The 227,832-nt window shown below is 49.9% G+C and carries 232 protein-coding genes, 2 tRNA genes and 2 riboswitches (2 of these 236 cut by a window edge); of the genes, 61 read left to right on the top strand and 173 right to left on the bottom strand.

All coding sequences use genetic code 11. The features are described from left to right. Positions 1-527 carry the 3' portion of a lysophospholipid acyltransferase family protein gene (locus tag C1A11_RS12900; RefSeq protein ID WP_102050851.1) on the top strand. Its footprint begins 199 nt before the window's first position, so 527 of the gene's 726 nt are visible here — the last part of the coding sequence; the start codon falls outside the window, past its left edge; the stop codon is at positions 525-527. Positions 528-634: 107 nt separating this feature from the next. Here the strand turns inward: C1A11_RS12900 and C1A11_RS12895 are convergent, their stop codons facing one another. The 7 genes from C1A11_RS12895 to pdxR all read right to left on the bottom strand — a co-directional run bounded on the left by C1A11_RS12895 (position 635) and on the right by pdxR (position 7,547). Then, positions 635-823, bottom strand: a complete 189-nt coding sequence (locus C1A11_RS12895) for a hypothetical protein (protein ID WP_102050850.1) — start codon at positions 821-823, stop codon at positions 635-637. A gap of 505 nt (positions 824-1,328) precedes the next feature. Continuing rightward, positions 1,329-2,714: an NAD(P)/FAD-dependent oxidoreductase gene (locus C1A11_RS12885; protein ID WP_102050848.1), complete on the bottom strand. Its 1,386-nt coding sequence runs from the start codon at positions 2,712-2,714 to the stop codon at positions 1,329-1,331. Between the two features lie 91 nt (positions 2,715-2,805). Beyond that, positions 2,806-2,906, bottom strand: a riboswitch (purine riboswitch). Positions 2,907-2,989: 83 nt separating this feature from the next. After that, positions 2,990-3,478: a Cys-tRNA(Pro) deacylase gene (gene ybaK, locus C1A11_RS12880; protein ID WP_102050847.1), complete on the bottom strand. Its 489-nt coding sequence runs from the start codon at positions 3,476-3,478 to the stop codon at positions 2,990-2,992. 42 nt (positions 3,479-3,520) lie between these two features. Further along, positions 3,521-4,090 (bottom strand): GNAT family N-acetyltransferase, encoded by a 570-nt coding sequence (locus C1A11_RS12875; RefSeq protein WP_102050846.1) that lies wholly within the window; start codon positions 4,088-4,090, stop codon positions 3,521-3,523. A gap of 27 nt (positions 4,091-4,117) precedes the next feature. Then, the gene (locus C1A11_RS12870; protein WP_102050845.1) at positions 4,118-4,426 is read right to left on the bottom strand and encodes an MGMT family protein; all 309 of its coding nucleotides are present in this window, start codon (positions 4,424-4,426) and stop codon (positions 4,118-4,120) included. Between the two features lie 106 nt (positions 4,427-4,532). Continuing rightward, positions 4,533-5,966, bottom strand: a complete 1,434-nt coding sequence (locus C1A11_RS12865) for a M20 family peptidase (RefSeq protein WP_102050844.1) — start codon at positions 5,964-5,966, stop codon at positions 4,533-4,535. 192 nt (positions 5,967-6,158) lie between these two features. Next, positions 6,159-7,547: a MocR-like pyridoxine biosynthesis transcription factor PdxR gene (pdxR, locus tag C1A11_RS12860; RefSeq protein ID WP_102050843.1), complete on the bottom strand. Its 1,389-nt coding sequence runs from the start codon at positions 7,545-7,547 to the stop codon at positions 6,159-6,161. A 195-nt stretch (positions 7,548-7,742) separates the two neighbouring features. On the opposite strand from pdxR, the gene C1A11_RS12855 reads away from it, so the two are divergent. Continuing rightward, positions 7,743-8,339 carry an ECF transporter S component gene (locus C1A11_RS12855; RefSeq protein WP_102050842.1) on the top strand — a complete coding sequence of 199 codons (597 nt, stop codon included), beginning with the start codon at positions 7,743-7,745 and terminating at the stop codon, positions 8,337-8,339. Positions 8,340-8,511: 172 nt separating this feature from the next. On the opposite strand, the gene C1A11_RS12850 is transcribed toward C1A11_RS12855, so the two are convergent. Further along, a complete protein-coding gene (locus C1A11_RS12850) occupies positions 8,512-9,213 on the bottom strand; it encodes a heterodisulfide reductase-related iron-sulfur binding cluster (RefSeq protein ID WP_102050841.1) in 702 nt (233 codons plus the stop codon). A gap of 41 nt (positions 9,214-9,254) precedes the next feature. Continuing rightward, positions 9,255-10,916 (bottom strand): MYG1 family protein, encoded by a 1,662-nt coding sequence (locus C1A11_RS13880; protein ID WP_180950360.1) that lies wholly within the window; start codon positions 10,914-10,916, stop codon positions 9,255-9,257. A gap of 406 nt (positions 10,917-11,322) precedes the next feature. On the opposite strand from C1A11_RS13880, the gene C1A11_RS12840 reads away from it, so the two are divergent. Beyond that, the gene (locus tag C1A11_RS12840; RefSeq protein WP_102051097.1) at positions 11,323-12,042 is read left to right on the top strand and encodes a tRNA threonylcarbamoyladenosine dehydratase; all 720 of its coding nucleotides are present in this window, start codon (positions 11,323-11,325) and stop codon (positions 12,040-12,042) included. A 130-nt stretch (positions 12,043-12,172) separates the two neighbouring features. On the opposite strand, the gene C1A11_RS12835 is transcribed toward C1A11_RS12840, so the two are convergent. From C1A11_RS12835 to C1A11_RS12805, 7 genes are all read right to left on the bottom strand, one after another. Further along, positions 12,173-13,114 (bottom strand): DHHW family protein, encoded by a 942-nt coding sequence (locus tag C1A11_RS12835; protein ID WP_102050840.1) that lies wholly within the window; start codon positions 13,112-13,114, stop codon positions 12,173-12,175. Next, a complete protein-coding gene (locus C1A11_RS12830) occupies positions 13,114-13,587 on the bottom strand; it encodes a hypothetical protein (protein WP_102050839.1) in 474 nt (157 codons plus the stop codon). Before C1A11_RS12830 ends, C1A11_RS12835 begins: the two co-directional genes overlap by 1 nt. 152 nt (positions 13,588-13,739) lie before the next feature. Next, complete coding sequence (locus tag C1A11_RS12825) at positions 13,740-14,222, bottom strand: CYTH domain-containing protein (protein WP_102050838.1); 483 nt, start codon at positions 14,220-14,222, stop codon at positions 13,740-13,742. A gap of 111 nt (positions 14,223-14,333) precedes the next feature. Next, complete coding sequence (locus C1A11_RS12820) at positions 14,334-15,278, bottom strand: TIGR03943 family putative permease subunit (RefSeq protein ID WP_242965943.1); 945 nt, start codon at positions 15,276-15,278, stop codon at positions 14,334-14,336. 45 nt (positions 15,279-15,323) lie between these two features. Further along, positions 15,324-16,490 (bottom strand): CobW family GTP-binding protein, encoded by a 1,167-nt coding sequence (locus tag C1A11_RS12815; RefSeq protein WP_102050836.1) that lies wholly within the window; start codon positions 16,488-16,490, stop codon positions 15,324-15,326. A gap of 352 nt (positions 16,491-16,842) precedes the next feature. Next, positions 16,843-17,724: a CPBP family intramembrane glutamic endopeptidase gene (locus C1A11_RS12810; protein WP_102050835.1), complete on the bottom strand. Its 882-nt coding sequence runs from the start codon at positions 17,722-17,724 to the stop codon at positions 16,843-16,845. A 178-nt stretch (positions 17,725-17,902) separates the two neighbouring features. Further along, positions 17,903-18,820: a peptidoglycan-binding domain-containing protein gene (locus C1A11_RS12805; RefSeq protein WP_180950359.1), complete on the bottom strand. Its 918-nt coding sequence runs from the start codon at positions 18,818-18,820 to the stop codon at positions 17,903-17,905. A gap of 455 nt (positions 18,821-19,275) precedes the next feature. On the opposite strand from C1A11_RS12805, the gene C1A11_RS12800 reads away from it, so the two are divergent. Both C1A11_RS12800 and C1A11_RS12795 read left to right on the top strand, forming a co-directional pair. Then, positions 19,276-22,185: an acyl-CoA dehydratase activase gene (locus C1A11_RS12800; protein WP_102050833.1), complete on the top strand. Its 2,910-nt coding sequence runs from the start codon at positions 19,276-19,278 to the stop codon at positions 22,183-22,185. Positions 22,186-22,276: 91 nt separating this feature from the next. After that, a complete protein-coding gene (locus tag C1A11_RS12795) occupies positions 22,277-23,611 on the top strand; it encodes a 2-hydroxyacyl-CoA dehydratase (RefSeq protein WP_102050832.1) in 1,335 nt (444 codons plus the stop codon). Between the two features lie 103 nt (positions 23,612-23,714). Here the strand turns inward: C1A11_RS12795 and C1A11_RS12790 are convergent, their stop codons facing one another. Then, a complete protein-coding gene (locus tag C1A11_RS12790) occupies positions 23,715-25,199 on the bottom strand; it encodes a DUF1846 domain-containing protein (protein ID WP_102050831.1) in 1,485 nt (494 codons plus the stop codon). A gap of 300 nt (positions 25,200-25,499) precedes the next feature. Between C1A11_RS12790 and C1A11_RS12785 the strand changes: the two genes are divergently transcribed. Further along, a tRNA-Val gene (locus C1A11_RS12785) sits at positions 25,500-25,576 on the top strand. A gap of 715 nt (positions 25,577-26,291) precedes the next feature. On the opposite strand, the gene C1A11_RS12780 is transcribed toward C1A11_RS12785, so the two are convergent. Further along, positions 26,292-26,525 carry a helix-turn-helix domain-containing protein gene (locus C1A11_RS12780; protein WP_102050830.1) on the bottom strand — a complete coding sequence of 78 codons (234 nt, stop codon included), beginning with the start codon at positions 26,523-26,525 and terminating at the stop codon, positions 26,292-26,294. A 153-nt stretch (positions 26,526-26,678) separates the two neighbouring features. Between C1A11_RS12780 and C1A11_RS14085 the strand changes: the two genes are divergently transcribed. Both C1A11_RS14085 and C1A11_RS12770 read left to right on the top strand, forming a co-directional pair. After that, positions 26,679-27,287, top strand: coding sequence for a J domain-containing protein (locus C1A11_RS14085; protein ID WP_242965941.1), 609 nt, complete (start codon positions 26,679-26,681; stop codon positions 27,285-27,287). A 45-nt stretch (positions 27,288-27,332) separates the two neighbouring features. Next, the gene (locus C1A11_RS12770; protein WP_102050828.1) at positions 27,333-28,025 is read left to right on the top strand and encodes a hypothetical protein; all 693 of its coding nucleotides are present in this window, start codon (positions 27,333-27,335) and stop codon (positions 28,023-28,025) included. On the opposite strand, the gene C1A11_RS12765 is transcribed toward C1A11_RS12770, so the two are convergent. The 37 genes from C1A11_RS12765 to C1A11_RS12585 form a co-directional block, all read right to left on the bottom strand. Then, on the bottom strand, positions 28,020-28,301 hold the full coding sequence (locus tag C1A11_RS12765) for a hypothetical protein (protein WP_102050827.1): 282 nt from the start codon (positions 28,299-28,301) through the stop codon (positions 28,020-28,022). The genes C1A11_RS12770 and C1A11_RS12765 overlap by 6 nt on opposite strands. Before the next feature lie 69 nt (positions 28,302-28,370). Next, complete coding sequence (locus tag C1A11_RS12760) at positions 28,371-28,574, bottom strand: hypothetical protein (protein ID WP_102050826.1); 204 nt, start codon at positions 28,572-28,574, stop codon at positions 28,371-28,373. Positions 28,575-28,697: 123 nt separating this feature from the next. Then, positions 28,698-29,090 (bottom strand): hypothetical protein, encoded by a 393-nt coding sequence (locus tag C1A11_RS12755; RefSeq protein ID WP_102050825.1) that lies wholly within the window; start codon positions 29,088-29,090, stop codon positions 28,698-28,700. Beyond that, a complete protein-coding gene (locus C1A11_RS12750) occupies positions 29,081-29,545 on the bottom strand; it encodes a hypothetical protein (RefSeq protein ID WP_102050824.1) in 465 nt (154 codons plus the stop codon). Before C1A11_RS12750 ends, C1A11_RS12755 begins: the two co-directional genes overlap by 10 nt. A 106-nt stretch (positions 29,546-29,651) precedes the next feature. After that, entirely contained in the window at positions 29,652-30,449 is a 798-nt protein-coding gene (locus C1A11_RS12745) for a Fic family protein (RefSeq protein WP_102050823.1), read from the bottom strand. A gap of 302 nt (positions 30,450-30,751) precedes the next feature. Then, positions 30,752-31,492, bottom strand: a complete 741-nt coding sequence (locus tag C1A11_RS12740) for a helix-turn-helix domain-containing protein (RefSeq protein WP_102050822.1) — start codon at positions 31,490-31,492, stop codon at positions 30,752-30,754. Between the two features lie 65 nt (positions 31,493-31,557). After that, positions 31,558-31,800 carry a hypothetical protein gene (locus tag C1A11_RS12735; RefSeq protein WP_102050821.1) on the bottom strand — a complete coding sequence of 81 codons (243 nt, stop codon included), beginning with the start codon at positions 31,798-31,800 and terminating at the stop codon, positions 31,558-31,560. Beyond that, on the bottom strand, positions 31,800-33,635 hold the full coding sequence (locus C1A11_RS12730; RefSeq protein WP_102050820.1) for a type IV secretory system conjugative DNA transfer family protein: 1,836 nt from the start codon (positions 33,633-33,635) through the stop codon (positions 31,800-31,802). The genes C1A11_RS12735 and C1A11_RS12730 overlap by 1 nt, the downstream gene beginning before the upstream one ends. 37 nt (positions 33,636-33,672) lie before the next feature. Continuing rightward, a complete protein-coding gene (locus tag C1A11_RS12725) occupies positions 33,673-36,132 on the bottom strand; it encodes a pentapeptide repeat-containing protein (protein ID WP_102050819.1) in 2,460 nt (819 codons plus the stop codon). A gap of 123 nt (positions 36,133-36,255) precedes the next feature. Further along, the gene (locus C1A11_RS12720; protein WP_180950358.1) at positions 36,256-36,858 is read right to left on the bottom strand and encodes a helix-turn-helix domain-containing protein; all 603 of its coding nucleotides are present in this window, start codon (positions 36,856-36,858) and stop codon (positions 36,256-36,258) included. Between the two features lie 170 nt (positions 36,859-37,028). After that, positions 37,029-37,544, bottom strand: coding sequence for a hypothetical protein (locus C1A11_RS12715; RefSeq protein WP_102050817.1), 516 nt, complete (start codon positions 37,542-37,544; stop codon positions 37,029-37,031). 150 nt (positions 37,545-37,694) lie between these two features. After that, complete coding sequence (gene mobP3 / locus C1A11_RS12710) at positions 37,695-40,487, bottom strand: MobP3 family relaxase (protein ID WP_102050816.1); 2,793 nt, start codon at positions 40,485-40,487, stop codon at positions 37,695-37,697. Next, complete coding sequence (locus C1A11_RS12705; RefSeq protein WP_102050815.1) at positions 40,480-40,869, bottom strand: hypothetical protein; 390 nt, start codon at positions 40,867-40,869, stop codon at positions 40,480-40,482. Before C1A11_RS12705 ends, mobP3 begins: the two co-directional genes overlap by 8 nt. A gap of 267 nt (positions 40,870-41,136) precedes the next feature. After that, a complete protein-coding gene (locus C1A11_RS12700) occupies positions 41,137-41,694 on the bottom strand; it encodes a M23 family metallopeptidase (RefSeq protein WP_102050814.1) in 558 nt (185 codons plus the stop codon). Between the two features lie 11 nt (positions 41,695-41,705). After that, a complete protein-coding gene (locus C1A11_RS12695) occupies positions 41,706-44,075 on the bottom strand; it encodes a VirB4 family type IV secretion system protein (RefSeq protein WP_102050813.1) in 2,370 nt (789 codons plus the stop codon). A 9-nt stretch (positions 44,076-44,084) separates the two neighbouring features. Beyond that, positions 44,085-44,336: a hypothetical protein gene (locus C1A11_RS12690; RefSeq protein WP_102050812.1), complete on the bottom strand. Its 252-nt coding sequence runs from the start codon at positions 44,334-44,336 to the stop codon at positions 44,085-44,087. A gap of 43 nt (positions 44,337-44,379) precedes the next feature. Beyond that, entirely contained in the window at positions 44,380-45,177 is a 798-nt protein-coding gene (locus C1A11_RS12685; protein WP_102050811.1) for a conjugal transfer protein TrbL family protein, read from the bottom strand. 6 nt (positions 45,178-45,183) lie between these two features. After that, complete coding sequence (locus C1A11_RS12680) at positions 45,184-45,471, bottom strand: hypothetical protein (RefSeq protein WP_102050810.1); 288 nt, start codon at positions 45,469-45,471, stop codon at positions 45,184-45,186. After that, a complete protein-coding gene (locus C1A11_RS12675; protein ID WP_102050809.1) occupies positions 45,468-46,418 on the bottom strand; it encodes a DUF3991 and TOPRIM domain-containing protein in 951 nt (316 codons plus the stop codon). Before C1A11_RS12675 ends, C1A11_RS12680 begins: the two co-directional genes overlap by 4 nt. A 15-nt stretch (positions 46,419-46,433) precedes the next feature. After that, a complete protein-coding gene (locus C1A11_RS12670) occupies positions 46,434-47,537 on the bottom strand; it encodes a YodL domain-containing protein (protein ID WP_180950357.1) in 1,104 nt (367 codons plus the stop codon). Between the two features lie 50 nt (positions 47,538-47,587). Further along, positions 47,588-48,277 (bottom strand): hypothetical protein, encoded by a 690-nt coding sequence (locus C1A11_RS12665; protein ID WP_102050807.1) that lies wholly within the window; start codon positions 48,275-48,277, stop codon positions 47,588-47,590. Then, on the bottom strand, positions 48,270-49,019 hold the full coding sequence (gene cpaB / locus C1A11_RS12660; RefSeq protein WP_102050806.1) for a Flp pilus assembly protein CpaB: 750 nt from the start codon (positions 49,017-49,019) through the stop codon (positions 48,270-48,272). The genes C1A11_RS12665 and cpaB overlap by 8 nt, the downstream gene beginning before the upstream one ends. 13 nt (positions 49,020-49,032) lie before the next feature. Next, complete coding sequence (locus C1A11_RS12655) at positions 49,033-49,434, bottom strand: prepilin peptidase (RefSeq protein WP_102050805.1); 402 nt, start codon at positions 49,432-49,434, stop codon at positions 49,033-49,035. Between the two features lie 4 nt (positions 49,435-49,438). Beyond that, on the bottom strand, positions 49,439-49,669 hold the full coding sequence (locus C1A11_RS12650) for a hypothetical protein (RefSeq protein ID WP_102050804.1): 231 nt from the start codon (positions 49,667-49,669) through the stop codon (positions 49,439-49,441). A 92-nt stretch (positions 49,670-49,761) separates the two neighbouring features. Next, entirely contained in the window at positions 49,762-55,182 is a 5,421-nt protein-coding gene (locus tag C1A11_RS12645) for a DUF8195 domain-containing protein (RefSeq protein ID WP_102050803.1), read from the bottom strand. Between the two features lie 15 nt (positions 55,183-55,197). Then, a complete protein-coding gene (locus C1A11_RS12640) occupies positions 55,198-55,410 on the bottom strand; it encodes a hypothetical protein (protein ID WP_102050802.1) in 213 nt (70 codons plus the stop codon). A 72-nt stretch (positions 55,411-55,482) separates the two neighbouring features. Then, positions 55,483-56,052: a hypothetical protein gene (locus C1A11_RS13720; protein ID WP_145995765.1), complete on the bottom strand. Its 570-nt coding sequence runs from the start codon at positions 56,050-56,052 to the stop codon at positions 55,483-55,485. Positions 56,053-56,140: 88 nt separating this feature from the next. Continuing rightward, positions 56,141-56,413 carry a hypothetical protein gene (locus C1A11_RS12630; RefSeq protein ID WP_102050800.1) on the bottom strand — a complete coding sequence of 91 codons (273 nt, stop codon included), beginning with the start codon at positions 56,411-56,413 and terminating at the stop codon, positions 56,141-56,143. A gap of 48 nt (positions 56,414-56,461) precedes the next feature. Continuing rightward, positions 56,462-56,983, bottom strand: coding sequence for a hypothetical protein (locus C1A11_RS12625; RefSeq protein WP_102050799.1), 522 nt, complete (start codon positions 56,981-56,983; stop codon positions 56,462-56,464). 21 nt (positions 56,984-57,004) lie between these two features. Further along, on the bottom strand, positions 57,005-57,469 hold the full coding sequence (locus tag C1A11_RS12620; RefSeq protein ID WP_102050798.1) for a single-stranded DNA-binding protein: 465 nt from the start codon (positions 57,467-57,469) through the stop codon (positions 57,005-57,007). A gap of 89 nt (positions 57,470-57,558) precedes the next feature. Beyond that, positions 57,559-58,254 (bottom strand): hypothetical protein, encoded by a 696-nt coding sequence (locus tag C1A11_RS12615; protein ID WP_102050797.1) that lies wholly within the window; start codon positions 58,252-58,254, stop codon positions 57,559-57,561. Positions 58,255-58,373: 119 nt separating this feature from the next. Next, positions 58,374-59,075 carry a hypothetical protein gene (locus tag C1A11_RS12610; RefSeq protein WP_145995764.1) on the bottom strand — a complete coding sequence of 234 codons (702 nt, stop codon included), beginning with the start codon at positions 59,073-59,075 and terminating at the stop codon, positions 58,374-58,376. A gap of 144 nt (positions 59,076-59,219) precedes the next feature. Further along, a complete protein-coding gene (locus tag C1A11_RS12605) occupies positions 59,220-59,627 on the bottom strand; it encodes a DUF4320 family protein (protein ID WP_102050795.1) in 408 nt (135 codons plus the stop codon). A gap of 10 nt (positions 59,628-59,637) precedes the next feature. After that, positions 59,638-60,513, bottom strand: coding sequence for a type II secretion system F family protein (locus tag C1A11_RS12600; protein WP_102050794.1), 876 nt, complete (start codon positions 60,511-60,513; stop codon positions 59,638-59,640). After that, positions 60,510-61,427, bottom strand: a complete 918-nt coding sequence (locus C1A11_RS12595) for a type II secretion system F family protein (RefSeq protein ID WP_102050793.1) — start codon at positions 61,425-61,427, stop codon at positions 60,510-60,512. The genes C1A11_RS12600 and C1A11_RS12595 overlap by 4 nt, the downstream gene beginning before the upstream one ends. Position 61,428: 1 nt before the next feature. Further along, positions 61,429-62,733: a CpaF/VirB11 family protein gene (locus C1A11_RS12590; protein ID WP_180950356.1), complete on the bottom strand. Its 1,305-nt coding sequence runs from the start codon at positions 62,731-62,733 to the stop codon at positions 61,429-61,431. After that, on the bottom strand, positions 62,714-62,989 hold the full coding sequence (locus C1A11_RS12585; protein WP_102050791.1) for a septation protein SpoVG family protein: 276 nt from the start codon (positions 62,987-62,989) through the stop codon (positions 62,714-62,716). Before C1A11_RS12585 ends, C1A11_RS12590 begins: the two co-directional genes overlap by 20 nt. Before the next feature lie 90 nt (positions 62,990-63,079). Between C1A11_RS12585 and C1A11_RS12580 the strand changes: the two genes are divergently transcribed. Both C1A11_RS12580 and C1A11_RS12575 read left to right on the top strand, forming a co-directional pair. Further along, complete coding sequence (locus C1A11_RS12580; protein WP_102050790.1) at positions 63,080-63,319, top strand: hypothetical protein; 240 nt, start codon at positions 63,080-63,082, stop codon at positions 63,317-63,319. Positions 63,320-63,355: 36 nt separating this feature from the next. Beyond that, complete coding sequence (locus C1A11_RS12575; RefSeq protein WP_102050789.1) at positions 63,356-63,595, top strand: hypothetical protein; 240 nt, start codon at positions 63,356-63,358, stop codon at positions 63,593-63,595. Between the two features lie 59 nt (positions 63,596-63,654). Here the strand turns inward: C1A11_RS12575 and C1A11_RS12570 are convergent, their stop codons facing one another. The 12 genes from C1A11_RS12570 to C1A11_RS12515 all read right to left on the bottom strand — a co-directional run bounded on the left by C1A11_RS12570 (position 63,655) and on the right by C1A11_RS12515 (position 75,893). Further along, positions 63,655-64,569 (bottom strand): ParB/RepB/Spo0J family partition protein, encoded by a 915-nt coding sequence (locus C1A11_RS12570; protein ID WP_102050788.1) that lies wholly within the window; start codon positions 64,567-64,569, stop codon positions 63,655-63,657. A 3-nt stretch (positions 64,570-64,572) separates the two neighbouring features. Further along, entirely contained in the window at positions 64,573-65,343 is a 771-nt protein-coding gene (locus C1A11_RS12565) for a ParA family protein (protein WP_102050787.1), read from the bottom strand. Positions 65,344-65,440: 97 nt separating this feature from the next. Further along, a complete protein-coding gene (locus C1A11_RS12560; protein ID WP_102050786.1) occupies positions 65,441-65,773 on the bottom strand; it encodes a hypothetical protein in 333 nt (110 codons plus the stop codon). 170 nt (positions 65,774-65,943) lie between these two features. Beyond that, a complete protein-coding gene (locus C1A11_RS12555) occupies positions 65,944-67,110 on the bottom strand; it encodes a hypothetical protein (protein ID WP_102050785.1) in 1,167 nt (388 codons plus the stop codon). Positions 67,111-67,162: 52 nt separating this feature from the next. Then, the gene (locus C1A11_RS12550; RefSeq protein ID WP_180950355.1) at positions 67,163-68,389 is read right to left on the bottom strand and encodes a tyrosine-type recombinase/integrase; all 1,227 of its coding nucleotides are present in this window, start codon (positions 68,387-68,389) and stop codon (positions 67,163-67,165) included. Between the two features lie 293 nt (positions 68,390-68,682). Beyond that, entirely contained in the window at positions 68,683-69,243 is a 561-nt protein-coding gene (locus C1A11_RS12545; protein ID WP_102050783.1) for a hypothetical protein, read from the bottom strand. A gap of 284 nt (positions 69,244-69,527) precedes the next feature. Further along, entirely contained in the window at positions 69,528-69,899 is a 372-nt protein-coding gene (locus tag C1A11_RS12540) for a hypothetical protein (protein ID WP_102050782.1), read from the bottom strand. A 298-nt stretch (positions 69,900-70,197) separates the two neighbouring features. Continuing rightward, positions 70,198-71,943, bottom strand: coding sequence for an NADH-dependent [FeFe] hydrogenase, group A6 (locus C1A11_RS12535; protein WP_341458157.1), 1,746 nt, complete (start codon positions 71,941-71,943; stop codon positions 70,198-70,200). Positions 71,944-71,991: 48 nt separating this feature from the next. Further along, positions 71,992-73,782: an NADH-quinone oxidoreductase subunit NuoF gene (locus C1A11_RS12530; RefSeq protein WP_102050780.1), complete on the bottom strand. Its 1,791-nt coding sequence runs from the start codon at positions 73,780-73,782 to the stop codon at positions 71,992-71,994. A gap of 14 nt (positions 73,783-73,796) precedes the next feature. Beyond that, the gene (locus C1A11_RS12525; RefSeq protein WP_242965939.1) at positions 73,797-74,180 is read right to left on the bottom strand and encodes a (2Fe-2S) ferredoxin domain-containing protein; all 384 of its coding nucleotides are present in this window, start codon (positions 74,178-74,180) and stop codon (positions 73,797-73,799) included. A gap of 12 nt (positions 74,181-74,192) precedes the next feature. Further along, positions 74,193-74,684 carry an NADH-quinone oxidoreductase subunit NuoE family protein gene (locus C1A11_RS12520; RefSeq protein ID WP_102050779.1) on the bottom strand — a complete coding sequence of 164 codons (492 nt, stop codon included), beginning with the start codon at positions 74,682-74,684 and terminating at the stop codon, positions 74,193-74,195. Between the two features lie 495 nt (positions 74,685-75,179). Continuing rightward, positions 75,180-75,893 carry a M23 family metallopeptidase gene (locus C1A11_RS12515; protein ID WP_102050778.1) on the bottom strand — a complete coding sequence of 238 codons (714 nt, stop codon included), beginning with the start codon at positions 75,891-75,893 and terminating at the stop codon, positions 75,180-75,182. A 190-nt stretch (positions 75,894-76,083) separates the two neighbouring features. On the opposite strand from C1A11_RS12515, the gene C1A11_RS12510 reads away from it, so the two are divergent. Continuing rightward, positions 76,084-77,007 (top strand): carbohydrate kinase family protein, encoded by a 924-nt coding sequence (locus C1A11_RS12510; protein WP_102050777.1) that lies wholly within the window; start codon positions 76,084-76,086, stop codon positions 77,005-77,007. After that, positions 77,004-77,924 (top strand): pseudouridine-5'-phosphate glycosidase, encoded by a 921-nt coding sequence (locus tag C1A11_RS12505; protein ID WP_102050776.1) that lies wholly within the window; start codon positions 77,004-77,006, stop codon positions 77,922-77,924. The genes C1A11_RS12510 and C1A11_RS12505 overlap by 4 nt, the downstream gene beginning before the upstream one ends. A 55-nt stretch (positions 77,925-77,979) precedes the next feature. Here C1A11_RS12505 and C1A11_RS12500 read toward each other — a convergent pair whose 3' ends face one another. The 10 genes from C1A11_RS12500 to C1A11_RS12455 all read right to left on the bottom strand — a co-directional run bounded on the left by C1A11_RS12500 (position 77,980) and on the right by C1A11_RS12455 (position 85,511). After that, positions 77,980-81,513, bottom strand: coding sequence for a diguanylate cyclase domain-containing protein (locus tag C1A11_RS12500; RefSeq protein WP_102050775.1), 3,534 nt, complete (start codon positions 81,511-81,513; stop codon positions 77,980-77,982). Between the two features lie 221 nt (positions 81,514-81,734). After that, positions 81,735-82,421 carry a hypothetical protein gene (locus C1A11_RS12495; RefSeq protein WP_102050774.1) on the bottom strand — a complete coding sequence of 229 codons (687 nt, stop codon included), beginning with the start codon at positions 82,419-82,421 and terminating at the stop codon, positions 81,735-81,737. Next, complete coding sequence (locus C1A11_RS12490; protein WP_180950354.1) at positions 82,411-82,851, bottom strand: phage holin family protein; 441 nt, start codon at positions 82,849-82,851, stop codon at positions 82,411-82,413. The genes C1A11_RS12495 and C1A11_RS12490 overlap by 11 nt, the downstream gene beginning before the upstream one ends. 132 nt (positions 82,852-82,983) lie before the next feature. Then, positions 82,984-83,736: an N-acetylmuramoyl-L-alanine amidase gene (locus C1A11_RS12485; RefSeq protein ID WP_102050772.1), complete on the bottom strand. Its 753-nt coding sequence runs from the start codon at positions 83,734-83,736 to the stop codon at positions 82,984-82,986. A gap of 50 nt (positions 83,737-83,786) precedes the next feature. After that, positions 83,787-83,984, bottom strand: a complete 198-nt coding sequence (locus C1A11_RS12480) for a hypothetical protein (RefSeq protein ID WP_102050771.1) — start codon at positions 83,982-83,984, stop codon at positions 83,787-83,789. Beyond that, on the bottom strand, positions 83,971-84,195 hold the full coding sequence (locus C1A11_RS12475) for a hypothetical protein (RefSeq protein WP_102050770.1): 225 nt from the start codon (positions 84,193-84,195) through the stop codon (positions 83,971-83,973). The genes C1A11_RS12480 and C1A11_RS12475 overlap by 14 nt, the downstream gene beginning before the upstream one ends. Beyond that, on the bottom strand, positions 84,183-84,791 hold the full coding sequence (locus C1A11_RS12470) for a hypothetical protein (protein ID WP_102050769.1): 609 nt from the start codon (positions 84,789-84,791) through the stop codon (positions 84,183-84,185). The genes C1A11_RS12475 and C1A11_RS12470 overlap by 13 nt, the downstream gene beginning before the upstream one ends. After that, positions 84,731-85,066 (bottom strand): hypothetical protein, encoded by a 336-nt coding sequence (locus tag C1A11_RS12465; protein ID WP_102050768.1) that lies wholly within the window; start codon positions 85,064-85,066, stop codon positions 84,731-84,733. The genes C1A11_RS12470 and C1A11_RS12465 overlap by 61 nt, the downstream gene beginning before the upstream one ends. Then, entirely contained in the window at positions 85,063-85,305 is a 243-nt protein-coding gene (locus tag C1A11_RS12460; RefSeq protein ID WP_102050767.1) for a hypothetical protein, read from the bottom strand. Before C1A11_RS12460 ends, C1A11_RS12465 begins: the two co-directional genes overlap by 4 nt. Continuing rightward, positions 85,302-85,511 (bottom strand): hypothetical protein, encoded by a 210-nt coding sequence (locus C1A11_RS12455; protein WP_102050766.1) that lies wholly within the window; start codon positions 85,509-85,511, stop codon positions 85,302-85,304. Before C1A11_RS12455 ends, C1A11_RS12460 begins: the two co-directional genes overlap by 4 nt. Positions 85,512-85,811: 300 nt before the next feature. On the opposite strand from C1A11_RS12455, the gene C1A11_RS12450 reads away from it, so the two are divergent. Then, on the top strand, positions 85,812-86,453 hold the full coding sequence (locus tag C1A11_RS12450; protein ID WP_102050765.1) for a LexA family protein: 642 nt from the start codon (positions 85,812-85,814) through the stop codon (positions 86,451-86,453). Between the two features lie 192 nt (positions 86,454-86,645). Here C1A11_RS12450 and C1A11_RS12445 read toward each other — a convergent pair whose 3' ends face one another. From C1A11_RS12445 to C1A11_RS12395, 11 genes are all read right to left on the bottom strand, one after another. Further along, positions 86,646-86,921, bottom strand: a complete 276-nt coding sequence (locus C1A11_RS12445) for an HU family DNA-binding protein (RefSeq protein WP_102050764.1) — start codon at positions 86,919-86,921, stop codon at positions 86,646-86,648. Between the two features lie 244 nt (positions 86,922-87,165). Further along, positions 87,166-88,269, bottom strand: a complete 1,104-nt coding sequence (gene pyrB, locus C1A11_RS12440) for an aspartate carbamoyltransferase (RefSeq protein ID WP_102050763.1) — start codon at positions 88,267-88,269, stop codon at positions 87,166-87,168. Positions 88,270-88,331: 62 nt separating this feature from the next. Next, positions 88,332-88,976 (bottom strand): orotate phosphoribosyltransferase, encoded by a 645-nt coding sequence (gene pyrE, locus C1A11_RS12435; protein ID WP_207653951.1) that lies wholly within the window; start codon positions 88,974-88,976, stop codon positions 88,332-88,334. Positions 88,977-89,146: 170 nt separating this feature from the next. Then, positions 89,147-89,845, bottom strand: a complete 699-nt coding sequence (gene pyrF / locus C1A11_RS12430; protein WP_102050762.1) for an orotidine-5'-phosphate decarboxylase — start codon at positions 89,843-89,845, stop codon at positions 89,147-89,149. A 78-nt stretch (positions 89,846-89,923) separates the two neighbouring features. Beyond that, positions 89,924-90,835, bottom strand: a complete 912-nt coding sequence (locus C1A11_RS12425; protein WP_102050761.1) for a dihydroorotate dehydrogenase — start codon at positions 90,833-90,835, stop codon at positions 89,924-89,926. Beyond that, positions 90,823-91,554, bottom strand: coding sequence for a dihydroorotate dehydrogenase electron transfer subunit (locus C1A11_RS12420; protein WP_102050760.1), 732 nt, complete (start codon positions 91,552-91,554; stop codon positions 90,823-90,825). Before C1A11_RS12420 ends, C1A11_RS12425 begins: the two co-directional genes overlap by 13 nt. Positions 91,555-91,956: 402 nt before the next feature. Then, entirely contained in the window at positions 91,957-95,136 is a 3,180-nt protein-coding gene (gene carB / locus C1A11_RS12415) for a carbamoyl-phosphate synthase large subunit (RefSeq protein ID WP_102050759.1), read from the bottom strand. Then, on the bottom strand, positions 95,129-96,235 hold the full coding sequence (carA, locus tag C1A11_RS12410) for a glutamine-hydrolyzing carbamoyl-phosphate synthase small subunit (protein WP_102050758.1): 1,107 nt from the start codon (positions 96,233-96,235) through the stop codon (positions 95,129-95,131). The genes carB and carA overlap by 8 nt, the downstream gene beginning before the upstream one ends. Then, complete coding sequence (locus C1A11_RS12405) at positions 96,208-97,479, bottom strand: dihydroorotase (protein ID WP_102050757.1); 1,272 nt, start codon at positions 97,477-97,479, stop codon at positions 96,208-96,210. The genes carA and C1A11_RS12405 overlap by 28 nt, the downstream gene beginning before the upstream one ends. A 216-nt stretch (positions 97,480-97,695) precedes the next feature. Next, positions 97,696-98,256: a hydrolase gene (locus C1A11_RS12400; RefSeq protein WP_341458151.1), complete on the bottom strand. Its 561-nt coding sequence runs from the start codon at positions 98,254-98,256 to the stop codon at positions 97,696-97,698. A 107-nt stretch (positions 98,257-98,363) separates the two neighbouring features. Further along, positions 98,364-99,092: a hypothetical protein gene (locus C1A11_RS12395; RefSeq protein ID WP_145995763.1), complete on the bottom strand. Its 729-nt coding sequence runs from the start codon at positions 99,090-99,092 to the stop codon at positions 98,364-98,366. 77 nt (positions 99,093-99,169) lie between these two features. Here C1A11_RS12395 and C1A11_RS12390 point away from each other — a divergent pair, with 77 nt between their 5' ends. The 6 genes from C1A11_RS12390 to C1A11_RS12365 all read left to right on the top strand — a co-directional run bounded on the left by C1A11_RS12390 (position 99,170) and on the right by C1A11_RS12365 (position 105,463). Further along, a complete protein-coding gene (locus tag C1A11_RS12390; protein ID WP_102050755.1) occupies positions 99,170-99,844 on the top strand; it encodes a response regulator transcription factor in 675 nt (224 codons plus the stop codon). A 200-nt stretch (positions 99,845-100,044) separates the two neighbouring features. After that, positions 100,045-102,027 (top strand): sensor histidine kinase, encoded by a 1,983-nt coding sequence (locus C1A11_RS12385; RefSeq protein WP_180950352.1) that lies wholly within the window; start codon positions 100,045-100,047, stop codon positions 102,025-102,027. A gap of 114 nt (positions 102,028-102,141) precedes the next feature. After that, positions 102,142-102,525 carry a zinc-ribbon domain-containing protein gene (locus C1A11_RS12380; RefSeq protein WP_102050753.1) on the top strand — a complete coding sequence of 128 codons (384 nt, stop codon included), beginning with the start codon at positions 102,142-102,144 and terminating at the stop codon, positions 102,523-102,525. Positions 102,526-102,595: 70 nt separating this feature from the next. Further along, entirely contained in the window at positions 102,596-103,048 is a 453-nt protein-coding gene (locus C1A11_RS12375) for an RrF2 family transcriptional regulator (RefSeq protein ID WP_102050752.1), read from the top strand. An 88-nt stretch (positions 103,049-103,136) separates the two neighbouring features. Further along, positions 103,137-103,772 (top strand): MntP/YtaF family protein, encoded by a 636-nt coding sequence (locus tag C1A11_RS12370; RefSeq protein WP_102050751.1) that lies wholly within the window; start codon positions 103,137-103,139, stop codon positions 103,770-103,772. Between the two features lie 161 nt (positions 103,773-103,933). Continuing rightward, complete coding sequence (locus C1A11_RS12365; protein WP_102050750.1) at positions 103,934-105,463, top strand: Na+/H+ antiporter NhaC family protein; 1,530 nt, start codon at positions 103,934-103,936, stop codon at positions 105,461-105,463. Positions 105,464-105,523: 60 nt separating this feature from the next. Here C1A11_RS12365 and C1A11_RS12360 read toward each other — a convergent pair whose 3' ends face one another. The 3 genes from C1A11_RS12360 to C1A11_RS14020 all read right to left on the bottom strand — a co-directional run bounded on the left by C1A11_RS12360 (position 105,524) and on the right by C1A11_RS14020 (position 109,059). Beyond that, positions 105,524-106,729, bottom strand: coding sequence for a YibE/F family protein (locus C1A11_RS12360; protein ID WP_102050749.1), 1,206 nt, complete (start codon positions 106,727-106,729; stop codon positions 105,524-105,526). A gap of 335 nt (positions 106,730-107,064) precedes the next feature. After that, positions 107,065-107,574, bottom strand: coding sequence for a GAF domain-containing protein (locus tag C1A11_RS12350; protein WP_102050747.1), 510 nt, complete (start codon positions 107,572-107,574; stop codon positions 107,065-107,067). A gap of 15 nt (positions 107,575-107,589) precedes the next feature. Beyond that, on the bottom strand, positions 107,590-109,059 hold the full coding sequence (locus tag C1A11_RS14020) for an HAD-IA family hydrolase (protein ID WP_102050746.1): 1,470 nt from the start codon (positions 109,057-109,059) through the stop codon (positions 107,590-107,592). A 304-nt stretch (positions 109,060-109,363) separates the two neighbouring features. Here C1A11_RS14020 and C1A11_RS12340 point away from each other — a divergent pair, with 304 nt between their 5' ends. Next, a complete protein-coding gene (locus C1A11_RS12340; RefSeq protein WP_102051093.1) occupies positions 109,364-110,878 on the top strand; it encodes a 4Fe-4S dicluster domain-containing protein in 1,515 nt (504 codons plus the stop codon). 38 nt (positions 110,879-110,916) lie between these two features. Here the strand turns inward: C1A11_RS12340 and C1A11_RS12335 are convergent, their stop codons facing one another. After that, positions 110,917-112,098, bottom strand: coding sequence for a GGDEF domain-containing protein (locus tag C1A11_RS12335; RefSeq protein ID WP_102050745.1), 1,182 nt, complete (start codon positions 112,096-112,098; stop codon positions 110,917-110,919). 313 nt (positions 112,099-112,411) lie between these two features. Here C1A11_RS12335 and leuB point away from each other — a divergent pair, with 313 nt between their 5' ends. The 3 genes from leuB to C1A11_RS12320 all read left to right on the top strand — a co-directional run bounded on the left by leuB (position 112,412) and on the right by C1A11_RS12320 (position 114,672). Continuing rightward, positions 112,412-113,578, top strand: a complete 1,167-nt coding sequence (gene leuB, locus C1A11_RS12330; protein WP_102050744.1) for a 3-isopropylmalate dehydrogenase — start codon at positions 112,412-112,414, stop codon at positions 113,576-113,578. 109 nt (positions 113,579-113,687) lie between these two features. After that, positions 113,688-113,909 carry a methylenetetrahydrofolate dehydrogenase gene (locus tag C1A11_RS12325; protein ID WP_102050743.1) on the top strand — a complete coding sequence of 74 codons (222 nt, stop codon included), beginning with the start codon at positions 113,688-113,690 and terminating at the stop codon, positions 113,907-113,909. Between the two features lie 115 nt (positions 113,910-114,024). Next, entirely contained in the window at positions 114,025-114,672 is a 648-nt protein-coding gene (locus tag C1A11_RS12320; protein WP_102050742.1) for a GNAT family N-acetyltransferase, read from the top strand. A 161-nt stretch (positions 114,673-114,833) separates the two neighbouring features. Here C1A11_RS12320 and C1A11_RS12315 read toward each other — a convergent pair whose 3' ends face one another. The 5 genes from C1A11_RS12315 to C1A11_RS12295 all read right to left on the bottom strand — a co-directional run bounded on the left by C1A11_RS12315 (position 114,834) and on the right by C1A11_RS12295 (position 119,981). Next, complete coding sequence (locus C1A11_RS12315) at positions 114,834-115,655, bottom strand: 4Fe-4S binding protein (protein WP_102050741.1); 822 nt, start codon at positions 115,653-115,655, stop codon at positions 114,834-114,836. A 290-nt stretch (positions 115,656-115,945) separates the two neighbouring features. Then, a complete protein-coding gene (locus tag C1A11_RS12310) occupies positions 115,946-116,113 on the bottom strand; it encodes a FeoB-associated Cys-rich membrane protein (RefSeq protein ID WP_102050740.1) in 168 nt (55 codons plus the stop codon). A gap of 27 nt (positions 116,114-116,140) precedes the next feature. Further along, positions 116,141-118,141 carry a ferrous iron transport protein B gene (gene feoB, locus C1A11_RS12305; protein ID WP_102050739.1) on the bottom strand — a complete coding sequence of 667 codons (2,001 nt, stop codon included), beginning with the start codon at positions 118,139-118,141 and terminating at the stop codon, positions 116,141-116,143. 13 nt (positions 118,142-118,154) lie between these two features. Further along, the gene (locus tag C1A11_RS12300) at positions 118,155-118,373 is read right to left on the bottom strand and encodes a FeoA family protein (RefSeq protein WP_102050738.1); all 219 of its coding nucleotides are present in this window, start codon (positions 118,371-118,373) and stop codon (positions 118,155-118,157) included. A gap of 189 nt (positions 118,374-118,562) precedes the next feature. Continuing rightward, positions 118,563-119,981, bottom strand: coding sequence for a TrkH family potassium uptake protein (locus tag C1A11_RS12295; RefSeq protein WP_242965937.1), 1,419 nt, complete (start codon positions 119,979-119,981; stop codon positions 118,563-118,565). Between the two features lie 535 nt (positions 119,982-120,516). Between C1A11_RS12295 and C1A11_RS12290 the strand changes: the two genes are divergently transcribed. Together C1A11_RS12290 and C1A11_RS12280 are read left to right on the top strand one after the other, a co-directional pair. After that, positions 120,517-120,593 (top strand) — tRNA-Arg (locus C1A11_RS12290). Positions 120,594-121,055: 462 nt separating this feature from the next. Further along, the gene (locus C1A11_RS12280; RefSeq protein WP_102050736.1) at positions 121,056-122,471 is read left to right on the top strand and encodes an AAA family ATPase; all 1,416 of its coding nucleotides are present in this window, start codon (positions 121,056-121,058) and stop codon (positions 122,469-122,471) included. 84 nt (positions 122,472-122,555) lie between these two features. Here C1A11_RS12280 and C1A11_RS12275 read toward each other — a convergent pair whose 3' ends face one another. From C1A11_RS12275 to fliD, 9 genes are all read right to left on the bottom strand, one after another. Beyond that, positions 122,556-123,371 carry a hypothetical protein gene (locus C1A11_RS12275; protein WP_102050735.1) on the bottom strand — a complete coding sequence of 272 codons (816 nt, stop codon included), beginning with the start codon at positions 123,369-123,371 and terminating at the stop codon, positions 122,556-122,558. Continuing rightward, complete coding sequence (locus C1A11_RS12270) at positions 123,371-124,603, bottom strand: EAL and HDOD domain-containing protein (protein WP_102050734.1); 1,233 nt, start codon at positions 124,601-124,603, stop codon at positions 123,371-123,373. Before C1A11_RS12270 ends, C1A11_RS12275 begins: the two co-directional genes overlap by 1 nt. 140 nt (positions 124,604-124,743) lie before the next feature. Next, complete coding sequence (locus tag C1A11_RS12265; RefSeq protein WP_102050733.1) at positions 124,744-125,142, bottom strand: response regulator; 399 nt, start codon at positions 125,140-125,142, stop codon at positions 124,744-124,746. Further along, positions 125,114-125,632: a chemotaxis protein CheX gene (locus C1A11_RS12260; RefSeq protein ID WP_102050732.1), complete on the bottom strand. Its 519-nt coding sequence runs from the start codon at positions 125,630-125,632 to the stop codon at positions 125,114-125,116. Before C1A11_RS12260 ends, C1A11_RS12265 begins: the two co-directional genes overlap by 29 nt. A 16-nt stretch (positions 125,633-125,648) precedes the next feature. Next, positions 125,649-127,427: a DUF342 domain-containing protein gene (locus tag C1A11_RS12255; RefSeq protein ID WP_180950351.1), complete on the bottom strand. Its 1,779-nt coding sequence runs from the start codon at positions 127,425-127,427 to the stop codon at positions 125,649-125,651. Positions 127,428-127,591: 164 nt separating this feature from the next. Beyond that, positions 127,592-128,329 carry a cell division ATP-binding protein FtsE gene (locus C1A11_RS12250; RefSeq protein WP_102050730.1) on the bottom strand — a complete coding sequence of 246 codons (738 nt, stop codon included), beginning with the start codon at positions 128,327-128,329 and terminating at the stop codon, positions 127,592-127,594. Positions 128,330-128,424: 95 nt separating this feature from the next. After that, positions 128,425-128,829 carry a hypothetical protein gene (locus tag C1A11_RS12245; protein ID WP_102050729.1) on the bottom strand — a complete coding sequence of 135 codons (405 nt, stop codon included), beginning with the start codon at positions 128,827-128,829 and terminating at the stop codon, positions 128,425-128,427. A gap of 8 nt (positions 128,830-128,837) precedes the next feature. Beyond that, on the bottom strand, positions 128,838-129,215 hold the full coding sequence (fliS, locus tag C1A11_RS12240; RefSeq protein WP_102050728.1) for a flagellar export chaperone FliS: 378 nt from the start codon (positions 129,213-129,215) through the stop codon (positions 128,838-128,840). Between the two features lie 24 nt (positions 129,216-129,239). After that, positions 129,240-131,678, bottom strand: coding sequence for a flagellar filament capping protein FliD (gene fliD / locus C1A11_RS12235; RefSeq protein ID WP_242965935.1), 2,439 nt, complete (start codon positions 131,676-131,678; stop codon positions 129,240-129,242). A gap of 184 nt (positions 131,679-131,862) precedes the next feature. On the opposite strand from fliD, the gene C1A11_RS12230 reads away from it, so the two are divergent. Beyond that, a complete protein-coding gene (locus C1A11_RS12230) occupies positions 131,863-132,651 on the top strand; it encodes a ParA family protein (protein ID WP_102050727.1) in 789 nt (262 codons plus the stop codon). 26 nt (positions 132,652-132,677) lie between these two features. Next, complete coding sequence (locus C1A11_RS12225; RefSeq protein ID WP_102050726.1) at positions 132,678-133,541, top strand: late competence development ComFB family protein; 864 nt, start codon at positions 132,678-132,680, stop codon at positions 133,539-133,541. A 114-nt stretch (positions 133,542-133,655) separates the two neighbouring features. Here C1A11_RS12225 and C1A11_RS12220 read toward each other — a convergent pair whose 3' ends face one another. From C1A11_RS12220 to flgB, 33 genes are all read right to left on the bottom strand, one after another. Further along, positions 133,656-134,216, bottom strand: a complete 561-nt coding sequence (locus tag C1A11_RS12220; protein ID WP_102050725.1) for a rubrerythrin family protein — start codon at positions 134,214-134,216, stop codon at positions 133,656-133,658. 41 nt (positions 134,217-134,257) lie between these two features. Then, positions 134,258-135,514: an EAL and HDOD domain-containing protein gene (locus C1A11_RS12215; protein WP_242965934.1), complete on the bottom strand. Its 1,257-nt coding sequence runs from the start codon at positions 135,512-135,514 to the stop codon at positions 134,258-134,260. A gap of 19 nt (positions 135,515-135,533) precedes the next feature. Continuing rightward, on the bottom strand, positions 135,534-136,451 hold the full coding sequence (locus C1A11_RS12210) for a chemotaxis protein (RefSeq protein WP_102051090.1): 918 nt from the start codon (positions 136,449-136,451) through the stop codon (positions 135,534-135,536). Between the two features lie 74 nt (positions 136,452-136,525). Further along, entirely contained in the window at positions 136,526-137,008 is a 483-nt protein-coding gene (locus C1A11_RS12205; protein WP_102050723.1) for a chemotaxis protein CheD, read from the bottom strand. Further along, the gene (locus C1A11_RS12200) at positions 137,001-137,627 is read right to left on the bottom strand and encodes a chemotaxis protein CheC (RefSeq protein ID WP_180950350.1); all 627 of its coding nucleotides are present in this window, start codon (positions 137,625-137,627) and stop codon (positions 137,001-137,003) included. Before C1A11_RS12200 ends, C1A11_RS12205 begins: the two co-directional genes overlap by 8 nt. Positions 137,628-137,710: 83 nt before the next feature. Continuing rightward, complete coding sequence (locus C1A11_RS12195) at positions 137,711-138,439, bottom strand: flagellar hook-basal body protein (RefSeq protein ID WP_102050722.1); 729 nt, start codon at positions 138,437-138,439, stop codon at positions 137,711-137,713. A gap of 18 nt (positions 138,440-138,457) precedes the next feature. Continuing rightward, positions 138,458-139,207: a flagellar hook-basal body protein gene (locus C1A11_RS12190; RefSeq protein WP_102050721.1), complete on the bottom strand. Its 750-nt coding sequence runs from the start codon at positions 139,205-139,207 to the stop codon at positions 138,458-138,460. A gap of 32 nt (positions 139,208-139,239) precedes the next feature. After that, on the bottom strand, positions 139,240-140,088 hold the full coding sequence (locus C1A11_RS12185; RefSeq protein ID WP_242965932.1) for a sigma-70 family RNA polymerase sigma factor: 849 nt from the start codon (positions 140,086-140,088) through the stop codon (positions 139,240-139,242). Beyond that, positions 140,085-142,184 (bottom strand): flagellar biosynthesis protein FlhA, encoded by a 2,100-nt coding sequence (gene flhA / locus C1A11_RS12180; protein WP_102050720.1) that lies wholly within the window; start codon positions 142,182-142,184, stop codon positions 140,085-140,087. The genes C1A11_RS12185 and flhA overlap by 4 nt, the downstream gene beginning before the upstream one ends. Positions 142,185-142,216: 32 nt before the next feature. Beyond that, positions 142,217-143,290, bottom strand: a complete 1,074-nt coding sequence (gene flhB, locus C1A11_RS12175; RefSeq protein ID WP_102050719.1) for a flagellar biosynthesis protein FlhB — start codon at positions 143,288-143,290, stop codon at positions 142,217-142,219. 39 nt (positions 143,291-143,329) lie between these two features. Beyond that, complete coding sequence (locus C1A11_RS12170; protein ID WP_102050718.1) at positions 143,330-144,094, bottom strand: flagellar biosynthetic protein FliR; 765 nt, start codon at positions 144,092-144,094, stop codon at positions 143,330-143,332. Between the two features lie 15 nt (positions 144,095-144,109). Next, positions 144,110-144,370 carry a flagellar biosynthesis protein FliQ gene (gene fliQ / locus C1A11_RS12165; protein ID WP_102050717.1) on the bottom strand — a complete coding sequence of 87 codons (261 nt, stop codon included), beginning with the start codon at positions 144,368-144,370 and terminating at the stop codon, positions 144,110-144,112. Between the two features lie 78 nt (positions 144,371-144,448). Beyond that, positions 144,449-145,114, bottom strand: coding sequence for a flagellar type III secretion system pore protein FliP (fliP, locus tag C1A11_RS12160; RefSeq protein WP_102050716.1), 666 nt, complete (start codon positions 145,112-145,114; stop codon positions 144,449-144,451). Positions 145,115-145,130: 16 nt separating this feature from the next. Further along, positions 145,131-145,481, bottom strand: a complete 351-nt coding sequence (locus C1A11_RS12155; RefSeq protein ID WP_180950349.1) for a FliO/MopB family protein — start codon at positions 145,479-145,481, stop codon at positions 145,131-145,133. Positions 145,482-145,502: 21 nt separating this feature from the next. Further along, on the bottom strand, positions 145,503-145,868 hold the full coding sequence (locus C1A11_RS12150) for a response regulator (RefSeq protein ID WP_102050714.1): 366 nt from the start codon (positions 145,866-145,868) through the stop codon (positions 145,503-145,505). 52 nt (positions 145,869-145,920) lie between these two features. Next, positions 145,921-146,226: a flagellar motor switch protein FliN gene (gene fliN / locus C1A11_RS14080; RefSeq protein ID WP_423242027.1), complete on the bottom strand. Its 306-nt coding sequence runs from the start codon at positions 146,224-146,226 to the stop codon at positions 145,921-145,923. Then, complete coding sequence (locus tag C1A11_RS12145) at positions 146,196-146,708, bottom strand: chemotaxis protein CheC (RefSeq protein ID WP_423242026.1); 513 nt, start codon at positions 146,706-146,708, stop codon at positions 146,196-146,198. Before C1A11_RS12145 ends, fliN begins: the two co-directional genes overlap by 31 nt. Then, positions 146,698-147,720: a flagellar motor switch protein FliM gene (locus C1A11_RS12140; RefSeq protein WP_102050713.1), complete on the bottom strand. Its 1,023-nt coding sequence runs from the start codon at positions 147,718-147,720 to the stop codon at positions 146,698-146,700. Before C1A11_RS12140 ends, C1A11_RS12145 begins: the two co-directional genes overlap by 11 nt. A 16-nt stretch (positions 147,721-147,736) precedes the next feature. Beyond that, entirely contained in the window at positions 147,737-148,603 is an 867-nt protein-coding gene (locus C1A11_RS12135) for a flagellar motor protein MotB (protein WP_102050712.1), read from the bottom strand. A gap of 42 nt (positions 148,604-148,645) precedes the next feature. Further along, on the bottom strand, positions 148,646-149,479 hold the full coding sequence (locus tag C1A11_RS12130; protein WP_102050711.1) for a motility protein A: 834 nt from the start codon (positions 149,477-149,479) through the stop codon (positions 148,646-148,648). Between the two features lie 59 nt (positions 149,480-149,538). Continuing rightward, positions 149,539-149,754 (bottom strand): flagellar FlbD family protein, encoded by a 216-nt coding sequence (locus C1A11_RS12125; protein ID WP_102050710.1) that lies wholly within the window; start codon positions 149,752-149,754, stop codon positions 149,539-149,541. A 67-nt stretch (positions 149,755-149,821) separates the two neighbouring features. Beyond that, positions 149,822-150,928 (bottom strand): flagellar hook-basal body complex protein, encoded by a 1,107-nt coding sequence (locus C1A11_RS12120; RefSeq protein ID WP_242965930.1) that lies wholly within the window; start codon positions 150,926-150,928, stop codon positions 149,822-149,824. 86 nt (positions 150,929-151,014) lie between these two features. After that, on the bottom strand, positions 151,015-151,386 hold the full coding sequence (locus C1A11_RS12115; protein ID WP_102050709.1) for a TIGR02530 family flagellar biosynthesis protein: 372 nt from the start codon (positions 151,384-151,386) through the stop codon (positions 151,015-151,017). Positions 151,387-151,400: 14 nt separating this feature from the next. Then, entirely contained in the window at positions 151,401-151,928 is a 528-nt protein-coding gene (locus C1A11_RS12110; RefSeq protein WP_180950348.1) for a flagellar hook capping FlgD N-terminal domain-containing protein, read from the bottom strand. 19 nt (positions 151,929-151,947) lie between these two features. Next, positions 151,948-153,036, bottom strand: a complete 1,089-nt coding sequence (locus tag C1A11_RS12105) for a flagellar hook-length control protein FliK (protein ID WP_180950347.1) — start codon at positions 153,034-153,036, stop codon at positions 151,948-151,950. 40 nt (positions 153,037-153,076) lie between these two features. Then, positions 153,077-153,529 (bottom strand): flagellar export protein FliJ, encoded by a 453-nt coding sequence (fliJ, locus tag C1A11_RS12100; RefSeq protein WP_102050706.1) that lies wholly within the window; start codon positions 153,527-153,529, stop codon positions 153,077-153,079. 32 nt (positions 153,530-153,561) lie between these two features. Beyond that, positions 153,562-154,863: a flagellar protein export ATPase FliI gene (fliI, locus tag C1A11_RS12095; protein ID WP_102050705.1), complete on the bottom strand. Its 1,302-nt coding sequence runs from the start codon at positions 154,861-154,863 to the stop codon at positions 153,562-153,564. Positions 154,864-154,884: 21 nt separating this feature from the next. Next, positions 154,885-155,730: a FliH/SctL family protein gene (locus C1A11_RS12090; RefSeq protein ID WP_102050704.1), complete on the bottom strand. Its 846-nt coding sequence runs from the start codon at positions 155,728-155,730 to the stop codon at positions 154,885-154,887. Further along, complete coding sequence (gene fliG / locus C1A11_RS12085; protein WP_242965928.1) at positions 155,723-156,823, bottom strand: flagellar motor switch protein FliG; 1,101 nt, start codon at positions 156,821-156,823, stop codon at positions 155,723-155,725. The genes C1A11_RS12090 and fliG overlap by 8 nt, the downstream gene beginning before the upstream one ends. Then, positions 156,816-158,411, bottom strand: a complete 1,596-nt coding sequence (gene fliF, locus C1A11_RS12080) for a flagellar basal-body MS-ring/collar protein FliF (RefSeq protein ID WP_102050703.1) — start codon at positions 158,409-158,411, stop codon at positions 156,816-156,818. Before fliF ends, fliG begins: the two co-directional genes overlap by 8 nt. 33 nt (positions 158,412-158,444) lie before the next feature. Beyond that, positions 158,445-158,750, bottom strand: a complete 306-nt coding sequence (fliE, locus tag C1A11_RS12075; protein ID WP_102050702.1) for a flagellar hook-basal body complex protein FliE — start codon at positions 158,748-158,750, stop codon at positions 158,445-158,447. A gap of 37 nt (positions 158,751-158,787) precedes the next feature. Further along, entirely contained in the window at positions 158,788-159,249 is a 462-nt protein-coding gene (gene flgC, locus C1A11_RS12070) for a flagellar basal body rod protein FlgC (protein ID WP_102050701.1), read from the bottom strand. A gap of 14 nt (positions 159,250-159,263) precedes the next feature. Next, positions 159,264-159,650: a flagellar basal body rod protein FlgB gene (gene flgB, locus C1A11_RS12065; protein ID WP_102050700.1), complete on the bottom strand. Its 387-nt coding sequence runs from the start codon at positions 159,648-159,650 to the stop codon at positions 159,264-159,266. Positions 159,651-160,449: 799 nt separating this feature from the next. Between flgB and C1A11_RS12055 the strand changes: the two genes are divergently transcribed. Next, positions 160,450-161,664 (top strand): flagellin N-terminal helical domain-containing protein, encoded by a 1,215-nt coding sequence (locus C1A11_RS12055; protein ID WP_102051085.1) that lies wholly within the window; start codon positions 160,450-160,452, stop codon positions 161,662-161,664. 105 nt (positions 161,665-161,769) lie between these two features. Next, positions 161,770-162,177, top strand: coding sequence for a bacteriohemerythrin (locus C1A11_RS12050; RefSeq protein ID WP_102050698.1), 408 nt, complete (start codon positions 161,770-161,772; stop codon positions 162,175-162,177). 110 nt (positions 162,178-162,287) lie between these two features. On the opposite strand, the gene C1A11_RS12045 is transcribed toward C1A11_RS12050, so the two are convergent. The 3 genes from C1A11_RS12045 to C1A11_RS12035 are packed head-to-tail and all read right to left on the bottom strand — an operon-like array spanning position 162,288 to position 164,633. After that, positions 162,288-162,893 (bottom strand): PilZ domain-containing protein, encoded by a 606-nt coding sequence (locus C1A11_RS12045; RefSeq protein WP_102050697.1) that lies wholly within the window; start codon positions 162,891-162,893, stop codon positions 162,288-162,290. A 14-nt stretch (positions 162,894-162,907) separates the two neighbouring features. Then, on the bottom strand, positions 162,908-163,213 hold the full coding sequence (locus C1A11_RS12040; protein ID WP_102050696.1) for an EscU/YscU/HrcU family type III secretion system export apparatus switch protein: 306 nt from the start codon (positions 163,211-163,213) through the stop codon (positions 162,908-162,910). Continuing rightward, a complete protein-coding gene (locus C1A11_RS12035; RefSeq protein WP_102050695.1) occupies positions 163,200-164,633 on the bottom strand; it encodes a hypothetical protein in 1,434 nt (477 codons plus the stop codon). Before C1A11_RS12035 ends, C1A11_RS12040 begins: the two co-directional genes overlap by 14 nt. 96 nt (positions 164,634-164,729) lie before the next feature. Here C1A11_RS12035 and C1A11_RS12030 point away from each other — a divergent pair, with 96 nt between their 5' ends. The 22 genes from C1A11_RS12030 to C1A11_RS11925 all read left to right on the top strand — a co-directional run bounded on the left by C1A11_RS12030 (position 164,730) and on the right by C1A11_RS11925 (position 187,375). Then, positions 164,730-166,835 carry a chemotaxis protein CheA gene (locus C1A11_RS12030; protein WP_102050694.1) on the top strand — a complete coding sequence of 702 codons (2,106 nt, stop codon included), beginning with the start codon at positions 164,730-164,732 and terminating at the stop codon, positions 166,833-166,835. Positions 166,836-166,864: 29 nt separating this feature from the next. Continuing rightward, positions 166,865-167,353, top strand: coding sequence for a chemotaxis protein CheW (locus C1A11_RS12025; RefSeq protein WP_242965925.1), 489 nt, complete (start codon positions 166,865-166,867; stop codon positions 167,351-167,353). Between the two features lie 33 nt (positions 167,354-167,386). Continuing rightward, positions 167,387-168,190, top strand: coding sequence for a CheR family methyltransferase (locus tag C1A11_RS12020; protein ID WP_102050692.1), 804 nt, complete (start codon positions 167,387-167,389; stop codon positions 168,188-168,190). 34 nt (positions 168,191-168,224) lie between these two features. Beyond that, positions 168,225-169,292, top strand: coding sequence for a chemotaxis-specific protein-glutamate methyltransferase CheB (gene cheB, locus C1A11_RS12015; protein WP_102050691.1), 1,068 nt, complete (start codon positions 168,225-168,227; stop codon positions 169,290-169,292). Between the two features lie 102 nt (positions 169,293-169,394). After that, a complete protein-coding gene (locus C1A11_RS12010; protein WP_145995761.1) occupies positions 169,395-169,733 on the top strand; it encodes a flagellar biosynthesis anti-sigma factor FlgM in 339 nt (112 codons plus the stop codon). After that, on the top strand, positions 169,730-170,203 hold the full coding sequence (gene flgN / locus C1A11_RS12005) for a flagellar export chaperone FlgN (protein ID WP_102050689.1): 474 nt from the start codon (positions 169,730-169,732) through the stop codon (positions 170,201-170,203). Before C1A11_RS12010 ends, flgN begins: the two co-directional genes overlap by 4 nt. 38 nt (positions 170,204-170,241) lie before the next feature. Next, positions 170,242-172,092, top strand: a complete 1,851-nt coding sequence (locus C1A11_RS12000; RefSeq protein ID WP_102050688.1) for a flagellar hook-associated protein FlgK — start codon at positions 170,242-170,244, stop codon at positions 172,090-172,092. A gap of 14 nt (positions 172,093-172,106) precedes the next feature. Next, complete coding sequence (locus tag C1A11_RS11995; RefSeq protein ID WP_102050687.1) at positions 172,107-173,231, top strand: hypothetical protein; 1,125 nt, start codon at positions 172,107-172,109, stop codon at positions 173,229-173,231. Between the two features lie 43 nt (positions 173,232-173,274). Next, the gene (locus C1A11_RS11990; protein WP_102050686.1) at positions 173,275-173,883 is read left to right on the top strand and encodes a DUF6470 family protein; all 609 of its coding nucleotides are present in this window, start codon (positions 173,275-173,277) and stop codon (positions 173,881-173,883) included. Positions 173,884-173,899: 16 nt separating this feature from the next. Beyond that, positions 173,900-174,346, top strand: a complete 447-nt coding sequence (gene fliW / locus C1A11_RS11985; protein WP_102050685.1) for a flagellar assembly protein FliW — start codon at positions 173,900-173,902, stop codon at positions 174,344-174,346. A 4-nt stretch (positions 174,347-174,350) separates the two neighbouring features. Next, positions 174,351-174,593, top strand: coding sequence for a carbon storage regulator CsrA (gene csrA, locus C1A11_RS11980; RefSeq protein WP_102050684.1), 243 nt, complete (start codon positions 174,351-174,353; stop codon positions 174,591-174,593). A gap of 327 nt (positions 174,594-174,920) precedes the next feature. Further along, positions 174,921-176,381, top strand: a complete 1,461-nt coding sequence (locus tag C1A11_RS11975) for a carbon starvation CstA family protein (RefSeq protein ID WP_102050683.1) — start codon at positions 174,921-174,923, stop codon at positions 176,379-176,381. 171 nt (positions 176,382-176,552) lie between these two features. After that, positions 176,553-177,491, top strand: coding sequence for a CPBP family intramembrane glutamic endopeptidase (locus tag C1A11_RS11970; protein ID WP_102050682.1), 939 nt, complete (start codon positions 176,553-176,555; stop codon positions 177,489-177,491). Beyond that, entirely contained in the window at positions 177,488-177,976 is a 489-nt protein-coding gene (gene tadA / locus C1A11_RS11965) for a tRNA adenosine(34) deaminase TadA (RefSeq protein WP_102050681.1), read from the top strand. Before C1A11_RS11970 ends, tadA begins: the two co-directional genes overlap by 4 nt. Positions 177,977-178,141: 165 nt before the next feature. Then, on the top strand, positions 178,142-178,651 hold the full coding sequence (locus C1A11_RS11960; protein ID WP_102050680.1) for a MarR family winged helix-turn-helix transcriptional regulator: 510 nt from the start codon (positions 178,142-178,144) through the stop codon (positions 178,649-178,651). Positions 178,652-178,655: 4 nt separating this feature from the next. Then, positions 178,656-180,881, top strand: coding sequence for an ABC transporter ATP-binding protein (locus C1A11_RS11955; RefSeq protein WP_102050679.1), 2,226 nt, complete (start codon positions 178,656-178,658; stop codon positions 180,879-180,881). Next, positions 180,878-182,740 (top strand): ABC transporter ATP-binding protein, encoded by a 1,863-nt coding sequence (locus C1A11_RS11950; protein ID WP_102050678.1) that lies wholly within the window; start codon positions 180,878-180,880, stop codon positions 182,738-182,740. The genes C1A11_RS11955 and C1A11_RS11950 overlap by 4 nt, the downstream gene beginning before the upstream one ends. A gap of 184 nt (positions 182,741-182,924) precedes the next feature. Then, the gene (locus C1A11_RS11945) at positions 182,925-183,614 is read left to right on the top strand and encodes a GNAT family N-acetyltransferase (RefSeq protein ID WP_102050677.1); all 690 of its coding nucleotides are present in this window, start codon (positions 182,925-182,927) and stop codon (positions 183,612-183,614) included. Between the two features lie 272 nt (positions 183,615-183,886). Next, complete coding sequence (locus tag C1A11_RS11940; RefSeq protein ID WP_242965923.1) at positions 183,887-184,336, top strand: DUF2975 domain-containing protein; 450 nt, start codon at positions 183,887-183,889, stop codon at positions 184,334-184,336. 11 nt (positions 184,337-184,347) lie between these two features. After that, positions 184,348-184,563 carry a helix-turn-helix domain-containing protein gene (locus C1A11_RS11935; protein WP_102050675.1) on the top strand — a complete coding sequence of 72 codons (216 nt, stop codon included), beginning with the start codon at positions 184,348-184,350 and terminating at the stop codon, positions 184,561-184,563. Positions 184,564-184,575: 12 nt separating this feature from the next. Beyond that, the gene (locus C1A11_RS11930) at positions 184,576-186,006 is read left to right on the top strand and encodes a DUF4153 domain-containing protein (RefSeq protein WP_102050674.1); all 1,431 of its coding nucleotides are present in this window, start codon (positions 184,576-184,578) and stop codon (positions 186,004-186,006) included. A gap of 31 nt (positions 186,007-186,037) precedes the next feature. Beyond that, positions 186,038-186,118, top strand: a riboswitch (Fluoride riboswitch). Between the two features lie 60 nt (positions 186,119-186,178). After that, a complete protein-coding gene (locus C1A11_RS11925; RefSeq protein WP_102050673.1) occupies positions 186,179-187,375 on the top strand; it encodes a cation:proton antiporter in 1,197 nt (398 codons plus the stop codon). A gap of 145 nt (positions 187,376-187,520) precedes the next feature. Here C1A11_RS11925 and C1A11_RS11920 read toward each other — a convergent pair whose 3' ends face one another. Genes C1A11_RS11920 through C1A11_RS11905 form a run of 4 tightly spaced genes read right to left on the bottom strand, consistent with a single transcriptional unit; the run spans position 187,521 to position 190,071 of the window. Further along, positions 187,521-187,700, bottom strand: coding sequence for a hypothetical protein (locus C1A11_RS11920; RefSeq protein ID WP_102050672.1), 180 nt, complete (start codon positions 187,698-187,700; stop codon positions 187,521-187,523). Then, positions 187,697-188,506, bottom strand: coding sequence for a TIGR03915 family putative DNA repair protein (locus C1A11_RS11915; protein WP_102050671.1), 810 nt, complete (start codon positions 188,504-188,506; stop codon positions 187,697-187,699). Before C1A11_RS11915 ends, C1A11_RS11920 begins: the two co-directional genes overlap by 4 nt. Then, positions 188,485-189,783: a putative DNA modification/repair radical SAM protein gene (locus tag C1A11_RS11910; RefSeq protein ID WP_102050670.1), complete on the bottom strand. Its 1,299-nt coding sequence runs from the start codon at positions 189,781-189,783 to the stop codon at positions 188,485-188,487. The genes C1A11_RS11915 and C1A11_RS11910 overlap by 22 nt, the downstream gene beginning before the upstream one ends. Before the next feature lie 36 nt (positions 189,784-189,819). Further along, complete coding sequence (locus tag C1A11_RS11905; protein WP_102050669.1) at positions 189,820-190,071, bottom strand: hypothetical protein; 252 nt, start codon at positions 190,069-190,071, stop codon at positions 189,820-189,822. A 170-nt stretch (positions 190,072-190,241) separates the two neighbouring features. Here C1A11_RS11905 and C1A11_RS11900 point away from each other — a divergent pair, with 170 nt between their 5' ends. Continuing rightward, entirely contained in the window at positions 190,242-190,862 is a 621-nt protein-coding gene (locus C1A11_RS11900) for a LexA family protein (RefSeq protein ID WP_102050668.1), read from the top strand. Positions 190,863-191,025: 163 nt separating this feature from the next. Here the strand turns inward: C1A11_RS11900 and C1A11_RS11895 are convergent, their stop codons facing one another. The 8 genes from C1A11_RS11895 to rsxC all read right to left on the bottom strand — a co-directional run bounded on the left by C1A11_RS11895 (position 191,026) and on the right by rsxC (position 197,435). Further along, entirely contained in the window at positions 191,026-191,808 is a 783-nt protein-coding gene (locus tag C1A11_RS11895) for a TraX family protein (protein ID WP_102050667.1), read from the bottom strand. 88 nt (positions 191,809-191,896) lie between these two features. Continuing rightward, positions 191,897-192,367, bottom strand: coding sequence for a pyridoxamine 5'-phosphate oxidase family protein (locus tag C1A11_RS11890; RefSeq protein WP_102050666.1), 471 nt, complete (start codon positions 192,365-192,367; stop codon positions 191,897-191,899). 209 nt (positions 192,368-192,576) lie between these two features. Beyond that, the gene (locus tag C1A11_RS11885; protein WP_102050665.1) at positions 192,577-193,365 is read right to left on the bottom strand and encodes an RnfABCDGE type electron transport complex subunit B; all 789 of its coding nucleotides are present in this window, start codon (positions 193,363-193,365) and stop codon (positions 192,577-192,579) included. A gap of 15 nt (positions 193,366-193,380) precedes the next feature. Then, the gene (locus C1A11_RS11880) at positions 193,381-193,977 is read right to left on the bottom strand and encodes an electron transport complex protein RnfA (protein ID WP_102050664.1); all 597 of its coding nucleotides are present in this window, start codon (positions 193,975-193,977) and stop codon (positions 193,381-193,383) included. Further along, on the bottom strand, positions 193,974-194,654 hold the full coding sequence (gene rsxE, locus C1A11_RS11875) for an electron transport complex subunit RsxE (protein ID WP_102050663.1): 681 nt from the start codon (positions 194,652-194,654) through the stop codon (positions 193,974-193,976). The genes C1A11_RS11880 and rsxE overlap by 4 nt, the downstream gene beginning before the upstream one ends. Positions 194,655-194,659: 5 nt before the next feature. After that, entirely contained in the window at positions 194,660-195,184 is a 525-nt protein-coding gene (locus C1A11_RS11870) for an RnfABCDGE type electron transport complex subunit G (RefSeq protein WP_102050662.1), read from the bottom strand. After that, positions 195,181-196,122, bottom strand: a complete 942-nt coding sequence (locus C1A11_RS11865; protein ID WP_102050661.1) for an RnfABCDGE type electron transport complex subunit D — start codon at positions 196,120-196,122, stop codon at positions 195,181-195,183. Before C1A11_RS11865 ends, C1A11_RS11870 begins: the two co-directional genes overlap by 4 nt. After that, positions 196,122-197,435: an electron transport complex subunit RsxC gene (gene rsxC, locus C1A11_RS11860; RefSeq protein ID WP_102050660.1), complete on the bottom strand. Its 1,314-nt coding sequence runs from the start codon at positions 197,433-197,435 to the stop codon at positions 196,122-196,124. Before rsxC ends, C1A11_RS11865 begins: the two co-directional genes overlap by 1 nt. A gap of 398 nt (positions 197,436-197,833) precedes the next feature. Here rsxC and C1A11_RS11855 point away from each other — a divergent pair, with 398 nt between their 5' ends. Both C1A11_RS11855 and C1A11_RS13875 read left to right on the top strand, forming a co-directional pair. Beyond that, complete coding sequence (locus tag C1A11_RS11855; protein ID WP_145995760.1) at positions 197,834-198,397, top strand: hypothetical protein; 564 nt, start codon at positions 197,834-197,836, stop codon at positions 198,395-198,397. A 54-nt stretch (positions 198,398-198,451) separates the two neighbouring features. Then, positions 198,452-198,595 carry a hypothetical protein gene (locus C1A11_RS13875; RefSeq protein WP_180950346.1) on the top strand — a complete coding sequence of 48 codons (144 nt, stop codon included), beginning with the start codon at positions 198,452-198,454 and terminating at the stop codon, positions 198,593-198,595. Positions 198,596-198,761: 166 nt separating this feature from the next. Here C1A11_RS13875 and C1A11_RS11850 read toward each other — a convergent pair whose 3' ends face one another. The 4 genes from C1A11_RS11850 to C1A11_RS11835 all read right to left on the bottom strand — a co-directional run bounded on the left by C1A11_RS11850 (position 198,762) and on the right by C1A11_RS11835 (position 203,204). After that, positions 198,762-199,685: a DMT family transporter gene (locus tag C1A11_RS11850; protein WP_102050658.1), complete on the bottom strand. Its 924-nt coding sequence runs from the start codon at positions 199,683-199,685 to the stop codon at positions 198,762-198,764. A gap of 175 nt (positions 199,686-199,860) precedes the next feature. Then, positions 199,861-201,066, bottom strand: a complete 1,206-nt coding sequence (locus tag C1A11_RS11845; protein WP_102050657.1) for an ABC transporter permease — start codon at positions 201,064-201,066, stop codon at positions 199,861-199,863. 9 nt (positions 201,067-201,075) lie between these two features. Next, entirely contained in the window at positions 201,076-202,500 is a 1,425-nt protein-coding gene (locus tag C1A11_RS11840; protein WP_102050656.1) for an efflux RND transporter periplasmic adaptor subunit, read from the bottom strand. Then, entirely contained in the window at positions 202,500-203,204 is a 705-nt protein-coding gene (locus tag C1A11_RS11835; protein ID WP_242965921.1) for an ABC transporter ATP-binding protein, read from the bottom strand. The genes C1A11_RS11840 and C1A11_RS11835 overlap by 1 nt, the downstream gene beginning before the upstream one ends. A gap of 409 nt (positions 203,205-203,613) precedes the next feature. On the opposite strand from C1A11_RS11835, the gene glpK reads away from it, so the two are divergent. Then, positions 203,614-205,098 (top strand): glycerol kinase GlpK, encoded by a 1,485-nt coding sequence (glpK, locus tag C1A11_RS11830; protein WP_102050654.1) that lies wholly within the window; start codon positions 203,614-203,616, stop codon positions 205,096-205,098. Positions 205,099-205,188: 90 nt separating this feature from the next. Continuing rightward, the gene (locus tag C1A11_RS11825; RefSeq protein ID WP_102050653.1) at positions 205,189-205,554 is read left to right on the top strand and encodes an SH3 domain-containing protein; all 366 of its coding nucleotides are present in this window, start codon (positions 205,189-205,191) and stop codon (positions 205,552-205,554) included. A gap of 77 nt (positions 205,555-205,631) precedes the next feature. Here C1A11_RS11825 and C1A11_RS11820 read toward each other — a convergent pair whose 3' ends face one another. The 3 genes from C1A11_RS11820 to C1A11_RS11810 form a co-directional block, all read right to left on the bottom strand. Beyond that, entirely contained in the window at positions 205,632-206,177 is a 546-nt protein-coding gene (locus tag C1A11_RS11820) for a GNAT family N-acetyltransferase (RefSeq protein ID WP_102050652.1), read from the bottom strand. Continuing rightward, positions 206,174-207,136, bottom strand: a complete 963-nt coding sequence (locus tag C1A11_RS11815) for a YitT family protein (protein ID WP_242965959.1) — start codon at positions 207,134-207,136, stop codon at positions 206,174-206,176. Before C1A11_RS11815 ends, C1A11_RS11820 begins: the two co-directional genes overlap by 4 nt. Before the next feature lie 337 nt (positions 207,137-207,473). Continuing rightward, positions 207,474-208,175, bottom strand: coding sequence for an NAD-dependent protein deacylase (locus tag C1A11_RS11810; protein ID WP_102050650.1), 702 nt, complete (start codon positions 208,173-208,175; stop codon positions 207,474-207,476). A 190-nt stretch (positions 208,176-208,365) separates the two neighbouring features. Between C1A11_RS11810 and C1A11_RS11805 the strand changes: the two genes are divergently transcribed. Beyond that, positions 208,366-209,037, top strand: a complete 672-nt coding sequence (locus tag C1A11_RS11805) for a YoaK family protein (protein ID WP_102050649.1) — start codon at positions 208,366-208,368, stop codon at positions 209,035-209,037. Between the two features lie 72 nt (positions 209,038-209,109). On the opposite strand, the gene C1A11_RS11800 is transcribed toward C1A11_RS11805, so the two are convergent. The 12 genes from C1A11_RS11800 to C1A11_RS11745 form a co-directional block, all read right to left on the bottom strand. Continuing rightward, positions 209,110-210,237 (bottom strand): GDSL-type esterase/lipase family protein, encoded by a 1,128-nt coding sequence (locus C1A11_RS11800; protein ID WP_180950344.1) that lies wholly within the window; start codon positions 210,235-210,237, stop codon positions 209,110-209,112. Positions 210,238-210,418: 181 nt separating this feature from the next. Next, positions 210,419-211,180, bottom strand: coding sequence for an acylneuraminate cytidylyltransferase family protein (locus C1A11_RS11795; protein WP_102050647.1), 762 nt, complete (start codon positions 211,178-211,180; stop codon positions 210,419-210,421). A 46-nt stretch (positions 211,181-211,226) separates the two neighbouring features. Then, positions 211,227-212,150 (bottom strand): Gfo/Idh/MocA family protein, encoded by a 924-nt coding sequence (locus C1A11_RS11790; protein WP_102050646.1) that lies wholly within the window; start codon positions 212,148-212,150, stop codon positions 211,227-211,229. Between the two features lie 53 nt (positions 212,151-212,203). Next, a complete protein-coding gene (locus tag C1A11_RS11785) occupies positions 212,204-213,181 on the bottom strand; it encodes a Gfo/Idh/MocA family protein (RefSeq protein ID WP_102050645.1) in 978 nt (325 codons plus the stop codon). 84 nt (positions 213,182-213,265) lie between these two features. After that, on the bottom strand, positions 213,266-214,453 hold the full coding sequence (gene neuC / locus C1A11_RS11780; protein ID WP_102050644.1) for a UDP-N-acetylglucosamine 2-epimerase: 1,188 nt from the start codon (positions 214,451-214,453) through the stop codon (positions 213,266-213,268). A gap of 68 nt (positions 214,454-214,521) precedes the next feature. Further along, the gene (gene neuB, locus C1A11_RS11775) at positions 214,522-215,526 is read right to left on the bottom strand and encodes an N-acetylneuraminate synthase (protein WP_102050643.1); all 1,005 of its coding nucleotides are present in this window, start codon (positions 215,524-215,526) and stop codon (positions 214,522-214,524) included. Positions 215,527-215,562: 36 nt separating this feature from the next. After that, positions 215,563-216,606 carry a sugar phosphate nucleotidyltransferase gene (locus C1A11_RS11770; RefSeq protein WP_102050642.1) on the bottom strand — a complete coding sequence of 348 codons (1,044 nt, stop codon included), beginning with the start codon at positions 216,604-216,606 and terminating at the stop codon, positions 215,563-215,565. Between the two features lie 50 nt (positions 216,607-216,656). Further along, complete coding sequence (locus C1A11_RS11765) at positions 216,657-217,820, bottom strand: LegC family aminotransferase (protein WP_102050641.1); 1,164 nt, start codon at positions 217,818-217,820, stop codon at positions 216,657-216,659. Between the two features lie 37 nt (positions 217,821-217,857). Then, entirely contained in the window at positions 217,858-218,475 is a 618-nt protein-coding gene (locus tag C1A11_RS11760) for a hypothetical protein (protein ID WP_102050640.1), read from the bottom strand. Continuing rightward, on the bottom strand, positions 218,472-220,523 hold the full coding sequence (locus C1A11_RS11755; RefSeq protein ID WP_102050639.1) for a hypothetical protein: 2,052 nt from the start codon (positions 220,521-220,523) through the stop codon (positions 218,472-218,474). The genes C1A11_RS11760 and C1A11_RS11755 overlap by 4 nt, the downstream gene beginning before the upstream one ends. Before the next feature lie 36 nt (positions 220,524-220,559). After that, positions 220,560-222,164: a DUF2142 domain-containing protein gene (locus tag C1A11_RS11750; protein ID WP_102050638.1), complete on the bottom strand. Its 1,605-nt coding sequence runs from the start codon at positions 222,162-222,164 to the stop codon at positions 220,560-220,562. Positions 222,165-222,315: 151 nt separating this feature from the next. Continuing rightward, positions 222,316-223,299: an NAD-dependent 4,6-dehydratase LegB gene (locus tag C1A11_RS11745; protein ID WP_102050637.1), complete on the bottom strand. Its 984-nt coding sequence runs from the start codon at positions 223,297-223,299 to the stop codon at positions 222,316-222,318. Positions 223,300-223,680: 381 nt separating this feature from the next. On the opposite strand from C1A11_RS11745, the gene C1A11_RS11740 reads away from it, so the two are divergent. The 4 genes in view from C1A11_RS11740 to C1A11_RS11725 are tightly spaced (at most 52 nt apart) and all read left to right on the top strand, a layout consistent with a single transcriptional unit that may run on beyond the window. Continuing rightward, positions 223,681-225,225 carry an MBOAT family O-acyltransferase gene (locus C1A11_RS11740; protein ID WP_180950343.1) on the top strand — a complete coding sequence of 515 codons (1,545 nt, stop codon included), beginning with the start codon at positions 223,681-223,683 and terminating at the stop codon, positions 225,223-225,225. Between the two features lie 52 nt (positions 225,226-225,277). Next, positions 225,278-226,324 (top strand): hypothetical protein, encoded by a 1,047-nt coding sequence (locus C1A11_RS11735; protein WP_102050635.1) that lies wholly within the window; start codon positions 225,278-225,280, stop codon positions 226,322-226,324. Then, the gene (locus C1A11_RS11730; RefSeq protein WP_102050634.1) at positions 226,324-227,637 is read left to right on the top strand and encodes a surface carbohydrate biosynthesis protein; all 1,314 of its coding nucleotides are present in this window, start codon (positions 226,324-226,326) and stop codon (positions 227,635-227,637) included. The genes C1A11_RS11735 and C1A11_RS11730 overlap by 1 nt, the downstream gene beginning before the upstream one ends. Positions 227,638-227,646: 9 nt before the next feature. Beyond that, positions 227,647-227,832, top strand: partial view of a lipopolysaccharide biosynthesis protein gene (locus C1A11_RS11725; protein WP_102050633.1) — the 5' portion only. The gene runs 1,053 nt beyond the window's last position; only the first 186 of its 1,239 coding nucleotides appear in the window; it begins with the start codon at positions 227,647-227,649; its stop codon lies off the right edge, out of view.

The raw sequence follows: 227,832 nt of genomic DNA, 5'->3' as shown, positions 1-227,832 counted from the left end.
TGCCGGAAGGCCCCGCTGTTTATGTGGCAAACCACCTGGGCTATTTTGATATTCCGCTGATGCTGGGATATCTCGGCAACGACACCAAACCGCTGGTAGCGAAAAAAGAGATTAAAAAAATTCCGCTCATTCGAGGCTGGATGGAAGAGCTGCATTGTGTTTTCATCGATCGTGAAAACCCGCGCGCTTCGGTTGCTGCACTTGGAGAAGCAGCTGACTGGGTATCTCAGGGTTACTCGATGGTCATTTTCCCGGAAGGCACTCGCAGCAAAACCAGCGAGCTGGGCGAGTTTAAAGGTGGCGCGTTTAAAATTGCGCAAAAAAACAAGGTTGCTGTGGTTCCGTGCTGCATCAGCGGCACTGAAAATTTGATGGAGCGTAACGGCTATTGGATTCGCCCCGCAAAAATTGCACTCAAAGTCTTGCCTGCCATTGAAACCGAGGGCTATGCCCGCGAAGACTGGCGTGCCCTGCCTGCGCTTGCAGAGCAAAAGGTACGAGAGGGGCTTGCGGAAATGCCGCATTAACCCTTTGCTTTTTTAATAAAAATTGCCCGACTTGGTAAATACCAACGCCGGGCAATTCCTTTTATTTGTGGCAATCTGTTTCCACTGTTCTGCGATTATATTGAGTGTCACTTTTGTTTTTGTGTCATTCCTTGCACCAGTAAAGTACCGCCTACTGAAAAAACGCCAGTGCCCGCCATGATCAGTAACAAAGTGGCGTCAATGCCTTGCGGTATAAAAAAACTTTTCACCAAAAATAATAGTATCATTATCCCAACGATACAAAGGGTTAATCCAATCCATATTTTTTTCTTCAAAAGACAACACCTCACTTTTTAGTAAAAAGAATAAGTAACGATAGGACGCTTGGTTTTTTGTCTGCTGGGGGCTTTTCCATTATAATAAATTCGTCTGGTACAAAGATAGTCTCGCATTTTGGCATTGTTGTAAAAATAAGTATATTTTCAGAAAGCTGTGTGTAATTTGCTGCAAAGACCAGCAATGAAAACATACACAATCCTTAACAAATACCCGAGAGCTACTAGCCTTTTAATAACAACTCAATTATTGCAGAACTGTTTCATTAGCTTCATTGTAATTTTTCCTTTACATGCTTGTCAATATTTTGAAATATTATTTTTCATTTTTAATTATTTCAATACACTCATCTATTTAGCTTATACACCACATGGTTTTCCTTCAAGCTGTTTTATTCCTTATGGCGGGTGGTGTAAATACCTTCCCTCAAAAGCAAGAGCTGCAAGTATCACTGTTTCCAGTGGCTTGCAGCTCTTGCTTTTTATTAAAATACAGTAAACTTTGCTATACCAGCTCTCGTCCCATCAGCACGCCCATGGCAGAGGCCATCATCAGGCCGCGAGTCCAGCCGCTGGAATCGCCGAGGCAGTGCAGACCGGCAACGTTGGTATTGAACTTTTCATCCATTTTTACACGGTTGCTGTAAAACTTCAGCTCAGGTGAATAGAGTAGCGTTTCAATCGAAGCAAAACCGGGTACCACATGGTCAACTGCCGCGATAAAGTTAATGATGTTGACCATAGCGCGGTAAGGCATGGCGGCGGTGATATCGCCTGCAATTGCATCCGGCAGGGTCGGTTTCAGGTTGGAGCGGTCCAGCTCTTTTTGCCAGGTGCGCTTGCCATCGAGAATATCGCCGTAGCGCTGTACAAGAATATGCCCTGCGCCGAGCATATTGGTCAGCTCGCCTACCTTTTGCGCGTAAGCAATCGGCTGATTAAACGGCTCGTTAAAATTGTGCGAGCAAAGAATTGCAAGGTTGGTATTGTTGGATTTCAGCTCCTTATAAGAGTGCCCGTTCACCACGGCGAGGTCGTTGTCATAGTTTTCCTGGCTGACGAAACCACCGGGGTTTTGGCAGAAGGTACGCACTTTATTTTTGAACGGTTTCGGATAACCAATCAGCTTGGATTCGTACAATACATTGTTGACTTGCTCCATCACTTCGTTGCGCACTTCCACACGCACACCGATATCCACGGTGCCGGGTTCGTGTGCAATGTCGTGCTTGGCGCAAACTTTTTCAAGCCAGTCTGCCCCGCGGCGGCCGGTTGCAATTACCGTGCTGCCGGCTTCAATTGTTTCGTCTTTGCGACCGTCGGTAACGGTAACACCGGTGCAGCGGTCGCCGTCGAGAATCAAATCCACACACTCGTAGCCAAACAAAATTTCTACGCCGTTTGCAAGCAGATGCTGCTCAATAGCGAGGTAAATCTCTTGTGCTTTTTCCGTGCCGAGGTGACGAATAGGGCAATCGACCAGCTTTAAGCCAGCTTGAATGGCGCGCTTACGGATATGTTTGACCTCTTCGTCGTCAGAAACGCCCTCTACGTGGGTATCTGCACCAAACTCAAGGTAGATGCTGTCAGCATAATCAATGGTTTCCTGCGCACTATCTGCGCCAATCAGGCTGGGCAGATCGCCGCCTACTTCGTAGCTGAGCGAGAGTTTGCCGTCTGAAAATGCGCCTGCGCCGGAAAATCCGGTGGTAATATGGCAGGGGGTGCATCCAACGCATTTTTTGGTTTTGGTTTTTGGGCAGCGGCGGTTTTCAATTGCCTGGCCTTTTTCCACGATCAGAATGCTTTTTTTGCTGCCAAGGCGCAGCATTTCGAGCGCGGTGAAAATACCCGCCGGGCCCGCGCCTACGATCACGATGTCTTTTTTCATCTTTTGGACAACCTCACTTTCAAAATTGCGATAACTGGATAAAACGCACCTGCCAGACGCAAAAACTGCCGGTACAACTTTGCCTATACTTTCCCCTTGTTAGGAGGATTATAGTCAACTGTTTTTCCGGCAGCTGGTAGGAAACATTCACCCATATTGTGAATTTATATAATCAATCACACGATTTTGTATTGTAACATAGGAACTGCCCAAGCGCAAGTACCAAATTTTTTTTGGCATTTCACTTAATTGAGACAGGTATTTTTTGTCGTATTTTACTCGGCCATCGTCAGCGGTGCTGCGGTTGCATTGCAAAGGCGCATCAAATCTTTCGGCGCAGCCTCTACCTGATAGCCGATTTTACCGGCGGATACCATGACAGAAGTATGCCCCAGTACCGATTCATCAAACACGGTGATAAATCGCTTTTTCATGCCAAGCGGGCTGCAACCGCCACGGATATATCCGGTAATCTGGTTGATTTCTGCAACATGTATCATTGCGACCGACTTCTCTTTTACGGACTTTGCCGCTTTTTTCAAATCCAGCTCTTTTGCAACCGGGATGCAAAAGACAAAAAAGCTGCCCGATGCCCCGCGAGTGACCAACGTTTTAAAAACCTGCGCCGGGTCCTGGCCTAATTTTTGGGCCACTGCCACCCCATCAATGGCTCCGTCGCTGTGGTCATATTCGTGTGCAGTGTAAGCGATTTTTTCTTTATCCAGCAACCGCATTACATTTGTTTTTTCTTCTTTTTTTGCCATAGAAAAAAATCCTTTCTTTGCCGACCTGTGCTTTTCACACGCTTATGCGTGCCGTGCCAAAATTCCAGAAATCTGCGCCGGATTGAGTTCCCCTAAGCGGCGCAGCGGCTGCGGAGGCGCATCACCCGGAATAACACTTTTATGCCAGTTGGTAACACCCAGCCATTGCCCCTGTTTATATCCAATATGCGCCAATTCACCACAAAAAGCAAAGCCATACGCTTTGTGGAACGCCTCGCTGCCGGGATTTGGCTGAGAAATTATTGCCCACGCATCGGTATAGCCCTGCAAAGCCAGCAGCTCAAACAGTGCGTCATACAATCTGCGCCCCACACCAAGCCGCTGCACTTCGGGCGACAAATAAATCGAGGTTTCAATGCTCCACTGATATGCTTCGCGGGAGGCATATGGGTGTGCGCATACATAGCCGAGCACCTTACCTTGGTGCTCAGCGATAATCCAGGGCAGGTGGCCCTCCAGCTCTGCAATGCGTGCAGCAAATTCTTCTGCCGTAGGCGGCGTGTACTCAAAGCTGACCACAGTATTTTCTACATATGGGGCATACACCGCAAGCAGCGCTGCAGCATCCTTTTTTTCAGCAAGTCGAAACATCGGCTCTGCACTTCCTTTCGTTTCAGGTTACAGCCAGCGGCAGCGCTGCATGTCCACTTTGCCATCCGGTAAAAAAACAACACCCTCCGCCTCTAACAGGCGGCGCTGCGCATCCGGGCCGCCAAATGCAAAACCGGGCGCAACCCCGCCATCCACAAACACCACACGGTGGCAGGGTATGACACCCGGCTCCGGGTTTCGGTGCAGGGCAAAGCCAACCCCACGGGCACCGCGCGGGTTACCTGCAAGTGCAGCCACCTGCCCGTAACTTGCCACACAGCCTTGGGGTATCTGTTTTACAATTTCATAAATTTTAACACTGAACTCTGACGGCATGTCCACTCACCTCTTTTAGATACTGCGCTGACGTTCAAGTTTTGCTTATGCGGTTATTATAGCACAAAAGCCACCCGGCTTGGGTGGCTTTTCGCGGAAAGGGCATTCAAAGTTTTTGGAGCAATCTCGTAAAAAATTCGACTGTTTTACCAATTTCGGTTACAGGGATACGCTCGTTATCATTATGTATTAAGGCACGCTGTGCTTTTGAAAGTTGCATGGCCGAAAATTTAAACACGTTGTTGCAGATTTTAGAAAAATGGCGAGAATCCGAACAGGCAATCATCAGATACGGCGAAACAATGCAGCCTTGCCATGTTTCAGCCACCGCTTCGGCCAGCAGCCTGTATTCCACGCTGGCAGTATCGGCATAGGGCGAAGCATTCATGCCTTCGAGCATCTTTACTTCCACATCAGGGTCATTGATGACACGGGTAAGGTGAGCCAGCGCATCTTCGGTTGTAGTGGAGTTAATCAGCCGCAGATTCACAGTAGCTTTTGCCTCGTTGGGCAGCACGTTGGCCTGCTTCGATCCTTCCGCCATCGTAAAAGCCATCGTGGTGCGCATCATTGCATTCAGCTCGCCGCCCAGCTTTTGGCTGGCAGCTGTGATGAGCCCGCCAAAGCACCAAAGATTCGCCAAGACCAGCCGCAGCCCAAAAGGCGCGTGAGGGCCAACGGTTTCAAGCATTGCGCGAATTGGGTCTGTTAATTCTGCGCGGAAGGGATGGTTCTCGCACGCTACGATGGCGCGGCTTAAAATGCCCACTGCACTGTGCCGGGGCGGCTGGCTGGCATGCCCGCCAGTGCTTTTTGCAGTAATCTGCACGTTCATCGGACCTTTTTCGCCAATGCCAATTACCGCAATTGGGCTGGTAACACCGGGGAAAATGCCGTCCACAACCGCGCCACCTTCGTCCAGCACCATGCCGGGTGTCACACCGCGGCTGCGCAGCAGCTCTACGGCAGCCGGTGCGCCGGTGCCGGAAACCTCTTCATCGCCCGCAAATGCAAAATAAAGGTCATGTTTCGGCACAAATCCCTGCGCCAATAGCGCCTCTGCACTTTCCAGCACACCCAGTAAAGTAATCTTGGTATCCAGCGTACCGCGGCCCCAAAGCTCACCGTCAAATACTTCGCCGCAAAAAGGCGGGTGCGCCCAGCGCTCCGGCACCACCGGCACAACGTCGTAATGCGCCATCAGCACCACCGGCGATTCTGCGGTTTCGCCTTTCCAGTGGAACAGCATCTCGGTATGGTCAAACTCTTCGTAGGTACATGCGGCAAACACCTTGGGGTATTGCCGCCGCAACAGTGCACGAAACGCAGCAAACTGCGCTTCGTCAAAATTTGAGGGATCGGGACTCGAAACGGTCGGTATTTTCACCATTTCTGCCAGATGCGCCACAGCAGTATCTCTATCTACCGGGCAGGCCTGAGGTGCTGCATTTTGCTGTGCTTTGGGCCGAAACTGTGCCGTGCGCACCAGCAGCACTGCAACAAAACAAACCGCCAGTCCCAAAAGAATCCATCCGATCATTCGATTGCCTCCTCTGCGCAAGGGGCTTGCCCTTTGCTTTTTGTTTTTAACGAATCTGCATCACGCACCTAAAAGGCATCGGCAAAACCTTATAGCTTAAGCGGCATCCTGCGTTGCGTGATGGTATTGCGACTATTGTAGCACATTTAAAAAGCAGAAAAAAGGCTTCTGCGCTGTTTTACAGCCTGCTGCTCAGCTTAAAAATGCCCGCCCTAACCTTGCCACTGCCTGCTCTAGCTTTTCTTCGTCCATCGAAGCGTAGCCAAGCACCAAAGTAGCCCCTGGCGCGTACTGCGAACAGTGGTAATAAGGTGACAGTCCGCTGACCTGCACTCCTGCTTTTGCGGCAGCATCTATCAGCTGCTGCTCGGTTTTACCAAGCCGAAACTGCACCGTAAAATAAAGGCCGGTGTGGGTACCGCCAAACTCCAGCCGCTCTTCTCCAAATACAGCAATCAGTGCATTTTCGAGCAAATCGCGGCGGCGGCGATAGACGCTGCGCGCGCGGTTAAGGTAGCGCGCAAAATGTCCGCGCGCCAAAAAGTGCGCCAAGGTATGTTGCTCAAAACGAGATACGGTGGAAGAATAGCTGCCAAACAGCCTACGGTAATCGGCAAGCACCTGCGGCGGCAGCACCATGTAAGCAATACGAATACTGGGCGCAATGCTTTTGGTAAAAGTACTGATATAAACCACCCGGTTGCCGCCGAGCCCTTGCAGCGACGGAATTGGCCGTCCGTCAAACCGGAACTCCGAGTCGTAGTCGTCTTCTATAATCAGTCGCTCGGGGTTTTCGCCTGCCCAGCCAAGCAGTTCGGTACGGCGGCCTACCGGCATACTCACCCCTGTGGGGAACTGGTGTGAGGGCGTAACATAGGCTACCTGCGCCCCGCTTTCGCGCAGTGCACTAATGCTCATGCCGCCGCCATCCACCTGCACCGGCACCGTAGGTGTGCCGTTATTGTGCAGAATAATCGCGGTTTTTTCATAGCCGGGGTCCTCTGTTGCAACCAGGCGCCCACCCAGCAGCCGCGCCAGCAGTCCCAGCAAATATTCGATGCCAGCACCCACAACAATTTGTTCTGGGCTGCATCGTACCGCCCGTGAACCGGCCAGATATTGCGCAATTGCACTGCGCAGTGCCAAATCTCCCTGCGGCTGCCCGTGGTTAAGCAGCTCCGGTTCGGTATAAAGCACCTCTTTTTCGATACGCGCCCAGGTGCGCGCCGGAAACAGCGTTGCGTCCATGCTGCGGGTGGAAAAAGTATATTCCGCTTCTGGCACGGGGGGCACATCTGGCACCACAGCAATTTCACGGCTGGGGACCAGCGGTGAAACATCCGCAACATACTGCCCGCTGCGTTCTCTGGTTTCAATGTAGCCTTCGTCCTCAAGCATGGCGTAGGCAGTTTCTACCGTATTGCGAGAAACCCCCAGTGCCTGTGCCGCCACCCTGCGTGCGGGCAGTTTTTCGCCTGCCGGTAGCCGCCCTGCCGCAATCTCTTCTGCAAGGTAACGGTAAAGCTGCTGGTAAAGCGGCTGGTCTTGTTCCGGGTCTAAGCTCAGAGCCAGGTAATCCATTTTTCTACTCCCTTTCCTGCTGGTTTTGGTCGTTTTGTGGGATACTAGATAAAAGCTCTACAGAATCTGGCACTATAAAAAAAATATAAATTGGCAGTTTCAACGGTGCCAGATATCCCGTACAATGAGGATAGTCCAAGTGACCTAAAATGTCAAGCGGCAGCGCGCGGCCGCAAAAGCGAGGAGAAAATCAGTATGAAACAGAATCAATTCACCATTCAGCGTATGACTGCGATTGCCATGCTGGCGGCGCTTTCTTATGTTGTGTTTACATTTTTGCAGTTTAAAATTGCACTTCCCGGCGGCGATGCTACTTCCATCCATCTCGGCAACGCGGTTTGCGTGCTGGGCGCTTTAATTATGGGCGGCTGGGCGGGCGGCCTCGGCGGTGCCATTGGCATGACGATTGGCGATTTATTTGACCCGATTTATATTGTTTATGCACCCAAAACCTTTGTACTTAAACTGTGCATCGGTCTGATTACCGGCTTCATCGCACACCGCCTTGGCAAAATCGATTCCCTTACCGACACCAAAAAAATCTTTAAATGGTCTTTGGCTGCTGCCATCGGCGGTTTGCTCTTTAATGTTATCTTCGACCCACTCATCGGCTACTTCTACAAGCTGCTGATCCTCGGCAAACCGGCCGCTGAGCTGACCCTGGCCTGGAACGTTGCCGCAACTTCCATCAACGCAGTTACCTCTACCATTGCTTCAGTTCTTATTTACATGGCACTGCGCCCTGCGCTGCAGCGTGCGGGCATGTTTGATAAACTGCGCACCAAAGAGTAATAGATTGTTTTTATCGCAATACGTAGCGGCAGTATCCTAAACCGCGCTGTAAAAGCAAAAGGCTTCGGCACCATTTGTATCGGTGTCGAAGCCTTTTAGCTTGTTTTAAGCCGGTTTATCTGCTTTGCAGTTAGCGCACAAATGCAAAGTTTTATAACAGCAAACAGTCTTTCTAATGCTGGTCTATGTAGCGCTGCAGCTCGTCATGGTAGTCCGTGATGTCGAGTCCTTTCGGGTCTGTGCTTTGGCCGAGCACCAAGTCCAGAATATGCCGCGGGGTTTTACCGCCAATCGCCATGGATTTGATGCAGGACACACAGTATACGACGACCTGCTGCGCCGGCATTTGAGCCGCACGCTTTTTTTGATACAATGTCACTTCCGGCAGCGGAACTTTTCCGTAAAAGTCATCTCCACAGCAAATAGACTTGGTGCCCGCAAATTCGCTTTCAATCACCTGAATCTCCATTTTATGCAGCAGGCTTCTCACCGCTGCATGCACCTGCGGCTTTTGCCGAAAGGGGCAGGAATCATGCACCGACACTGTTAAACCGGGATAGCGCGGCAAGGGCAAGCCTTCGATGCTGTCCAGCAGTTCCCACAGCGAAATGGTGCGAACACCCGGATAAAGAGAGCGAAATCTGCGGTCACACCCGCCGCAGGTGTTGATGATAACAGACCCCTGCGGCAGGCCTGGGTTATGATGGCAGCAAATGTTGTGCATTACCGCTGGCCCGAAATATGCGTGGATAAGTGCAAGGGCCTTATGCTCGGTTTGTGGATATTCAAGGCTCATCGCACAACCGGGGTTAAAATAGCATTTATCCCGGTCTATCTCAGCAATAGAAATGCTTGGTATAGCAGTTCGGTTCATCGTTTGCTCCTTTTTGGGTATCTGTGTGTTGTACCAGTGCATTATTTTACTGGTTTCGGCGCGTCAGGTATCAGCTTGCGCAAAACTTGTGCCACACCATTTTCGGATACCGGCGGAGCAATCGCATCAGCCGCTTTTTTTGCCACCTCGCGCGCGTTCTCCATGGCGTAACCGCGCCCGGCGGCGCGCAGCATTTCTACATCGTTGCCGCCATCGCCAAAGGCCACAGTGTCCTGCCAGTCCACCCCGGCAAAATCCAGCACATATTCAATCATTTTGGCTTTATTGGTTGTCTTTTTGTAAACGTCATAATAGCCAGCCATAAACGGGGCTGCCTGCATATCCGGATGCGCTGCAAGATATTTTGCAAGTGCCTCGTCGCTGCCGATATAAAACGCACCATAGGGTGCTTCGGTCAGATAGCGGCGGCAGCCGGTGTCTTCGTGCATCTGCGCGCGAATATCGCCCACCGTCAATTGATAGAACTTCAAAAAATCATCCCAGCGCGAGCAGATGCTATAACCGTCTTCAAAAAACAAGCTAAGCCCTGCGCCCTGCGCCTCGCAAAAGGCCCAGAAATCGGCTGTTTCTTCTTGGCTCCAAACATCCTTGCGCAGCGTTTTGCCCGCTGCATCTGCCGCCAGCGCGCCGTTGCCGCACACGTAATAATCAACAATGCCCCGCAACGATTTGGGAATTACGGGTAAAATGCGGCCGGAAGCCACAATTACTTTTACCCCCTGCTCTTTTGCGCGGCGCAGCTGGTATAGCACCGCTTTGCTGGGCTCATGCTCCAGCTCGCTGACGATGGTGCCGTCGCAGTCTGTAACCACTGCTTTGACAGGCCAGCTTTTTTGCGGCATAAACTGCGCAATCTGCTCGCGCTGTGCAGCCTTGCAGGCAGCAATCACATCCTCTTGGGTGCCTGCCGTAACCATAAAGCGACTGTTATGGCAAAACCGCAGCGTGGCAATGCCCGACACTTTCGCGATAGCGTCATCGCGCAGCCCGGCCCACGCGGCGGGGAACGGGCATTTCAGTGCATGGTCTTCACTTTGCGGGTCAGTAACTGCCTGTGCGGCAAACCCGCCGCGCTGCGAGGGATACACGACAAACTGCACCCGCGGCTCCTGCTTGGCGGCCCGCTTCCAGGGTGCAAACTGTGGCAAAACAGCAATGCCGCCCTGCATTTTGGCAAGCGCCGCTTCCACCAGCGCCTTGGCGCGGGCATCGCCGTGAATGAGAGCAATTTTATTCTCTAAAATCTGCTTGGCAAAGCCAACCGCTTTTTCAAATTGCTCGTTCTCGTCAGCGGTACTGTCCCAGCCGGGGTTAAAGCTGCCAATGGCCGCAGCCAGTGACGAGCCGCAGCCGGTATTGTCATCCAAATCGAGCGGTGAAATAAACTGCTCGTCGAAATAGTCGGCCTCTTGCTGGCCTACCAGCTCGGGGCCGAAACGGCGCCAAAGCAGGCCAAACGCCGCATATGGCACGCCGCTTTCACGGGCTTTCACCTCGGGGCCGTGGTGGTCAAATTCACCGCCGCCAATGTCGTATACAATGCCGTCGAACCCCTGCGGCACCTCGAACCCGCGCGTAACTTTAATTTCGGGCGAAACAATGCGCAGTAATGCCGTAGAAAACACATCATCGGCATGGAATTTGCCGCCGTGGGTAAACGCGGTAGTCAGATGTTCACTCATTTAAATTCAGCTCCTTAACAAGCGTTTGGGTGCTGCAATGGTGCAGCCGATGCCCGGGTTTTCGTGCACAGCACTACCGGGCCGCTTGGTTTCTTTGATTCAGCAAAGCTTGCTTTGTGCAACAAGCTTATCATGCAAAGCCGCGAAGGGCGGCGTTATATGGCTTTTGGTTATTATACCGCAAAAAGCAACGTTTGACGAGGGCCGCCCTGCAAACTATAATAATAACATTCCCAAAACGGTACCGGATAGCGGCTGCCGTTTTATGAGGATGCCGCCCTGTGAGCCGCGGCACTTTTTCAACAAATTTTATCCGGCTTCGGTTTTGTGCTTTTTGTATTCGGGCAATCTAATGCCAGAATCATTCAAAACCGTCGCAGTTTCCAAGAAAGGGATGGTCGTTATAATGAAAGAAGAATTCAGCCGCAGTGCATTGCTGATTGGCGAAGAGAGAATCGACCGCCTTGCCGGTGCACATGTAGCAGTGTTTGGCGTGGGTGGTGTTGGCGGATTTGCAGTAGAGGCGCTCTGCCGCGCCGGTGTCGGCACCCTTAGCCTGTTCGATCGGGACACGGTTTCCCGCTCTAACCTTAATCGGCAAATTATTGCACTGCAAAGCACCATCGGGCAAGAAAAAACCGAGGTAATGGCAGCACGCTGCCGCGACATCAATCCCGATGTCACAATTTATCCTCATGCCGTTTTTTACGAAGCATCGAATGCGGACGAGTTTCCGCTTTCCGGCTATGACTATGTGATTGATGCAATCGACACCGTATCCTCTAAACTGCTGCTGGCAGAGCGTGCCGCTGCCGCAGGTGTGCCGCTAATTTCAGCAATGGGCGCAGGCAATAAGCTTGACCCTTCCCTTTTTACCGTTTCGGACATCACCAAAACCACCGTTTGCCCCTTGGCGCGCGTAATGCGCCGAGAGCTGAAGCTGCGCGGTATTCGTCACCTTAAGGTGGTGTGGTCGCCCGAACAGCCGCTTACCCCCGCCCCTTGCGAAAATGCGCCCGGCCGCCGCCAAACCCCCGGCAGCATGAGCTTTGTGCCAGGCACTGCCGGGCTGTTGCTGGCAGGCGAGGTCATTCGCGACCTTACAGGGCTAAACGAAAAAGTTTAACTTCATACAGCGCTGGCGCAAAACGCTCTCAATCAACTCTTTTATAGTCGGCTCATACAAACAAAAGCCGCCACAGCGGGTACTTTTACGGGTACCTGCCATGGCGGTTTTTTATTTTTGAAATATTCGCCTAGCGCAGCATTGCCGCGTTATTCACCACCCAATAGCTGTATACAAACAGCACATCCTGGTTGGTAAACTCCACATACTCCTTCACAAGGTCGGTGGCAATATAGCGCAGGTCGACCAGAGTGATTTTACTATATGCGGGCAGCAAAAGCGGTGCGAGACTGCTGCCGAACGAATCTCGAAAAAGCACCAGCTCGCGGTCTGTCTCCGCGTGCGGGTTTTCCATTACCTGCACCGCAGCGGCACCGCCGAGATAGACATCATAGGCATTTTTGCTTTTTAGTGCGGCGGTATTGTAAACCGGCTGCTTATTTTGTGTTTCGATGTTTTCCACCGATGCTGCCTCGGTTTCCTCACTCGTCAGATAGATTAGCGCTTCCTGCTCAGCGGTTTCGGCACGCCGGGCATAGCCACCAATAAAGCCATCGGTGATAACAGGGCTGAACTGGGTCGTATCGATATTAAAATCCATCGCATAGCCCAGCTCTTTTACCGCGCCAAACAGCTTTTCCTGCCGCCAGTGCGGGTCGGTGGCATAGTAGCTGTCCAGGGCCAGGGCCGAGGTCAAATCAATCCGTTGCCAGTCTGCCAATGCTGTTTTGACGGTGCGTTGCATCGTTTCGTAATCATACACCGGGTAGCCGGAATCCTGCACAAAATAGGCTTTGTCCGGCACAAGGGCATAGTACACCTTATTGTCTTCGGTCAGCAGCTCTTGCCGTACCCGGTTGAGCTTTTTGCCAAAGTAGGCAACGCCTGTTTCATTATAGCTGCCCAGCGGCTCAAAAATATGGCTGCCGATGCGATAGAGGCCGTGTTCATCTGGCAGTTTTTTAGATTTGCGATAGTTTTCTGCCGCCCACGGCAACAACGCTACAATAACGCCGGTAGCAGCAATCGCCGCGCAAAGCGCGGCGATCACAGTTTTGGTTCGTTTTGTCATTATTTTGCGAGTGCTTTGAAGTTCGCGTCGATGGCATCTGCAGTAGCTGCATCAGACATGATAAGAATAATCACATCGCCAATGCTGTCTACAATAACCTTCTCCGCTTCTACGCACACCCATTTGCGCGGGTTAGCATTTTTCTCGATGTCGGCTTTCAGTTCCGCCACATCGTCCATGCTTTTTGCGCGTACCAATACTACTGAGTGCGGGATAGAGCCGATCATTGCGTCGCCGCTCTGTGCCTCTTTATAGCGGTCTGCAGTAACACCGACGTTGTACTCGCTCATCTCTTCAGTAATTGGCTGGTTGCCGACCATCGGCAGGCTGTCTTCCGGGATGCCCTCATATACCTTGTTCATGATCTCTTCCAGGCTGCCGTCTAACATTTTTTCGCTGTTTGCGGTTTTTCCGCATCCTGTCAGCAGTGCAAAGCTCAGTACGACACAGAGAATGAGAGAAATCTTTTTCATGGGGGTACCTTTCCTTTCTTGCGGCAACGGGCGAAAACCCTGCCACCGCACGCCTGTCTGTTTTTCAGGCCTTTGTTTTTTCGGGCTGTAATGCCCTTGGTGAAATTGTATCATATGGGCGAACAAAAAATCAAACTTTTGGCTTACTAAAGTTATTTTTTCTTCATTCTGTCCACATAGCTACGCCAGTATGCGCCCATCGAAAAATCTTCGGCTTCGGTTTTCTCCTGCCCTAAAAATGCCGGTGGGGTAAACATTTCCGCTTCAGCTACCGAGTCAAACTCTACTTCGGCATAAAAAAACGCGGTTTTGCTGCCGGGCTCTACCAAGTTGCATTCCAGTTCTTCTCCGGTGGGCAGGCGGTAAACCCGCTGCTCTTTGCAAAGCAGCGGCGCGGGCAACAACTGTGCCAGTTTGCGAAAAATATCCTGTTCAATTTCAAGCTCAATCTCTTCGCGTGCAAGGGTTCCCTTGCCCTTAAAGCAGAGAATGTATCTTGTACCATTGGCACCTTTGTGGCTGCGAATGCGCACCACCGGTTTGGTGGAAAGATAGCCCTGCATCAAAACTTCCTCGCGTATCATCGGCAAGTGTTCCGGCCAGCCGCTAATTAAAAATTTACGTTCTATCTCCATTGTGTTCTCCCGTCCTTTTGCGGTTATTTTACCTTTGATGCAAGCTGATTATACCCCGGAAAGCGAAGAAAAAGCTGTCCTCTGGCAGATGCGTGGAGGACAGCCTTATTTTTAGTACGGGGTGACTACCTCGTTTTTCGCTTTTTCTGCCGGGGTGATGGATTCTGCCACCAGCACTGGGCCTTTTCCGTTATAAATCGCTTGGTATTCCTGTTTCACTCGCGCGGTTACAGTAATCCATTCGCGGTTATGCCAGCTTGCTGCGGTTTCTGATTTGCACACGAGCCCGACAAATGTGATATCTTCCACACAGCAGGTCATCAAAAAGCGGCCGGGTGCAAAACATCCTTTCGGTACCCGCGGGGTTTGGCAGGCCTGTGCTTTAAACTGCACTCGTTTGCCGGTGTAGTCCTGTGGGTTATCGGTGATGTCCGTGTACCAAAGCCCAAAATCGTCATCTGCAATCTTAATAAGCTCCGCCTCTTTGTCAAACGGCAGCGGGTCCTCCAGCTCATCGTAATCTACAGTGCCATCGGGCGCTTCGTAGCTGATTTCAGCGCGGCGAGAAGCTTCGCGCACCAGTCGGTGCAGCTCCATCCGATCTACATCGTCGGCACAGCGGTTAAAGATAATCATCTCCGCAGGGCCTGCCTTGTCGATTACCAGGCTGCGCATATTTAAGCTGTACTGAGGAAAGGTTGTCGCATCTGCCAGCATGATGTTTTGGTAAAGCTGCCAGTTTTTCGGCATATTGCTCAGCAGGTCGCTCAGCATCCACATGCCGTTATACTCTACCAGTACCCGGTCTGCATGGCTTTTGGCTGCAAGGTTGCGCAGGTATTCCTGGGTCAGCTCGTCTTTGCTTTCGATGGTTTCGACCGTTACAGTGCCGCCCGGCACCTTAGAAAGGTCGAATTCGACCTCGCCCTCTTCGCAAAGCAGCAGCAGTGTTTTTTCATCCGCAGAAAAGCGTGGGTCTTCCAGAGTTTCTTGAATAAAGGTTGTTTTACCGCTCTCTAAAAAGCCAGTAAACAGATAAACGGGAATCGTTTTCATCACAGTTTTCCTTTCGTGCCTGCACAGGTTGCAAGGAGCAATGTGCTAAACTTCAAAAAGCGTTTTGAGTGCGGCTTCATCAAGCTCTGCACCGATGACGCAAAGTCGGCCGATGACATCTGCACTGCCGGTGCGCACGTCAGCTTCACCCGGCACATGGTCAAAGTAAAGCCAATTGCCGTCCTGTCCTGCTACGATGCCTTTGGCACGCAATACAGTACCATAACTGCCCTCATCCAATGCCTTTAGGGCGGCTTTCAGCTGCTCGGCAGTATATTTACGAATGGTTTCTACACCCCAGCTTGCAAACACATCATCTGCATGGTGATGCCCATGGCAGCCACAACTGCACTCTTCTCCATGCTCGTGGTGGTGTTCGTGCGCATGGTCATGCTCGTGACCATGGTGATGCTCTTCTTCGTAGTCATGCTCGTGGTCATGGTCGTCGCAACAGCATTCGCCATGGCGATGGTCGTGCTCTTTGTGCTCGTCATGGCAGCCGCAGCTGCAATTTTCGTCATGGTCGTGATGGCCGTGTCCGTGATGGTGCTCCTGCTCGTGGTTATGGCAGTGCTCTGCCTCGTGCAGCAGCTCATGCAGCTCGCGCTCAATGGCGGCTGGCTGGTTCATTACCTCTGTAATTTTTTCTGCGGGCAGCTGCTCCCACGGGGTGGTGATGATGGTAGCGTGAGGGTTATGGCTGCGCAAAATGTGCAGGGCAGTTTCAAGCTTGTCCTGCGGCACAGTTTGGGTGCGGCTTAAAATAATCGCCGAAGCGTGCTCAATCTGGTCGTTGTAAAACTCACCAAAGTTTTTTTCGTACAGTTTTGCTTTGCCGGCGTCAGCTACGGCAACAAAACTGCCAAGCATCACTTCGTTTTTTTCGGCGACCTGTTCCACTGCACGGATAACGTCCGACAGTTTGCCCACACCAGACGGCTCAATGAGAATACGGTCCGGCTGGTATTCGTGAATCACTTTTTCGAGCGCGGTGCTGAAATCGCCTACGAGGCTGCAGCAGATGCACCCCGAGTTCATCTCGGTCACTTCAATACCCGCGTCTTTCATAAAGCCGCCGTCAATGCCAATTTCACCGAATTCGTTTTCTATCAACACCAGCTTTTCGCCGGTAAATGCTTCTGCAATCAGCTTTTTAATGAGGGTCGTTTTGCCTGCCCCCAAAAAGCCCGAAAAGATATCAATTCTGGTCATGGTTGGTCTCTTCTTTCTTTATATTACATTTTATAAAATTATATTATACGCTTCTTGAGACGAGAAAAAAAGCCCACAATGGACTTTTCGCTCTGCTTTACGCCTTTTTGCTCGTTCCAAAACGCTCCTTTTCTAACGCTTTTAACGGGTGCTGCACAAAAATGCAGCCTTGCACAATAGCTGGGGCAAGTGCAAAGACGTCAGCCTGATTTACTGCACTGCGTTAAGTAGGTCTTGATATTATTGCCATTGTTTACCACTGCAAAAAGTTTATTTGGCAGTTCGCTGCGTATATAAATAAAGCAACCCGGCGCAGCCAATGCCACGCCGGGTTGCTATTTGATGTATCAGGTTAATCCTCTACAGTGCTGTCATGTGCAGGCAACCATTTAGGCAACAGCGCAAACAGTACTGCTGCGCAGACTAAAAAGCCAATGCCGCCGATAATGCCCGTAGGCAGCGGCCCAACAAACGGATTGCCGCCGCCTGCCACAGTAAAATAAGCGGCGGTGCCTGCAACGGCATTCAGTCCGGCATGTGCCATCGCACAGGGCCACGCACTGTCGGTCTTCTCGGCAATCCACGCCAGAAAAATACCGACCGCAATGCAAAACACGGTCATCGCAGCAATACCTGCCCAAGGCCACAAAAGATAACCCGTGCCGTAGTTATGCCCCATGGCAATCATCGGTGTATGCCACACGCCCCAGATGACGCCGGAGAGCAAAACAGCTTTTGCAGGAGTTGTAATTTTCAGCAAACGCGGCAGCAGGTAACCCCGCCAGCCAAGTTCTTCGCCCAATGCCGGCACCACATTAATCAGTGGTCCAGCAAGTACGCCCAGTGCAATTTGGCTGAGTAGCAGGCTGCGCAGCTGGTCTGCCGGCACACCTAACTGCGCTGCAAAAGAGGCGGCGCTGGGGTCTAGCTGCGCGGGAAAAACAAGAAAATATACTGCTGCGCCTACTGCTATGAAAAGAGAGGGACCGAACCATGCTGCAAGGTAGTACCGCAGGTTGCCGCGAAAGTGAAAATGCAGCCGCATCTCACCAAAGCCTTCTCGGGTAATGGCGCGGGTAAGTAGCGAAGCAAGCGCAGGGGCAAACATGCAGCCGCTGAAAACCAAAGCAACCGTTGTGGGGGTGTTTACAGCACCGGAGGCCATCAGCCAAATACACGGTATCCACGCCAGTAATAAAGCAAACCCGGTAAAAATCACTGCTCGTCTTTTCATAAAAATACGCTCCTTTTGCAGTACTCATTTCGATATTTGTCTAAATGATAGTGTACCACGTGCTTTTTGACGCGTCAACCCTCTTTTTTCATTCTGCCAAAACAGGCAAACATAAGGCAGATACGCACAAAAAAAGACCGCCCGAAAGCGGTCCTTTTTTGATGGGGTAAGCGAAAGGTTACAGCGTAGCGTTAAACTCCGTAATCATTTTAGCCCAGGTAGCACTGCCTACAACACCGTCCGGTTCGAGGCCGTACTTGCCCTGGAAGTGGTACACCATCTGCTGCGTTTTGCTGCCAAACTGGCCATCCACGGTAACAGCAGCCCAGCTGCCGGTTTTTACGCCAATGCGGCTCATGTAGCTTTGGATAAAACGCACACTGTCGCCCGACGCACCGATTCCAATCGGGCTGCCGGGATATGTGGTCACAACTTTGGTATTGTTGCTTGCATCCATGCCGTTTTTCACGGTCACGATACGGTCCCAGGTGGTTTTGCCGATAATCTCATCGGGGCTAAGACCAAACTGTTTTTGGAAACGACGGGTTGCTGCGGCGGTATTGCTGCCGAACTCGCCGTCCACTTTCAGGGTGTTAATCGCATTGTACAGAGTGGCAATCACATTCAACTTTGTCTGCATGTTTACAACAGACGGGCCGACACTGCCCTGCTGAAGCGGGGGCGGGCCAGGATAAACGTCAGTTGCGGGTGCGGGCAGGTTGGCGTAATCGGTTACGATTGCATCCCAGGTTTGTGGGCCAATGATGCCATCCACAGTCAAGTCTTTAATTGCCTCATACTGCTTTACGGTGGTTTCGGTTTTAGAGCCAAAGATGCCGTCTACCGTAAGCTTGTTGAGGGTGGGGTAAAGCTGCGCCCCAATGGCGTTAAGGTCGTACTGCATCAGCGCAACGTCATTGCCGGTGCTGCCTACACTCAGCGGGGTGCCGGGATAGGGCGGTGTGGCGGTAGCCATTACCTCTACTACCGGATCTTCCAATAATGCTTCTGCGGGAATTGCCTCTGTCTCCTGCGGCTCCACCGGATAGCGATGGGGTTCTACAGGTGTAAAATCTCTATCGAATTCACGAAACATAAAATGCTTCCCTCCTTTTGCCATATGCTATGCGGCCCCAAAGCATTGTGTGTCGGTTCAGGCTGGAAATTTGTCGTTACGAGTTCTCTCTCGTCTGCCGTTTTTGTTGTTTCCCTCGTTCGGTGCGCAAACCATCAAGCCAAAAAAGCCCTTTTATCTTATCCTTTTCCTGTACAATGCGATGGACAAAGCAGCTCTGAAACGAGAAGCTGTTGCATACTTTAGAAACAATGGTTTATTTCTCTAGTTGGTCAAGCGGCTGACTTTTTACTGCGTATCTTCGTTTTTCTTTTGCGGACAATGTCTCTATTTTCGGACAAACTGCTATATAGGCGCGCTAAGAATCCGACAATTTCGACAATTTATCTGTTGTCTTTTGCTTTTTTGTGGAGTAGAATCATTTAAACATCTTAGAATGGTTTTTTTATGGCCTGCGGCCGTCTGGAGGTTCCATTTTGAAAATCGGGCTTGACATCGGTTCCACCACAATTAAGTGTGTGGTGCTTGATAACAATGACTGTATTGTATATCAATCTTATGAAAGACATTATTCTCATATTGTAGAAAAATCAGCTGCATTAGTGCGCAAGCTGCATGAAACACTTGGTGACAGCCACGCTGTGCTGGGCATTTCCGGCTCGGCGGGTATGGGGTTTGCAAATGCCTGCGAACTGCCTTTTGTGCAGGAGGTTTTTGCCACCCGGGTAGCAGCCTCTCGCTTTTCGCCTGACACCGACGTGATTATAGAACTGGGTGGCGAAGACGCCAAAATTCTATTTCTTACCGGCGGTATGGACGTTCGCATGAACGGCAGCTGTGCCGGGGGCACCGGCGCTTTTATTGACCAGATGGCAACGCTGCTCAAGCTTTCGGCTGACGAGATGAACGAAGCGGCATTACATAGCGAAAAACGCTACACCATTGCCTCGCGCTGCGGCGTATTTGCCAAAACCGACGTTCAGCCGCTGCTCAACCAAGGCGCAAAAAAAGAGGACATTGCCGCTTCTATCTACGCGGCTGTAGTTAACCAAACCATTGCCGGGCTGGCACAGGGGCGCCCTATCGAGGGTAATGTTATGTACTTGGGCGGGCCCATCACTTTTCTCTCGGCACTGAAAAACAGCTTTGACGAAGCATTGGGACTTACCGGCACGCTGCCACAAAACTCGCTTTACTACGTGGCGCTTGGTGCTGCACTCTATTCAGACAAGGCTTTTGATTTGGACGATGTGGCAGAAAAGCTGGAGCATTACAGCGCCGCAGCAGATTTTGTCTGCAACCCGCCGCTGTTTGCAAACGATGCGGAATATGAAAATTTTCGCGCACGACACGCCAAGGCAACTGTGCCCACCGGCACCCTTGCGGATGCGCGCGGTGCATTGGATATCGGCATCGATGCCGGCAGCACAACGGTAAAACTTGCGGCACTGGATGAAGCGGGGCGGTTGGTTTATCAGAGCTACCAGCCCAACTCCGGCAACCCGGTACCACTGGTGAAAGCGGTACTGGAAGACCTTTACCGCCAGCGCCCAGATTTAGTTGTGCGCAGTGCAACAGCAACCGGCTACGGCGAAGAGATTATCAAAAACGCCTTTTCGCTGGATTATGGCGTAGTAGAAACCGTGGCACATTTTACTGCGGCAAAGCATTTTCTGCCCGAGGTTGATTTTGTTATCGACATCGGCGGGCAGGATATGAAGTGCTTTAAAGTAGACCATGGCGCCATCAGCGATATTTACTTAAACGAAGCTTGCTCGTCGGGCTGCGGCAGCTTTCTGCAAACCTTCGCGGAAGCGCTCGGCGTTTCGGTACCGGAATTTGCAAAACTGGGCCTGTTTGCAAAGCGCCCCGTAGACCTCGGCAGCCGCTGTACCGTGTTTATGAACAGCAGCGTAAAACAAGCCCAAAAAGACGGTGCTTCTATCGAAGATATTTCTGCGGGCCTTTCGCTGAGCGTTGTCAAAAACGCACTTTATAAAGTAATACGTACCACCAGCCCAGAAGATTTGGGCCGCAATATCGTAGTGCAGGGCGGCACTTTTTATAATGAAGCAGTGCTGCGTGCCTTTGAGCAGGAAATGGGGGTAGAGGTAATTCGCCCAGCTATTGCCGGACTGATGGGTGCTTATGGTGCCGCACTTTACGGCGGCGCGCGCGCCGCCCAGCAAGGCAAAAGCACCCGTAGCAGCCTGCTGAGTGCGGCGGACCTTGCCGCGTTTACACATCAAGCAAAAAGCTTTACCTGTAACGGCTGCGGCAACCACTGCCAGCTTACCCTCAACGAGTTCACCGGCGGTCGTCGCTTTATTTCGGGCAACCGCTGTGAAAAGCCACTGAAAACAGGGGTGTCCCAAGAACCGCTGAATATGTTTGCCTATAAACGCAGCCTGCTTGCCGCTTACCAGCCGGTATCTGGCCCACGCGGTAAAATCGGGCTGCCGATGGGGCTGAATATGTACGAACTCCTCCCCTTCTGGCACACGTTTTTCACGCGTCTCGGTTTTGAGGTCGTCACCAGTCCCGCCTCTAATCGGGCACTTTATCTTTCCGGGCAGGGTACGATTCCCTCTGACACGGTCTGCTTTCCGGCCAAATTGATGCACGGCCATATTGCGGCCCTTGCCGCGCGCGATGATGTACCGGTCATTTTCTATCCGTGTATGTCTTACAATATTGACGAAGATCTGGGTGACAACCATTATAATTGCCCCGTAGTGGCCTATTACCCAGAAGTAATTGCCGCCAACTGTCGCTGCATTGCCAGCAAAACTTTTATTGGTGATTACATCGGCATCCACTACCCTAAGGTGTTCCCCCACAAGATGACCAATGTGCTGACAAAGTATTTCACCGGCATCTCGCTTGCCGAGGTAAAAACCGCCGCAAAGGCTGCCTACGCCGAATATGACGCCTATCTTGCACGTATTCGAGCCAAAGGCACTGAAATGATCGACGAAGCGCGTCGCCGCAATATGCCCATTCTGGTGGTCGCTGGGCGCCCATACCATCTGGATGAAGAAACCGGGCATGGCATCGACCAGTTGATTTGCAGCCATGGCGCTGCGCTGATTTCAGAAGATGCAGTTTATGACCGGGCCGGTAAGGTAGAAGTAAACGTGCTGAACCAGTGGACCTACCACAGCCGGCTCTATGCCGCTGCCAGCTATGTGGCTACCCAGCCTGATATGAACCTCGTACAGCTTGTCAGCTTTGGCTGTGGCGTGGATGCCGTGACCACTGACGAAGTAAAGGAAATACTGCACCGAGGCGGCAAGATTTACACCCAGCTTAAAATTGACGAAATTACCAACCTCGGCGCTGTTAATATTCGCCTGCGCAGTTTACTGGCCGCCATTGGCCGATAACGCGCCGGTACGGCTGCATAAAAGAGAGGCAGCAAATTTTGCCCTGTGCTTTTGCACAGCGAGCACCATTCCAGAAAGGGATGATTGAAGGATGGAATATCCTAAATTCACCAAAGAGATGAAAGCCACCCATACGATTTTGATTCCGCAGATGGCACCCATTCACTTTGGTTTGTTGAAAAATGTATTTTTACAGGCAGGCTACCGCGTGCAGGTATTGGCCAACCAAGGGCCTTCCGTGGTTGCCACCGGGCTAAAATACGTACATAACGACACCTGCTACCCCGCCTTGCTCGTAATCGGGCAGATGATTGACGCACTTGCCAGCGGCAATTATGACTTAGAACACACCGCGCTGATGATTACCCAGACCGGCGGCGGCTGCCGTGCCTCCAACTATATCCACCTACTGCGCAAAGCACTGGTAAAAGCGGGGTATGGCAATATTCCGGTAGTATCGCTCAACTTTTCCGGCCTGGAAAAGGACAGCGGCTTTGCAATGACATTGCCAATGTTGCGCAAAATGGTAGCTGCAGTGTTTTACGGCGATGAGCTGATGCTGCTTGCAAACCAGATTCGCCCTTACGAAAACCGCCCCGGTGATGCTGACCACCTGGTCCAATATTGGACGACAATCCTCTCTGAGGACTTTGCAGCAGGCCATGGCATCGCCCGGCGTGAAATGGCGGCCAACTTTGACCGCATTGCACACAGCTTTGCCCATATTCGCACCACACGGGTGCCCAAGGTCAAGGTCGGCGTAGTGGGCGAGATTTATGTTAAATATTCTCCTCTCGGCAATAACCGGTTAGAGCAGTTTCTCGCGGGCGAAGACTGCGAAGTAACGGTGCCGGGCCTGCTTGGTTTTTTGCTTTACTGCGTTGCCAACACCAGCGAAACCATTCGTCTTTATGGCGGCAGCAATGTCCTGCGTTTTGGCGCAGAAAAGTTGCTGGACTGGTTTGCCGTGCGCGAGCACGACATGATAAATGCGATTGGTAATTACCCTGAGCTGCGTGCCCCTGCCGCCTTTTCGGAAACGATGGAGTGCGCTGACGGCATGATTGGCTATGGCAATAAAATGGGCGAAGGCTGGCTGCTGACCGCTGAAATGGTGGAGCTTCAGCAGCACGGTGTGGATAATATCGTCTGCGCCCAGCCCTTTGGCTGCCTGCCCAACCACATTTGCGGCAAGGGTATGATGAATAAAATTCGCGCTGCTTACCCGGATGCCAATATCGTTGCCATTGATTACGACCCCAGTGCTACCCGCGTCAACCAGGAAAACCGCATTAAGCTGATGCTGAGCATGGCAAAAGAAAAACTGCGCAATCAGCCGGCCGATCCCTGGCAGAGCAAACCGGCATCAGAGTACAGCGACCCGCTGCCTCTGCGCGGATTTGCCGGTACTGTGGCCGCAAAATAGTTTAGCTGCCTTTATGATTGATTGGGAATCCTTAATAAAACAAAAAATCCGTTCACACCCGGTTGGGCTGTGAACGGATTTTATTTTTAATACATGTCCGAAATTAGAAGAAAAGATCTTTGCCGGGGAATACCGGCTCGCAGGTTAAGCGCAGGCCAAGGCGGCGCAGTGTGCCCTCGTCGCCGGAGTGCAGCATCTGGGTCGAGTGCATTTCGCAATCGCGCAGCAGCACCAGTGCTTCCATTGCACGGGCAGCGACCGGGTTGGTTGCGGCGCTCATGGCAAGGGCAGTCAGCACATCGTCAAGTTTGAGCAGTGTACTGCGGCTGTTCAGAATGTTAATTTTCAGTTTGATAATCGGCTCTAAGATGACCGGGCTGATCAGGGTGAGGTCGTCTGCAATGCCAGAGAGTGCTTTGATGGCATTGAGCACCGTAGCGGAAGAAGCGCTCATCAAATCGCTTGCTTTACCGGTGAAAATACGTCCGTCCGGCAGCTGAATTGCACCGGCCGGCATGCCGCTGGTACTGCTCTTGGTAAGCGCAGGCTCTACCACTGCACGGTCGTTCGGCTTTAAGTTGAGCTGCTGCATAATAAGGCGAATCTTTTCGATTGCCTCCTGCGAGCCCTTGCCCTGGCGGTGGTCGCAAACCGTTTTATAATAACGACGCACAATCTCCTGACGGCTTGCCTCGCTGACAGCGGCATCATCGACAATGGCGTAGCCCGCCATATTGACGCCCATATCGGTTGGGCTTTTATAAGGGCAATCTGTCTCGCCCGCGATGCGGGACAAAATGGTGTGTACGATGGGAAACGCCTCCACGTCGCGGTTATAGTTTACGGTTGTTTTGCCGTATGCTTCCAGATGGAACGGGTCGATCATATTTAGGTCTGCCAGGTCAGCGGTAGCTGCCTCATAAGCAAGGTTGACAGGGTGCTTGAGGGGCAGATTCCAGATGGGGAAGGTTTCGAACTTTGCATAGCCTGCGGGGATGCCGCGCACAGTTTCGTGGTAAACCTGAGAAAGGCAGGTAGCCAGTTTGCCGCTGCCGGGGCCGGGGGCTGTGACGACCACGAGCGGTTTGGTGGTTTCAATATAAGCGTTAGAGCCAAAGCCCTGTTCGCTACAAATATAATCAATATCCGATGGATAGCCTTTGATGGGATGATGAATGTAGTTTTTCACACCGCGCATAGTCAGCTTAGCCGCAAACGCATCGGCTGCGCTTTGCCCGGTATACTGGGTAATAACAACGCTGTTGACATCAATGCCCATATGGGTGATGTCATCAATCAGGCGCAGTACATCCATGTCATAGCTGATGCCAAGGTCCGCGCGGATTTTCGTTTTTTCAATATCACCAGCGCTGACCACAAAGATAATCTCTGCTTTGTCGCGCAAATCGTGCAGCAGTTTAATTTTAGCGTTGACGTCAAAACCCGGCAGAACACGGGCCGCGTGATAGTCATCAAAGAGTTTGCCGCCAAACTCCAGATACAGCTTACCGCGAAAGCTTTCGATTCGCTCTAAAATGTGCTGTTTCTGTTTTTCCATATACATTGCATTGTCAAAACCTATTTTCATCACTGATAGCCCCTTTCCTGTTGAAATTGTAGCCAAAACGGCAAAAAAGATACGCACAAGCTACAACCGCCAACGCCAAAACACCATTTTCAATCGAAAAGGCGCCGCGGTACCCTAACCATTCTCCCCCATAAGGGCTTGTCCGGAAAGCTGCCGTCTGCGCCTTTTGCCTTTTTCATTAACTTTAAAATAATATCATTTTAACGCCTGTTTTGCAACCGTGTACACAGGATATTTTTTATCAAAAAAGACTGGATTTTTACAGCAGAGTGTGCTAAAATAACTAAGCAACAAAAAATTGGAGGCGTAGCTCAGCTGGTTAGAGCGTTCGGTTCACATCCGAGAGGTCGCGGGTTCGAGCCCCTCCGTCTCCACCAATTTAAAAGCATAGCAGATTGTCTTTGTTACAGCAAAGGCCGTCTGCTATGCTTTCACGCAACAATAAGGTCGGGACAAATTATCCCACCCTGTATATAACGAAAGCATATGTTTCATATGAGTTGACCGAGGAGCTGTTGGTTTACAGCTTGCGGACATTGCAATGTGGCTGCCTTGTGGCTCACCCCTTCCAATGTATCGCGTACCTGTCAGTGTCTTCGCAAACGCAAGAACCACTTGCGCGTTGAAACAAGTTCTATCGCTCCTTCACGATCGTGAAATCATGGCGCACTGTTTCAGTTGCTCCTACCACAGGCATCGAATGCCTCTAAGTCAGCTATGTAGAACAGAGTATTGTTGTGAATACCCTGTTCTGTTTTCAAGGTGCAGCTTTATATATAAAGCCTCTCGGCTTTATAGCAAAAAAGAAAGTACCAGATGTCCACTTTGCGCGGCGAACATCTGGCACTTTCTTGACAATTTATCCAAGCACTTGATATAATCAAGCGCAGATAAGCTCTCATAAGTCAGCCAGATGCTCGATACATCTGTTTGGCGCATGGTGTTCACTTGGCTCCAACCAGGTGAACACCTATGAGGGTTTTATTTTTTTGTATAGGGGTACACAAAGAGATTACTCCAAAATTTACCAAAAGTCAATGTGTTTCTTTTGGACAACCTGGTAACCCTTTGCCTGGGACAATTTGTCCCGGCCTACTTTTCTGTGTCCTCTTCTTTCACAAGAAGCTCTCGCACTTCACAATGCAGCGCGTCAGCCAGAGGGACAGCCGCGCGAATTGAAATGCTGCTCACCTTACGCACACCGCGTTCAAGGTCTGAAATGTACTGTGTGCCAATTCCACACAACGTAGCAAGTTGCTTTTGTGTGAGCTGTGCTTGTGTCCGAAGTCGGGCAAGGTTCTTTCCTTCTTCGTTAATAATTTCCACCCCCTTGGTGTTTCTACTCTTATATTATACATCTTTTCGCTCAATAAGTCAATGGATTTGTAAAATCAATGAATTGTTTTTGAAGCAACAAAAGGCTGGGACCATTGGTCCCAGGTTTAACTTTGAAAGTTTTGTTTGCTAAAGGAGATGCTTATGACTCCCTATGAGATTCTGGGCGTTAGGGAAAACGCCAGTCAACAGGAAATTAAAGCTGCATATCGAACTCTTGCAAAAATCTATCACCCAGATGTGAACACTGCACCCAATGCAGCAGCTTTCTTCCGATTAGTGCAAGAAGCATATGAAACGTTGTCCGCTCCTGCACAAGCTAGGCAGACCGCAAACTCTACCGCATCGGCCTCTAGCACTCCACCGCCGCCACCAGCTGACGAGCCTACATATCATTTTCATCATTGTGCCGAGGAAGAAATCAACGAGATTATCAAAAATCAGCATATCATCAAAAATAAGGTTTTCCGATTCATCGTTAAAATTCCGGTGTACCTAATCAGCGGGTTCCTACGGCTGGCAATTTTAATCGTCTCCTTCTTTGATTACTTTTCAAAAATAATAGGCGGCCTCTATTTTGTACTTGGTTGTTTCAATCTTCTGCTAACCATTTTTCAAACGCCGCGCACTGCCTCGGATTGGCTTTCAGTCGGATTCTGCTTTGTTGTTGCCGGTGTTTTTGTTTACGCGTTGCAAGCAGTAGCATTCGTGTTGCAAGTAGTCAACACCTTTCTTTTGGAGCTTGTTCGTTAATCAAAAAACTGGTACAATGCCCCCTGTCCTTAGGAGGAATATAAAATGATGGTTTCTATTATTGAAGCGATAAACTCATTCTTCCAATTGCTTACCAAGCTGGTCAGCAACAAGAAAAAAAACACTCCAACTACTTCGGTCAACGTTTCTGGCAAAAACAATCACACATCTGTTTCACATGATAACCATGCAGTGATTTATAACGATAATAGGATCTATAACAATTACACCAACACTCCAACAGACACCTCAAAATTAGATGTTCAAAACTTCTTTCTTGTCTGGTTTTTACTTGCATTTGGTATTGCAACTTTGATTTTTCTATGGGGTTTTCATTCCAGTTCGTTAACTCTTTTTCTTTTTTACGTTCAATTAACCTCTTGTGGACTAGCAATTGTTTTTGCTTTACTTTCGAGTCTAGAATGTGATGGTCACTCTATTTTCTCTCGCACTTTTGTGAAATGGCCACTTCTTGCAATACCTTTTATATTACTTTTTTTCGTTCATATTCTTGAATTTTCTATTCCTATATTTAATATTCTTTTCTCCTGGGGACTGTTCATCTGCCTTATTTGGTTTATTTGTCTTCAGATTTTAGCTATTATTTACCTATTGACACCCACTATAATAAGCGAGGAATACTTATATTTATTGTTTTCGCGATTGTTCGGTGTTCCCACATTCTGCTTGCTCGTATACATGCTCTTAAAAATATTTTTAAAACAATGGCTCTTATAACAAGCTTATGAGCAATAAAACCAAACATACAATAAGTATTGCGCATAAAATATTTGATTGTTCTTTTAAGTGTTCTCGCTTGTATATCTTCCATAAGAGCCATTCTATTATACCTAGTATTATAAAGGAGAGTGTACAAACTAGTATTATGACTGGTATTGCTGCAACAATTTCTCTGACGGTAAACTCTCCAGTAGCTAAGAGAACAAAAAACGCCCCAATATTGAATATCAGCCAAATCTTACTCCAATATTTAATCCACTCTTTTTTATTCATTTCATTTTCCTTCTTTCTTAAAAATAAAAGGCCGGGACCATTGGTCCCAGCCTTTTTCTTGTTTAAAGTTTAAAGATATGCCACGCTGTGTGGTCTATCGCTGAAAATGTGGATTGCTCCGCAGCGTTTGAGATACGAGAGGTTGCCACATATCCGCTGTTTTGTGGTATTATACTTTTTTGCCAGAATCTTCACAATTTCTCTTGTTTCGATTTTGCCCTGCATCAGCATATTCACCGTATCGATTCTTATATTGGTATTCATTCTGTTCATTCTGTCTTTCCTCCTTCATGTTTTTACTATGATTATTTTATAAACCAGGCCGGGACAAATTGTCCCATCCTCTGTATTATCTTTCTGCCCGATGCTCCACTGAAAATCGCATACTCCCTGAAACTAGTCGTTGGAAAACATTAAAGCACTGACGGCTAACGCCACAGTAAGCACCGCTCTTAAAATTGGATTATCTATAAATATAATTATCATAATCAAGAGTATAAGTAGTATTAACAACTCCGCAGCCCCTATAAGCATTTCATAAGGGTTGTGTATGTCTTCTTTCATCCGCTTTATAACTAGATAAGCCATAAAAATTCCCATTGCAAAGAAAACGAACGCTCCCCCGAAATATTTAAGGGGCTCGAAATTATTATACATTACTATTTCAACACTGGATAAGTTTTGAGCGACAAGCTTCTTATTTAATTGTTGCAAATTGAACAAATATATCAAAAGCGCAAGTGCATAGATAACTTCTTTCCAAATTTGTTTTCCTATTCTTATGAACATGAACAGTCTTTCCTTTTTCTCGCAATCTCAATCATTAATAATCTCTCCTGCAACTTTTTTAGCTCCTTTACATTTATGCCAATGATTACTGTGATGACAACCGCCACTAATAGCGTTAAGAAAATCACGAGATATAGACAGCATTGCATCAGTACTCTCTCACTTGCAGAAAAGGTCTGATAAAATTGTATCATTTTTCCTATCACTTCAAACAAAAATCCCCAGATTCCAATAAAACCAGTTATTAAAACCGAAACAGAAAAATAGGAGAGAAAGTTTTTCTTCGCCTCATAATTTGCTTTTGTACTCACATATAAAAAATCCAGCTCTTCTGTTTCTTTTTTACTATACTCTAGCATCAAACTATTGTAAGCTTGTTGCTTCTTCTTACATTTCGCATCGTCTGAACATAGTTGTAAAAGCTTGTTTCCTAACTTTATCATAAATCTTTTCATAAACTACTCCTTAATTTATTATAGCATAAGTAATTTTTTCCTTCTACTTATAGCAAACAAAAAGAGTGGGGCTAGCCAACGGCTGCACCCACTCTTTTAATTTTATCTATCGATCAATCATATGTTCTTCTAGTGACCGATGCTGCACCTGCCGCTTCTGCTCCAGCTCCCAGGCTTTCGTCCATGTCTTTTCTGCTTCGTAAGCGAGAAAACGTGTCAACGGCTGCAACTCTTCTTCTTCATCAAACCGTTGCAAACATTCAAAGTATATTTTCTTGTCCTCTTCATACACAATGAGCGGTGGGAAATTATGAATCAGCAAATAGTAATTCATAAGCGTCCGGCCTACTCGACCGTTGCCGTCTGCAAAAGGGTGAATGTTTTCAAATCGCGCATGGAAATACGCTGCGGCGGTCAGCCGGTTGTTGCCCTGGTAGTTGTTCACTTCTTCCAGCAGGTCTTGCAGCTCCATTTCCACGTCCTCTGCGGCAGCTCCCACTTCCAGCACCCCGGTAACATAGTCATGTTTCTTAAACTCTCCTGGGCGTTCACCGTTTTCAATGAAGCGTCGTTCATCAAAGGTTCCGGCTGTCAGCGTTAAATGAATTTCTTTGATAAGCTGGAGCGTCAACGGCTCTCTGTTTTCTATCTTGTCTTTCAAAAAGTCATAGCAAAGTTTTTGATTCTGCTGCTCAAACAGCGCTCTGGGCGAGCCAGTATAATTCTGCACTTTCCCATTCTCAAAAATCTCTCTGGTATCGTGATAGTTCACTTCATCATTTTCGATTTTGCCGGAATGGTAAGCAAATAAAACTCGAAAGCTATCGAGGTGTTGCTCAATTGTAGCCTCTCCCGAAGCTCGCTTATTTTGCCAAAAGGATACTACTTCATTGTACGTCGGCATTTCTCCACCTCCAAGTATGGTAATTATAGCACATCTTGCACTCTTTCAAACACTTTTAATTCTTCAACAGGTTACTGCTGCACGTCTTTCCACCTGTCGGTGGAAACCCTACCAGGCGGCTATCGTCGCTTTGGTTGCGGGGAGTGCCCCGCGCCCCCGGAGATTGTTGTTTTTTCTTTTGGTATCTTTGTGCATATCGCCAAATAACCGCAACTGATCCGTGCGCGGCCGTCGCTCTAAAGTATACAATGTGTACAAGAGTTAGATATACTAAGACATATAGCATAGCTCTATATTCTTAGCTATAGATTTTTTTCTTTACTGTAAACAGGGTGGGTCAAGGAACTGTTGTGTAAAAAATGAACCACCCTTTGACACAAAGAAACGATTTGTTCTCGTGTCTTGTTGACAACGAAGCGCGAACGCGATAAGATGAAATCACAGAGCAGTCGCTCACACCCTGCTTTGTTCCTGTTACTGAAGCACAGCTTGCCTGCTGTGCTTCTTTTCTTTTCCTGGATACGAAACGCCAATAGATAAAGGTTGTGCTTGCCGGCACGGAGCGCAGCTCTCACCAGCAGCTTCAATCCTATCAAATTCTTAATTGCCTGGATTACAGTGTTGCGACAGATTCCAAGCACTTCCTGCATCTTCCGCAGCGAGGGAAATGCTTTCCCGCTCTTTCCTTTGCAGCGAAGAAGGTACAGATATACCATAAAGGTAGTGGCCGACATTGCCAGTGGCTCTTGCTGCATTCCCAGCTCGAACCAGCCGCCCGACAGCTGCACCAGCTCATAACGGTTCGCAATGTACTGGCCGTCGTAGTTGTAGCGGTGAGAGAGGCGTATGAGGCCCACGTTGCACAGCCCTTCAATGGCCTTGTAAACGGTCTTCTGGCTGATATGGCAAATCTCCGCAATGCGCTTCGCACGGACAATGGCAACCCCTTTCTCGCTCTGGCAGCGCATCAAACAAACAAAGACCTTCAGCTCGTTGGGCTTCAGCTTCATATTCAGCAATTCATTCGGTATCCGCAGTTTCATGGTATATCCTCCTTTCCTCAAAAAATAAAAGGGCAGGCACCGCTTTTGGTGTCTGCCCTCTTTTGTTACTTCTCTTCTTTCCCCTTAATGCTCCCAATGATTCGATTGCCTCTGAAAATCACGTTTTCTTCCACCCACTGGAGAAAATCTTCTCGGTTGGCGTGCATCACATAGGCCAGGAACAGCCTTGCTGTTGCGTTTTGGGACGTGTGCAGCTGCGCGCACGTCATTTTTAGAAACTCCATTTCTTCCGGCGTGAGAGATACACATAACGAGCCACCGGCGGCGCTCCTGTCTTTTTTTGGCATTAGTCAAACATTCCTTTCTGCAAGTAAACTTCTTTGTCTTTAGCACGGCCAATGATTGTATCGGTAGTGCTAACACATACCGTAGTATAAGGCTTTGGCGTTAACTGTTCTAGTGAGGTAGGTAGTGACAAAAACTGTCCATACGGCAACATGTGGCTTCGCATCGGCTTATGACCGGCTTTCATTAATACCCATGTTCCCCATGGGATTAGTACCATTTCTGCGGGCGAAACAAGAGGCTTGCCCACCATACTACTTGTGCTGCTGGCACGGCCCTGGTTATAGGATACGCTGCCGGTCAGCACCGTTTCATTGCCCAGCATTTTGGAAAGAGATTCTGCCGTCTGCTGGGAGCTGGGCGAGCAAAATGTAAACATGACCATCTGGCAGGTGTCCTTGATGATTTCTGCTTTTTCGCGCGAGTAGCTTTTGTAGAGCTGCGAATAGCTCTGGAGTGCAATCATAATGCGCACACCACGGCTGCGGATTGCTGCGAACAGCACATCTACATCTTGAATCACCGGCATATTACCGAACTCGTCCAGCATGAAGAGAACCTTGCGCGGCAGCACACCTCTATATTTGTTCTCTGCCGTTTCTATTAAGTCATTGGCAAAGAAGCGAATAAACAGTGCCGCAAGAAAATGACGGGTTGTGTTTTCGTCTGGACAGATAATATAAATAATTGTCGGTTGTTCCATAAAATCGTTAACGGAAAGCTCTGGTGAGTGCTGGCAAATCATTTGCTCTACCTCTGCGTCAATAAACTTCGTGAGCTTGCCGAGCGCAGAGGAAAAAACGTTCATCGAAGTCCGGCTGTCAGCGCTCATGACCGCACCCACATAGCGCTTGATTCTTTCGTTATCAATATCTTCCATCACGATGGCCAGACGGCTTTTTTGATTCATTTGTTCTTTTATCCCGCCTTTCCCTGCCTGTTGGCCGTTTAGCTCTAGCAGTAAATTAAAAACAGAAATCAAATGCCGCTCGTTGGGCACCCCATATTCTGACACCAGCAAAATAAGGCCGGTAATCAATCCTTTGGCCGTTTCGTCAAAGTAATCACTGGCCGACGATTTGCTGTTTGCGTCCCCCATGTTATCGACCAGAGAAGCTGCACAGACTTTCGCATATCGCTCGGCCATACCGTAGCTAATGGCTTGCTGCATCGGGTCAGTGGCCGCCTTATATTGTTCCATCGCCTCATTCACTTTATAGAGTGGATTAAACCATACACCTGATAAAACATCACGAAAATTCAAAACCAATGTGCGATAACCTGCTTCTTGTGCGGTTCTGGCAGTAGTATTGTAGAGCTGCCCTTTCACATCGGTTATCAGCATTGACGCACCATAGCCGGTATTACGCTGTACTGCAATGTTATATACAATCGTGGGAATGTAGTTTTGTGTTGTCTTACCGCCGCCTGGTGGGGCTAAAAGCAAGAGGTTATTATCAGATATATCTACACCCCAACAACCTTTTTCTGTGCCCACCAAAACACCCGGCTCTTTCTCCTGCCCCATCTGCACCTTTCTATACACTTCTGCTTGTTCTTCCTTGTTCATATAGGCTGCATTGCCGTGCTGGCCGTCGCCTACCTTTACCGCCTTAATATTCAGCTTACTTGTAAAGAGCAGCGACACCACAAAGGCCGCCAGCAGCCCCATGACGAGCTTTAACGGCCACAAGACAGGTAAACGGTCAAGGAAGGCTTGCCCCGGCTGTGCAGCCGAGGCAATGCTTTCTATGCCAAACAAGAACGTTAAGCCCAGATAGACCATAAAAAAAGACAGCACAACGGCTGTCCACTTCTGACCTTTTGTATAATTCAAACTACATCACCTTTCCTTTTTCTGTTCGACCACCCCCTTATCGGCTCTGGGGAAAATCCGGCTCAACCGGCAAGGCCAGAGGCTTCTGCAATTCCTTCTGCTGTGCAAGCTCCGGCTCCTGGGCAATCTCGTGCTGAAGCTCTACTCGCTTATTGATATATCGCAGCTGTTTTTGCACACGGTCTAAGGAATCGTCGAGATTGAATTTTTCGTTCTTTTCTGCCTTTCGGCTGTAATCTGCCATGTACGCCACTTCCCCTGCCGAAAGCTCCAGGCCAAATCTCTTTTGCAGCATATTCGCCAGGCATTGCGCTTCAAACTCTTTCACCTCTTTGGACTGCGTAGAGGTTCGATGCAGCAGCGCGTGGGCATATTCGTGGCACATCACGTTCAGACGCTGCGAATCATCAAACCGGCTGTTAATGGTAATTGTGTTCTCATTCGGGTCATAGTACCCGCCCAGCGAGATAGAATCCAGCTCCTTCAGCTTCACCGGCACGCCCGACATTTCCGAAAGCTGCTTCATGTTTTCAAACAGCTCGGCGTGCTGGCTGCTCTTGTAGCCCATGTCAAAGACTTTGGGATAATCGCTCGGCGGGCAATTCGTTTGAGAAATATCGTAAATATCCGCGCCCTTAAAGTAGGTCTTTACCACCACCTGGATTTCTTTTGCAAAGATAGCTTTCTTTTCTGCCGGAGTGGCATATGTAACTGGCACCAGCTCGTGATTGCGTGCGAAAAATTCTCTCTTCTCCGGGCGCAGAATTTCAATCTTTTTCGCGTCACGGTTCACCTGGTAGCCCAGCTCACGGAATTGCTTTTTAGAGCCGACAAAGGTTGCATAGGGGTTCTGGGCATAAATTCTAAGGCAGTTTTTAGCCGAATAGCGATAAAACTTTGCGCTGAAGGCGAGATACTCCATGATTAACTTCGGGTCACGCCGAAAATCATTCAGCATATCCTTGACGGCTTCTTTGATTTCGTCTTTGTTATCTGTGACCGGCTCGGCCACTTCCATAACCTTGATTTCATTTTTTTCTTTATAGCTCTCCTGGAGAAGCATTAGCTCGGTGATTTGCGCCGGGGTAATGACACCATGCAGCTTGACGAAAGGATAGGTTGCAGGGAACAAATATTCCTTATCCGTCTTGATGCTGCTGGCCTTTACCAGCTTATTCACCGTATCGGGTGTAACCGCGAGCGCATCGGGGTCTTCTGCCCTTTTCGGTGAACTCGTTACTCGATATGCCGTAAAGCTGCCGTCGCCTCTTACTTCTTTCACAACAAAGATTTTGTCACGCTTATCAAAAGATGCACTTTCCATCGTCAGCTTTGCAAACAGCATAGAACCGGGCCGTAGCGTGCTTGCTTTGTTGGCCGGTGCTTTGGGCATATAATTGGATTGCTGTTGATTCATGGTAGTAGTCCTCTTTTCTAATCTTTCTGCTTCTGCTGGAGCTGTCCGAAGTGCTTCATACTCTTTGGAAGTAATCCGTGCAGCCTCAAACGAAATCCCGGTCTGCTCGTTCTCCCCCACTCTCAACAAATACTGTGTTTTATTGTTGAATACCTCGACCTCGCCGGTGAGATATTCGATTTTCCCATAAAACGCTGCATCGGGGGTGCCCAGCATCTGGTATACTAACCGGCGCTGCTCGGCAGCCTCGATTAAATCCGGGTTATCCTTTTCAATGGACACGGTATCCATGCCCTTCAGCGCTGAAGCCTGCATGGCTCGAAAGTGCATACGGCTCATGACTGCATCGGTCATGTCGGCACCGTCCAGCACCGTTTCATTGAAAGCAACACCGTGCAGCTCTGCCCCCCGAAAGCTGGCTTCTTTAAAGCTGCAACCAGAAAAGATGGTTTCGTCAAACTTGGCCGCAGCAAAGCTGCTCGTATCAATCTTCACGTCTTCAAATACGCAGCCGCGAAATTGTGAGTTGTCAAACGCCGCATTTTGGGGTGTGCAATCGGTAAAGGTGCAGTGCTGAAAACTCGCCCCGGAAAAGTCCATGTCCTGGGCTATCTCGGTAATCGTAACGTTACGCAGCGTATAGCCGGACACGTCAATCCATTGCTCGGACGATTTGAGCAGAGCATCAAACTCGGCCTGTTCCAAAAACTGCTGTTCCCCGGCCCTTAGCTCCTGCCCTGGCCGGTAGATTCTTTTTACAAAATCCCGAAACTCTTCTTCCGGCAGCCGTTGGCGTGAAAGAGGATTTTCGGGGTCAATGCACAGGACGTATTTCTCCAGCGTGCCGTCTTCCGTCGGCATCACTTCCACCGACAGCAGCCAGTCTTGCCCATTCACTTTGTAAGGTGTACCAAAGGAATCTCGGACGTTCGGTTTGCCAGATTCTTGAACAAAGGGAAAGTGGGCCGGGAGATCTCCGAGGAAATCCCTGGGACGCAGGATTGTGCTTCGGTTTTGCGCGTCCACAATCCTGTAAACGGTTTCGCCGTGCTCCTGGTCTACATACAAAAGGTCGGCCATCTTTTTTCCTCCTTAAATTAAAATACCCGCCGAATAGTCGGCGGGTTTAGACAAAAAGAAAAGCACACGGTCTTCCGTGTGCTTTTTGCTTAATATATTGGGTTGCAGGTTATGCTCATAATCTTACTTTCTATTTTTCTTTACCACCATTGTGCGATTCATATACTTAGGATTGATTACGAAAATATATATTATAGTCACAAATATAATAAGCAATGTACCCGCAAAAGTTAATTGACTATATAAAGCAAACAGCATAACACCTACTTGTACTAGACAGTAACCCAATTCAAATTTAACGTTTTTTCTAAATTGAATGCTATTCTTTTCATATCTCAAATTGTATGCCATCCATGTAGAACAAGCGAGAAGTGATAAAAATTTAAACAATAACAAAGCAGTATATGGCAAACCATATTCTTCAGGTAACATTGGTTGTATGCAAACATTTAAAGATGATGCTTGCAAAATAATAGCAATTAAAGTTAAGTTTGAGTGTAGTATTTTTTTATCCTTTACCTCTCCCTTGTTTTTATTGTCCGCTAACTCATCTAAAGAAGTTTTATAGATGGACGCTAATGCAGTAAGATTATGTGAACTGGGGGAAGATTGTCCATTTTCCCATTTCGTTACAGCTTGCCTGCTCACTCCCAGAAGCTCTGCAATTTTTTCTTGTGAAAAACCACTATTCTCTCGACATTGTTTAAGTTTTTCATTTAACATCATTGTTCCTACCTCCTTTGTATATGCTCCAACCATATCAAATAGGCATAATTTATTCTACCAACCACAAGGCAACTAGCGGTTGCATAAACAAAAAACACAATCATTTTGGTTCTAAATAAAATATAGGATTATATAAATAATCTCCCGAACAGCAATTTGCTTTCTGGTGCTTAGTACATCACAAATGCGTCGGGGTCTTTCTGGATTTGAATAGCAAAGGGGCAGGTCAAATCGCGGTCAGTGCTATGCACAGTCAGTGCGCTCTTTTGTTCCGCGGTCAGCTGCTCCAGCGTTTCACGCTTAATGAAAAACGGCGACTCTCTGGTTTCGGTCATTACACCGATAAGCTCGCCCTCTTCATCACCAAACGAAACCACCTTCAAGTCCGGCTGGTCTAGCGCCAGCAGCTCGGCAAAAGCAGCCTGGTCTTTTTTCGGCAGCTTCTCGAAAGGCCGCAAGCCCTTGATTCCGTCCTTTTCCTCTGTCAGTCCATAACGGAACCACTGCTTTTCTTCCAGTGCATAATAGAGCTGGCCGTCTGCCGCATCTTCATAGATGATTTTGCCGTTGACATACTTTTTCATGTTAACAGCGTGCTGCATCGGGCCGTCCATTTCTCCGAAGGACATATGAAGACGCGCTTCATTTTCGTCCAGCTTTACACAATACTCTTCATTAAACAACATAGTAATCGCTCCTTCTTTTTTCGGCATAGTGCAATTGACCTGCTATTCCACAGGCCGCCGATGTTATTCTTTTGTAATTGCACATATAAGAAGGTGTTGCAAGACCATCTTACAACACCCACGCCATTTTGTCTATTTTTTCTTTACCGCTCAACGCTCAATCGAATTTTCTTGGACGCGTTCCTGGTGCCGGTGCCGCTTTCTGAAACGGCGATACCTCTTCGCAGCTTGCTCCTGGTTGCGTGCATCGGTGTCCATGATACGAGCTAACAGACAGCAACTCGAAACCACCTTTTGCTCCAACTGCTGTTTTTCAATCCGTTGAATTGTTTCTTCACAGTTGTCCCGGACAAATTCGAGGTTGGAAAAGACACTCTCATATTTGCCGGTCAAAATCGTTCTATTGAAGGCTGCACTGGTTTTTAAAAAATCTTGTTCACCGCCGAGCCGGGTGTATTCAGCTTTAAACGTTTCAAATGCGGCACTGTACAGCGCTTTTTGCTCTGGGGTTTGCAGCACTTCTTCCAAAATCTGTTGGGCGGCGCCAACCTTTAAATTTTCCTGTTCGGGCAAATGTAAAAGCATCTTGTAGAGAGCATGAGCTTCTCTTTTTTCCTTGGGCAAACAAAATACTTTGTAGTATTGTCGGTTAATCTCTTGCCGCAGTGCCTTCACCTGTTCTGTGGCTGCGCGCTGCGCTGCCTGGGCAAAGGTTTCGTCCAGGTTATCTGCCAAACGCAAAATCATGTTGTGCTGCGGTAGCATAAATGCTCCATCACTAAAGGCTTGCCCGGCTGCTTCTCGTACCAGGACACCAAACTGTGACACAAACTTCTCTCTGGACTTTTCGTCCAGCTCGGCGCGGTATGCCGCTAAGGCAGAAGAAAGTTCCGGGCAAGCGTCCTGGGCTTCGCGCCGGATTTCACTAATCTGGTTACGAACCGCCTTGTGAGCATCAAAAAACGCTTTTTGGAGTTCTGGGTCTGGAGCAGCCATCTTCTTCAGCCCACGGCTTATATTGGCAATCCGTTTTTGGTTTTCACCCAGCTCGGCCAATTTGTGGTGCAAGTCCCCGGCTGGATTATTAAGCGCAGCTATCACCCCTTGCCCGGTAAACCGATAAACGTTTTTCTTGCACTCGGAATCCTCACTAGCCAAATAGCGCAATCCGTTGTCTGGCAGATGGGATAAGTATCGAGCGGTAATGTTGCCAGGCGCGGTGCAAAGATTTCCATTCACCATTTGTTCAGCAGCGTATTCCTGCAATTCAGCCAGCTGCGCACCAAAGAAATGCCGCTCTAAGTGCGCCATTTGTTTGGCTTGGTACTTTTGCAGCAATGGATCTGATTGCAGCAGATTTTGTTCTAAGTTCTGCACCTCAAATTGCATCTGCTCGGCCAATATCTTGTCAAATTCTTTTCTCGTCGCAGGGGACATTTGTTTTTTCTGCTCTTTCGCTTCAGCAGTGGCTTTATAAATACGCAGCCAGTCTGCTTGATGCTCTAAGAGATTCTCCTTTAACAGGTTGCCGGTGTGCCTTACTGCAACTTGGTTGAGCCTCCAGCAATGCTCGTAAAATTCAAGAAACAGTGTATCCGTATCGTTTTCTAGGGGGTCTAAATTGTTGGTCGCCCCACTCGCTACGGTATCCGCAGTTTCATCAATGTACGAAAATCCTTCAATGTCACTGAACGCCATATCCATTTTTTCTTTACTGCTCAATTCCGGCGCAGGGGGATTGCCCGGTTCCAACATTACCATCGACTTAATGAGAATGTTATGCAGCACCGTGTTTGCTTGCTTACCACCGGCTTTTGTGGGTGCAAAAAACTCGTTTTTGTACCTCTCCATCTGTTCGGCCACTATTTCCTCTTTGTTCACATACATTCGCACATACGCTTCTTGCATCTTCAAAAAGGCTTCGCTTCTTTCGGCCAGCGCCGGGGTCTGCTCCACCAAATCCCTAAGTAGCTCATTGACCTGCTGCTTCAGCTCCGGAGCAAGGTACCCATATTCTAATCGCCCGGAGTGCTGCTTCAGTTCTGCGGCCACTGTCTGGTACTTCTCCAGCACCGCGCCGGGCAGCTCTTTGGCAACCTGCTGCCTTAATATCTCTTTCAGCTGCTCTTGGGCTGCTCCCCTGCTCTCTTGGATTGACCGAGCTTCCGGCTTAAAGATAGAGTTAACGAAAAGCGACTTTAATTGCCGCGACGCTTTTTTCAAAGCCTCGTTCTCTTCCCGGCTGCCGAACACTTTTCCCTCACGCGGGTCGGTGCTGTAAAACATCATATGGATATGGGGGTTATCTGTGTTGTTATGAAAGGCTGCATTGATAACCAGATTCTCCGGCGTGATGTTATAGATTTTTGCAATCCGGGGCGAGAGTGCAAGCACCAGGTCTTTCCAGGCCGACCGTTGGTCGTATCCTTTTTCTTTTGCCTCAATCTCGTCCATTGAAATAATGTGCGACCATATGGTACTGTCACTGTGCTGCTCGGCCATCTGCCGGGCAACCGAAATCGGAACGTCACCGCTGACCCCAAACAAACCATGGCCGTCCTCTTTTTCAACACCTGGCCGCCCTTCGATGTAGCCGAGGTATCGCATCATGTCGAGGTCTTTCATTTCGTGCGGTTGCTTCACAGCTGGGTCTGCATCTTCTTCCACTCCCACCACCTGGTCGAGTGTAACGGTCTTCGTGATGCAATAAGCATATTCGCTATAATCCATCACGCGCTCGGCTCCATCTTTAAAGTGTATCCTTACGCTCTGCACCCGGTCGGGATTCTTCGGTTCCAGCTTCTCATTGGTAGAAAATTTCTCACAAGCACCGTCTTTATACACCAGTTCTTGATATGCAATTTTGTTACCTGCATACTCCAGCAGGTTAAGAACGTGTGCCTGTGTCCGCAGATAGCCGGACTTGCAGATTATCTTAGCCATCGTGCACCTCGTCCAACCTTAACACGCGCGGCGTTTCCTTAATAGTGTCGAGCGCCTTCAATCGGAACACTTGCAAATCTTGTTCGCTGAAGTCCAGCGAATTACCAATAATCATATTAAGCATTGCTTGCTGCACCGCCAGTTCCGAAAGATACTTGTTCGTTTTGTAGTTGATATTCTTCTCGGCCACGTTGGCCATACTGCGGGCAACGTTTAGCACGTCCTGGTTAATCACCGTTGCCTTGTCCTGCATATAGCAGTAATCACGGTAGAGCCGCAAGGCACGATTGATAATATCGGTTTCTGTTGTGTTATTCTGCTGTGCCATGCTCTCCAAATCCGAAGCCAGTCCATCGTCTATACGTAAAGTTTTCCGTACCATCGGTTCATTTCCTTTCTTTGGTTTTGCGTGGCTCTTTGTCCTTGTGCTACAGGATAAAGGGAGATGCCACAAGTGACATCTCCCAACCACATCAAGCCGCAGTGCGTCTTGATTTTATGTGACGCCTTTTCGGCGTCTTTTTCCATATTAACAATTAAAAAAATCACTGAAATACTTCCAAGCCTTTTAAACAAGCCATTTTACAAGATAGTCGGTGACGCCACTTGTATAAATAGTGCTTTATTTAAGCCATTTTAACAAGCATCACTACTCAAATACCTGCAACAGCTCTGTTGGGTCGATATTTCCTTCTGGCGTACGCACCTCAAAGTGCAGGTGCGGGCCGGTTGCGCTGCCGGTTTGACCTACTAGCGCAATCACGTCGCCCGCTAAAACTTCGGAGCGCGTAATGGCTAAAATCTTGCTGCAATGGCAGTAAAAAGTGTATGTGCCATCATCATGCTGGAGCGTGATAAAATTCCCCGGTTCCTTGCTGGAGCCAACCAATGCCACCACGCCGGAGCGTGAGGCAATGATGGGCGTTCCTTCGGGAGCCGGGAAATCCAGTGCAAGGTGTGGCTCAATTTTGCCGGTTATCGGGTGCTTTCTATCCGGGTCAAATCCACTGCTTATGTAGGTGTATCCTGGCACCGGGTAGTAGTAAGTATCGTCCAGCACAACAGCTGCGCTGGCCAAAACGGAACCCAGAATTGCAATAAAGAAAAAGAAAAGAATAAAGATTCCTACCACTGCTCCAATTATAAAATTTCTGGATTTTTCGTCCGTAGCCACATACAGAGCAATCTTCGTAAAGAGAGCCGACATTCACCCGCCCCCTATCGTCCACCGGCTGACCCGAACAGTTGTTTTTCGTAAGGCAGCTCGCCGACGTGCAGATAATAATTGTTGTTTCCCACTTTAACTAAACAGTGTCCTTTATTTGATTTTGAAATGCACTTCGTTTCGCCATCGGTAAGTTGCAGCTTTTCTTTCACTAATGCCATGTCGATATTTGAGGGATAGAAAAGAAATTTTATGCTCGAATTATTGAAGAGTGCTGTCGTATACGGTGCAAGGTCGGGGTCAAGGCAATCTTGGATTTGTTGGGTTCCAATAATCAAGCTGCCCTCATATTTGCGGTCACGTTTGGAGAAGCTCTGAAGGTATTTTACGATACGCATATTACGCTTATCACAGAGAACGTGCAGCTCGTCGATGGCCAAGATTGTTTCACCTTCTCTGCGTGTAATGATGTTCCAAATATACGTTGTGATATTAAACAGCACCGCACGAGTACGTTCCTCTGCTCCCTGGAGTAATTCGTTAATTGCAAAGCACACCAAGCGGTCGTTACGAATATTAGTGTGGCCGTTCATCAGCAAGCCAAGCGCTCCAAAAGAACAGTCGTGCAAGTATAGCAGCAATGTGCTAAGATATTCTCTCGAAATAATCATCTTGTAATCTTGCCCGGACTTGCTTTGAATATATCGGTACAAATCCGAGAAAATGGGATAGTCGTGGGGTTGCAGCGTATTAAAATCGCTATTCTCGTCAATGCCGTGATTTTCATACATCTCTTGTACTAAAATCATAAGGGCTTTAAGCTCCGGGGTTTTCATATCGGGGAATAACACGGTGAAAAAATCCTGTAGCCAAGATAGATGTTGAAAGAAAGTTGCCGTATTTAAGGGGACGGTATCATAGTCGTCGCGTATCGCATCGTCCACCTCTTCATCTTGACGACGAAGACGACGCACTTCAAATGGATTGATTTTGACCTCACCAGTGGCACAGTTTTGAACCACGCCGCCGAGATTTCTTACCAGGTCTAAATACTCATTGTCGGGGTCAAAAATGAAACAGCGTGTCCCTCGAATATACTGCTGGTTGATGATTTTTTTCATCAGATAGCTTTTTCCCTGCCCTGCGGAGCCGGTAATCGTAATGTTACTGTTCGTAACATGTGGGGTACGTTTCCACATGTCAAGATATACGAAACCACCGTCAGAGGTACGCCCTAACAGCATTCCCTTTGAATCTAAATGACCAGAATAGCTACAGGGATAAAGGGCTGCTGCCGAAATACTCGGCATATTATTTGCACTGGTTACAAAGGTGTCTGTTCCAAGAGGGTTAGCACAAAGAAATCCTTCTTTTTGCAAATGCAACATATTTTCTTTCGTGATGCTCTGCGACATAAGCTCACTGGTCACGGTGTTCTCTAGTTGTTGCAGCTCTTCTAAAGTTTTCGCACACATTTCAATATAAATGTTCACGCTATAAATCGTGCTGCGGCTTCTACCTACTTCTTCAAAGAACTCTCGAATGATTCTTTTTTCTTGCTCTGCTTCAATACTCTCTGTGTTGTCGATGTTACGACCGGCAAATAAAACACTTTTATTTTTCAGCTGCTTATTGGTAAGCCGTTTTGCCGTTCCGGCTGACATAGGTGTAAGCCGCATGGTGAATGTTGTGCCAGTGAGCTGCGCTAGTTTTCTCAATCCGCAGGGATTTGCTCCAGAGGCCGGAAAGTTTTTCACCATAAGAGTACGTCGGTAATGGCCGGTGGATTGCTCTGCATATTTCGGGGTAAAAGAAATGTGCATCGGCACCAGCCGACGCACAATTTCTTTTTTATAGACCAACTCTTTTGCTTTGCGCATTTTAGGGTCGTTCTTTACTTCGTCCACAATGGTGTAAATATCCATTGGAATAAATTCGCGCAGCAAGTAGTTGCGCAGCATGACGGCCAATTCCGCTTTTTGAGCTATCTCAATTTGGAATCCTTTGCCGCGAATTAAATTATATGCGTTCCTTCCACCTTCCTTATCGTTCTGAACAACGATATAGTAAGCTCTCTGCACCGCGCTGGAAATAACATCAACATCTTCCAGCGCAGCAAGAATATAACTCGTTAAGTAGTCGAACTCTGGTGCAAGTGACTGATAAAAGGCTTTCACCTCGCTTAAATCTTCCACCTTGTCTAGCGCAACAATCTCAAACTCTCTGCACAACGCGTCCATAAGGTGTGCCATGTTTTCAATTTCCTGCGCAATTTCCTGCTCTGTCATAATTTCCGTATTGGGCGGGTAGTAGCGATAAAAGGTATAGACACCTGTTGGCGTTTTAATGCCATCTTCAAGCAAATCAAAATCAATCAGCTTGTCTATATTTCCTTTCTTTTTTTCTGAAATTTTCGCTTTCATAGTATATGATTACCTCCTTCCAAATTCTCTAGTACCGCCATAGAAGCGGATAAATAAAATCAAATAGTATAGGCCATTGGAGTTGCCATCGAATCTACAGAAAAGAGGAAACGCGACAGCAAGCACCCAGAGCCAAGTGTAGTGATGTGTGGTAAAGCTAATTAGCAACCACGCAACACCAATCAATAACTCAAGTACCGTAAATCCTGCCAGTAAAAATTCCTGTCGGAGTTTCGGGGGAATCAAATATTTTGTATTCATCTTTCACCTCTCAAAATAAAAGGCCGGGACAATTTGTCCCAGCCTATCGTGCAAGGCGCAAGCCCTGGGCTGCAAGTGATACTACCTGCGACCCACCGGCAAACCCCGAAGACATACCATATTTGTTCAATACTTTGTTCACACACCCCATTCCGACCCAACAACTTAGACCCAGAATCCCGTGCACTGACACCATAAAATACAGCCCTAAGTAAAACATCACATATTGGCAGAGATACGTAACGGCAATTGCTACTGTTTGGCGTATCCAAGCCCCCATAGATTCTGCGTCCCCTCGCACTACACCCGGCACATAAAGTACATAGGTTACAATGTGAATTAACATCATGCTGTATTGTCTGGCCGACATGAAAACGAATACGATAAGGGCTATCAAACAAGCAACCAGCCAGACCAGACTTAACCCGCCTAGTCTGGATTCCCACTGACCCAACTGGCTAGACAAATCAAGGCTTTTTGCTAACTCCGCACCAACCTGCAAAGAGAGAATGCCAAGTTCCGGTGCTATAATGCAAAAAATAAATCCCTTAATCACATTCATCACCATTTCGGAAACTGCGATACCCCTTCCTGCTGATAAATCTTCCATGTAGTCTATAATCATAAACAAAATGGAAAAGCCCATGGCCGCATATGCGGCCCATTGCCCAAACCAAATAAGACCTTGAATAATATTGTTGCTGAAAAATCCATCATAAGGAGCTACCGCCATCGAAAGAGTATCGCCATAAAAACCCATGAGCCGTTTGGTGAAATCCGCAAAAATGAAATTCATCACGGCTTCCATGAGTTGTCCCATGTTGTCAATTAGCCGTTGCATTATTCATTAACCTCCAAAAAAGCCTAAGCCCCAGGCTCCAAAAGTGCTAAAAATCATCATGCCTACCAAGATGCCGAGGATATACATGATGCAATTGCGAAACTCGGAAGGATTCTGATTATGAGCAGCTACTGCTTTGAAAATCATAAAAAGCAAACAGAGTGCTAGGACTGCAATACCCACAGCAGAAATATTGACGGCCGCCGGACGAAGCACGTTCAGTGCAGAGGTAGTCCAACTCGCAAAAATATTGCTTGCATTCACCGACATAAAAATAGGATTCATCATAGTCATAAGTTATACTCTCCTTTATTGTTTAAAACGTTTCTTAAATAGTCGTTGTAGTCTTCTCCTTCAGCTTTGGGGAGCTTCGGGATAATGTCGCCAGAGAACCCGGCTTCACGGATCAGTTCAAATGCTTGTTGGACTGATTTTTTGCCGCCGTTGTCATTGTCCTGGCAAAGATAAATTCGTTTAAGTTGGGGATTTTCGCGCAGGTGTGTAGCAATCGGCTGCACGTCACAGCAATCCAAAGACAAATACGCAAACTGCCGGAAATCCTTTCCCGACAGATGCAGCAGCGTCATAATGGACAGAACGTCAACTCCGGCCTCACAAACAAAAAGCGCCTCTCGATTCCTCTGGATTAGATGAATCGAAAAGCGCTGGGCAGCATTGCCGCCTTCTACATATTGTCGGAAGTGATTGCCGGTCGCAGTGGATTTCAAGTTACCGTAACAGGCTTTGCCGTTGTAGTCATAGCCTACAAAGCAAAGGTTTCCTCTTTTGTCCTGGTAAATCAATTTTTCTTTTACGGCATAATCAATCACCTCTTTACAGATACCGCGCGAAGATAGATACGCATAGAGCCTTGTCCAGCGTTCCTTTGCTCTTTCCGGCAGCAAAAAAGCAAGTTGCTTTTTCGCTGTCTGTGCAACAAGTGGAGGCTGGCCGAGCTTTCGTTTGAAATTGTCATGCCCCAGCAAACCCCGCAATGTGGCGATTGCTTCTTGACGATTTAGATTTAAAAAAATCATTGCAAAGTCAATGACGCTGCCAGATTTGCAAATACTGTTCCAGGTGAACAATTTTCCGTCCTCGCTGATGACGAGGCTGTCATGTTCTTTCAGTATCATTTTCCCTTTCATACCGTGCTTTTCCGGCGTAAAGCCAATTGTGCGTGCAAAGTCGGGAATCAGAATATCGCGCTTAATGGCTTCGGTCAGCTTTAAACTTGTCACGTTCTCACCTTCCTTTTATCTTGAAATGCAAACCTCTTGTTCCAGATGCCGATTTAGAAAAGCCTCATACTGTGCTACTTGCTGTGCATTAAAATTAAGGCGCTGCCAATCACCGACCACACGGCTGCCGGTTACAACATAGAGCTGTCCACTCTGCCGCCGCATACCTGCCCAAGACGTTTTCCCCTCAAACTTTATCTGTGCCTGGTACACTTCATCTTTACAGCGAAATTGCAAAACTTCAAAGCTGGGCTTTACACATTGGGGATACGATGCTTTCAGCTGCTCCAGCGTAGTTCCGTCGCAGGGCTGCCACCCGTCCTTATCATAGTCATACTCGATAAAGGCCGATTCTGTGCCGTGCGCTGCATCATAGTCTGCGATTGCCTGGCACAAAGAAAGCAGCTCATTTTGTTGCTGTGTAATCTCCTGCGCCATCTGGGGAAAGTTCTGAAATCCGATGCTGTCTACATAGTTGGCCGTAAGGTGTCCATTCCACTCCACTGCAACCACGTCAGACACCGACAAGCTATGCCCGAAAAAATCTTTCGGCAAATCGACGTTAAACCGCGAGTATATGTCCTCCAGCGTTTCGTTTTCTTTCATAACACCAGAATAAACCAGCTCATAGTTTTTCAATTCTGGCGCAAAGCCCATGCCCCTTTCACGTTGCAACACATCTAACCCGCAAAAGCGCAGTAAATGATTTTCCTCGCCGCTCTTCAGCTGGTAAATGTGAAACTTGCGACCTGCTGGAGCTTTTTCTCCGGCTTCGAGATAGTCACTAGCACTCATTCCTGTTAAGGGTGCATAGTGTGCTGCATCTGCTCGCCGCAGCAGCTCTTCATGCTCCAAAGTCGCGGCTGCGTTTACGAGCGACGTTGCATAGGCAGCACGCTGCAATGTATCCATATGCTCTGCACCATTCAGCCACGGCTCACTGGCAAGTATCTCTGCCGATACAGCCCGAAGACTTTTGCCGGCGGCTTCATATTGCCCGCCGTCAATTAGCTTGTACTCTGCATCATAGACAGAATACTCATATTCTTCAGATGTTTCCTGCACTGCCAAGAAATGAGCGCCAATTTGAAAAACTACTTCTTTTTCATTTTCAACCATGTTTTCCTCCATATCTTAGAGGCCGGGACAAATTGTCCCAGCCCCTATTTTTATTTCAGCCTATTGTGCAGCTCTTCGAGCGCAGTCTTGTAATGCCGGTCTTCGATGGTGTGGAAGAGCTGAAGCGTTTGGAGCTGCTCTTGGAGTTCCGAAGAGTACGGCAAAACAAAGCTGTCGTTGGCAAAGTCGTGGAACAGGTCAACCGGCTGCCCTTTGCGCACGTTATTAATGACCTGTAAATCACTGCGCAGTGACTTTCCGATATGTTTGTGCCATGCAGCACTTTTCACGTCTGCCCCCATCACCGTAACCACCGCATCGGCCTTTTCCAGCAGGTAGGCGGCCAGTGCCGTTTCCACGGCGCTGCCCACATCATATAAGACAATATCAGCGAGTGTTGCAATCGCTCGACACCACTTTTCTGCCCCGCCTCGTGTGGGGGCCGGAAATGTTGTTCTGTGGTCGCCGGTGTTGTATCCAATCACCCCGAAATAGTCCGTAATCGGCTCAACCGCGCGGAGCAATCTCCCCTCTGGCAGCTCTCCGGCCTCTACCAGCTGCCCACCGAGCGATTCTGCTGTTTGGCTTTCGCACAGGTAGCTTTTAGGCGGCAAAACGGAATCACAAAAGACCAGTAACACAGAGGTTTCTACTTGCTGGGCGGTAAGCGCTGCCAAAGCTGCCGCTGTACTTGTACAGCCCGCTCCCGGCGCTCCAACAATCGCAATGCTCTTACTCACTCACAGTCACCTCTTCCGGGCTTACTTCAGCAGCGTCTTCGCTCAATGCTGCCTGTTGTGTTTCCAGCAGCTCTTCAGCTCTCTGCTCGTCGCCTCGGCTGACCAGGGCAACGTGCAGGTTACTGTTCAGCTCATAGTCTGCCAGCAGCTCTGCTTGCGCCGGTGTGGCAAAGACTGTAACCGTTGCCGGTAAACTTTCAGCAGCATCTTGCTTTTGCGCGTCGAAGTCCTGGGCCAGCTCCGTGGTGACAGCGGCCACCTGCATATACTTCAGTTCTTCTGGAATGGTGGAACCATCTGAACGGATACAAACAAAAGACACAATGTCGCCCGGCTCCAGCTTTGCTGATAGTCCCGACGCAAAAGACTTAATGCTGACCGAAATTGCCAGACGCTCCGGGGCAACATCTTTGTACCAGTCATTGGCCACGGTCGGGATTTTTGACAGCTTATCCGTCAACACATAATCCCCGGCCACCAAATCGGTTTTGGCGTACTGCCCTACAATTTTTTCTTTTTCCGTAATCGTCCCAGCCGGGAGATACTGCGCCGGTACCGAAATAACTTTCAAGTAGCTTTCGGTCAATTCGGTACCCTTGCGGACAGCGGCTTTGGTTACATACACCTCTGTTTCCTTCTGTGCGCTTTTCTGCGCCAAAGGAGCAGCAACAAATGCGAGCAGTGCCGCCAGAGCAATACACAGGCAAGCCAGCACTGTTCGATTGCGTAACAGCTTTTTCATATTCGATTCTCCTTTAATAAAAAAATGCCGCAGCGATAAACCCTGCGGCAAGATATGGAGCAAATGCAATGTGCGTTTGCTCCTTCTTTCGTTTGAGATAGATACAAGGGATAAATGACGCAGCAGCAGCCAGCCATAAAGCAAAAATGCTGCTCTGCACACCCAGGCACAGCCCACAGGCTGCCACCAGCTTAATATCCCCGCCGCCAAATGCTCCTGGCTTGATGATAGCCGGGAGCAGCAAAACTGCACCGGCTACCACCGCACCAAAAACGCCTTGCTTTATGCTCCAGCCCGGAGCTAACGGTGACAGTATCGCAATGCTAATCCATATCCACGGCGGTATCGTCATGGTCTTCAAATCAATCACTGCGGCTGCTACCAAAAGAGCGGTAAAGAAAAAATAGAACATCATTCCTTTAGTTAAACAGTGCCGTCATTTTTTCACCCACAGTAGTGAGCTGGGCACTAAACTGCGTTTTCATAGTGTTAAGCAGCAGTGCACCAAGAACAAGTGCCGCAATAATAAGAATCAGTGCTTGCAAAATCTCTGCCCCGCCTGCATTGTCTTCGACAGCTTCTTTTGCGCGGAACGCGGTAGTCATGGCTTTTGCGGTGAGTTTGGCTTTGATGTTGTTGAGTTTTTTCATAGTTGTTTCTCCTTTATAATAAAGATTTTAAAAATAAAAGCCGGGACAAATTGTCCCGGCCTTGCGGATAAGGGTATAAAGTTGAGCTGCCACTATTCGCCCTTTGCAACGTACCAATCATCATGCACGCTGCCTTGAATGGTAATCGTATCGCTCACAGCCTGTTTCAGCTCGCCTACTGGTGTCCACATATCCCGCACGGTTACAAAAACCTTGTACGGTTTGTCCGGGTACCAGAGGGGCGTAAAATGCACTCTTGCAATTGTCTGGCTCCAAGGATTCTCTTTCAGCTCAAAGCTCGCTGTCGGGCTGCTGTCCGGGCTGGTGCGCTCCAGCAGCCGCCAGTAATCTTTGTACCGACTTTCGGGGAAATAGCCAACTACTGTTTGAGGCATCAGCACATCGGTATTCTTAGCCCCTCCGGCGGGCACTGACATCGTAATACCGTAGCCGGATTTCATGTTCTTGCCCTCTGCGGTCGGCACCCGCGCATCTGGCTGCACGTTAAGCCCGGCCCGCAGCGTTTCGTGATGCTCATGCTCTGTATAAACCCAGTCACCGCCCACATTCTCGCAGGTGTAAGAGATCCATTCGTGCTGCGTCACATTTGCAAAGGTCGGTGTCACCGGCACAACAAAACTGTCGTTTCGGTCTGTTGCTTTTGGGTCTGGTGGTGTGTTCTCTTTCAGCTCCACCACCTTTGCGTTAATCGTTACGGTGTCAGCCATCAAATTAGAGCTGGTCGTAATGTCTACCCGCAACGCACCCGGTGTTGTAGGCACTCGGTACTTAATGTAAGCACGCTGCGTCGCACCGGCTGGCAAACATACGTCTGCGTAAGTGTGTGTCGATACCCTGCCATCGGGTGCAGTCACCCGGAAAGTCACGCTGGCCGGGCTGCTGGGATTGATTGCAGACAGCGCAGAAACACCGCACGAAATCAGCACATCGGTATCGGTGCGGTACTCGGCTTCTTTTACGGTATCGGTTGGAATATCTCCGGGCTTTACGCCGGTTAGCGTATCTTTTGCCCTGGCCGACCGCGCTGTGTGCATTGGCCGGTTATCGTCTACTACATATTCCACTACAAAGCCGTTCGCGTTGGAGCTGTTCGAGGTGAACGACACGCTTCGGCTGCCGTTGAATACACCGATGTTATCTCGCAGCCATTGTTCCGTAGGCAGCGACAATCCGCGAGCCTCAAAGCTCTCGGTGAGGTCAACCACCTCCAGGTGATAGAGCTGCCCGCCCACGCCCGAACCTCTGTCCGGGCCGTTGCCATTCGTCTGCGTCACCATCGACTGCCAGCCGGTGCCGCCAGTCCATCGGGCTATCGTGTTCAAGTGTGCCGGGCCAATATTCCAGTAGCTTTCTATCCGATGGCCGAAAGGTGTACTCAATACCATGTTGCCGTTGCTGTCGCCAAATTCGCCGGTCATGCCGTAAATCCAGTAAGCGTGCCCGGACTGCAAGTAAACGTTGTGCCGCGCCACCGTATCGGTGCCAGCGCTACCGGGAGCCAGCAGCAGAAGGCCGGTATATCCCTGGTTGTTGTTGTCGCTCTCTGGTGTGTGGCCGAACAATCGGCCTTGCGTGATAACCCAGCCGCCTAGATTGGAGCCGTTAAACTCAATCATGTCAGTAAGGGTCACGGCTGCGCTCTGGTTGTTGAGTGCGGTGCGCCAAAGTCCATCTGGCCGCATCTGCACATATGGGTGATTCCAGTCTTGCAGCCGTTGATACCCGATGCCCCCGCCATCAATCCACCACCAGCCGGGGCGGCCAAAGGCGTAGTTGGCATCGGCGGTCATGCCGAGCCAGGCATATTGATTACCGACCAGACGATGCACCAGATTGTTTGCTGAATCGCTGCGCACCGTGGCAAGTCGGCCACTCGCTTGCAGCGCCGTATTGTATCGGCCACGCGCAGCATTGTAGCTCTGCGTCCAGGTAACCCCTGCGCTTGGCACATATTCGTAATAGTTGCCGGAATAGGGGTCAACGTCACCGGCTGCCCGGTCACTGGCAACCGACCATTGCAGGTTTGCTGTGCCGGTACTTACAACGAATTGCACCTGTCGCAGAAAGTCCCTGGCTGCGCGTGCAGTCAGCCCTATGTAACTGTTGTACACAAAGCCCTTTTGTCCGGGAATTTCTACCGTATCGGCCAGCCCTGCTGCCGACAACACGCGGTTGCCGTCCTGTCGGCTGTCCGGCGCAAACGAAACTTCCATGTTTCGGACACCCTCCGGCGCATATACCTGCAAATTCGGATAGGTATAAATTTTGGTCTTACCATCTGCGCTAACGTGTGCAATCGGTTTGCCAGGCTGAATATCCACCTTGTAGGTGATGGTAATATCTGCGCTGTTCGAGTAAACCGTAGCTGCATTGGTGGTTGCCTTGGCTCTGAAATAGAAGTGATTGCCGCCCAGGTCAAGCGCAGCCGGTGGATTGGTAAGCGTCAGCTCGGTATTCACAGTGTAGGTATTCGCCTCAATCGTGGACGATGGCGACACGGTGACGCTCTGCACATTGACATAGGGAAAGCTGCTCATGGGCTTGTAGGTATCGCGGGCATTGGTCTTAAATTCCCAGGATACGTCAATGCCAGGAGCCGGTGCGGTGTAGATGAACTGCGCTGTATATTTGTGCTTGCCGGGGATAACGTCGCCGCTGACTTCCAGGAGCGGCGAATTTTTCGGCTGTGTGCTGCACATCAGCAGCCGTGGCGTTACCGTCACTTTGCCGGTCGCGCCCGGTACGGCCACCTTATCGGTTTCAAAGCGCCGGTTTTTCTTTTTGTATTCCAGCACCGCACGGAACTCATAGCCGGTCACGTCGGTGCTTAGATTTTCCAGCCGCAGGTATGCGGTACTCTCATACCCATTGCTGCTTGTAGGCTGGCCCATGTACTCGCTGTAACTGACCCACGCTTTGTGACTGCCAATCAGTGGCGAACCTTCAACGTTCTCCCAGGTGCAGTCTGGCCCGCCACGGAATTGCCAGCGCACTTCTACTTCATCGGGCATCTGGCAATCTGGTGAGAAGTAAAGTGGTGCGCCGTGGTAATATCCGCATTTCTCTGAACCATGCAGCTTGCGGTAATAGGTGAAGTTTGCGACCAGGTCAACGGTGTCACCTTCCCAGCCGGAAACGTCCTGAATGGGTTCCAGCTTGTAAGGCCGTTCCAGCACCCGGAGTAATCCGGCTGCTTTGGCGGTCTTGGCATCGAAAGAATTGTAGGTGTTGCCGTCCAGCACAAAGACCACACGAAACTGCATTTTGTCCAGAGGGATTTGCGCATCTTTGATGGTCATGCGGGTTTCGACGTATGGGCTTGCCGCGTCAATGATTTCCGGCGGGGCAACGGCTGCGGAAAAATCGAGCGTGTCCGAAACGTTGCGCCAGTTGTCACCGGCTCCGGCGCGGTATTGCCAGGTAATGCGCTGGGGTATCACCGAGGAATTGATACCACCCACAAAAACCGCGTCGCTGTCCTCATACACTGTCTGGTTGGGCACCGGGCGCACCGTGTCGGATTCCAGCCGGAGCTGCACCGTTTCGTTTGCGTCCCAGGCGGTCGGCGCTACCTTCGCATATATGCTGCCGTATTCGGTTACTTCCTGCCCGGCAGCGTCAAAGACCTGTGCGGTCATTTTCACGCCGGTGCAGGGCAAGTTGCTTACAACGTATTTGCCCTCGCGGTTTACAGTGCAATCGTAGGTCTTGCCGTCCGAGCCGGTAATCTTGACGGTATAGCCGCCATATTCCACGCTGCTGTCTGTGCCGAAAAGCTGGCCCAGATGGCCTTCCACGCGCGCTGTGCCGGTCGTAATGCCCAGCGCACCGCTAATGAGATTAAAACCCCGGTCGGGCGACGTGCCCAGGTTCCAGCCGCCCGGATTCAGTCCCAGCACACCAGACTGCTGAAAGAGGGGCTTGCCGTTGGTTATGACCTTGTGTCCGGCAGCATCGAAATGCCCTCGGAAGTTTTCAATCGGTTTCCAATCTTCCGGCAGCGTTACGTCGTTAAGTAGGACATAGCAGCCGGTCAAGGGGTAGGTGTACCAATACGCCGGATTGCCGATTTTCGCCAGCTCTTCGGCTGATGAAATTCGGGTCACGGCATGAACCGTTTTATTGCCGCCCTGGCGGCTCTGGCACACGGCGCACGGCTCACGCTGCGAGAGGTACAAAATGGTGTTTGCCAGGATACGGCATTCATCTGTTTTTGCAGCAGTCAGATTATCTTTGCTGTGGCCTATCTGCATGAGGCCGAAGTTGCCGTTGGTAGTTAAGTAGAAATTGTTGGTGCCGGTCAGCCCAGCATTGCGGTCAGTGACGAGCTTGCCGCCGGTGCTGTTGGACGCAAAATCCAGCCACACCTTGCCATATGCAATTTGCTGGTTGGTATGGGTTGCACCCGCGTCCAACAGCTCACCTACGGCATATTTAGCACCATCGTGATAGGTGCTATATGGGTAGTTTGTGGGGCATCTTGCATCTACGTTGATAAGAGGGTCTCCGGGGCTAACTGCCTTAATTCTCAACGATGATATTGTGTTCTCTTTGCCGTGGTCGCCATACAAAGTGCTTTTGTCGTGCCAATCGCCAATGTTAAGAATCAGCGACGCTGCTTCGTATGGGCTGGCTTCGGTGTATAGCTTATTGACACCCATGAGCCAGTTCATGTTCCAGTGGCCGTTGTTGTTGGTGTTCAGCTCATACATTGGGGTGGTCGTGCTGTTGGGGTCGGGCTGGTAATTGGGGTCGGGATTCACACCGCCATATCCGTATATGGTATCGTGGCCGACTAGAAATCCGTAACCCTCCTGGATATACCGTTTGAGTGCCCAGGCGGCTGCTCCCGACAAGTCCGGCTCTGCATCGGTGTATGCACCGATTGCCACTAGGTCGTAAATGTAATTGCCTTCTGCGTCGGTAAGGTAGTTGTTGGGCACTTTATTGAAGGCCGCAATGTCCACTTTCGCCATATGGATATTTATATTTTCATTCGTTCCCACCAGATAGCCATTTTCATTCGTAATGCTGGAAATGTAAAAACCATAGAAACTGTTTCCTGTATCAGCAGAAAAAGCATTAAGAACCTTAATGCTTCTTTTATACGGTTCTTGCAGTTGCGAATACTCCGGGATTTGAATTACCGTGCCAGGGCCGGAAGTCCCTTTGGTGCGAAAATACACGTTTTTTCCGTACCAAGCAGAAGCAACCTGCAACTTGTGCCCTTCAACCAAAGCTGGGGCCGCGTATTTACTGCCGTCTGGTCTAGTACCCACTTTGTTGAGCGTTGTCCAATAGGGGTTATTTGCTGCCGCGCAGCCCTGCTCGTTGTACGTTACTTCGGTAATATACTCCATGCCAGTGTTTAACCCCTCAATCCATTGCTGGTCGGCAGAGAGTGACGGCCCCGCAGCGTGCGGCTGAATCACCGGCAAGCTAACGGCTAGAACCAGGGCGGCAAGGGCTGAAAGTGCTTTTTTGAATCGCAATTGGTTTCCTCCTTTCTACATTGTGGATATTAATAATAAGTGTGGAAGATAGAGCGCTAATATACTGATGAGAAAAATGACTCCATAGCATACAGCCAAAAGTAAACACAACTTTAATTTCTGACAGGCACCATTGGCGTCGCTGGCCATTAAATCAAGTGCGGCCCAAAAAGCCAAGAATACTATCCCAACGCAAAAAATACGGAAGGTTGCTTCGATGATTGTCATTGTCATACCTCTTATTTTTCTGCAAAAGAAAAAGCACTGATGAAATATCAGTGCTTTTTGCTATCTTTTTTGTTAAGACAAATCACCCAAATCTTGCGCTCCGTCGTCACCGCTCATATCCACTGTGGGAGAGTAATGCGAACCACATACCGGGCAGACACCGGCATCAGTGCCGTTGCCGTGGTAGTGCTGCGGAGCCGGGGGTGCTGGGGTGGGAGCCGGGGGCGCGGGTGTAGGTGCGGGCGGTGCTGGGGGTGCTGCGGTCGGTGCAGGTGCGACCGGGGCAGCAGTCGGTGCAGGTGCAGCCGGTGCCTGGGTCGGTTTCGCTACCGGCTTCTCTGCGGGCTTTGCGGTTGCTTTCGGGGACGGTGCCTGGGTCGGCTTCGCTGCCGGTTTCTCGGTAGGCTTTGCCGTAGCTGCCGCCTGGGCAGTAGAAGAGGCTGCACTCTCTTTTATTGGTTTGCTGGTTGCCGGGGTGCTGCTCGCTGCGCTGGCAGCCTCGCTGCTGCTTGCCACGGCACTTGCCACCGGCAGCTCTTGCTTTACACTATGCTGCGCTACTGCGGCGGCTGCGCCAATCACTAAGACTGTGGCTGCAAGGATACCGGTGCAAAGCGCGTACTTTTTCTGTTTGTATGTCATTCCATTCACTCCTTTATTTTCCTACCATTCGCTTACCCTCATTATAGGGCGCGGCTGCGTAGAGTGTCAATGTGCTTCTCGCCTAATGTTACTCACATTTTTTTGGTGCTTGCGAGGGCTGGAACAATTTGTCCCAACCTTCTCCCTGTAAATTACCGTTCCCCATTCTTTTCATTATCTGCTTTTGATTTTCTAAAATCTCGTCGCATTTGCTCTCCAACTCCTTAGAAACAATCGCTGACAGGTACTCTGTCAGCTTTTCTTTCGCCATAGTCCAGAAGCCGGGAATTATAATCAAGAGCCATATTAGGGCCAGGCACACATAAAATATAACGTAGAGCCAAAAGTTTACGCTTTCCAATCTCTCACGTTCCTTTCTAAGAGGGCTGGGACCATTGGTCCCGGCCCTTTAAAATTTCATCTTGTTTTCAGCAGTTGCCTTAATTGGGATTGTGATGGGCCGCTCTTCCATTAATGGGTATTTGACCGGGATAACAAGGTTAAGGCTCATAGTTGCCTTTATCCCCTTGCTGCTATTTAAAAACTCGGTGTTCTCCACTGTAAGCTGGATTGTATCAAGCCGGTATAGCTCTGCACCGGCTGCGCTGCGTTTCACCAGGGCGGTGCCTTCCGGGATAAGATGTAGCATTTCTGTAATTTGGTTTGCTGGGTCGATGTTTTCTACTGCCGGGTTCCAGTCAAACTGCTTTTCATATGCGCCGGTGTATCCTTCGCGCTTTGAAGGATACGTTTCTTCACTGTTTTGTGTAATGGCATTCAAGGCTACCTTTTGCATGGCTGCCTTCACGCTGCGGCCTGTCGTTATCATCGTGCTATTTTGATAAATCACAGCGACCAGAGCAAGGATAAAAAAAATTCCCACTATGAAAAGTGGCATTGCTGAACCATCATTCTTTTTTAATGCCTTCATTAAATCCCTCCCTGCTGGAGCTTAAAACGGCAAGTCTTCGTTGTCTGTCACAACAGCAAACTCTTCTGTCGAACCCTGTGAGAAAACAGGTGCTGTTGGAGCTGCTGCGTTACCAGGCTGCGGCTCTCCGTTTTCGGCATTTGTGTTGGCGTGACTGGTTGATGTGTTTTTGGAGCCAGCAAAAAACACGTTGTCGGCCAGGATTTCAAACGCCTTGCGTTTGTTGCCTTCCTTGTCCTCGTAGGTTCGGGTCTGAATACTGCCCTGCACTGCCATCATGGAGCCTTTCTGAAAATACTTACATACAAACTCTGCCGTGTTTCTCCATGCCACAATGTCAATAAAGTCTGTCTGACGTTCAGATCCAGCCTTTACGAAATTGCGGTCAACGGCAAGGGTAAAAGTAGTAACCGATACGCCGTTAGGAGTACGCCGAAGTTCGGGGTCTGCTACCAGGCGGCCAAGAAGTGATACAACGTTCAACATTTTATTTCATTTCCTTCCTGAAATTAATAAAAAAGAGTAGGATTTAAATCCTACTCTTTTAAATGATTATATATGGCAATACTTATTTATCATAAGTTCATCTTTTCTTTTATCCTTTTATTATCAAAATATTTTCCTATTGCGGTACCAAATGTAATAATAATAACCACTCCAAGAAATCCCCACACATTCTGAAAATGCCAAGCAATAGGCATAAAGAGACCTATTGCACTTAGAACTGTACAAACCTTGGAAAATATCGTCGCTTTTATTTGAGAAACATTCTCCTTGTCTTGGCGGCTTCTTATATAGCTAACGACCATCGATAGAGGACTACTCCATAATATAATACAAACTGCAATAACTAAGGCCATTGGAACATTCCAGTCATGCATACTTCTGAGTGTCAAAACATTATACAAAAAGCACAACACAATCGCCATGCTTAATTCCACTTTGCAGGCGTGCTTTTGAATATTAGGATTTATCCGGCCTACAGAGGTTATCCCTTCTGTTTTTGGTTCTACCAATAATAATAAATTTTTATGTTCCATTAAATGAATGCGCCTACAGTTCATGCTCTGAAGATTTGGTAAATCTTCAGAGCCACCGAAAATATACATACTAGTTTCAGAAGGCTTCCGTAGAGAAAAGATATCAAAAACGGTTCCATTAAACCATAACTCCCAGCCAAATCGTAATTTTTCGTTATAGTAATTATAAATTTCCTGATCGGTAAGCCAGCCTCTAGGACGTATAGAAATGCTAACATTAAAAATTCTCATAGGACACATGTCTCCTTTACTAAAAATGCTGAAATAGGGTAATTTTAAAAGGAGGCCTTTGCATTCATCTGGCAAAGACCTCCTTTTTAAGGATAACATCCTCTACGCTTGTTTAAATATTAGCCACCTACCGCTTCGTATCGATGCGTATAGGACTTTGTAGTCGCTCCGTATTTTTCAGTTGTCTTGCTATGATAGCAGTGACAATAATACACGCCGTCATGAACAAAATGCACTAAATATGTAGTGGCATTAACCGTTACCTGATCCGGCAACTGCCTGAAAGCATTGGCAGCAATCGCTCCAGCAACCACACCGGCTAAATCAGCCATTACACTATTTCTTGTCAGGCGCAGCGCGATAGCACCCGTGGCTATAGTAATCGAACCCGAAATAATATCTTGAGCTAACTGGTTTCTTGTTATAGTTACCGAATTAGCTGCTAAATAAGTATGTTTAAAAATGCTGGAATCTTCTACGTTTACAGCTCGAGCAAATAAGCCAGTCCTCTCTTTTTCAATTTTTCCAGCTTGAGCCATAGCATAAAACGAACTATAATCCACATCGCTATCGATTACTTCTTTTACGCCACCTTGCTCAATTACCAGTGCGCTAGATCCATCTGGCTTTACCGTGCGCTGGCTTCGCCATAAAATTTCACCTTGGTTCATCCACTTGGCATTTTCAACAACTACATTGCCGTCCATGACATACTCACAGTGCATACCATCAGAAGTATCCCCTACCATTGCTGCCGAAACTGGAACGACAAGCGTAAAAATGATTGCGAGCGTTAATCCAATTGCTAAAAACCTTTTCATAAAAGCCTCCTTCATTTTCAACATAAAGGTGTTGACTAACGAACCGATTCCTTTGCACGTGCTCTAGTTTATCCTAACTTTAACATTTATTTCAATAACTGTCAATGGGTGAAATACACATTAACATTTTAATAGATTTTTGTGCTATTTGTAGTATTTTTCACTTGTACCCGACTGCCTGGAATGAATCGGTACGCTGATAGAAGCGAAGGTATAAAATCCGATGTCTGCGGAGCTAACAAGCTCCAGCTTAATATCATGGCCGAGTTGAACCTCTCCAGCTGCATTCAGCCAGTCCGTGCCTTCAAAAGAAGCGGTGAAGTCGATTCCTGTTTCTGCCTTCAACTCGTCCACTTTCATCTGCAAGTGTGTGCCGGTGTTGCCGCGCAGCTCTGCAAGCCGCATGATTTTCTCGGCTGCATCGTCCAGCTTTTGCTTTTGAGTGAACGCCGGTAAAATAGCAAGCGCAAAAGCAATGCAGAGCATGAAACATAAAAAGACTACTAAAAATTCAATGAGGACACTGCCTCGGTTGTTTTTCAAATGCTTCATGTTATTCTCCTTAATACAGAGGTCGGGAGCTGATGAAGATATAAATACTTAGCACCCCGATAAAGAGCATTACAATACTGCCCAGCAAAGCTACGGAACAAGCATTTATCTTCGGCACACACTTTTGTGCTTTTAATTTCATGTTCTTTAGCTCCAGCTGTTTTAAATCGTAACCAAGCATCTTAAAGTAGGTTCTCACATCGTTGCCTCGTACAGCGTCAATCAAACCTCTCACAACGTCATTCATTACAGAAGAGTTGACGCGCGTTCCCAGGCGGGTCAGTGCCGTTTCGTAAGTGCCACTCTCCATATCTGCAACTGTTATTGCAAGTTCCTTGCCTAGTGCTGGGCCTGCCGTTGGAATGTACTCTCGCAGCATACGCAAAATATCGCGGCTACCTGCCAGTTCTGCCAGTATCGTATGAACAAAACCGGCAAGCTCATTTTCAATCTCTGTTTTGTAATCTTGCGTCAGCCTATCAATTTTTTTCTTTTCTGCATCGTATACCCATAAAGGCCCGACAAGCGCGATTACCATAACCGGCTTTGCCACCAGCGATGCAAGCGCAGCCACTAAAAACAGAACAACAGCTCTTACCATGCACTGGCTAAGATACAGTCGTGCCGATACTTTGCTATTGCAACTATCAAGCGATTGCTGCACCTTCTCCAGTTGATGCTCCGAAAATGGAAAGTGTTTGGATATTGGCTGCGCTAGTCGGTCTAGGAAATTCGAGAAAGTAGACTGTTCCGATTTTCGCTTATCTTTCAGCACACGGCGTACTGCACTAGACACGCGCCGGGTGGGCATTCCTGTGATTTCGCAAAGAAAAAAGAAAAGGCCGAGGGCAACCAATACCCCGGCACCAATAAAACAGATTTTCATTTGATTCTCCCCTCTTTTGCTGTAACCGGCTGCATGGCGTTAATCGCAATAAAAAACGTCACAACAATCACCGTGAAGAGCAGTGCGAGTAGAACCTTGCCGAATATTGTACCAAACAAGACGTACCCCCAATCCCTGTTTAGGAACCACACCATTGCTGGTGACAGCACAGCTGCAACTAACATAATCCAGTAGGTACGCTTCGGGCCTGCCATAATAACTTCCGTTTCAGCGGCAATCGTTCGCGCATCGCTAAACTTTTGCAAAATCGGTGGCAGTGTCTTTTTTAGATTGTGGTCGGACTGGCACCGCACCACTGCATCTATCCATTCGTAGAAAATAACATTGTGTACGGTTTGCTTCATTGCCAGAAGCGCGTTTTCCACCCTGCTATCAATGAGCGTCGCTTGAACAACAAAGAGCCGAAACACCTGGTTCACAGGCGGCTTGATGAAAGGAATGTTTTCCTGCACTGCACTCAAAATTGTGTTATTCCCGCGCAGGTATGAGGTGGTGATGCTGTTAAGCGCAGCCTCCAGCTCTTCAGACATTCTTTTTTCTTGCTCCTGCCAGCGCATTTTGACCACAATAAACGGCGTGACTGCACACACTGCAACGACAACCGGCACCAGGAACAAATTATTGAACAGGCTGCACACTGCAATGCCACAAATAGAAAGGCCAACGCTCGCGCCCCACACAGCTACCATTGCCCCCTGCAACCCTTGCACCGCTAAAATCTGCTGCACGTCACGCACTAGGGAGCCAGCAAACCCTTTGCGGGGTTTTGCTTTCGCCGCTTTGACTTTCTGCCGCAGCTTCTTGGTTCTGCTTCTTCTCTCAAAATCTTGCTGGGAAAAGCCGAACAGAAGCAACAGCCCAATGGCTAATAATAAAAAGACGAGAAGTTCCATGTTATCCTTCCTTTCCAAAAATCGTGTCTATCCAGTGCTGTTCCATGCCTTTGCGTAGGACGAGCTTACGCAAAGATTCGCTCGGTGGATTTACTTTTTTAAAGTCACCATACACTTTTGTCTGGCCGCCTTCTTTGACGTTTTTCAAAATCTCAAACTCAAACAGCGTAGTGAGTTTCGCGCTGCCGTCTGGCTGCCGAACCGCTTCGGTGATTTCCAGAATCCTGCGCCGGTGGTCTTCTGTGCAATCCATATACGCCACAATTGGAAATGCTTGCTGCACTTGGCGCAATAAAAAACCGTCGTCCATATTGGGATACCGCATTTTGCACAGGGACACAAGCCGAAGATAAACAAGCTCTGGCGACTGTGTATGCAGCGTAGTCAAAACCGCGTGGCCTGTATTTGCTGCGTTTACCGCTTGCATTGCTTCTTCGCCTTTGCTCTCGCCAACCGAAATATAATCGGGGTTCATTGTCATAAAGGTTTCAACCAGCTTGGCTTGCGTAATGTCCTGCTCCTTGTCGCTAGAACGACGCGCAGAGAAGTGTACTACATTGTTTAGCACCTTGCCAGTGGCGGGGTCACGTTTCACGCAGAAGAAGTCCCGCGTGCCTTCTTCAATGGTGAGTATTCGTTTGTTGTCGGGCAGTTGCTTAATAACCCACCCCATCAGTGTTGATTTCCCCGAATCCGTAGCACCGGCAATACACATCGAAACACCGTGGCTATGAAGCTGCACCAGAGTATCGAGCATTTCTTCTGTGCCGGTACCGTTTGCAATAAAGTCTTGCTTTTGCAGATTTTTTGCATTGACTTTACGAATCGAAACGGCCACGGCAGTTTCTTTGTCCAGCACATCGTAGCCGGTGGCCGTAATGCGGATATTGCCCGGCAGGTGTCCAACCTGGATACATTTAGCGTTATCCCATATCATATTGCTTTCGCTCAACACTCGCTTTGTAACAGCTTGGGCGTGGGCTGGCGTATGAAAGTGTTCTTCTGCACATTTGATATTTCCGTCGGCATATTTGACTTTCACATCGTCCCATGCGTTGATATTGATTTCCTCGACCTCTGGGTCATCAAGGTATGCTGTTAAAAACGAGTACCGGGTCATTTCGTTCACGAGCCGGTCAAGCACTTCACTCTGCTCCATATCTGGCACTGCAATTTGATTGACCTCTAAAAAATTCTCCAAATAACTTTTTATCAGTGCTGCATCGTTCTGTTCCAACACGGCTGCATAATTTTTGCTGATATGCTCCTGTGCTTTTTGAAAGACCTCATATAGCTCTTGCCGCATGATGTTCTCCTTTCTCTTCATATTCTTCAATCAACGTGCGCCGTAAAGACTTGCTTACTTCTGGCGCAGTAATCTTTACAATCTCATGGTAGCAATCTGCCGCTTTTCGGGTCGGCATTGACAGCCGATACCCGGACGGCAGTTTAAGCAGCTTAATGCCCTCGACCAATAGGCCCCCTTCAAACTGGACAGTTGCCAGAGCTTTGCAGGTACCTTTGGTATTGAGGCGCTGAAATTCTAAAATTTTGAAATTCATGTTATTCTCCAAATGAAATAGCACGGCAAAAACCGCCGCAGTGGATTTTCTTTTTTTGTAATGCTATACTGAGCCTACGGAGGGATTACCATGGGTTTCTTTTTAGGTATACTTAATATGCTTGCATTCATTATCATCTTAGGGGTTGGCCTTGCAACAATCGTGTTTGTTCCTATTTTGCTTTATGTAATTCCGTATTATTTTTGGCTAGCCAATCAGCAAAGCCGAGGCCGTTTAAAAGGCCGCGAAAAACATTCTCTTGTGAAACATTTAAAATATGCAACAAAACTGTACGCCTGTTGGCTTACTGGCAAAAAACCGACCGATTAATTTGTAATGCTACACTGAACTTACGGAGGAATTGCTATGGGTTTCTTTTTAGGCATACTTAACATGCTTGCATTCATTATCATTTTAGGCGTTGGCCTTGCAACAATCGTGTTTGTTCCGGCCCTAATTTATGCGGCTCCTTATTTTATTTGGCTTGGAAACGAGCAAAATCACGGACGTTTAAAAGAACGCGACAAGCACGGCGTCTTGCAGGATTTAAAATATGCAACAAAATTGTACGCCTACTGGCTTACTGGCAAAAAACCGACCGATTAAACGGCCGGTTTTTTATTGCTATTTTCAAAAGCACAAAGGCTGGGACCAATGGTCCCAACCTATCTTTCCAAATCCCTATTATAAAAGTCCAGAGCATTTACCACGGTTTCAATCATTTGCGCTGGCGTTTCTGCCTCTGAAAAAAAGTGCTGTACTTTTTCCATCGGCACTTTCAAAAACTCTTCTTTTTTCTTTTTTGCCTTTGTCGGTACAAGGATTTCACGGATCGTTTCTTCGGTCAAGCCTTGCTCTTTGTATTTGCTCACCAAAGCAGAAGCCCTGTTCAAATCGATTTTCGCAGTTGAGATTTCGTCCATAACCTCTAAAAGTGAATATTGTTCTTCATACGGTAACGACGCAATCGCTACACCTGCACGCATTGGCATCTGGTCTTCGTCTACCATGTCGAGCAACTCCGGCACCAGCTCGGTTAGTTTGATGTACCGATAAATTTCTTTGCGGTTCGTTCCCATCTGCGCTGCCACTGCCGACACGCTGGGACCATTGGTCCCAGCCTTTCGTTGCAAAGCCTCTACCTGCACCTTGTACGCCGCACCGCGTTCGCTGGGCAGCAATGTCTTGCGGTGGTAGAGGTTATCGCAAAAGATTAAATCCGCATCGGCATCATCTACATTTTCCACAATCGCCGGTATTTCTTCTAACCCTGCCAGCTTCGCCGCCGCACTGCGCCGGTGGCCGGAAAGAATTTCATACCGCATTCCTTTGGCTCGAACGTGGATAGGGTCAGTAACTCCAACCTCTCGAATATTCTCGGACAGTTCTTCCAGTTCTCGCATACCAAAGATATTTTGCTTCGGGTATGCGTCCAGCAAATCAATACGCAGCGTAACTATTTGCTTTCCGTCCGGGTTGCCGGTGGGGACAAATTGTCCCAGCATCGCTTTCATGGCAGTCATGGTTTCCCCTGCGGTAGCATTTGCCGATGATGGCATCAAGTTCATTTTTCCTGCCATTGCTTAAACCCCTCTTTCCAGCAGCTCTTCCACCACTGCCATGTATTCGCTACCGAGCTTGCTTTTCGGGCGAGATACCAGGCTGCGGTGTTCATAGGTGCTATTGGCAGCCTCTACCGACCGGCGAATCTTTGTGGCAAAAACATTGTCCTCGAACATTCCATGCAGCGCCTCTTCTACTGCTCGGCTCATATTGGTGTTGTCTGCCATTGTGAGCAATACGCCGCAAATAGCGAGTTGCGGATTGATTTGCGTTTTCACCATTTCAATGACCTGTGCAAGCTGTGCTAAACCGTCCAGGCTGAATTTTTGAGCTTGCACAGGAATCAGCACGGCATCGGAGGCAGTCAGCGCATTGGTAAGTAAAATCCCCAGCGACGGCAAGCAATCAATGAGAACATAGTCATATAACTGCACTTCCGGCGCGGAAAGGATACGCTTCAAAACCTGCTCACGGCACATGACCTGCGAAAGAAAAACGTCTGCACTGGAAAGCAAAATGCTGCTGGGAATGTAATCAACACCCTCAACGTTGTGCCGAATGGATTGCCCCACGTCTGTGCGCTGCATTGTTGCGGTTGCCATCATCAGCTCACTAATGGTGGGTAGATTGTCCTGTGCTTTATATCCGAGGTAATCCGACAGGTTGCTTTGCGGGTCGAAGTCGACGCAAAGAACCGATTTGCCTTTTCGCACCAATCCTGCGGCCAGGTTCATTGTGGTAGTGGTTTTGGCGACGCCGCCTTTCTGATTTGCGATAGAAATGATTTTCATGTTTTTGTCCTCCGATTCTTTTTCATTTTGTAAAAACAAAAGCTGGGACCATTGGTCCCAGCTCTCTTTTAAAATATCATTTTATTTTTGGTGAGTTTTATATTATCGCGCTTATAATGAATGCGACAAGCGCCACTACAACACATACCCATAGGAGACGCTCCGGCCATTTTGGAAGAGTTCCAAATTCCTCTTTCCCGGTATTTCTTGCTTTTCTGGTCATAACATACTTGAAAAATTCTTTGTTTTTGATGCGTAGAATTAATAAAAGCAAAATAGCTAGCAACAAAAAAACGATAACACCTATGCTTCCAACCCTACTTTCAAATCCAGAGAATTTGCCAAATGTGTTTAAAGCAACAAATCCTGAACTACAGCTTAGTGATACTACACTTGCTAAATAAACTCTCCAATCTACTTGGTCATACATTCTAGTACACCTCTCTTTGTTATTGGCTTGCATTTTAGCTGTTTATTCTTGGTTACCAAGGGTATTTGCGTACAGCATAGCATATACCATATTCAACTTCAATAAGGTGTAGATTGTTTTCACATTCACCTTTATAACAGCACGGTAGGAATTCTTGCCTTTGCACGGTTTCATTTAACATTCTTTTTAAATAAACGAAGTGCTCTGTTGTTTTCAGTATTGGAGTTTAAATCCAGCAACGTGCGGTAAGTATCATCTTCTCCGCAATATGTCCAGTAGTCAAATGCCACACCAGCAAAATAGATTTTTCTGTCTTTCAGCAACTCTTCAATTTCCGCTTTATCCACATCTGGCACAAAACTGAAACAATACATAAGGCTGCCATCGTCAGCCGCAAAAACCGGCTCCAGCTCGGCGCTCTCTTGCGGCTTCACGCCGGTACAAATAATTTTGTAGTCTTTCTCTAAGAATGACGTTGCATCGGAAATCTCGGTGAAAGAGCCATAATCCAATATCAGGTATTGAAATTCGTTTTTTGCATGAAGCAAGCTGTTTCGAGTACGGAACAAATCAAGCCCTTTCACCTTATAGTGTTCCGAGCAAAACTCTGGATTAGATGAATACGCTGACAACACTGATGTATCAGACATTTCAATCAGCGCCGCCTTATAGCCCGCAGCAACAAGAAATAAAAACATCTGCATAGCCTGTGTTGTGGTTCCTATCCGATTACCTGCTCCAGCAAATGCAATCGTAATTGCCTTCGCTGCTGGTTGGGCAATCGGTGGCTTAGGCAGCAAGCCTTTTTTTGCTGCTGCTCTGTTCACTTGTGCCGGTGCCTGGGGGTGCTGCTCTTCTATCGGTGTAGCCGCAGGGACAATCTCTTGAATTGTTGCCGGTGCTTGGTATGTTTCACAAGCCGAGGCCGGGCTGGGACCAATGGTCCCAGCCTCTAGGCCTTTCGGCTGTAAGAGGCGCTGCACCTCTTTTTTCAGCCAAAGGCCGGAGCTGGTAATCACATTGTTTTGCTCTATGCCTATGCTCACAATGTCCTTCACTACGCTGCCTTCCCGGTCGTAATCCTGCGCCAGCACTATAATAGTCGCCGTTGTGGTAGTCTTCAGCCTCTCAATTAAATCAATTACGGCCTCAACATTGCCATGTCGAATTGCATCGACTTCCACTATGATTTGCTCATAGGTTTGTTTGCTCTTCTCAACTTTCCGTTGCGCTGCGAAAGCATTGCTGACAGATAACTTTTCCAGCTCAAACAATTTGCGCCGGTTAATCTCTTCAAGAATTACATATGTTTCATTTGTCACAATTGCTGCAACCATTTCTGTATCCTCCTTTTAAATTAAAGGCTGGGACAAATTGTCTCAGCCCTTTTTAAGTCAATAATGCTTCTGCAATACAATATGAGTTTATCGCCTCTGCTTCTGCAATAAGTTGTCCATATAAATTTTCTGTAGTCGTAGGTCGAGCATGACCTAACCTTTTTGAAACCGAGACAATATCCACCCCTTTAAATATTAAAATTGATGCCATTGTATGGCGAAAAGCATGCGGATTAAGATGTTGTAACCCGTTGCGCTCTTGAAATCTTTTCAGCCATTTATTTAATGAATCTGGGTACATGGGTAATCCTGTTTTTTCGCTTAAGAACAGAAAATCCATACCTGAGATTGTTTGGGCAAATTCTATTTGATTTGTTTTTGCCAGCGTTTTTCTACGTTGCATGTAGCTTGCTCGCTTTTTTTGATATTGCCTTTTATATTGTTTCAAAAGAGCAATCGTTTGTTCGGGAAGATTAAGAAAGCGCACTTTTCTATTTTTCGGCGTTTCAAGATATAGATATTTTTGAGGTGAATAAAGTAAATTTTGAGATATTTTTACAACTCCTTGGGTAAGATTGATATTTTGCCAAGTAAGTGCTGCGATTTCACCTCTTCTACATCCTGTAATGCAAAGTAGATGAATGTACACGCGCCATTTTATATCTTCTTTTTCCGTTGCTTTTAGGATATTCTTTTCTACTATGGGTTGATAATAATTCACTTCTACTTGAACACTGCTAGGAGCTTCCGCTCGAATCATCGGATTGCTTTCTATGTATCCCATTCTATATGCAAACCGGAATATTGTACTACAGGTTTGGAAATGCCCTAATATGCTTTTTTGAGATAATCTTTGCGGCACTTGTATATCCGAAAATAGGTTTTCTAAGGATTTCCCAAGCGCGTCTGCTATTTTAGAGGCACTTTTACGACTGATTTTATTTCCTTGCAGTGCTGTCTCCACTGTTCTTAAACTAAGTCCTGAGAGCGTTGCCAGTTGAGCTTGTGTTACCCTTTCCTTTTTCAAACATGTTCTCAAGCACCTTTTAGATATAGCACCTGTAGAAACCCAGCTATCGGCTTCAGCAAGGTCGTCGAAGAATTGTTCAATATTCTCGTTTGTAATATTAGAAATGGGTTTTGAGCCAAATCTTTGATTTAAACGAATCAAATGATTCCTATAATATCTTTCAGTATTGTGTTTGATTTTGTTTCGCTTAATTTTTCTTGTAAGATAAAGTGACGATACTTCTTCAAAGGTTATACGTGATTCTTGCATGACTACTTTCTCTCCTGTAAAATGATATTTGCGAAATCTTTTGCGCTTTATCATTTTACAGGAAGGCATGAGTTTGGCAATTCACATCCGAGAGGTCGCGGGTTCGAGTCCCTCCGTCTCCACCAATTAATAGCCATTTAAGAATTTTCTTAGATGGCTATTTTCTTTTTTCCTGCCAATACCTCTTTCCATATAAATAAACACATCCCCAGCAAGCCTTATCCGTGGCAAATTGCTGGGGATGTGTTTATTTGAGTTGAAAAAATTCGCTTGGGGAAACGTTACATTGCCAGCTACTTCACCTGTAATACGCTCAACTGTGCATTCAGCAGATTCATTTCTCCTGTTGCAATAGTGTAAAGAGCAAGTGTTTCATTGCTCGCTCCTACTTCTAAGGTCATGCTGCCTGCAATGCTTACCAAAGAGTTGCTGGTATTGGTGGAAATACTGGGATCTTGCTGCACGTTATCAATGAGCAATCCACCCGTTAAGGTACCAAGTTTACCATCGTTAACAAAAGCATTAATGTTATAATTGATTAGATAAATGTGGTTTGCTGCTAACGTAATACTAGAAACCGGTATTGCGCCGACTGAAGCATTTTTTCCGTCTTGTGCTGTAACTTTGTTAAACGGTATCGGCTGCTGTGAATTTTTCAGGTTTTGAGTTTGTCGGCTCGCTGCTAACCCTACAAAATTCGGGGTTGCAGTGCTGTTGTTGCCGCCTGCCCCCACACATGTAAAACACAGCACCAGCAAAGCCAGTACAACCGCCACAATCACCGTAAGGATAACTGGAAGGCAGCTGTTTTTTTGGCAATTTTCGTGATAGCAATCATTATCGTAATTTCTCATGGTTACACCTCCGCATTATGCTATGGAGAGGTGTCGAAAAATGTGATTACCGCAAAAATATTGCAAAGCTGTGCTTTTACTTTTTTTAAAATACATGCCTACTCTTATTTGTTTTTTGTTGCTAATTTGTACAAAATAAAAAATTCAGGCAGCTAATTTTTATCCCCCGAGCATTACCGCTAAGATAGTTTTTGCACTATAAGAAAATGGAGATATCACCACAAATTCTATAAACTTTGGTTGCCACATTACAATATCATCTTTTTTTATCCATCTAAAACGTTCTAAACCAGATTAATCAGTCCCACTGCCCATCCGATGACGAGGAGAACCAGCGCCGGAAAATCTCCGGGGCGAAATTGCCCATTTAGCGGTATGATTGCAGGCTCGCGCCGATTCACCCAAAGCAATGCTGCCGTATAGCTGACTGTAGCGCCCAAAACAAATGCGCTGAACAAATTTGCTCCAACCAGCCAGCGGCGGTGCAACATCAGGCTTGTAACACCACATAACAGCTGGGCTGCCGCGAGAGCAAGGCACCTTCCATATCTTGTAAGCGGCCGGTATTGATTTTCTTCTCTAAATTTGCGATAGAGATTCCATCGCAGTGCTTCCATTCGAAAAGGCAGGCTCCATGCACCTGGTGCTCCGGGCATCGCACTCACTCTCCTTTTTTGCAGCAAAATTCTTATATGTTTCTTTTTGCACAGCACTTGTTTTTTACTTCATTATAGTAAGGGTATAGCCTCATTGTCTATGCGAAAAATGGATTTTCATATTCTTCGGTACGATTATGCCCTAAAGCAAAAAATGCAGGCACGCCCATTAGGGCTTACCTGCATTTTTATGTGGAGTGAGAGATGAAATCTAAAAAATAATATCTGGCCGAATGGCAGTTAAGTCCTCAGGGGAATTGAGTGCGGCCTGCCATTTTATAAGCACGCCTGTTATTCTCTAGAACTCTTTGATACGCTGTTCGTATCCGGTATGCAAAATTTCATGCGCTTTGTGGCTGCCGGGTGCCTGTAAAAACTCGGCATACACCTGCTGCACCAGCGGGTTTTCATGGCTTTTGCGCAATTTCATGCCCGCGTCTTCATTATAAAGCGCAGCGGCACGCAGTGCCTGCAGATCGGTAAAATTGCGCACGTCTGCGTGCTGTACCGGTTGGCCTCCACCATTGACGCAGCCGCCCGGGCAAGCCATAATCTCGATGAAATCGTATTCTTTTTCACCGCGCTTAACAGCCTGTAATACCTTTGCTGCGTTGGCAGTACCACTGGCTACGCAAACGCGTACTTTGCGCTCACCGATGGTGTATTCCGCCTCTTTGATGCCTGCCGTGCCGCGCACGGCAGAAAATTCCGGATTTGCGAGTTCTTTTCCTGTCAGTGTTTCGGCTGCCGTGCGAAGTGCCGCTTCCATTACGCCGCCAGTAGCACCAAAAATATGCGCTGCACCAGAGGCAACACCCATCGCAGGGTCAAACGGCTCATCTGGCAGCTTGTCGAACAGCAAACCAGCACGCTGAATCATATGTGTGAGTTCACGCGTTGTCAGGGCCACATCAACATCCGGCATTTCCGGGCCTGCGGCAAACTCGCCGGGACGGCCGATTTCAAATTTCTTCGCAGTGCAGGGCATTACCGAAACGCAGAAAATCTCCTCTGCCTTTTTGCCGGTACGCTCAGCGTAATACGTTTTAGCCAAGGCACCAAACATCTGCTGCGGGCTTTTGCAGCTGGACAAATTCGGTATAAACTCTGGGAAGAAAGTTTCACAGAACTTGACCCAGCCAGGGCAGCAGCTGGTAATCAGAGGCAGCGTGCCGCCGGTTTTTACACGCTCTAAAAACTCGGTGGCTTCTTCCATAATCGTCATATCGGCAGCAAAGTCGGTATCGTATACACCATCAAAACCAAGTCGGCGCAGCGCTGCTGCCATCTTTTTTTCTACGTTAGTGCCAACCGGCAAACCAAATGCTTCGCCCAAGGTGGCCCGGACAGAAGGCGCGGTCTGTACAATGACATGTTTGGTTGGGTCGCCAATCGCTGCCCATACTTTGTCGGTGTCATCCTTTTCATGCAGCGCGCCGGTAGGGCAGGAAACGATGCACTGTCCACAGTTGATGCAGGCAGATTGTTCTAGCGAAGCATCAAAGCTGCAACCCACATGGGTAGAAAAGCCGCGCTCAGAAACGCCAATGGCACCAATGCCCTGCACTATATTGCAGGTTGCCACGCAGCGGCGGCAAAGGATGCACTTGGAATTGTCGCGCACCATATGTACGGTACTGGTATCCAGCTCGTAGTGGTTCTTTTCTCCCTCAAAAGCCATGCGGTTATCTACGCCGTATTCGCGGCAGAGTTTTTGCAACTCACAGTTGCCGCTGCGACTGCAAACCAGACATTCTTGATTGTGGATGGAAAGAATGAGTTTTAGATTGGTGCGGCGTGCGGCCTGTACCTTTTCGGTGTTAGTAAACACCTCCATGCCCTCCGCAATGGGAAACACGCAGGCTGTCACGAGATTTTTCGCGCCTTTCACCTCGACCACGCAAAGGCGGCAGGCACCTATTTCGTTGATGTCCTTCAAGAAGCAAAGGGTCGGAATGGCGATGCCCGCCGCACGGGCGGCTTCCAGAATGGTAGAACCCGCCGGGGCCCGGCAGGCAACATTATTGATTTTAAGGCCGATCATATCGACCGTTTCAAGCGCAAACTGATCCATTTACCTTCACTTCCTTTCTCAATGGCGGCTGATGGCGTCAAATCGGCATTTTTCAATACAGCCGCCACATTTGATGCATTTTGCAGTGTCGATGGTGTGCGGGTTTTTGGGGCTGCCGACGATTGCGTGTGCCGGGCAGGCACGAGCGCAAGCAGTGCAGCCGTGGCACTTCACCGGGTCGATGGTGTATTGCAGCAATTCACGGCAAACACCGGCCGGGCAATGGCGGTGCACGATATGCTCTACATATTCATCCCGGAAATAGCGCAACGTGGAAAGCACTGGGTTCGGTGCTGTTTGCCCCAGGCCACAAAGGCTATTGGATTTGATAAAAGCCGCCAGCTCTTCAATGCGGTCAAGGTCTTCCATCGTGCCGCGTCCGTCGGTGATTTTGTTCAGCAGCTCGAGCAGGCGTTTGGTGCCGACACGGCATGGGGTGCATTTTCCGCAGGATTCTTCCACTGTGAACTCAAGGAAAAATTTCGCTATATCCACCATGCAGGTGTCTTCGTCCATGACAATCAATCCACCCGAGCCCATCATGGTGCCGATAGAAAGCAGGTTGTCATAATCGATGGGGATATCGATCAGCGAAGCCGGGATGCAGCCGCCCGATGGGCCGCCCGTCTGTGCAGCCTTAAATGCTTTACCGTTAGGGATGCCGCCGCCGATTTCTTCGACAATTTCGCGCAGTGTCGTGCCCATCGGCACCTCAACAAGGCCGGTGTTTTTTATCTTGCCGCCCAGTGCAAACACCTTAGTGCCCTTGCTTTTCTCTGAGCCCATGGCAGAAAACCATTCTGCACCGTTCAAAATAATCGGGCAGATGTTAGCCAGAGTTTCCACATTATTCAGAATTGTGGGAGATTCAAACAATCCCTTTACCGCCGGGAACGGTGGGCGCGGATGCGGCTCGCCGCGTTTACCCTCGATAGAGGTCATAAGCGCGGTTTCTTCGCCGCAGACAAAAGCTCCCGCGCCCAGCTTTATGTGCAGGTTAAATGAAAAATCCGTGCCGAAAATATTTTTGCCCAGCAGCCCGGCACTTTTGGCCTGCTCGATGGCAAGCGTAAGGTGCTTTACCGCGACGGGATATTCTGCACGGACATAGACATAACCGGTGTCTGCGCCGATGGCATAGGCCGCAACCGCCATAGCTTCAATAACAGTGTGCGGATCGCCCTCCAGCACCGAGCGGTCCATAAATGCGCCCGGGTCGCCCTCATCTGCGTTGCAGCAAACGTATTTTTGCACATTGCCCCGATTGCCGGAAGCAAATTTCCATTTTAGACCGGTTGGAAAGCCTGCACCGCCGCGTCCTCTTAATCCGGAGGCCAGCACAGTTTCCACCACTTCGTCGGGGGTCATCCGGGTCAGTGCTTTTTCAAGCGCGGCGTAACCATCGCGCGCTATGTATTCTTCTATACTGCGTGGGTTAATTACACCGCAGTTGCGCAGCGCAACACGCATTTGTTTTTTGTAAAATGCAGTTTCACTCAAACTGCGCACGGTATTGGTCGCTTCATTTTCGTCATACAGCAGGCGGTTTACCTTTTTGCCTTTCAGCAGGTGTTCCGCCACCAGCTCGGCTACATCTTCCAGTTTCACATGGCTGTAAAGTGTGCCTTCTGGAAATACTGCAACGTTGGGACCAGAGCCGCAGATACCAAGACAGCCGCCGCGCAGCACCTGTACCTCCTGCCGCAAACCGGCAAGCTTAATCTGCACCTCAAATTCTTCTGCGATTCTGTCGCTTAGGGTATTACCACAAGTTTGGCCGGAACAGACCATTACATAACTTCTGTACATCCGTCGCCTCCCCCTTACTGCCGGGCGCCGATGGTAAATTCGGCTACCGGGTTGCCACCTTTTAGGTGTTGGTCGACGATGCGTACTGCTTTTTCTGGGGTTACGCGTACATAAGTAGTTTTGGGCTGGCCGGGGATAAACACTTCCACCACCGGCTCAAACTGGCAGATGCCGATGCAGCCGGTGGGCAGCAGCAAAACGTCCTGCATTTTTTGCTGCTGCAACTCTGTTTGCAGTGCATCATAGACCCCTTGCGCACCCGCAGCAATACCGCAGGTAGCAAGGCCGACAACCACGCGGGGATGCCCACCTTCGGCTGGATCCAGCTGGGGCAGTGTGCGGGTACGTACCCGCTGTAAATCGCCCAGGCTTTTGATTTTGGTCTTTTCGCTTTTCATGCCACTGTCCCCCTATTCATATTTCGACAAGATGGCATCCAGCTCATCGCCGGTAAGATTGCCATATACGTCGTCGTTAATCATGATAACCGGTGCCATTCCGCAGCAGCCAAGGCAGCGACAGGCATCTAAGCTAAAACGCCCGTCTTCGGTACAGCCGCCGCCCGCAATGCCCAGCTTTTGTTGAAGCAGCTCATAAATACGTCCGCCGCCTTTGACATAGCAAGCAGTGCCAAGGCAAACGCTGATGCAGTTGCGCCCTTTGGGCACCAAGCTGAACTGAGAGTAAAAGGTAGCAATACCGTAAATTTCGGTTAGGGGCTTATCTAAAGCCCGGGCCACGATACGCTGTGCCTCTACGGGCAGATAACCGTAAAGCTCCTGCGCTTTTTGCAGTGCCGGCAGGGCAAGGCCCTTTTCTTCACGGTGCGCTTGGATCCAGGCTAGCAATTGTTGCTCTTTGGTTTCGCCGCCCCCGCAGCATTCGGGAGATTGTTTATTCATCTTCGCGCCTCTTTTCGTTGCAAAATTATTTTGTGCCCTGGTAGTTTGTCAAAATTGTGACAGGTAGTCAGTTTTATTTACTATGTGCCCCAGTATATCGAAGGTTTTTTTGTTTTGCAATAGATTTCGATTAAGTAGTTTTTTTAACAATTTATTTATAAAACAAAATTTACTCGTTAAAATTCTGCCAATCTTTTTATTATAAATATGTTTCACCTATTTTCAGTGCTTTTTGCGTCACACATGTTTCTTTAATGAAGCAGTTTAGGATAAAGTTTACTTTTGCCAAGTTTTTTCGATAGGTGAAATGCCGCCGCTGCGCAAATTTCTTTTGGGGGCCAATTCATTTTACGAAACAAAAGAAATAAGCCTTGCCAGTTTTTTGCCGCAAAACGCAAAAACAGACGAGCTGTCCTTTCGGGCAGCTCGCCTGTTTTTATCAGATTCCAGAGGCTCGGTGCGGCTTTTGGTTTCTGTTGTCCTTATTTATGTTGCTTATTTCATCAGCGTTTCGGGATCTACCAGAGCGCCGTCTTTCAGCAGCTCAAAGTGCAGGTGCGGCTCCAGTGCCGTTTCTGCGGGAATCTCCCCAAGTGTGCCAAGCAGGTCGCCCTGTTTCAGCAAGGTGCCCTCTTTTACTTTTACATCGGCAGCAAGGCCGCAGTAACGCAGGGTGCCTGCATCACATTGAACCTCAACCACAGTGCCCCACATCGGGTCTTCTTTTACTGCGCTTACGGTACCTGCCATTGCAGCTTTTACCTCTGCACCGGTGTTGGCGGTAATATCCATACCGTTATGGGTGCGCCAATCGCCCAGCGTTTCGTTGTAAACCAGCTCGTCGCCGCTATAAACCGCGGTGACTTGGCCGGCTACTGGCAAGACGAAGGTAGAGGTTTGCGCGGCGGCTCCATTCCCAGTAGCAGCGCCAGTGCCGGACTGTTTTGTAGAGGAGGAAGAGGAAGACGACGCCTTCGGTGACGGAGAGGGCGACGCGGGCAGCACGGGCACTTTGCTCTGCGGTTTGTTTGCCTCCTGTGTTCCCTGTTGCCATGTTGTTCCCCCACTTTCTGCTGACGGATTCTGTGTTTCTAGTTTGCCTACCATGCCGTTGATTGCAACCCCGCTCGCCACGACGGCTGCAAGGACGAGCAAGCCCAGGCTCATGTAAAAGCCTTTACCTTTGAAAAAATTTTTCTTATTTTTCATATTTCGGTTCCTTTCGCGCCGCACCGCGGCTGAATATTGCTGTTTGCTGCTATTGTGGACGAGACTGCCGTGATTTATTCATTTTTCGCTGCCCGGTGCCGCTTGCATTTTTCTTACAAAGATGCTAAAATACTCAATTCAGGCAAACGGCATTTTTTGCCCTTGCCAATAGCGAAAGGAGCAGTCTTTTATGCGATATGTCACTGGCGTCGGCGGCGCAAATATGGACCTGCACGGGCGCTCGAATGCGCCTATCATTATGCGGGATTCTAACCCCGGCCACCTTTACACCTCATTGGGCGGCGTGACCCGGAACATTCTGGACAACCTCAGCCGGCTGGGCATTGCCACAAAACTGTGCAGTGCCGTTGGTACAGATACCTTTGGCGATGCGATTTTAGCAGGATGCGCAAAGCTCGGTATAGATATGCAGCACGTAGAAGTCTGCGAAGGGCAACGTTCCTCTTGCTACCTTTCTATTATGGATGATGAGGGTGACATGCTCGTCGCGATGAGCGATATGAGTGTCATCAAATCGCGCGGGGCAGAATTTATTCTGCAGCGTTTGCCCATCATCAACCAAAGCGAAATTTGCGTTTGCGACACCGACCTTTGCCCTGAAGCACTGGAAGCTCTCGTTTGCAACGCAGCTGTACCTGTATTTATTGACCCTGTATCCACCAGTTATGCACGCACTATGGTTGATTTGGTAGGAAAATTCGACACAATTAAGCCAAATTTGATGGAAATGGAGATTCTCGCTGGCGGCAGTATCCGCGACGAGGCTGATCTTTCCGCTGCCTGTGACACGGTATTGGCAAAAGGCGCTAAGCACCTTTTTGTCAGCCGCGGTGCCGAGGGTATTTATTATAAGGGCACGCTGGGCTGTGTCAGCAAAAAAAGCCGGCCTGTTGCCAGCATCGCCAACGCCACCGGCGCGGGAGATGCCACAATGGCCAGCCTTATTTACAGTCGACTTTCCGGCTTTTCTATCGAAAAGACGGTGTCTTTTGCGCTGGCTGCCGGTATTGCGGCAATCAGCAGCCCCGATACAATCAATCCCGATATGAGCCCTGCGCTCATTCGGCAATATGAAAAGGAGTATGTCTTATGAATCCGATGGACTATCTTTCTATCACCCCTGAAATTCAAAAAGCAATTGCCGCGGGCAAACCCGTGGTTGCGCTGGAAAGCACAATTCTTTCTCATGGCATGCCCTGGCCCGAAAACAAAAGCTTTGCGCACGAAATTGAGGATATCATTCGTGCAGAGGGTGCTGTGCCTGCAACCATCGCCGTCATTGGCGGTAAATTAAAAGTTGGCCTTACCCCCGACGAGCTAGACCTGATGTGCAAAAACGAGAACGTTGCCAAAGCCAGCCGCCGCGACCTGCCCATCTTTTTGACCACTGGGCAGACAGCTGCCACCACCGTTGCTACCACGATGATTGTCGCTGCTATGGCGGGCATTTCTGTGTTTGCTACGGGCGGCATCGGCGGTGTGCACCGCAAAGGCGAAGTTACGATGGACATTTCTGCCGATTTGCAGGAGCTTGCGCACACTCCCGTTACCGTTGTTTGTGCCGGTGCTAAGATGATTCTCGATATCGGCCGTACGCTTGAGTACCTTGAAACCATGGGTGTCCCTGTACTTGGTATGCGCACCTCTGAGTTCCCCTCTTTCTATTGCAAATCCAGCGGATTTGGTGTAGACCACCGTGCCGAAACCGAAACTGAAGTTGCCAAAATCATGGCAAATAAATGGAATGTTGGTCTTACCGGCGGTGTGCTGGTTGGCAACCCGGTACCCGATGAGTACGCACTTGACTTTGGCGAGATGAGCGCTGTGGTAGACCAGGCGCTTGCCGCAGCTGAAACAAAAGGTGTACACGGCAAAGAGATCACTCCGTTTTTGCTTGCTTATATTGCAGAGCATACCCACGGCACCAGTCTCAACACCAATATTCAGCTGGCATACAACAATGCGCGCGTTGCAAGCCGCATTGCAGTAGAGTACGCTAAGTTAAAATAATTGCAGCTTATAAAAAACACCCGCACCATATTTTTCGGTGCGGGTGTTTTTTGTTTTATTGTGTCTTAGTAAACTGTGCGTCAAAACAAACTTCAAAATCCGACACTGGCATGGGGGAATCAAAAAAGTACCCTTGTGCCAAATCGCAGCCAATGTGACGCAGCAGCTCTGCTTCCTGCGCTGTTTCTACACCCTCGCAAACGACAGTGTACTCCATGCTTTTGAGCAATTCTATCATACGGCAAAGAAAATCCAAACCACGTTTGCTTTTTTGGCTGGCAAGAAGCATTGAGCGATCCAGCTTAATCCAGTCCACCGGCAGCTCTGCGAGGAGCGAAATTGCCGTGCAGCCGGTGCCGAAATCATCCATGGCAGTTCCAAAGCCGTGTTTTTGCAGTTGCTCTACTGCGCCATACACTCGTTCCCGATGATTGCTGAATGTATGTTCTGTCAGCTCTAAAATCAGAGTACTCGGGTCAATTTTTGCATGCAGCAGCCGCTTTGCCAATTCGCCTAGTTTTGTCTGTAATAAGGCGGTGCTCGCGCTTGTGTTGACCGAAATCGGGCAAAGAAGCTTGCCCGCGCGGCTGCGCTCTATCAGCCAATCGGTCGCGCGTTCCAGCATATGCAAGTCCAGCTCAGCAATCAGCCCCGCACGCTCCAGCAAAGGCAGAAATTGACCGGGCAAAAAGACTTGGCCCTCTTCGCTGTGCCAGCGAACCAGGGCTTCTGCGCCAACAATGCGACCGGTGCGCAGGTTTATTACTGGCTGCAAATAGGTGCAAATCTCGCCTTTCGCCAGCGCCTTAGGCAGCTTATGGGCGATCTCTTCCGCCTGTCGCAGCTTTGCCTCTAACTGGTCGTTGTAAATTTGGCATCCCATGCTCTGCGTCTTTTCTTTGCGTGCCGCATTGGCGCGGCTAAGTGCAAAAGAAATATCTTTGTCCGTAGAACGCAGGCGATAGATGCCAGAGCGCAGGCTAACCTGCATGCCAGGTACTTCGGCCTGCAGCTCTTTGCAAACTTCCTGCTGCCATTCCTCCAGCTTTTGCTGTAACATCGGCAACGACTGCTCGGTGGGATACAATGCGTAGAAATGGTCACCAAAGGTGCGCGTTACCAATGCATCGGGCATCTGCTTATAAAGCGCCGCAAGCGCCAGCAGCACATTATCGCCTGCGGTATAGCCATAATGCTCGTTTAACTGCTTCATGTTGCAAACATCAGTGCAAACCAGTACATACGCCTCCGTTGCGCCTTTCGAGAGCAACGCTTGCGCCTGTACCTTGAACGCATCATAACTGATTAATTGAGTCAGCGGATCTCGCACCGCGCAGGAAGAATCCATATTTCGCCTTTTTTGATGTTCCTGCTCTGCCATTTGGCTGCCAAGTACCTGCGCAACCGCTAGCAGCAAATTTTTCTCCCGCTCGGTCCACAGCCGGTGCTTTTCGATATTGGTCAGCACCAGCATACCATAGTCTCGCCTGCCACGGCGCAGCGGAAAATAAAGCACCGTCTCAGCGCCGTCCTGCGTTAAAAAAGCTGCCACGGCAGAGGGGACTTCTCGACGGAACACGACAAGCGACTGGTTATTTTCAAACGATTTATGCCAATATTCTATCGCCTGTGGGCGTGCCGGGCCAACCGGTGGCTCGCGGTATTCCGCCACGCCCGGGGCGGTCCATTGCTGCTGAATACTCACGTCGCTGCGCGCAGTGTCCAGCTGGTACAAAAGCACACGGTCAACGTCCATACGGGTGCCGATCAAATGCAATAATCGGCTCCACGCCTTACGCGGTTCGATGGCCTTTTCGTACAGCATTGTGGCGATTGCCGCCAGTCCATCCACTTCGGAGGTGGATTCCTGTCCAAAAATCGCGCAGCGATTCTTTCCGTTTCGCTTGGCGCGGTATTGCGCCTGGTCGGCGTTTGCATATAGCGTACGAACCGTATCGCCCTGCTCCGGCGCAAAGGTAATACCGATGCTGCATGAAATATGTGCGGTATATCCGCCCTCTTCCACCTGAATATCAAGCTCTTCGCCGAGGCGACGGGCGCGGTTCACTACGGTGTCTCTATCATTGATGTCAACCAAAAAAACAGCAAATTCGTCGCCGCCCATACGGCCGATTAAATCTTGCTCGCGGAAGGTCGCCTGCAATTTTTGGGCTACGGTACCAAGCAGCTCGTCCCCGGTAGCATGGCCAAATGTATCGTTAATCTGTTTAAAGTTATCAATGTCCAGCATCAAAAATGCGTGGCGTTTATCTTTGCGGTTTTGCAGCACGTTTTCAACCAGCGCCGCAAAAGAGCTGCGGTTGAGCAGCCCGGTAAGAGGGTCGTGATCTGCACGCTCGCGGATCAGCAGCTCCTCTTTTTTCTTCTTATCAATATCTCGCACATAGAGCACACCGCATATATGTCCATTGTCCTGATCACGAAAAAGATGAATCGTCATCTTCATCCATCCATAAGACTGCGTGCTCAGATTATAGCTGCGATAGTCCAGCTCTATCTCGCGTTCACCGCTTTGCAGCGCCATTTGCAGGTGTCCCAAATCCAGCACCTGCTGCACTCGCCCTCTATCTTCGGGGTGGACGCACTGCTCACACAAAGCAGCCACAAACTCAGTAAACCGCTCGGTTTCGGTGCCGACAACATGTGAGCCGGGTGCTACGAACTGGCGTACAAAGGTATCTGCGGTTACGTCGATATCCACAGTCGTAACAGTGCGCAGGCTAAGTGCCGCACGGTATTGCCGCTCTTGCTGGTAGCGGCGGCGCGTTTCCATCTCGTCCGAAATATCTGTAATAATGCCAACCGCACGCACGGGCTGGTAGCTCTGGTCAAAAATCACCGAAAAGCTGCATTTGCGCCAGCTGTAAATGCCGGTAGTAGTTTTCATACGCAGTGTGTAGTCTACTTGGCTCGCGCCACTCGTCATCTCTCGATACATGGCCCGCGCGGTTTCTTTATCGTCGGGGTGGATATCCGCATTTTGAATTTGAGATTCCGGCACATCATACAAAATGCGATGTACCCCGGTGCTAAGGCCGGTGGAAAGCATCTTTTTCTGGATATCGTACTCCCAGACATCAGCCGAAATGCGGGAAACAGCCAGCATCAACTGCTCCTCCTGTCGGCGCAGTTTGCCTGCAAGCTCACGATAGGGCGTAATGTCCTGCTGCAAAATTGTAACAATCCATTCATCCGCAGTTTCACGCAGTGTTCCTTTACAGTGCACCCAGTGTATTTTGCCGGGCGCCGTTTCAATGCGCAGCTCCATCTCAAGACGGGGCCTTTTTTCTCGAATGGCACGGCGCAGCATAGCAACAGCCATACCGCCATCCTCACCGATGGGCAGACAATCCGGCTGGGCCGCAATCGAGGCCGCAATTTCCTCTTCGGTTTTCCCAAACATCCGGCACAGCGCTTCACTGGCATACAGCAACCTGGCCTTTGCCTGTTCGGGCCCATAAAAGGCGATACAGCACACCCCACCGTCTGCGCAGCCTAAAATATCCTGCAAAAGGTGGTCTGCCGACAATGGCAACTGCGGCAATAAAGTTTCTTTCTCCTGCTGCAATTTGATTCCCCTCACATCCTATGCTTGAAAGAGTGGATAAAGTTTAAAAATAAACCCCTGAAAAAGGGGATAAAGTTTAATTGCAGATATTGCCCTTATCCTAACACAATTTCTTCACTTTTTCAAATAGTATTTGAGGAATCGCTTAATTATCGGAAGAAATGCAGATTTTTACCCAAACGCAAAAAACGTCCAGAGCTTTCTGGACGTTTTTCATCTGGTTAAAACAGCTTGGCATATTGCAGCCGCAAGTCTGATTCTGCTTTTGCCCGATTGCTTTGCTCTGTTGTTAAACCGGCCTGGTACTCGCGTAGCAAAGCCTCTCGCTGCTTTTCTAGGGCTGCCAGTGCATCTGCAAGCTGCCCGGCACGCGTGCTTTCCAAACTTCCGCGCACAGCACCATAATTGTTGGCCAGCCGCGCCGCGGTGGATTCCGCCATGCCGCCATGGATGCCCAGGCTGGAAAGCGTCTGCGGCAGCGCTTCTTTGTTTTTCATATAGCTGATATATGCTTCCTGCAAAGAGCGATCGATGCCTGCATTTACGCCGGCCACTGTTGTTTTATGATTACCTTCCGCCGCGCCTATCGAGGTTTGATAGCTGTTTTCAAGATAAGTGCGCCGGTTTTGGTATGCTTGCTCCAGCTGCGCAATACTGCTGTTCATTTGTGCGGTTAACGCAGCCTGCCGTTGCGCTTTTTCTGCTGCTGCCTGCGTCGCTGCCCTTTCTGCCGCACGCTGGCTGGCGGTTGTTTTCTTGGCACTGGCTTGCGTCGTGAAAGTGGCAGTCGAGATATTGCCGCGGTCCGCCCAGGAAGGGTCTACCCATCCCCCGCTGACATAGCCGCTGTTGCCATACTCCGTTTTAAACTGGTTGCTCTTTTTGCCGCTTAAATTATTATGCTTCATGTTTTTCCTCCTTTGCTCCATCGGCCGGAGCCTGGGGCGATTCGCTGCACATCTGGCCCAACACCTTCGTCAGCCGCTGTGGCACCGGCACCCCGCAGCGGGCTGCATTTTCAAGCAGGCTAATGCCCTCGTTGGCAATATAAAAGCCCAGTACCAAACTGCGCAGCGCACCCCCGGCACCCAGCAGTGCATCAAGGCGGCTTGCAATTGCAGCAATCAGCAAAATCAGTAATTTTTTCAGCAAACCGCGAAATCCCGTGCGGCTTGAAAGCTCGCACCGTACAATGGCTGCCGCCACACCGCTGCAATAATACAGCAGTAAAAACAGCAATAACGCCATCAGCCACGCGTCCGCGCCGCCCCACAGCACGGTGCATAGCCCTGCCGCAGCGGCAGATGCCATTTTAATCACATCCTGCATTCTCTCCATCCATTGCCCTTCCTTTCTTCTCCTCATGGTATGGTGCATTTACTTTTGCAAGACACGCCATACCTTGTAGCTCTTCACATAAACTGTCTTTCATGCCTTTTCTTTTCCACGTTTTCGCTAAACGGGTTGCCGCTAACCTTGCACTGGCACCACAACAAAACAGGAATACCCCGCTTTGCGAAGCTGGTCTGCATAACGCTCTGCTCCTTCTTTTGCCGCAAATGCCCCCACCTGCACCCGATAAAGAGAATCGGGGCTTTTTTCCGGCGGAACTTCGGCGGTGCCCCACAGCTGGGTTAAAACCTGCTGCACTTTTGCCCGCAGGTGTGCCATGCCCCCAGCTGCCCCTGCCCGCAGGTTGGCGGGGCAGTTTTTTTGATAGCTTGAAAAGTGATGGTGTTCAAATATTCGCCCTTCTGCCGATTTCACGCCGCGCCGATACAGCAGCTGTGCCGCCAGCGCTGCGGCATTGTCCACCGCCTGTTGGAAATTCCCGCCCGCATTTACACAAATCTCTATAGCAATCGTTTCGTTATTACCTTTGCCACTGGCGCCATCGCCCGCGTGCCAGGCAACTTCGTCGTCCGGCACTAGGTGAAACGCCTGCTGCGCATCCACGACATAATGGTAGCTGACCTCTCGGTCTTTGCCCCCATTTTGGTTCATGTATACGGCATGGCTTTTTGCATTGGCCGTGGGCGCGGTGTTAGCGGTTTCGTGAATGGTCACACCGCAAAAACCACGCAGTTTTTTGCCGCAACGCGCCTTACTGATTGGCAGCAGCCACTCTTCTACCTGCATTACACACCACCTTTCTCTTGTGCCAAAATCTCGTTTACCTGCGTTTGAGTCAAAAAGCGCGGCACAAATCCATTCAGCTTCCATCCTTCTCTTCCTTTCTTTCTATTCCTAAAGCCGCACAGCGGCAATGGGTCTTATTTCTGATCGTCACTGCGGTAAATTTCGGTCTCTGCATTTGCAACCTCCTTTTCGAAATTCATGCACTGAGGATTTCTGCACACCAACGTCTGTACGGTTTTCACCACGGTCGGCGTTTCCGGAGAAGAATCTCCTGTGACCTGCTGTACCGTGCTGCCGATACGCATCTCAGTGCCGCATTTAGGGCAAAGCATCGCTCTTCACCTCCTCCGCTGCGCTCGAAAGCATTTTCTTGATTGTCTTTGCGCCTGGGAACTGCTGCTGCTCCATCAGCGACCAGTAACGCACCAGTGTTGCCGGGTCCGCGGGATTGCCCAGCGCTCCGGCTGCAAGTTTTTCATCCAGCTTCTGCCACATCGCTTCGCGGTTCTGCGCCAGCCCGCCACTGGTGTCTACGTCAAACAAAAAGGCATCATTCCAGTACCATTCACCTGCCGCATCCTTTTTAAAAAGTCCCATCGGTTAAAGGTTTTATAGGTCAAAACACCTTTGTCATCTACCGAGGGCACTTCAAACGGTTCATCTGCATAAGCCAGCATCCATTGAAACATCCGCTCAAACAGCGCACGGTAAGCAGCATTTTTCATGCGGCGCTTACTTTCCAGTCGGCCAGAAGCCTGTGCTGCCGCAAACTGTTTCGCAGTGCCGGAAACTGCAGTAGAGTCCGACTTTCCCTGAAAGCTGTCATTAATGCCAAGCGTAGATTTTGCCCACTGATAGTTCTCTTCCAGCAGATGAATATCTCTCGAAACATCCGCCTGTACCGTCAGTACATCAATCAGCGCTTTCTGTGCGGGGTTATCCAACCGCAGAATCTTCAGCTCACGGTCGGTGGTTTCAATATCCACACCGCGTGGCAAGGTTACATAACTGCCACCTTTCATCAGCTTTTCATTCAGTTTGCTGCCCAGCTTTTTTACCGTTTCCTGCTGGTCGCGAATTACCTCAACGTCACTTGTCCCCAGCAGGCTGCCAAAGCGAGAAACACTGCGCCGCAGCACCAGGTAAACAACATCACCTCTTCGCTTTTCTTGTATTCCGCCAGCCCTTTCAGTTCTGTAATCAGCGGCAGAATATGATTCTCCCTCACTTCCGGCAGGGTGCGCCGCACCAACAACATGCGAATACCGGGGTACTGCAAAGCCAATAGTGCCGCTTTTTTTCGCACCGCCCACGATTTTCCGCCGCCGCGTGCACCACCATAGGCAATAAACCGCTCCTGCGCCCGAAAAAACTCTTCCTGCCGCGTATTCGGGCTGCCAAAGTCATAGTTCATTTCGCATACTCCTTTGCCGCTTGTGAAAAGGTCACCTTTACCGACTCCGGTTCTTGCACTGCGGTTGCTCCCGCTTTCCCCATCGCACGGCTCAACACACTTTCTGCGCAGGCCATACGCTGCGCCACACTCGCCTCCTCGCTCTGCATCATCTCGGTCAGCAGCTTCGCAGCCTCGGGTGCCGCTGCGGTAAAAATGTCTTGCGCAAGCCGTAACCCGGTTTTGGGTTTTGCACTCATTCCTCCCACTCCTTTTCGCCTGCGGGGCGCACCTGCACACAGCGGCTGCAACCCAAGATATAATCCCCCTCTCGGCTCTCGTACAGCTCGTCCTCATCGGAATCAAGCACCGCCCCGCATTCCGGGCAGCAAGTTTCTCTTGCAGACGGTTTTTGGGGCCAGGCCTCATCTATTTGGTGGTCATACAATCGTTCTTCCCATGTCATTCTTCTCCCTCCTGTCCCATTAACGATCCGTTTTTATTGTCCAAGAAAAAAGCATTTTATTTTTCCCATTATTGGGACAATCAAGTGAAACAAAATGCGCCTCTAGGCGCTGTTTGCTTCTCTTTAGTTAACTTTTTATCGCTTTGATGCTTTTTTCATCGTGGCATCAGTTTATCACATTTTTGGGACAAAGTCAACCCATTTTTGGAACATTTTTTAAATATTTGCAAAATTGGGATGTTTCATTTATAATAAAACCATTACCTGTCACACTTTTGTGTAAGAAAGGATGTATCCCCTATGAGCCTCACTGCCGAACGCATGCTGGCCGCGATGAAAGCCCAGCGCATCTCTTATGCCACCCTGCAAAGTTTAACCGGGGTGCCAAAATCTGCGTTGCAGCGGTATGCTACCGGGGCAACTCCTAAAATCCCGGCAGACCGCCTAAAAGCCATTGCCGATGCGCTGCAATGCAGCACCTCTTACCTCCTCGGTGAAACCGACCGCGCTGCACGGCAAGAAATTATTAACCAGGTCGCCATTGCGCCCACCGGCAGTGCACCGGTGGTTGGTACGATTCGGGCCGGCATGCCGATTGCAGCAAAAGAGGATATCCTTGGCTGGCTGCCGGTAGATGTGCGCAACCCCGAAGAATATTTTTGGCTGGTAGTAGAGGGCGACAGCATGCAGGGCGCTGGCATTTTGCCCGGCTCCAAGGTGCTCATCCACCGCCAGTCCACTGCCGAAAACGGCAATATTGTAGCCTGCCGCTTAAATGGCGATGATGCTACACTCAAGCGGTTTCAGCAAAAAGGCGACACCATTGTTCTTCTGCCCGAAAACCAGGCCTACCAGCCGATTATCCTCTCCGCAGCAGATTTCGCCTGCGGCGACGCAGAGATTATCGGTGTAGCAAGCGTGGTAATGAATCGTCTTCTCTAACCGGTCGCTTTTCCCCTTTGCAATTTCACTGCACTGACTTAAAAATACTATAAGCTTACAAAAATCCTCGCCAGCACAAACGTCTGGCGAGGATTTTTAGATTTTTAATAAACACATGCACAGCATCTATCTCAGGATGGCATGTTTTGCAAAACAAAAGCCCCTCGCACTTTACAGCACAAGGGGCTTCTATTATTCGTTTACTGCGCTCTTCAGCACTTTGCCCGCCTTAAACGAGGGACATTTGCAAGCCGGAATCATCATCCGCTCTTTGGTACGCGGATTGACGCCTTCTCGGCTATGCCGGCTTTGTACCTCAAAACAACCAAATCCTGCCAGCTGTACGCGTTCTCCTGCGGCAAGTTGTTGTTCAATCAGTGTTAGAGTGACTTCAACCATTTTTTTGCACTCTTTTTTGTCGATTCCTGTTTGCTGCGACAGCGCATCGATGAGTCCTGCTTTGTTCATGTCCTTGTCCACTCCTTAATCATTGATTTAGCCGCAAATGTCCACGGCGGTCCTCATTTACCTAAATATTACCACAATTTAGCCAAATTTCAAATGTTTCTGTGAAATAAATCAGTATTTTTTGTGTATCACGTCACAAAAAAACAGCACAGCTTGCTAGCTGTGCTGTTTTTTTCCACAAATAATCAACAATTCTTGAATTTTAAGAGCGCATCTTTTGCTGATATCTATCACATTTCTGCTTTTATTTTACCGGTGTATCGCAATAAATGCAGCACATTTCGTTCTTATGCAGGTAAGAAGGGCGCACCAGATGCGGCAACCCCTGCTCTGTGGTGCAGATGCAGCGCGGGTTGCTACATTTGCCCGGTACTGCCTTTTCGGGCACTAGGTTTTGCTTTTGTGCATGCTCGGCAGTCGCAAAAGCCGTGTCACCATCTAAGCCAAGCAGTTTCAGTATCAGCGCCATGCGCATAATCTTGCCATTGTAAACCTGCTCAAAATAGCAGGCACGCGGGTCGGCATCCACTTCCACCGCAATTTCATTGACGCGCGGCAGTGGATGCAGCACAATGCAATCGCTCTTCGCAAGGGCCATTTTCTCAGAAGTCAGCACATAGATGTCTTTCAGTGCCTCGTACATCTCCATATCATCAAACCGCTCACGCTGAATACGTGTCATATAAAGCACATCGGCCTCTGCCAGCGCTTCTTCCATAGAGCGCACTTCTTCATATTGCATGCCAAGTGGATCCAACGTTTCATGTAGCAAGCTGGACGGCATTCTCAACTCTTCGGGTGAAACGAAGATAAACTTAATGCCCTTACGCTGAGAAAAGGCTTTGACCAGCGAGTGGACTGTCCGTCCGTATTTGAGGTCGCCGCAAAAAACTACGGTTAAGTCATTCAGTCGGCCTTTTTCACGGTGGATAGTGCAAAGGTCGGTCAGGGTTTGGGTGGGGTGGTGGTGCGTTCCGTCACCGGCATTGATAATCGGCACTTCTGCCACGCGGCGTGCCGCATAAGGCGCGCCTTCTTTTGGGTGACGCATCGCAATAATATCCGCATAGCACCCCATCACGCGCACCGTATCCGCCATTGTTTCGCCTTTTGCAGCAGACGAAGAGGCCATTGAGGAAACACTCAGCACATTACCACCCAGCTCATACATCGCCGCTTCAAACGAAAGGCGTGTGCGGGTAGACGGTTCAAAAAAGAGTGTTGCAAGTTTTTTGCCTTTGCAACGCTCGCTGTATGCCTCGGGATGTGCAATGATATCTTCCGCCATGCGGATCAGGTCATCGGTTTCCGCAACAGTCAAATCTCCAGATTCTAATAAATGGCGCATTTTAAAAGGTCCTTTCTTTTAAAATTGCCGTCCGGAAATCTGCCCGGACGGCAACGTTTGGATTATTTTTTCATCCAGCTCTCATCCGAAGGGTTGTTGCGGAAAGCAATCAAACGCGCTTTGTCGCCTTCTTCGATGTAGCCTTCTTTGGCAGCCACTTCCACCAGAGTGTCCAGGTTCGACAGCGAGTGGTTTTCAACCTTCGCTGCTTCCAGCCGCTCAACGCCTTTTTTCATGCCATAGGTAAAGATGGAAACCACGCCAAGCACTTCTGCACCGGCTTCGCGCAGCACTTCTACAACTTCCAGCACGCTGCCGCCTGTTGAAATCAGGTCCTCGATGACAACGACCTTCTGGCCCGGGGTCAATTTGCCCTCAATCTGGTTTTTGCGGCCGTGGTCTTTTGCGCCACCGCGCACATAACCCATGGGCAAATCCAAAATTGTAGCCACAATAGCAGCATGTGCAATACCCGCGGTAGAGGTACCCATAATCACCTCTGCTTCGGGGAAGAATTTGTCCACATACTCTGCCAGGCTTGCTTCTATCTGCTCGCGTACTGCGGGGGCGGAAAGGGTTAGGCGATTGTCGCAATAAATCGGGCTTTTGATGCCGGATGCCCAGGTAAAGGGTTCGTCGGGTTTCAAGAAAACTGCTTCAATGGAGAGCAGCGCTTTTGCGATTGCGGATTCTGTCGTATTCATCATCTGTTTTCCTTCCTTTAGCCACGGGCAATTCTCCCTTTTATGGCTGCTTCCGAATTTCTATTTTGCACGAAAAACAATCCGCTGACAAGACGTCAACGATATTTTCCGATATTTTCCTTTAAAGTGCTGCCATCAGCATCTATAACCTTTTTACAATAGTCGCCTTCTCATTAGCCGCAAAATTCTTTTTTGCAGCGCTTATAGGCAGCTACGGGGTCTGCCGCAGCGGTAATCGGGCGTCCTACCACAATGTAATCGGTGCCAATTTCACGCGCTTTTTCCGGAGTGGTTACGCGCACCTGGTCGCCTACGTCGCCGTCCGCAAAACGCACACCGGGGGTAACCGTGCAGAATGCATCGCCGCAGGCATCTTTCACCATGCCAGCCTCCAGCGGAGAGCATACGACACCGTCCAGACCTGCTTCTTTTGCATTCTTGGCATACTGTACTACCGTATCATTGATAGAAGCGTTAATCAGCAGCTCTTTCTGCATCCGGTCCTCACTTGTAGAAGTCAACTGCGTTACCGCAATCAGCATCGGACGGGTGCCGTCCTCGCGGGTCAGTCCCTCCAGTGCCGCACGCATCATTTCAATGGTGCCTGCCGCATGCAGGTTGGCCATGTCCACGTCCAGCCGCGCCAGGCTTGCCATGGCTTTTTTCACGGTGTTCGGGATATCATGGAGTTTCAGATCCAGAAAGATCTTGTGTCCGCGGCGTTTGATTTCCCGCACAATTTCAGGGCCTTCCGCGTAAAATAGCTCCATACCAATTTTCACAAACGGCTTTTCGTCGGTAAACTGGTCTAAAAACACAAACGTTGCTTCTGCCGATGCAAAATCGCAAGCAATGATAACATCTTTCCCCATCTGTTTCTCCTTTTCTCTGCGGCATATTCGCCAGCGGCCAATATGCCTTTTACTTTTCATTCACCTTGGAAAGGCAGCTTACACCTTGCCAACCAAATCTGCCAAACGCTCAATGCCATACTTCTGCATCACTGCGGGCAACTCTTCAATTATTTTTTTACAAATGTAAGGGTCTGCGAGGTTTGCGGCACCTACCTGCACCGCAGTTGCCCCTGCCAGCATCATTTCCAGCACTTTTTCTGCGCTGTCTACACCGCCAATTCCCATCACCGGTATTTTAACGGCATGCGCCGTCTGGTACACACAGCGCAGCGCCACCGGAAAAATCGCCGGGCCGGAAAACCCGCCCATTACATTGGCTATCACCGGTTTGCGGGCTCTGGGGTCAATGCGCATACCCAATAAGGTGTTGATGAGCGACAGACCGTCGGCGCCTTCTGCCTCGCAGGCTTTTGCCACCTCAGTAATATCTGTGACGTTGGGCGACAGTTTGATAAACAGCGGTTTGCTTTTTACTACTTTGCGCACCGCACGCGTAACCTCGGCTGCGCTGTCTGCGCAGGAGCCAAAATTAGTACCGCCTGCGTGCAGGTTGGGGCAGCTGATGTTCACTTCCACCAACCCTACCTGCGGCTGCTGTTCCATCAACTCGCAGCAGTAAACAAACTCTTCCACCGAAAACCCGCCGATGTTCGCAATCACGGGCTTATGGAAATATTCTTTCATACGGGGTAACTCGTGTTCGATTACAGCATGTACGCCAGGGTTTTGCAGCCCCACAGCATTAATCATGCCCGCATCACATTCTGCAATACGCGGCGTGGGATTACCAACCCGCGGTTCTTTGGTTGTTCCTTTAAACGAAAAGCTGCCCAAAATATTAATATCGTAAAAGTCTTTAAACTCATTGCCATATCCAAAACAGCCGGATGCTGGGACAATCGGGTTATCCAGCTGCAACCCGGCAAGGTTTACGCTCAGCTCTGCCACTCGATCTCCTCCTTTTGAAACACCGGTCCGTCTTTGCAAACACGTTTGTGGCCTTGCGTTGTCAGAATGGTGCAGCCCATGCAAGCGCCAAAGCCGCAGCCCATGCGCTCTTCAAAGCTAGCTTCACCGGAGCACACCGTTGCATTTGCCACTGCGCGCAGCATCGGCAGAGGGCCACAGGTGTAATAATAGCTGGGGGTTAGGTTTTCTTCGCGCAGCACGTCGGTTACAAAACCTTTTGTACCATAGCTGCCGTCTGCTGTTGCTACATAAACCGTGCAGCCAAGCGCCAAAAACTGTGCCTCGTAAAACACTTCATCAATCGTGTTAAAGCCGAGCAGAATAGTCGGGATAATGCCGCGGCGGCAAAGCTCTCTCGCAAGGCCGTACATCGGCGGCACACCAACGCCTCCCCCAATCAGCACCGGCGCATCGCCGGCGCGGTCCAGGTCGTATCCGTTGCCAAGCGCCGTCAAAACATCCAGCTTGACACCTTCCTGCATCTGGGTCATATCTTCGGTGCCAACGCCTACCACTTTATAAATTAAGGTAAGCGTATTTTCGGTCCAGTCACACACCGAAATGGGTCGCCTTAAAAAGCGGCCCGGCAATGCCAGCTCTACAAACTGTCCTGCCTTGATTCCCCGGGTATCGCCAGCCAGCACCATTTTATATACGCTTTTTGCAATCGGCTGGTTGCTCAGAATCATAAATTCCATTTTTGCGACCGCTCCTTTCTTTTCTTTGCTACAGCGCATAGCCGCTGCTTTTCATTTCATCTTACTGTATCGCAGAAATCTTGCGCAAGCGAAACCGCCGGGCCGCCTTTCGCGGCGGCTTTGCAGCATCATTTCGCCGCAAAAGGCTTTTCGTGAGCGAGGAGCCCTGCGACGCTGCCTCCCGCCCTGTTTTCTGTAAGGGGAAAAGCTGGTGCCGCAGCACACGGGGGCTTTGCGGCATCGTTTCGCCGCAAAAGGCTTTTCGTGAGCGAGGAGCCCTGCGACGCTGCCTCCCGCCCTGTTTTCTGTAAGGGGAAAAGCCGGGGCCGCCGCACACGGCGGCTTTGCGGCATCGTTTCGCCGCAAAAGGCTTTTCGTAAGCGAGGAGCCCTGCGACGAGCGTTAGTCCGCATCGATGGTCGAAACACCCATCGTGATTTCTTCCAGTACATCCAGCAGTACCGCCACGGTATCCAGTGCAGTAAACATTGTTACATTGTTTTCTACGGCACAGCGGCGAATCTCGAATCCGTCGCTCTCGCCGGTTTGGCCGCCAATTTCGCTGGTGTTAATCACGTAGTTGACGTGGCCGCGGCGCAGCGATTCCAGAATCTCCTCGCTGCCTTCGCTGATTTTTTTCTTTGCCCGGGTTTTGATGCCGTGCTCTTTCAAAAATGCTGCGGTGCCTTCGGTCGCTTCAATGTTAAAGCCGAGGTCATAGAAGCGGCGAATCAGCGGCAGGGCTTCGTCTTTGTCACGGTCGGCGATGGTCACAAAAATGGTACCGTAGTTTGCCACATTCATGCCGCTTGCCTGCATTGCTTTGTACAGTGCGCGGGTCAGACTCTTATCATAACCGATTGCTTCGCCGGTAGATTTCATCTCGGGTGAGAGGTAGGCATCCAGTCCGCGAATTTTCGAGAACGAGAATGCCGGTGCCTTAACGTACCAGCGGGCACGCTCCGGATGGACTACTTCGGTGATGCCCTGTTCTTTCAGGCTATGGCCCAGCATTACGCGGGTCGCGATGTCCGCAATGTGTACACCGGTCGCTTTCGAAAGGAACGGCACCGTGCGGGAAGACCGCGGGTTTACCTCGATGACCGAAACCTCGTCGCCCACCGCAATAAACTGGATGTTGAACAGACCCACAATACCAATGCCCAGACCGAGCTGTACCGTGTAATCCTTGATGGTTTCTTTTACCTTGTCGCTGACGCTGAAGGTCGGGTAAACGCTGATTGAGTCGCCGGAGTGAACCCCGGTTTTCTCAACGTGCTCCATAATGCCGGGGATAAAGACCGACTCGCCGTCGCATACTGCGTCGACTTCAAGTTCGCGGCCCATGATATACTTGTCTACCAGCACCGGCTGGTCTACATCAATTTCTACTGCGGTTGCCAGATAGTGCCGCAGGCTTTCTTCATCAGCGACAATCTGCATTGCACGGCCGCCGAGCACATAGCTGGGGCGCACCAGCACCGGGTAACCGATTTGCGAAGCGACCTCGCAGCCGTCTTCGATATTGGTTACGGCCAGGCCTTTCGGCTGCGGAATACCGAGCTTATCCATAATTTTTTCAAAGCAATCGCGGTTTTCGGCATTTTCAATTGCCTGCACGTCGGTGCCGATGATGGGCACGCCGAGGTTTGCAAGCGGTTTTGCCAGGTTGATGGCAGTCTGTCCGCCCAGCGATACCACAACACCCATCGGCTGCTCAAGCTCAAGCACATTCATAACGTCCTCGACGGTCAGCGGCTCAAAGTAGAGTTTGTCGCTGGTGGTGTAATCGGTAGAAACAGTTTCGGGGTTGTTATTGATGATGATTGCTTCGTAGCCCGCCTCGCGGATTGCCCAAATAGCGTGAACCGTGGAATAATCAAATTCGACGCCCTGCCCGATGCGGATGGGGCCGGAGCCCAATACCACAATTTTTTTACGGTCGGATACGATAGATTCATTCTCCTGCTCGTAAGTGGAGTAGAAGTAAGGCACATAGCTATCAAACTCCGAAGCGCAGGTGTCAATCATTTTATAAACCGGGAAAATGCCTTCTTTTTTGCGCAGCAAGAAAATCTCTTTTTCGTTGCTGCCCCAAACTTCGGCAATATACTTGTCCGAAACGCCCATACGCTTTGCATCGCGCAGTGTAACAATATCAAACGCATGTGCCTTCAGTTCTTTTTCAAAGTCCACAATGTTCTTAAACTTTTCAAGGAAAAGCAGGTCGATTTTGGTCGCATTATAGATGAGGCCAAGGTCGATGCCGTTGCGAATCAGCTGAGCAATCGCAAAAATGCGGTCGTCGGTGCCGATGGCGATGTAGTTGAGCAGTTCTTCGTTGGGGGTACTGTCAAACTTTTTGTTGTGCAGGTGCCAAACGCCGGTCTCAAGGCTGCGGATTGCTTTCAGCAAGCTCTCTTCCAGCGTACGACCCACGCTCATTACTTCGCCGGTGGCCTTCATCTGGGTGGACAGCTTGTTCGAAGCGTCGGTAAATTTATCAAACGGGAAGCGTGCGATTTTGGTCACCACATAGTCGAGGGTCGGCTCAAAAGAAGCCGGCGTATTCGCAATGCGGATTTCGTCCAGGGTCAGGCCAACTGCAATTTTTGCAGAAACGCGCGCAATCGGGTAGCCGCTCGCTTTAGAGGCCAGTGCCGAGGAACGGGACACGCGCGGGTTTACCTCGATGAGATAGTAGCTGAACGAGTGCGGATCCAGTGCAAACTGAACGTTGCAGCCGCCCTCGATTTTCAGCGCACGAATCAGGCGCAGCGCCGAGTCGCGCAGCAGCTGGTATTCTTTGTTGGTCAGCGTCTGGCTGGGTGCAACAACCACCGAGTCGCCGGTGTGGATACCGACCGGATCGATGTTTTCCATGTTGCAGATGGTGATGGCAGTATCGTTGGAGTCACGCATGACTTCGTATTCGATTTCTTTATAGCCTTTGATGCTCTTCTCTACCAGTACCTGATGCACGGGCGAAAGTGCCAGTGCATGCTTCATAATTTCACGGAACTCGGTGGGGTCGTCTGCAAAACCGCCGCCGGTACCACCCAGCGTAAAGGCCGGGCGCAGTACCACCGGGTAGCCGATTTCTTCTGCTGCTGCAAGACCTTCGTCCATCGTGTTCGCAATTTTGCTCGGCAGCACAGGCTCACCCAGAGATTCGCAAAGCTCTTTGAACAGCTCGCGGTCCTCTGCCATCTCGATAGATTCAAAGCTGGTGCCGAGAATCTCGACCTGGCATTCGTCCAGCACACCTTTTTTAGCCAGCTGTACTGCAAGGTTCAGGCCGGTCTGGCCACCAAGGCCCGGCACAATCGCATCCGGGCGCTCGTAGCGGATGATTTTCGCCACATATTCCAGGTTCAGCGGCTCCATGTAAACTTTGTCCGCAATGGCGGTGTCAGTCATAATGGTCGCGGGGTTCGAGTTGATGAGGATGACCTTGTAGCCTTCTTCTTTCAATGCGAGGCAGGCTTGGGTGCCTGCATAGTCAAATTCAGCAGCCTGGCCAATTACGATAGGGCCGGAGCCAATGACCAAAACTTTTTTAATATCGGTTCTCTTAGGCATTCTTGGTTTCCTCCTTATGCTCGTTCATCAATGCAAGGAACTGGTCGAACAGGTAGCCCGAATCCTGCGGGCCCGGCGCACTTTCCGGATGGAACTGCACGCTGAACAGCTTGTCTTTCTCGCAGCGTACGCCCTCGGCAGTGTTGTCCAGCAGGTTCATGTGGGTCAGCGTCAGCCCGGTGTTTTCCAGCGTGGTGGGATCTACCGCGTAGCTGTGGTTCTGGCTGGTAATTTCGATTTTTCCGGTCTCAAGGTTTTTGACCGGATGGTTGCCGCCGCGGTGGCCAAACTTCATTTTATAAGTCTTGGCACCGTAGGCGATGCAGATAATCTGGTGGCCCAGGCAGATACCGAAAATCGGCATCTTGCCGTGCAGCTGGCGCACTAGCTCGGCAACTTCCGGCACATCCACCGGGTCTGCCGGGCCATTCGAGAGGAAGAGCCCGTCCGGGCGCAGTGCCAGCACTTCTTCGGCCGTGGTGTTGTAAGGCACAATCGTCACGTTGCAGCCGCGCTCGTTCAGTTTGCGCACAATGTTCAGTTTGATGCCGCAGTCCACCGCCACCACGTTAAAGTTGGGGTTGAAGGTACGCGAGTACCAGCGTTTTTTGCAGCTTACCTTGTGTACGCCGTCTGTCGGCAGCACGCTATCTTTCACAATCTTCATCGCCACTGCATACGGCAGGTCGGCATCGCAAATCAGCACCTTCTGGCTGCCCTCTTTGCGGATGATGCGGGTCAGGCAACGGGTGTCGATGCCGGAAATGCCCGGGATGCCGTTCTCTTCGAGCACTTCGCTTACTGTTTTCGTATAGCGAAAGTTGGAGGGAATGTCATTGTACTCACGTACAATCAAACCGCCCATCGTCGGAATTTTGGTTTCGTAGTCCTCATCTGCAAGGCCGTAGTTGCCAATCAGCGGATAGGTCATTACCACCATCTGCCCCGTGTAGCTCGGGTCAGAGATAACCTCCTGATAACCAACCATCGAAGTGTTAAACACGATTTCGTTTACGGCTTGCACGTTGGCGCCAAAGCCATAGCCGTAAAATTCCTGGCCGTTCTCCAGCACTATTTTACGATTGAATTGTTCTGCCATTTTATCTTTCCCTCCACTATTGTCATAACCGTTCTTCCGTTTACTTGCCATCCCGCAAAAGGGGTCGCCTGACCCATCGAAACAAATTCCTGCGGGTCAATCTTATATTCGCAGTCCAAATCAAACACCGCAATGTCTGCGGCATCTCCTTCCGCCATACCACCCGGCAGTCCAAAAATACGACGCGGCGCGGTGCTCATAGCGTCAATCAGACGTTCCATCGGCAAAATGCCGGGTTTTACAAGATAGGTATAAAGCAGCGGAAATGCCGTTTCCAGCCCTACAATTCCCATAGCGCTGCCCGCAAGTCCCCTTGCTTTTTCTCCTGCGGTGTGGGGTGCATGGTCGGTTGCTACCATGTCAATTGTCCCATCCACCAAACCCGCAACCAGTGCTTCTCTGTCCGCTTTCGTGCGCAGCGGCGGGTTCATTTTAAACCGCCCGTCCTCCTGCAAGTCCTCTTCGGTCAGCAGCAGGTAGTGGGGGGCCGTTTCGCAGCTTACCCGTACACCTTCCGCTTTCGCTTTGCGAATCAGCTCTACGCTTTCTTTGGTAGAAATATGGCACACATGGTACTGGCAGCCCGTGCGTTTTGCAAGGGCAAGGTCACGTTCCACCTGTTTCCATTCGCTCTCGCTCGAGATGCCTTTGTGTCCGTGGGCTTTTGCGTAAGCACCATCGTGGATATATCCGCCATGCAGCAGCTCGTTTGCCTCGCAGTGGGCGATGATGGGCTTACCCAGCGCAGCAGCGCGGTGCATTGCCTCTTCCATCAGTGCTTCGCTCTGCACACCGCGGCCATCGTCCGAAAAACCGATGACATTGGGCGCCAGTGCTTCCATCTCGCTCAGCTCTCCGCTGCCCTGTTGCCCTTTGGTGATGGTACCCACCGGGTAAACTTTTACGCAGGCATCTCGCTTTATTTTATCCAGTTGCAATTGCAAGTGCTCCGGTGTGTCTGGCGGCGGGTTTAAGTTTGGCATACTGCAAACTGCCGTATATCCGCCCCTCGCCGCTGCTGCAGTGCCAGTAAACATTGTCTCTTTCATAGAAAAACCGGGATCTCGCAAATGAACATGTACATCTGCGAGTCCCGGTATGATAAAACAATTATTTAATTTAAAAACACTGCCGCCGTCACTATCGGAAACACAAACACCAATGCCAGCAATACGGCCTTTGTCAACGGTCAATTCACCGTTTGCAAAACCGTGCCCCAGCCAGATGTTTCCTCTTAGTTTCATTTAGTTTCTCCTGTTCTTCGTGCGTTCTTGCTGTCAACATTTACTCTTCGTGCATTCGTTTAAGCTGCATTTACGCCCCGGGAGCGGCAGTGCTCCTCGAGGCGTTTTTTCTATTATAAGGGCTTGCTCGCTTAACGTCAATAGACAATTTCATCTTCTCGATTTTATCAAAAAAAGACGAGCGTTACCGCTCGTCTTTTGTGAAATAGAGAAATTTTAGTTTTCGCTTTCTTCACAGCTTTTCATTGCTTCCAAGGTCACTTCCAAAAGTTTGTCCAGCTCCCAGCCCATCATGTCGGCACCCTCACCAATCACTTCCCGGCTGCAGCCTGCTGCAAATTTTTTATCCTTGTATTTCTTTTTCAGCGACTTCAGCTCCATATCCTGTACCGATTTAGAGGGTCGCATCAAAGCCGCTGCGCCGATCAAACCGGTCAATTCGTCCACTGCAAACAGCACTTTTTCCATCTCGTGCTCAGGTTTAATATCTACCTGACGGCCATAGCCGTGGCTGGCGGTTGCGCGGATGATGCGCTCTTCCACACCGGCTTCTTTCATCAGTTCCTGACTTTTTACGCAATGTGCCTCGGGGAACTCTTCAAAATCCAAATCATGCAGCAGGCCAACAATCGCCCAAAAATCCGCTTCATCGCCGTAGCCGAGCAAATTCGCATAATAGCGCATCGTACCCTCTACCATTTTGGCGTGGTGCAGGTGGAACGCGTCTTTGTTGTACTTGGTTAGCAGTTGCCAAGCCTCTTCTCTTGTCATGCTCATTTTCCCAGTCCCTCCATTTTATTTTTCGCATCAGTACATCCGTCGGGCTGTACCGGCGCAATCTTTTATGGTGCAAGGCATTCTTTATCGAGTATTTTATCTAAGCGTTAGCGGGCTACCGGAGCGCGGCGCTTCCGCGGTATGCGGCGCGCTTTTGGCTGTGCATTTTCCGCTTCTGCCCTGCGCCGCTGCATTTCTCTTTGCCACCTGCGGCGAATCAGCATTCCGGCAGGTATCATCGCTGAAAAGACCACCAGCACGCCAAGCAGCCGCACCGGCACATAGCTGCTGGGCGCACTCACTTGCCGGCTCTGTCCGGCAAACTGCATCGAACCTGCAGTTTCGCTTTCTTCTTGATTGATCCGCGCAGCCGCCGCCTGGATTTGCTTTGCCGAAAAAAGGCTTTCCAGCTCTGCGGTGTCTTTGCCCTCTAAAGCATACAGCAAAACAAAATATCCCGCCAGTTGCCCGGCATCTTTATGGGGTATCAATGCCCTCTCTTTCGCATTCAGCTTTTTCACCTCTGTCAACAACTCAGAGATTTCTTTTTTATGAAGCTTCACGGCATTCACATCGGTATCCGACACCTCTATTTCGCGAAAATGGTCCAGCGTGTCGTAAATTTGAAGCAAATTGTTTTCAGCTGCCGAAACCTTGAAACTAGTCATAATAAATGCAAACGCTAAGAATAGAACTATCCCTTTTTGTATATGCCTACAAAGATGAATTCTCATTATTTTCACTTTTCTCAATAATTGTAAATTTTTTGATGAGTATGCTATAATATTACTATTCTCATATAGATACGTCAAATTTTGACTGCAAATACCTATCATTTTATTGCCTCATATTTTCAGTGTTGGTTGCAGCTCTTTTAATAAAACTTGCATTCATCACCAAGGGAGATGTTTTTATGCTACGGCTTTTAAGTATAGATGATGACGAGGAGATTTTGCAAGCCAATAAAATCTATTTTTCTGAGCATCAATATCGCATCGATACCGCCCGCAATGCTGCGGAAGCGCTCTTTTTACTTAATAAGGAAGATTACGACTGCATTTTGCTCGATATAGCGCTGACCGACGACAACGGTTGCGATTTTTGCCGACGCATCCGTCAGACTTCTGACACCCCGATTATCTTTGTCACAAACTTTTGCCAAGAGCAAACCCTTGCTGAAGCATTTGAGTGCGGTGGCGACGACTATATTACCAAGCCTTACAGTTTCCGCGAGCTGCAGCTGCGCATCGACGCCCGCTGCAAAAAACCTGCAAGCGGAGAGTTTCAGATGCTCAAATTTGGCCCGCTGATTATCAACCTTAAATTAAGGCAGGTAACCGTCAATGGGCAGCTTGTGCGCTTAACCAGCAGCGAATACGATATTCTGCGGCTGCTGGCCACACACCGCAACACCCCTTTTACCCAAGGCGAAATTTACACCCGCATCTGGCATGCCCCCGATTTGGGCGATGCGCACACGGTGCAGGTACATATTGGACAGTTGCGCAAAAAGCTAAATGCTCTATGTCCGGACAAAACCTTTATTCGCACCGCATGGGGCAAAGGATACCTGTTTGTGGATAATTGAATTTTTTCATAAAAACAGGGTAGCTTGCAAGCCGCCCTGTTTTTTATGTTAAAACACGTTGGTTGTTTGCCCAAAAGCATGATATGCTCTTTCTTCTCCGCTGGCTTAACAACCCGAATCAGCTTTCAAAATTCTCCCTATTGCCCATCCCATTGCTTTGCAGTCCATATTTTATCAATTTTGGAAAGAGGCTTGCTGCTATGCTGAAGACAAAACATCGTATGCGTAATTTTGCACTTTTTTGTCTCAGCTTTTTTATCGCTGCCATCTTTTTCACTTTCAATTATTTCTATAATAACAAATATACACTTTCTGCCCCTCAGGCAGTAGATGGCACGCTTCAGATTTATGAGAGCACTTTTTCTAATAACACACTCATTCCTCTGATTAATGGGTGGCGTATTTACCCCGACCAACTGCTTGCTCCAAATGAAATTGCTGGCAACTCTTCTTTTCAGAGAATCAACCTGGGGGACAAAAAAACTTTTTCCTCTATGCATTCTTCTGGTACTCCCTTGGGCTCTGCTACCTATGTTTACAACTTAAAATATCAATCGGAACCTCTGCGGCTATCTATTTTTATTCCTGAAATTTTCTCTTCTTACAGCCTATATATTGACGATGTGCTTGTTACCTCTTGCGGCGATCCTATAGATTACACGCCTTTTTTACAATACAGACTGATTAATTTTCTCCTCGAAGGCGACACCCAAATCGTTTTTCAAGTTTCGAACCAAACACATTATTATTTTGGAATGCGCGCTGCGCCCGTGATTGGCACTCAATCCAGCATTATGTATCTGGCGCTCAGCACCTTGTGCCTTTCTGCGCTTTGCTGCTTCTCTTCACTGGCGCTTTGCCTTTTCACCCTGGGTCTTTGGATTACCCAGCGCCGCCACCTTCTTTTTACCTTTGGCAGCCTAGCCCTTTCTTTCGCTTTGTACATCAGTTATCCCCTCTTTTTCTTTTTCGGCATCAATCATATTAAAATTCTTTTCTGTCTTAAAAATCTAAGCTTTACGGCTATGTTAATCTGTGCCCTGGCCGTTACCGCAGAGCTGTGCGGCGTAACACGGCACCCTTATATCAAAGCCATCATCGTCATCTGCGGGTTCTATATCTTATGGATTGTTTTGCTGGCCATGATTCCGCCCGCTCGGCTATCACTGCTCTTAGGGGTATTAAATCTTGCTTCCAACACTTTCCTTCTGCTTATGGCTGGCAGCATTTTCTGGTGCGTCTTACATAGCGCAACGCAAGAGTCTTTGCCTACTTTGCTGGTTGTGGCTTCCAACATTTTTGCGCTTGGCCTGCTTGCAAATTATTTCGGTTTCGGCAAATTTGAGCCAATTCGCTTTTTATGGCCTATAGACTATTGTGCCGGTTTACTCATGTGCTGCTTTTCTGTTTTAATGGCAAAAGAAAGCTTTCGGCTTGCGCACGAAAACCGACATCTTACAGAACATCTGGAAGAAGAAGTCGCCCTGCGTACCCACCAGTTAGAGGCCCTCTCCGAAGAGCGCAAACGCTTTCTTGCCGATGTTTCTCACGACCTTAAAGCACCGCTGTCCGCGATTCATTCTTATATGGAATTGATTCGTTTTGGCAACTTGCAGCTCGATAAAGAAACCCAGAGCTATCTTGAGGTAATCGAGCAAAAGTCCGACGAGATGACCCGTCGGGTTACAACGCTTCAGACCTTTTCTAATCAGGAGCTTCCTACCGGCCCAAAAGAAAGAATTGTGGTTTCCTCTTTTTTAATGGAAGTTTACCGCAGCAATCAGCCGGATGCAGATGCCCAGGGCATTTATTTTGTTTTTCGGCCCGCTACCGAGTCTCTTTACTTTTTTGGCTGGCCGGACAAATGTGCACGGGTGCTGGAAAATCTTATTTATAATGCACTCAGCTTTACCCCCGAAGGTGGCAAAATTACGCTGGGTGCAAAAAAACAGGGCGATTCCGTCCTTATCACAGTGGCAGATACCGGCATCGGCATTCCTAAAACCGAGCTGGAACATATTTTCGAGCAGGGAGTTTCGCTGCGCAGCGCAAGCACCGAGCAGCGTGGCTTGGGCCTGTATTTTGCCCGTAACACTGTGCGCGAGCTCGGCGGTGAGCTGTTTGCACGCAACCTCAGCACCGGTGGTGCCGAGTTCTGTATTTTGCTCCCGCTCTGCCCGTGATGGATTATGGCCTTTTCGTAAATTTTAAGAGGTAGTGCTTGCGGTCTGTCGTCTCACCACCTATAATAAAAGCAGTGCAGCTTGTGCTGTAAACCGAAAGGACAGATCATCACAATGAACGGATTTCGTAATTTTTTCTTTGGGCGCAATGGGTTTGATGCTCTTTCTGGCGCCATTATGGTTATCGTACTCATTCTTTCTTTGCTTTCCCGTATGTTTCCGGACTGGATTTTTCTACCGCTCATCGGCATGGGGCTGATTGTCTGGGTATTCTTCCGCACGATGAGCACCAAAGTTGTGCTGCGCCGTGCAGAAAACGAAAAATTCCTCTCATTTTGGAGCCGTCTGCGCAGCGGACCTTCCAAATTTGACGCACCACTGCAATATCGTTACTTCACCTGCCCTTCCTGTGGACAAAAGGTACGGGTTCCCCGCGGGCGTGGCCGCATTGCCATCACCTGCCCCCGCTGCAATGCGGGCTTTATTGAAAACTCTTAATTCAGTTGCCCAGGCAGCTTAGGTCGCTGTTTGGGCGGCAATTACGGCTTTTCGAAAGGGGAACCGCCAAATGAAAATTTCTACCAAGGGGCGATATGCCCTGCGGCTGATGCTGGATATTGCCGTGCATAGTGAAAACGGTGTGCAGGTGCCCATTGCAGCCATTGCACACCGCCAATCGCTAAGCGAAAAATATTTAGAACAGATTATCACGATGCTGATGCGTGCAGAGTTTGTAAAAAGTGTGCGCGGCGCACAGGGCGGATACCTGCTTTCACGCACAGTGGACAAGTACACTGTTGGCGATATTCTTCGGGTCACAGAGGGCAGCCTCTCCCCCGTTTCCTGTGCAAAATGTGCGGGCACCGAAACTTGCCCGCGTGCAGACGAATGTGTCACCATTGGCATCTGGCGCAGGCTCGACGAAGCCATCGCGGGGGTTGTAGACCAGATTACCCTTGCGGATCTTGTGGCAGAATACCACGAAAAACACAAATCGGAGCAGATTTGCCCCTGCTCTTAGCACAAAAACCAAGGCGCCCTGCCCAGGGCGCTTTTTTCTTTGTCACTCGGCTCTTGCTCCACATATACTGCGCAAGGGAGGCGATTCTTTGGAACATACTGGTTTTTTTTGCGCACTAACACTCGGTTTTGCACTTAGCATCGATTCTTTTCTCGCCGGCGCTGGGCTTGGCATGAGCAAGGTGCGGGTGCCATTACTGTCGGCACTGCTGGCGGGTCTCGTCGGCAGCCTTGCAGTTGGCATCTCACTGATAGGCGGCAAATTTCTGCTTGCCGTACTGCCAGCTTCACTGGCAAAAGCTGCTGGTTTTCTCATCCTGTTCCTTGTCGGTGCCTATAAGTTTTTTGAAAGCACCGTAAAAATTGCACTGCGCCGATGCGGTGGCAGCCATCAGGTGGATTTGAAATGCGGTGGCTTTGGCATTCTGCTGGACCTCTACCTGGTGCCAGAACATGCAGACACTGACCGCAGCGCTATTTTGTCCGGCAAGGAGGCCTCTTTTTTAGGCTTGGTGCTTGCCTTAGACGGCTTTTGCGCGGGTTTTGGTGCAGGGCTATATGCCATTTCCCCTTGGGCACTGCTCATCACTGTGGCCATCACTGGCAGCGCCGCGCTCTTTGCCGGTGCTGCACTCGGCCAGTGGGTATCTGACAGTCCTCTGCCGGATCTTTCACCCGTCGGAGGCATTCTTTTTATGGCGTTGGCAATTTTCCAGTTGAAATAGAGGCCAAAGATTGTTATCATTAAAGAAATGTGTTTTGCATTTTTATGCAGTTTGAGCTCCGGCATTTTCAAGTGTGGTCATACAGCGGGAATGGTATGTCTGCACCGGTCTGTTGCGCAGCTGCAATCGTGGGAAGTATCAACAACAAGGAGGACAAAATCATGGAACCTATCTCAGCGGGCTGGCTGTCATTGCTGCCCCCTCTCGTCGCCATCATACTGGCGCTCACCACCAAAGAGGTTATCACCTCGTTGCTCATCGGTATTTTTTCCGGTGCGCTCATCTATGCTGGCGGCAACGTGGCCTCAGCAACTATGGTTACATTTGACGCAATGTCTGTCCGCATGGGCAGCGGCTCACAAATTCTACTTTTCCTCGCCCTGCTCGGCGCACTCGTCGTAGTCGTCACCAAATCCGGTGGCTCGCGCGCTTACGGCGAATGGGCGATTCAGAAGATTCGCACCAAGCGCGGCGCACAGCTTTCTACTGCGCTGCTCGGCTGCCTCATCTTCATCGACGACTATTTCAACTGTCTGACCGTCGGCACTGTCATGCGCCCCGTAACCGACAAACACGGCATCTCCCGTGCTAAGCTCGCTTACCTCATCGACTCCACTGCTGCTCCTATCTGCATCATCATGCCGATTTCCAGCTGGGCAGTTGCAGTTGGCGGCACCATCGAGCAGGCCGGCTACGGCGCACCCGGCAGCGGTGTTTCCACCTTTATGCAGACCATCCCGTACAACCTGTACGCATTCCTTACGCTGGCTATGGTTTTCGCCGTCTGCGCTTGGAAACTTGATTTCGGCCCTCTTGCTAAATTTGAGCGCAAAGCTGCGCAGGGCGAACTCGGCGCAGTAGAGGCCAAATCCAACCCTCACATGACAGTGGATACCGAGCATGCACATAACGGCCGCGTTTCGGACCTGATTGTGCCGATTGCCGCACTGATTGTTGCTTCTATTACCGCAATGCTTTACCTCGGCGGTTTCTTTGACGGCGGTGTTTCGGTTATGGATGCTTTCGGCAATACCAACGCTTCGCTTGCTCTGGTTATGGGCAGCTTTGTGGCATTGATCGTTGCATTCCTGCTTTATGTTCCCCGCCGCCTTATGGGCTTTGGCGAATTTATGGGCAGCATCACCGAAGGTGTGAAATCCATGGTTTCTTCCTTCATCATCTTAACGCTTGCCTGGACCATCAGTGAGATCTGCACGCTGCTTTCTACCGGTGCCTTTGTCGGCAACCTCGTTGCAGAAAGCAGCCTGCCCATCACTCTGCTGCCCGCTATTATCTTTATCGTTGCTGCCGTGCTTGCTTTTGCAACCGGCACCTCCTGGGGCACTTTCGGTATTCTCATCCCCATCATTGTCATCATCTGCGAGCAGACTGATCCGTCGCTGCTGATTGTAACGCTCTCTGCTACGCTTGCTGGTTCCGTCTACGGCGACCACGTCTCGCCCATTTCGGATACGACGATTCTTTCTTCCACCGGTGCCCAGTGCAACCACATCGACCACGTCAACACTCAGCTCGTTTACGCTACGCTGGTTGGCAGCTGCTGCTTTGTCAGCTACATTATTGCCGGCATCGTCCGCAATCCGTGGCTGCCGCTGCTCTGCGGTTTCGCAATGCTCGGCGTCATTCTGCTGATCGTCAAAAAGCGCACATTGCGCCACGCGCAGCAATAATCATCTTTAACTTAATGCATCCCACAAAAAAGCCCGCTGCACAGTGCAGCGGGCTTTTCTTTATTCTTGAATGGCTTCCTTTTCCGGGGTTTTGGGCTTGCGAGTATAAAGCACCGCGGCCACAAGGCTGGTCAGTGGTATCGTCAACAAAATAGCCATGCTGCCGGTTACCGCCTGCACAATTTCGGTTACAATCATCTCGCGGTTCACCAGCTCCAGCACAGATTTAGCGTAAGCAGCCAGCAGCAGCACGCTGGCAAGCGAAGAGCCAATATACGCCAGCACTAAGGTATTTGCCATCGTGCTCATCATATCCCGGCCAATGTTCATTCCGCTGCGAAACAGCGAGCGCACCGTAACCACTGCCGCCTGATCGGCCAGCTCTGCCAATGCGGATGCCACACTCATCGCAACGTCCATTACCGCGCCCATTGCACCGATAATAATAGCTGCAAATACCACACCTTTGAGGTCTATCGGCTGGGCAGTGCCCAAATCCAGCAAAAACTGTGTTTCTTGCGAAACAAGCCCGGACAGTTTGAGCAGTTTCGTCATCAGCAGTGTAATCGCGCCGGATGCAAATACACCCGCCGCACATCCGATAATAGCGGTGAGCGTTTTGGTCGTGGCACCGTTTACAAGTAACAGCGTGCTGACCACTGTGTAAATGCAAATCATCACCGCACAATAATAAATGTTATACCCTGCAAGCACCATCGGCACAAAAACCACAAACACAGCGGCACAGGTAAACAGCAGCGATAGAATGGTGTGAAAACCTTTCATGCGACCAAAGACCAAAAGCATCGCAAGAAAAACCAGACAGAACACCATAAGCCCGTCGCTGCGCAGATAATCTCCCATCGCATAGGTTGTGGTCGCCATGGGGTCCGGGTTTAAATAAAGGCTTACCTTGTCCCCTACCTCAATCTCTTCCATCTGGCCGCCAAACATACCGTCAATAACCTGCTCGGCAAGCAGCGTTTCGCCCTTATGTGTCCCTTCCAGCCCCTGTGCAAAAAACTGGATATGCACACTTTGTACCATATCTGTGGTAGTAAAACCTTGTTGCTCTTTCACCTCGCGGTTCGAGATGGAAATTACTTTCGCCTTAATCAAACTGGGATCACTAAAGGGCGGAAAAAGTCCGCCGCTTTGCATCGCAAGGCGATTTCCTGCATACAAAAATGCGACCGAAAAAATCACTGTTACAAAATACAATACCCTTCGCGCCGTCTGCGCCGAAACATAAGTCTTATCTTTCATATCATTCCCTCATTTCCACCGTGCTGCGCTTGCAGGCGCAGTAGTTTTCCACTTTCCGCGGGCCCAGTGTGGAAAACTTCCGTCTATTCTGGTTTTTTATTACGAGGCAGCGCATCCGGCTTTGCGTCTGTTTGTAAATGGAAGCCAATTTGCATCCCAGACTGATAGATACCGTACAATTTTGCCGCATCCGCGCAAACCTGTCGCATAAATGCTATATTGCTTTAGTGTTGCCCGTCTACGCTTTTATTTGCGCCACCAATAAAAAACAGCAAAAACCGTACGATGTCTGCGTTCTTGCTGTTTTTCGGTATTAAACTATCAAAAAATTATGTTCACAATGTGTAACCGCAAAGGCTCCAGTCACTGCTTTCCCCAAGCCAGGCGGCAAGGCGCGTCAGTCCCTCTTCGTCTTCTGCGGTAAACCGTCCTTTACGAGGGCTGTCGATGTCCAGTACACCTAGCAATTTACCCGCGGCATACAGCGGCAGTACAATTTCGCTGGCGGAGGCTGCATCACAGGCAATGTGTCCGGGAAAAGCATGTACGTCCTCTACCCGCTGCACCTTACCTGTGGCGGCAGCAGTACCACAGACACCGCGCCCCAGCGCAATGTGCAGGCAGGCAGGCTTGCCCCAAAACGGGCCAAGCAACAGTTCACCTTGATGCATCAAATAAAACCCTGCCCAGTTGATTTCCGGCAAAGCCTCGCCAAGCAGTGCCGCCAGGTTGGCGAGATTTGCCAGCGGGTGCGGCTCGCCTTCGGTCAGCGCTTTGGCCATCTCAAACAGCAGCTCATACCCCTCATGTTTGTTTGCGCCAAACTCGTTCCATGTCAGCTCCATCGGTTTCCCCCTGCATTATTTTACAAACACCGCAAAGCTGCCTGCATAAAAATCGCACACTTTGCGCACTTCGTCATTTTCTGCTTTTGCTGCCTCATCGTAAAGTGCCACCACGCGGCAGCCTGCCTCTTTGGCTGTTTTCATGGCATAAAGCGAATCTTCAAACATCGTCACTTCACAAGGTGCAACACCCAGCCGCTCTGCCACCAGCTCAAAAAAGTGCGGGTCTTTTTTGGTTACACCCAGCTCGCTTGCGCTGATAAACAGATCCAGATCCTGCAAAATGCCAAGCCGCTCCAGCGCAAATTTCAGATAAGCCTTTTCGCTATTGGTCGCAGCACATACCCGCACACCGCTTGCTTTAAGCTGGCGGATATAATCCAGCACAAACGGTTTAGCTGTCACTTTGTCTTGGTACTCATCTCGCACCATGCCGATAATTTCGGCCACGCCTTCTTCTACCGGTACGGAAAGCCCGCAGTTTTCGTTGCACCAACGTACCGCCTCCGGCACATTGTGCCCACGCAATTTTGCTACTACATCTTCGGGCGGGGTGACCCCATGGGCACGCAGGTATTTATCGGCAATCCCCCACCAGATATACATTGAATCGAGCAGCGTACCATCCACATCAAAAACAGCACAGTCTACTTTTCGGTCAAATCGGTCATACTCTTCCAGGAAGCTTTGCTTTTTGCCGTTTTTTACTAGGCCCGGCAATGCACCAATATTGACGTTGTGCAGGCTGCGGAAGATATTGACATCAATTTGCGAGTCTTTCTTTTTCAACGTTTTCAGCAGGGCTTTGGTCTCGCTGCGCTTACCGCCATCGGTGCCCGTTTCAGTACGGTGCTTGGTGCGGCTGCAGGCACACTGTAAAAATTCCAAATGGTTATAATTTTTCCAGGCAATAATATCCTCTTCGCGCACAAGATAAAGTGGACGGATTAGCTCCATCCCTTCAAAATTGGTGCTGTGCAGCTTAGGCATCATTGTTTTGATTTCTGCACCGTAAAACATACTCATCAATACCGTTTCGATGACGTCATCAAAATGGTGACCCAGCGCGATTTTATTGCAGCCCAGCTGTTGCGCAAATTTATAAAGGTAACCGCGCCGCATTCGCGCGCACAGGTAGCAGGGGCTGTCGCCCGCCTGCTCCACCGCTTCAAAAATGCCAGAATTAAAAATCTTCACCGGGATGCCAAGCAGCTTTGCATTTGCCTCTATCTGGGCCCGGTTTTCGGGTGCATAGCCGGGGTCCATCACTAAAAATTCCAGCGAAAATTTCATGTAGCTATGGCGCTGCAGCTCTTGCATGCACTTGGCCAGCAACATGCTGTCTTTGCCGCCAGAGATGCAAACCGCGATGCGGTCGCCCTCGGCAATCAGCTCATAATCCTTCACGCCGCCAATAAATCGGTTCCATATTACCTTGCGGTATTTTTTTATAATGCTGCGTTCAATCGCCGTGCACTGTTCCATTGTGTTCTCCTACATTAAAATATTTGCAGTCTCTTAACAAAGAATAGAGAAAACCAAGAATCTTGTCAAGTAAACGTTTTTTCGTACATTTCCGGGTTTTTGTTTAGGGTTTACTCACAGAAAGCATCGGTTTCCACAAAGAAAATTCAGCCTGTTTCACGCTTGTGCGTTATGTTACAGCATGGTATGATTATATTTGAAACTATTTCGTTAATTTTTTAACTGGTCTTCGACACCTTTTGTCGGCCCATCATAGATTGATTATTGATACATGAAGGAAAGGAATTGGAACGTTATGAGTGGTATCCGAGGGATTTATTCTTCCGTCACAGACATTCGGCGCAAAGTTTTCACCGAGGTCGCCCGAATGGCATATGAAGGGGGAGATTATTCCCGCATCGAAGAATTGCCTTACACGATTATTCCCGGTGAGAAAGCATCTTACCGCGGCAGCATCTTTTTAGAGCGCGCCATCGTATCTGAGCGTATTCGCCTTGCTATGGGCTTAAATCTGCGCCCGCTAGATCAGCACGCCCCGCTTTCCTACGGGGTAGAAGAAAGCGCGATTCCCGAAAAATATTACGAACCGCCGCTCATCAACATCATCAAATTCGCTTGTAACTCCTGCCCGGAAAAGCGTTTTCTGGTTACCGACGGCTGCCAGGGCTGCCTGGCACATCCCTGCAAAGAGGTTTGCCCCAAAGATGCCATTTCGTTTGATTCGCACGGCCATAGCCATATCGACCCCGCGAAATGTATCAAATGCGGCCGCTGCGCCACCGTCTGTCCCTACCATGCCATCATCAAGCAAGAGCGTCCCTGTGCGGTCGCCTGCGGCATGGGCGCAATCCACAGCGATTCGCTGGGTCGCGCAGAGATTGACTACGACAAATGCGTTTCCTGCGGCATGTGCCTCGTCAACTGCCCCTTTGGCGCCATTTCGGACAAGAGCCAGATCTTCCAGCTCATCCAGGCCCTCAATGCCGGTGAAAAAGTCATTGCCATCATCGCCCCGGCTTTTGTCGGTCAGCTTGGCCCAGATATGACCCCCGACAAGCTGAAAACTGCAATGAAGATGCTCGGTTTCCGTCACGTGGCCGAGGTTGCTGTCGGCGCTGACCTTTGCACGCTGGACGAGGCAAAAGACTTCCTTGAAAAAGTTCCCGCAGAGCAGCCGTTTATGGCAACTTCCTGCTGCCCCAGCTGGTCTGTTATGGCGAAAAAGCTCTTCCCCGACCTTGCGCCCTATATCTCGATGGCTCTTACCCCGATGGTGCTCACCGCACGTCTGTGCAAACGCCAGCACCCGGGCGAAAAGGTCGTCTTCATCGGACCTTGCAGTGCGAAAAAGCTGGAGGCCAGCCGTCGTTCTATCCGCAGCGATGTTGATTTCGTCCTCACCTTTGAAGAGGTCATGGGCATGTTTGAAGCAAAAGGCATCGATTTCGATACCATCACCGAAACCCATCCCCTGCGCGAAGGTACTGCTGCGGGTCGTGGCTTTGCAGTGGGCGGCGGTGTTGCTGCTGCAGTCAAAGAGGCTATCTCTCATATTGATCCGGACCGCGAGGTAAAGGTGGTTGCGGCACAGGGTCTTGAGGAATGCAAAAAGATGCTTATGCTTGCAAAAGCCGGTAAATATAACGGCTACCTGCTCGAAGGCATGGGCTGCCCCGGCGGATGCGTTGCGGGTGCCGGTACTCTGCAGCCCATCGAAAGATCTATCGCCAATATCAAAGCCTATACCAATCAGGCAGAAGATAAGAGCGCAACCGAGTCGAAGTACGAGATTGAGCTTCCCCTGCTGCTCGAAGATTAATAAAAAGGCCGCCTGCAAATTGCAGGCGGCCTTCTGTATTAATGTTTTATAGCTGTCGTTTTTTCAGTAAGGTGCCTTTGTGCTTTTACGCGATACATTGCCTGGTCCGCTGCGCTCAGCATAGCGTCTACGGTCAATTCGTCTTGTCTGCTGTACATGGTAACGCCTACACTCAAGGAAATCCAATAAGGCAGCCCTTGCTGGGTGTTCACTTCCGCTGTTTTTTGCTGAATCGTTTCTTTTATGGCCTGCCAGTCACCAGCTGCTGTAGTATGTCCTATAATGACAAATTCATCTCCGCCAAAGCGCCCGATAAAATCCTTCTTCCGGCAACTGCCCCGCAAGATTTTTCCTACCTGAATTATTGCTTGGTCGCCAGCTAAATGCCCACATTGGTCGTTGATGTTTTTAAAATGGTCGACATCCACCATCGCCAAAAAAAGTTGGTAGCCACTATCTGGCAGATGTTCCATCTCCCATGCCAGCTGCACATTGGTTTGGCGGCGGTTAAAAAGGCCGGTTAGCATATCTCGCGAAAGTTGGTTATTTTGAAGATTGATAAAAAGGATGAGTAGCGAAATAGCAGAACATACCCATACAATCGACATACCGTAAAAACGCAACTGCAACAGATTGCCAATAAAGGTAGGCAGTGGAAAAATCAGCAACGCGCAATAAACCGAAGCTTCCCGTATCTGCTTAGGATTGATTTTCTCAGCTACCGTCAGCACTACACTCGCTGCCCAGTAAACACATGCCAGTGTCATAACAACCCACATATAAGGGCCGCGGTGGTACCTGTTTTCCTCAGAAATCTGATACACCCAGCCCGTCCAAGGGCTTGCAATAATAATAGCGCTGCTTAGCACTTGGGGGGCCCACAACAGAACAGTCGATTGCTTGCTCGGCTGATAATCCGGGCAAAGGCACTGCAAAGAGTATTGCATCCAAAAATAACCAAAGCATCCGTGCATCAAGAAAAATACAACACACAGTACATGCGTAATTAGAATCCAATGAGAAGCAGAACGGCCCCTCAGCAAATAGATACCAATATCCGAAAGTAAAATTACACCGTTGGTCACCAGCATCTTAATGAAAATCTGTCTCTTTTTTGTCTCGTTTACACGGTGTGTACCGACGACATAATACCACATGGTTACCAGCATAACCAACGCAATCGTATTCACTTCTATATACTGTGCCATTTCATAGTTCACAGTTCTACCTCTTGCTTTCCCAAAACCGGTTCTATTTTGTAAAAGTCAGGGCGCTGAAAGTCAGCGACCAAGCAGTCTGCCTGCGAGATTCAGCAGACGGTTATTTCATTTTGCAAAAGAGCAATCGGTTTTGCAGAACAAAAAGCACTCCGCTCAAAATAATCTTTGTTATTTTAGCATTTTTTCAACACATTGTCGACTTGTACAGCGCATTAAATCAACATTTCTTTACTCATCAGTTCGCTTGACAAGCTCCCGCTTTCCGCGATATAGTTAAGGGTACAATTCTCATCTATAAAGGACGTGACAAGCGATGAACGCCAAAATCGTGGTTATCAAAGGCGACGGCATCGGCCCGGAAACTGTTTCCGAGGCTATGCGTGCGCTTGCCGTCATCGGTAAACGGTTCGGGCACACCTTTCATCTGCAAGAGTATGAAGCCGGTGGCTGTGCCATTGACCACAGCGGCAGCTGCCTGCCGGACGATACCCTTGCGGCCTGCCTTGTGGCAGACTGCGTGCTGTTTGGCGCAGTTGGCGGCCCCAAGTGGGACAGCTTGCCCCAGCACCTTGTGCCGGAACGCGCACTGCTGACCATGCGTGACAAAATGGGGCTTTACGCAAACCTTCGCCCGATTAAAATGTTTCCACAGCTTTACCATGCCAGCCCGCTGCTGCCTCAGGTAGCGGCGCAGGGCATTGATCTGATGCTGGTGCGTGAGCTGACCGGCGGCATTTATTTCGGCAGCCACGACATCGTGCTGCGCGGCGGTCAAAGTGTTGCAAGTGACTTGATGAGTTACAGCGAATCTGAAATTGAGCGGATTGCGCGCACTGCGTTCGAAATGGCAAAAAAACGCCATGGGCGGGTTGTTTCGGTCGACAAATCCGACGTTCTCTCTTGCAGCCGCCTTTGGAAAGAGGTCGTGCATCGCATTGCACGGGACGAATACCCCTCTATTCAGCTTACCGATATGCTGGCAGACAGCATTGCAATGCAGTTGATGCGCAACCCCTGGCAATTTGATGTGGTGCTCACTGAAAATATGCTTGGCGATGTGCTTTCTGGGGAAGCATGTATGCTGACAGGATCCATCGGTATGATTCCCTCGGCCAGCCTGGGGGATGGCACCGTAGGCATCTACGAACCGATTCACGGTTCTGCGCCCGACATTGCGGACCAGAACATCGCTAACCCCATCGGTGCTATCTTATCCATTGCTATGATGCTGCGGTCCTCTTTCGGCCTGCTGTCAGAAGCTGAGGCGATTGAGACGGGGGTTAACCGTGTGCTGGACGACGGTTACCGCACCGTTGACATTATGAGCGCCGGCTGTGTACCGGTAAGCTGCTCTAAGATGGGCGAGCTGATTGCAGGCGCAATCCTTTCTTCGCAGATGTACCGCAAAATAGCCCGCACTCTGCCGCAGCCATCCGTGCAAGGCTCGAAAAAAAGCAAAAAAGCAGCAGATTTCTTTTAAAGGTCCCCCAGTCTCTTAAGTATTTGCGCGCAGTGTGCGTAAAGATAAATTTTATTGTAGTTAACCCTGTAACTTACACGCAGGGTTTAGATTGGAAAGGAAGAAAAACATGAAAGCCAGAATCCCGAAACACCGTGAATTTATCATCAATCTCAACGAAGAGGAAGAACCCCGCCACAAAGAGTGCTGGGAAAAACTCGAGGAAATCGTAAAAGAGTACCAGAAAGAGGGCAAATCCATCTACACCTCTACTTTCATCGAAGACAACGAAGAGAAGGTTAAGGCTCTGCAGCAGGATTTCAAATTCACCTATACCATCGAAGAGCGCTAAACTGCTTTGGCAAACCGCTGTAAAGCAAAGCCTTTTCTATTTATGCAGCAGCGGCAAGCCCAATTTAAGGGCGTGCCGCTGCTTTCTTTTTTAATCGCTCGAAAGGAGCAGCTTTATGGAAATCACAATTCGCAACGAAACCCCTGCCGATTACCGCAAAGTAGAAGAACTGGTGCGTGAAGCCTTTTGGAATCACTACGTCCCCGGGTGCAGCGAGCATTACCTTGCACACACGCTGCGAGGTGCCGAGGCTTTTTTGCCAGAGCTGGATTTTGTAGCCTTAAAAGAAGATACCCTCATCGGTAATATCATGTATGCGCAAAGCGAAATTGTTGGCGATGATGGCACAAAACACCCGGTCCTCACTTTCGGGCCGTTTGCAGTGCTGCCCGCATTTCAAAACGCAGGGGTGGGGCAAGCGTTGCTTTCCCATAGTCTAGCGGCGGCAAAAGCACTGGGCCATACCGCTGTTCTTATCTTTGGCGACCCTGCTTTTTACACAAAAGTTGGCTTTGTGCCTGCCGAAAGCTATGGCATCGGCACTTCGTGGAATAGCTACCTGCCCTCTCTGCTGGCTTTAGAGCTGGTTCCTGGGGCGTTGAAAGGTTGTGCCGGCCTTTTTTATGAAGGGGATGCGTATGATTTTGATACAGAAGAAGCAAGGGCCTTTGACCGCAGTTTCTCTGCCAAACAAGAATACAGCGGCCTGCCCTCTCAGCTGCGCTTTGCGCAACTTGTGGCAAGCGGTAAACCGCGCAGCTAAAGTAATGCAAGGCAAGCAACCAGCTCCAGTTCCTTGGTCACACCTAAGTCCATTTTAAAATAAAAAACACTCGGCGCACCTGATAGGTCGTCGAGTGTTTTTGCGATGTATGACTTGCGCCAAGCAATCCCAAAAGGTTAACTAATTTTCGCCACCTCGGCTTAAAACAATTCAACCTCAGCGCGCCGTGCAAAGCCTTCTTCCAGCTCATGCTGGTGGTAGAGGTAACCCGCGTCGTCATAGTACTTAGCACCTACCGGGCATTTTTTCACACAGGCACAGCACTTGATGCAAATGCCGGGCACCTCCGCCGGGTTTTCTTTGTTGATGGAACCCATGGGGCAAACCTCTGCACATAGACCGCATTTGGTACAGGCGTCGCTGGTCTTCGGCTTTACTTTTAAAATATTCACCGGGTTCCCGGCGCGGTCACGCGGGGTGTAATAGGGGCGAATGGGGTCTTCACCGCGCACTTCCACGGGCGCCGTCGGCAGCTCGTTCAGCGCTTTGGCGCGTGCTGCTGCGGTCTGGCCCAATTGTACGGCAAGTGCCATATCTTCCACATCCGGGCGGCCTGCGCCAAGTGTCGTGGAAAAAGAGTGCTCACCCACAAAGCCGCCTGCGGCAATGGTACGGCAGCCATCGGCCTCCAGCAGGTTGCGCAGCTCAATCAGCCCATCGTCAAAATTACGGTTGCCAAACAGCACTATCGGCACAGCTAGGGTATTGTCGCCCTTCACCCTGTCCCGCACATAGGGCATCAGCAGGTTGGGTACACGACCCGCATAAACGGGTACACCGAAGAACACCAGTTCCTCTGCGCCAAAGGTAAGCGTATTTTCGCGGGCACCGGGCAGGGTAAAATCACTTACCACGACCGGCACGCCCAGTTGCTCGGCGGCAGCTTTTGCAGCTGCTGCAACAATTTTTTCGGTCGTGCCTGTGGCACTAAAATAGACCGCCCGCACCTGATTGATTTTCATATCTGCAACTTCCTTTTTTATGCTATATTTCCGCCGGCCTCCGGCGTTTTGATTCCAGATCTTTCTTTAATTGCGCTACATTTTATAACCCAAGCAAATAAAAACACTTTTTAAACAAAATACAAAAGGATAGTATTAAAAGGTTTTCACAAGCTTTGCCTGTATTGTATGTTTCTGACTGTTTACAATTATTCCCAGTATAGCACAAATTCTGCCGCTCGCAAAGGCCACGCATCGTTTCTTTTACGCAAAAAGCGATGCCTGTGTAGCACAGACATCGCTTTTAAAAGTTACTTTTCTTTTGGAGGTGCTTCACTTTCTGTTTTTTGCGGTTTATTGCAACGCTCCTGACAAGACGCGCAATTGCCACCACAACCAGGATGCTTGCGGCGATAACGTACCGCCAACACCACGCAAAGTAAAATCAGCAGAATCAAAAATAAATCAAAACCGCTCATAACATATCTCCTTTGGCCGCTCCAGTGCTAAACACCCAGCAAAACCCGCCCCAGTTGGTAAACAAGGCAGCTGACTGCCCAGGCCACACCGGTTTGAAACAGCACCACGCCTGCCGCAGCAAGGCTGGAGTTCATCTCTCTGCGCACTGCCGCAATAGCAGCCACGCAAGGGGTGTATAGCAGCGTGAAAATCAAAAACGAAAATGCAGAAAGCGGAGTAAAAATACTGCTAAGGGTAACCTGCAAATTGCCCCCTGTCAGCACTGCAAAGGTGGATACTACCGCTTCTTTCATCGTAAACCCGGAAATCAGCGCCGTTGCAGCGCGCCAGTCGGCAAAGCCCAACGGTGCAAACACCGGGGCCAACAGCCGCCCCACTGAAGCAAGCATCGAAGCCGAGGAATCCGCCACGATATTAAATCGGATATCAAACGTCTGCAAAACCCAGATAATAATCGAAGCAACAAAAATTACAGTAAACGCGCGGGTCAAGAAATCTTTCACCTTATCCCAAATCAACAAAGCCACGCTTTTGGGGCTCGGTAGCCGATAGCTGGGCAACTCCATCACAAATGGTACCGGGTTGCCGCCAAACACGGTATCTTTCATCAAAAGCCCCAGCAATACCGCCAGTACCATGCCGATGATATAAAGCAAAATCATTACCAACGCGCCATGTTCGGGGAAAAACGCAGCAGTAAAAAGTGCATAGATAGGCAGCTTTGCGCTGCAACTCATAAACGGAGTAAGCAAAATGGTCATCTTGCGGTCGCGCTCACTGGAAAGGGTGCGGGTCGCCATAATGGCAGGCACGCTGCATCCAAAACCGATGAGCATCGGTACAAAGCTGCGCCCGGAAAGCCCGATTTTTCGCAGCAGTCCATCCATGACAAATGCCACACGCGCCATATAGCCGGAATCCTCCAGCATTGAGAGGAAGAAGAACAGTACCACGATAATCGGCAAAAAGCTAAGCACGCTGCCTACACCGGCAAAAATGCCATCTATAATCAGACTGCGCAGCACTGGGTTTGTGCCAAAATTAATCAGCCATTGCTGCACCGCAGCGGTCACTGCTGCAACCCCCATCTCCAGCCAGTCCGAAAGCAGCGCCCCAACCACGCCAAACGTCAGCCAAAATACCATTGCCATAATACACAGAAAAATGGGTATTGCAAAATAGCGGTGGGTCAAAACTGCGTCAATCTTAACGCTGCGTTCATGCTCTTTGCTTTGTCCGGTTTTTACTACCGTTTTGGCACAGAGTCCCTCAATAAAGGTGTACCGCATATCGGCCATAGCGGCTTCGCGGTCGGTGCCAAGCTCACGCTCCATCTCATCGATGGTATGCGCCAGCATTTCTTTTTCGTTTTCGGAAAGTTTCAAGCGAATCAGCATCGGCTCGTCGCCTTCAATCAGTTTGCTTGCCGCAAATCGCATCGGCACGCCTGCCGCCGCTGCATGGTCTTCAATCATATGCGCTGTCGAGTGAATTGCACGGTGTACCGCACCGGAGCAAAAATCCAGCCGCTTCGGTACCCGCTTGCGCTCTACCGTGCTAATGGCAGCTTCTATCAGCTCGTCTACGCCTTCATTCTTTGCCGCAGCGATTGGTACTACCCGTACGCCAAACTCTTCAGAAAGGGCCTTTAAATCGATTGAGGTGCCGTTGGCACGCACTTCATCCATCATGTTCAGTGCAATAACCATAGGCAGCCCCAGTTCAATCAGCTGCATCGAAAGATAAAGGTTGCGCTCGATGTTCGTCGCATCCACAATATTAATAATGCCGTCCACCTTGCCCGAAAGCAGATAATCTCGGGTTACAATCTCTTCTTTGGTATAGGGTGAAAGCGAATAGATACCCGGCAAATCGACGACCACTGCGTCGCTATGCTTGCGAATAATACCCTCTTTTTGCTCTACCGTAACACCGGGGAAATTACCCACATGCTGGTTAGAGCCTGTCAGTTGATTGAACAGGGTGGTTTTACCGCAGTTTTGGTTACCGGCCAGTGCAAAAATCATACCTGCGTCCTCCCTATTCTACTTCTATTTTATCGGCATCTTCCAGCCGCAGCGTCAGCTCGTAGCCACGCAGATGCAGTTCAATCGGGTCTCCCATTGGGGCGACTTTTCGCACCATTACCGCAGTTTTGGGTGTTAAGCCCATATCCAGCAAATGGCGGCGCAATGCGCCTTCGCCCCCCACCAGCTTAATGGTAGCCGGTGTTCCAAGCGGCAGTTCACTTAGTTTCATCGTGTTTCCTCCCTGTTGCGGCGCTGCCGCCTTGCCGTGCGGTGCGCCTACAAGTTAGCAAGCGCTAACTTTGCAGTAAAAAAGAGCGGCACAGTTGTACCGCTCTTTTAGAATATATCAGTTATCAAAGGATGTCAACGTTTTTTATTAGTCAACGCTAACTTCTCTTATTTCCACAAAAAAACCAGATTAGCCGACACTGATTTTTGCTTCTGGCAAAACGGCCCGCTTGCACTGGTCGCCAGCGCTGATGCTCAAGGTCATTGCCATAGAAATCGGCCCTACACGACCAATCAGCATTGCTAAAATCGTTACAATTTTTGCTATCGTGCCCATTGTTGCTGTAACGCCTACCGAAAGGCCGACGGTGCCAAATGCCGATACCGCTTCAAACAGGCAGTCAATCAGGTTTCCGTCAATCATGCCGTTGCGGGCTGGCGTATCAAACACCAACACCAGCGTGGTAAACATTACAACCATCATCGCAATGGTCACTATAGTAAGAGATTTATAAACCGTCTTTTTATCGATGCGACGCCCGCGAATAATTGGGTCTTCACGCCCGCTCGAAACGCCCATAACGGTCATAATAATAATCGCAAATGTGGTAACCTTCACGCCGCCGCCCGTGCCACCAGGGGCTGCACCAATAAACATTAAAAACGTGCAGGCCAATTTAGAGAGGACATGCATGCTGCCAAGGTCAATACTGTTAAAGCCTGCCGTACGGCAGCTCACCGATTGGAACAGTGCTGATAGTATCTTTTCCGAAAGTGAAACATCCGCAATTGTTTTTGTGTTGTTCCACTCCATCGCACCGATGACAACAGCGCCAAGCAAAATAAGAACGCCTGTCATAAGCAAAACAATTCGGCTGTGCAGCATCAGCTTTCTGCTTTTGGGATATAGCAGAATGTCTGACCACACAATAAAACCGAGGCCACCGAAAACGATCAGCAACATAATAATGCTAAGCACATACCAGTTGTTCGAGAACATGGTTAAGCTGGTATAGGGTGCAACGCTGCCAAACAGGTCAAACCCGGCATTACAGAACGCTGAAATAGCGGTAAATACCGAAAGCCAGACCGCACGCGCGCCAAACTCTGGCGCAAGCGCTGGCAGCAGCAAAATGGCGCCGCAGGCTTCGCAGGTAAATGTAATGCGCATTACCGTGTAAATAATTTTTTTCGCGGCAGCGGCATTGTCAAAATTGACCGAGTCACTTGCCAGCTTAAGGCTTTTAAAACCAAGCCGTTTGCCCATTACCAAGCCAAAAAAGGTAGTCAGCGTTACCAACCCCAACCCACCGATTTGGATAAGCAACATGATAACGACCTGGCCAAACAAAGTAAAAGCGCTGAAGGTATCGTAAACGACAAGACCTGTTACGCAGGTGGCCGAGGTTGCGGTGAACAGCGCGTTTAAAAACGGAATTCCCCCCGGGGCCTTCGTTGAAAATGGCAACATCAACAAGAGCGTACCACATAAAATCACCGCTAAAAAGCTTCCGACGATAACCCGCGCGGGCGAAAGCCGACCTGGCTTTTTGGGAGATTTAAAAACATCACTCCAATTTTTGAAATTGCCTAATGCATCACTTTTCAATTTTTATTTCCTCACTTTGAAATGCACTCCCGGGCACAACTGCAATGCCGCTATTACAGCTTAAAAAGTGCCTTCGCGCAGAGTGCCAACTTTTTTTGTCTCAAGTTGTCACACCGCGCGGTCATTATATTGTACCACCACCTAATAGGTATTTCAACTTGATTTTTTATCTTTTTTACTTTATAATGTTTTCTAGCTTAAAGGCCGCTTTTTATGCGAACTTTCCCGTTCACTTATGGCCTTAACCCAAGCCATTTCCTCGTGTTTACGCGCTTGCTGCACTATTTGCGTTTAAGCAAAACTAAGGCTTCGGCGGGCACAGCCAGCGTTTTTGCAGCTTTTTATAATTGGCTTAGGTTATTATTTTTCCGCTTTTTTAGCTCATTCATACTATACAATTGCTATGGCCGACACTGGTGCCAGCTTCACGAGCTCTAAGGCAAGCAAATTCTAACCGCTAAATTTAAGTCCATAACGCTCCACATTTTGAATTTTTGATATCTCTCATAAACCGTTTATCCTTAATAAAATATATGTCTCCGTAGCTCAGATGGATAGAGCGCTCCCCTCCTAAGGGAGAGGCCCCCGGTTCGACTCCGGGCGGGGACACCATTCAGGACTGAAAATGCAAGCTCGCTTGTGTTTTCAGTCCTTTTATTTTGGTAAAATCCTGTCGCATGCTGGCCTTTTTTCTGCGGCTTTCAAAGCTGAGGGTGGAAAGGTCGACCTTAGCTGCTTTACCGCCGCCATTGCTTATTCCTTAGCCAAACTGCCATTTGGTTTCGCCCTCAACAGGGTGCTTTTTAACTTCAGAAATTTTCTGGGAAGCTCACACTCGATGAAGGCATAGCGGTAAGCTCGCGTTCTCATAAAAAGCTTGTTGTTTTGATTTTGTCTTTAAGCCAACTATATCAAAAGAATGAAGCTGGGACCATGAAACAGCAGCAGCAATCTTCCTGCCAGCATGATTTAAATAGGTAAATTTTGTCTTGCGAGTGTTTGAATCTCAAATTTTTCCTCATACTGTTATTGAATGGATTGTTAACTCATGCCGTAGAAAGGATTACTTGAACTATGTCGCAAAATTCACTTTCTCGCTTTGCTGCCTGCAGCCCTGCTGATTACCGCTGCCTCAAGGCGCAAATCGACGCTGCCTCTCAAGAGGGGCGGTCTTATGAGTTTGGCAACTGCCTGCTTTTGCCGGGTTGCCGGCCGCAGCAGGCGACTGTAAGCTTTTGGCGTGACCGCACAGGGTATCTTATGTCGGTGTTTCCCCCAGTTTCTTACACTGGGCGCAACACCGCGGCGGTCTGCCTGTTTCGTACTTCTCGGCAAGGCTTTGCTAACTTTGATGCCTTACAGTCATTTTTGGGCGATCTTGCACAGGGCAGCTTTACCCCTGTGCCGTTTGGTCCCACTACTTCTCTTACAGAAGCAGATGAGGTGGTGCTGCCCGAAAGCACTGCATCCCGCTCTCCGGGCTATCAGGCCCTCGCCGCCGCGCTTGGGCGCACGGTAATCGGGCAGGAGCGTGCCATAGAGGCAACCGCGTTTAAGCTTTTCACGCATATTAGTAAAAAAAATCCGCTTCGCCCGCTTTCACTCATCTTTCACGGCCCCACCGGGGTCGGTAAGTCAGAGCTTGGCAAACAGGTTGCGCCGGTGCTTAACAGCTTTTTGGGCGAAAACACTTATCAATTTGTCTGGACGGAGCTAAACACTTTTACCCAGGCACATTCGGTATATCGCCTCGTCGGGGCACCCCCGGGCTATGTGGGCTACGATGATAAGCCGGTATTGGAGGCCGTAATGCAAAACCCCAACACCGTATTTATGTTTGACGAACTTGAAAAAGCGCATCCGGAAGTTTTAAAAACCCTGATGTCTGTTCTTGATGAAGGCCGTTGTGCTGCCCGCAAAGAGTTTTCCGGTCATAAGCGCGAGTTGGATTTTCGCCGCTGCATCTTTTTGTTTACAACCAATACCGACTTATCTGGCAAACTGGGGCACCGCAGCCAAGAGCCGGTGAACACATCCGCCTTGTCCAGTTTTTCCGCTCCAGGCACTGTTTCGCTTGCCAATCGCATTTTTGAGGCCAACGAGCGCGGGCGCCGTGCTTTGGCAGACAGTGGCGTGCTAAAAGAGATTGCAGGGCGCTTTGGCGGATATATCGAATTTTTACCGCTGGATAACCGTGCCAAGGTACTCATTATCGCACAGCAAATTGTTGCATTAGGGCGCGAGTTCGACATCGAAATCGTGTATGTTTCCCCCGCTATTATTCAGGCTATTCTGGACCAGGCCGTCACCGAAGCGTTTTCGGTGCGCTCTCACGCCAGCATTATTGAAGGGTATCTTACCGAGTTTTTGCTCTGCCATGCAGAGGATTACCCCGATACCCCGATGCGACTTGAAGGCACTGTCGATGCGCTTCGTCTGGTTCCGTTGGCTCCACCTCCCCCCGCTGACGCCAAACGGCGGGGCGCATAGGTCATAAAAACAATTTGGCGTTGTTCCCTTTCCCTCCAAAAGCAGAAAAGCTGATACCGAAATTCCGGTATCAGCTTTTCTGTTTTAAGCGGCGTTTTGGCTGCTGCTTTTTGTATCAGAGCTTGCAGCAATTTTAGGCAAAAGCTGCGTAATGGTTTCATTTTTTTGGTCTAGCCGGTAGAGATATTTTTTATCCCCTGTCATTAAATAAATTCCCTGTACCTGCCCGGTCAGCTGTGGGTCGGTAGTGTTGTAGATGCTAAACTTAAGACAAGCGCGGTTGTCCACAAAAACAAGGCCGTCTACCGGGTAAATCTGATAATCGCTCATCTTATCACCGGTCAACCCCACGTCTGCAGGTTCCAGCTTCTTAAAATAAGAAATCGCTTCGCTTATGGTCATTGGCTCTACCGGCTCTGTAATTCTGCCCTCTGGCTGGCTTACCGTAACGGTGCACTCCTCGTCTTTCCACGCAAGGTCAATGGCAAAGATATGCTTTTCTACAGCCGATGATTTTGCTACGCGCAACGTGCCTTCGGTAGGCAACAGGTCCGGCATTTCTGTTACTTCAGCAGCTTCATCCATAACATTAAATTCAGAATCTTGTGTTGTCAGCCACTCCGCGTAAGCTTTTACCGTTTCGTTTACCTGTGCAATCTTTTCATAGCGATAAACGTAAACCGGCGCTGTGCCAGAAGAAGCGTCTTCTTTCGGCTCCTCTATTGCAACAAGGCTGCCGTTATCCTCTGTCAGCATTTGGTCCAGTGGGGACGCGCTGTCCTCGCCAATTACATATGCCTCCGGGGGTTGCGGTGCATCTTTACCGCAGCCGCTGAGCACCGTGGCGGTTAATAAAATTGCAGGCAGCAAAATCGTGGCCGCTCTACTTATGGTTCGCATTATCTGGATACCTCTCCTAGCTCATTAAAAATATGGTCTGTTTCTCTGATGCACTCCATGTAGAGCATTGCCACCTGCTCAGGGCAAATCCGCAAATCCAAATCTGGCAGCTCTGCGTTGGGGTCGCCTTTTTCGTATGTCATTGCGTAATCTAAAAAGCGAGAATATTCATTTTCTGCTTTGTCCAGCAGCACTTCTGAAATCACCACAGGAACGTTAATCTCTTGCAGCAACTCACTCATTTCAATGCCCAGAATTTGATCCAGTAAACTGAACATACCGAGCAAAAATCCGCGATCGCTATATTTCGCCATGTTGGATTCCAGCATCAGCCGCTCTATAAAGATACCCCGCAAGTAAGACTGGCGTACCAGTTCATCAAACCTTGTTACATTGTTTTCACGCGCAAGCAACAGCAATGTCCAGCGACGGAACTCCTGTGTCCCCATCATAACAAGCGCCAGCTTAATTGCGGTAATAATGTTACCACGATAATATTGCAGGGTCTGGATTTTTTGCATGATGCGATAAGTAAGCACAACGTCCGAATGAATGATGTGCGCACAGCGGTCAAAATCAATTTCATCCTGATGCAGCTCTCGCAAAATCCGACCGTAAGAAGACGCGGCGATTGAAGGCAGCGTACGGTGCAAAATAACCGGCTTTTCAAAATAGTAGCCTTGAAAAAGTTGATAACCCAGATGCATCGAACGGACAAACTCTTCTTCTGTTTCTATCTTCTCTGCCAGCAAAGTAATCGATGAATCTTTAAGATTGTTTGCGATTCTGCGCTGGGTATCGTAATCAGTCAGGCGGAAGTCGACCTTTACAATATCCATATACGGCAGCAGTCTTTGAAACGCCTGATCTCCTGTATAGTCGTCCAGTGCCAGCACGTAGCCCTCATCTTTTAAAAATTGCAGCTTTTGCAAAAGCACATTTGTAATTTTGATATCCTCTATAATTTCCACCACAATGTCCTGCGGCTGGGCCAGCAGGACAAAGTCGTTCATGATGAGGTCTTTTGTGAAATTGATATAGGCAGGGCGCCAGTTGGTCAGCTGCGGCAGCCCAAACACAGTGATTGCATCCGAAAGCAGGCGGCTGGTGGCCTGGCAGCCGTTGCTGATGTTGGCCTGGTTTACAGTCAGACTATCGCGATAAAGCAGCTCATACCCTTCCACCTTTTTTCTGCAGTTGAAAATGGGCTGCCGCGCAATGTACGCTTCCATAGTTTCTCCTCACTCTTTACGGTTGGTACTTGTCCGGCCTATCAAAAGTGGCCGATATCTCATCTTTGATATGGCTTAGCTATGCACCCATGGCAAATTTGAGGTCCTTTTACCGGCAACCGCTTGCCACAGCCAATCCATCATACTTCGTCTTCCGGGCTGTTCGATGCGGCTTTTTTTGCGATTGCGCTGCGCAGCGCCTCCAGCAAGCCTTCTTTTTTAAAAGGCTTAAACAAAAACCCAGCTGCGCCAATTGCTACTGCTGCATCTATTGTATTATCGTATGCCAACGAGGACGCCATTACAATGCAAGCCTGTGGCCACCGTTCTCTGATTAATTTTGCCGCGTCAAGGCCATCCATGCCGGGCAGCACGATATCCATCGTCACCACATCCGGCTGTACCACTTCATAAACCGCAAGGGCTTCTTCGCCGGTGCGGCAGTGCGAGACGACTTCGTAATCGCTGTCCTGCAGCATCTTTTTTACTTGCGAGTAAGTTATTTTAGAATCATCTACTACCATTACACGGTATTTCATCTGTGTCATCTCCCTTTCTGGCGATAATGGTATCTGCAAAATAAAGCAACAGGTGTTCGTGCCGGTCACTGCAAAAATACAATCTTTGGCCTTTTTGCAAATCAGCAGGCGGTACGTCCGCCGTTTCAAAAAAGCAAGGAGGATAAAATCTGGCTGGAATGCCGGTTTTATCATAAATCGCAGAAATCAGCTGCCCACAGAGAATATTTAAAAATTCTTTTGCTGCTTCTTCTACTTCTTCCTGAGTCGGCTCGCTGCACTCAAAAAGCGTTTGAGCCAACCTGAAAAAGAAACTGTGGTCGCCGTATAGTAAAATACAGCTGTCATACGCGCCGCCAATTTTGATGCTGACTGCCAGCGGAGGAATCTCGGAAAGCGCGCCGGACAGACGCAAAACTTCTATTTCCGCCCAGTCCTTCAAAACATTCCTCATCAACTGTTCTGCCAGTTTTGGCAGCCATTGGGCAGTGATGGGTTGTTCTAATCGCACTTTTCATCTCCTCCAGCTAAAAAATCTCAATATCTTTGGTCTGGCTGTCGTATACAGCGGTGCAGCCCTTCCAAACTTCCTCAATTTTCCGAACGGCAGCGCCTATCTGCAAAATGGTGGTGGGGTAAATGGTTCCTGCCTCTAAGCGGCAGCGTGCACGGTCCACCTTCATTTCCATCAGCTCCTGCTGGCGCTTTACCAGTTTCGCTTCTTTCAACGCCAGCACCGATTTGCGCAGCCGCAAATCGGCGTGTTTTTTGTTTTCTTCCTCTTTACTGCCCTGGTTATCGAGGAAATTCAGTTGCCTGTTTACTTCTTCCAGCTCTTTGCGCAAAGCCTCCAGCGCAACACGGTTATCATCCTGCTCTTTTTGCACATACGGCAGCACGCCCAGCACAATTTCTGTTTTGCGCCCGCTTTGCGAGCCAATGATGTTTGCTTCAATTTGTCCGGCGGCCGTAAGGCTTCCGCCAAGTATCGTGCCTCGGCCGGTCAGCACACTGATGCGCTGGTCGCTATAAATTTCTGAGTTAATAATGCAATCCGCAAAAGTGCAGTCGCCAGAGTAAACAACGCAATTTTCAAGGTACTTTGCCTTTACTGATTTTTTGCTTTTCAGCAAAGCTTTATTGTCTCCCAGCACTCCTTTGGTAACAATGATGTCACCGTCAGCCTCCACTGTCGCAGCCTCTACTAGCCCATCAATCGTTACGGTACCGGTAGCACGCACGGTAAACTTTTCGCGCACGTCACCTGCAATATGTACATCGCCCAAAAAGTTGATGTTGCCGGTAGAATAATCCACATTGCCGGGTACCTGCAAAATAGATTTCACCTGAAAAGCATTGGTATGGTATAGCAAGTGTCCGCTCATTGTCGCAACAAGGTGCAGGCCCTCTTCGTCCAGCGCTGTATTGCTGCCGCGGGGCAAAACAGCCGGTTTCACCGGCGGCGGCTTAATCACCTGCCCGGTTACCATAACACCCGGGGTGCCCTCCACAGGGGCGTACACATCGCAGATGACATCGCCTTTTTTGATGGTTTGCACATAGCTCTGCGCACGGTAGTCCACGTTGCCCTCTTCATCTAAAGCGACCTGCCGGGTATTTTCACGCGGGTAGTGGTCGGTTACACCGCCGTCTTTACCCGGCAGCGCGGGGACGCCCCATGCCACCATACACAGGCGGAAGTAGGGTCTTTCTTGCAACAGTGTCTGATATTGCTCTGCATGCAGCCCGGTTGTGACTTTCGCCTTGCGCAAAGCTTCGGCAATCTCTTCTTCGGTAAGCGGTGGTTCCCCGCCGGTCGGCGGCACCGCGAACATCCACGCCGCCAGCCCGCTTTGCGCCACAACAACCCAGCATTGTGCTTTCAGCCGTATCGGATCCTGGCCCTCTGCCACAGGGACGCTTAGCTTTTTCAGGCGTTCTGCAGCAAAACGCTCCAGCAGCTCTGCTGCGTGCTGTTTTTCTTTTTCCAGCTCTTCCGCTTCAAACTGCACGGTATCGTCCGGGCTGTTTTCCAGCGAAAGTGAAGGCGGATTGGTGTCCTCTTCTTTTTCGTTCCATTCACGCCATAAGGTCCAAACCGGTCCCTGCGAGGATAGCTTCAGTCGGTCGGTAACGGGTTCGATTTGCGATTCTTCCGTTTCCTGGGAAGGTAAGGTCTCTCCCAGTTCCGTTGTTTCGGCCTCGGTGCGGACTTCCGGATCGGGCGCAGTATCGGCTGGTTGTGCCACATTTTTTCCACCCAACGCAGCCATCCAACCGGAAATCCCTGTTTTCTTCTTTTCCACCAGCGATCTTCCTCCTTTCCTGCGCACTGCATTTTTTGCAGTGCCTTGCAGATGCTTCATTTCGGAATTGCGCTTGGTACCCGCAACAGGAATAATGCCTTGCAGACAGAAAACCACCGCAAGGCTTTCACTCTGTTTTAGAATTGGTGCAAAACAGTTTGCGGCTACTTTATAATGTAAGGTTTGGTGTTTCGTTTTTTGACAATAGATCCGTATCTTCCGTTTTCAACATCGCCTGCAATCTTACCTTCTACCATAGTAATCACACGGCGGCGCATAATGTTGACAATCTGGCTCGCATGTGTAGCCATGATAATGGTCGTGCCCTGTCGGTTCAGTTCATCCAAAAGATACATCATATCCCAGATATTATCCGCATCAAGGTTTGCGGTAAGCTCGTCCAGCACTAAAATGTGGGGGCTGTTCAGTAATGCACGCGCTAACTCGATGCGGCGGCATTCCCCACTGGAGAGCTCTACGGGATAGTGCTTTTCTACGCCCGGCATACCTACCAGCCCGAGCACCTTTTCAATTCGCTCGGCTTCCCGTTCGCCTTTTTTCAGCTTCTTACGGTCTACCGCCATCAGCAAATTTTCTGCAATCGTCGCTTTGCGAATCAGGCTTGCTTCCTGCCATACACGCCCAAAGCATTTGCGCACCTGCTGCAGCGTTCTGCCGGTGGCCTGGCTGAGGTTTTGATCGTCAAGATAAACAAATCCGCGGTCAGGCGGCAACTCGCCGGTAATAAGGTTCAGCAAGGTGCTTTTGCCTGCCCCGCTGCTGCCGGTAACAAACAAAAATTCGCCTTGTTCTATTTTAAGGTTTACTTCGCGCGCAGCAGGTAGCCTGCCTTTTTCCCAGTAAAAAGTTTTTGTCACATCTTCCAGGCGTATTGTGGGCATAGTGCGTGTTCTCCTTTTGTTGTTAAAAACGGAGGGGTGCTAAACGGTTGCCCTCACCTGTCTAAACCGGAAATCAGATGTAGCGGAGACGCGGCTTAGCCTTCTTGCTCTTTTGACGCATAAAAGGATTTTTCTCCGCACAGTTTACGGCTGATGCGCTGATCCAATTCTACGAATTTAAGAAGGAATCTGCGGTTTGCAGCCAGTGCATTCGCCAGTCGTTCCTCTTTTTCTGTGGTTGCAGTGCCGCCTTCTAAAATCCTTCCGATTTCGGCCGCGTCCTGTGCAGGCCACTCGTTTAGCTGGTCGTGAAAAATCGCCTCAAGCTCGCGCATTTTATAAATCGGCTCTTCTCGCATCGAAATCAGCATCCGCATCGAAACCTGGTCATCTCTGTCTACGGCTTCTGCCAGCTGCTCGGTAAGTGAGAATAATTCTGTAATATGGTTATAAAAGCGTTTTGTATAAACCAGTGCTTCGGTGTAAATTTCTTGCTCCATTCTGCCATCTACCTTTCTATGCCGCTGCTTTTCTGCGCGGTGCGAAAGGTATCTCGCAAGTCCACAATCATCGGCTTTACTTTGCGCAGCTCTTCTAAATTTCTGCCAGCTTTGATGCGGCTGAATTCATAGCAGAAAAATTCATAAAGGCGGGTAAGCTCGGCACTAATTTCATATTGCCGGTCCAGTGTGTCATCAAGATAATGGATAATATCTAAGCTGCGGTCTATAGAAGTCTCGAACACTTCATAGTCCGCTTTATCCAGTGCGAGTTCCGCGCGGGTCACGCGTTTTACCAGCTCGTCATAAAGCAGTAAAAGCAATTCGCCCTGGGTCATGGTATTGATTGATTGTTCTTTATACTGTTGGTAACCCCTCATATCCATTGTGGGTCTCCTCCTTTTGGCTCATTAGCCGCCCATCATACCGGAAAGCGCAGAACTCTGCGAATTCATCTGGCTAATCAATTTTTCAAGCTGGGTAAATTTGCTGGTGTAGCGATCAATCTGATCGGACATTTTGGTTTCCCATTTTGTAATCTGGGCATCAATGGTGCTCATATTGCTCTGAAGTGTATTTTTCAGCAAAGAGAGCGAAGAGTACGTAGTGCCTGCTTTCTGCACCAAAATACCTTTGGTTGCACCTGTTACACTTGCGTACTGGTCCATCTGCTTTTTCAGCGACTGCATCAAACCATTTGTGGAAGCGCCGTCTGCATCTTTGGATTTTGTGAAGGCGTCTTTCACCGCATCCGGGTTGCTCTCCAGCATGCCGCGCAGTTTGTTTTCATCCAGCGAAATCGTTGTCAGACCCTGAGAATAAGTAGTGCTGATGCCCATTTCACGTAGGGCAGAGCCATCGTTACCGGTGGGGGAAATCGAGCTTCTCAGTTTCTCGTACAGCGAGGATAAATCGCGGTCTGCAAAAAGGAGACCCTTCTTTGCATTTTTCTCGTAAGCAGCCACCGCAGATTCTGACATGCTTGCTTTATCCTCTTCGGTCAGCGGTTCGTATTTTTTGCCTTTGCTGCTTTGTAGCGGTGTGGTTGAAAACTGCTCGCGAATCTCTTTGACCATCGCGTTATAATCTTCCACCATGCTTTTAATCGCGCCCACAATTTTGTCGGCATCTGATTTTGTCGTAAATGTCACGTCTCCGCTGCCCTCTGTAAAAGTGCCCTGCAGCGTCATCGACATACCATCGAGATCCACATTATTAGAGCTGCGTGTCAGCTCCATTTTCTGGCCATTGATGGTGGCGGTGAAAATTGCATCCTGCCCAGCGGTATAACCGGCAGCTGCAGACCCATCTGCATTTTTGGTATTGCCAAACATCGCCTGCGCAAGGCCGCCGCCAAATTCTACCCCGCCGGAAGCGCCGGTATTTTTAGAGGTAAAGACGAACTGATTCGTCGTCTGCGAGAAGCTGACATCTACGTTTGCTTCGGTGTTCGAGCGGACATCTCGCAGTACGGTTTCCAGTGCAGTGTCTTCGGTGTACTGGCCAATTTCCACGCCATTAAGCTGGAAAGAGTAGAGTTTTTTGCCCTCGCTGTCGGTCTTAAAAGTACCGTCCGGGTTTTTCAGCGCCATGGCATCGTTCAGCAGGCTGTTTCCATCCGGGCCCTTCAGCGCAGAAAGCTTGCGCGACAGGTTGACGTAGCTGGTTTCGGTATTTTCCATGCCCAGTGCCGCACCAATTTGGGAGCTAATATGCAGAGAGGAACCGGCTGCGACATTAAAATTCAGTTTCAGGGTGTTTCCGGTTGCATCCAGATTGCTTACCTTCACCTTGCTCTCGCCCGAGCTCAACTTGCCAAAAGCAGCGTCTACTTTAGTTTGCAGCGCACCGGTAAATGCCTGCGCGTCGGTAGCGCCGGGGTTAGAAGTTTTATATGCAGCAATCTCGTCTGCGCTCGGCAGCTTTATTTTTTTAGAGGTTTTGTCGAGGGTAAGGTTAATCTCTTTGCCCTGCAAATACTCTGCGGTAGTCACTTTGCGGGTCAAAACATTAGCATCGGTCAAGGTAATACTGGTAGGCTTATTGTCTGCCGAAATTGTAAGGCCCAGTGCACCTTGAATAGCGCTGCTGGCTCCGCTGATAGACACTTCGTTGCCCGCATTCTTTTTGTCAGTGAATTTAATCGAGCCGCCTTCCACGGTAACCCCAATCAGGCTGCTTGCAGAAACTGATTCCCCTGTGCCCGTGACGATTTTCTGATCATCGAGCTTTTTGGTAATTGCGTCTGCCAGCTTCTGAGGATCGGGTTTGCCGTCTGCTCCAGTAAAAATCTCAAGTTCATCAAAGTTGATGGTCGTGGTTTTATTGCCGTAGTTCAGCGTCATCGAGCCTGTCATCGTGCTCACATCCATCTGCTGGGTCAGGTCCACTGCTGTGCCCGCAGAAATGCTCACGCCGTCGCTGCCGGTCAGCGCACTGCCCGAAACCGCATAACGCGCAGCGGTTGCCAGCTGGCTGATGCTGTTTAAAATAATCTGGCTTGTGCTTTTTCCTGTCGCGGTTACTTTTGAAGCATTTGTTCCACCCGGGGTAATTGTGGTAGCTTTATCGAAAAAGCTGCTGCTGAGCAAGTTGGTCGAGGAGGTATAAGACATGTACTTATTATTGAACGACACCATCTTATCAATGATGCTGCGATAAGCCTCCTGCTGCCACTCTAAAGAGGTGCGCTTTTTTTGAAGCGTTGTAATTTTTGTTTTAATGCCGGAGACCGCATTTTCAATCATACTTTCGGTGTCCATGCCACTGGCAAGACCACTCAACACATTACGGTTGCCGTAGATGCTGCTCATCGCACTGTTATTCACGTTGCTTACTGCCGACGCCATATTCATCTCTCCTTCATTTATGTCTGATAGTGTCAAAACTCTGTTTGTCGAACTTTTTGGAGTTTTCACAGAAAAAGAATCAGTATTTCTTTAATTTTTGCAATCTGCTCTATATTTTTTTATCGACATATAGTATAGTAAAGTTAAGTCTTACGACACAGTTTTTGCTAATGGAGGGATATTTTTGGCGAAAATTATTGCAATTACAAATCAAAAAGGCGGGGTTGGCAAAACCACCACTGCCGCTGCCTTTATTAGCGGGCTGCATCACCGTGGAAAAAAAGTTCTTGGCATTGACCTCGACCCACAGGGAAGCCTGGGCTTTAGCCTTGGCATTGAAATTGAAAATTGCTCCACCATCTACGAAGTGCTCAAAGGGCAGGTTCCTATCGACGAGGCTATCGTATCTACCGAACACGGAGATCTTCTCCCGTCCAACATTTTGCTTTCTGCGGCAGAATTGGAGTTTAACCGCCCCGGCCGAGAGTTTTTGCTCAAAAGCCAAATTTCGCGCATCGAGTTGAATTATGATTATATTATTATAGATACACCGCCGGCGCTGAACGTACTGACACTCAACGCTTACGTGGCCGCAGACTCTCTCATCATCCCGATGATTCCCGAGATTTTAAGTTTGCTCGGCATCAGTCAGATTCAGGAAACGATTGAAACTGTACGCCGATGCTATAATTCGCGGCTGGAGGTATTGGGGATTTTGCTCAACAAGTATAGTCCTCGCATTACCTTAAACCAAGAGGTGCTGGAGCTGTCAGAGCAGATTGCAAAACAGCTTAACACCCGCGTGTTTGAAAGCAAAATTCGCGCTAGTGTTACCGTAGCCTCGGCACCCGCCCATGGAGAAAGCGTGTTAACCTTTGCACCACGCTCCAAACCCGCACTGGACTTTGAGCAGCTGATTGATTCTGTCGTTGCAGAGCCCTTTGCCACCGAGGCCCTTAAAATTTCGCTTTAATTCGCTTATGCAAGGAGATTCCCCTTATGCCACCGAAAAAAAATGCAAAGAGCAATAAAACTGCTCATGTTTTAAATCTGCTCTCACACAGCCCAGAAGCAGAGCCGATTGCCGAAACCAGCCATGTACCCGGGGATGCTGCCGAAGCTGCCACCCCTTCTGCTGTCAGCGAACCTTCTATCGCAAGCCCGGCAACCACGCTCATACCGCCGGTGCTGGAAGTTGCCCATGCGTTAGACAGCAGCTTGTCAGATACCATCCGTGGTGCTCTTGAAGACGATTTGGAGGATTATATGAAAAAACAGAATGCCGACTCCAGTCCCCGGGATGCCCAACCACCCTTTGAAGAAGCCGAATTGCTCTCTGCTGCGGAGCCCCTTGTTTCACAGAAAGAGGAGCCCCTGTCCTCTGAAGAATCGCTGGAAGCTGCCATTGCGCAGGAGCTTTCGCTCGCAGAGGAAACTCCGGTGCAGCCAGTTGAGGATCCTCTGCCGGAGCAAGAACCCGAAATGGTCGCTGTGCCTAAGGCAGAGGTCGCCACTACAAAACCTGAACCGGTTATCGCAGCGCCTGCGCCGCTGCCCGACAGCGTCGCGCGCCACCCTGTTGCCACCGATGAGGACATCATCTACGTCAACGTGATGCAGGAGCTGGTGGAAGAAAAAGCAGATAAATACATCAAAATGTTCGACCTGTGTCCCTGCCGCCGCTGCCGCGTCGACGTAAAGGCATTGGCCCTTTCTCACCTGCCGCCCAAATATGTGGTAATGCACCGCGGCGAGATGATTCCAATGCTTACTTTTTACGAAGGGCAATATAGCGTCGGGGTTACTGCGCAGCTTGCACAGGCGTGCCAGCAGGTGCTTGAGCATCCGCGCCATAAACTGTAATTTTACTTAGTATAAAAAGACCGAAGCGATGCAAAACGCAAAGCTTCGGTCTTTTATTTTAGTTTTGAATTTTGAGGCACTCCACAATCTGGCACCTAGCACTGCTTTTCAGCCTTAAGCTTCGTAGGTGCAGTTTTCAAATGAGCCAATGGCTTTGCAAACCGTGCAAACATCTGGACGAGTGGGATAAACGGCACCGCAGAACATGCAGCGGTAGCCTTGGCGCTGTGTTTTCGGGGCAGGCGCTTCTGCGGCCGGCTGTGCTTGGGTTTTGTTGCGTGTGCTCATCAGCTCAGCGCACAGCGACATAAACTGGCGCTCGTGGTCACGCTCGATATCTGCCACATGCTCAAACATGACAGCGAGGGTTTCCAGGCCTTCTTCTCTTGCTTTTGCTGCAAAAGCAGGGTACATGCTATGCCATTCCTGCAATTCGCCCTGGGCTGCCTCTCGCAAATTTGCAAGCGTGTCAGAGGTATCCCCATGCAGTGCTTCAAACCAGAACTTGGCGTGCATCATTTCATTTTTCGCCATTCGCTCCAGCGCGTCGGCTACTTTATCCTCGCCTGCTTTGCGTGCGGCCATGGCGTAGAACGTATACTTATTGCGCGCCATAGACTCGCCAGCAAGTGCAGCTTTAAGATTCTGTTCAGACTCTGTTCCCTTGATATTCATACCGTTTCTCCTATTTTCTCTCTATCGGCATGGCCTTATTTTTAGGTCATCATATTGGTAGTAAGTTGTTTCCACACACTATACACGTCATCCACGCAATTAAAGTAAACGCTCGTCAGCACATTTGTCGGAATCCCCAGCTGGTCCGCCAACTCGTTGATAGAGGGCCAATCGGCACGCTCATAACTCAAAGCCAAATCATACAGCAATCCGCAGCGCCCCTTGTGCTTAAGCAGCGCATCTTTAACCTCGTCCGCAATGGGAATGGCCGACAGCACTTCCTCCATTGGGGCGTTAATGAGGTAGTTGAGCGTAGAAAACATGCCCATTAGGTACGCATCCGACTTTGCAATCGGCATATTCACCGCGTAATCCATCAGGTTGCGGCAGAAGCTGCCGCGCATAAACGAAAGCTTGAGAAATTCTTCGCTGCCCTCGTCAATTTTGTTCTCGGCATTGCTTGCACTCAGCAGGTAAATCCACTGTTTCAGCTGGCTAAGGCCCAACGTCATCACTGCCTGATGAATGTTGGTGGCGCGGTGACGCATCGCAAAATAAGTAGAGTTTGCAAGTTTCAGCAAACCATAAGTCAGCGTGGCATCGCGGGCAATAATCTGCTCAATCTCGTCCACATCCGGCTCATCTTTGGTCACCGCCACCATTAGGGCAAAAAAGTTGCTCTGCATATATCCGCTGGTGTGGGCTTTCACCGCCAGCTTTTCCGCTACGTAAATGCCTTCCAGCGCATCCACACCAAGCTCAATTGCCTGGCGATATGCTTCTTCGCTGTCCACTTCCACCGCAATGCATTTTTTGCCCATCGTGTGCGCAAGCTCGATAATGTTATGCGCGGTAATGCGGTTGGTGGTTTGCAGGTTCATCTTGATGTAGTCGATGCTATCCATCAACGCCAGATAGCGCGGCGCAAACTGAAACTGGTTTACCGCAATGCGGTAACCTTCTTTGCTGTACTGCTGCACCAGGTGCATTGCCAGAGGATGTATGATGACGCTGTCGTCAATTTGAATGACCAACTCAGACTTGTCGAACAGCTGCGGGGTCCGTTTCATCAGCAAGGTGGTGGTGAAGGTCATAAAGCTCAGCGAGTCGGACAGCATCTTGTCAGAATTTTGAGTCAAAAAATTATAAATGGTGTCTGCCGCGGCAAACTCGCTGGTTGCCGAGTTTGCTGCGTTACCAAACGCCTGGTTTTCGCCGTGATATAAAATTTCATAGCCGATAATTTTATTCTCGGGGCTCTTAATCGGCTGCCTTACAATAAACTTGCTTGCCATCATATCCTCCTTTCTTTTTTGCTTATTTTTTCTTTTTCAGCAAAGAGTCCATTACATCTACCAGATGCCCAATTTCCGGCTTGCTGAGCTGTTCATCCGCACCAAGTTGTCTGCCCTTGCGCCGCATTTCGTCTGAAATGAGCGAAGAGAAGATAATCAGCGGAATTTTTTTGAGCTCTGCATCGTCTTTAACCAATTTGGTCAAACGGTGGCCGTCCATCTGGGGCATCTCAATATCGGTAATAATCAGCGCGACCTTGTTTTCAATGTCGCCAGCCTGTTTCACTGCGCAAAGGCGGTTCCAAAGCTCCTGGCCATTGGTAAACATGGTCAGGTTATCATAGCCTGCTGTGCGCAATGATTTTTCAATCATGCTGGTCAGCAGTACCGAGTCTTCTGCAATAAAAATAGGCTGCGAGCTGGTTTCACGCGGGCCTAAATGAGAAACTTCGCTGATCTGAATCGAAGTTTCCGGTGCAATTTCTGCCACGATTTTTTCAAAATCCAGCACTGTCACCAGATCTTTGCCGCATTGGGCAATGCCGGTGGCAACCCCTTCAGTGCCGCCAGAAGACACTTTATCCGGTTTTTGGATATCTTTCCAGGAAATGCGGCTGATGCCAACCACAGTATGTACCCGGAATGCGATATACATTTTATTAAAATTCGTGATAATGAAAACGTCTTTATCCGACTTTTGGGTTTCGCCGCCGTTGAGGTACTTGGGTAGGTCCACTACCGTAAGAACCGTACCGCGCGGTTTGAAAATGCCTTCCACAGCAGAATGGGTGTGCGGCATTGCCTTAACCGGTGCCGACATCATAATTTCGCGCACCTTGGCAACGTTGATTCCATACAAGTTGCCGTCAATGGTAAATTCCATTATTTCAATCTCGTTGGTCCCGGATTCCAGCAGAATCCCGTTCTTTTGCTCTTCCATCATGGCAGACACTCCTCATTTTTTACTATGCGCAACCCGGCCACCTATAAGGCGTCGGTGTGGCAAAGAAAATATTACAAAATCACTTCTGGTTTTCCGTAAGAGCGAATACGCCCCTGCCCATTTGCTGCATCGAAAAGCAGGGTGCGGGCCACGGTGCCGCCCACTTCTTCACGCAGCAGCCGAATGCCCTCTTTTTTAAGTACCATATGTACACTTTCAATATTGCGCTGGCCAATGGCGCCCAGCAACCCGTTTCCGCCCACTTCAAACATCTTCGCACCACCTGCAATTTTTGCGGTAATGCGCCCGCGCAGCGCCCCTTGCGCTTCCATTTGGCGCAGCGTCTCGCGGATGCCCGTATCGGCGTATTTCATCGGTGTTTTTCGGCCTGCTTCCATATTCAACGGCAGCATAATGTGCACCATTGCCGCAAGCCGCACGGCGGGGTCGTACAGGCAGATGCCGATGCAGGACCCCAGCGCATAGGTGATGAGGGTTCCCTCGCCTTTAACCATTTTCATGTCGGCGATTCCAACCGTCAGCTTCTCATCCATTCTCTGCTCCTAACTTACTCAGCAGAAAGTTAAGCGAGCGAAGGTCGGGAGAAAGCAAAAGCCTGCAAGAAACCTGTTTGCCATCGCAGATGAAATTGCCGCCGATGGTCATAATGTAGTCCGACTGTCCGCCGTATTCTGCCATAGGCACTGCCAGAATGGCGCCCTGCATATCTACCGTAAAGGCCGGTACCGTCAGCTCTACCGCTACACCAGAAAGCCCGGAAAGTGCTGTGATGAACGACGAAATCATAATGTTGCCCACTTCAACAAGCGCCGAAGCTTCAATCTCGCTTAGCTCAGTATAATCGCCAATCTGTTTGTCCAGCATGCTGCCCAGTACCAGGTTGACGAACTCTAACTGCTGCACCGAAAGCATAATGCCGCTCATTTGGCCACCCAGTCGCACCAAAACGCCCGCGGTAATGGTTTCAGCACCGCCAATCCATTCTATGGCTTCATTATATTCCATAATTCGCACTTCTGGCAAGGTGATTCTTACCTCTTTGCCCAGCATTTGGGAAAGTGCTGTTGCGGCGTTTCCTGTACCAATGCTGCCAATCTCGCGCAAAATATCGAGGTCCAGGGAATCGAGCTGTTCAAAAGTTTTAATCTTCATTTGTTCTCCCGCCCTTCTGTTTTCTTTCCAGTCGCTTGCTTTAGCAGCATGCTTTTTGCCCTTTCGCTGCTACGCGAAACGCTTTATCCACGCAGATTATTGATGGTGGTTTCCACTTCATCTGCTGTTTGTACCATTTTAAGCGCATAGCTGTAAGACCGCTGCGACTCAATAATTTTGGTCATCTCGGTTGCAAGGTCGGTGTTAGAGGTTTCCAGCACCCCCTGCTGAACAGTGCCGGTACCGGCGCGCACCGCGCCGTTTTTCGCCACCGGGACAAAACGGTTGCTGCCGATATGCTCCATGCCATCTGTATTTATAAAATCGTACACACCCACCGGCTGGGAGAGCGCGCCTTCTTTCACTTCGATGTATTTGCCAGCCTGGTCAAGCACAAAATTGCCCTCGCCGTCAGAAAGGCAGAATACTTTTTCCATCACACCGGCAGCATTGGGGCGCTGATACTCGGAAAGCGTAAACGAGCCATCACGTGTATAAGAGCGTTCGCCCGTTGCCGGGTTAACAAGGCCAAAAAATCCGTTGCCGATAATCGCGTAATCCTGTGCGCGATTGGTCGGCGCAATGCCGATGCTGGAAAAATCGGTAGAAGCCATGCTCATCTTTGCGCCGCTGCCGCGGGGCAGCTCTGCATTGTCGATGCCGTTAACATAACCGTACATCAGCGACGAAAACGAGGGGCGTTCTGCCTTAAAGCCATAGGTGTTTACGTTGGCAATGTTATTGCCTACCACATTCAGCCGTTCCTGCTGCTGCAGGGCACCGACGGAAGCGGAATAAAAAGCCATATTCATCTTTGGGTGCTCCTTTCATTACAGGCGACCAATGTCGTTGGTCACTTTGCTGATAAGCTGGTCGTACATCTTGCTGACCTGTGCGGCACTTTGCAGCGCGCGCTGGCTGCTCATCATCTGGGTCATCTGCTGCACCAGTTCCACATTAGACCGCTCCTGCGCTCTCCAGTGGACCTTGGCATTTGCGTTTACAGTGGCTCCGCCGCCGACAAACAATCCCTGATCGTTGCGGGTCAGCACCGCGGTATCTGCAAAGGTGAACACGCCGAGCTGCCCTATCAGATTGCCGGTTTCACCATAAATGCGCCCGAAGTTATCTGACGTAATTTTATCGGTTTGCATCAAAATTGGCTGGCCGTTCTGGCCCAGTACTCTTCCCTGACCGGGCAGATATAAGTACCCTTGATTGTCTAAAGAAAAATTGCCCCCGCGGGTGTAGGCAACACCATTTGCAGTCTGTACGCCAAAAAAGCCAGCGCCTTCGATTGCAAAATCCAGCGGCATGCCAGTCGTTTCCAGCGTGCCCTGGGTGTAGTCGGTCGCCACTTCGCTTGAAGCCAGAATGTAACTCGAGCTGCCAATCTCCTGTGCGCCGGTTTTGTCCTTATTGCCCACACGGCTGATCAGCACATCCTTGAAAGTGCTCGCCACATAGCGGTCTGCTTTGTAGCCGGAGGTGGAAATATTCGTCATATTGTTTGCCACCACATCAAGGTTGCGTCCCTGGGTCAGCATGCCGGAGGTCAGGTTATAAAATCCTTTAAACATATCCGAGGGCTCCTTTCGCTGAGCAGCTTGGCTCAGCCTTCATTTTTCATGTATTGTTCCAGATAAACACGAAGTTTTTGTACCGCCCGGGTGTGCAGCTGCGAAATACGGGGCTCGCTGACCTCCATCACCTGTGCGATTTTTTTCATGTTCAAATTTTTCTGATAATAAAGTGCCAGCACCATCTGCTCATTCTCGCGCAGGCTGGCAATGCCGTCTGCAAGCACTTTTTGAAGCTCTGCTTCCTGCAAGGCATGTTCCGGCATCGAGCTCGGGTCGGTGCTGGAGATGCGCTCGGTGGCGCTGCCCTGTTCTTTTTCTTCAAACAGTGCCTCCAGAGAAAGTACATTGCTCAGCGCCATATTGGCCATATCTTTTTGGTACTTCGCCACCGTGGTACCCAGCTCATCAGCGATTTCCTGGTCGGTCGGGAACCTGCCCAGCCGCGTGTATAATTCGCCCACTGTCTGGTCTACTTCTTTGGCACGCTTGCGCACACTGCGCGGCAGCCAGTCCTGCCGGCGGGCCAAGTCGATAATCATACCGCGGATTCGTTTTGCGACATAGGTTTCAAACTTCACACCCTTTTCCGGGTCAAATTTATCCACCGAAGATAATAATGTAAGTACGCCTTCGCTGATGATGTCATCTACCTGTGCAAAGCTGCTGTAAACGCCGCGTATTTGCAACGCAATGCTTTTTACCAAGCCTTCATACCGCAGCACCAGTGGCCATTTCAGTTCTTGCAATCCGGTGCGCTTATACGCTGCCAACAGCTCTTCGGTCGTCATTGCATCAATCTGTGCGGCGGTGTAGCTTTCTTCCTGTGCGGGAGCAACTTGGGGTTCGGGTAGCACTTCTGCACAGCTTGTCATCGTCATGCGCCCACCTCCCTTTGCATCGGGGCATTTTGCAGGGTGATGTTGCCAATAGACTGTATCTGTACGTTGCTGGTAATCTCGTTAAAAGAAAGCACATAGAAGTTGGGGTAAAATTGAGAAATCAAACGGCTCAGATAGACACGGACAATCTGACTCGTCAAAAGAATAGGAATCTGCGAAAGGTCGTTGAACTTTTTCAGATTTTCCGAAAGCTGGCCAAGAATCAGCTGCATCAGCTCGGGGCCCATTGCAAGGTAAACGCCCTGCTCGTTTTTGGTAAGCGAAGCAATGACTTTCTTCTCCACCTCAGCATCCAGCGTAACCACGCGCAGCTGACCATGCTCGCAGAATTTACGGGTAATGGTGCGGCTGAGTGCACAGCGGACATTCTCGGTCACCATATCCAAATCTCGGGTAGCCGCCATTGCGTCCACTGCAGTTTCCACAATAGTGGCAAGGTCCTTAATGGGCACACCTTCGCGCAGCAGGTTGCGCAGAATCTTTTCAAAGCTTGCATAGGAGATAATATCAGGGAATGCTTCCTGCACCAGTTCGGGAGCCACTTTTTTCAGGTTTTCCACAAGCTGTATCGTTTCGCTGCGGGTCAGCAGCTCATGCGTATGCTTTTTAATCGTTTCCGACAGGTGAGTCAGCATAACCGAGAGCGGGTCGATAACGGTATAGCCGTAAATCTCTGCGAGTTCTTTGTTCTCCGGCAAAATCCAGCGCGAGGGAATGCCGTAAGAGGGCTCAATCGTTTCGATACCGTCAATTTCGCCGGCCGGACTTGTCGGTTCCAGCGCCAGGTAATAGTCTACCAGCAGCTCACCGCGTGCCACCTCTTCGCCCTTCACTCTTATAATGTACTGGTTAGTACCCAGAGAAGAAGAATCGTGCAGCCGCACCGACGGGATAACGAAGCCCATGTCCTGTGCGTACTGCCGCCGAAAAATAACAATGCGGTTAATCAGTTTGCCGCCGCTTGCTTCGTCTACCAGCGGAATCAGACTATAGCCAAACTCCATCTCTATGGGTTCTACCGTAAGAAGCGAGTAAACATTGTTAACGTCTTTATAGTAGTCGCTTTCAGAGGGTGCAGCCTCTTCGCTGGGCTGGGCTGCTTCGGCGGCAGCACTTTGTGCCAACAGCTTTTCACGCTGCATCTGCTGGTTAATCAAGTAGCCGGTAATCAGCAATACCGTTGCAACTAAGAACAGCGGGATATGGGGGGTGTTTGGCATAATGCCAAGCACAATAAGTACCACGCCGGTAGCCATAATCGCTCGGGGCTGTGCTTTAAACTGCGAAATTACGTCGCTGTTGAGGCTGCCATCGGAGACCGAACGGGTAACCACCATGCCAGTTGCGGTAGAAATCATCAGCGCGGGCAGCTGGGAAACCAAGCCGTCACCGATGGTGGCGATGGAGTAAAGCTGCAAAACGCTCTGGAAGTCGCCTCCGCCCTGCACCATGCCGATGATAAGGCCTGCCACAAAGTTGATGGCGGTGATAATCAGCGACATAATCGCGTCGCCTTTGACAATTTTGGTAGCACCGTCCATGGCGCCGTAGAAGTCTGCTTCTTTTTGAATCTTATACCGGCGTTGGCGAGCTTCCAGCTCGTTAATCAGGCCGGAGCTGAGATCGGCATCGATGGCCATCTGCTTGCCGGGCATTGCATCCAGTGTAAAACGGGCAGCAACCTCTGCCACACGCTCTGCACCTTTGGTGATAACGATGAACTGCACCAGCACGATAATGAGAAAGATGATAACACCGATAACGATGTTGCCCTGTGTAATCAGCTGTCCAAATGCCTTGATGACATTGCCCGCAAAGCCGCCGTTGGAAAGGATGAGCCGGGTAGAGGAAACGTTCATGCCCAGCCGGAACAGTGTAGTTACCAGCAGCAATGAGGGAAAAATCGAAAATTCCAAAGGCTCTGAGATGTTCATGGTAATCAACAAAATCATTACAGAAAGTGCAATGTTGATAATTAGCAGCACATCCAGCAGAAAAGTCGGCAGCGGCAGGATCAGGAACAACACGATAATGACAACAAACAGAGCTATGATATTGTTGAAGATCCGTTTCATCTATTCACCACTTTCCGAATAAACATCTGCGTTTAAACTTTATATTTTTTATGCGCCGCATCTGCGCGGTAAAGGTAAACCAGCACCTCGGCCACCGCCCCATAATATTCGGCGGGAATCTCCTGGTTCAGCTCCGCGTGGGCATAAAGCCCACGGGCCAGGGGTACGTTTTCCATTACCAGTATGCTGTTTTCTTCCGCTACTTTTACGATGCGGAGAGCCAGTTCGTCCTGGCCTTTTGCCAGCACCAACGGCGCATTGTCAGTTTCCGGGTTATAACGCAGCGCTACTGCAAAGTGCGTCGGGTTTCGGATGATAACATCCGCTTTTGGCACTTGCTGCATCATGCGGGATTGCGACATCTTGCGCTGCATTTCTTTAATTTTGCCTTTGATTTGGGGATTGCCTTCCATCTGCTTATACTCTTCTTTGATCTCCTGCTTGGACATCTTCAGCTGGCGCTCATAATCCCACCACTGGTATAGAAAATCGAACCCCGCGAGAACGGTAAACGCAAGTGCAATCTGCATTACCATCATGAAAGTCTCTTGGAAAAGATGTTGGCAGGCCTGCCCTAAATCGGTAAAAAGATATTTTTGAAACGAGGCGTAAATCCCCGTAAGATAACGATAAATCAAGAAAAGTAAAATCGATATTTTTATCGTGCCTTTCAGCGCTTCGATAATGCTTTTCAGCGAAAACAGCCGCTTAATTCCCTGCAATGGGTTAATGCGGTTAAACTTCGGTTTCAGGGAATCACCAGACACGAGAAATTTTGTCTGCGCAAAGGTTGCGGCTACGGTCAAAATTACCGTAATCGCAAGCAGAGGGCCGGCGGTCTTTACCAGTACCATCAGTGCCTGCATTGCCAGCTCGCTTAAAACGCCCTGTGTCGATCCGACCGGTAGGTCGGCACAGCTGATGCAATATTCAAAGAACTGCTTCATCTGCGCTACCATACCGGAAGCAGTGAGCTTTAGTACGGCAAAACTGCCAAACAGGGTTGCGACAGCGATGGCGTCTTTGCTGAGAAAGACATTACCTTTTTTTCGTTCATCCTGTCGCTTTTTAGGTGTGGCTTTTTCGGTTTTAGAATCTCCGGCCATGCGCTGATTCCCCCTTTTGGCCTCTCAATTTTCGCCGGCTCAGCTTACCATCGTTAAAATGGTTTGCAGCTCGCCCAGCATCATTTTTTCGGCATCCAGCAAAAAGGTGCTGAACGGAGAGATCAAAAAGAACATCATCACCAGCCCCACCAGGACTTTCAGCTCGATATTAATAGCAAATACGTTAATTTGCGGGATGGCTTTCATCAGAATACCCATGCCCACCTGGCCCATCAATTCTGCGGCCAGCACCGGCAAACAAAGCTTTACCGAAAGTAATACGCTTTCTATAAACAGTTCCGCAACGGCCGAAGCAATTGAGCTGGTCAACATCACTTCTCCATAGGGCACAATATCGCCCGAGGTCAGCAGAATGCGTAGCAACGTGTAATGTCCGTTTGCCGCAAAAAACAGAAGCACCATCAGAATATTCAGCAAGGTAGAACTTACTGACATCGAAGCCTGGGAACCTGCATCGTAGGTTTTTGCCATCGTCATGCCCATTTGCGTATCAATTACCTCGCCCGCAAGTGCGGGAATCGAAAAGAAAAATGCAACGATGAGCCCAAGCAGGTAACCAAGCGCCAGCTCCAGCAGCAACCGAAGTATAAACACTACAAGGTTAGTTGGTGTTTCGACACGCTGGGTGGTAAAGCTGTTCACAGCTACGGAAAGTACCAAAATCAATCCGGTGCGGAAAATTGCGGGGATTTCTTTTCGCCCAAACAGCGGATTAAACAGCACAAACCCCGACATGCGCATCACAATATACAGAAACAGCGTCAGCTGTGTCCATTCGAACATAACTGCCTCCGTCCGTTAGCCGCGCATCAAGGTGAATAGCTCTCGCGTGTATTCCTGCAGCGTGGTCAGCATCCAGCCACCGCCTATGGTGCAAACCAAAACCACGACCAGCAGCTTGAGCACAAAAGAAATTGTCTGCTCATGAATCTGGGTGACCGCCTGGAAAATAGCAACCAGTACACCGACCGCCATGCTTAAAATCAGCATTGGGCCGCCCAGTTTTAAGGCAACGCCAACGCCTTCGCGCAGCACGCTCATTACCTGTCCTGTTTCCATTCTGTCAACCTCCTCTGCGCCGCCTGCGCCAAAGCATTATGTTGCGGCCATTTGCCACGCTAACTTGTACCCGGCCCGTCATCGGAATCCTTGTACTAAAGTAGAGAACAACAGCTGCCAACCGTTAATTGTGATGAACAAAAGCAATTTAAACGGCATTGAAATCATCGAGGGCGGCAGCATAATCATGCCCATCGACATCAGCGTAGATGAAACCACAATATCGATTAGCATAAACGGAATATAGAGATAGAATCCAATCTCAAAAGCGCGTTTCAGCTCGCTGGTCATAAAAGAAGGCACTACGATGGTCAGCGGCAGGTCTTTTGCCGCTTCGCCGTCGGCGGGTACTTCTTTACCGGCAAGGTCGCAGTACATTTTTAAAGAAGAATTCTCCGTCTGACGCAGCATAAAATCTTTCAGCGGCACCTGCGCACGTTCCACAAACTCTTGTTGCGTAATCTGCTCTGCTACATAAGGCTGATACGCATTGGTTTGGATGTCGGATAAAACAGGAGACATCGTAAAAAAAGTTAAAAACAGCGCCATACCAATTAACACGATATTGGGCGGTGTTTGCTGGGTGCCCATTGCAGAGCGCAAAAACGAAAATACAATGATGTACCGTGCAAAGGAGGTCATCATCACCAGCAAAGAGGGCAACATTGCCATAACAGTCGTTAGAAATAGAATTTCCAGCGTCTGCACACTGTCGCCGTTGATATTCAGCAAGCCTTCGGTCATCTTTGGCGGTTCCTCCTTACTTTTTTCTCTGGTTCAGCACGGTGCGCAGTGATTCATAAAAGCTGGGCGGTGTTGGCGCGCCTTCCTGTGCCGGGTCCGGCTGCCAGGCGGCTGCTTCTTCCGCAGTCAGCTCCGCCAGGTTGGTCATCTGTGCTGCACTTATCCCCAGCAAAAAGTAGCGCTGTGCCACCCGTACCACGAGCAGCTTTTGGTCTTTGCCCAGCACAAATTGGTCTAACACCTGCATCCGCTTGCCTGCGCCAGAGGGCAGCGCTTTTTGCAAAGCGCCCCCGCCTACCACATATTTTGTGAACCAGTAAGAGAGAAACAGCACTGCTACTACGGCGGCCACTGTGCCCAGCAGCATTAAAAATTCCCGCATGGCAGCTTAGGGGTTGCCCAGGATGGTAGAAACAGTTTTCAGCACGCGGTCTGCTTTAAAGGGCTTTACAATAAAGTCTTTTGCGCCGGAGCGAACTGCTTCAATAACCATAGATTCCTGACCCATTGCAGAGCACATAACCACGTTGGCATCGCTGTGTTTGCCGCGAATGGCTTTCAGCGCCTCAAGACCATCCATGTTCGGCATGGTGATGTCCATAATGACGAGGTCCGGCTGCAACTCTTCAAATTTCTGCACAGCGTCTGCGCCGTCTACTGCTTCATAAAGGTCGGTGTAGCCACTTTTGCTCAAGGTGTCTTTGATGACTTTACGCATGAATGCAGCGTCATCTACCAATAAAATCTTAGCCATGTTAATCCATCCTTTTTTCTTAATTATTTTAGTTTTATGTCAATTCAATTACTTAGGCGTTCGTCAGTTCTTCCAACGAAGGATTCTGCAGAATTTCGGTTACGCGGATACCGAAATTATCATCAATGACCACGACGTCGCCGCGTGCAATACATTTTCCGTTGACGAAGAGGTCAACCTGGTCGCCTGCAAGCTTATCCAAAACCACCAGCGAACCTTTCGCAAAAGAGAGAATATCCTGCACCTTGCGGCGGGTACGGCCAATTTCCACTGTAACTTCCAGCGGCACTGACATAATCAGGTCGAGGTTCTTGGCCTGTTCCTGGCTCAGTTTTTCCGTTGCCTCAAGGGTAGGCATCTCCAGCTGCTGCGCTGAAAACGCGAACGCTTGAAGGCATCAAAATCCTGTAAGTCCAGCGATTCAGGGGTTGAAATATTAACCAGCCGACCAAGAAAATCAGAAAGTGCGGTAGAAGCAGCGCCCATCATCTGGTTCATAACTTCGCAAACGGCACTAATGGTCAGTTCGTTTAGCTCAAATTCTTCCTCTGGCGTCTCGCTGCCCATTAAAATATCTACGATAATTTTAATGTCGTTCTTTTTCAGCAGCATAATATTACTGCCTTCCAGCCCGGATGTGTACTTGATTTCGACCCCCATCGCGGGTTGGATATTACCGAGAGTAAAATCCTTAATCGTCTCTACAGACACGCAGGGTGTCGTAATGTCGACACGGCGATCCAGCATATTCGAAACCGCAGTCGCCGAGGAGCCGAGACTGATATTCATAATTTCGCCGATGGCATCAATCTCCATCGGGCTGAAAATATTAGTTTTCATCCTTATGTTCGCTCCTTTGTTCGGCCTTATAGAAGGTTTCTCCTACTTTGACCGCCATGTTTTTTTTGTAAGTGCCCATTCTTCCATTAAACCATACCTGATTGCCCACCTTTAAATAAATGGGGCTGTTTTGCGGATGGCTTAAATTAATAACATCGCCTTGTTGCAGGTGGTAAATGTCGCGCAGTTGAAGCTGTGTACTGCCCATCACTGCCACGACTTCCAAATCAGAATCACGCAGACTATCAAATATCTGAGTCGAATAATCCTCATTGGAAAGCTTTCTGCCGGGGTTCTCGCGGTTGATTTCGGCAAAAATGTTAGTCAGCATCATTGCCGGCAAACAAACACTCAATTGCCCTTCGCAGTTTGCAAACTTAATTTTGATTGCCACGATGACGACTGTTTCATCCAGGCCAATCAGTTGTACCAGTGTGGGGTTTACTTCAATACGCTTGTACAAAAATTGAAGGTTGATGTAACTCTCCCAGCTGGTGCCCATCACAGAGATGAGGTCTTGTACGATGCTCTGGTAAAGTTCCAATTCAAGGTCAGTAAACGAATATTCTGCCGAAACTTCGTTGTCCACTTCCCCCTCGCCGCCCATCATCCGGTCCATCATGCTTAGCATTAACGGCGTCGTAAGATGTACCAGCACGGGAGAATCCTCTAGTTTGTCTTTCAGTTCCAAATACGACAAAGTAAGAACATCGCCCTCGGTAAGTGCATTCGAAAACTCGTAATAACGCTGTTCTTCCACCGATTCTACCGAAATCTCACAGTTGGTGTGCAGCATGCTGTTGATTCGGTTGTTAATCATTCTGGTGTAGTTTTCAAAAATGCTGTTTAGCATTTTTATGCGGTCTTTTGTGAATTTTCGCGGGCTGTAAAAGTCATATTTGCGATATTTGGTCTGTGCGTTTTCTTCTGCCTTTTCGTCTAAGCTCATCTCGCCACTCAGAGCGGCATTGAGCAAGGCATCAATTTGACTTTGTGATAATACTTCTGCCATTGCTTATCCTCTCTTATCAAGATGGTTTTGCCGACGAATCGGCTTCCGAAGCTGTGCTTGTCGGCGCATCTTCGAGGGCGCTGGCGTCCTCTTTTGCGGGGCCGCCGTCACGTTTTGTGTAATAATGTGCAATGCTGTCGCCCATGGCGTTTTCCACATCCAGCCCGGTTACAATCAGTTCTACCCGTCGGTTTTTCGCAAGGCCTTCGGGAGAATCGTTGCTGGCAACCGGCCGCCACTGGCCATACCCCACGCTGATTAGGCGGGCCGGGTCCAGGCTGCTGTGTTCCTGCAGGTAAACCAGTACCACGGTTGCTCGGTTTGATGCAAGGAAACGGTCCAATGAGGGATTGTTCGGCATCTGCGGGTTGCTCTGTGCGGTATGTCCCAGCACCTTGATTTCATCAATACCGCCGGCCGCTTTGTCGAGCATCGCGCTTACCTCGTTCAAAACCTCTTGTCCGTCCTGCCGCAAGATGTAACTGTCGCCGTCAAAAAAAACTGCCTCGTTAAAAGATAGGAATACGTACCCATCACCTTTGGTGACCGAGATATTTTCTTCCGTCCCCTGTGCCTGAGTGTAACTTGTAAGCTGCTCATAAAGCTGCTCCAGCATTGCATCCACCTGTTCTTGTGTGGTTGCCTGTGCTGCCGGGCTGCCCCCGGGCTTATCGGTGTTGGCGTTAGGCCCGTTATTGCCGCTTGCCTGCATCATTTCTTCAATTGCATCAGGGTTGAAACTTTGTACTACCTGCTGCCATTTTTGCTGGTCCAGCGTAGACATGGAGTAAAGCAATACAAAAAAGCACAACAGCAGCGTTACCATGTCACCGTAGGTGTCCATCCAACTTGCGCCGCCCTCGCCGCCTTTTTTCCGTTTCATCTTCTCACTCCCGTCCCACTTTTATTTTGCTGCTCTGCATCATTAGTCTTTGGATTTTTTGCCTTTGCCGGTCGTCATGCTTGCATCACGTTGCTTCTGAGCCATAAAGGTCAGCAGTTTTTCTTTCAAGAATTTCGGATTTTCACCGGCTTGAATCGAAGTGATGCCCTCTACAATAATCATTTTGCAGAGAACCTCTTCTTCATCGCGAGAGCGCAGGTTCGATGCAATCGGGTTAAAAACCATGTGTGCAAGAATACAGCCATATAAGGTGGTAATCAGCGCTGTACCCATATCGGTGCCGATGCTGGATGAGCCGCCTGCATCCATGTTCATGTTCTTGAGCATATTAATCAAACCAACCAGGGTACCCACCATACCAAAAGCCGGTGCCACCGAAGAGGCTTTCTCGTACATGCCTGCCACATCATCGTGGCGGCAAGACATACATTCGATGTCATTATTCAGAATGCCGCGAACTTTGTCCGGGTCGTTTGCATCCACAATCAGCATAATTGCCTGTTTAAAAAACGGGTCCTGCTGCTGGTTCGCCTTTTCTTCCAGCGCAAGCAAACCATTTTTTCTGGCTACGGTAGCAAGCTCGGTCAACTCCTCAATGTAATACATGGGGTTGAACTTTTTGGTGTTGAGCATGATTTTGAAGTGCTTCGGCATTGATTTGAGCATCTTTGCCGGAAAGCTCGCGATTACAACAGCCAGCGTACAACCCACAGTGATCATAATGCTCGACGGATCGAAGAAGTTGATCAACTGGCTGGGCACAACTGTCATCGCACCGTTTACCGAAGTAAACATCATGCCCAGCATGATGAACCCCGTAGCAAGCACGCTGCCAATTAAGTATGTAATGTTCATGAATAACTTTTGCCTCCTCCCGGGTGTCTTCGGCACCCGGCTTTTTCAAAGGTATCCTCTTATCGGCGATCCATAATCGTCAGTTGACGATGGATATCCTGCACTTTGGCATTGTATTGCGCAATTTTATCGATGATTTGAACTGTGTTTTCGCGCACGATGTAAAAATCGTGGTTCATCATAACAATTTTAGATTCCGGAATCGTCTCGATGCATTCAATTTGAAGATGATTTACAAGAAACCGCTCCCCGTTCATCTTTGTCAAAACAATCATAAAGCCCGCCTTTCTGTTGCAGGCTTCCGGCGGAGACTGTTCTCCGCCGGGCCTACAGCGTTAGAGATTAGCGCTTGATATTCACCATTTCTTCCAGCATCGAGTCAGTAACCGTAATAATACGGGTATTTGCCTGATAGCCACGCTGGGTGGTGATCATTTCAGAAAATTCGTTTGCGATGTCAGTGCCGGAAGATTCCAGGCCGTTGGGTACCAATTTGGTGCCGCCGGTGCCAGAAATCAAATCAGCCGGGTTTGCTGCGCCAGGAGCCTTGTTGTTCAAATAACCTTTTACGGTATTGCCAACGGTTGCAACGCGCACGTCGCCTGCACCGCCGAGTGCGCGGTAGTAGGGGCCTTCGGTGTGGGTTACGCCGTTCGGGTTGTCCACACTGGCAATGGCAACATAGCCAACTACAACGGTTTCATCGGTTGCTTTGTTAATGCCCGTGATTTTGCCGGTTGCATCGATGCTGACGCTCTCAAGTTGAATACGTTTTGCATCTGCGGCGGGGACGTTGGTGGTCGCATCATGTGTTTTGCCGGCTGCATCAACATACGGGTAAACCGCAGAGCCTTCATATGCCGGAGCGTTTGCGCCGGTTGCACCTGCGACGGAAGCCATCGGCAAGCGGATGGGTACGAGCTCGGTGCTCACGCCGGCAGTCTGGTTTGCATTGCCGCCATTGGCGTAGTCTGCGGAGCCGCTGCCGTTTACGCCGGTTGCGGTAACAAAGCCGTAAACCACGTTGCCGCGTCCGTCTACGAGGTAGCCGTTTGCGTCAAAGCTGAGATCGCCCACGCGGGAGAGGTTCAAATCTTTTACTGCATCTGCGCCATTGATGGCCGAGTTTTTGTCGCCGACCATCAAAAAGCCGTCGCCATTGATCATGCAGTGAAGCGGGCCACCGGTGGGCACATAGTTTTTCGTGCTCATATCCAGGTCGATTGTGCTGATCTGGCAGCCATAGCCAATCTGTGCCGGGTTGGTACCGCCGATAGCGGTAGTGCCGTTAGAACCGGTGCGAACGCTGGTGTACAGCGATTCGGTAAAGGTTGCACGGCCGGTTTTATAACCGTAGGTATTTACGTTTGCCACGTTGTTGCCGATGACATTCAGTTTGTTCATGTGAGACTTCATGCCGGCAACTGCTGCGTACATTGCACCTGTCATATTGTAATCTCCTTTATATGTGCGCCGCCGGAGAAGCGTTCATCTAACCTTCTCCAAGACATCCATACGGTCCTGCCTTCTGTCATTTACAGGAGCACGGCGCCATCGATATTTGTGAAAATGTTTTCTTTCATCTCGTCTTGAGTAAGGGTGGTGATTACGCGGTTGTGCGGAACGTTAATGATAAAAGCACGGGTGGCATCAAAGGCCAGTACATTGGTAACCCCTTTGGCCTGCGCACGTTCCACCGAGCCGGATAATTGATCCACAAGCTCCGGGGTAACTTCAATACCGCGTTCTTCGGCGCGGGCAATTGCATGCTTTGAAAATGCAACCTGGCTGCCATTTTCATTTTCCTGCAGCTTTTGCTGAAGTACCGAGCCAAATCCGCCGGTTTGTTTTTTCTGTGCCGGGGCTGTAGTCTGTAGCTGCGAATAAGGTGAAATCCGTTCGATCACTCAGCTCGCCCCCTTTATGTGGTTACCGGGGTGGTTGGGTCGGGTTCCGGTTTCGGGTCAGGCTCCGGATCGGGTTTGGGATCTGGATCTGGGTCCGGTTTGGGATCCGGGTCTGGCAAGCGGCCCACTGCCATAATCGAACTGAGGCTGTAGCTTTTACCATCTACAAAAATAACGGGCTGGCCGCCATAGGTGCCGGTAGCTGTTACGGTGCCAACAATTTCTTCCAGCTTGCCGTTTTTGTCGTACTGGCCGATGGTAACTTCTTTGCCTACGAGGCTTGCGGTGTACATCATCGTAGTTGCATCAGTGATGTTTGAGATTGCTTGAATTGTCGTCATCTGCACCAATTGGTTTAGCATATCACTGGTAGATGCGGCATTTTCAATATCCTGGTTTTGGAATTGCTGGACAATCAGGTTGAGAAAATCATCCATGTCCAACGAATTAGAGCCCGCGGACTTATTGCTGCTGTTAATCGTAGTGCTGTTTGCGCCACTCAGTACAGAGCTGATGTCCAGGCCTGTCAATGTGTTTGCCATGTTGGTACTCCTTTCTGCATTATAGCGTGAAACTTTCACGTTCTGTGAGTCCAAGCCGGAGCCGGTCCAGGAAGTCCTGATTCTCATTATGCTGCTGCCGGCGCTGTTGTTGCTGCTGTCCCCCGCCGCCTTCGCGATCGTACGAGTGCTGGGTCCATTGGCTTTCCGACTGACGCTGCACTTCTACCTGTACCGGAGCACGGTTGCTTTCTGCAAGCATTCCCTGCAGGCCGGAAGCGTGTTTTTCCAATAACGTCTGCCCGCGGTCTGTGCTGGCGGTCATCATTAGTCTCAGCGCGCCGTCTTCGGTACGAATCATTTCCACCGTGACAGTGCCAAAGGTTTCGGGCGAAAGTGCAATCTCAAGCTTGGTTGCACCGTTTTTGCAGGCTTTGTCGATCTGCTTTGCCAGCTGCACTTCCACATCAGGGGTTTCTGCTTCTACCACGGCTTGCGGCTCTGCAACTTTCACGGGCAGATGTTCAATTTCGCCAAATACCGGCTGTAAATCACCGTCCAGCGGCATTTCTTCTTTTTTCGTTTGTGGCTCAATGACGCGGGCGGGCTGCAATGCTGCATTTTCTTCGGTTGCGGCAATCACCTCGGGCTGCGCCGTCACAGGCTGCGAAAGAATCGGCTTTTCAGCGACTTGGGATTCTTGAAGCTGCATCTCGGCAGGTATCGCCGTATTGGCAAGCTCGGGCTGCGGTGCCGGTTTTGCTGCGGTGTCGTTTTGCGCAAGCTGCGGCATCGGGGTCGTTTCTGCCATGCCATTTAGCGGGGCGGTCATCTGCAATGCCTCGGCCGCGGACGCGGGATTTTCATCTAGCATGACAATCGCAGGCTGCATCATGAGCGCGGCTGCAAGTGCTTGTGCCTGAGGCATCAGATCCTCTTCTGCAGCCTCGGTGCCTTGCGTCAGGTCACCCTGCTTGGTGGACGCCGGATTTTTGCCAGCTTCGTTTTGCGTTTTTTCGCTGAGCATTTTTTTAAAGCCAGCGTTTTCAGACGAGGCTCCGGGCTTTGCTGCGGTACTCGCCGCCATTCGGTCTGTGGTCTGTGCAATGGCCCATTGCAGATTTTCTAGAAGCATATTGGTACTGTTCATTTCATTTTCACCTCCTTTCAAACTGCGCAAAAACGCGAAATTACATATTGGAGGCGGCCATGACACGGTTGGTGCTGACCAGCTCATCTATAAACGCTTCTTCGCGTTTTTGCTGCTCTTTTTTATAAATGTCCAGCTTCTTTTCGCGCAGCTTTTCTATGGTGGCGGTTTCTTTTTTTGCTTCCACCATCTGTGCGCGCTTGGCTTCTGCTTCTTTGCGCAGGTCATCGAGCCGGATTTGTGCGCGTGCAATTTCATTTTCCATCGCACGCAGCGCATTTTGTCCTGCCAGTGCATCGGCAATAGTCATACCTTCTGCCTGCCGTCTGCTATATTCGGCACCATACTCGGCATAACGTTGGTTGGCTTGCTCCAGCACCCGCTCCTGCACATGCACGGCAGCAGTCGCAATGCCATATTCACCCTGTCGAGAATCCAGTACCTGCTGTTTGTAATCCAGCACAGTGTCAAGAGAAAACTGAAACTTTTTCATCCTCTGAGACTCCTCACTTTATCTGTCCTTCTCTACTGCAAAATGCGTTCCAGCTCGGCAATGTTCTGCTCATAGCCAAACGCCTCGTCAATGCCTTGGGTCAGAAAACCGTTTACCGCATCAATTTTGCTCAGCGCATAGTCAAGCTTCGGGTTGGTGCCGGGCTTGTACGCGCCAATCGAAACCAGGTCGGCATTCTTTTCGTAAGTGCTTAGAATATCGCGCACGCGCGAAGCGTGTTGGCGGTGTTCCGGTGAAACAATCTCGGTCATCAAACGCGAGATGCTCGCGCTGACATCAATGGCCGGATAATGGTTGGCCGCTGCCAGTTTACGGGAGAGCACAATATGTCCGTCTAGAATACCTCGCACCGTATCAGCAATCGGCTCGTTGGTGTCGTCGCCTTCTACCAGCACGGTGTAAACACCGGTGATAGAGCCTTTTTTAAAATTACCGCTTCGTTCCAGCAGCTTTGGCAGCTCGGCGTAGATGGAGGGAGTGTAGCCGCGCGCCACCGGCGGTTCTCCTACCGCAAGGCCAATTTCACGCTGGGCCATCGCAAAGCGGGTCAGCGAGTCCATCATCAGCAGCACGTCGCAGCCTTGGTCTCGGAAATATTCTGCAATACCGGTTGCCACAAGCGGGCATTTCATTCGCAGCATGGCAGGCTGGTCCGACGTTGCCACCACCAGAATCGAGCGGCGCATACCCTCTTCTCCAAGGTCTTTTTGAACGAACTCCAGCACCTCACGGCCACGTTCGCCCACCAGTGCAATTACGTTGATGTCCGCTTTGACGTTTTTTGCAATCATGCCCATCAAGGTACTTTTACCAACACCGGAACCTGCGAAGATACCGATACGCTGTCCCTTACCGATGGTGAGCATACCGTCGATGGCTTTGACGCCAAATTCCATCTGCTCGCGAATCGGCGGACGAGAAAGCGGATTAATATAAGTGTTACTGATGCAATAAGGGGTACCGTTTTCAAACGGGCCGAGACCATCGATCGGCTGCCCTACCGCATTGATGATGCGCCCACGCAAGAAATCGCCCATTGGCAATGTAAGCTGCTGCCCGGTGTTGCGCACAAAGTTACCGGCTGAAATACCTGCCATGTCCGAATAGGGCATAAGCAGCACCCTGTCATTTTTAAAGCCCACTACCTCTGCCTGCACCTGATGTCCAGAATCTCCGTTGTAGATGCGGCAGATATCGCCGATAGCTGCCCGACCACCAGAAGCCTCGATGGACATGCCCACGATATTTTCGATTTTACCGGTCATGCTGAAGGTGTCAGCATTCTGGACTTGACGAATCAACTCTCGAAACATCTCGGGGCTCCTTTCGGCAGGTTAAAATAATCCATGAAATAAGTTTTCCGTTTCGGGCGCGGGGCGTGTGGAATCAGAAAGCACGCGCTTAATATTGGAAAACTGAGTTGATACGCTGGCATCGATGATTTCGTCCGGCGTTTCAATCAGGCAGGTGCCGGACTCTTCATCGGCCATCGGCACGATGCGCACATGGTCTGACAAGCTGGAAAGGGCCGCCGAAAGAGCCGGTGGCGTTTCCGCCACACCTTTGGCGTCGCACCCTGCAATGTAAATATGTACCCACTCGCGTCGTTTGCGCTTTTCGGTAGCGGCAAGAATCATTCGTCCGATGATGTCGCTGCTGCTTTTCAAACTTACACGAACTACTTTCTCCGCAATCGCGATTGCGAGGTCTCGCAATTCGTCCACGTTTTTGTCTATCAATGCATCCTGTTCTTTTGCAGCTGCATCCAAAAATTGTTGTATCTTTTTTGCTTGGTCGAGTGCCTGGGCCTCACGTTGTGCTTTGGCCTCGGTTAATGCTTTTGCAAGCCCTTCGGCATAACCGGCATCATACCCTTCCTGGTGGGCGGCAGCATATTGTTCTTCCACATCTTTTGCTGCTTGTTCTCGCACGCGCTGCAGTAGTTCGTCGGACTGTTCCTGCGCGCGCTGCAAAATCGCATCCGCTTCCAGCTTTGCAAAATCCACCGGGGTTTTGGGGGTAGGGAGGTCTGGAAGTAATTCCTCTTCCAGTTCTTCAGACTCCGGCAGTTCCGGCTCTTCAATTTCTGGCATCACATCCGGTTGGGTGAGGTCAGAAGCATCGGGGAAAGCATAGGTTTCTGCGCGCGGAGCCATGAAATTTTTCAGAATATTAGGCAATGATATCGTCCTTTCCTCCCTTTAGGATGATAATCTCATTTTTCTCCTCGAGGTCGCGGATAATGTTAACAATGCGCTGCTGTGCATCGCCAACATCTTTGATGCGCACGTTGGTGGTAATCTCGAGGTCGTCCTGAATGCTCTCTGCCATACGGGCGGACATGTTGGCAAACAGCTTGTTTGCCACCTCGTCGTTGGCAGCTTTAAGCGCAAGCACAAGGTCGCGCGGGTCGCAATCTCGAATAAAGCGCTGTACCGAGCGGTCGTCCATGGTGACGATATCTTCGAACACGAACATACGCTTGCGGATTTCGTCGGCCAGTTCGGAGTTGTACAGCGACAAGCCATCGAACACACTCTTTTCGCTCGAGCGGTCGAGATTGTTCATGACCGAAGCAACAAAGTCGATGCCGCCAACACGCACGTTTTCGCTGATGATGAGGCTCGAGAATTTCTTGTTCATCTCCGCCTCAATGATTTTGACCGCGGCGGGTGAGGCGCTCTCCATCTTGGCAATGTTTTCAACAACCTTAATCCGCTTTTCTTCTTCCAGCTCCTCCAGCACACCGGCTGCTTTGTCGGGGTCTACATAAGAGAGGACAAGCGCAATGGTTTGTGCACGCTCGTGCTGAAGTGCAGAAAACATATCCTTGGCGTTGGCCTTGCGCATAAATGCAAATTCGCGTTGTTTCAGCGATTTTGCGACTTTTTGCAGCAGGTTGTTTGCGGCTTGCGTACCATATGCTTTTTCCAGAACAGCCTTGGCATATTCCAAGCCGCCTTCCGTAACCGCTTTATTGGTCACACACATCTGGTGGTATTCGGTCAGAATTTCTTCTGTCGACTCATGGTCAACGAACCCAAGTTTTGCGACTTCCAGCGTCAGCTGCTCTACATCTTCGGGATCCATATACTGATAAAGCTTTGACGCTTTATCCGCACCGAGAGAAACAATGACTGCCGCCGCTTTTTGCGGCCCGGTCAGCTTAGGCTTATTGCTTCGCTGGCTGCCTTGCTCTTTGCGGCGAACGGACTGCGGATCCGGCGCGGACATCTCAGCGGGTTCTACCGCTTTTGCTGTCGCTTTAGCCATTTTCCTCTTCCCCTTTCAGCCATCCTTTTACCATCTGAGCAGCGATTTCCGGGTTGTTATTCGCAAAGTCGCGCACATCCCTACGCAGTTCCATACTCTTTTCAGAGCGCATATTGGTAATATCGGCGCCCTCGGCCACCGGTGCAACTTCGGGATATGCGACCGGCTGCGGCGTGGCTGTTTTCTTGCGTTTTTTACGGCGCCGCAAAACCAGCAGCAACAATAACAGCAGGAAGATTGCACCGCCTGCCACTGCCGCAATGTAAATTGCGTTTTCCGGCAAAATCGGGTTGCTCGGCAAAAGGCCGGGCGTGTTTGCCTCATAGAACGGCAGCGTTAAAATAGATATTTTTTCTGATTCGCCGCCGGGCTGAATTCCTGCTGCACGGGCAACGTGTGCGGTCAAGTTCGCAACATCAACCGGCCCGGTCGCCGCACTGTTAATGCTCACCGAGATGGACAAGTCAGATACCACACCAGCGGTGCGCTCTATTTGTTCCTGTTTTGTGTTTACATTATAATCAACCTGCCCGGAGGTGCTGATTGAGGTTTCTTTCCCGTCGGGATTGGCCTGGTCTTCCACATAGGTGTTGAGGTCTGAGTTGTTTTCAGTGCCCGCAACACCGCCTGCGGCACTGTCTTCTCCGCGGGTGATGATGTTTTCATAAACGCGGGAGCCGATGATGCCTTTACCGCCGGTGCTGCCATCTGCTGCCCACTCCGGCTCGGTATAGGTCGTCGAACTGCCCACTGTGCGGTTTACGTCCACTGTACTGTTTACACTTACGCGGACATTATCTTCACCAAAGAAGGGAGCTAACACCTGCATTACATTGGTGCGAACTTTGTTGTTCACCTGCTCCTCCAGCTGCAATTTCAGCTGCGAAGCATCGCTGGAAGCGCCGGAAGCGTCATCGCCAGAATAGGTGTTGCCCAGCGTGTCCGAAATCGTGATATTTTCAATTGCAAGACCTTTCACGCCGCGGGCGACCAGGTTGCGAATTGCGGTTGCCTGCTGCTTGGTCAGGGTCTGTGTACCCTGCATTTCCACCAGCACCGAAGCCGTAGCATCCACTACGGTGTTTCGGTCAAGCACATACCGCTGATCCTCGCCCTGTGCGATGGTTACCCACGCATTCTTAACACCGTCCAAACAGCGGATAACCGCACTCATACGGTCCTGTAAATCAAACAGAAAGGCCGTTTGACGGTCTGCGTCTGTGGCAAGTGAGCTGACATTATCTAAATATGTAGAGTAAGCAAAACCGGACTTGGGATATCCGTTCATCAGCAGCTTTGCTTTGAGCTGTGCTTCCTGGTCTTTCGGCACGAGAATCGTGTCATTATTTTCTAAACGGTAATCGACCGCGCCGTTCTCCTCCAAATATTTCATAATGGAGGAAGACTCGTCCGCGGTCAATCCGGTAAAGAGTACGCTATATGGTTTATTTTCTAAAACCAGCGCAATCACAACGGCCGATACGACGATTAGTCCGAGTGTAATTGCCAGCCCAATGCGAGTTTTCTTGCTCATTTTCGCAAAAAAGGCTTTGATTGATTCTGTAAATCCTGTGAGCTTTTCTTTCAAGAACTATCCCTCCAGCGCTGTCTGCGCCAAAATTTACAGGCTGATACGAGTCAGCTCTGTATAGGCATCTAACGCCTTATTGCGCAGTTGCACCAAGAGGTCGACCGAAAGCTGCGCTTTTGTACCTGCAATTGTAAGCTCTGCCGGGTTGTCCAGCTGGCCGGTAGCCAGCAGATACTCTGCACGGTTTTTCTCCGCATCTGTTTCGCGCACATTATTAATGGCGGTTTCAAAAATATCGGCAAACATTCCACGGTTTTCTTCGCTGACCGCGGTGCTTTTGCCTGTGGTAGAAATCGCTTCCCGAAGAAGCTGTATATTTTCGATGGGGGTAGTCATCTTTCTTTCTCTCCTTCAACTTTCGGTTCACACCGGCTTATTTGCCAATCTCCAGCCCTTTCGATGCCACCGCTTTTAAAACATTCAGCGCGGTTACATTGGCCGAGAAAGCCTGTGTGGCCGCCATTGCATCCGAAATTTCTTTCACTAAGGTCACATTTGGCATTTCCACATATCCCTGCTCGTTTGCATCGGGATGGGTAGGGTCATAAACCAACTTCATATCAGAAGGATCTTCTGCGATTTCGGTAACACGAACGCCGCCAAGTGTGCTGTAACCACGGTTGGATACAGCCGTATTCTCTGCGTTTGCCATCGCTTTTCGAAAATCATCGCGCCCTGCTTTGGCTTCGAGCACTACCATCTTGCGACGGTATGCGCCGCCAGCTTCAGTACGGGTGGTACCCATATTGGTGATATTCTCAGATACTACATCAAGACGAAGCTGCTGTGCCGTAAGGCCGGAGCCCACAATATTCATTGAGCTTAAAAATGCCATGATTGTTTCCTCCCTTATTGACCTTTAATCGCACTGCGCAGCACGCTGAAATCGTTATTGATTGCAGTCATTACATATTGCAGCTGATAGCCATTGCGTGAAAGTTCCAGGTTCTGCTCGGTCAAGTTGACACCGTTGCCATCCAGCCGGGTTGCCTCCTGCGCCTCATTTACCTGAACCTGCGTTTTTTGCAGCACATTGCGCATTTCTGCTTTTGGCTTTGCCCCCCCTGCTGCCGACTCCAGCTTTTGTCGCAGGTTTTCTTCAAAGCTTACATACTTTGCTTTGTAGTTCGGGGTTTCTGCATTTGAAATGTTATCGAGAATCGCTGCTTGCTTGGTCCATAAATAGTCCATGGACCGTTCCATCATATACAGTGAATTGGTAGTCAAAAAGCTCATACACTTTTCTCCCTTCTGGCGTTGGCCAGCTAAAATTCTTTCAGCAACCAGAAACAGCGGCTAAATGCCGCATCATCCGTTTCTCTTTTTGATGTCATCTTTTCCCGGCTCCGCAAAACCGTAAATTGCACTCGGTCACACGCTTGGTAACAGGTTTTTAAAAAATTAAACATTTTTGATAATTTTGTTACCAAATGTGCTGATAAACCGGCTTTCTGCCCCCTTACCCTGGAATTTAGAATTCCTTATTATATAGGGTAAGCTAGTGAGCAATGTAGAGCCGTTGTTTCTAAGTTAAATAAAAATGCTATAAATCAAGTATTCATCAGCTATTTATGATACAAATTTAACCATATATGGTCTTTTTAACCATTTTCCCATTGTTTTCTTATATTATAAGTGTTTCTATAGCAGACCGCAAGGGTTTACAGTAAAAAATGCGCGAAGTGTGTCGATTCATGCCAACTTCATTTTACATATATTTTCAGCTGTGTTTTTTAAAATATATTTACCTTTTTAATATGTTTTCTCTTATTTCTTTCTTTTTTTATTGGTTTTTTGTTTTCAACAAGATTCTTCAAGGAAAACTGAAGATTAATTATTATAATTTTTTATCTTTTTTTGTTATCACCACTTATTTCCGGCAGAAATATGTCGATATGAGAAATGAACACCCCAGAAAACCTTTTGGGGATAGGTACTGACGCTTTTTTCAGTTGGGGCCCCGGCGAAAAGAGCGTCGGTCGAAAGAGAGAAAGGATGCTCTCTTTTCAACACAAAATACATGGAGGTAACTATTATGAGAATCCAACACAACATCATGGCGATGAACTCTTATCGCAACTACACCAACAACACCAAAGCCGTTTCCAAAAACCTTGAGAAACTGTCTTCCGGCTACCGCATCAACCGTGCAGGCGACGACGCTGCCGGCCTTGCAATTTCCGAGAAAATGCGTGCTCAGATCACCGGCCTGAAAACCGCTGAGAAGAACGCAAAAGACGGCATCTCTTTGGTGCAGACCGCTGAAGGCGCACTGACCGAAGTTCACAGCATGCTGAACCGTATGGCTGAGCTCGCTGACCAGTCTGCCAACGGCACCTACGATAACGAAGTCGACCGTGCAAACCTGCAGAAAGAAGTTTCCGCACTGAACACCGAAATCGACCGCATCGCTGATTCTTCCAACTTCAACGGCATCAAACTGCTCGACGGCTCTCTGGCTGGCGGCGCAAAAGGTTCCGGCATGATTGGCAGCACCAAAGTTTCTTTTGAGCTGGGTGTAAAAGACGCTACCATCTTTGGCGCTAACGAAGCAAAAGTCACCTTCGCTGACGGTGCTGCTGTTGACAAGGGCATTAACGTTGCTTTTGACGATGGCACCGGCGCAATGACCATCACCCTCGGCACCAAAACCGCTGAGACCTACTCTGCTGACCAGATCACCGCTGCTGTCCGTGCGGCTGCTGCTAGCTACGCTGGCGGTGCTACCACCAACGCTGCTGCAATCGGCAAAGCATATGCAGGTTTCACCATGAATGCTGATGGCCCGATGTCCGCTGCTGCTGGCGGCTCTCTGACCATGGCTCAGGCTACCATGACCGATGGCACCGGCGAAGGCCTCACCCTTCAGATCGGCGACACCGCAGAAACCTTCAACAAGCTTTCTGTCAGCGTTGGCGACATGCACACCGCTTCCCTCGGCATCAACCTGGTCGACGTTGGCACTCAGGCTGGCGCTTCCGATGCTATCGCTAAAATCAAAAACGCTATCAACAGCGTTTCTTCTACCCGTGGCGATCTCGGTGCTACCCAGAACCGTCTGGACCACACCATCAACAACCTGTCTGTCATGAGAGAGAACATCCAGGATGCTGAGTCCTCCATCCGTGACGTAGACGTGGCTGAGGAAATGATGGCTTACACCAAAAACAACATCCTCGTTCAGTCTGCTCAGGCAATGCTTGCTCAGGCAAACCAGGCTCCCCAGGGCGTTCTGCAGCTCCTGCAGTAATTCCTTATCGGGTTTTACAAATCCCAAACAGGGCCGGACATCCGTCCGGCCCTGTTTTATTGTTTTTCTTTTATCTCAACAAACGTTTTATAGGAGCGTATTTTTATGGCATTTTCTTTTACCAAAGATCTAGAAACGGGAAATGTGCAGATTGACGCAGAACATAAGCAGCTGATTGCTGCTGTCAACGCTTTGCTGGAAGCTTGCCAGCAGGGCAAAGGACGTGCACAGCTCGAATCTGCCATCAATTTTCTTGCAGACTATACCAAAACTCACTTTGCTCACGAAGAACGCCTTCAGCAGAGCTGCCGTTATCCCCAGTACGAAGCCCACAAAAAATGGCACACCGACTTTATCGCACAGATTCAGCAACTGCGGGATAAGTTTTTGGCTCAAGGCGCAACCTTGCTGCTTGTAGGTGAAGTAAACGGCAAAACCAGCCTGCTCATCTCTCATATTAAAAGCGCAGACTTGGCCCTGGCAAAATATCTGCGGGAACACGAAGCCAAATAGCTTTGCGCTTGCAGCCTATTGCTCTCGGCAACACAAAAAATAAAAAAGCGTGCTTTTAGAAGAATTCTTCTGAAAGCACGCTTTTTATTCTTTATTACACGAAGGCAGCACTATTTCGCGGCGGTATCTCGGTTGAAAATCTGCATACCAAAAACTGCTTCGCAGAGAAAGGTCACCTCATCATCAATTAAGTTGATGAACTTTGCCGCATACAGCTGGGCACCATTGACCGAAGGACGCGGACGAAGAATTTCACAGGTCACAATCAACGGCTCTTCACAGACCGGAAGAACAATCTCGACCTCTTCGCCTTTTTCCAGCACTGCATCACAGTAAAAAGAAACTCCACCGCAGCTTAAATCGTTCCCCTGCACTGCAAGGCGACCTTGCCATTTGCCGGTAACGGGATAAATAAAACTGTCAAAGCGCAGCGGAATACGCAGGTTTTGACGCACATCAGCGCCCAAAGCGCGCATAGGCTCTACAACAATGCGGTCGCCCCGGGCTTTGATAATTTTACCCAGCAATGCCGCGTCTTCATCTTTTTTGCCGACCAACTGCACTACTTCGTGAGAGAGCACTGCATCTATGTGGTCATCCAAAACACGCAGCTGCCACTGCCCGCTCTCTGTAACGACTTCTTTGGCGGCACGTGCCACCGGGAGATATCGGCTGTCCAGTACCAGATAGATATCTTCTTCTTTTCCTGTTGCCATGATGTTCTCCTTTCTTACACAACCGGCTTTTCTTCCGGCGCATCTGGGTCGAACTCCAGAAAATACGCGTAGATTTGAACGACCGCTTGGTAAAGGGACGAGGGAATTTCCTGTCCCAGCTTCATCTGCGACAAAATCGTCGCGAGCGAATTATCTTCATAAACCGGCACACCGCTGTCGGCTGCAACCTCTACAATGCGTTCGGCAAGGTGCCCCATACCAGATGCCACTACAATCGGGGCAGCGTTGTCGCGGTTATATTTGAGCGCTACGGCACGCTTGGCGGGCGCTGCGGAAGTGTTTTCTTTAGATTTTGACATTGATTCCGCTCTTCCCTTCGAAAATTTTAGGGAACACCTCTGAAATCGTCAGCGGGCGTTCCATTTTACTTACCTGCACGGCTTCTGCTTTCAGCCCGTTTTGGGTCAGAATGCCAGAAATAGACTGTTCTATCTGGCGCGAAAACGGTGCAATCTTTTCGGGGCAGTAAACCTGCAGCTTCACCGCTTCGCCCTGGCAGCTCAGCACCATATCAAACATACCCAGTGTCTGAATATCCATCTTAAACAAAAAACGAATCGTGTTTGGTTCTCCATCTTGCTGCTCGCGGCCATTTTCGGCATCGGGGTCTACCCAAAGTTCCGAGAACATCATTTTATCTCCCCACTGCATCGGCAGCAGGTAGTGGCTTACCGGCATATACACGCTTTCGTTTACAAGCATTGCCGAAACAATTTCACGGAAAGCAGATTCCATCTCGGTACCGCCCTCCCCACGCAATGCACGGCTTGCAGCAGATGCCAGCTTGTCGGCAAAGCGGTCGGCAGCGGCAGCTTTGTGGAAATCAGTATCTACCAATAATCGCAGCATCGTTTCGCGCTCTAAGCCGCCTAGTTTTTCTTTCAGCACTGTGTAGCCTGTCAGCTGTTCAAACGTCTGCATCACAGCTTTTGGCGAGCCATTTTCATAGCGGGAAGTATCCAGCGCCAGCAGGGTAAGCAACCCGCGCGACAATCCCATATCATGCGTTTGCTCGGTGTATTTTGCCATGTAGGGGAAGATTTCGTCCTGCAACAGTTTTAGGTTGCCTGCGCGGTCGCCCGCCGTCATGCCTGCTTGCAGTTTTGCGATCATCTCGCGCAGTGCGGCGGCCCACCGGCCGGGAATCGCATCTGCTATATCCTGCAAGCTGCGCAGAATATTTCCTTCAATATGGTGGGTGGACGAGTAATCGCTGTATCTCTTTAAAAATTGCAGAATATCGTTTTTGATGCTCTGCGGCTGGCCGGCAAAATAAGCGTCGCGCAGAATGTTAAACAGCGCACCGCCAAACCGGTTGCCTGCCTTTAGCTGGCCGGTAAAAAAGTTCAGCAGTTCACTTTCATCCATTGGGAACAGCTCAATCAACTCTGCAAGCTCAGTCGCAATCCCCTCTTCCATACCGGAAGAAGCCTCGATTCCCTGTCGGCTCATCAGTAATCTCGAAAGGGTGGTTACCATTTCGGGGTTTTCTCTCAGCCGCTGTAAAAAGCTTTGAAAGTTCGAATCGTACCGCAGCCGGTTTGAGCTGGCGGTGTCCGCAGTGTCCTGCCTGTCTGTGCGCGCGTCGGCGCGGCCCACTCGCGTTGGGTCCGGAATATTTTGAATATGTGTATCGTTTGGCGAAACCGGCAGACTGCGGTTTGTGGTGGTACTGTCATGACCGGGTACCGGGTTGGTAACCCCCAAAAGGTTTGCCATGGGCACCCCTCCTTTAATAAAATTTATAGAAAACTTAATTTTTGTCGTACTTAGTCGATAAATAGGTTAAGTACTTAATAAAAGGTGGCGTTTTTAATGAGCAACAGCGGCAACGAAATTTTAGATATGTATTTGTACGAAACCAATACCCTGTTGGAGCAGCTGGACAGCATCGTGCTGGCAGCAGAACACGTCGACTCTTTTTCTGAAGATGATGTCAACGAGATTTTCCGGATTATGCATACCATCAAAGGCTCTTCAGCTATGATGGAGTTTACTCCTCTTATGACGATTGCACACCGCATCGAAGATCTCTTTTTCATCATCCGCGACAAAGGGATGAACATCGTGGCAGAAGAGCATCGGCCGCTTCTGTTTGATCTTATGTTCCAGGCAATCGACTATTTCCGGAGCGAAGTCGCAAAAATCGAAAACTCTGAACCATTCTCTGAAAATATCGACACTTTCATAGAAAATATTAATAGTTTTATCGCTAAAATTCAACAGGAACCATCTTCCGGTGCGCCGGCCGCGGCCTCGGCACCGGCGGCTGATGCATCGTCCGCAGCTTCGGCTGACGCAGCGATTGCAGGTTTCGGCACAGACCCGGCACATCCCCACCTGCTGCATGTCCTTTTTGATGAAGGCTGCGGCATGGAAAACCTGCGCGCATTTATGCTTGTTACCTCAGTACGGGATTTCTGCGCAGATGAAGTATTTACATTTGTGCCCGAAGATGTCGAGACCAATCCTGAAACTGCTGAATTTATCGTCGAAAACGGCTTTTTGCTGCGCTTTATCAATGCGGCAGACCGCGATAAGGCGATTCCGGCTGTCACAGCTTCGGGTTCGGTAAAGACTTACCAGATTGCCGATGAGGCAGTACCGGCACCGAAAGTTGAAAAAACAGAGCAGGCTGCCCCGGCAGCTGCGAAAAAGCCTGCAGGGCAGGAGACAGCAGCACCCGCTGCCGCGCCTAAAGCTGCTCCCGCTGCTGCCGCTACCCCGGCGCCGCACAGCAAAGAGAGTTTAATCAGTGTGAACCTCAGCAAGCTGGACCATCTGATGGCCGTGGTGGGAGAAATCGTCATCACCGAGTCGATGGTTACCTCTTCGCCCGACCTGAAAGGGCTCAAGCTTGATACTTTCACCAAGTCTGCACGTCAGCTGCGCAAGCTGACTGATGAACTGCAGGACGTTGCGATGTCGCTGCGCATGGTGCCCGTTTCCGGCACCTTCCAGAAAATGAACCGCATTGTGCGCGATATGAGCAAAAAGCTGAATAAGCCCGCCCGGCTCACCCTCGTTGGCGAAGATACCGAGGTGGACAAAACCATCGTGGATAACATCAGCGACCCTATCATGCACATCGTGCGCAACTCGATGGACCACGGTCTGGAAGAGAATACGCAAGACCGCATTGACGCAGGCAAAGACCCTGTTGGCGAAATCACGCTGGCTGCACGCCATACCGGCAGCGAAGTGATTATCGAAATCCGCGATGATGGGCAGGGCGCAAACTATGATGCAGTGCTCGAAAAAGCACGCCGTGTCGGGCTCGCCCAGCCGGATGTAGAATATTCTCAGCGCGAAATTTTGAACTTTTTGATGATGCCCGGCTTCTCAACCAACATCGAAGTTACCGAGTTCTCGGGACGCGGTGTCGGCATGGATGTCGTGAAAAAGAATGTTGAAGATGTCGGCGGCACGGTGGTACTTTCCAGCGAGCCGGGCCGCGGCATGACCACCACCCTTAAAATTCCTCTGACCATGGCAATTATGGATGGTATGGAAATTGCGGTTGGCCATTCTATCTTTACGATTTCCATCAATAACATCCGGCAGATTTTCCGTGTTTCTTCGGCAAACATTATTCAGGATGCGGGCCAGAAAGAAATGATTAAGTGCATGGACAGTTTCTATCCGCTGATTCGGCTGCGTGACCTCTACCAGCTGAAAGAAGGGCTGGATAACGTAGAAGAAGGCATTGTGCTTTGGGTGGAATCGGGTGAATGCTCCTACTGCCTGTTTGTCGATGAGCTCATCGGTGAACAGCAGGTAGTTGTTAAACCGCTGCCGGAGTATGTCAACAGTTACAATATCAAAACCTACGGCATCAGCGGCTGCACCATTTTGGGTGACGGCAACATCAGTATTATTCTGGATGTGGCAAACCTCTACTCTGCCGCACAGGGCCTTTAATGGCAAACATCGTAAAGGAGGAAACAACCGTGACTGATCAAAACATGCTTTTTGCAACCGAAGAGGACCAGGAAGACGAACTGCGCGACGGCGTGCCCGAGGTCCTTACAGAAAAATATCTGGTGTTCCACTCTGGCGGGCTGCTTTTCGGCGTAGACGCCAATTTTGTCGTGGAGATTATCATTAACCACGTAATTACCCCGCTGCCAATTGTCCCGGATTATGTCAGCGGTGTCATCAACCTGCGCGGGCAGATCATCCCCATTGTAGACTTCCGCCTGCTGCTTTGCAAACCGCACCAGGAAAATTGCAGCATTGTGGTACTTAACATTGACGGCGTGCAGCTCGGCATTCTGGTCGATTCTGTCGCCCAGATGGTGGATATTCCCGAAGGCAGTATCCTGCCCGTGCCCACCAGCGGCAACAGTGCGCAAAAGTACATCTCCGGTATGTGCACCTTGCCTGATGAAAGCGGTACGCTGATGGTTTTGGACAGTGCGCTGCTGCTGCATGTCTAACCCCAAACTGTAACAGAAGAAGGAGAACGCCTCATGCAGCCCACTCTATCCGATCGCGATTTTATTCGTTTGAGCCAGTTCATCCAAAAAAACTACGGCATAAACCTTACACAAAAGCGTCAGCTCATCACCAGTCGCCTTTCGACCTCGATTCAGGCCCGGGGCTATGACGATTTCGCTCCTTTTGTCGAGCATCTTCTTACTACAAAAGACCAGTCTGAAATCACTTTGCTGCTGGATAAGCTGACAACCAACTATACCTTTTTCATGCGAGAAAAGGGCCATTTTGATTTTTTCCAGAACACGATTCTTCCGAACCTTGTGGAAAAACATCAAAAGGATAAGACCCTCGCAATTTGGAGCGCCGGTTGCTCCACAGGAGAAGAGCCTTACAACATCTCGATGTATCTGATGGACTACCTGGGCGCTAAAGCCAGCCAGTGGGACACCCGTATTCTTGCAACCGATATTTCAAACCGGGTGCTCGAAGCGGCAAGAAAAGGTGTTTATGAGCTACCGGACACCCTGCCCGCGGGCTGGAAGCAGAAATACTTCGTACCCGCAGAGGACGGCCGTTTTGCGGTGGCCCCGGTCATCCGCAACAACGTTATCTTTCAGCCGTTCAACTTGATGTCCCCCATCCGTTTTCAGCGCAAATTTGACCTTATTTTTTGCCGTAACGTGATGATTTACTTCGACCAGCCCACCAAAGATGCTCTGGTCCGCCGGTTTTACGATGCCACCACACCGGGTGGCTATCTTCTCATTGGTTTCTCTGAAAATCTGAGTTTGAATTCTCCGTATCGCCGGCTGGGCCCTTCGACTTTCCAAAAATAATCCCCGCCTCACGATAGTTAAGGATGATATAGATATGAGAGATACTCAGCAACCTATCCGCGTTATGATCGTAGATGATTCGCTCATTGCGCGCGCCATTATTACCAGAGGCCTTTCTGCCTATCCGCAAATCAAGGTCATTGGTTATGCCATCAATGCGATTGACGCAAAAAACAAATTTCCTTTGCTTAAACCAGACGTAATCACGATGGACGTCGAGATGCCGGGTTTGAGCGGCATTGAGTTTTTGAAACAATTTCTGCCCACAAACCCGGTGCCCGTTATTCTTGTTTCATCACTGGATTTGCGGGTGTTTGATGCCCTTGCTGCCGGTGCAGTGGACTTTGTCCGGAAACCGGACGGCACCGAAAGCAACGACCTTTTCATTCAGCGCCTAGCACAAAAGGTCGTTACCGCCTCCTGTGCCAATATGGCAGCGCGCAAACCGCGGGTGCCTACCACCCCTTCTGCCACTGTACAGTCTATCCTCTCGGGCACCCCGCCTTTAAACAATCTTCCTGTGCTGGACCAGACCATTATCGGACTTGGCGCTTCTACCGGCGGCACCGAAGCAACGCTTGAAATTATGAAACAGCTGCCGGAGGACATCCCAGGCATGGTCATCGTGCAGCATATGCCCACCGGCTTTACCAAAATGTACGCCGACCGTTTAAACCGTCTTTGTAAAATGGAAGTGCGCGAAGCACGCGACCACGATGAGATTCACCGCGGCCTTGCACTGGTAGCCCCGGCTGATTTGCAAACCCGTGTGGTACGCACCGGCAACCGATACACCGTTTCCTGCACGCCGGGCGAAAAAGTCAGCGGGCACTGCCCATCCGTAGATGCGCTTTTCCTTTCGATGGCAAAAACCGTGCACTGCCACATGGCCGGTATTATCCTAACCGGTATGGGCCGCGACGGCGCACAAGGCTTGCTTGCCATGCGTGAAAAAGGCGCTTATACCATCGGGCAGGACAAAGCCTCTTCAGTGGTTTACGGTATGCCGATGGTCGCCAACGACATTGGCGCGGTGGAAGTACAGGCCCCTTGCGAAAATATTGCCTCGGTACTGCTGCGCCATCTTAATTCTTTAAGATGAGTTTTTGAAAAAACCTCGGTTTGGTCGTTATCTTTTTGATTCAACTTACCGATATGTATAGTGTAAAACAAAACATTCTCTTCTGCTGTGCAGAAGTTTCTCTTGAAAGGAGTAGATCCCATGCTGGTTACTTCCAGTTCCAACGGCGTATATCCTGTACGGTCCACACAGCCTTGTGCTCCAACCGGTGGAGGTGCTGATTGCTCCGCCGTTTCGTCCGCACAGAGCAGTTACGACCATCTGGAGCTTTCGCCGGAGCCCAGCGGGGAACAGCGCTTTCAGCTGGACCTGATCAGCCGCCTTTCGCAGGAGGTTCGCAGCGCTACCACCACCGGCGAAATCCGTGCACTGACACAACAAATCGCGAGCGGAGAATACCGCCCCAACGCAATGGAGACCGCCGCTAAAATGCTTTTAATGAAAGGTGACACCGCATTATGACTTCTGCCTTTGCCACTTATCTTTCTCTTTTGCGTGAAATCAGCCGTACTTTGGTTTCTCTTACCGAAACCGCGCAACAAAAAACTGCGGCGGTCCGTCAAGATAACCTTGCGGTGTTAAACGAATGCCTCAAACGCGAGCAGGCTTTAAGCCTTAGCCTGCGCGGCTTTGAGCAAAAGCGTGCCGCTGCCACAAAGGACCTGGGCTTTGAAAGCATTCCGCTGAGCGGGCTTGCCGCCCACTGCCCGGTAGAATTGCAGCCGGAGGCGAAAGCCGCCGCTGAAGAATTGCTGCAAAACTATCAGCTTTACCGCAGTGCATCAGAGGTTGCACGTTCCACGCTGGAATGCAATCTTCATCAGATTGAAAAAGTGCTTGCGGCCTCTGGCGAAGCTGAAATTTCCGGTGCCGGCTATGATGCTGCGCAGCCCGAGCCGCCTGCCCCGATGAAAACAGATTTTCGCGCTTGATAGCCGCGTAATGCAAGGACGAACAAAGGAGTTACAGCATGAACAGTGTTAGCACATTTGGCGCATTTACAACCGCTCGTCTGGGTATTTTTGCAGCGCAAAAAGGTCTCGATGTGGTAGGCCATAACATCACCAATATTAATACGGTAGGCTATACCCGCCAGTCGCTCAACCAGATAAGCCTGCGCGTGGGCGGCTATGACCGTTACCAGCCCCAAAACAATGCTATTGTGGGTTCCGGCGTACTTTGCACCGGTGTTTCGCAGCTGCGCGACCCTTATCTTGATATTCGCTTTCGTACCGAGCAGGCCAGCGTTGGCTCGGCAGACGCAAAGCTGGCTGGCCTTGAAGCACTCTCCTCTATTCTAGATGAGGTAGGCAAAGGCGACGGCAGCGGCGTTATCGAAAAACAATTTAATGATTTAATCACTCAGCTGCAAAACCTGAACACGCAGGGTACTGGCCAGGCCGAATTTGACGCGCTGGTCCGTTCCTCGGCGGCTACGCTGGCTAAATTATTCAATTCCTACTCCTCCAAGCTGGACGATGTTACCCAAAACCAGATTACCAGCCTTAAACAAGAAATCACCGCAGTCAATGACCTGCTCAAAAATATCCGCGATCTCAATGCTTCCATTCGCCGCAGCGATATCCATGGCGATAACGCACTGGAGCTGCGTGACCAGCGCAATCTGCTGATTGACGAGCTCTCGCAATATATGAAAATTGACGTCAGCTACGGCACTGAGGACATCGGCAATGGGCAGACGGTTGAAAAGCTTATCATCAAGCTGGCAGGTGCAAACCCGAACCCAGGTGCTGACCGTACCGATAAGGCAACCTTGATTGATGGCATTTATGGCACCCAGCTTTCCTTTAAGCAGGAGCCAACCGCCAACCCCGCTTTTGACAACACCAAGCCCGCAAGTGATACCAATCCCGCTTACCTGAAAGCAGACGGCACCCCAACCAATGTGCTGGCAGATGCTGAAATGAAAGACAGCACTAACTATGACCTTGTACTGGGTCAATTGACCGATGCAAGGGGCAAAATTCATGCAAATGCAGACGGCACCTTGTCTACTGCTGTCAATCTGGGTGATAACGACCTTTACGGCTCGCTTCAGTCGCTGCGCGAAATTCTTACCGAAAAAGGCGAGTATTCCACCACAGCTGAAATTGCTGCTGACCCGAATGCTGCAACCAAGCGGGGCATCCCCTACTACCGCAATGCACTGGATGCACTGGCGCGTCAGTTTGCCACCGCCTTAAATGATGCTAATACGCTTAGCGATGATGTGATTTATCAGAAAGATGCCGGCGGCAACTTCTTGCTCGACGGTGACGGAAAGAAAATTCTCAAGCCCGGCTATGCCAATTACAAAGGCGGCAATCTCTTCAGCAACAGCGGCACCGGCAACGATGTCTCCAACATTACGGCCGCTAACATTTCAATTTCTCTCGACTGGTCCAAAGGCGACGTACATATTCTTGCCTCTAAAGCAGAAAACGCAACTAGTCAGGATAACTCTAACATTACGCACATTATTGCGTTGATGGACTCCAAACTTGAGTATCGCCCCAGCGATGTTGCTGCCGGCGCTGGCAATACCGTTTCGTTTAAGGGTACCTTCCAGGAGATGCTCACCAACATCGGTGCAACCCTTGCAAATGACAAAAAAACCACTGCAACCATGCTCACCAACTATGTCGCTTCGGCCACCGAGCTGAACACCAGCCGTGATTCGGTTTCTGGTGTAGACCTGAACGATGAAGCTGCCAGCCTGATGCAGTATCAAAAATCCTACGCTGCAGCCTGCCGCTTGATGACCACGCTGGATGAAGCGTTGGACAAGCTGATCAACGGCACTGGCGTAGTTGGCAGATAAGGAGGAGCTTAATTATGATGCGCATTACGACAAATGGCGTGCTTAGGGGCTATCGCTCCAGCCTGGCACGCTCAGCATCTAACCTAAACGCTGCACGCAACACTGTACTTACACGGCGCAACTTTAACTCTTACGCAGAAGACCCTGCTGCTGCAACCCAGTCTTTTAAACTGCGCCGTTCTTTTTCCCGCACAAGTGATCAGCTGACCAACAGCACTGCGCTGGTCAATAAGTTTGAATCTGCCTGGTCCACTATCCAGACTGTCGTCAGCGATTTGGGCAACGCACAGGCCAAAGTGGCGGCACTCAGCGGCCTTACCGACTCGAGTGGCGCAGCACGCCAGCCTCTCGCTGAAGTATTAAACCAAACAGCGGAATCTGCTGTGCAAAGCTTGAACGCAAAATACGCGGACAGCTTTATTTTTGCCGGTTCCGATGGCCTTAATGTCCCTTTTAGCTGGGACAGCGCCACCGGCAATCTTCTGTTTCGCGGCGTTAACGTAAATGCTGGCGGAGTGGAAAAACCCGCTACCGCAGAGCCGGCAGCAGGCGACCCTGTCCCCGCCGAGTGGCAAGCTTACTATGATGACCAGGCTGACCTGAAAAAGCTGCAGGATATGTCCAAAGAGACCCAATACATTGACGTTGGCTTGGGCCTGCAAGAAAATCTGGGCGGCGACTTGGTTTCTTCCAGTGCGTTTAACGGCGCACTTTCCGGCCTTAACTTTATGGGTTTCGGCCGTGATGCTGAAGGCGACCCCAAAAATGTCATCTCTTTAATGAAAGAAATTTCAAACATTTTTGCCCGTTGCGATAAGGATACCGGCAACTTCAACGCAGACGGTACACACCCCACTGACGAAGCTGACGCAACCCGCCTGACCAAAAAACTGGAGGATGCACTTGGAAAAGCAACGTCACAGCATACACAGCTGGACGTAAACGCAAAGTTTTTAAAAACCAACGAAGAGCAGCTTGAGCTTACTGCTGACACCTTGAACCAGCAAATTCTTAGCTTGGAACAATGTGATCTCGCAGATGCCATTACCGCCTTTTCGTGGGCTCAATACTGCTACAATGCCGCACTTAAAGTTGGCAACAGCATCCTTTCCCAATCTTTGATTGATTATATGAACTAAAATCATACAACGAGCGAATAAAAGAAAGGAGTGGGCCGCAACCATGTACCCGCTGATAGAAATTAAAACGATTCCCATTGAAATTGAAATGAAAACTACCAATGCCAAGTTGGAATATACTCGCGGCATAGCAGAGATGGAAGTTTCACGCGATAACGGAGGCTTAAGTATTAAAAGCCGCCCCATTCGCGTCAACATTGACACCTTCGAAGCAAGAAATTCTCTCTCTCCTACGCTTGCACGTTCCATCCAGCAGCAAGCCGAGCGCGGCGTGCAGTCTGCCTATGAGGCCACTGCCACCTATGCGCAGCAAGGCCAGCTTTTGCTGAAAACTAAAATTGGGCAAGAACTCGTTTCGCAGTTTGGCGCAGATGCGCAAACCAAAGATGTAATGACGAATGTAGGAATCGATTTTTTGCCTAAAGGTGGCGCAAATATCAGCTGGGACCTAGGTGAGATGAATATCCGGTACGAGATGGATAAACTAAACTTCGACTGGAAGTTCGGCACCGGTGATTACCAGTTCACCCCGGGCGATATTCAAATTTCAGTTACTCAGCGGCCTGACGTTGTCATCAAATATGTAGGCGGGTTGATTTACGTTCCTCCTTCAGCAGATCCCAACCACGAATCAATTGATGTGAAAGCATAAACAGGAGGTTTCCAGTATGCAGCTCTCTACCAAGTATTTCGGGCAAATTGATTGTGACGAAGCTGATTTTCTTCTTTTCCCCCAGGGCTTGTTTGGGTTTGAGGATGAAAAAAGCTTTTTGCTGATGCCTTTTGCAGATAGTGAGGGCTCTTTGCTATGCCTGCAAAGCACCAAAACACCAGGGCTTGCATTTGTTGTTATGAACCCCTTTTCTTTTAAGCCCGATTATGCCCCCAAGCTAGAGAACGCAGACCTGGCTCGGCTTGAGGTAAACCGCAGCGAAGACCTGTGCTTTTATGTGCTGTGCGTCGTCAAAAACCCCGTAGCCGAAAGCACCGTCAACTTAAAATGCCCGGTAGCGATTAATGATTCGACCCGCAAAGCGATTCAGGTGATTCTCGAAGCCGGCGATTACGAGATGCGGCATCTGCTTGCGGAGTTCGGTACAAAAAAGGAGGGCTGACAAGATGCTGATTTTACAGCGCAAAGCTGGCGAATCTCTATGGATTGGAGATCAGATCAGTGTTTCTGTCCTCTCGGTAGAAGATGGTAAGGTGCGCCTTGCCATCGACGCCCCGAAAGAAGTGCCGATTTTGCGCAATGAACTGCGCATTGCCATGGAGGCCAACCGCGATGCTGCACAGGAAAGTGCTTCTCCACTGGCATTACTTGAGGTTTTGCAGAGCGCAGTTCCGCCTTCTGAAAAATAGAATAAATAATCAAAAAGCATGCCTTTGGGGAAAGCCCGTTGGCATGCTTTTTTGTTTGTCCAGTCTAAAGGCTGTCAGACATTTTGGATTCTCTTGTTTTCAAAATTGCTCTTGTACCAGAAACAAACCTTTAAACTAATATAAAACTTATGAGTTTTTTTGTATTTTTTGTCGTCCGTTTTGTTTCTTTTTTGAAATATATGAATTTTTTATGTATTATACAAAATTTTGTTCAAAGTTTCGTAACAATTAAGATTGTTTTTTATAGCATTGTTTTTTAAAATAAGACTTGGGAGCATATTCACTTTTTTGAGGAGGTTTGCATTTATGATTACATTTTTCATTGCACTCGCCTGTCTCATCGGTGGATATTTTGTATACGGTAAATTCGTAGACAAGATGTTTCACCCGGACGACCGTGCCACTCCCTGCGTCTCTCACCCGGACGGTGTTGACTATTGCCCGCTGCCGAAATGGAGAGCTTTCCTGATTCAGCTGCTCAACATTGCCGGCCTTGGTCCCATCTTCGGTGCACTTTCCGGTGCTATCTGGGGTCCTTCGGTTTACTTATGGATTGTTTTTGGTACTATTTTTGCCGGCGGCGTACACGATTACCTTTCGGGTATGCTCTCTATCCGCAATGACGGTGCCTCTATTTCTGAAATCACCGGCAAATACCTTGGCAACGGTATGAAACAGGTCATGCGCGTTTTCTCGGTTATTCTGCTCGTGATGGTCGGCATCGTATTTATGGTCGGTGCCGCTGGTTTGATTGCCAATATGACCCCGCCTGCCCTCAACAAACAGTTCTGGGTCATTGTGGTGCTCATCTATTTCTTCTTGGCAACACTGCTCCCCATCGATAAACTCATTGGCAAACTCTATCCCGTTTTCGGCATCTGCCTTATCATTATGGCGCTCGGTGTCGGCGGCGGCACCGTTATCCGTGCCATCAACGACCCCACCAATCACCCGATGGTAGAGCTGACTCTGCAAAACCTGAACGATTCCGGCAAATCCATTTGGCCCTTCATGTTCCTTACAGTTGCTTGCGGTGCAATCTCCGGCTTCCATGCCACCCAGTCCCCGATGATCGCCCGCTGCGTTACCAATGAAAAAGAAGGCCGCCAGATTTTCTACGGTGCTATGGTCGCTGAAGGCATCATTGCTCTTCTGTGGGCATCCGCCGGTATTGCGTTCTACTACAACCGTGACCCGGCCGTTGGCTCTATCACTGCCAACCTGCTGGCTCTGGGCGGCGGTAACTCCACCACTGTTTACGAGATTTCTACCGGACTGCTTGGCAAAGTGGGCGGCATTCTCGCCGTGCTGGGCGTTGTTGCCTGCCCTATTACCTCTGGTGATACGGCTTTCCGCAGCGCGCGCCTTACCATTGCAGACTGGTTCCACATCGACCAGGTCGATATGAAAAAGCGGCTCGCCCTCACCCTGCCTTTGCTGGGTATCGGCTATGCAGTTTCTTTCGTCGACTATCAGGTTGTGTGGCGCTATTTCACTTGGTCGAACCAGACCCTCGCCATGATTGCGCTGTGGGCCGGTGCAGTTTATCTGGTCAGCCAGAAGCTCAATTTCTGGATTGCCGCTGTGCCTGCAACCTTTATGAGCGCAGTCAGCATGACTTACCTGCTGATGGCACCCGAACTTTACCTGCAGCTGCCCGCAAGCATCGCTTACCCTGCTGGCATCGTAGTTGCGCTCGCCTTCTTTGTAACTTTCTGGTTCCGTGCTGTGAACCCTGCAAAAAAAGGCTCGCTCGTATTTGAATAAATCTAAATACGTATCTAACCCCGGGGCGCTTTGCCTCGGGGTTATTTTTAAGCGGGGATTTCCATTTTCTGCTTTATCCTGTATAATAAAATGAAATTGTTTTGCACAGGTAAACGAAATGCTTGCATCGTCTGGCTTTCGCATTGTGCGTGAAAGGAAGCGTTTGCCCGCATGAAAAAAGACCGCCTTTTTTATAGCGCCAATCTTGTGGGGCTGACGGTTTTCCTCTATTTGATGCTCAGCACATTGCTGCGGGGTGCCTTGTCACTTTTTCTGGCGGTTTACCAGCCGGGTGCCGCACTTCATAATCCGGTAGGGCTGCCTGAACTCTTGATTCAGCTGCTTAATCTGGCTTGTAGTGTTGTTAATCTTGGCGTTCCGCTTTGGCTGCTTTGCCGCACTATGCGCCCGCTCAATGTGCGCATCCCCCATGCAAAGGTACCGCGCAAGCAGCTACTGACCGCATTGCCGATTTTTTTGCTGTTTACTACCCTCTGTACCGCGCTGGCCAACGGGCTGCGTATTGTGCTGGATAAAGGCGGCTACAGCGTGCCCGAGGCCGCACAGCTGCCGTCTGGCAATCTCGCGCTGTTCTTTTGCTTTATTGCCACCTGCGTTGTACCTGCGGTGGGCGAAGAGCTGCTCTTCCGCGGCGGCATCCAGCAATTGCTTCGCCCGTGGGGCGACTGGTTTGCAATTCTGGTCACCTCGTTTTTCTTTAGTTTTCTGCACCACGACCTCTCTCAGCTGCCTTCTATCTTCGCCATGTCGGTATTTTTAGGCTATGTGGCAGTTGTCACCGGCAGTGTGCGAGCGAGTATTTTACTGCATTTTGCAAATAATCTTTCCAGCTTCCTTTTGCTTTGGGCACGGCAGCGTTTAGACGCCACCAATCTGCTGGGGCTGTCGATTCTACTGTTTGCCATTTACATCGCCTGCGGGTTATTTGCATTGTTGCAACTGCGGCGTGTAGGTCTTTTACGCCCACTGGCGCGCTATACGGTGCCCAAAAACCAAATGGGGCGTTGGGAGCGCCTGCTCTATGCCCCAATTTGCAGCTTTACCGCACTGCTGCTGATTTTAACAACTGTAATGGAGTATTTTCGATGAGTGAAGCCCCTAAAAGTGATGCCTACTTTATGGCGATTGCAATTGAAGAAGCCAAAGCCGCTGCCGAGCTCGGCGAGGTGCCGGTTGGTGCCGTGGTGGTAAAGGATGGCGAGGTGGTGGCACGGGCGCATAACCTGCGCGAAACCGGTAAAAGTGCACTCGCCCATGCAGAGCTGCTTGCCATCGGCAAAGCCTGCGAGGCGCTGGGTGGTTGGCGGCTTTGGCAGTGTGACCTTTATGTGACGTTGGAGCCCTGCCCTATGTGCAGCGGTGCTATTATCAATAGCCGCATCAAACGGGTGGTCTATGGTGCACGTGATGCCAAAGCAGGCTGCTGCGACAGCGTGATTTCGATGTTTGACCTGCCCTTTAACCACCGCCCTGAAATTATAGAAGGCGTATGTGCGGAAGAATGCGCCGGTTTGCTGCGCGATTTCTTTCGCAGCCTGCGTGAAAAGAAAGCCCAAAAAACCGAAAAAAAATAAATTACAAACTATGAAAAGCTCTGTATGTCGTTTGACACTGCGGGGTTTTTCTTTTTTCATTTGGGAATGCTAAAAAAATTCACAAATTCGCTATTGCTTTTCTGGTAGAAGTGTCGTAAAATTCTTAGGTAGCCTAACTAATATATTTTCAGGAAAGGAAATTTTATGGACGGCATGAACCCTCACGCCAAAGAGTTGCTTGGCGCAATCATGGAAGTACGCAGCAAAATGTTTTCGTACACGCCCAATATCCCTCTCAGCCCCGCAGATTTTGCACTAATGCGGCATGTACACATTTTTTCGCGAGAATTTGCAAAGCAAGATGAGCCGGGCATTCGCCTCTCAGAGCTGGCAAAACATTTACACCACGCCTCCCCTACCGTCAGTCAGCGTGTCAGCGAACTGGAGGCTGCTGGGTATCTCTGCCGCCAACGCAGCGAAACGGACCGGCGTGTGGTCTTTATTTTGCTGACCCAACAAGGCCACGAGCTGATGCAACAAGCTTTTTCCGAATGTAATGTGATGCTGAGCCGTATTATTGACGAATTTGGCATTGACCGTATGAACCAGTTTATCGCGATGGTGCGTGAATTTGGCGAAACGGCAACCCGCGTACAGGCACAGGCACAAGCCGAAACAGCCCCTATAACAAAAGGCCCTTCCAGAAAGGATTGAACGCATGACAAAACTTGCCCGTTATTTAAAACCGTACCTTGCTTCGGTAGCACTTTGCATTGCTTTGCTGCTGTTGCAGGCAAGCTGCGACCTAACTTTGCCGAACTATATGTCAGACATCGTAAACACCGGCATCCAAAAAGGCGGCATCTCTACCGCCTACCCCGAGGTTGCAAGCGAAAACGGTTTGGCGCTGCTCACCACCTTTATGCCAGAGCAGGACGCTACTTTTGTGAAAAACACTTATACAGCCGTCACACGCGGCAGCGATACTTTTGCCGAGCTTGAAAAAAGCTACACCAATTTACCGGACACGGTTTATCTGGCAAGAGATCTAACCGAAGAAAACTCTGCGCGGCTTGACGCAGCGTTTGGGCGTGCTTCTTACGCTTTTGTAACCACGCTGAGTGGCCTTGGCAACGGCAGCAATGTTACCGATACTAGCAGCGATGGCGAAGCGCCCACCTCGATAGACATGACAAAGCTGTACGCGATGCTGCCAATGCTGCAATCCGGCATGGTAGACCCCTCTAAGGCCATCGCTGACGCCGCTACATTGCCTGAGACTACTTATAGCGCCACCGGTGCGCTTTTTGTAAAAGGCTTTTACCAAGAGCTGGGGGCAGACACTGCCGGTATTCAAACCCGCTACCTGCTTGCCGCAGGTGGCCGTATGCTCGGGGTTGCTTTAGTTGGCGGCCTTGCCAGCGTCGCTGTGGGCCTGTTTGCTTCCCGCGTGGGTGCAGGTGTCGCACGCAATCTGCGCAAAGATTTATTTTCCCGCATCAGTCGTTTTTCAAATACCGAGCTGGACCACTTTTCCGCTGCCAGCCTGATTACCCGCACCACCAACGACGTAACCCAGGTGCAGATGTTGGTAACTATGGGCTTGCGGATGCTCTGCTATGCTCCCATCATGGGCGTTGGCGGCATCTTTATGGCACTCTCCAAAAGCCCGCAGATGAGCTGGGTTCTTGGTGTCGGTGTCGGCCTGATTATGCTGTTGATTTTCTTCATCTACAAAGTGGCGATGCCACATTTCCGCGTGATGCAGAACCTCGTCGACCGCTTAAATCTTGTTACGCGTGAAAATCTGTCCGGACTTATGGTGGTACGCGCTTTCGGTACCCAGAAATTTGAAGAAGGGCGCTTTGACAAAGCCAACCTCGACCTCAACAAAAACAACCTGTTTGTCAACCGCGTTATGGCCTTTATGATGCCTGCCATGAACCTGGTAATGAATATGCTTACGCTGCTTATCATCTGGGTTGGCGGCAAACAAATCGCCGCCTCTACGCTGCAGGTGGGCGACATGATGGCCTTCATGCAATACGCCATGCAGATTATGTTCAGCTTCTTGATGATCAGCATGATGTTCATTATGGTACCCCGCGCCGCTGTTTCCGGCAGCCGTATCAGCGAAGTGCTTTCTACCGAAATTACAATTGCTGATCCTCCTCATCCTATCGTACCCGAACACCCGCTTAGCGGTCGCCTCGAGTTCCAGGATGTTTCGTTTAAATATGGCGGCGCTGATGAAAACGTGCTGGAGCACATCAGCTTTACTGCACGCCCGGGCGAAACCACAGCTTTCATCGGTTCCACCGGCAGCGGTAAATCCACCTTAATCAACTTGATTCCGCGTTTTTACGATGTCACCGAGGGCCGCATCACCATTGACGGCATAGACGTGCGCGACCTGCCGCTTTCCACCCTGCGTCAATCGGTTGGATATGTGCCGCAAAAGGGGTTGCTGTTCAGCGGTGATATTGCCGACAACCTGCGCTACGGCAAAGAAGATGCCACCGAAGAGGAGCTGAATGAAGCTGCCCGCATAGCGCAGGCAGAAAAATTCATCAGCGAAAAACCAGAGGGTTATGCTACCGAAATCAGCCAGGGCGGCACCAACGTTTCGGGCGGCCAGCGTCAGCGTCTTTCCATTGCGCGTGCCTTGGTCAAAAAAGCACCTATCTGTATTTTTGATGACTCTTTCTCTGCGCTGGATTTTAAAACCGACGCAGCACTGCGTAAAGCATTGCACAGTGCAACCACCAAGTCTGCCGTGCTAATTGTTGCACAGCGCATTTCCACCATTATGCATGCGCAGCAGATTATCGTCCTTGCCGATGGGCGTATTGTGGGCAAAGGTACCCATGAAGAATTGCTCAAAACTTGCGAGACCTACCAAGAAATCGCAAAATCTCAACTGACAGAGGAGGAATTGCAATGAGTGAGCGTAATACGGCCCGTTCTCACGGCCCTGGCGGCGGCATGGGCCGCGGCCCCGGCGGCATCATGCCGGGTGAAAAAGCCAAAGACTTTAAAGGCACTGCCCGAAAACTGATTCAGTATCTAGGCAGCTATAACAAACAAATTGTCGTGGTCTTTTTTGCAGCTGCTCTGTCCTGCATTTTTATGATTGCAGGCCCCAAAGTTTTGGCTTATGCCACAAACGAACTGTTTTCCGGCGTCATGAAGATGTTTACCGGCACCGGTGGCATTGATTTTGCTTATATCGCACGCATTTTGCTCTTTTTGCTGGGCCTTTATCTGCTCTCATTTGGCCTTTCTTACTTGCAGGGCTTTGTTATGACCGGCGTAACCCAGAAGGTCACCTACCGGCTGCGCCAGGATATCAGCAAGAAAATCAGTCGCTTGCCGCTTGCCTATTTTGATGGCACCAGCACCGGCGATGTGCTTTCGCGTGTTACCAATGACGTGGATACCGTCAGCCAAAGCCTGAATCAGAGCCTGACCCAGATTATCACGAGTGTCACAACCGTTCTCGGTGTGCTTGTGATGATGCTTACCATCAGCCCGACGATGACCCTCGTTGCCTTGCTCGTTTTGCCGATTTCTTTCTTGCTCATCGGCACCATCGTAAAAAAGAGCCAGCCGCTGTTTAAACGGCAGCAAAATTACCTGGGCAAGGTGAATGGCCACGTAGAAGAAATGTACGGCGGACACCTTGTAGTGCAGGCTTTTGACCGCGCAGATGAAAGTATTGCCACTTTCGAAGAGCTGAACGACGAGCTTTATAATTCCGCCTGGAAGAGCCAGTTCTTCTCCGGTCTGATGATGCCTTTGATGAACTTTGTCGGTAACCTTGGGTATGCAGCCATCTGCGTGCTCGGCGGCTATCTTACCATTCAGGGACGCATCAGTGTAGGCGACATCCAAGCTTTCATCCAGTATGTGCGCAGCTTTACGCAGCCGATTAGCCAAATTGCCAACATCAGCAATGTGCTGCAGCAAACGGCGGCCGCGGCAGAGCGCGTGTTTGAATTTTTGGAAGAGGAGGAAGAAGTCGCTGACCCCGACCAGCCGCTTGACCCCTCGGTGGTCGAAGGCGAAGTGGCTTTTGCCCATGTAAAATTCGGCTACGACCCCAGCAAAATTATCATTCATGATTTTTCTGCCATTATTCAGCCGGGCCAGCGGGTCGCCATTGTAGGGCCTACCGGTGCTGGCAAAACCACAATGGTCAAATTACTCATGCGCTTTTACGACGTAACCGAGGGCGCTATCCTGCTTGACCGCTACGACCTGCGTCAATTTAGCCGCGATGGTCTGCGCAGTCTGTTTGGCATGGTGCTTCAGGATACTTGGCTCTATCATGACACGATTATGGAGAACATCCGTTACGGCCGTCTCTCCGCAACTGACGATGAGGTCATCGCCGCTGCAAAAGCCGCTGGTGTGCACCGCTTTATTCGTACGCTGCCGGATGGCTACAACACGGTGCTTTCTGAAGACGCTGACAACATCAGCCAAGGCCAAAAACAGCTGCTCACCATTGCGAGAGCTATTCTATCAGATCCTAAAATTCTGATTTTGGACGAAGCAACCAGCAGTGTCGACACCCGCACCGAGCAAAAGATTCAGCGGGCAATGAACACCTTGATGGAAGGACGCACCAGCTTTGTAATTGCACACCGCCTTTCCACAATTCGAGATTCGGATTTGATTCTCGTTATGCGCGATGGTGACATCGTTGAGGTGGGCAACCACGAGGATTTGATGCAGCGCAAAGGTTTCTATGCTGACCTGTATCAAAGCCAGTTTGAGCCCGAAGACGCGGCATCTTAACAGGTTTATCCCACGCCCTGCATGAGCGCGGAAATTTGAAAAAGGCGACAATCTGCCAGTGGCAAATTGTCGCCTTTTTTACACCTTTCTAATTGCGCTTATCTCCTGTTTGTGGTAGTCTTAAACTGTCTTTAACGCAGCCCCTGCGCTGCTGAAAACTTAAACAACACAGAGGGCAAAAACAATGAATGCAGAAGAATATTTAAGCCGTAATACAAGGTTAAATGCCGGGTTGCTGCAGGTGATGCGCCGCGGCACCGCAGAAATTTTCCACCAAGGCGGCAGCGGTGTTTTTTTAAAAGACCGCATCAGCGGAGCCTATATGCTTTCGGCCTCAGATACCACGCTGGGGCGCCGATGGCTGCGCGAACAGGAAACCGCACCCTACACTCTTTTGCACATTTGTGACCACGACCTCGCCGAATACGCAATGCGCCGGTACCATTTTCCAACGATACTGGAGTGCCTGCAAGCAGTGTGGGAAAATGGTCGGCCAGATGTTCCGCAAAGACTTACGATTCGTGAAGCCTCTAAAGCAGAGCTGCCGATGATTACCAACCACTATACCAAGCTTGATATGGCAGAGTTAGAGCAGATTCAACGGCTACATAATCTGTTCGTTGCATTTTTTGAGGGCAGTTTTGTCGGGTTTATTGGCTGCCATTTGGAGGGCAGCATCGGCCTGCTTAAAATCTTGCCGGAGTATCGCGGTCAGGGTTTCGCCACCGAGCTGGAAGCTTTTATGGTACGCCGTACGTTGGATTTAGGCCTTTTGCCTTTTGGCCAGGTAGAAACCTGGAATAAAGCCTCTTTTGCTTTGCAGCGCAAACTGGGCATGCAGCTTTCAGATGAAACTCTTTATTGGCTATTTTAAGCTGTTTTCTTAGCTCCGTTCAGCGTGTTTTACGCGTCTGCGCTATGCCAGCCACGATATGGATTGCCTGGACGAACTTTTCTATCAAAACTTAAGGTGCTTTGCAGCGGATTTGCTATGCTGCAAAGCACTTTTTGTATCTTTCACCCTTAATCAGCAATTTCACGCATTGATATTCGAAAATTATTTATTGTTTATCGATAAATAAATATTGCATTTCAATAAATAATAGTGTATGATACAAGTACACAAAACATCTGGAGGAATTTATAATGTGGAACAAAGACAAAAGCATTACGCTTTCTTTATTCTGTGTGCGGCTTTTTGCTGTTATTTTGGTGGGGCTTTGCGCCAGTGCGCCCTGGCTGTTTAAAAGGTTTACCTTAATTCGTTTTATGGTGCCACAGCAGATGCTCTCTTTCTTTTTGGTTACGGTATACGCAGTTGCAGTGCCTGCGGCTTTGGCGCTGTGGCATCTGCATGGTCTGCTTGCCGAAATTCGCAAAAACGAAGTTTTTACCCATGCAAACGTTGCGCGGCTGCGAGCGCTTTCGTGGTGTTGCCTTGCGGCGGGATTGATATGCCTTGCCAGCACGCTGTATTACATGCCATTTCTCGCTCTTGCTGCTGCCGGTGCTTTTATGGCGCTGATTTTGCGGGTCGTCAAAAACGTTTTTGAACAGGCTGTTGCTTTAAAAGACGAAAACGACTTTACCATATAGGGGGTACGGGAATGATTCTAGTTAACCTTGATGTAATGATGGCGCGTCGAAAAATCAGCGCCGGGGATCTGGCAGAACGTGTTGGCATCACCCCCGCCAACCTCTCCATTTTAAAAAATAATAAGGCGAAAGCAATCCGCTTTTCTACACTAGAAGCACTTTGTGCCGCTTTGGATTGCCAGCCTGCAGACCTTTTGCAATATACACCTGACAACAAAACTGAATAAAGGAGAATTCGTATGGAAAATCCAATTTCGGTGGGTACCAGCTGTCCGCCCTGTGAAAGTGCGCCCAAAATTACAAACAATGAAAACAAAAGTGTCAATGCAACGGCTTTTGCTCCTGCACCAAAGCCGAGTCGACCGTTTGTATACGATGCGACTGATACCCTGTTTGCGCTGATTTTCTTTGGCGTCGGGTACTGCTATATCTATGTGCTTACCCAAACGAGCGGTCATTTCTGGCGCGGCTGGCTGCTTTTCACTGCGGTTTTTATCACGGCGGTGCTCAGTTATGGCCTGTTACGCGGCGTGAAACCACCAAAAGAAAGTTGGTTTTGGCTTACTGCGACTGCTTTGGTGGGCTTGTCGTGCCGCTTGGTAGAAATTGACGGCAGTTTTGCTATTTTGCGCTTTTACGGCCTTACCCTTCTCGCTGTTTATTGGGTGCTTTGCTATTTCGGCGTGTTGACAGGTGGCAAAACTGGCAACTATATTGCACTCGATATGGTACGCGGGCTGTTTGTTTTACCGTTCGGCAATTTTTTCGCCGGCTTGCGCTGCATTGTTCAGGCAATTTGCTCGCGTGGCAAGAAAAAACACCATATGGATCTCGTCATTGGCATTATCCTGGCTTTTGCTCTTTGTGCCGGGGTAATCATCCCTCTGCTCTCTCGTGCCGATGCACAGTTTAGCGAACTGCTTTCCGGTTTTCGGTTTCATCTTTCCAGCCTGTTTTTCGGTGATTTTCTGGTATTAAAAATCCGGCTTATTCTTGCTTTGCCGGTTTCAGCTTACTTGTTCGGCCTTTGCTATGGCGCAGCAAGGCGGCGGGCGGATGGCCTTGCTTCTGCTGAGACTCTACAAAAATCAGAAAAGAGAATTCGTATCCTTCCGCTTAATACCGTGCTGGTCGTGGTTGCCGCCGCCTGCGCACTCTATCTGCTGTTTATTCTTTTGCAGGCTGGTTACCTGTTTTCTGCCTTCGTTGGGGTGCGCCCCGCCGAGTTCACCTATGCCGAATATGCCCGCCGCGGCTTTTTTGAGCTTTGCCAGCTGACCTGCTTTAACCTTGCTTTGCTTTGGGGCATCAATACCCTTTGCCGCAGCCCACGCTCAGAGTCTCGACTGCTGAAGGCAAGCAACCTTGCACTAGGTACACTTACTCTTTTTCTGATTGCAACCGCCCTCAGCAAGATGTTACTTTATGTCGACAGCTATGGCTTAACCCCTAAGCGCATTGTCACCACACTATTTATGGTTGGCCTTGCTATTGTTTTTGTGTTGCTTTTGGTCTGGCAGTACCGCTCCTTCAATCTGGTAGGGGTTGCGGCTGTTCTTTTTACCGTCATTTTTGTATTGCTTTGTCTGGTAGATTTACGAGAAATTTCCAACGCTTATAACGCCGGACGCGGATTTGACCCTATCTTTTTCGACATTTTTTATATTTAGCCCTTGCTTTTTTGCCACTTTGTTGCTATACTTTGTAACCGGGAATGAAGTTCTCCCTTGGCTTTGCCAAAACCGCTGACAATAATAAACAGCTGATGACTTCTGCGTTTTGTCGCAGGAATCATCAGCTGTTTTTGCGTCAAAATAAACATTTAGAAAAAGGAGAACTCTCATGATTTTCAGTCTTTCGCTTGTCTTTTTGGTAGGCCTTAGCCTTGGCGGCATTGCCCGGCGGCTTCGGCTGCCATCTCTGCTGGGTATGCTTTTTACGGGCATCTTACTCGGCCCCTTCGTTTTAGACTTACTCGATCCGTCCTTGCTTGGCCTTTCCGCAGAGCTGCGGCGCATTGCGCTGCTGATTATCCTGACTCGCGCCGGGCTTTCACTGGACCTCGCCGACCTGCGGCGCAATGGCCGACCGGCTTTGCTTTTATGTTTTGTCCCCGCCTGTTTTGAAATTGTCGGTGTTTTATTGCTGGCGCCACTACTGCTCGGCTTTTCCCTGCTTGACGCTGCGATTCTTGGCACCGTGCTGGCGGCGGTTTCTCCTGCTGTTATCGTCCCTAAAATGCTTTCGTTGATGGAACAGGGTTACGGCACGAAGCGGGGTATTCCACAAATGGTAATGGCAGGCGCTTCGGTAGACGATGTTTTCGTTATTGTTCTATTTACGGCCTTTACCGGGGTTGCACAAGGCGGCTCATTTGCACCTATGCAGCTGCTGCAAATTCCTGCATCCATTGTGCTTGGTGCGCTCGTTGGCCTCCTTACCGGCAGGCTTTTGTCCTTCTTTTTTGAAAAAGTGCATCTGCGCGATTCCATTAAGGTACTGATTTTACTTGCCATCTCGGGCTTGCTCATAACACTGGAAACAGCTTTCACCGGACGTATTCCTTTTTCGGGTCTGCTTGCTGTGATGTGCTGCGGCATTGGTTTGCTGCGTTGCCGACCTGAAGTTGCCCAGCGGATGGGTGCCAAATACGCAAAGCTCTGGGTTGCAGCAGAGGTTCTGCTTTTCGTGTTAGTTGGTGCCACGGTAGATCCTACTTATATTTATTCTTCAGGGCTGCAAATACTGGCTGTCATTTTCGGGGCATTGTGCTTTCGGGGTGTAGGCGTACTGGTAGCGCTTAGCGGCAGCCGCCTGCAATGGAAAGAGCGCTTTTTCGTAGTGCTCGCCTATATGCCAAAAGCCACGGTACAAGCTGCAATCGGCGGCCTGCCTCTGGCGATGGGGCTGAGCTGTGGCGCCATGGTGTTAACGGCTGCCGTTCTTTCCATCCTGCTCACTGCGCCGCTCGGTGCGCTGGCTATCGATGTAACCTACCGGCACCTGCTTACCGCTGAAAACCTGCTGGTGGAAGATTAACTTGTATCCTCCTTTATAAAGCTGTTTCTTGACACCGCATGATGAAAAACGAAGACCCCTTACGACACCTTTACTTTGGGTGCTTGTACAGCAAGAAACTCGAAGCAGAGGTTAACCGTATGGGTTTTTTTGCTATCTTATTCGTTTAAACCAATTTACGCAGCTCTGTGCAAGCTTGTTCTATTTCTGCAAGTTGCCGCTCAATTTCCAGATGTTGCAAACTTCGCCCGGCATTTTGCCGCGCCGCACAAACCAGCATTAATTTTGCAGCCAGCTTATAAAGCCGTGTTATAGCTTGCATTTTGGCTTTCTCTTTTTGGTTCATTGCGGCGCCCTCTGCTTCAATTGTTTCGGCTCTTTGGGCGCGCCCAGTAAGGCTTCGTCCTCTTGCAGTTCTAACATCTGGCTCCAATAACGTTTTGGTACATGGTTCATCTGGCAACGCGGATTCTCGCGCGCTTCGATTGCAATTGTACGAAAAAATTGCCGATAAAGCGCCCGCACTTCCTGCTCGGCTGCATCTGGCACAGGCAGCTCTAGCTCCTCTATCGGCAACACCTCAGATTTCCCGTGATGGTAAACCAGTGCAGCCCCGTGGGTTTTATCATAAAGCAGAAATGTTTCGTTGCGATAACGGGCACAAAAATGGCTGCGCAGCAAAGGCAATACATAGTTTTTCGGCTCTATCACCGCCGCCAGCGCATTATCGTGGACAGAAAAGCGCACAAATCCCTTATAATTGTGCGCTTCCTTATAAAGATGCTTCACGGCATCTGCCACGGCTGCTATAACAGGGTCGCCGAGCATCGTAGTGACACGGCGCCCCTCTTTTAAGCCAAGGGCTATAAAATCCAGCATCAAAAGCTCTTTTTGCGGCACCGCACACCAATAAAGTGATGCTACAGTTTCTTCTGCTCGCGCAGAAATTTTAGGCCGAAGCACTGCTGCCACGCGATTCGCCTTCTCCGTGTCTGTCCAAATTTGTTTTGTTTGGCAAAGCGAGGGCTGCGCAGTGTCCTCTGTCCAGATTTCCCGCGGCCTTTCGTGAGCGCGGAAAGCTTCAAAAACACAGCAAAGTGCGCCGTCATAGCTTCCATCATAAAGGTAAATTACATCTTGCGGGACAAGCACGCAATGGCCTCCTTCTGTGCAATTTCAGCGGGCAAATCAAACAACGACATTTGCTGCGCCTCAGCAATCGGGTGCCGGTCTACCAGCGCACGCAGCGTTGCTTCCGGCGTCACAATTAAACCGTGCTCCATTCGCCCATTACAGGTAATGAAATATTGGGCACGTTTGAGTACTACACCAATGCGCCGCAACGCATCAAAATCCAGTTTTCGGCTGCGACGCGCCATCATAATTCGTTTTGCACTTAACGGGCCAATGCCCGGCACACGCAGCAATGTTTCCTGGCTCGCGGTGTTTACTTCTACGGGAAACTGCTCCATGTGGTTGATGGCCCAGTTGCACTTGGGGTCTAAAAACGGATTAAAGTCCTGATTTTCTGCATCTAGAATTTCGTCTGCCTCAAAATGATAATACCGCAGTAGCCAATCTGCCTGGTAAAGCCGGTGTTCCCGCAACAGCGGGGGCTTCGTATCCAGGCTCGGCAGCAGTCTGCTTTCTGCAACCGGAATATACGCAGAAAAGAACACCCGCTTTAGGCTAAACTTTTTATATAGCCCCTCAGTCAAGTGCAAAATCTGATAATCAGTTTCCGGGCTTGCACCGATAATCATTTGGGTGCTTTGCCCCGCAGGCGCAAATTTTTCTGCATGCTTATATTTCACAAGCCCGCTTTTGCTCTCTGCAATTGCGCTTTGTATGCTTTTCATCGGTGTTAAAATTGCTTGTTTAGTTTTGTTTGGGGCTAATTTTGCAAGGCTTTCTCCAGATGGCAACTCAATATTAACTGACAGCCGATTGGCCAGCCGGCCTAGTCGGTCAATGAGCACTGGATCTGCCCCCGGGATTGCTTTGGCATGAATATAGCCCGTAAAATGATACGGGCCACGTAGCAATTCGAGCGTTTTAATAATCTGCTCGGTAGCATAATCCGGGTTTCTTCCTACCCCGCTCGAAAGGAACAGCCCTTCAATATAATTGCGGCGGTAGAAGTCCATCGTTAATTGCGCCAATTCATCTGGGGTGAATGATGCGCGCGGTACATCGTTGCTGCGCCGGTTGACACAGTAGGCGCAGTCGTAAGCACAGCGATTGGTCATTAATACTTTCAGCAGTGAAACGCACCGTCCATCTGCTGAAAATGTATGGCAAATGCCGCAGTTGACCGTGCTGCCAATCCCCATACCGACTGGGTTTGGCGTATTGGAGCCAGAGGAAGTGCAAGCCACATCGTATTTTGCAGAGTCTGTGAGGATTGTCAGTTTTTCCATCAAATCCATCTTCTTTACTCCTACCCCTCTGGTTGTATTTGTAAGTTACGCCGCGCGCCGGAATACCACCGCATTTTGTGGCTGTGCAGTAGCACGGGGCACACTATGCCGTACCCGACGTTTTTTAGCAGGCGAAAGACCTACTGAAAGTAGCGCTCCAGCTGTTATAAATAAAAAGCCTGCCACAAAAATATTTACTAAGCTGGCACTTACCGCAAGGTCTACACTCCCTAAAGCGGTAAAACCCAACACAATAAATAAAAGTCCCAAAAAATTTACAAAAAAGGAATGTTTCATAAGAATTTCCTCACTTTACTAGTCCTGTTGTTTCTTACCATCATAATAATACAACTCATGGTTGTTGTCAACAACTTTTACAACTATTTTTACTTTTTACGTTTACTTTTACACTTGTTGGTTGTATAATATAGGTAACAACTAAGGATTTCCTTAAAGGAGGCGTTTCTGTGTTTCACCAGCGTTTAAAAGAATTACGCCGTGCACGTGGCCTTAGTCAGGTCGCTTTGGCAAAAGAACTTAATTTAACGCAGCAAGCTGTCGGCAAATGGGAGACTGGCCGCAGCCAGCCAGACCCGGATACTTTACGGCGCCTGGCAGATTTTTTTGATACTACTGTAGATTATCTTTTGGACCGCAGCGACACGGCACGCCCCGCGCCGATTTTGCCCTACACTGCCGCTGGCGAACATCCCATCCCAGTGATTGGTACCGTGCGTGCTGGCTACGGCGCACTAGCGCTGGAGGAAGACTGCGGCGTAGAGTATGCTCGGGTAAAAGACCCTCAAAATTATTTTTATTTATTGGTCAAAGGCAACAGCATGGAGCCCCGCATTCAAGACGGCGACCTTGCGCTGGTACACAAGCAAAACACGCTGGAAGATGGCGACCTCGGCGTCATGGTGTTTGGCGAGGATGGCGAAGGCACCTTAAAAAAATTTATTCGCCGCGGCAATGCAGTGGTGCTGCAACCTTTTAACCCTGATTATCAGCCTTTGGTGCTGGTGGGCGACGATTTAGCGCAGCTTTATATTGCTGGTAAGGTTATCGAAACCAAAACCAAATGGTAACTCTTTGTTAGGCTTCATGCCTTTTCCTTTGCGGGAAACGCTGCTTTATCTGTAAGTTTCTCAGCAGCTAATGCTCAGCGTTTTCACATAAAAAAGCCTCGCGTGCAGCAATGCACGTCGAGGCTTTTCTATTTTATGTAATTGTAAAAGTATACTTAGCTGCTTAGCCAAACGCAACAAAAGAGCCCAGCCAGCAAAGGGTGAAAACGTGGGCGGGATAAAACACATAAAACAAACGTTTCAGCCCTCTGCCTTTTTCTCCGTTATAGCATAGCATAAACGGCAGCGAAAGCGCCATAAGCCACTGGTAATTTTGGTAAAACAGATTCTGCAGTGTTCCAAATCCACCCATCGCCATCACCAGCAGCGAAAAAGCAAGATAGCTTATCGCCAGCGACCGCTTGTTTTCTTTGGTGTAATAAAGCATAAGGCCGAGTAAAATCCAAATCGGCCCACCTTCGCAGAACAGCAGGCTGGGGAAAACCGAAGCTGGCAGAACAAAGGCGTTCTCGATTTGCGGCAAACCTAATATGGCCATGGGTACCAGCACAATGCTTGCTACCTGTGCCAAAATCAACAGCCATAAAAGTTTTTTTGCCTCACTGCGGTCGCCCTTTCCGCGGAATCCTTCGATAATTGTAATGACCATGCCAACCAGCAAAAACGTCACAAAAATATTGTTCATGGGGGCCGTCTTTGCACCTGGTAAAAGCCACGCCAAAAGTAAATCTCCCACTGCCATAAAAACGCCCCAAAAATAAAGGCCTTTTAAGTAGTGCTTGCGGTCATGGGTGTAATGCACCCCCCACACCATACAAAACAAAAACAGCGATGCCGAAAGACGCCCCAGCCAGGTAAGCCAAATAGGTGCGCCACCAATGAACTCATAAATATGGTCGCAAAACATTAGGGCCAGTGCAAGCAGCTTTAAGGCTGTTGTTGTCATCTGAACACCTTTCTTTCTCTTTTTTCATTTTCACAAAACAACCAAAATCCAAAATTGAAACTTTATGTTTATGGGTTCATCAGTCGTTTTAGTGGTCGCGGCGCTTTCCGGTAAAACTATCTACCTTAATGCGTGCCACCGCCACAAACTTCATTACGTTGTCAGAATACTCAAATTTTTTGCCTGTTTGGTGCAGCATAATGTGGTTCAGAGCATCTTTCTTCTGCTGCAAATCTTCTAAAAATTCCACAGTCCCTTCGCCTACGATGCTGGAAAACAAAAAGCCGTTGCGGCAAGGAATTTCGTCCTCTACCAATTGATGATCCGTGTCCATTTCAAAGCATACACTGGGGTTTTGCTGCAAGGCTTCCAGCTTTTTGCCCTCGGTCGCGCTGTGGAAATAAAGATACAGCGTATCGCCCAACTGCTCAAAGCCATAATTCAGTGGCACAATGTAAGGTTTACCGCCATCTATCATCGCAAGCCGTAGCACCTTGCAGCTTTGTATTACTGCTATTTTGTCTTCCAATGCAGTCAGCTCTCGTTCTTTTCTTCGCATATAAGTCTCCTCTCTTTGCGCTTATCATCGCAAATATAAACTGGTATTTGCAGTATAGTGCCTTTATGGATAATTAGTTGGCACAAGTATGGTTGCTGAAATATCCTCATCTCGTGGGCACTCTATCTGAAGTCGCTACTTAAAGCAGTACCATTGTAATAGAACAAAAGAGCCTGCATTTTCTTGCAGGCTCTTTTGTATTGCGTCAATTACTCCGCCATTACGATAGCGTGTTTCGGGCAAACGGCAACACATTCGCCGCAGCCGACACATTTCTCCGGAATGATGGTAGCCAGGTTGTTTTCAAAGCTGATCGCCTCATGCTGGCAGGTTTTTACGCACTTGGTGCAGCCAATACAGCTGACCGCACAAACCTTCATCGCCTGAGCGCCTTTGTCTTTGTTCTGGCAACGAACTTCTGCCATTTTGCCAACCGGCAAAACAGAAATAATGTTCTTCGGGCAAACTTCAGCGCAAGCGCCGCAGCCGGTGCATTTTTCAGGGTCTACGACCGAAAGGCCGTTAACCACTTTGATTGCATCGAATTTGCAAACAGTTACGCAATCGCCATAGCCAAGGCAGCCATACTGGCAAGCGCTGGGGCCGCCATAGTAGCCGGCAGCAGCCGAACAGGTGGGCATGCCATGGTACTCAAACTTGGTTTTGCAGTTGTCGTTGGTGCCCTGGCACATAACCACGGCGTGGTGCGGGGTAGAAGAACCAGCCTCTACACCCATAACAGCTGCAACAGCGTCGGCAGCTTTTTGGCCGCCCGGCACGCATTTGTTAACCGGTGCGCCATCTTCGACGACAGCCTTGGCATAGTCTGCGCAGCCTGCATAGCCGCAGGCGCCGCAGTTTGCTGCGGGCAATTCTGCCGTAACAAGGCCAATGCGCTCGTCTTCTTCTACTGCCATGAATTTAGCAGCGACAACAAGAATCGCAGCGCCGGCGATACCGATGATGGTAACAACCGCAATTGCTAATGCTATACTCATCTTTTTCTCCTCCCCTTAAGCGCCGAAAATGGATTCGATAATACCGCCGAAACTCATGAAGGAGCAAGAAACGATACTGGCGGCAACCAGTGTGATAGGCAGGCCCTCCATGCATTTGGGAGGCTCTGCGTCCTCAATGCGTTTACGTACACCCGAGAACAGTACCATCGAAAGCATAAAGCCAAGGCCAGCGCCCAGTGCGCAAACAAGGCTCTCGATGTAGTTGTAGCCGCTGTCGAGGTTAAGAATGGTAACGCCGAGGATAGTGCAGTTGGTAGTGATGAGGGGCAGGTAGATGCCGAGTGCTTTGTACAGCGGCGGCATAAACTTTTTCATCACGGTCTCGAGCAGCTGCACAAGGATCGCGATAACCAGGATAAAGGTGATGGTCTGCAGGTAGCTCATGCCGTTCGGCTCAAGTACATAGGTGTACAGGGGCCAGGTAGCGGCGGTTGCAACAACCATAACAAAGATAACTGCGGCAGACATGCCCACAGCGGAATCCAGTTTTTTGGAAACGCCGAGGAACGGGCAGATGCCGAGGAATTTTACCAGCACGTAGTTGTTAACAAGAATCATGCTGAAGAAAATCAGTGCAAGCTCTTTAATCATGCCTCAGCACCTCCTTCCGATGCACAGGAGCTATCCGAGCCGCAGCCAGCGCAGCCGGCACAGCCCATCTTCTCGGGGTCGGTGTTGGTTTTCAGGCCTGCGCGGTTGCTCAGCACGACAGCGACAGCCATGAGAATACCAAAAATAAAGAAGCCGCCCGGAGGAGATGCAAGGATCGCCATCGGGGTTTTGATTAGCTCGATACCAAAGAAAGTACCAGCGCCCAAAATTTCGCGAATCGAAGCCATAACAAAGAGAGTCAGCGTAAAGCCAATGCCCATGCCAAGGCCATCGAGTGCGGAATCGACCACATTGTTTTTGCATGCAAACATCTCAGCACGGCCAAGGATGATGCAGTTAACAACGATCAGCGGCAGGTAAACGCCCAGCGCCGAATCGAGTGCGGGTGCGTAAGCTTTAACAAGCATCTGCACCACAGAAACGAAGCCCGCAATGATGGTGATAAATGCGGGAATATGGACTTTGTCGGGAATGATTTTGCGGCAAGCGGAAATAACAACGTTTGAGCAGATCAGAACGAAGGTTGCTGCAAGGCCCATGCCGATGCCGTTCATGGCTGCGGTGGTGACCGCCAGGGTCGGGCAGGTGCCGAGCACGAGACGCAATACCGGGTTTTCCTTGACAAGGCCATTGGTCAGAATTTCAGTCTTTTTCATTCTGCTTAGCCCTCCTTGACGGTGTTGTACGCAGCAAATGCGCCGTCAACGACCCTAATTACTGCGCTGGAAGAAATGGTCGCACCGCCGATGGTGGAAACACTGCCGGTGTCTGCCTGGCCAATAAACTGGTCAGTGAATGCCGGCTCCTGCGCTTTTTTACCAACGCCCGGGGTTTCCTGGTTATCCATAACCTTAATCAGGTTAATGGTGCCATCTGCTTTGATGCCGATCATAACAGGCAGGTCGCCGCCGTAGCCTTTGGCTTTGCCGGTGATAACAAAGCCGGCATCGTTATCGGCCTTGTACACTTCGGTGACGATCTCATCGGTGTATTCTACCTGGCTGAAAGAGGTTGCCTCGGGCAGAACTTCTGCACGCGCGGCATCTGCGATTTTTTTGTTGTTTGCCTCAATGACGGGCAGCGTTGCATTGTTTGTTACTGCAAGCAGTCCGGAAACAATAAGGCAGATCACACTCAGAACGATAATCGGTTTGACGATCATCTCAAAAGTTTTGTTGTCTTTCATTGTTTCTTAACACCTCCCAGGGGTTTCTGGAGCGTCAGATCATTGATATAAGGCACCAGGATGTTCATCAGCAGGATAGCGAAGGAAACGCCCTCTGCAGAAGTGCCGAGGAAGCGGATCGCCCAAGTGATGAGACCGAGGCCAAAACCAAAGACCAGTTTGCCGGTAAAGGTGTAAGGCGAGGTGACGTAGTCGGTAGCCATAAAGATAGCGCCCAGCATCAAACCGCCAGAAAGCAGCTGTACCAGTGCCTCATAGGGGCTGCCGGTAGAAATCAGGCTGAGCACGAAAACAGTGCCGATGTACATCAGCGGAACCGTCGGTGCAATAACTTTGCGCACGACGAGATAAACACCGCCAAGCAGCAGTGCCAGTGCGCAGGTTTCGCCCAGCACACCGCCGTGGGTGCCCAGCAGCAGCGGCAGCAGCGGCAGGTCTACACTGGCTGTTGCAGCCAGCGGGGTAGCACTTGCCAGCACATCAATGCCGGTGTTGTTCACTGCGGGGAAACCGTAAGAAGTCATGTAAGAGGTAAAGCTGAGTGCCAGCACAATGCGGCCCACGATAGCGGGGTTCGCAAAGTTGTGGCCCAGGCCACCAAACAGCTGCTTAACGATAACGATAGCAACAAATGCACCGATAATCGCCATCCACAGCGGAAGAGTGGAAGGCAGATTCATTGCCAGAAGCACACCGGTAACCACGGCAGAAAGATCGCCGATGGTGATGGGCTTTTTGGCAAGATAGCAATAAAGATATTCAAACGCAACGCTCGCCGCAGCGGTGACGCCAACGACCAACAGTGCACGTGCGCCAAAGATGATGGCACTGGCGATGACTGCTGGGCAAAGAGCGATCAGCACGTCCAGCATAATTTTGCGGGTGCTGGAATTTTCGCGGATATGAGGAGCGGCGTTGACAATGAGTTTATTTTCCATTATTTTTTCGCTCCTTTCTTCTGCATCGCTTTCGCCAGTTTCATTGTGCCAGAAACCGGGCGTTTTGCGGGGCATACAAAGGTGCAGCAGCCGCAGTCCATGCAAAGGTCAACCATCAGCTTATCCAGCTCTTCTACCTTCTCCAGGCGATAGGCTTTGGCAGCCATAACCGGAGAGAGGCCCATCGGGCAAGCTTCGATGCATCTACCGCAATGGATGCAGGCATTTGCCTCGGGCAGAGTCGCTTTTTCACGGCTCATAACAAGAATCGCATTGTTCTGTTTCAGGGTAGAAACAGAAGGATCCATCACAGAAAGGCCCATCATCGGTCCGCCCATGATGATTTCGCCGATTTCACCGGTAGCGCCGCCGCAGAAGTCGATGACTTCCTGAATCGGGGTGCCGATGATGACGTTGACGTTCTTCTTGTCCGCAATCAGGTCGCCGTCCACTGTCAAGCGACGAGCAGTCAGCGGCATGCCGGTAGCAAGATAGCGTGCAAGGAAAGCAATCGAGCCAACGTTCATGACGATGCAGCCTGCATCGCTGGGCAGACCGCCACGGGGAACCTCGCGACCGGTACAGCTTTCGATGAGGATTTTTTCAGCGCCCTGCGGGTAAACGCTGGGCAGCTCTTTTACCGTCACAGAAGACTGGCCAGCGCAAAGGCTGGACATTGTTTTAATCGCCTCGGGCTTGTTTGCCTCGATGCCGATAATGACGTTTTTAATCTGGCACCACTTCTGAACAGCGGCGATGCCGGACATAATATCCTCGGGGTGCTCGAGGAATTCACGGTTGTCTGCGGTGATATAAGGTTCGCATTCTGCACCGTTGATGACAAGGGTGTCCACCGTGTCAAAGTTTTTGAGGGTAAGTTTGACCGAGGTGGGGAAACCTGCGCCGCCAAGGCCAACAAGGCCGGAAGCACGCACTGCTGCAGTAAACTCCTCGTATGTATTAATCATAGGGGGAGCGATTGCAGGGTCCACCGTCTGTTTGCCATCCGGAGTAATTTCTACGCATGTGGCTTTGCCGCCATTGCTGGTAAGCATTTCACGCACGTCTGTAACAGTACCCGAAACGCCAGAATAGATAGGTGCGGAAACAAAACCGCCTTCTTTGCCGACCAGGCTGCCCACGCAGACCTCGTCCCCTTTTTCGACCACTGGCTGTGCCGGCGCACCAATATGTTGTTGCATGGACAAGACAATCTTGCTGGGCAACGGCATATCTACGGTGGCGACATCCGATGTGTTCTTCAGGTGAGGTACATGAGCACCCTTCGCCGCACGTTTAAAAATGTTTTTCATGAAGCGAATTTTTCCTCCTCTTATTGATATTGTGCCTTCCCGGTTTTGGTGCCGGGCAAACGAAAACAAGGCAAGGAAATTCTCTTTGCCTTGCCCTGGAACGTAAAAAAGCACTTTGCGCCCCCAAACGTTGTGCAGAACGCCGACGTAACGCTGTTAATTATTATACAGCTTTTTCGGTAATATTACAATGTTTTTTTCTGGTGGTACCTGTTTTTTTAGGCATTCTGTGGTTTATGTCACAAATTGGTTACAGAGTGGTTTAAAAAGCTGGTTTTCGGCTCATAAAAAGATGTGTTTTTTGTTACAAACCTCTGCTAATGTTGCGCATATCTCCAGGGATATGGTATAATTATTATAAATAGTTACCTTAATAGAAAGGGGTGGTTGTATTGATCATGCCGGTCAGTTTTTCAGATAAGCCGCTGGTGCTCGATGCCATCTCTGCCCTGAAAGTTACGAACTACTATGGGGTGGCGCTACGCGACAATATTTATTGCTATCTTCGGCTTTATGTCTGCGGCGGCAGCCTCTCTTTCAGCATCGCATCCTTTGAACAAACGCCCCCCTCAGAAAGCCGCACTGGTGCCGCTTTCGCATTCGGCGGCAATGGCAACTACCTGTTTGTCAGCTGTAATGCCGAGGGTGACCTGGAGGCCGGACTTTACGCGCCTTCCCCCACCGGAAAAGACCAACTTGTTCGCACCATCCCCCTGCCTCAGCCAGAGCTTTTTCGCGGAGTGGATGAGCAGGGTTACCATTGGGGTTTCGCCTGCACTTTAAGCGCCGCACTGCTTGATGACCTTTTTGGCGAAGCGCTTGCGCCGGGGGCTGTTTTTTCCGGCAACGTCTATAAGTATTCCGTGGACGAGGCCGCCTTTGGTTCGGCATTCCCCACTCCGCAAAGCGGCTATCTGCCCTGCGCGGCCGGTTTTGGAGAATTCCTGGTTGTCCCCTATTGATACTACACCAACTGATGTGTGAAATAGTGAAGAAAGAAGAAAGAAGGTTTTAATATGTTGAAAGCGGTTTTTAAAATTGTTCTGCTCATCGGCGGTCTGTTTGCCGCACTGGCAGGCCTCTCTTATCTGGACGAGAAAAACAGTACTAAGTACATTGATGTGTACGAGGACAGCGAAGAGGAAGAAGAAGCTTTCTAATCTTCTCTTCTTACGCCATCTCTGCAAAATTAAAAAGCCGGGAACGCGCTATGCGCTCCCGGCTTTTTTGCATCTATTTTCATACTCTGCTTAAGGCTGTTTTTCCGTGCATTGTAATTTTTCGCATATGGCACACGGCGAGGTGTTTTAATCTTTTTCTCGTGCATCACTCACGCACTACATCGGTGCGGCGGCTGTTTTTAGCAAAATAGCTCACCCCAAACACACCACCCAAAATCAGCAGTGTTCCTGCAAAATCAAGCAAGGTGTAGGTTTCGCCCAGCAACCCTACGCCTACCAGCACCGAAACGACGGTGGCAATGCCCGCAAAGCTGGAAACCACCGCCATTGGTAACTTTGAAAGCACAATGTTTTGCAGCATCGTGGCACCGATGGAGGATACCAGCCCCAAAAAGAGCAACGACACAACCACTTTGCCATTCCGGAGCGGTACAAAATATTGGTTTAGGGTACCCGCTGCCGCGTGCTGTGCCACAGAAAGCGAGCTGAAAAATATCGACGCCATGACAGCTGTAACAAAAGTGATCTCCATCGGCGAAAACGCATCCCGCGCGCACCGCACTGCAATGTTGTTGCAGGAGGTCATCAGCGCGGCTCCGAGAATCAGCACAAACCCCAGGGTGGTTGCCTGTGCATCTGCCGGGCCAAGGTTTAGGATGATGACACCCAAAATGCTGATACCGATGCAGCCCCACTGGCTCCAACGCGGGTGCTCGCGAAACACCAGCACCGCCATCAAGGTAGAGACCACGGGGGTCATCGCCATTAAAATACCGGCCTGGCTGGAAGGAAACTGCTGTAGGCCGTAGGTTTCACAGATGTAGTATAAAATCGGCTGAAATAAGCCAACAATGACAACCTGCCGCAAATGTTTGCCCCGATAATTTACCTTTAGCACCCCGGTAAGAATTAAGACCAGCAAGCCCAGACTGGCAAGCGTAAACCGGAACGCCAGCAGTTGCAACACGTCGCCTTTCAGCTCGATAGAAAGCACCTTAATGGGCAGATAACAAATGCCATAGATAACGTAAACGGTGACCGCAGCCACATAAGACCAGGACTTTTTCATCTTGCACGCTCCCGCAGGTTTGGCGCCTACAGCGCCGCTGCAAGGCCTTTTTTCATCTTCAGTTTCTATCGTTTATTGTAAGCACCACAGCGGCCGGTGTCAATAAAAAAACGCAGGCAAAGCGCTTTTTCAAACGCCTTGCCTGCTTTTTAGAGGAGGAAGTGTAAGGTCCCCGTTATTCAGTTCTCAGTGCCTCAATGGGGTTAAGGCGTGCAGCTTTTTTGGCGGGATAGATGCCAAAAAAGATACCAATTGCAGTAGAGAAAAGCGCGATAATGAGTACCAGCATCGGGCTGATTGCGCCTTTCAGTCCAAGCAACGAGGATAACCCAAATCCACCTGCAAGGCCAAGGCCGATGCCTACAATGCCGCCTACCAGCGTCAGCGTACCAGCCTCTACGAGGAACTGGAATAAGATGCTGCCGGTTTTTGCGCCAAGCGCTTTGCGGATACCGATTTCCCGGGTGCGCTCCGTGACCGAAACGAGCATAATATTCATAACGCCGATGCCGCCAACCAAAAGGCTGATGCCCGCAATGGCGGCGATGATGTTGGTAAACATACCGGTCACGCTATTGATTTCCGCGCTCATCTTGTTTACATCCTGCACGATATAAACATCGCGGCCATAGTTGCCATGTCTCTGCCCCACCAAACGCAGCACTGCATCGGTAGCAGCCTCGCTGTCGGCAGAGTTTTTGGCGAGAAATGCCAATTGGAAGTACGGGCCTTCATATACATCAGACATTGCAATCAAAGTGCTTTGCGGCATCGTGATGTTGGCCGTTACTTTACCGGTGTAAAAAGAGCCATTCATGCTCTTGGTCACGCCTACAATCGTAAAATCAGAGGTACGGCCGTTCAATGTCATCTGTACGGTCAAACCGACGACATCATCGGTGCCAAATACGGCTTTTGCCCCGTCCGAGTCAATTGTGATGACACGGCGGGCGGCTTCATAGTCACTCGCATCCCAGTTGCGCCCTTTTTGCAAAGTAGCGGGGAAAACCCGGAACATATCGCCGTTGCCACTCGAGATGCTGGCGCTGACCTCTTCTTTGGTGCCGCGCACTGTACCAGATGCACCGCCTGCCATTGTCGCGGCTTCTACGCTTTCGAGGCCGCGAACTGCAACGATGTCTTCTTCGGTGAAATTATCGTTTGCTGTAGAGCTTTCGCCGCCTACATACAGGTAGACGGAACCGCTGGAAAACTGCCCCAGCTGCTCGGCAAACTGGTTTTTGCCGCCGCCGCCCACGCAAAGCACCACAATCACCGATGCAATACCGATGATGATGCCGAGCATCGTGAGGGCACTGCGCGTTTTATTGCCCCAGATGTTGCGAAAGGCCATGCGGGCATATTCTATGATTTGTCGCATGGTATCACCTTACCCTGCCGCCACAGCCGTGGCCGGAGCCGCCGCCGAGGCTACATCCTCTGCACCGGAAGCCGCACCTGCAACGCCGCCCATAGCAGTTACTTTAGTGCCCTCGGCAGGGATGTTCTGCGGTTCAGAAATCAGCACGTCGCCTTCCGAAAGGCCTTCCAGCACTTCGGTGCGGCTATCGCTTGCAAGGCCGGTTTTCACCTGGCGGCGCACAGCGACACCATTTTCGACGACATAGCAGAACTGTCCGTTCACGTCCGTGTTGATAGCAGAGAGCGGAGCGGTGATGACAGCGGTAGCACTGCCTGTGTGCAGCGTTACATTTGCTTCCAGCCCAAGGCGAATATCGGCGTCGGGCTTATCGAGCGTAATCTCTGCGCGCACATAGGCGGTAGTATTGCCGTTGGCAGAAGCGGTGGTGGTTGCCATCGAATCAATGGTAGTCACCTTGCCGGTATAAGTTTTACCCAGTGTGGTAATGGTTGCTTCCTGGCCCAGCTTTACTTTCTCCAGGTCATAGCGAGAAAGCGCAATCTGCACCCGCACATCGTCCAGGCTTTCGATGACGCAAACCGGGCTATACTGGCCAATCAATGCACCTTCGGTAGCAGAAACACTGCTTACGGCACCACTGATGGGGGCGGTAAGACCAGCTTTACCCGCTTTCAGGTCCTGGCTTGCTTTTTCAAGGCTAACATTTGCAGCCACCTGGCTGTATTCCAGCTGCTTTTTGCCGTTCTCAGTCATTACGCCTTTTTCTGCGGCGTCATAAGCAGCACGTGCACTCTGCAAGCCTGCTTCCATTGCGGTTAAGTCCGCTGCTGCTGCATCTACGGCCTGTTTCAGGCTCTGTGCTTCGGCCGTGGTTTTGTCTGCCAGCGCCTCATACTGAGAGGTAAGGCTTGCCAGTGTTGCTTTGGCATTGTCTTTTTGTGCTGCAGCGTTATTCAGGTTTGCCGCTGCATCGTTAAAAGCAGTCTGAGATTTACTGCTTGCAGACAGGGTGTCCTGCGTTTGCAGGCTGCCGCTGGCCGCTGCTGCCGAAGCAGTTTTATAGGCGCGGGCAAGGTCCTGCGTATCATAGGTTACCAGCACATCGCCTGCGGTTACCATGCTGCCAGCTTTCACGCTAAGTTTTTCTACCGGCGCAGAAACCTCAGAGTAGACGGTTACTTTATTGCCGGAAACCAGAGTTCCGTTGGTGGAAAGCGTTTGATTAATGTCGCCTTTCGCGATTGCCTCTGTTGCTACCACGAGGGGGGCGGGGCCACGCACCGCGCCGACAATCATGTTGACTGCAAAAAGTGCTACCAGTACAACTACAATGCCCAGCACGATTTTCTTTTTCCGGCTGCGCTTTTTCTTCGGGCGTTTTACCGGCGCCTCCGCAACAGCAACCGATCCATTTTTCACTTGTTCTTCCATCAGAAATTCTCCTTTTCGTCTGGGTACTCCCCATTATCTACATGGCCGTCGGTAATGCGTACCATTCGTTCGGCCTTTTTTGCCAGCTCGTCATCATGCGTAATCAGCACAATGGTATTGCCCTCCCGGTGCAGCTCCTCTATAATCTCAAACACCTGCGCTCCTGCCTTGGTGTCCAGGTTACCGGTTGGCTCGTCGGCCAAAATCAGCGGCGGATGTGCCGCAATGGCGCGAGCTACTGCCACACGCTGCTGCTGACCGCCCGACATCTCGTTAGGGCGGTGATACATACGGTGCAAGAGCCCTACACGCCGCAGCGCTTCTTCTGAAAGCTCTTCTCGCTGTTTCGCAGACATGCCGCGGTAAATCAGTGGCAATTCCACATTCTCTACCGCGTTTAAATTTTTGATTAAATTGAAGCTTTGAAATATGAACCCGATTTGCTGGTTACGAATTGTGGAAAGCTCGTTGTCTTCCATATTGCTTACGTCCTGACCATTCAGCCGATAACTGCCGCTGGTCGGTACATCCAGACAACCGATCATGTTCATTAAGGTTGATTTACCAGAGCCGGAATGGCCCACAATGGCGACAAACTCGCCCTCGTAGACTGTCAGGCTTACGCCGTCCAGCGCACGCACCTCGTTTTCGCCGGGGTTGTAGATTTTATAAAGGTTTTCGATTTCGATTACAGGCTGCCGCAAACGCCCGCCTCCTCGCAATAATTTTTTGTACCATTGTATTAAGTAACTAACACAATAATACATCAGTTTTTGATTTTGTCAATCTCTTAAACGAAATAAAATGGAAAAACATTACAACATTTCAGGCTTTTTCCATTAAATTTGCAAAGTTTTATAGCTTTATCGTTAAATTCATTTTTCTTTCAGTTCGATCATTTGCCCTCTAACCTATATGGGGCAGTTGATAAGTTTGCGCTGCCCTTAATCTTTGCGGATAGCGCCATAGACAGATTGTAAGTTTTGCTGTAATTATAGCACTTGTTTTTTGCATACAAACGCTGTGCGGTATTCGCTCAAGTATGATATACTTAAGCCAAAGAATGCCGCAACTGTAAACGGCGCACCAAACCACAAGAAAGGACGACCCTTCATGAGCAAATACGTTATGGCGCTTGATCAGGGTACCACAAGTTCCCGCGCCATCATCTTTGATGAGCAGCAGAATATCGTTAATATCTCCCAAAAGGAATTTACCCAGCACTACCCGCAGCCGGGGTATGTAGAGCATGACCCGATGGAACTCTATGCCAGCCAGTACAGCGTGATGACCGAGGTGCTTGCACGCAGCAACATCGACATAAACGAGCTTGCCGCCATCGGCATCACCAACCAGCGCGAAACCACCATCGTGTGGGACAAGCAGACCGGACTGCCGATTTACAATGCGATTGTGTGGCAGTGTCGCCGCACCGCACCGCTCTGCGCAGAGCTAAAGCAGCGTGGTCTGGCCGAATATATCCGCGAGAACACCGGCCTTTTGCTCGACGCTTATTTTTCAGCTACCAAAATCCGCTGGATTCTTGACCAGGTGCCGGGTGCACAGCAGCGTGCAGAACGTGGCGAACTGCTGTTTGGCACGGTAGACAGCTGGCTGATTTGGAAACTGACTGGCGGCAAAGCGCATGTGACCGATTACACGAACGCTTCGCGTACCATGCTTTACAATATCCGCAACCTTTGCTGGGATGAGCACCTCTGCGAGGAGCTGAATATTCCTATGGCAATGCTGCCAAAGGTTTGCAACTCCAGCGAAGTGTACGGCACCGTCAGCCTTTCGGGCGTAGATGTACCTATCGCAGGTGCAGCGGGTGACCAACAGGCCGCACTGTTTGGGCAGACCTGCTTTGCCCCGGGCGATGTCAAAAATACTTATGGCACCGGCTGCTTTATGCTGATGAACACTGGCAGCCAGCTGCACACCAGCAGCCACGGTTTGCTTTCCACCATCGCCATCGGGCTAGACGGCAAGGTAGAGTATGCACTGGAGGGCAGCGTTTTCGTGGGTGGCGCGGTCATCCAGTGGCTGCGCGATGAACTGAAATTCATCACGGATAGCGCCGATAGCGAATATTTTGCGCGCAAAGTAGAAAATAACGGCGGCGTTTATGTGGTACCGGCCTTTACCGGGCTTGGCGCTCCCCGTTGGGATATGTACGCCCGCGGTGCTATCTTCGGCCTTACCCGCGGCAGCAACCGCAATCACATCATCCGCGCTGCGCTCGAGTCGGTCGCTTATCAAAGCAAGGACGTACTGGACGCAATGAAGGCGGACACCGGTCTTGAAATTCGGGAGCTGAAAGTGGACGGCGGTGCTTCTGCCAACAATCTACTGATGCAGTTCCAGTCCGATATTACACATACCGTGATTCGCCGCCCGATGATTCGGGAGACCACTGCGCTGGGCGCAGCTTACCTTGCGGGCCTTGCAGTTGGTGTGTGGAAAGACCGTACGGACATCTGTGCACAGTGGACGCTGGATAAATATTACGCGCCCTCGATGAGCGAAGAAGATGTCCTACAAAACTGCGCCGGATGGGAAAAAGCTGTCGGCCGCTGCGCCGGGTGGGCAAACTAATCCAAAGTGTTACAAGGCTCGCCGCCCGACTACACCGATAGGCGGGGTCAACTTTAAAATAAATAATTTCGCAAGGATAAGGAGCACAAGATGGAGCAAGTTTATATTGTGGTCGAAGACTACGAAAACAGCAACGCTGACCCTATTCAGTTAAACGCAGGCGACACGGTGAAGCTGGGCGAAAAGTCTAATGACGACGGGCCTTGGGCCAACTGGATTTACTGTGTTTCGGAGAGAACGGGAAAAGCGGGCTGGACGCCCGTTCAAATTCTGCAAATGAACGGTGCAACCGGCACAGCAACCACAGACTATACTGCCGAAGAAATGACGGTTGCTGTGGGTGACATCCTGTATGCCACGAAGGAGCTCAATGGCTGGCTTTGGTGCCTGCGCGAAGCCGACAATCAGCGCGGCTGGGTTCCAAAAAACTGCTTATGCCACGCCGAAAAGCGGTAGCGCTTTCCTTCGCTTAGCGTTTATCTATTCTGCAAATAAAAAGAACCCTCCGGTAAATTCCGGAGGGTTCTTTTTATTTAAAGCCGCAGCAGCATCAGCCGCAGCGCGGCCGAATGCCCATCTCGGTATTTGAACGAATTCTCTCGCAGCCCATAGCTGACAAAGCCCATTTTTTCGTAAAGAGCAATCGCCCGCTGGTTGGTCTCTACCACATCCAGCTCCAGCTGCTCATACCCCGCCTGCCGGGCGGTATCAATCAATGCCTGCATCACCGCAGTACCGATGCCAAGGCCCCAACAGTCTTGCCGAATCGAGATGCCCAGCTCTGCCCTGTGGCGGCAGCGCTCTAACTTTGCCACTGGGTTAAAGCCCGCATTTGCAACAATCTCGCCATCCAGCTCTGCCGAAACCATCACGGCATCTTCGCTTTCTTCTACTTCGGTTAAGTAAAGCGCCTCCTGTGCGGCAGTCATCGTAAACTCATCGGCATAACGGGCCATATTGTCCGTTTCTGCAGAAGTCAAAATCATATGATCCAAAATTTTCTGCGCATCCTCTGCAGTCGGGTGACGCAGCAAACAGGGCTGCCCGTTTTTCAGGGTTATTTGCTTTTCGTATTTCATCGAACTTCCTCTTTTTGCTTTTGCGGCATCTGCACCCCTGCCGTATGGCTGGGAGGGCGTTTTTTATTGTTCAGCGGATGCAGCGACAACGCATCCGGTGGGGTTTCGTCGCTTATTTTTTTGAAGCCGCGTCCCATTACTTCGCTTGCACTTGCAACCACGACAAATGCATTAGGGTCCAGCTCACTCACAATCTGTTTCAGCTGCCAGGTTTCGCGCGGGCGCAATACCGTAAGTAAAATGTTGTGCTCTCCTTTTGCGTACATTCCGGTGCCATGCTGTAATGTTACACTGCGCCCCAGCTCGGTTTGCACTGCGTGTGCAAGCCCTTCGGGGTCGCGGTCGGTGATGATGTAACACATATTGGCTTTGTCAAAACCAGCCAGCACCCGGTCGTTCACCACACTGCAAACATAGATGGTGATAATGGCGTATAAGCCCGCTTCAATATTGCGGAATATAATCATCGCAAACACCACAACCGAGCCATCGACGATAATGAAAAGCTTGCCAATCGAAAGGCTGGGAAACTTGGTTTTCAGCAGTCGTGCTACAAGGTCGGTGCCGCCGCCAGACGCATCCGATTTCATAAAGAACACCGCGCCCATGCCGTAAAGCAACCCGCCAAACACCGCCGCAACCAGCTTGTTTTGGGTAACGGTAGGCAAAAAGCTAATGGCATTGAGCATAATGGTGTAAATTGTGGAACCCATAAAGGTTTTCAGCGTATATCGTTTGCCTTTGATGAAATAGCTGACAATTAAAAAAGGCAGATTAAGTAAGAAGATAAAGTTGCCTATGGAAATCGGCATCAAGGTAGAGAGTACAATGGCGATACCAGAAAAACCACCTGCTGCAATACTGTTGCCTGCAAGGAAGAATTGAATCGCCAGTGCGTAGCAAAGGTTACCGACTAAAAAGTAGATCATTTTTTGTGCTTCGCAGCGCAGAACCTCCACTTTTTTCAATGGATACGCCCCCGTTTCAGCGTAAATTTTGCGAAATTTTCTCGTTTTTATCAGCATATCACAGCACCGATAAAAAGCGCAAGCAAAACGCTTTGGTTTGGCTAAAAAAGCCAGCCCGCGCTTGCTCTATTGCTTGTAGCCTATGCAAAGCCGAGCCAAAAAACATCTTATATAAGCAATTTCTCAAAAACAAAAGCGTCCCTTACAACGCAAGGGACGCTTTGCTTGGCAAAATTTTTCTCTTTTGGGCACTATCGCCCTACGGCGAGCCAAAGTTTTTGCACTGTCTTTAGAGACTCTTCATCACATAAATATTGCGCATTCTGTTTTAAAATAAAATCTCTCCAATGGGGCCGGTAAAAACCACATCGGCACGTTTATCCGCAGAGGTCGGGGTTTTATTAATCACCACAAGCTTTCCGGGATGGAAGTAATCAATCAGTCCCGCTGCCGGGTAAACCGCAAGAGAGGTGCCGCCCACAATCAGCAAATCGGCCTTTTCAATGGCTTCTACCGCCTCGTTCAGCACCTTCATGTCGAGGCTTTCCTGATACAACACCACTTCTGGTTTTATAATGCCGCCGCAGCTGCACCGGGGCACCCCTTCGCTTTGTTCTATTGCCGATACTTCGTAAAATTTGCCGCAGCGCATGCAGTGGTTACGTAGTACGCTGCCGTGCAGCTCCAACACGTGCTTACTGCCTGCCGCAGTGTGCAGTCCATCAATATTTTGAGTAATAACTGCCTTGCATTTCCCTTCTGCTTCCAGCCGTGCCAACGCAAGGTGGGCCGCATTAGGCTTTGCATTGAGGCAAAGCATTTTATCTCGATAAAAACGGTAAAATTCTTCAGGGTGAGAAATAAAAAAATCATGGCTCAAAATTTCTTCCGGTGGCCATGGGTATCTTTGATGGTAAAGTCCGTCTACACTGCGAAAATCAGGAATGCCGCTTTCGGTGGATACGCCTGCCCCTCCAAAGAACACCATATTGCTGCATTCATTGATAAGCGCCTGCAACTGCTTATTCATCTTATGTCACCTTTCTTTCCTGCCTTTGTATTTTCACCTCTGGCCACCAAAGAGGTAGCCTGAGGCATTATATGTAGTATAACGCATTTTTGCACCGTTTGGAATTGACGAAGCAGCAAGCGGCGGATATAATAGCAAGGTCGAAAACATTTTCCGTATGCCGTAAAAGCTGCAGAAAGAAGGGGTATTTTTGTCTTACAAATCTGTTCTGCCCGCCGAACGGTTGCCCGTAGGGGTAATGCTTGCCTTTACGGGGGGCTTTTTGGATGCTTACACCTACCTGTGCCGCGGCAACGTGTTTGCCACTGCACAAACCGGCAACCTTGTATTATTGGGGCTAAAGGCCGCCGCCGGGGAATGGCATCGCGTGTTTTATTATTTTGTGCCCATCTCTGCATTTATGCTGGGCATTTTGCTGGCAGAGTTTATGAAGAGCCGCTGTTCCGAGCGCCTTTTCTTTGAGTGGGAACATGCCGTGCTTTTCATTGAAGTGCTTTTATTGCTCGGCATCGGGTTTGTGCCTAATACAGTTCCCAACATCCTTGTGAACACCACGGTGTCCTTTATCTGCTCTTTGCAGGTGCATACCTTTCGCACCGTGGTGGGCGCACCTTACGCTTCCACCATGTGCACCGGTAACATGCGCAGCGCGATGGAACACCTGTATCGCTACCTTTCCACCAAAGACCGCGCAGCCGCCCGTATGGTGGGCGTCTATGGCCTTATTGTCGGCACCTTTTGTGCTGGGGCCGCCATCAGCGCCTGGCTCACTGCCCTGTTGGGCGTGAAATCCGTTTGGCTATGCTGTTTCACACTACTGTTTGCCAGCGTGCTTATTTTTAAAGGCAAATCAAAACAATAAAACCCTTGCGAATAACAAACGCCGCCCGGGCTACCGGACGGCGTTTTGTGTTATAAACTTTGTACAACCGGGCTATGCCGCCGGGGTTTCTGCTGCGGCATTGGGGTCTGCGGCGGGTGCCGCATTCGGGTCCACAGCAACTGCGTTCGGGTCAGCTGCCGGTGCAGCTTCCGGTACCGGCACTGAAACAGCAGGCGTTTCAGTAGAAAGTAGTGCAAACGGGCTGCCACCAACATAGGTGCTGTCGGTGCGGTAAGCGGTATGGGTAACCAGATACTCCAGCCAGCCACGGTAGCCGTCTGCATTCATATGGGTACCATCGCCAGCTGCGATATCCCAGTTCAGTCTGCCATCGCGGCAAAGCACTTCAGAGATATTCAGGTAATAGCAGCCTTTTTCTACTGCAAGTGCTGCCAAACGGGAGTTCACGCGGGCGATACGCTCGGGGTTCAGGTTCGGGTTCTTCTGCTGGCCTTTTTCGGTCGGGGTCAAAAGCGACTGGATATAAATATCCGTACCCGGCAATGCAGCACGCAGCTGGTCAATGACAGTAGCATAATCGCTGATGAAGCGATCTTCCACGCCTTCTGCACCATTTACCAGTGTATTGGTACCAAACATCATATAAACTTTTTTCGGTGCCCGTGCAACCAATTCTGCCATCGGGTCATAGAAATCAGTTTTGCTTCTATCGCGGGCCCACATCGCACCGTTGGTAGGCAGGCCAACGCTGATTTCAGCCACTACATTCGGGTTCGGCAGGCCACTGTTGTAAACTTTCCAGCCCTGGGTAATAGAATCGCCAAAGAAAACGGCATCGGTAAAGAACGAAAGATCAATGCGGCCATTTTGCGGCAGTGCAATCATACGCGGATCTGTGCCGGAAACGCCAAAAGTATTGATGCTGCGCTCAGCTTGGGCATATTTGTCCCAAACTGTTTCCTGGTCAGCAGGGGTAATAGAAGGTGCCGGGGTTGCAATGGCTCCGGGTTGCGAGGTGCTCTGGCTGCCTGCGGGCTGAGAGGTCGCCGTCGAAGAGGACGGTGCCGGTTTCGGCTTAGGCCCTTCAATCAGCTGCACAATAAACCATGCAAGGCCCATCAATAGCAGTGCAATCAGCAGCACAAACCCGACGCGCTGCAAACTTCTTTTACGCCGGCGTTTGCGTGTTTCGGCGCGGAATTCGCGGTAAGTGGACAAATCATCATCTCCGTATAGCGTTAACGCACAGCAAAAGGCCGAGCGAAGCATTCTTTTCAAAGCGCAGCGGAGCAAACAAGCCCGTGCAGTCTCCTGATTATTATAATCTATTTACTTATAGAGTTCAACCGAAACGCGCACCTTGATTTGTGAATTTTTCATAAAATCGCAAGATTATCAACTATCTGCGTATTTTCTCTTTCACGTTTCCAAACTCTGGCATATTTTCATAAAGATGCCCTGCAATGACCTCCATCAGCTGGTAATCTTCTTCCGAGTCAATATCAAGAATTCCGGTGTCGAACATTTCATAGATTCCGCATTTACCGTCCCACAAAATGCCGGTTTTATTCTCCGCGAGAAAATCCCGTCGAAAAACATAGATACTGGCGTTCAAGTCATAAATAGCCGGAGCCTGCTGGCGTGCCGTAAACGGGCTCTCAATGACCTTTTCTACATGGTCACCGCAGAGTTTTACCATATTGAAATAGGGGTTGCGTCGCGCAGGCGCCGCGCTGAAAACAAGGTCCAGGTCCTCGCGGCTTTCTTTTTCGGTAAAAGCGCCTTTTACGTCCTCTGCGCGTCGCAGGGGGCTTGTAATATCCAGGTCAATCAGGTAGTCATACTGCTCGCCGCGCAGCTTTTCCATCTCAGCCAGCGTCTGCTGAAAAACAGCCATTTTGGGGACAGTGTCGCCGCAAAGCTCTTCTGGACGCTCAATGTGCCGAATCTCCGGGTATTTTTGCGCCACTACGTCTACCAGCATAGCAGAGTCGGTATTCAGCGCCACATCTACCGCAAGGTCTGGCCTTTGCGCGGCAAACAATTTTGCAGCGGCAAGCGTGTAATACACAAGCGGCTGACCGCAGAAAATTTTGAGGTTTTTATTTTTAAACCCCTTGCTGCCTGCCCTGCCGCAGACGGTGATAAGTACCTTTTTCATGAGAAACAATCCTTTCATACCAAAATCGCGAGGGTCCTTCGGCAAATTACAGTTCTCCCAAGGTCAACTTGAGCACCTTTTGCGCCATCTCGGGCGGGTTGATGCTCTCTTCTTTTCCAGCTGCAAGCCGAAGAAAATATTCCATTTCACGCAAATATCTTGCGTTGACCTCCTCTTCGCAGTGCTGCACGGTACCGTCCGGCAGCGTAAGCGTACCCGCGCCAAAATCGGCCGTTAAGGTACCCTCTTTCAAAAAGAATTCAGCAGTACGGCGGTAGCTGCGCCCAAAGTAATCCAGATGAATCTCTGCCAGCAGGCCGGGGTACCGCGCGATATAAACAGAAAGATCGTCGCTGTCGAGCTCCAGCTCGGAATAGGTGCCTTTAAAATTGTAGCTTTCCAGCGGAAAACCAAATAAATCGACCAGGTAGTCCCATTCGTGAATCAGGTCGATGGTAACGCCGCCGCCCAAAGCACGAATGGCCGAATACACCTTGCGGTAATCCACACCGGGGCGCCAGTCGGGCAGATAGCTGGAACAAATGATGCGGGCCGAATAAGCGCGCTGTCCGGCAAGTGCTTTTTTCAGCGCAAGGTAGGTGCCGCACCACCGCATGGGTGCTGCTACATAGCAGCGTTTATCGTCAAGGCCGCAGGCCGCAAGGTCGCGGGTGCCGTCTTCAAAAATCGGTTTTTCAATAAAAAAAGCATCGCCGTAAGGCGCAAGTTTGCAAAGGGTATCGTAATGCATTTGGGTAGGGTTTGTCACGAAAACAAGATCGTACTTCTCGTCCACCACATCCCCGATAATTTCGCGGCTGAGCAACGCGGCAGTTTCGGCTGGCAGCGCCCGTGCAGAAGAACGCAGCGCATCGCACTGCAACGCAATATTCTGCGCGCGGCAAATTTGGGTGAGGTTTTTTAGATGGCGGGTGCCAATCGACCCCAATCCAACAAATAATGCTTTCATATGCTTACGATCCTTTCTTATCCGGTCGCTTTGCCTGGTCGTCCGCGGTGCCCCTAGTCCCCTTCAATGCGGTCAATCACTACAAGCGTTTCGAGGTCGCGGGCGAAGCTGTAACGCGGCTCGGCTTTGCCAGCAAGCGCATCCAAAAAGTTGGTCAGCTCATCCACATAGGCATTTTCTACGATGTTATCGCTGTAACGTGCATCATGCTCGACGGTTTTGTAAGTTTCTACAGCGCATTTTTCTTTGGTTTCGGCATCAAAGCGGTAAAGTTCTTTCGGGTTGCCCTCCCAAAACAGGTGCAGGCCTTCGCCGTATACTTCAAAACTGCGCACCGCTTTTGGCGAAACAACATCCACTGCAAGCTGGCCGCGTGTACCGTTTTCGTGGGTCAACGTTACGAGGTAGTGGTCCGGGTAGTCTATTTCCAGACCGGAAAGTTTATCTTTTACCGCATATACTTCTTTTACAGGACCAAAGGTATCAATCAGCCACGGCATCTCGATGCCGAAGATCTCGCGGCAGCCGCCGGTTCTTTTATCTCCTACAAAGAAATTTTTGTAGTTTTCCCAAGGGTGCCAATCCGGCAGATACTGCCCGATGTGGTAAAGATACCCTACCGGCTTGCCGAAAGCACCTACCTGCTGTTTGATGTACTGGGTCTCTCCGCGGTACAGCATAGTGCTGCTTAAAAACAGCAGCAAGTCTTTTTCTTTGGCTTTGACCATGTTCTCCTTGTAGCCGTCTGCAATGAGGTTGATTTCGGTAAATACCGAAAGGTTCGCGTCAAGCAGCTCCGAGATAACCACGGCATGAGATTTGGGCGCGGTAGAAACGAACGCCGCATCAAACTGTTCTGCGGCAACCGCCTGCGAAATGCTGCGATAGGCTTTGATGCCAAGACTCTCTGCCTCAGCGCGGCGCTCCTCCGAAAAGTCCACGCCGCAAATGGTGATATCCGGCTGAATACCGCGCAGCAGCCGTGCACGGCGTTTGCCCATACTGCCAAGGCCTACAATCAAACATTTCATAGCTCTTCTACTCCTTTAAAGCACGCTTTCACGGCTTGGCCCCTATTTTTTATGGGGCTATCTTTTACAGGCTTTGCCTGTGTATTAGTCAAAATAGTGTTCTGCCAGCGGCGCATCAAAAAATGTCTTAGTCTGTTGCGCGAGGTCGCTGAACAGAAATTCGCTTAAAATACGTACAATCTCGCTGCTTGTGGCAGTGCCATTGTAATAAGGGCTCTGTTGTGCTTGTGCTTTTGCCGCAAACTCCGGGCTTAGGGCAGTAACAAGCGCCGCGCGAATCGATGCGGTGTCACCTGCACAGTCGAGAATGGATGGACAGCGCAGTCTGCCTGCCTGCCTTTCGCCAATATTGACTGTGGGTATGCCAAAGCTGGGGGCTTCTACCACGCCGGACGACGAATTGCCAACCACAGCCGCGGTAGTGCGCATTGCAGAGAGATAATTAAGCATGCCCATAGAGGTAAAAGCGATGGCATTGCTGTGCTGCGCCACATAATTGCGCAGCGTTTCATTGATGGCTTCGCCGCCCGCATCGGCATTTGCAAGCGTAAAGATAACCCGAAGCTGCGGCAGCGTATCCAGTGCCTCCAGCAGCTGCTGGACCTGCGCTACGGGGTTAGCATTTCCGGCTGTTTCGGGGTGGTAAGTCACTAAAAGATAAGGTTCATCCAGCGAAAAGCCAATATCCTGCGCAAGCTGCGCTTTGTCTTTCAGCTTTAGGGTGCGGATATTCTCATCGCCTAGCCCGCCTACATTAAACACCCGTCGTGGCTCTTCGCCCATTGCCACCAAACGGTTTGCATATTGTGCGCAGGACGGAAAATGCAAGCTTGCCATTTTGGTGATGGAATGGCGAAAAAACTCATCCGCTGCACCCAGCGTAACATCGCCGCCGCTGATATGTGCCACCGGGATATGCAGCATAGCCGCAGCCGATGCGACTGCAAAAATCTCATATCGGTCGCCCAGCACCAGCACTGCATCGGGGCGGGTTTCTTCAAAATAATCAGAAAAACAGCCAATGGTGTCTGCCACCGTTTTGCAGCTGCCCAGCGGTGTGGACGGGTGAGTCAAAATAGGAATGCGGCGGTCGATAGGCACGCCGCTCTGCTCGATTTCCTGCACGGTATTGCCAAACCGTTCTGAGAGATGCGCGCCGGTGACCACAAGCCGCAGCCGCAGCCGTTCGCTCGCCGCAATCTTTTCGATGACCGGGCGCAACAGGCCATATTCTGCACGGGTGCCGGTTACAACGGCAACTGTTTTTTGCATCTCAGAATCCTCTCTTTCCGGGGCATCGCTCCGCACTTGCCAGTAAAAACAAGATGCGGCGCTTCTATTTAAAGTTCAATTTTTTCGTCTTCAGCAAAATCGCGCGGGGCTTTTTTGCCCATAACCTCATGCCAGCGCATCGGCGAAACACCGTCGCCGGGCCGCTTAACAGTCAGGTTTTCTGCTGTGTAAATTTCTCCTGCACGGATAGCACGCGCCGCAACAATTGATTTGCGCGCAATCGCAATATTTTTTCGTTCGGACGTGCTTACCTCTTTGTGCCCGCTGCCGAGCATATTTTCTACCCGACGTACCGCGCGCACCATCTCGGTCAGCTCCGCCACATCAAGGCTTGCCTTGTGGTCGGGGCCATCCATACTTTTATCTAATGTAAAATGCTTTTCAATCACACTTGCACCCAGTGCAACAGCCACAAGGTCTGCGTCGATGCCACTGGTATGGTCCGAATAGCCGACAGCACAGCCAAAACGCTCTCGGATGTCCGCCATCGCAAGCAGGTTTGCGTCAGCGTCCGGCGTTGGGTATTCGGTGTTGCAATGCAACACTGTCACCTCACCCGCACCGCCTTCGCGCAGCACTTGCAGTGCCTGGCCGATTTCGTCCAGTTCGCACATACCGGTAGAAAGCAGCACCGGTTTGCCCTCTTTTGCAATCTGCTCCAGATAAGGCAGGTTGGTAATCTCGCCGGAAGGTACTTTGATGTACGGCAGATTCAGCGTTGCCAGGAATTCGGCACTCGGCAAATCAAACGCGGCCGAAAGATAGGTGATGCCAATTTCTTCGCAGTATGCTTTCAGCTCGCGGTGCGCCTCAAAGCCAAAGTGGATGCGGCGCACCATCTCCAGCTGGCTTTCTTCGTCGCCTGTCTGGGCTTTTTGGTACTCTGCCTTTTCGGCAAATTTGCTGATAACCAGCTCGGGCACAGCAGTTTGATATTTTACGATGTCTGCCCCGGCGTTTTTTGCCGCCAGCGCCATCTCTTTTGCCAGTGCAAGGCTACCGTTATGGTTAACGCCCGCTTCTGCAATAATCAGGGTCGGTTTTCTTTCCATCGTGGTTCCTCTTTCGGTGACGGTTTTCTGCGCTTTTTAGCGATTTTCCAGCCGACGGCGCATCTGTTCCAGCTCTTCCAGCTGGCCCATGTCCATCCAGCTGTTTTCACTTACCGGGTAAACGCCAATTTTTTCGCCCGCGTGGCGGTAATTCTCCATAATGTCGGGGAACCCGATTGGCGTGTCCTCGGCCAGCTCTTCAATGACGCGCGGCTCAACAACATACACGCCGGTATTGGTGAGAAAATTCATCTGTGGCTTTTCGGTGACGTTTTTAATCTCGCCCTCATTGCCCAGCTCGATAACACCGTACGGAATTGTGATGTGCTTAAATGCACAGACCACCGTGATGAGGTTACCGGAATTTTTATGGAACTCGTAAATGTCACCGTAGTCGGCATCGATGAGAACATCGCAGTTGGTGAGGAAAAAGGTGCTGTCCAGCTGCCCTTTCAGCAGAGATAAGCCACCGCCGGTGCCCAGCGGCTTGTCCTCGTCCACATAGCTGATTTCATAGCTTTTTTCAAGGTCGTTGAAGTAGCTTTTAATCATGCTTTTTTTGTAGTTGACAACAAGGTGAAACTGTTTGCAGCCAAAATTGTGGAAGCGATTGATAATATGCTCCGCAATCGGCAGCTCACCAATGGGGATAAGCGGCTTGGGCAGAATTTTGGTGTAGGGGTAAAGCCGTGTGCCAAGCCCGCCCGCCATAACAACGACGGGCAGACCTGCGTTTTTATGGGTATCCACGTCGAGATCCCCTTCAAAAACCACATCGGTGATGCAGCCGCGCTTATCCAGCAGCGGCAGTGCATCAATAGAATGTTTCAGCAAAAGGTCCCTCGCTTCCCTGCGGCGCTCTACCGGCAGCGACTTAGGGCTGTAATTCGCCATTTTGGTGATGGGGTCCGCCAAGGCCCCACCCCGCAAGATGTGACGGCGGATGTCACTATCGGTTACAACGCCGCGCAGCTTGTTGTGGGGCGCGATGAACAAAATGCGGTGGCCGGTTTCGTCCAGCCGCTGCATCGCCTCCAGCACGGTTTTATCTTCTTCTATCAGCAATTCGTCGAGTTTCATGGCGAACCTCACTTTATGTGTTGCTCGGGGTGGTTTACCCCGGCTGCTGCTCAGTAAGCGAGCAATGCTTCAACAACGCGCTGTGCGTCCTCCAGCGAAAGGTTGGTGGAGCAGGGCAGGTTGACGATTTTTGCGCGGTAATCTTCGGCTTTTTCCATGCCGTGTGCTTCATTGTCCACATAGGGTTTCTGTTCGTTGATGAGCGCCCATACCGGACGAGTCTGAATTTTCTCTTCGTCCGACAGCTTGTGAATCAGCGTATCGCGGTCATGACGTGCATCTTCCAGGTAAAGGCTGAAGAACCAGTGGTTCGAGCGGATATCGGTGCGGAACGGCAGAATACGGTAGCCGTTCTTGCCGTCCAGCGCATTTTTATAGAATTCATACAGCTCCATCTTGTGGGCAATAAATCCTTCCAGCTGCTCCATCTGAGCAAGGCCCATAGCAGCCTGCACGTTGGTGAGACGGTAGTTGTAGCCAACTGCCCCGTGGTAGAACTGCACCAGGTCATCTTTTGCCTGGGTAGAAAGATATCTTGCACGCTCTGCCCAATCCGGGTGGTTGGAAACCAGCATGCCGCCGGCACCGGTGGTGACGATTTTGTTGCCGTTAAAGCTGTAAACGCCAACATCGCCGATGGTGCCTGCCATTTTACCTTTTAATTCGCCCTCGGTGTAATAGGTGCCAAGTGCTTCGGTAGCGTCCTCAATCAGCACAAGGCCGTATTGTTTGGCCATCGGCACAAAGCGCTCCATTGCGGCCATATTGCCGAATACATGTACAACGACCATGGCAGAAACATGCTTGCCTGTCTTTTTGTTGTAGCATTTGCCGTCACGCATTTCGCAGCTGTCACGCAAAAATGCCTCCGCGGCATCGGGGTCCATGCAAAGTGTGTCGTCGCAGCCGATGAAAACGGGCTCGGCAAAAACGTAGCGGATGGGGTTGACTGCCGCAATAAAGGTAAGTGCCGGAGCAAGTACCTCGTCGCCGGGGGCAACACCTGCTACCATCTGTGCCAAGTGCAGGCCGGAGGTGCCGCTGTTGCAGGCAACTGCGGTCGGCATGCCGGTATATTCAGCAAGTTTCTTTTCAAATTCGCCAACCAGGCTGCCACCGGTGGATACCCACTCGCTGACAACAGCCTCGTTGACATACTCTTTTTCTTTTCCCGAGAAATTAGGTACCGACAGCGGAATAAACTTCTTTTCCATTACAAACCCTCCATAACTGTGCCGATTGTACGGCATTTTATTGGCCCCGTCGCCCCAAATGGGCGACCACGGCACGTAAATAAGCAATCGCGCTGGCAATCAGCGCGGGGAACACAGCAAAGGCGACCAACCATGCGCTGGTCGGGGCAAACCACGAAAGTGCGGAAACCGCCGGATTCAGCGTTACTGAGGTCATCTCCATCTGAATACCGGGATAAATGCCCGGGTCAAGCCGCAACCCATAAATTTTATCCTGCGGCAGCCGGAACGAATAGACGCCGTTCTCCTCTTCTTTTGCCCACAGGCGATAATTGGCGTCAAAGTCCTCCATATTGGGCTTGGGCTTATAAAATAAGGTGAACTCGCCGGGGTCCAGGTTGATAAATTCAACCTGCACTTCTACCCGGCTCACCCGCTCGGGGCAATTTTGCAGCATCATGCGCGGGTCATCTGTGGTGGTTACCAAGCTGCCATCCGGCTGCTGCTCCAGATTCAGTGTCTCAAACGCATCCGCAGTGAGGGTCAAAGTTTCCATCTTGCCGGTGCTGCGCCAAAAGGCATCCATGCCCAGCTGCACCACCGCCAGCAAAAGGCTGGCAAGCAAAAAGCCTGCATAACAAAGTGCAACGAGCTTTTTATTGTTCAGTTTTTTCATCGTACGCCTCCCATGTCCACGGGGGAAAGCCGCAGCGCGTCCTCTGCCCCGCTGACCTCATAGAGGTTGGTTTCGCCGTTTTTCACCGCGGCAAGCCCATCGGTGAAAAGGTCGCCGTAGTTCTCTTCAAAAATACCGTCCACCTTGTCAAAGTACAGCTTGGTGCATCCGGTATCGGTGAGATAACGCTGGAAGTTTTCACGGGTGAGTTTCATGCCGACATATTCTTTGTGCTGCTGCTCGGTCAGGCCATTCGGCACTGCCAGTTCGGTCAGCTGGGCATCCGCAGAAAGTGTGCCGCCGCCAAGGCTGTAATCCGTCAGCACAGGATAAAACTCGTAGTAATAAACAAACCATGCCATGCCATCATCACCCTGGCTGACGAAGAACACTTTGTCGTCTTCGTCCATGACTGCTTTTGCAGCAGCAACGTTGGCACTTTTGCGGCGCATCTCTGAAAAATAGCTGTCCGGGTAATCAATGATGCAAAGCTGCGGACGCACAAAGCTGGTAAACCGCCAAATGCCGCCCACCGCAATCAACAAAAGCAAAAGCCGCGCCACATTGGCAGGCCCGGTGTGTTTCAACGCGGTCGCAACCAGCGCCAGAGCCATCAGGAACCATCCCAGGTAATAGGGGTAGATATATCGGTTGTAAGAGACCAGTGCCTCTGCCTGGAAATCTTTAAACACATACACATACATAAACGCGTTAAAGATATAAAACGCAACAAACCCCAGCGAAGAAAGCAGCGCAAACCATGCTGTGCGAATTTTATGGCGACGGTCGCCGCAGAGGAACGAAATCAGCAACAGTGTAAGAATGACGCAGACTACGATTAAACCGGAACCGTTGAGCAAACGAAGCAACAGGTTGCTGCTTTGGCCGGAACCAAGGCTGAACATACTTAGGCTGTCTGCATAAAAAGCGCGGGTCATGTTGTCCATTACCTGCACAAATTTTTCGCTTTTATTGGGGCTGAACAGTTCGATAATGCCGGTGAACACAAGCTGCACCATGCCCATCTCTTCTGCGCCGCCTACCTCAAAGCGCGAAACATTGAGGAATACCGACATATGCTTTGCCCAGCCGAAGAAAGCCGCAAACGGCCCCACGACGAGCAGCACACACCAGCCGATTTTGGCCCACCAGCTGCGCAGCTTAAAGAGGACAACTTCGCTTTTTTCCACAAAAAGCAGGTCAAAGCCGATTAAAGCAGCGGCGATGAGCGCCAGCGCAAAGCCCATGTCTTTCGTCAGCGATTCCGCCGTGACAATCAGCACTGCGCCAACCAGTGCAATGGGTGTCTTTTTTTGCTGTGCAAAGTAAAATGCCACCGCGCCGCCGAACAAAAGCCCCATCGGAATGTCGGCATACGAGGACATATAGACGGTAGAAACATAGATAACGCGCAGGTAAACGGTGAGCAAAAACGGAGTGAGCAGGCAGAGCACCGACATCGGCGCCGCAATGGCCCAATCCTTTTTCTCCAGCATTGCAAACACTGCGGCAAAAATCGCGAGCATTAGCAGGTCGTAGGCTGCAAACACTTTCCACGCCACAAAGCCCGTGCCAAGGAATTGGAACGCCTGGTCGAGCAAAATAAGGCCCGGTACATAGGTTGTAACCCGCAGGTTGCCCGGCACGGCAGTGTACATATGCCCGGTGGTTTTTACAACTTTCGGTGCGATGCTCCAAAAGCTGAACTCATCCCACTCCATCGGAATCGGCTGCCGAATCGCAAGGTACGCAATTACCACAACACCAACAGCGACAAAGAACACGCTGGACAGTGTGACGAGCTGTGAAAAATTGATGTTTTTGCGCTGTCGTACCAGCCACACCAGGGCCAAAGCACCGAGTGCAAACCAGGCGATGCCCGCCGCAAGCAGCAAATCGAAAAAGCCAAACAGTGTGTAGAACACCATAGTGCCGGCCATCACAAACAGGGGTGCTGTGCCCGCAGAAAGCCCGGTTTTCGCCGAGATTGCCGCGGCCATCAACAACACCACTGCAAAGGTCACAAGCACACAGATAAAATCAAACATGAAAAGGCTCCTCCCAGAGCGTGTATTTTCTAGCGGTTACGCGCCGATGTAATAAGTTTGGAACAACAGCAGCGCGCTGATTATTGCAAAAACAAATGAAATATGCAGCATCCGCCATTCCGGCGGGGTCTTTTGAGTGGTTTCGCGAGTCATCTTTTGCAACTCCATCGTTTTGCCGCACAGCATTGCCATCAGCGCAAAGCCGACAAAGAAGGCCGCAAGCAAATAGCGTGTTTGCACACCGAGAATCTGTACCATTGTATAAGGGGTGCTGGTGAGGTACATGCCGGTGTAGGTAAAACCATAAAACAAAACGCCGGTGAGGCCCAGCACCCAGCCGGTTTTTGCTTTTGCCCGTGCGCCGCAAAGCGCGTCAAACCCGGCAGAGAGCATCAGCAGCAGCGGTGTAAAGTACGAAACGAACGGTACAATCGCGTCGCGCCAGCCGAACACGCCGCCCGAGAACAGCTCGCCTTTATTCAGGTAAACAGAGTAAACAAAAACAGCAAGGTACCGCACAGGGTTAGAGAGAATAAACTTCATCTGGTCGCCTGGGCGGATGCCGCCAAGCTGGTAGGTCAGCCCCTGATAATTGCTGAGCAGCGCCGTGTGCAGCGTCTGTGCTCCGTAAATCAGCAGTGTGCCCAGCAGCAATGCTGCTGCAAGCGCCCAGCCCCATCGTTTACCGGTAAGCTTTTTGCCGCGCACCGTCCATTCGGTTTTGGGTATTAAGAAGACAAGCGGCAGCAGCGCCAGAAAATTATATTTTGCGGTAAACAGCACACCAAAGCTCAAAGCCAAGGCAACCGCTCTGCGGGTAGTTACTCCGTCTGAAAGGCAGATGCCGATGAACAGCCAGGTAAGGCCGAGCAGCACGGCATCGCTGCTGGTAGAGCCCGCCATAAACAGGGCAATGGGCACCAGCATCAGCGCTGTCAGCACCGAGCGAAACTGTTTGCAGCAGCGCATGCCGCCATAGCAGCACAGCGCGTAAAAAAGCAAATTTGTCAGCCTGCCAAGATACATACAGACCAAAGCGCTGGCACCGAAAATACGCCCTACTGCCATACCGGCGGCGGCCGGCAGATGCGGCAGCGCCTGCTGAATCCAGGTTTCTGCATTCGGCGCGGTGGTATCGTTTGCGGCAAGGTCGGCGCGGTAGCGCTCAAAGGCATCGGCAATGCTATGGTCGTCGCTGAGCGGCATTTCCCAGTTATAATTTCCCGGGAAATCGCGCACCAGCAAATCCACATCAGCCGGGAATTCCTCCTGCTGATCAAACGCGAAATTGCCGCCTGCCAAAGAGTAGGCGCGCAAGAAGTGCATGTTTTCGTCTGGGGCCTGCAACGGTGGGTTTGCAAAAACAAAGCCCAGCCCCGCTACAAACACCAGAATTGCGCATTTGAGTGCGTAATTTTGTTTGATGAAGTGTGCATTGAGAAAAACAAGCAGATATAAAACGGAAAAGCCACCGCAAACAAGTGCGGTAGCCGTCCATGCGCCAAGCGCAGAAAAATCGTACGCGACACGCCAGTAATAAATCAATCCTACGCCGCAGCAAAGCACGACGAAATACCCAAGCACCCACCAAAAGGCCTGGCTTTTGCGCAGCCGGTCAAAACGTCCTTTTTCTGTTGCCATAATCGTGACGGTTCCTTTCTGGGGATGTGTCCTTCCTCGCCCGCAGGGGGCAGGACGATTTGTGACAGCTTTAAGGCTTGGCCTGTTTTAACAAGCAGGCAGGCCGTAGCTGTACAGCAGGCATTTGCGGCATCTTCTGCCGCGGCCTTGCTTAAACGTTGTAAATGTCGGTTTTATAATCGGAGAGGTGATTTTTGAGCCATGCGATGGTCTCGGCAAGGCCTTCTTCAAAGGTATAAGCAGGGGCCCAGCCGGTCATAGCACGCAGTTTTTCCGCATTGCCCAGCAGACGCTGCACTTCGCTCTTTTCGGGGCGCAGGCGGTCCTCTTCGCAAACAATCTTTGCTTCGGGATTAATCTGGCGAATCAACTCGTTTGCCAGGTCGCCAATCGAAATCTCGCGGCCGGTAGCAATGTTGATCTCCTGACCAATCGCCTCTTTGCAGTCTGCAATTGCCATAAAGCCGGAAGCAGTATCCTTGACATAGTTGAAGTCACGGGTCGGCGCAAGGCTGCCGAGGTGAATCTCGGTTTTGCCGGCAAGCAGCTGGGTGATGATGGTGGGGATAACAGCGCGGGCCGACTGGCGTGGGCCGTAGGTGTTAAACGGGCGCACGATGGAGAGCGGCAGGTTGAAGCTGCGGTAGAAGCTCTCCGCCAGGCGGTCGGCACCGATTTTGGTTGCCGAGTAGGGACTCTGGCCCTGGTACGGATGGTTCTCATCAATGGGTACATACTGAGCGGTGCCATATACCTCGCTGGTGGAGGTGACCATCAGACGGTCGGTGCCGAGGTCGCGTGCGGCCTGCAGCACATTCAGCGTACCTTTAATATTGGTATCGACGTAGCTGTCTGGGGAATGATAGCTGAAGGGAATTGCGATGAGGGCTGCGAGGTGGTATACCCGCTCTTGTCCCTGCATTGCAGTGCGCACGCCGTTGGGGTCGCGAATATCGCCCATGAAGATTTCAATCTCGTTTTTGATTTCGGGGGCAAGCGAATCAATCCAGCCATAAGAACCAAACGAATTGTAGTAGCAAAATGCTTTTACGCGCTCGCCTTTTTTGACCAGTTCCTCGGTGAGGTGGCTGCCAATGAAGCCGTCGGCTCCGGTGACCATAACGGTATGTGCCATAATTGAAGTCTCCTTCTATTCTGTCGTTGCTGCCGGGCAGCAGAATCGTTTTTTGAAACCGTATTGCAAAGCGCAGAGAGCTGCTTTCTTCTTTATTTTGCACAGCACAGCTGCCCTTTACGGCTTACACTCTATTTTTTCTTTCTCAGTATATAGTAATACAAGCATTTTTTCAAGTTTTTTGCCGCCGCTTACAGCCTGCCGCGCTTTACAGAAAGCAGCATTGTGCTTATAATAGAACTATTATTGTAGGGTAGTGTTGTCTCAAGTCGGTGGTTTCGTAAGAACTAACGAGGAGCAACTTTTCTTTTTGTGCAGCTCGCACAAATGCCCTGCGTCCCTAAAATCTGTCTTCGCCCTTTGAAAGGATTGTTTATCAAGATGCAGCTTACCTCTGTTTTCTATCCGTTTTTCTTTGCCGCGACGGCTTTGCTTTATTTTTTGCTGCCTCGCGTGCAAAACGCCATTCTGCTGGCCGCCAGCCTGCTGTTTTACTGGTTCAACCTGCCCCATGGTGAAACGGTAGCACTTTGGCGCACAGCGCTGCCGCTGGCGGTGCTGCTGCTCAGCATTCTTTTTACTTTTTATCTTGGCCGACGTATTGAAGCGGCAAAAGACACCCAAAAGAAAAAACTCGTCGCAGTCGGCGTTGTTGTGCTGATTGTCGTGCTCGCCTTCTTCAAATATGCCAATTTTGTACTGCCCACCCTGCTGGGGCTTACCTCCTTGGCAAAACTGGGGTTGCCGCTGGGCATCAGCTTTTATACCTTTGCCAGCATTGGCTATCTGGTAGATGTGGGCCGCGGCAAAGCCAAAGCCGAAACAAGTCTGGTGCGCTGGGCTGTATTTGTCTGCTTTTTTGGCACAATCACCTCCGGCCCTATCTGCCGCGCAGGCAAACTGCTCCCGCAGCTGGCGCAGGAGCACCATTTTGAATACCGCCGCACCACCGATGCACTGCGCCTTGCGCTGGTCGGCTTTTTCAAACAGATTGCAGTTGCCAACGTCATCGGCCTTGCGGTAAACACGGTGTTTGAATCCGCTGCCGATTACAGCGGTGCAATCTTGTTTATGGCAGCACTTTTTTATGCATTGCAGCTTTATTTCGAGTTTTCCGGTTACTCTGACCTTGCTCTTGCCAGCGGCGCGCTGCTGGGGCTGGAGCTGCCGATTAACTTTCAAACCCCCTATTTCGCCACCAATTTCTCTGGTTTTTGGAACCGCTGGCACATGAGCCTTTCCGGCTGGCTGCAAGACTATCTGTTCTTGCCGCTCGTTTGGGGCGGCTGGCAGACCAAGCTGCCCGTCATCGGCAAAAAGTGGGACACACCTCCCGTATTGAGCAGCCTTTTTATCACATTTTTCATCAGCGGTCTCTGGCATGGCAATACTTTGCCCTTTGTAGTATGGGGCATTTTGCAGGGCGTTTACCGCATTGGGGAAGAATTGCTGCACAAATACTATAAAAAGCCCAAAAAGCGGCCAGGTCTTGCACTGCGCTGCTTTAAAACCGTCTGTGTGTTTTTGCTTTGGAGCGCGAGCCTTGTATTTTTCCGACTTGGGCTTGTTGCGGATGCGACTATCGGCGACTGCTTTGGTTTTTTCGGGCATATCGTCACAAACCTTTCACTCGGCACGCTGAACAAAGATTTAACCGCACTTGTCGCCGGGGCATTTTACAGCAACACCATTATGGTGCTGGGCTATTTTGCTTTTGTGGTACTTGTACTTGCACTCGCCTTTTTCATGGATTGGCGTCAGTGCTTTAAAATGAAAAACGCGCACATCAGCACTGCTTTTGTCAAGCTTGCCATGGTGCCGCGCTGGCTTGTTTACTGGGTGCTTATCACCCTTACCCTGATTGGTCTTATTATGCAGAGCGGCGGCTACGGCGGAAATGTCAGCTTTGCCTACGCAAACTTTTAACGCTTGACTTTTGGACAAGCCGACCTCTCTCCAGAAAGGATTCGTCATCATTATGAAAAAATTACTGCCGAAGCTGGCGCTGGCGCTGGTGCCTTTTCTGCTTTATTTTGCGATTTTTGCTATGTTCGACCCGTACAACTACTTCGGGCTGCAAAAAACCACCAATACCAACAACCCCATCTCACGCGTACAGGGCTTTTTAAAAGAGCCGTCCGATCATATTATTCTCGGTGACAGCCGCCTCGCCCACTTTGATGCAAATCTCATCAAACAGGCAAGCGGTGAGCAATACTATAATCTTGCTTTTGGCGGTGCCAGCCTGGAAGAAAGCCTCGACCTTTTTGAGTATGCCTATGCCCAAAACCCGAACCTGAAGCATGTGGTACTTGGGCTTAGCTTCTACACGCTCAATAATGCTTACGGTTCGGTCAGCCGCATGGCGACTATTGAAACCCAGCTGGAAAACCCGTTTGCTTACCTGTTCAATCTGGAATATAACGTGAATATGCTCACAAATATCGCGAACAAACTTTCCGGCGCTGCGGATGTGACCGAAGAGGAAACCCGCAACCCGCTGCCAGACGACTTGCTGGATGCTTCCGGCGCCGAGTTAAGCTACCGCCGTGACCTGCTGCTTTATGCAACCCAGCTTTACGGCAACTGCGCGCAGCCGGGTACCCTTGGCACACTGAGCGCACAGCAGCAGACTGCCCTGCGTGAAAAAGGTGAAGGCGCATTAGCACTGCAAAACGAGCTGCTTTCGGTACAGCCGGCAGATGCTAAATTTGCTATTAATCAAAAACAACTTGACCGCCTGCTGAAACTGGTAGAAACCTGCCGCGAAAAAGGTATTGCACTGACCATCGTGCTTCCGCCGATGGATCAGAGCGTGCGCGACCTCGTCTGCCGCCCGCTTGGCATCGACAAACAGATGCAGGACGTGCTGACCCAGCTAACGGCGAGCGGCGCCCATGTGCTGGATTATGAATGGACGAATACACTCGGCTTTACCGAGGCGCAGTTCTATGACGGCTTCCATCTGGATACCCGCACAGGTCTGCCCTACTTTACCGAAACGCTCTTTCGCGAGGTGGCATAATGGCGCTTGATTTTTTGATTTTATACGAACACGTTGTGCGCGAGTACGAAAGCCTGCTGCTGCTAAAGCTGGAGCTGGAGCGCCGCGGCTATTCTGTAGAGATTCGCCAGCTTTTAGACCGCAAAAAACTACGCTATTTCACCTATAAAAAGCCCCGCGTGCTGGTATCCAGCAATATGTACGACAACGAGGGGCTGAATAGCCACGTTTATAATAATGTAGGCCGTTGCCAGCGGGTTGTTAACCTGCACTGGGAGCAGATGCTTTCGGATACACAGGAGGAAGAAGCCTGGTTTAACTTTGCAGGCAATGCAAAAAAATGTGTGCAGACCTGCTGGGGCGAGCTGACCCGCCAGCGGCTGATTGCCCACGGCGTGCCGGAGCAGAACGCTGTTGTCACCGGCGCGGTGATGATGGATTTTGTGCGCCCGGAATTTGAGGGCTATTTTCGTACCAAAGCAGAGCTTTGCAACGCCTTTGGGCTGGACTCCGAAAAACGGCTGACGCTTTACATCTCCAGCTTTGGCTATGCTTCGATGGACGATGCCGAAGTGGCGGAGCTTTCTAAAATGGCAGGCACCGACTTCGGCGAATTTGCACGGGTGAACCGCAGCAGCATGAAAACCACTCTCGACTGGTTTGACCGATATCTCGGCGAGCACCCGGAGGTAGAGCTGGTCTACCGCCGTCATCCTTCAGAATGGAACAGCCCTGCCCTTGCTGAGCTGGCAGCCAAACGCCCGAATTTTCATGTTATCTTTGAAGATTCTGTAAAACAATGGATTGTTGCCGCCGATGACATTTTCATCTGGATGAGCACTGCAATTGCAGAAGTTTATTTTGCCAAAAAGAACTGTCAGATTTTGCGTCCGGAGCCGATTCCGCATGAGTTTGACCCGGTCATCTATGCGGGTGGCCGATATGTGACTGACTATGCAGGCTTCGCCGCTGCCGCGCAGCAGACCGAGGCAGCTTTTCCCGTAGATGCCGCGCGCATTGAGGGCTATTTTGACAACGGCACTGCACCTGCTTACCTGCGCATGTGTGATTTACTGGAAGAGATATACCGCAGCGAGCCGCGCGACACTCCGTTCGATGCCGAGTTCCAGCCTCGTTTTAATCTGCTCAAATTTTTCGCTCTCGGCGGCGTGCATCTGCTTTATGCGCTGAAGCTGGAGCCCAAAAAGGTGTTTTTCTTTAGCAAGCCTTTGGCAGACTTTGCCCAGCGCATCTACGGTTATGTAGATAAAGCACATATCTCAAAAGCCGAAATTACAAAAATGGAAGAGCGCATCGCGCCGTTCGTCCGGTAAGGAGCCGCTATGTCAGACCAAAAACAGATGCGCCGCAACCTGCTGTTCAACACGGTAGGCAACCTTATCTTTTTTGCCTGCCAGTACCTCACCAACCTTTTGGTGGTATGGCTGGGCGGCTATGAGGATGCGGGCCTTTTAAGCACCGCCATGACGATTGCCAGTGCAGCGCTCAGCTTTGCCTGTTATGGTATG

Origin of the sequence: Pygmaiobacter massiliensis, assembly GCF_900199435.1 — a bacterium.
GTDB lineage: Bacteria > Bacillota > Clostridia > Oscillospirales > Ruminococcaceae > Pygmaiobacter > Pygmaiobacter massiliensis.
The sequence above is the reverse complement of the archived record's forward strand: the minus strand, read 5'-3'. Positions and strand labels throughout refer to the sequence as shown.

Excerpts from the sequence above, each read along its gene's own strand:
- C1A11_RS12885 (WP_102050848.1), bottom strand. The coding sequence starts at position 2,714 with ATGAAAAAAGACATCGTGATCGTAGGCGCGGGCCCGGCGGGTATTTTC.
- ybaK (WP_102050847.1), bottom strand. The coding sequence starts at position 3,478 with ATGGCAAAAAAAGAAGAAAAAACAAATGTAATGCGGTTGCTGGATAAA.
- C1A11_RS12875 (WP_102050846.1), bottom strand. The coding sequence starts at position 4,090 with ATGTTTCGACTTGCTGAAAAAAAGGATGCTGCAGCGCTGCTTGCGGTG.
- C1A11_RS12870 (WP_102050845.1), bottom strand. The coding sequence starts at position 4,426 with ATGCCGTCAGAGTTCAGTGTTAAAATTTATGAAATTGTAAAACAGATA.
- C1A11_RS12865 (WP_102050844.1), bottom strand. The coding sequence starts at position 5,966 with ATGATCGGATGGATTCTTTTGGGACTGGCGGTTTGTTTTGTTGCAGTG.
- pdxR (WP_102050843.1), bottom strand. The coding sequence starts at position 7,547 with ATGGATTACCTGGCTCTGAGCTTAGACCCGGAACAAGACCAGCCGCTT.
- C1A11_RS12855 (WP_102050842.1), top strand. The coding sequence starts at position 7,743 with ATGAAACAGAATCAATTCACCATTCAGCGTATGACTGCGATTGCCATG.
- C1A11_RS12850 (WP_102050841.1), bottom strand. The coding sequence starts at position 9,213 with ATGAACCGAACTGCTATACCAAGCATTTCTATTGCTGAGATAGACCGG.
- C1A11_RS13880 (WP_180950360.1), bottom strand. The coding sequence starts at position 10,916 with ATGAGTGAACATCTGACTACCGCGTTTACCCACGGCGGCAAATTCCAT.
- C1A11_RS12840 (WP_102051097.1), top strand. The coding sequence starts at position 11,323 with ATGAAAGAAGAATTCAGCCGCAGTGCATTGCTGATTGGCGAAGAGAGA.
- C1A11_RS12835 (WP_102050840.1), bottom strand. The coding sequence starts at position 13,114 with ATGACAAAACGAACCAAAACTGTGATCGCCGCGCTTTGCGCGGCGATT.
- C1A11_RS12830 (WP_102050839.1), bottom strand. The coding sequence starts at position 13,587 with ATGAAAAAGATTTCTCTCATTCTCTGTGTCGTACTGAGCTTTGCACTG.
- C1A11_RS12825 (WP_102050838.1), bottom strand. The coding sequence starts at position 14,222 with ATGGAGATAGAACGTAAATTTTTAATTAGCGGCTGGCCGGAACACTTG.
- C1A11_RS12820 (WP_242965943.1), bottom strand. The coding sequence starts at position 15,278 with ATGAAAACGATTCCCGTTTATCTGTTTACTGGCTTTTTAGAGAGCGGT.
- C1A11_RS12815 (WP_102050836.1), bottom strand. The coding sequence starts at position 16,490 with ATGACCAGAATTGATATCTTTTCGGGCTTTTTGGGGGCAGGCAAAACG.
- C1A11_RS12810 (WP_102050835.1), bottom strand. The coding sequence starts at position 17,724 with ATGAAAAGACGAGCAGTGATTTTTACCGGGTTTGCTTTATTACTGGCG.
- C1A11_RS12805 (WP_180950359.1), bottom strand. The coding sequence starts at position 18,820 with ATGTTTCGTGAATTCGATAGAGATTTTACACCTGTAGAACCCCATCGC.
- C1A11_RS12795 (WP_102050832.1), top strand. The coding sequence starts at position 22,277 with ATGGAATATCCTAAATTCACCAAAGAGATGAAAGCCACCCATACGATT.
- C1A11_RS12790 (WP_102050831.1), bottom strand. The coding sequence starts at position 25,199 with ATGAAAATAGGTTTTGACAATGCAATGTATATGGAAAAACAGAAACAG.
- C1A11_RS14085 (WP_242965941.1), top strand. The coding sequence starts at position 26,679 with ATGACTCCCTATGAGATTCTGGGCGTTAGGGAAAACGCCAGTCAACAG.
- C1A11_RS12770 (WP_102050828.1), top strand. The coding sequence starts at position 27,333 with ATGATGGTTTCTATTATTGAAGCGATAAACTCATTCTTCCAATTGCTT.
- C1A11_RS12765 (WP_102050827.1), bottom strand. The coding sequence starts at position 28,301 with ATGAATAAAAAAGAGTGGATTAAATATTGGAGTAAGATTTGGCTGATA.
- C1A11_RS12760 (WP_102050826.1), bottom strand. The coding sequence starts at position 28,574 with ATGAACAGAATGAATACCAATATAAGAATCGATACGGTGAATATGCTG.
- C1A11_RS12755 (WP_102050825.1), bottom strand. The coding sequence starts at position 29,090 with ATGTTCATAAGAATAGGAAAACAAATTTGGAAAGAAGTTATCTATGCA.
- C1A11_RS12750 (WP_102050824.1), bottom strand. The coding sequence starts at position 29,545 with ATGAAAAGATTTATGATAAAGTTAGGAAACAAGCTTTTACAACTATGT.
- C1A11_RS12745 (WP_102050823.1), bottom strand. The coding sequence starts at position 30,449 with ATGCCGACGTACAATGAAGTAGTATCCTTTTGGCAAAATAAGCGAGCT.
- C1A11_RS12740 (WP_102050822.1), bottom strand. The coding sequence starts at position 31,492 with ATGAAACTGCGGATACCGAATGAATTGCTGAATATGAAGCTGAAGCCC.
- C1A11_RS12735 (WP_102050821.1), bottom strand. The coding sequence starts at position 31,800 with ATGCCAAAAAAAGACAGGAGCGCCGCCGGTGGCTCGTTATGTGTATCT.
- C1A11_RS12725 (WP_102050819.1), bottom strand. The coding sequence starts at position 36,132 with ATGGCCGACCTTTTGTATGTAGACCAGGAGCACGGCGAAACCGTTTAC.
- C1A11_RS12720 (WP_180950358.1), bottom strand. The coding sequence starts at position 36,858 with ATGATGTTAAATGAAAAACTTAAACAATGTCGAGAGAATAGTGGTTTT.
- C1A11_RS12715 (WP_102050817.1), bottom strand. The coding sequence starts at position 37,544 with ATGTTGTTTAATGAAGAGTATTGTGTAAAGCTGGACGAAAATGAAGCG.
- mobP3 (WP_102050816.1), bottom strand. The coding sequence starts at position 40,487 with ATGGCTAAGATAATCTGCAAGTCCGGCTATCTGCGGACACAGGCACAC.
- C1A11_RS12705 (WP_102050815.1), bottom strand. The coding sequence starts at position 40,869 with ATGGTACGGAAAACTTTACGTATAGACGATGGACTGGCTTCGGATTTG.
- C1A11_RS12700 (WP_102050814.1), bottom strand. The coding sequence starts at position 41,694 with ATGTCGGCTCTCTTTACGAAGATTGCTCTGTATGTGGCTACGGACGAA.
- C1A11_RS12695 (WP_102050813.1), bottom strand. The coding sequence starts at position 44,075 with ATGAAAGCGAAAATTTCAGAAAAAAAGAAAGGAAATATAGACAAGCTG.
- C1A11_RS12690 (WP_102050812.1), bottom strand. The coding sequence starts at position 44,336 with ATGAATACAAAATATTTGATTCCCCCGAAACTCCGACAGGAATTTTTA.
- C1A11_RS12685 (WP_102050811.1), bottom strand. The coding sequence starts at position 45,177 with ATGCAACGGCTAATTGACAACATGGGACAACTCATGGAAGCCGTGATG.
- C1A11_RS12680 (WP_102050810.1), bottom strand. The coding sequence starts at position 45,471 with ATGACTATGATGAATCCTATTTTTATGTCGGTGAATGCAAGCAATATT.
- C1A11_RS12670 (WP_180950357.1), bottom strand. The coding sequence starts at position 47,537 with ATGGTTGAAAATGAAAAAGAAGTAGTTTTTCAAATTGGCGCTCATTTC.
- cpaB (WP_102050806.1), bottom strand. The coding sequence starts at position 49,019 with ATGAAAAAGCTGTTACGCAATCGAACAGTGCTGGCTTGCCTGTGTATT.
- C1A11_RS12655 (WP_102050805.1), bottom strand. The coding sequence starts at position 49,434 with ATGATGTTCTATTTTTTCTTTACCGCTCTTTTGGTAGCAGCCGCAGTG.
- C1A11_RS12650 (WP_102050804.1), bottom strand. The coding sequence starts at position 49,669 with ATGAAAAAACTCAACAACATCAAAGCCAAACTCACCGCAAAAGCCATG.
- C1A11_RS12640 (WP_102050802.1), bottom strand. The coding sequence starts at position 55,410 with ATGACAATCATCGAAGCAACCTTCCGTATTTTTTGCGTTGGGATAGTA.
- C1A11_RS13720 (WP_145995765.1), bottom strand. The coding sequence starts at position 56,052 with ATGACATACAAACAGAAAAAGTACGCGCTTTGCACCGGTATCCTTGCA.
- C1A11_RS12625 (WP_102050799.1), bottom strand. The coding sequence starts at position 56,983 with ATGAAGGCATTAAAAAAGAATGATGGTTCAGCAATGCCACTTTTCATA.
- C1A11_RS12620 (WP_102050798.1), bottom strand. The coding sequence starts at position 57,469 with ATGTTGAACGTTGTATCACTTCTTGGCCGCCTGGTAGCAGACCCCGAA.
- C1A11_RS12615 (WP_102050797.1), bottom strand. The coding sequence starts at position 58,254 with ATGAGAATTTTTAATGTTAGCATTTCTATACGTCCTAGAGGCTGGCTT.
- C1A11_RS12610 (WP_145995764.1), bottom strand. The coding sequence starts at position 59,075 with ATGAAAAGGTTTTTAGCAATTGGATTAACGCTCGCAATCATTTTTACG.
- C1A11_RS12605 (WP_102050795.1), bottom strand. The coding sequence starts at position 59,627 with ATGAAGCATTTGAAAAACAACCGAGGCAGTGTCCTCATTGAATTTTTA.
- C1A11_RS12600 (WP_102050794.1), bottom strand. The coding sequence starts at position 60,513 with ATGAAAATCTGTTTTATTGGTGCCGGGGTATTGGTTGCCCTCGGCCTT.
- C1A11_RS12595 (WP_102050793.1), bottom strand. The coding sequence starts at position 61,427 with ATGGAACTTCTCGTCTTTTTATTATTAGCCATTGGGCTGTTGCTTCTG.
- C1A11_RS12590 (WP_180950356.1), bottom strand. The coding sequence starts at position 62,733 with ATGCGGCAAGAGCTATATGAGGTCTTTCAAAAAGCACAGGAGCATATC.
- C1A11_RS12585 (WP_102050791.1), bottom strand. The coding sequence starts at position 62,989 with ATGAATTTCAAAATTTTAGAATTTCAGCGCCTCAATACCAAAGGTACC.
- C1A11_RS12580 (WP_102050790.1), top strand. The coding sequence starts at position 63,080 with ATGGGTTTCTTTTTAGGTATACTTAATATGCTTGCATTCATTATCATC.
- C1A11_RS12575 (WP_102050789.1), top strand. The coding sequence starts at position 63,356 with ATGGGTTTCTTTTTAGGCATACTTAACATGCTTGCATTCATTATCATT.
- C1A11_RS12570 (WP_102050788.1), bottom strand. The coding sequence starts at position 64,569 with ATGGCAGGAAAAATGAACTTGATGCCATCATCGGCAAATGCTACCGCA.
- C1A11_RS12565 (WP_102050787.1), bottom strand. The coding sequence starts at position 65,343 with ATGAAAATCATTTCTATCGCAAATCAGAAAGGCGGCGTCGCCAAAACC.
- C1A11_RS12560 (WP_102050786.1), bottom strand. The coding sequence starts at position 65,773 with ATGTATGACCAAGTAGATTGGAGAGTTTATTTAGCAAGTGTAGTATCA.
- C1A11_RS12555 (WP_102050785.1), bottom strand. The coding sequence starts at position 67,110 with ATGGTTGCAGCAATTGTGACAAATGAAACATATGTAATTCTTGAAGAG.
- C1A11_RS12550 (WP_180950355.1), bottom strand. The coding sequence starts at position 68,389 with ATGCAAGAATCACGTATAACCTTTGAAGAAGTATCGTCACTTTATCTT.
- C1A11_RS12545 (WP_102050783.1), bottom strand. The coding sequence starts at position 69,243 with ATGAGAAATTACGATAATGATTGCTATCACGAAAATTGCCAAAAAAAC.
- C1A11_RS12540 (WP_102050782.1), bottom strand. The coding sequence starts at position 69,899 with ATGCCCGGAGCACCAGGTGCATGGAGCCTGCCTTTTCGAATGGAAGCA.
- C1A11_RS12535 (WP_341458157.1), bottom strand. The coding sequence starts at position 71,943 with ATGATCGGCCTTAAAATCAATAATGTTGCCTGCCGGGCCCCGGCGGGT.
- C1A11_RS12530 (WP_102050780.1), bottom strand. The coding sequence starts at position 73,782 with ATGTACAGAAGTTATGTAATGGTCTGTTCCGGCCAAACTTGTGGTAAT.
- C1A11_RS12525 (WP_242965939.1), bottom strand. The coding sequence starts at position 74,180 with ATGAAAAGCGAAAAGACCAAAATCAAAAGCCTGGGCGATTTACAGCGG.
- C1A11_RS12520 (WP_102050779.1), bottom strand. The coding sequence starts at position 74,684 with ATGAATAAACAATCTCCCGAATGCTGCGGGGGCGGCGAAACCAAAGAG.
- C1A11_RS12515 (WP_102050778.1), bottom strand. The coding sequence starts at position 75,893 with ATGAAAAATAAGAAAAATTTTTTCAAAGGTAAAGGCTTTTACATGAGC.
- C1A11_RS12510 (WP_102050777.1), top strand. The coding sequence starts at position 76,084 with ATGCGATATGTCACTGGCGTCGGCGGCGCAAATATGGACCTGCACGGG.
- C1A11_RS12505 (WP_102050776.1), top strand. The coding sequence starts at position 77,004 with ATGAATCCGATGGACTATCTTTCTATCACCCCTGAAATTCAAAAAGCA.
- C1A11_RS12495 (WP_102050774.1), bottom strand. The coding sequence starts at position 82,421 with ATGAAGCATAATAATTTAAGCGGCAAAAAGAGCAACCAGTTTAAAACG.
- C1A11_RS12490 (WP_180950354.1), bottom strand. The coding sequence starts at position 82,851 with ATGGAGAGAATGCAGGATGTGATTAAAATGGCATCTGCCGCTGCGGCA.
- C1A11_RS12485 (WP_102050772.1), bottom strand. The coding sequence starts at position 83,736 with ATGGAAGCTGAATGGATTTGTGCCGCGCTTTTTGACTCAAACGCAGGT.
- C1A11_RS12480 (WP_102050771.1), bottom strand. The coding sequence starts at position 83,984 with ATGCTTTGCCCTAAATGCGGCACTGAGATGCGTATCGGCAGCACGGTA.
- C1A11_RS12465 (WP_102050768.1), bottom strand. The coding sequence starts at position 85,066 with ATGAACTATGACTTTGGCAGCCCGAATACGCGGCAGGAAGAGTTTTTT.
- C1A11_RS12460 (WP_102050767.1), bottom strand. The coding sequence starts at position 85,305 with ATGAGTGCAAAACCCAAAACCGGGTTACGGCTTGCGCAAGACATTTTT.
- C1A11_RS12455 (WP_102050766.1), bottom strand. The coding sequence starts at position 85,511 with ATGACATGGGAAGAACGATTGTATGACCACCAAATAGATGAGGCCTGG.
- C1A11_RS12450 (WP_102050765.1), top strand. The coding sequence starts at position 85,812 with ATGAGCCTCACTGCCGAACGCATGCTGGCCGCGATGAAAGCCCAGCGC.
- C1A11_RS12445 (WP_102050764.1), bottom strand. The coding sequence starts at position 86,921 with ATGAACAAAGCAGGACTCATCGATGCGCTGTCGCAGCAAACAGGAATC.
- pyrB (WP_102050763.1), bottom strand. The coding sequence starts at position 88,269 with ATGCGCCATTTATTAGAATCTGGAGATTTGACTGTTGCGGAAACCGAT.
- pyrE (WP_207653951.1), bottom strand. The coding sequence starts at position 88,976 with ATGATGAATACGACAGAATCCGCAATCGCAAAAGCGCTGCTCTCCATT.
- pyrF (WP_102050762.1), bottom strand. The coding sequence starts at position 89,845 with ATGGGGAAAGATGTTATCATTGCTTGCGATTTTGCATCGGCAGAAGCA.
- C1A11_RS12420 (WP_102050760.1), bottom strand. The coding sequence starts at position 91,554 with ATGGAATTTATGATTCTGAGCAACCAGCCGATTGCAAAAAGCGTATAT.
- carB (WP_102050759.1), bottom strand. The coding sequence starts at position 95,136 with ATGCCTAAGAGAACCGATATTAAAAAAGTTTTGGTCATTGGCTCCGGC.
- carA (WP_102050758.1), bottom strand. The coding sequence starts at position 96,235 with ATGGCAGAACAATTCAATCGTAAAATAGTGCTGGAGAACGGCCAGGAA.
- C1A11_RS12405 (WP_102050757.1), bottom strand. The coding sequence starts at position 97,479 with ATGAAACTAAGAGGAAACATCTGGCTGGGGCACGGTTTTGCAAACGGT.
- C1A11_RS12400 (WP_341458151.1), bottom strand. The coding sequence starts at position 98,256 with ATGAGCATGACAAGAGAAGAGGCTTGGCAACTGCTAACCAAGTACAAC.
- C1A11_RS12395 (WP_145995763.1), bottom strand. The coding sequence starts at position 99,092 with ATGATAGGTATTTGCAGTCAAAATTTGACGTATCTATATGAGAATAGT.
- C1A11_RS12390 (WP_102050755.1), top strand. The coding sequence starts at position 99,170 with ATGCTACGGCTTTTAAGTATAGATGATGACGAGGAGATTTTGCAAGCC.
- C1A11_RS12385 (WP_180950352.1), top strand. The coding sequence starts at position 100,045 with ATGCTGAAGACAAAACATCGTATGCGTAATTTTGCACTTTTTTGTCTC.
- C1A11_RS12380 (WP_102050753.1), top strand. The coding sequence starts at position 102,142 with ATGAACGGATTTCGTAATTTTTTCTTTGGGCGCAATGGGTTTGATGCT.
- C1A11_RS12375 (WP_102050752.1), top strand. The coding sequence starts at position 102,596 with ATGAAAATTTCTACCAAGGGGCGATATGCCCTGCGGCTGATGCTGGAT.
- C1A11_RS12365 (WP_102050750.1), top strand. The coding sequence starts at position 103,934 with ATGGAACCTATCTCAGCGGGCTGGCTGTCATTGCTGCCCCCTCTCGTC.
- C1A11_RS12360 (WP_102050749.1), bottom strand. The coding sequence starts at position 106,729 with ATGAAAGATAAGACTTATGTTTCGGCGCAGACGGCGCGAAGGGTATTG.
- C1A11_RS12350 (WP_102050747.1), bottom strand. The coding sequence starts at position 107,574 with ATGGAGCTGACATGGAACGAGTTTGGCGCAAACAAACATGAGGGGTAT.
- C1A11_RS14020 (WP_102050746.1), bottom strand. The coding sequence starts at position 109,059 with ATGGAACAGTGCACGGCGATTGAACGCAGCATTATAAAAAAATACCGC.
- leuB (WP_102050744.1), top strand. The coding sequence starts at position 112,412 with ATGAACGCCAAAATCGTGGTTATCAAAGGCGACGGCATCGGCCCGGAA.
- C1A11_RS12325 (WP_102050743.1), top strand. The coding sequence starts at position 113,688 with ATGAAAGCCAGAATCCCGAAACACCGTGAATTTATCATCAATCTCAAC.
- C1A11_RS12320 (WP_102050742.1), top strand. The coding sequence starts at position 114,025 with ATGGAAATCACAATTCGCAACGAAACCCCTGCCGATTACCGCAAAGTA.
- C1A11_RS12315 (WP_102050741.1), bottom strand. The coding sequence starts at position 115,655 with ATGAAAATCAATCAGGTGCGGGCGGTCTATTTTAGTGCCACAGGCACG.
- C1A11_RS12310 (WP_102050740.1), bottom strand. The coding sequence starts at position 116,113 with ATGAGCGGTTTTGATTTATTTTTGATTCTGCTGATTTTACTTTGCGTG.
- feoB (WP_102050739.1), bottom strand. The coding sequence starts at position 118,141 with ATGATTTTTGCACTGGCCGGTAACCAAAACTGCGGTAAAACCACCCTG.
- C1A11_RS12300 (WP_102050738.1), bottom strand. The coding sequence starts at position 118,373 with ATGAAACTAAGTGAACTGCCGCTTGGAACACCGGCTACCATTAAGCTG.
- C1A11_RS12280 (WP_102050736.1), top strand. The coding sequence starts at position 121,056 with ATGTCGCAAAATTCACTTTCTCGCTTTGCTGCCTGCAGCCCTGCTGAT.
- C1A11_RS12275 (WP_102050735.1), bottom strand. The coding sequence starts at position 123,371 with ATGCGAACCATAAGTAGAGCGGCCACGATTTTGCTGCCTGCAATTTTA.
- C1A11_RS12270 (WP_102050734.1), bottom strand. The coding sequence starts at position 124,603 with ATGGAAGCGTACATTGCGCGGCAGCCCATTTTCAACTGCAGAAAAAAG.
- C1A11_RS12265 (WP_102050733.1), bottom strand. The coding sequence starts at position 125,142 with ATGAAATACCGTGTAATGGTAGTAGATGATTCTAAAATAACTTACTCG.
- C1A11_RS12250 (WP_102050730.1), bottom strand. The coding sequence starts at position 128,329 with ATGCCCACAATACGCCTGGAAGATGTGACAAAAACTTTTTACTGGGAA.
- C1A11_RS12245 (WP_102050729.1), bottom strand. The coding sequence starts at position 128,829 with ATGGAGCAAGAAATTTACACCGAAGCACTGGTTTATACAAAACGCTTT.
- fliS (WP_102050728.1), bottom strand. The coding sequence starts at position 129,215 with ATGGATATGAGGGGTTACCAACAGTATAAAGAACAATCAATCAATACC.
- fliD (WP_242965935.1), bottom strand. The coding sequence starts at position 131,678 with ATGGCGTCGGCAGTAAGCAACGTGAATAACAGTGCGATGAGCAGCATC.
- C1A11_RS12225 (WP_102050726.1), top strand. The coding sequence starts at position 132,678 with ATGCCACCGAAAAAAAATGCAAAGAGCAATAAAACTGCTCATGTTTTA.
- C1A11_RS12220 (WP_102050725.1), bottom strand. The coding sequence starts at position 134,216 with ATGAATATCAAGGGAACAGAGTCTGAACAGAATCTTAAAGCTGCACTT.
- C1A11_RS12215 (WP_242965934.1), bottom strand. The coding sequence starts at position 135,514 with ATGATGGCAAGCAAGTTTATTGTAAGGCAGCCGATTAAGAGCCCCGAG.
- C1A11_RS12210 (WP_102051090.1), bottom strand. The coding sequence starts at position 136,451 with ATGGAAGAGCAAAAGAACGGGATTCTGCTGGAATCCGGGACCAACGAG.
- C1A11_RS12205 (WP_102050723.1), bottom strand. The coding sequence starts at position 137,008 with ATGGATGAGAAGCTGACGGTTGGAATCGCCGACATGAAAATGGTTAAA.
- C1A11_RS12200 (WP_180950350.1), bottom strand. The coding sequence starts at position 137,627 with ATGAAGATTAAAACTTTTGAACAGCTCGATTCCCTGGACCTCGATATT.
- C1A11_RS12195 (WP_102050722.1), bottom strand. The coding sequence starts at position 138,439 with ATGAATATGGCTTTTTATTCCGCTTCCGTCGGTGCCCTGCAGCAGCAG.
- C1A11_RS12190 (WP_102050721.1), bottom strand. The coding sequence starts at position 139,207 with ATGTTTAAAGGATTTTATAACCTGACCTCCGGCATGCTGACCCAGGGA.
- C1A11_RS12185 (WP_242965932.1), bottom strand. The coding sequence starts at position 140,088 with ATGACGATGACAAGCTGTGCAGAAGTGCTACCCGAACCCCAAGTTGCT.
- flhA (WP_102050720.1), bottom strand. The coding sequence starts at position 142,184 with ATGAAACGGATCTTCAACAATATCATAGCTCTGTTTGTTGTCATTATC.
- flhB (WP_102050719.1), bottom strand. The coding sequence starts at position 143,290 with ATGGCCGGAGATTCTAAAACCGAAAAAGCCACACCTAAAAAGCGACAG.
- C1A11_RS12170 (WP_102050718.1), bottom strand. The coding sequence starts at position 144,094 with ATGTTCGAATGGACACAGCTGACGCTGTTTCTGTATATTGTGATGCGC.
- fliQ (WP_102050717.1), bottom strand. The coding sequence starts at position 144,370 with ATGGAAACAGGACAGGTAATGAGCGTGCTGCGCGAAGGCGTTGGCGTT.
- fliP (WP_102050716.1), bottom strand. The coding sequence starts at position 145,114 with ATGACCGAAGGCTTGCTGAATATCAACGGCGACAGTGTGCAGACGCTG.
- C1A11_RS12155 (WP_180950349.1), bottom strand. The coding sequence starts at position 145,481 with ATGCTGCTGGGCACAGTGGCCGCCGTAGTAGCAGTGCTGTTTCTCTCT.
- C1A11_RS12150 (WP_102050714.1), bottom strand. The coding sequence starts at position 145,868 with ATGGCTAAGATTTTATTGGTAGATGACGCTGCATTCATGCGTAAAGTC.
- fliN (WP_423242027.1), bottom strand. The coding sequence starts at position 146,226 with ATGCCTACCCTTGAGGCAACGGAAAAACTGAGCCAGGAACAGGCCAAG.
- C1A11_RS12145 (WP_423242026.1), bottom strand. The coding sequence starts at position 146,708 with ATGAAAACTAATATTTTCAGCCCGATGGAGATTGATGCCATCGGCGAA.
- C1A11_RS12140 (WP_102050713.1), bottom strand. The coding sequence starts at position 147,720 with ATGGCAGAAGTATTATCACAAAGTCAAATTGATGCCTTGCTCAATGCC.
- C1A11_RS12135 (WP_102050712.1), bottom strand. The coding sequence starts at position 148,603 with ATGAAACGGAAAAAAGGCGGCGAGGGCGGCGCAAGTTGGATGGACACC.
- C1A11_RS12130 (WP_102050711.1), bottom strand. The coding sequence starts at position 149,479 with ATGAACATTACATACTTAATTGGCAGCGTGCTTGCTACGGGGTTCATC.
- C1A11_RS12125 (WP_102050710.1), bottom strand. The coding sequence starts at position 149,754 with ATGATTGTTTTGACAAAGATGAACGGGGAGCGGTTTCTTGTAAATCAT.
- C1A11_RS12120 (WP_242965930.1), bottom strand. The coding sequence starts at position 150,928 with ATGACAGGTGCAATGTACGCAGCAGTTGCCGGCATGAAGTCTCACATG.
- C1A11_RS12110 (WP_180950348.1), bottom strand. The coding sequence starts at position 151,928 with ATGGCAAACACATTGACAGGCCTGGACATCAGCTCTGTACTGAGTGGC.
- C1A11_RS12105 (WP_180950347.1), bottom strand. The coding sequence starts at position 153,036 with ATGAACAGTACCAATATGCTTCTAGAAAATCTGCAATGGGCCATTGCA.
- fliJ (WP_102050706.1), bottom strand. The coding sequence starts at position 153,529 with ATGAAAAAGTTTCAGTTTTCTCTTGACACTGTGCTGGATTACAAACAG.
- fliI (WP_102050705.1), bottom strand. The coding sequence starts at position 154,863 with ATGTTTCGAGAGTTGATTCGTCAAGTCCAGAATGCTGACACCTTCAGC.
- fliG (WP_242965928.1), bottom strand. The coding sequence starts at position 156,823 with ATGGCTAAAGCGACAGCAAAAGCGGTAGAACCCGCTGAGATGTCCGCG.
- fliE (WP_102050702.1), bottom strand. The coding sequence starts at position 158,750 with ATGACTACCCCCATCGAAAATATACAGCTTCTTCGGGAAGCGATTTCT.
- flgC (WP_102050701.1), bottom strand. The coding sequence starts at position 159,249 with ATGGCATTTTTAAGCTCAATGAATATTGTGGGCTCCGGCCTTACGGCA.
- flgB (WP_102050700.1), bottom strand. The coding sequence starts at position 159,650 with ATGAGCTTTTTGACTACCAATTCACTGTATATGATGGAACGGTCCATG.
- C1A11_RS12055 (WP_102051085.1), top strand. The coding sequence starts at position 160,450 with ATGAGAATCCAACACAACATCATGGCGATGAACTCTTATCGCAACTAC.
- C1A11_RS12050 (WP_102050698.1), top strand. The coding sequence starts at position 161,770 with ATGGCATTTTCTTTTACCAAAGATCTAGAAACGGGAAATGTGCAGATT.
- C1A11_RS12045 (WP_102050697.1), bottom strand. The coding sequence starts at position 162,893 with ATGGCAACAGGAAAAGAAGAAGATATCTATCTGGTACTGGACAGCCGA.
- C1A11_RS12040 (WP_102050696.1), bottom strand. The coding sequence starts at position 163,213 with ATGTCAAAATCTAAAGAAAACACTTCCGCAGCGCCCGCCAAGCGTGCC.
- C1A11_RS12035 (WP_102050695.1), bottom strand. The coding sequence starts at position 164,633 with ATGGCAAACCTTTTGGGGGTTACCAACCCGGTACCCGGTCATGACAGT.
- C1A11_RS12030 (WP_102050694.1), top strand. The coding sequence starts at position 164,730 with ATGAGCAACAGCGGCAACGAAATTTTAGATATGTATTTGTACGAAACC.
- C1A11_RS12020 (WP_102050692.1), top strand. The coding sequence starts at position 167,387 with ATGCAGCCCACTCTATCCGATCGCGATTTTATTCGTTTGAGCCAGTTC.
- cheB (WP_102050691.1), top strand. The coding sequence starts at position 168,225 with ATGAGAGATACTCAGCAACCTATCCGCGTTATGATCGTAGATGATTCG.
- flgN (WP_102050689.1), top strand. The coding sequence starts at position 169,730 with ATGACTTCTGCCTTTGCCACTTATCTTTCTCTTTTGCGTGAAATCAGC.
- C1A11_RS12000 (WP_102050688.1), top strand. The coding sequence starts at position 170,242 with ATGAACAGTGTTAGCACATTTGGCGCATTTACAACCGCTCGTCTGGGT.
- C1A11_RS11995 (WP_102050687.1), top strand. The coding sequence starts at position 172,107 with ATGATGCGCATTACGACAAATGGCGTGCTTAGGGGCTATCGCTCCAGC.
- C1A11_RS11990 (WP_102050686.1), top strand. The coding sequence starts at position 173,275 with ATGTACCCGCTGATAGAAATTAAAACGATTCCCATTGAAATTGAAATG.
- fliW (WP_102050685.1), top strand. The coding sequence starts at position 173,900 with ATGCAGCTCTCTACCAAGTATTTCGGGCAAATTGATTGTGACGAAGCT.
- csrA (WP_102050684.1), top strand. The coding sequence starts at position 174,351 with ATGCTGATTTTACAGCGCAAAGCTGGCGAATCTCTATGGATTGGAGAT.
- C1A11_RS11975 (WP_102050683.1), top strand. The coding sequence starts at position 174,921 with ATGATTACATTTTTCATTGCACTCGCCTGTCTCATCGGTGGATATTTT.
- C1A11_RS11970 (WP_102050682.1), top strand. The coding sequence starts at position 176,553 with ATGAAAAAAGACCGCCTTTTTTATAGCGCCAATCTTGTGGGGCTGACG.
- tadA (WP_102050681.1), top strand. The coding sequence starts at position 177,488 with ATGAGTGAAGCCCCTAAAAGTGATGCCTACTTTATGGCGATTGCAATT.
- C1A11_RS11960 (WP_102050680.1), top strand. The coding sequence starts at position 178,142 with ATGGACGGCATGAACCCTCACGCCAAAGAGTTGCTTGGCGCAATCATG.
- C1A11_RS11955 (WP_102050679.1), top strand. The coding sequence starts at position 178,656 with ATGACAAAACTTGCCCGTTATTTAAAACCGTACCTTGCTTCGGTAGCA.
- C1A11_RS11950 (WP_102050678.1), top strand. The coding sequence starts at position 180,878 with ATGAGTGAGCGTAATACGGCCCGTTCTCACGGCCCTGGCGGCGGCATG.
- C1A11_RS11945 (WP_102050677.1), top strand. The coding sequence starts at position 182,925 with ATGAATGCAGAAGAATATTTAAGCCGTAATACAAGGTTAAATGCCGGG.
- C1A11_RS11940 (WP_242965923.1), top strand. The coding sequence starts at position 183,887 with ATGTGGAACAAAGACAAAAGCATTACGCTTTCTTTATTCTGTGTGCGG.
- C1A11_RS11935 (WP_102050675.1), top strand. The coding sequence starts at position 184,348 with ATGATTCTAGTTAACCTTGATGTAATGATGGCGCGTCGAAAAATCAGC.
- C1A11_RS11930 (WP_102050674.1), top strand. The coding sequence starts at position 184,576 with ATGGAAAATCCAATTTCGGTGGGTACCAGCTGTCCGCCCTGTGAAAGT.
- C1A11_RS11925 (WP_102050673.1), top strand. The coding sequence starts at position 186,179 with ATGATTTTCAGTCTTTCGCTTGTCTTTTTGGTAGGCCTTAGCCTTGGC.
- C1A11_RS11920 (WP_102050672.1), bottom strand. The coding sequence starts at position 187,700 with ATGAACCAAAAAGAGAAAGCCAAAATGCAAGCTATAACACGGCTTTAT.
- C1A11_RS11910 (WP_102050670.1), bottom strand. The coding sequence starts at position 189,783 with ATGGATTTGATGGAAAAACTGACAATCCTCACAGACTCTGCAAAATAC.
- C1A11_RS11905 (WP_102050669.1), bottom strand. The coding sequence starts at position 190,071 with ATGAAACATTCCTTTTTTGTAAATTTTTTGGGACTTTTATTTATTGTG.
- C1A11_RS11895 (WP_102050667.1), bottom strand. The coding sequence starts at position 191,808 with ATGACAACAACAGCCTTAAAGCTGCTTGCACTGGCCCTAATGTTTTGC.
- C1A11_RS11890 (WP_102050666.1), bottom strand. The coding sequence starts at position 192,367 with ATGCGAAGAAAAGAACGAGAGCTGACTGCATTGGAAGACAAAATAGCA.
- C1A11_RS11885 (WP_102050665.1), bottom strand. The coding sequence starts at position 193,365 with ATGAGTATAGCATTAGCAATTGCGGTTGTTACCATCATCGGTATCGCC.
- C1A11_RS11880 (WP_102050664.1), bottom strand. The coding sequence starts at position 193,977 with ATGATTAAAGAGCTTGCACTGATTTTCTTCAGCATGATTCTTGTTAAC.
- rsxE (WP_102050663.1), bottom strand. The coding sequence starts at position 194,654 with ATGAAAAAGACTGAAATTCTGACCAATGGCCTTGTCAAGGAAAACCCG.
- C1A11_RS11870 (WP_102050662.1), bottom strand. The coding sequence starts at position 195,184 with ATGAAAGACAACAAAACTTTTGAGATGATCGTCAAACCGATTATCGTT.
- C1A11_RS11865 (WP_102050661.1), bottom strand. The coding sequence starts at position 196,122 with ATGGAAAATAAACTCATTGTCAACGCCGCTCCTCATATCCGCGAAAAT.
- rsxC (WP_102050660.1), bottom strand. The coding sequence starts at position 197,435 with ATGAAAAACATTTTTAAACGTGCGGCGAAGGGTGCTCATGTACCTCAC.
- C1A11_RS11855 (WP_145995760.1), top strand. The coding sequence starts at position 197,834 with ATGCCGGTCAGTTTTTCAGATAAGCCGCTGGTGCTCGATGCCATCTCT.
- C1A11_RS13875 (WP_180950346.1), top strand. The coding sequence starts at position 198,452 with ATGTTGAAAGCGGTTTTTAAAATTGTTCTGCTCATCGGCGGTCTGTTT.
- C1A11_RS11850 (WP_102050658.1), bottom strand. The coding sequence starts at position 199,685 with ATGAAAAAGTCCTGGTCTTATGTGGCTGCGGTCACCGTTTACGTTATC.
- C1A11_RS11845 (WP_102050657.1), bottom strand. The coding sequence starts at position 201,066 with ATGCGACAAATCATAGAATATGCCCGCATGGCCTTTCGCAACATCTGG.
- C1A11_RS11840 (WP_102050656.1), bottom strand. The coding sequence starts at position 202,500 with ATGGAAGAACAAGTGAAAAATGGATCGGTTGCTGTTGCGGAGGCGCCG.
- glpK (WP_102050654.1), top strand. The coding sequence starts at position 203,614 with ATGAGCAAATACGTTATGGCGCTTGATCAGGGTACCACAAGTTCCCGC.
- C1A11_RS11825 (WP_102050653.1), top strand. The coding sequence starts at position 205,189 with ATGGAGCAAGTTTATATTGTGGTCGAAGACTACGAAAACAGCAACGCT.
- C1A11_RS11820 (WP_102050652.1), bottom strand. The coding sequence starts at position 206,177 with ATGAAATACGAAAAGCAAATAACCCTGAAAAACGGGCAGCCCTGTTTG.
- C1A11_RS11810 (WP_102050650.1), bottom strand. The coding sequence starts at position 208,175 with ATGAATAAGCAGTTGCAGGCGCTTATCAATGAATGCAGCAATATGGTG.
- C1A11_RS11795 (WP_102050647.1), bottom strand. The coding sequence starts at position 211,180 with ATGAAAAAGGTACTTATCACCGTCTGCGGCAGGGCAGGCAGCAAGGGG.
- C1A11_RS11790 (WP_102050646.1), bottom strand. The coding sequence starts at position 212,150 with ATGAAAGCATTATTTGTTGGATTGGGGTCGATTGGCACCCGCCATCTA.
- C1A11_RS11785 (WP_102050645.1), bottom strand. The coding sequence starts at position 213,181 with ATGAAATGTTTGATTGTAGGCCTTGGCAGTATGGGCAAACGCCGTGCA.
- neuC (WP_102050644.1), bottom strand. The coding sequence starts at position 214,453 with ATGCAAAAAACAGTTGCCGTTGTAACCGGCACCCGTGCAGAATATGGC.
- neuB (WP_102050643.1), bottom strand. The coding sequence starts at position 215,526 with ATGGAAAGAAAACCGACCCTGATTATTGCAGAAGCGGGCGTTAACCAT.
- C1A11_RS11770 (WP_102050642.1), bottom strand. The coding sequence starts at position 216,606 with ATGAAACTCGACGAATTGCTGATAGAAGAAGATAAAACCGTGCTGGAG.
- C1A11_RS11765 (WP_102050641.1), bottom strand. The coding sequence starts at position 217,820 with ATGGAAAAGAAGTTTATTCCGCTGTCGGTACCTAATTTCTCGGGAAAA.
- C1A11_RS11760 (WP_102050640.1), bottom strand. The coding sequence starts at position 218,475 with ATGAAAAAACTGAACAATAAAAAGCTCGTTGCACTTTGTTATGCAGGC.
- C1A11_RS11755 (WP_102050639.1), bottom strand. The coding sequence starts at position 220,523 with ATGTTTGATTTTATCTGTGTGCTTGTGACCTTTGCAGTGGTGTTGTTG.
- C1A11_RS11750 (WP_102050638.1), bottom strand. The coding sequence starts at position 222,164 with ATGGCAACAGAAAAAGGACGTTTTGACCGGCTGCGCAAAAGCCAGGCC.
- C1A11_RS11745 (WP_102050637.1), bottom strand. The coding sequence starts at position 223,299 with ATGGCACATACCGTTATGGTCACCGGAGCCGACGGCTTCATTGGCAGC.
- C1A11_RS11740 (WP_180950343.1), top strand. The coding sequence starts at position 223,681 with ATGCAGCTTACCTCTGTTTTCTATCCGTTTTTCTTTGCCGCGACGGCT.
- C1A11_RS11735 (WP_102050635.1), top strand. The coding sequence starts at position 225,278 with ATGAAAAAATTACTGCCGAAGCTGGCGCTGGCGCTGGTGCCTTTTCTG.
- C1A11_RS11730 (WP_102050634.1), top strand. The coding sequence starts at position 226,324 with ATGGCGCTTGATTTTTTGATTTTATACGAACACGTTGTGCGCGAGTAC.